The sequence below is a fragment of the Oceanobacillus sojae genome (assembly GCF_900162665.1).
GTDB classification, from domain to species: Bacteria; Bacillota; Bacilli; order Bacillales; family Amphibacillaceae; genus Oceanobacillus; species Oceanobacillus sojae_A.
This window is the reverse complement of record NZ_LT727810.1, coordinates 266,564-497,249: the sequence shown is the minus strand read 5'-3', so window position 1 is coordinate 497,249 and position 230,686 is coordinate 266,564. Positions and strand designations below refer to the sequence as shown.

The window sequence follows — 230,686 nt, the reverse complement described above, 5'->3', positions numbered from 1 at the left end:
TGTAAAAATCGAATGCTTTATCAGCCTCTTAACCTGGAATATAGCAGCCATTTATCTTTTCCAGCTAAAAGCTTATATATTTCCGATATAAAAAGCGCCCTGATTGTTATTGTCAGGACGCTTTTCTATTCATATTTTACAATTAAATAACTTCTACCCAGCCTTTTCGAATCGCACAAACTACTGCTTGCGTACGATCATTAACATTCATCTTTTGAAGAATGTTACTTACATGGTTTTTCACTGTTTTTTCACTGATATAAAGAGATTCTGCCACTGCACGATTACTCTTTCCTTCTGCTAACAGCTGAAGTACCTGGCATTCTCTTCTTGTTAATAAATGAAGCGGCTTACGGTGCTCCACATTTCTGTTTGCCAGACTGGAAGTATTTTCGCGTGCTAAACGGCGGTATTCTTTTACTAAATTATGTGTAATACGCGGATGCAAATAAGAACCCCCGCTGCTTACCACTTTAATTGCCTCTACAAGTGCTTCTGCATCCATCTCTTTTAATAAGTAACCTTGCGCCCCTGTTTTTAATGCATGTGTAACATAGTTTTCATCATCATGGATAGATAAAATGATTATTTTTGTATTTGGAAATTGTCTTATTAAATCAGCAGTTGCCTGTACCCCGTTGATTTTAGGCATATTAATGTCCATCAGCACGACATCCGGATTATTATCTCTCACAAGATTAGCAGCCTCAGAGCCGTCATCTCCTTCTGCAACTACTTTAAAAGCTGATTCAAACTCTAAAATCCGTTTAACACCTTCCCGAAATAATTTATGATCGTCAATTAATACAATATTTACTTCTTTTTGTACATCATCCATATATAAATCTCCTTTTCTACTTAATGATACTAATTGAACATTTTTTTAATCATTAATAGATAGATAGCATAGTTTTTTTAATATAAAGTAAGTCTATTGTAGTACATATCATTGCTATTGTCTCATTTCAGCTCAAATCTATTTATTTTTAAAGGCTTAGTTATTTTACAGATGAGAACATGGTTATGAAAATGCCAAGGCGCTTTTCGTTTTAAAATATGAGTTTAAAAGAATACAGGAAGGCAGGATTTTGTTATAAAATTTTTTTATGTTTTTGTAATTTTTTAAGTTCTCTACTATTTTTATACGAAAATCGCCTTTTTTCTACAATATCTATTTTTTATTATATACTTAAGTTAAAGAATATGGAACATTTATTGTAACCGTTGTTCCCTTTCCTTTTCCTGTAATAAGCTTCAGATCGCCATCGAGCATCTCAACGCGTTCTCTCATTCCTATTAACCCAAAAGAATTATCGCTCTTTTCTGCCGGGTTAAATCCTTTGCCGTTATCTGTCACAACCAGGATTAATCTATCTTTTAAAATTTCTAGTTTAACCTTAATTTCTGTTGCTTCACTGTGTTTAATAGCATTTTGTGCAGCCTCCTGCATCAGCCGGAATAAAGCAACCTCATATTTATTATTTAATCTTTTTTCTTCTCCAAACACAATAAATTCCACATGAATATTGTGATATTCGGTCAATCGGTCTACATATTTCCGAATTGTCGGAACTACCCCTAAATCATCCAGTGCCATCGGCCGCAAATCATATATAATTCTCCGGACCTCCTGCAAAGAAATGCGGACATTTTTCCGCAATGACTTAATCTCTTCGGATATTTCTTCCGGTGTTCCTTTTTTCACAACATAGTCGAGAATATCTGAACGTAATAACACGTTAGCCAGCATTTGAGCTGGTCCATCATGGATTTCTCTTGAGAGTTTTTTTCTTTCCTCTTCTTGTGCTTCAATAATTTTCAAGCCAAACTCTTGTTTTTCTCTGGCATCTTCAATCATTTCATTTACCTGCTTAAAATCATCCTGCAGAAAATTAAAGATTACAGCAATTTTAGCAACAAGCTCTTCTCCACGTTCCAGTATATGTGTAAGACTTGTCAATCTGATTTCTATTTCATCACGCCGCTGCCGCAGCAGCTTTTCTTCTTCACGCATAATGATTAATTTTGTTTGAAAATCATGCGTTTTTTCATAAACCTTACGTACCTCATTTTCAGAGTATTTATTAAAGTCCTTACTAACCAGGGCGAGCTGTTGACGATATCTTTTCACATCTTTCTCCAGGTTGTCTCCTTTTTTAATATACTCTTTTACTTTTTTTTTGGTTGACTCCAGTTCCTTAGTAAGATATTCATACTCTTTTCTTCCCTCTTCGGTAATTTCAAATACTTGATGTTTACTTTGGTCAACCATCTGTATCATATTCTCTACAATTTGATCTATTGCCTGGTTATTTAATCTTATTGTCATCAGAAACTCACCAACCTATGTTATAATTATTCGTAACTTTCCTTGATTTTATAAGGATATTTTCAAAAAAATTAATTAAAAACGCTTGTAATAATACAGTTTTTTACTTTTGCTGCATATTCTTGTAAACTAAGAGTGAATGATGTAGGTAAAAAACACTAAAAAATCTAGCGATAAAATCTAATTATATGAATTATTTTATAAGGATCAACCCTAAAATCAATGGTTGATATTAATGAATAATTATGGTAATTAGGTGAATTTTTATAGAATAGTTATTTTTATTGAGGTGAAAATTATAATGCTATCAACTTATTATACTGTAAAACAACATGGTACAGACGAAATAACCATTCAAAAGTCACGTTTTATCGCAAATGTTAAACGTGTCGAATCAGAGGAAGAGGCTCAGGAATTTATCCAATCCATAAAAAAAGAACACCGGGATGCTGCACATAATTGTTCTGCATATATGATAGGTGAAACAGATCATATACAAAAAGCAAATGATGACGGGGAACCGGGCGGAACTGCCGGTGTACCTATTTTAGAAGTATTAAAGAAAAAAGGTTTGAAGGATACTGCTGTTGTCGTGACAAGATATTTTGGAGGTATAAAGCTTGGAGCAGGCGGCCTTATCCGCGCTTACGGATCAGCAACTACACAAGGTATCAAAACGACTGGAATCGTCCGCCGCGAACGGATGCAGGGAGTTTCCGTAACTGTCGAATATCCTATGCTGGGCAAGCTGGAAAATGAGGTCCGTCAGCAATCAAAATATATTTTAGAAAATATTCATTATCTTGAGAACGTAGCATTTATTATTTATGTAAAAACAGAAGAAACAGATGCTTTTAAAAATTGGATTGTCGAAATGACAAATGCACAGGCAACGATTGAATTACTGGATCAAAAATATGTCGAAATGGATGTTCATGATACCCCTTCTTAAACAAGGGACAATGCGGTATTACTTTATAAACAGTTATCCGCAATTTCCGGCACACAAAGAGGCTCTGTCAGATTACAGTGACCTGACAGAGCCTTTTAAATTAAAATGATTTAATAGATTTCTTTACGTTCGTATTCATTGACAATTCTTTAACAAGTAATTGCACTATTTCATCCATTGAATTTAATTTTTGATTTTCTGTATCGTGAATGACCCTTTTTAGAATCTTTTGATACTGTTCTTGCTCCCTGCCCATTCATCTACCGCCTTTGAATAATTTTTCTTGAAGTCGTCAACCTTTACTATGAAGTATGTAAATGTCGAATGCTGTATTCTAAGCTAAGGTGAACTTTCTCATTAAACGTAATTCTATAAAAAAAAAAGCATATTGTCTACTTTTTTTGATAATTTTTTTAATTTTAATAGATTGACAGTAAGTTTACTTTTACTTTCTTGTTGCTTTTTCAAGCAATAAAAGTCATGTACTCTATTAATTGCTGTTTTTTTTATTCTGAATCATAGAGAAAAATTACCTACAAAATTTGTTTAAAACATAGACGGTTAATCTAAATTTCGATATAATCTATTACAGATTTATTTTTCCTGACAATTACTAAAAATTTTAAAATCGAGGAAAGAATAGAGGAGAATATTTTGGTATCTAGAGTAGATAATAAAGTTCGTAAAAAGAGAAAAAAATGGCCATTTATTGTTGGTGGAATAATCCTATTTTTTGTTTTAGTTATTGGCGGCGGGGCTTTCTTTGTTTGGAGCCAGGTTGGTAAAGTAGTAGAATCAATGCACAGTCCATTAGAAAGAGATAATGATCCGGGGCGTCAAGATCAAATTAATCGTCTGTATAACGATTCAGATGCTGTTAATATTCTGCTTCTGGGTGTGGATGAACGCGATGGAGATGCAGGCCGTTCTGACACAATGATTTTGCTTTCCTTAAACCCAAGAACAGATTCTATGGTTATGTTAAGTATTCCCCGTGATACTTACGTAAATATTCCTGATCGGGGAATGGATAAAATCAATCACGCGTATGCCTTTGGCGGGACGCAGTTATCTGTAGAAACAGTGGAACAGACATTTGATTTGCCGGTTCACTCTTATATTCGTGTGAATATGGAAGGATTTGAGCAAGGTATTAATGCTTTAGGCGGCGTTACTGTTCAAAACAGCACAGCATTTTCCCAGGATGGATATAATTTCAATGAAGGTAATGTTACTTTAGATGGGGAAGAAGCGCTTGCTTATATCCGTATGAGAAAACAAGACAGCCGCGGAGATATGGGAAGAAATGAACGTCAGCGTGATGTAATTGTTGCTGCAATGGATGAAGCAGCCAGCTTTTCAAGTATTACCAAAGCGAGTGATATCCTTGATATTTTAGGGAATAATGTCCAAACCGACTTAGATATGAAGCGGCTGCAGACATTATTCAAGGACTACAGCGGAACCAGAAAGAATGTAGAAACAATGGAAATTTCCGGAGATGGTCAAACCATCAATGGCGTTTGGTATTATGTTGTATCTGATGAAGAAATCAATCGTATAAATTCAACGATTAAAGAGCACATGGAACAAAAATAAAGAAATTATCATGACTGGACTTCAACAAACAGACTACTTAATCCGATTAGAAAACAAAACGTCACCTGGTATATACAGCGTGACGTTTTTTCACACAATCTCTTCTATTTTCTAATTATATAAGTTGAATTTATAAATGTAACAAAACGTTTTTCAAGCAAGTTTTTGCTCGCATTATTTCCTGACAATACTTCGTTTGATCCATTCGTGTGGATGGTACTTATAGAGTTTGAACATATATTTTTTAAAATTTTATGACTTATTATCTATTATTCTTAAAACAATGCAGAACATGGTATACTTTTACGTAAAGAGATATTTTTTAATGGGGGTTAGAAAATGTGGAAAAAAAGTTTATGGCTGATTCTTTTTATCGCCCTGTTAGCCGGGTGCTCTGAAGAACAAGTCGACCCGACGAATACATTAAATCAATATGCAGAATCAGTAGAAGAAGGAGACTATGAATCTCTATATAATCTTTTTTCTCAAGAAGCGAAAGATACATATAATGACGAAGATTCATTTATCCGCCTTGAGAAATTATATGCTGATATTTCTGCTTCTGATATTGAAATAAATGCACAGGAATTAGAAGAAAGGGAAATTGCCAATGCTTACGATGATGGCATAGCAACTATCCCTTTTACTGTAAATATGAATACGGTAGCTGGCGAAATTTCATTTGATTATCAGGCTGAACTGACCTTAGTAGAAAAAGAAGATGAAGAAGACAGCTGGTTAATTAATTGGGATCCCGGCTTTATCTTCCCAGAACTTGCAGATGGCGGGGAAATTAAAATTTTTCCTGATGAACCAGTCAGAGGGGAAATTCTTGATAAAAACCAAATCCCGCTTGCAATTAATGATACTGTGTATGAATTTGGCGTTATTCCAAGTCAATTAGGAGATAATGAAGCTAAGCGTGAGGAAATAGCCCGTTTGCTTGGGATGTCTGTCGACTCCGTCAATGCAAGTATTGAAGCAGATTGGGTGAAGGACGATTTATTTGTTCCACTGAAAAATATACTTCCGGATAATTCAGATACTGTCCAGCAGTTAAATGCCATCGAAGGAGTTTCTTATCAGGAAGTAAATGGAAGGGTTTATCCAGAAGGGGAAATAGCTGCTCATCTGGTAGGATACCTCCGTTCAGTCAATGCAGAGGACTTAGAGGAGCTTGATTCAACAGAGTACTCTTCCTCTGACAAAATTGGCGCACGCGGGTTAGAAAGTTTATTTGAAGAAGAGCTCCGCGGGAAAAAAGGAGCCTCCATTCAAGTTGTAAAAGAAGGCGAAGAAAATGTTACAATAGCTGAAAAAGAGGTAGAAGACGGACAAAATATTACTGTAACCATTGACATTAATATTCAGGATAAAGTTTTCCAGGGGTTTGATGAAGATCCCGGCAATGCTGCTGTTATTGATCCAAAAACAGGAGAAACACTGGCATTAGTAAGCAGCCCATCGTTTGATCCAAATGATATTCTTTATGGGACATCTTCAGATTATTGGAGCGATATGGAAGAGAATGAGCTGCAGCCAATGCAGAACCGCTTCTCTTCCACCTTTGCACCAGGCTCTGTTATTAAACCAATCACTGGTGCAATCGGGCTGAAAAACGGTACAATTGTATACGATGAAGGCATTGAAATTGAAGGGCTGAAGTGGGAAGATTATAATGTAACACGCGTATCCACTTCTAATGGCCCGGTTGATCTGGATGATGCCTTGATACGTTCAGATAATATCTATTTTGCTATGAAAGCTGTAGAAATGGGCGGAGATGCTTTTGTCGAAGGTCTGCATGAATTTGGAGTTGGGGAGGAATTTCCATACACCTACCCGGTGACAGATTCTACTATTTCTAATTCAGGAGACTTAGATGATACACACCTGTTGGCACACACAAGCTATGGACAAGGCGAAATTGAAATGAGTGCTCTGCATCTGGCAACCGCCTATTCAACTTTTTTGAATAACGGGGATATGATTCAACCAACTTTATTAACCGAAGAGGAAACAGGGCAGATTTGGAAGGAAGGCCTGATTACAGAAGAACAGGCTGATGAAATTCAAGAATCTCTGAGCAAGGTCGTTACAGAAGGAACTGGTAAAGCAGCTAAAGAAGCTGATTTCCCTATCTCTGGTAAAACAGGAACAGCGGAATTAAAATTAACCGGTGAAGACAGTGGGGATGAAAATAGCTGGTTTGTCGGCTATCCTACTGATGATCAGGATTTAATGATTGCCATTATGGTTGAAGGAACCAAAAATCATGATCGCAGCTCTGGAGTTGAAAAAGCAACAGAAATTTTAATAGATATCAAAGATTAAAGCTTTTGTTAAGGGGTTAAGCATTTATAAATGCTTAACTCTCTTTTTATTTTCCGCAAAAAAAAAGCCATATAGCAGAAAGCGTGTCTGCCATATGGCTGATGTTAAAATAACTCTGATTTTACTTATCATTTAGTGCATTTGTTAATTCTAAAAATGCTTCTTTGTCACCGCTGTCAATTGCTTTATCAATTAATCTTCTCACATTTTCATATTCCAGCTCTGTTATTAACTGGTCCAAAGCTCTCTGCTGGTCTGAAACAGTCTCTGTATCTTCCGGCAAATAATAGGATTCTGCAATTCGATGAAGCATTTCTAAAAAGCCTGGAATAGAAACTAATTGGGACATGGAAATAGTGAGTACTTCTTTTCCTTTTTGAAAAGCAAAGACATCGTCGATATTCTCAATTTTCTTCGTCTTGCGGTTAATGCGTACTTCCGTCGATTTAACAGGGATAAATTGATATACTTTCTTATTCATAATAATTGAGAAGTACTGATACGCTAAAATAATTCGGATATACTTTTCTTCCGTCTTTACATAGTAAGGCTTTAACATTTTAACAGTAACCATCTTATCCCTCCCTGTTTAAAACATACATCTAAATTTTCTGTTAATTAATTTTATCGGATATTGTGAGAAAATTCAAGTAAAAATTTTAATTGTCAAAAAATTATTTTATATTACGCTGAAATCTAAATCTTCTCTTTCCTTATCTGAAAACACTCTGGACCGGGTTAAAAAACGTTTTCCCTCTGGCCCCTCCAGTGAAAACATTCCCCCTCTTCCATTAACAACATCAATAATAAGCTGCGTATGCTTCCAGTACTCAAATTGATCCTTGGAAATATAAAACGGAATATCTCCTGGCAGATTTCCCAGTAAGACATCAGAATCACCTGTTCTAAATTCTCCAAGCGGATAGCACATTGGCGAGCTTCCGTCACAGCAGCCTCCTGACTGATGAAACATTAGCGGACCGTGAATATCTTTTAACTTCTCCAGCAGCTCCTGCGCTTCCTGTGTTGCAATAACTCTGTCTACCATGGAAAATTCCTCCTTATTGGAATAACTGCAGAAAGAGAATTTATCTGCTTATAAATTCACAGCAGGCATACGTATAATTATATGCCTGCCGATATAGTTCCTCTGTAATTCACTTATATTTTTATCCTAGAATAAACCGGCAGGGCCTTCACTGTAGCTGACCAGCAGGTTCTTTGTCTGCTGGTAATGATCCAGCATCATCAAATGATTTTCTCTTCCAATTCCTGATTTCTTATAACCGCCAAACGCTGCGTGTGCCGGATATTGATGATAACAATTTGTCCATACACGCCCGGCCTGAATACCACGGCCAAAACGATAGGCTGTATTCATATCACGCGTCCAAATGCCGGCACCCAATCCATAAAGTGTATCGTTCGCAATCTCCAGCGCTTCTTCTTTATCTTTAAAAGTAGTTACGGATAGGACCGGTCCAAAAATTTCTTCCTGGAAAATACGCATCTTATTATTCCCTTTAAAAATGGTCGGCTGTACATAATATCCTGAAGCCAGCTCTCCATCAAGCTGATTTACATCTCCGCCGACAAGAACCTCTGCGCCTTCCTGCTTTCCAATATCCAGATAAGATTTTATTTTTTCATGTTGCTCTTCTGAGGCCTGTGCCCCCATCATTGTATCTGTATCAAGCGGGTGACCGATTTTAATTTGATTAACACGTGCAATCGCTTTTTCCATAAAGCGGTCGTAAATCGATTCATGAACAAGTGCACGGGATGGACATGTACAAACCTCTCCCTGATTTAAGGCAAACATAACCATTCCTTCAATTGCTTTATCTACAAAGCTATCGTCCTTATCCAAAATATCTTCAAAGAAAATATTTGGAGATTTTCCGCCCAGTTCAAGTGTTACCGGAATAATATTTTCTGAAGCGTATTGCATAATAAGACGACCTGTTGTTGTCTCACCGGTAAATGCAATTTTTGAAATGCGGCTGTTTGCTGCAAGCGGTTTTCCAGCTTCTACTCCAAAACCATTTACAATATTCAGTACACCGGCCGGCAATAAGTCTTTAATTAAATCGAGAAGAACATGAATGGATGCAGGTGTCTGCTCCGCAGGCTTCAGTACAACACAATTCCCGGCAGCCAATGCCGGTGCCAGCTTCCAGGTTGCCATCAGTATCGGGAAATTCCAAGGAATAATTTGACCGACAACACCTAACGGCTCATGGAAATGATAAGCAACCGTATCATTGTCAATTTGACTCAAGGTTCCTTCCTGTGCCCGGATAGCTCCGGCAAAATAACGGAAATGATCAATTGCCAATGGAATATCTGCTGCCAATGTCTCACGAACGGCTTTACCATTCTCCCAGCTCTCTGCTACAGCTAATTTTTCTAAATTCTCTTCCATCCGGTCAGCAATACGATTTAAAATAACTGCACGCTCTGCGACGGACGTTCTCCCCCACGCATCTTTTGCTTCATGTGCTGCATCAACAGCAGCTTCAACATCTTCCTTCGTCGAACGGGCCAATTCACAAAATACTTCACCTGTAATCGGAGTTGTATTCTCAAAGTAGTTTCCTTTTACTGGCGGCCGGTACTCTCCCCCAATGTAATTGTCATAACGTTTTTCATAGTTTACAATAGCACCTTCTGTATTCGGATTAGCATACTTCATTTTAAACTCCTCCTTAATGTAAGCGATTACAATATAGTGTTAATCAAATATTAAATTGTTATCTTAGTATAGCAAATATTATTCTACTTTTACAATAATTTCAACTATTTATTTTTTAATATCCTTTCCTATCTGTAATTCTTATTAAACAGAGAAAAAGCCTCCGCAATCAATATGCAGAAGCTTCATTAAATAGCATACAGTGCCCATCATTCCCATCTAAATTATATAGTCAGGGAAAACAGACACTCCTTTTACTGATTAACTAAACTTGGCTCAGCGGGAAAAATCAGACCCGTTGAGCCATGCTTTGCTTTATCAGTAACAAATACTAGAGATACTATTTACTTTAATTCAGGAATCACACGAACTTCCTTTGCCATTTCGGACTGACATAAAGGACAGCTCGGTTCATCTTCAAAACTAAATGATTCTCTCATCCATCCTTGACAATCTTCTTTAGTACATGACCAGACGCTCGTTTCAACCTCCGGCACCGGTTCTTTGGGTCCACGAGAAAAAGACATTATAGCATCTCCCTTCCTAATATACAGTATACGCTATTTTTTGAAAGAGTGAAACTTTTGAGCATAACAACTTTTCTTACTTTTTTCAAGTATGAATTCCCTGGTTTTGTTAAATTAATTTTTTTGCTTGTCTCATAGCTTGTACTATTTTTCTATTCTCTATACCCCAGAAGCAAATCGCCCCTTTTTTATTTTATGTGCTAACTTTAGATTCATGATAAAATATCACGATTTTATTATATAAACCTTTAACTGTTTACCTCAGTGCAAATTTTTCGATTGCTTTTCCAACTCCGTCTTCCGTATTACTGGAGGTAATTGCATCTGCTACTTCTTTAATTTTTTCTTGAGCATTACCCATAGCTATACCAACGGCTGCCTCTTGAATCATTTTTACATCGTTCAAGCTATCGCCAACTGCCATAACTTCTTGCATAGAAATACCCGTACGTTTACAAAGAAAATCTAATGCATCTGCTTTGCTTACTCCTTCAGGGTTAATTTCAATATTTGTCGGCAAAGAATTCGTTAGTTCCAGACCACTAAATCCAGCCAGTCTTCTTTTAACTTCATTTAATTTTTCTTGATCCTCCGAAGCACAGCCAAATTTCAGCCATTGATAATCATGTATATTTACAAATTCATCATCATGAAATACCTTTTCAGTAGAAATCATCCATTTGCGTATGCCTATCTCTTCTGTTACTGCATATAACTTCTCCACTATATTGTTAGCAAGCAGCTTCCGTCGGAGTAACTCTTTTTCAATCGTCCAAACCTCACCGCCATTAGCAGTAATCAAGAATGTCTGTAAATTTAATTCTTGTGCATATGGATAGCAGCCCTGAAATCCCCGTCCAGTACTTAAAACAACTTGAATTCCTTGGTTTAATGCTTCTTGAATTGCTTCTTTGTTCCGTTTTGATACCTCAAGTTCTGGAGTTAATAATGTTCCATCCATATCCAAGGCAATCAACTTAATTGGTTTTGTCATATCATCCATTCCTCATTTCTCTTTTATCCTGCTTTAAGTATAATAGAAATGCTTCTACTTTTACTACTAAAACGAAATTTCTCTTGATTAGGGAGCACCTTTCTTTTCAAAAGATAGAAATATTTATTTAAATCCGTTAAAATACCAGTTATTTCTACAAATTATTCTATAATATTTCCCAGGAAATACTCTTGCTTTACTAAAAGAAAAACACTTAATCAGATATTTCCTAATTAAGTGTTATCCTTTAAAAATTTATTTTACTATGGATTAATCCAAATCATTCATTACTTCCTGAAGCTGATTTTTTTCGGTAAATTGGATAATCTGCTCTAAATCTAATAATAAAATAAGTTCATTGTCAATTGTAGCTACCCCTAATAAAAAGGTATCTTTTATCTCACCAACAAGCTTTGGTGCAGGTTTTATTAATGAAGCCGGAATATCCTTTACCTCTGTTGCCTGATCAACCAGCATACCAATTTGCATATCATCTACTTGAACAACAAGCGTTCTGGTCTGGTCAGTTATTTCTACACTACCAAGATTCAATCTTTCACGTAAATCGATCATCGGTGTCATAATCCCGCGCATTTCTGTAACACCCATCATAAAATCAGGTGTACGTGGAACTTTTGTTAAAGATAATTCGCGTTCTATTGAAACAATTTGCTGCACATGCACTGCAAAAGTCTGATCTTTTAATTTAAATAAGATATGTTTATCTGTATCCATTGACTTAGCTCCTTTTTTGGACTTTTTAATTTAATCAATTAACGCGTTGGGATCAATAATGAGAGCAACCTCTCCATCGCCTAAAATAGTGGCACCTGATACAGCAAATACTTCCCCAAGATAATTTCCAAGAGATTTTAATACAACCTCCTGCTGGCCGATTAATTCATCAACAATCAATCCGATCAGCTTTTCGCCCTTTTTAATAATAACGGTAGGATAACGATCCGCTTCTGTCTCACAATCAGGAACTTGAAGCACCTTTCCTAAAGAAAGGACAGGTATTATTTTACCTCGATAATCAATAACATCTGAACCATGGGCATCCATAATCTTCTCTTTAGGCAGCATAATCGTTTCCAAAATGGAAGTTAATGGAATTGCAAATGTTTCTTTTTGTATATGCACCAGCATTGTTGTAATAATTGATAGGGTCAACGGAAGCTGGATGGAAAAAATACTCCCTTTACCTGAAGCTGTTGTCACAGAAATTTTACCGCCTAAAGCTTCTATTTTATTCTTTACAACATCTAATCCTACACCACGTCCGGACACATCAGAAATAGTATCCGCTGTACTGAAGCCGGAGCTCATTATTAACGCAGCAATCTGATCATCCGTTAATTCTTTAGCCTGCTGTGGAGTAATAATATTATTTTCAATCGCCTTTTGCGATACTTTTTCACGATTAATTCCTGCGCCATCATCTTCAATTTCCACAAAAACATAATTTCCGCTATGGTAAGCACGCAGAATCAGCTTACCCTCCTCCGGTTTATTATTTGCAATACGTTCTTCCGGATGTTCGATTCCATGATCGCATGAGTTACGGATTAAATGGACAAGCGGGTCGCCAATTTCATCGATTACTGTACGATCGACTTCTGTTTCAGCACCTTTTATTTCCAGGGCAATTTTTTTATTCAAATCTTTGGATAATTGACGAATCATTCTTGGGAAACGGTTAAATACCTGTTCTATCGGAACCATCCGCATTGCAAGAATCAGTGATTGCATATCAGAGCTTACTCTGCTTAAATGTTCAACAGTTTCTCTTAAATCACTATTATCTATAGATGAAACAAGTACTTCTAAACGGCTTCGGTCAATGACAACCTCTTCAAATAAATTTAAGAGATTATCAATTTTATCAAGATTTACCCGGATATTTTTAGAAGCTGTTTTCTTTCCGTTATTTTGTGCTGTATTATTCTTTTGAGGTGCTTTTAAGTTTGGCTCAGGCACTTCCGCAGCTGCTTCTTTTACTTTTGCCAAATCAGTTTTTTCATCGACTGGTACAGTATCTGCCTGTATATTCTCTGCTTGATTCTGATTATCAGCAGATCCCCCGTCCGTCTGAATAACATGTGCTTCAACAGCTTCAACTTCTGAGATATTTTTGACCGCTTCAATCAATCTTTCAGGCTCCTGGTCGGTCAGAAATAATAAAGTAAACCCAGAATCAAATGCCCCTTCTTCAATCTCTTCAACAGTTGGAGAAGTCCGGATAATTTCTCCCAAATTCTCTAACACTTCAAAAACCATAAATGCTCTGGCGCCTTTTAAAATACAGGCTGCTTCAAAAGTAACTGCTAAATCATAAGGAACCATTCCTTGTTCTTTCGCCTGCTGAACAACAGTAAGCTGAAATTCATCTAAATCAGAAGTCTTGAAATGATTGACTGTATTTGAAGATTCCTCAACTGCAACAGCTGCAGCAGATTCTGAAATCTCCTCTCCTTTTTCAATCGCTTCCAGCTTTTTGACATGCTCGCTGACATCTTTTTTTCCATCTCCGCCATTTCGAATAGAATCGACCATATCTTCCAAATCATCAATGGCAATAAATAAAGTATCTATTATTTTGGTATTCGTTACTAATTCCTCATTGCGAATCAGATCCAGTACATTTTCCATTTTATGTGTGAGCGAGGCAATATCCTCATACCCCATTGTTGCAGCCATTCCTTTTAGCGTATGTGCGGAGCGGAATATCTCATGTACATACTCCAAATTAGAAGAGTCTTCTTCCAATTTCAATAAAAAATCATTGATTGATTGTAAATGTTCCTGGCTTTCATCTAAGAAAATATCTAAATATTGTTGCGTATCCATATGATTCCCCTCTATTCTATCTACATTCTATTGTTCTCCTGTTTCCTCCGGTACATTAATCTCATAATTCGGTAAAACCAATACCTCTACGCGCCGATTTCTTGCCCTGTTTTCCTTTGTATCATTTGGATAAGCCGGGTCAAATTCCCCATGTCCTTTCACGCTGAACATAGTCGGATCCAGGTTGTTATTTTCAAGTATAATCTGCATAAAATTCATAGCCCTGCTCACGCTGAGCTGCCAGTTTGAATCATAGTCTGCGTTATGAATAGGAACATCATCGGCGTGACCACTGATAACTACCTGATGAGGAGGTTCTGTATACAGGATTTGAGAAACATCCTCTGCAACTTGCCTTCCCCCCGTCTTTACCACCGCACTACCCGAATCGAACAGAATATCATTGCGCATCGTAATAAGCAGACCCTCTCCGGTCAGCTCGGTACCAAACTGTTCTGTAAGACCAGCTTCTTCAATATAATCATTGATTTCTCTTTGAATCCCCTGCAGCTTAAGAAGCTCCTGCTGACCTTCTATATCCTCTTCACTCAATCCTTCCTCGTCATCCTCGCCTTCTTCCATATAATCGCCATCATCCCGGCCTTCTTTCACACTTGGAGGAATTGGTTCGGAATCATAATCTAAGAGACCTTTACCTGATCCAGCAGATAATTCATCACGAAAAACGTTGGCAAGCTGGAAATATTTTTCGACGTTGATATCACTTGAAGCGAACAATACAATAAATAACGCTACTAACAATGTTAATAAATCAGAATAAGGAAGCAGCCAGGACTCATTTATATGCGATTGCTTTTTCTTTTTCCTTCTCCTAGCCATCGCTATCCCTCTTCTGCAATTCTGCTAACTCTTTAGATGAAAGTAAGGATCCTAATTTCTCCTGTACAATTAATCTGGAATCGCCTGTGGTAATGGACAAAACGCCTTCCACAATTAATTCTTTTTGCATTATTTCCCGTTTTGACTTTTCACGCAGTTTATTCGCAAATGGATGCCACAGCACGTAGCCTGTAAAAATCCCTAACAATGTGGCTACAAACGCTGCAGAAATAGCATGTCCCAAAGCATCAATATCAGACATATCAGACAGCGCTGCAATCAATCCGATTACAGCACCAAGTACTCCCAGTGTCGGAGCATATGTACCTGCCTGCGTGAAAATAGCAGCACCTTCCTCATGCCGCTGCTCCATTGCTTCTATTTTTTCAATCATGACATCCTTAATAAAATCGGGTGATTGCCCGTCAATTGCTAATTGCAGGCCCGATGAAAGAAAGGGATCATTCACTTCACTCATTTGATTTTCTAAAGAAAGCAGACCCTCTTTACGAGTTTGGTCTGCCCAATCCATAAATAAAGCAATAAGCTCTTTAGAATCGGTTTGTTTCTCTTCAAAAAATAATTTTTTAAATAATGCCGGAACTTTTTTTAAAACACTTCCCGGAAAAGCAATTGTAACTGCTGCCACTGTCCCAAGCAGAATGATGAGAAATGCTGCAGGCTCCAGCAATGCACTTAATTGTGCACCTTTTAATACCATTCCGACCCCGACAGCAATTAGTCCTAATATTAAACCTATGACTGATGTTTTATCCATATGTATCCTCCCGTTTTCCATTGTACCTACTTTTAATATCGGTAAAATTCATAAATTATGAAGTCCCTGCAAGGTAAATTTCGCATTAATCGACAAGTATTTTACAAATGATTATTCCAGATAAGAAAAACAGGCTGTGCAATCTGCACGAGCCTGTTTTTGTCAAATAATCTGATAAATAACAGCTTGATAAGGTTTGAGTTTTCCCAGTGTAGCTTCTTCATAATTATTAATCAGTAATTTTAATGATTTATCCTTTAATTTTTCCGGTAATTCATATTCCGTTTCTTTTCCAAAAACATTTACCAGGATGAGCCACTTATTTTCTTGATATGTCCGCATATAAGCATATACACCTGGATGATCCTTTATCACAAGATCGTAATTCCCGTAAATGAGCCCCTGCTCCTGCTTCCGTAATGCAATCAGCAGTTTATAGAAGTTCAGAATAGAATCGGCATGATTTTGCTGGTTTTCGACATTGATGGATGGATAATTTGGATTCACTTTCATCCAGGGTGTTCCTGTTGTAAAACCGGCATTCGCTTTACCATTCCACTGCATTGGTGTACGTGAATGGTCCCGGCTCGTCTTCGCTAATGCCGCTAATATTCCTTCTTCCGGAACTCCTTTTTCCAGCTGCTCCTTATAAAAATTCTTCGCATCAACGGCATCATATTCCTCGATTGATTCAAATGGGGCATTCGTCATTCCAATTTCCTGTCCTTGATAAATAAACGGCGTCCCCTGCATCATAAAGTATAGTACAGCAAAAGCTTTTGCTGAAGCCGCATGATAATTCTCCGGATCTCCCCAGCTAGATACAGAGCGAGGCTGATCATGATTTTCTAAAAACAACGCATTCCATCCGACTTTCTCCAGTCCCTTCTGCCAGGTGGTAAATACATCCTTCAGTTCTTCTAAATCAAGCCCTTCCCCTGTTTCTCGTCCCCAAAGATTAAGATGATCAAATTGAAAAATCATATCAAATACACCATGCTTTTCACCAACCCAGTCATCTGCCTGTGCCAGTTTCACACCATTAGCTTCTCCAACAGCCATAATATCATAATGATCCAGCGTTGCTTTTTTAAATTCCTGCAGAAATTCATGAATACCGTCCCGATTCATATGTCCTTTAAAAGAAGGAACATATTTTTTCTTTTTCGGGTTCGGTAAATCAGGAAACCCGGGCTTCTTCTTTATATGCGAGATTGCATCGACACGAAAGCCGTCGATTCCTTTATCCAGCCACCAGTTTACCATTATATATAAATCTTTGCGTACTGCTTCATTTTCCCAGTTTAAATCCGGCTGTTTTTCAGAAAAAATATGCATAAAATATTCTTTTGTCTGTTCATCATATTTCCATGCTGACCCCCCAAAAATAGACTCCCAATTGTTCGGCACTTCCCCGTTTTTCTTTCCGGGATGCCAAATATAATAATCTCGGTATGGGTTGTCTTTAGATGACTTGGACTCAACAAACCAGGGGTGCTCATCAGAAGTATGATTGATAACCAGATCCATAATCAGACGCATACCCTTTTGATGTACTTTTTCAAGCAGCTCATCGAAGTCTGCCATTGTTCCAAATTCTTCTGCAATCGCCTGATAATCACTAATATCATAGCCATTATCATCATTAGGAGATTGATAGACAGGGCTGATCCAGATAACATCGATCCCTAAATCCTTTAAATAATCCAGTTTAGAAATAATACCTTGTATATCGCCAATTCCGTCCCCGTTAGAATCCATAAAGCTTCTGGGATAAATTTGATAGGCTGTTGCTTCTTTCCACCATATTTTTTTCATATGCCGACTTCCCTTCTTAAATAACGGAACTGGAAATATACTCTTCTTACCAGAGCATATAATCCAGTTCAATTTATCTTAAGCCCACCACATTGTGGCTGGTGCTTCTGTTATATTTACCTGTTTTAAATTTTTCACAGCTGCTTGAAAGCCTTCCTGAATTGACATAATCGGGTCTTCATGCTCGATGCTGATAACATAATCATAGCCATACGTTCTGAGTGCGCTCACAATGTTGGACCATTCCTGAATGCTATGACCGTACCCTACCGAACGAAATGTCCAGGCCCGGGTCTGGACCTCCCCATAAGGCTGCATGTCGGTTAAGCCGTACATGTTAACATTATCCTGATCAATATATGTGTCCTTGGCATGAAAATGATGAATAGCTCCGGCTTTTCCTAAAATTTTAATAGCCGCAACCGGATCAATTCCCTGCCACCATAAGTGACTCGGATCAAGGTTTGCCCCGATAGCATTATTTGTTGCTTCACGAAGTTTCAACATCGTATATGGTGTATGAACAAGGAAACCGGCATGCAGCTCCAGTCCAATCTTTACGCCATGATCTTCTGCAAATTGCCCCTGCTCCCTCCAATATGGAATCAGTTTTTCTTCCCATTGCCATTTTAAAATATCGGAGTACTCCGTCGGCCATGGAGTCACCGGCCAATTAGGATATTTGGAATCTTCATTCGATCCCGGCGTTCCGGAAAATGTATTTACAACAGGAACATCCAGCATTTCCGCCAGCCGAACAGTCTTTACAAAAGCGTCATGACTTGCTTTAGCATGTGCTTTATTCGGCGAAACAGGATTATCATGGCAGCTGAATGCACTAATCGTTAACCCGCGGGACTCAATTTTATCCTTGAATTCCTTTCGTTTCTCGCTGTTTTCCAGCAGTTCATCAATTTGACAGTGTGCGGTTCCCGGGTTTCCCCCTGTCCCGATTTCCACAGCATCTAATCCGGCGTCTTTTACATAATCCAGCATCTCTTCCAACTTTTTCTCAGCAAATAAAACAGTAAATACACCCAGTTTCATTATTAGCCTCCTAGTTTATAAAAATACTTTTTCCCCGCTCACTGCTCTCATAGATTGCATCCATTACCCTGGTTACTTTCAGCGCATCCTGCGGGCTGCTTTTTAATTGATCTCTGCCTAAGCAGGCATCAATAAAGTTTTTCGCCTGCAAAAGACCGGCTTGCTGTTGATCCTGTGTTGTATTCGTATGCGTTTCCATCATTCGATTATACTTAGACTGATAGAATTCATAAGGAAATACACTTAATCCACCATTTTCTCCCGATATCGAGATATGCGTCTGATCTTCTTTTATATTTGCCGCCCAGGAACACTCAAATAATAACGTGCTTTGATCATCAAAACGTATATAAGCGCTCACATGATCATCGACGTCAATGGCTTCATGGTCATAGCTTCCCCAATCATTAACCTGATTCGGCTGCTTGCTTAGACGCTGATAGGTCTGTGCATTTACTTCGACTGGTTTGGAAGGAGAAACAAGCCAAAGAGCTGTATCTAGTAAATGGCAGCCCCAATCAATTAAACTCCCTCCGCCCTGAAGCTGCTTATTGATAAATACACCCCAGCCCGGAACCTTTCTTTGACGTAAAGCCTGTACACGCGTAACAATAGGACCCCCTACTCCGGCCATGGACTGCTTAGCCAAAACAACGGCATCCATAAATCGATAATGGTAGCCAATCATTAAGATACGGTTATTTTTTTCTGCAGCATCTACCATCCGTTTTCCTTCAGCTGCATTCAGCGCCATCGGTTTCTCACATAAAACATGAACGCCCTGGTTCAAAGCTGCAACTGCTATTGATTCGTGAAATTTATTTGGTGTACAAATCGTTACGGCATCAACATACTTTAACATCTCTACATAGTCTTCATACACATGCGGAATGGCATATTTTTCTGCTACTTCTCTGGCCCGGACAAGGTTAACATCCTGTATCCCAGTTATTTCTACATATTCTCTTAATGACTGATAGGCTGGAATATGACGGTTCTCCGCTATTCCTCCTGCACCAATCAGTCCCATTTTCAATCGTTTCATCATGAATCACTTCTCCAGCGAATAAATTCTTTTCGTTTTCACAGATTCTAAAGCACCCAAAATAATAGCAAGTGACTTCTTTCCTTCTTCTCCATCAATTAATGGAGCAGTATCGGTTTGAATCGAGTCAACAAAATGATTAATAACATGGGTTGTTGTCTGACCGCCTTCATCATTAGACTGAATTGCACCGAGCTCGTACTTTACTGTTTCACCATTTGCATATTGAACCACCAGTGAATAGGCGGGGTCATCCTCCAAACGCAGTATTGCTTTTTCTCCATAAATAACCGTCGAGTTATCCTCTTTTGCCGTGTATGCCCAGCTTGCTGCCAGCGTCCCAATTGTGCCCTTTGCTGATTTAAGAATCAGTGTGGCGTTATCATCGACATCTGTATTTTCTTTTGCACTTGTCTCCACAAATGCCCCTACTTCTACAAACTCATCCTGTAATAAATAACGGACTAAATCTGCTTTATGTACGCCTAAATCGCCCATTGCTCCAATAAATGCTTCGTCTTTTTTAAAGAACCAGCTTTCTTTCCCGTCAGCACTCCAGCCTTCTGGACCGCCATGACCAAATGCGGTACGGAAGCTGTAAACGTTCCCAATCGCTCCGGATTCAATCAGTTCTTTGGCTTTTCGATGAGAAGCAACAAACCGCTGATTATGACCAATCATTAATTTCTTCCCGTTTCGTTCCGCCGCTTCAATCATTTTATCTGCCTCTTCTATAGAAGTTGCCATCGGTTTTTCACAAAGTACATGCATACCGGCGTTCAGCGCATCAATGCTGACAGGTGCATGTAAGTAGTTTGGCAGACAAACACTGACAGCATCAATACGCTCTTCTTTCAACAGTGTTTTATAATCTGTATAAGCCTTAGCCTGATATTTTACTGCTGCTTCCCTGGCCCGTTCGCCAACAACGTCGCAAACAGCTGTAATTTCGACGTTCTCATTCGCTGCGTACTCCGGCAGATGCCGATGTGTTGCAATACTTCCGCATCCGATTACTGCTACTTTTATCCTCATCTCTTATCTTCCTTTCTACGTCGTTTTATTTTTCAATCGGCTGGAAATTACCGTATGTATGCTTCGGCGTGTTTTGATTTTCAGCCCATTCGACAGCATTTTTAATTACCTGTTGAACCTCTGCCTGATGATAGGTTGGATAGGTTTCATGACCAGGGCGGAAATAGAATATTTTCCCTCTGCCGCGTTTAAACGTCGCCCCACTGCGGAAAACTTCCCCGCCGGTAAACCAGCTGACAAAAATCAATTCATCCGGTGCCGGTATATCAAAATGCTCCCCATACATTTCTTCTTTTTCAATTTCAAAATACTCACCGATTCCTTTGGCAATTGGATGGGATGGATCTACATTCCAAACACGTTCTGTATCATCCGATTCACGCCATTTCAAATCGCAGCCTGTCCCCATAAGAGATTTAAAGATTTTCGAGAAATGTCCTGAGTGAAGAACAATTAAACCCATGCCATCTAACACACGCTTTTTCACTCTTTCCACGATGGCATCCTGTACTTCATCGTGCGCCATATGCCCCCACCAGAGCAGCACGTCTGTTTTCTCTAATAAATCCTCCGGCAATCCATGCTCCGGCTCATCTAATGTCGCTGTAGTCACATCATGCCCCGCTTCCGTTAAAAAGCCGGCAATAGCTCCATGAATCCCCTCCGGATAAATAGAAGCAACTGTTTCATTTGTTTTTTCATGACGATTTTCATTCCATACTACGATATTCATTGCGGACACTCCTTATTTGATTTCTTTTATTCTATCGTGACATCGATAACAGGACTGTTATCTTCGGTTAATTTTCTATGAGACTCTCTTGATTCAATGCCCATAAACATGATTTCATTCGTTCAACATCTTTATAAATTTGTTCTTCTGTGCTTCTTCTGATAATTATAATACTGTACCCTTGCTGATAACAGGATACCAGCAATTTTTTATTTCATTACTTTAACGGAATTCCGGTATGCGATACAATGAGGAATAATAATCCGCTTTTCATTTAGCACCTGATTCGTACATATTTGAATAATTGCTTTTGCTGATTCTACACCCAGGCGAAAGATCTGGATATCCACTGTTGTAAGTGCAGGATGTATAATTTCTGAGAAATAAATATTATTAAAGCTGACTAAAGATATATGTTCGGGAACCTTCAGCCCATATTCCTCCAGCATACTGATAACCCCTACACTGATTAAGTCATCGCTTACAACAATTGCATCCGGCGTTACTTTAAGTTCTAAAATTTGTTCAACAGCTTCCCTTCCCCCGGACTTTAGAAACTCTGTATGGATGATATACTCTTCTGATACAGGAATGCCGGCTTCTTTTAATGCTGTTTCATAGCCTTTTTGCCGGTCGATGGTTACAACCAGATCTGCGGCTCCTCCAATAAATGAAATCCGTTTATGTCCATTTTCCAGCAAATGCTCAGTAATGTCTTTCCCCGCTTTTATATTATCATTGTCTACATGAACTATTTCATCTTTATATTCTGAGGGTTTTCCTACCATAACAAAAGGGAATTTCTTTTCCTTTAAAAAATCCACTACGGAATCATTCAGTCGTGAATAAAGTAAAATTATCCCGTCAACATACTTACCCAGGACCATTCTTTCGATTTCTTTAAATTTTTCTTCCTCTGTTTGCCCGGACGAAAGAAGCATCGAAAATTGCTCCTGATGAAAATAAGATCCTATCCCTCTTAAGACCTCCGTAAAAAATGGATTCTGCAAAGACTTATCCGCTGAAGACGGCATAATCACGCCAATTGTTTTCGTTGACTGCACAACTAAATTCCTGGCAGTCAGATTAGGGTGATATCCTAATTCTTCCATTGCTGCTCTAACTTTTTGTTTCGTCTCTTCACTTATCCTCGAGTTGTTAGCAATTACCCGGGATACTGTAGATGGAGAAAAACCGGTTACCTTTGCTATATCTTTGATTGTAACTATTTTCATCACCCTCTAAGTCAGCATATTCACGATACTTCAACATGGCATAGAAACAGAGCCAGCCAGCATCCCCATGAAGCCTGTATAGCTGTTAAACTTAAAATTAATTGTCTCTCGATGGAGGCTCGCAAAGCAACACAGTTCCCAGGAATGCTTACCATACAGAAAATAAGTAATAACGGAAAAATTCTCTGTCTCTTATATCTTTGTTTTATAGTGCGTGTTCAAAAAGTTTCTAAATTAGAAGCAAGAAGATCAAGGCGACGTGGTTTTTACGAACGGACTTTCACAGGACGTGATGACTTCTGTGTTGTCCATAAATGTTTTCGATGGGACGAGTAATCGCAGTCCCAGGACGTGGACGCTCTTAACAGAAGTTCCTCTATGCTTTATAATACGTGAGTAACGCTCTTGGTGGGGCGAGTAATCGCAAAAGCCCTTCGATGGGGCGAGTAATCGCAGTCCCAGTCCCATCGGAAAAAATACGTCAACGCAGAGATTCACCGCTTATCATTTGGGGACTTTTTGAACATCCTCTTATAGGACTTTATAACAAGTTTTATAGAACTATTTCATTTAGCATACAACATTTTAACCTTTTGTACCACCCGACGCTAAACCGGAAATTAAGTACCTTTGCAGGAATAAATAAATGGTTGCAATTGGCACAGCAATTAATACAGAACCTGCTGCAAATCTAGTAAAATTATTTGCAAACTGATCATTTATAAAATTGTATAGTCCCAAAGCCAAAGTATAATTTTCCTCACTTGAAATAACAATGGACGGAAGCAGAAAATCAAATAATGGTGCCATAAAATTAAATAGAGCAACTACTGCCAGAATAGGTTTTGCCAGTGGAAGAAGAACACTCCAAAAAATCCTGATAGGACCGGCTCCATCGATCTTAGCAGCCTCATCCAGCTCTTTTGGAATCGTGTCAAAATATCCTTTTACCAGCCAGGCGTTAAATGGAATTTGACCACCTAAATAAATCAATATTAAACCTGTTAACGAATCTAATAACCCAATCATATTTAAGAAGATGTATAAGGCAACCATCGCCATCATTACAGGAAACATTTGTAAAAGTAAAAAGATATACAATCCATTCTTACGTCCTACAAATTTAAATCTTGAAAAGGCATAAGCAACAAATGCTGTCAGTACTACACTTCCAATGGCATTTGCAAAAGCAACAATCAATGAGTTTTTATACCATAATAAATAATCACTTTGCGGACTGAACAGCCATTTATAATGTTCCAATGAAAAATTATCCGGAATAATACTGGAAGAATATAAACTTGTCCCCTGATTAAGTGACATACCTATTGTCCAAAGCAGCGGATAAAAAATAATGACGGAAACAATTGCCAGTATTAGATAAATCGCTGCTACTTCTAATTTTGATTTCGTTTTCGAGCTCATTAAATTTCACCTTCTTCTTTAAAGGATCTTGTTTTTCGGAATTGGTAAAATGCAAAGCCAGATACAATTAGTCCCATGATGATTGAAATAACAGCTGCCATCGAATAGTTATTTGTATCGAATGTCAATTTATATACCCAGGAGATCAGAATATCTGTACCGCCGGCATTCTGCCCACGGACTGCGGGGCCGCCTTCATTAAATAGATAAATGACATTAAAATTATTAAAGTTTGAAGCGTACTGCATGATTAGTAATGGTGCTGTTGCAAACATCACATGGGGGAATGTAATACTTTTAAACTTTTGAATCCGTGATGCCCCGTCCATGTCAGCAGCTTCATACCAATCTTTTGAGATACTTTGCAATATTCCGGTAAACAATGCAAAGATAAAAGGAAATCCAAGCCATGTTTGTATCATAATAATTGCTATACGGCTATAGAGCGGATCACTTAACCACGATATCCCATCCCCTCCGAATAAAGGTATGATAATATCTCTGTTAATCGCTCCAAAATCATCATTAAACATTGCTGCAAATACCAGAATAGTTACAAATGCCGGAACAGCCCAAGGTAAAATCAAAATTGTTCTGATTAATTTTTTGAATCTCACCCTTTCATCATTCACCAGGACTGCGAGAAAGAAACCAAGAGCAATCTGTAATGTTGTTGCTACTACTGTCCAGACAATTGTCCAAACAAATACACTAAGAAATGTCTCCTGCCAAATAGGCACTGTAAATAAACTTTTAAAATTATCCAACCCTACCCAATCTACTAAATTACGGGGAGGAGAATGATATAAATCATAATTTGTAAATGCTAATAACAGAGAAAACAGCAATGGAAAAATAACGACAAAGATCATTAAGAATAGGCCAGGAAACGTAATTATATAAGGAAATGAATAATCATATGCCTCTTTAATCACCTGTTTAAAACTTAAAGGCACCCATCCTTTTTTTATTTTTTTTGCTTGTTTTCTTGCATCAAGTACATTAAATACATACAATGTGATTGCTATTACCGAAACAATTAAGGATAATACACCGAGTACGAGTAATCTTATAGAGTGATCCGTTCCTGGAATGGTCCCTAATGTACGCAACCCCCAAAGCCCAAAATTTAACGCATCTAGAAAAGCCAGAAGGAATGCTCCTTCAATAAAAATAAATATACTTCCTTTTAAATATCTACGGTTATATAACTGACCTAATCCGGCAAATAAAATGGACAAAATGGTGGCAGTATTCGGGTTATGTTTATGATACTTCTTTTTTGGCTGTTTTTTTGGAGTAGTCAATCTTACCCCTCCTTTAACTTAACTGTATATGACATAATCAAAATTATTTTTAATAGCCTGCTCCCTTAAGAATCAGTAAATTAAAAAGAGGAGATAGACTCCTCAATTTAATTAATTTCCTCCGCCGCCAGCTTGTATGTTTGTGTTAATCTGATCCACAGCTTCTTCTAACACTTCTTTGGCATCTTCACCTTCAGTTAAGAACTGTAATGCATTTTGCATCGGCTCCCAGACTTGGGCCATTTCAGGAGAACTCGGCATTGGAACGCCAAATTGAATTTGCTCAGCAAAGGCAGCATACATCGGCTCTTCAATATTATTTAAAGCCTCTTCATTTGGAGGAAGCTCTCCGGCAATATCATAATACGTCTGCTGATTCTCTTCATTTGTAATAAACATAGCTAAATCCTGAGCCCAATCTTTATTTTCTGAGTAATAAGATACCATCCAAGATTTAACGCCTACAAATGTAGAGCTTGGTTCGCCATTAATTTGTGGGAAAGGTGCAAAGGCTAAATCATCTCCCAAAGCGCTTTCATAAACAGGAATACTCCATGGTCCATTAATAACTGCTCCTATTTTACCTTCTGTGAACAAGCCGTCGATTACGTCTGCAGTTGTAGCAGCCGGGATTTTACCAGAACCAAAAAACTCTTGATAAAATTCTCCGCCTTCAATCGCACCATCATTTGCTAAACCAACATCCGTAACGTCATAGTCTCCAACTTCTCCTCCAAATATATATCCGCCATAATTAACCAGGAACGGGTAAGAGAAATAAAAATCATTCGGCCGCATTAAAAATCCATATTCATCATTAGAAGCATCTGTATGATCCTCCAGTAATTCTAAAACATCTTCCATTGTTTCCGGTGCTTCATCAACAATACTTTTGTTATAAAAAAGTCCATATGTTTCAATAACTGCAGGTAATCCATATATATTTGTTTCATCATCATAAGTGTAAGTAACAGCATCTACTGCTGCATCTACATATCTATTTAATTCATCATCAGTAACATCTAGGGGTTCCGCTAATCCTTGCGCAACAATATTTCCAATCTGGTCATGAGGCTGATAGAATAAATCCGGACCATTTCCTTCAGGTCCAGCTAATGATAATTGCTGTAATTGATCAACCATTGGTCGTCCTTCCACTTTGACTGAAATACCTTCTTGTTCTTCGTATTTCTCCACAATTTCATTAATTGCATCCATCTGTTCATCCTGATCATTCATCCAAATCACTAATTCTTCCGGCTTTTCAGATTCACCGCCAGTACTTTCCTCTCCTGGTTCTTCTCTATCAGGTGCACATGCTCCTAAAACCAGAATAAATAGTAAAGAAATTAACGCCAAGAAACGAACTTTCCCTTTCATTTCCCCAACTCCTCTTAGTATTTTTTAGTTGCGCAAACGTTTGCGCAACATCTACAAAAATCATTCTAATCTATTTAATCTATTTTTGCAAGGGGTTTCATTCTTTTATTTTTCCTCTTGACTTATTAATGCAATTCTGCAAATAATAGATTTAATTACTAAGTTCCACATACAATTTGAGGGCAATGCTTTGTTATAACAACAACCCCTGTTTTCTTAATCGGAAAACAGGGGTTGTTTATTTTTAAGGAGGAATTCCATGTTAAAAGAAGCGATACACCACAGACCAAAAGGAAATTTTGCTTATGCTTACAAAGAAGAAACACTGCATATCCGGTTAAAGACGAAGAAAAAGGATGCAAAAAAAGTAAATTTGATTTATGGCGATCCCTATGATTGGAAAAAGAAAAAATGGTCTTATAAGAAAAAGCCAATGTCAATTTCGGCTTCAGATGATTTGTTTGATTACTGGTTTATTGAACTCGATGTACCAACACGCCGCCTGCGATATGGTTTTGAAATAAGCGACGGCAAAGATACATTGATTTTTACAGAAAAAGGATTCTATTCCCAAATAGAAACAGATGATATTTCCTACTATTTCTGTTTTCCGTTTATCAACCCTATTGATATTTTTGGAGCGCCCGCTTGGGTTAAAGAGACCGTCTGGTATCAAATTTTTCCGGACCGGTTTTCGAATGGAAATAAGAAAAATGATCCAAAGAAGGTCTTGCCTTGGGCCAGTGAAGCACCTGCCCTAGACAACTTTTTCGGCGGGGATTTTGAAGGTATTATTAACAATCTCGATTACTTAACAGATTTAGGAATCAACGGAATTTATCTGACACCTATTTTTAAAGCATACTCCAATCACAAATACGACACGATTGACTATATGGAAATTGATCCGCAGTTCGGAGACAAGGAAACATTTAAAAAGCTTGTTGACGCCTGTCATCAAAGAGGAATTCGTGTGATGCTGGATGCTGTGTTTAATCATAGCGGCCTATATTTCGGTCCTTTCCAGGATGTCCTGAAAAATCAGGAGAAGTCCAAATATAAAGACTGGTTCCATCTGCATGAATTTCCAGTAAAGGATGTCTACCCGCCTAATTATGATACATTCGGGTATGTGGAATCTATGCCGAAACTAAACACAGAGAATCCGGAAGTACGCTCTTATTTCTTAGATGTAGCCGCCTATTGGATTGAAGAATTTGATATTGACGGCTGGCGTCTGGATGTAGCAAATGAAGTAGATCATTCTTTTTGGAAAGCATTTCGTAAAAGAGTTAAATCAATAAAACCAGACTTATATATTCTTGGCGAAATATGGCATGATGCGCTCCCTTGGCTGGAAGGAGACCAGTTTGATGCAGTTATGAATTATCCGCTCACGTTAGCGGGACTGGATTATATAGCAAAAGAAAAAATTGATACCCTTCAATTTGCTAACCGTTTATCCAAATCCTATGCATCTTATACAGAAAACAGTAATGAAGTAGCCTTCAACCTGCTCGGCAGTCACGATACACCAAGAGTTCTGACTGAATGTGGCGAGGATATTAAAAAAGTTCGTCTATTATATACTCTATTATTTTCTTTCCCTGGTACACCTTGTGTGTATTATGGAGACGAGATTGGCATGACAGGAGGAGAAGATCCTGAGTGCAGAAAATGCATGGTCTGGGGTGAGGAGGATCAAAATACCGATCTGAAAAACTTTGTTAAACAGTTTATTCAATTGCGGCTTAGTGAAGAAGCATTTACACAAGGAAAGCTGTCTATTATCGATCCGGATAACGAAAATGATTATTTTCACTTTGTAAGGACTGTCAAAGATACTTCGGTTCACTTTTTTATGAATGCATCAGATCAGTCAACGAGGATATCATTGAACTGTGCTTCTACAGATCATGTTTCCGATTTATGGAATCAAAAAGAACTAAAAACCAAAGAAGATAAATTAGATTTTGAGCTTCCTGCCAATGATTTTGTCATTATAAAGCAGAGAACTTCCAGTAAGTAAACTTTTCCAGTGAAGGAAGACAGCTATTAAAGCTTCCTTCACTGGATTTTCATTTTAATCACAACAGCAAATAAGCAAATAATATTTTCAATATGATATCATAGGAGAAAACGATCTAATAAAAGGAGTATCCTTATGAAAGTAAAAATGAATGTTCAAACTGCCTATCACGGTGATTTATTACGTGCCGGGAAGGAATATGAAATTGATGAGGAAACAGCTGAGCGCTGGATTGCCAGCAGACTTGCTGAGGAAGTACCGGAGACTTCGGAAGATGAATAAGTGTTGAGAGCTTTAGGTATGATCTATAGAAACAGCCCGTCTACTGTTAAAGACGGGCTGTTTCTTTGGAGAGACTCTCAAGAGAAGTATTTACCTGTTTGCAAAAAATTCTTCTGCTTCTTCTAAATACTTCTCTTGATCTGGAGTCAAATCGTACTCCTCTTCAATTGCAGACACTGGACAAACTGCTTTGCACGCGCCGCAATCAATGCAAATATCAGGATCAATATAAAATTGCTTGATGCCTTCTTCTATACAATCAACAGGACAAACACTGACGCATTCTCCCGCTTTTTCACCTCTGCATGGATCAAGAATAACAAAAGCCATGGAAAGAAAACCCTCCTTACATGATTAACATGATTCATCCTAAATGATAAGGGTTTTACAGAATGAAGTAAACTGTTTCACCTCTATTTATGTGTATTTTCTGTGAAAAAACGAGGCTTTATTAAGCAGATTTGCGTTTTTTCTGCTGGAATTGGCCGACAGGAATCGAACTATCCAGCAATCTGTTTTTATCCTATATAGTAAAATAAAGCAATGAAAATTAAAATTCACTGCTTTAATTAATTTCAATAATACCGTTCTCTCCAGCGTCCACATCTGTTTTCAGCAACTCAATTTGCTGACCTGTTTCCAGATTTGTAAAGATGATTGGGCTGATAGTTGACTTAGCATATTCACCAATATGCTCTAAGTCAGCTTTTAATAAAGCTTGTCCTGCTTTCACTTCCTCCTCTTCTTCTACAAGAATTTCAAATCCTTCTCCTTTGAGATTCACTGTATTAATCCCAATATGGATCAAGATTTCTTTACCTGTTTCTGATTCCAGGCCAATCGCGTGCTTCGTAGGAAAAACATTCGTGACTTTCCCATTTACTGGAGAGACCACTAAACCATCCAACGGCTTCACTGCAAAACCATCTCCCATCATTCTGCCGGCAAATAATTGATCAGGAACTTCTGTAATCGGAATCAGTTTCCCGCTTAGCGGAGAAGCAATATCTTCGACGAAGCTTGAGTGCTGTTCTTGTTCATTTGTTTCTTCCGCAGTGTAAAGCTCCAGATTTCCAGGCACAGGTCCAGGTGTCCTGCCAGATATAATATCCTGTATCTGTCCTTTAATAATTTCTGAACGCGGTCCGAAAATAGCCTGAATATTATTTCCAACCTCCTGTACTTCCGAGGCACCAAGCAGTTTCAATTTATTCTTGTCCACCTGTTTGATTGAATGGACAGAAACACGTAACCGGGTAATACAAGCATCCAGATGGGTAATATTTTCTTGTCCGCCGATTGCTTCTACTACATGATAAGCTAAATCAGCAGGTTTTCCTTTTTTATCATTATCTACCTCTTCAATTGTTTCTTCACGCCCCGGTGTCATCAGGTTAAACTTCTTAATAAAGAAGCGGAATAAGAAATAATAAAGTACTGCGAATAGAAGCCCAATTATAATTGTAATCCACCATGGTTCCTGATTCGGCAATACTCCGAAAAGTACAAAGTCTATGGCTCCTCCAGAGAAGGTATAACCGACATTGACACTGAACCATGTCATCAATACATAGGATAGTCCGTCTAAAACGGCGTGAATAAAAAATAATAAAGGTGAGACAAATAGGAATGAGAACTCAAGCGGCTCTGTAATACCTGTTAAGAAGGATGTTAATGCTCCTGAAACAAGCAGTCCGGCAACAAGCTTCTTTCTTTCCGGCCGGGCAGTATGATACATGGCAAGCGCCGCAGCAGGCAAACCGAACATCATAATCGGAAATTCCCCTGCCATAAAATTCCCAGCAGTAATTTCTACTCCATCTCTTAATTGCGCAAAGAAAATGGTCATATCCCCGCGAATCATTTCACCGGCAAGGTTCGTATATGTACCAAATTCATACCAGAAGGGCGAATGAAAAATATGATGCAGCCCAAATGGTATTAACAGGCGTTTAATAAAACCAAACATAAAAACTGCAATATATGGGCCTTCTTCAATCAGCCAATAGGAAGCACTGTTCATGACATTTTGAATCGTCGGCCAAATAAACATTAATAAAATTCCGGCAAGGAAAGAAACAGCTGCTGTCGCAATCGGAACAAAGCGCTTCCCTGCAAAAAAGCCTAAGAACGATGGCATTTCTATATTATGGAACCGATTAAAACAATAGGCGGCTATTAAACCGGCGATAATCCCGCCAAATACCCCTGTCTGCAGGGTTCCTATCCCAAGTACACTTGCAAAACCAGGATCTTCCGTAATCATTTCCGGAGTTACCTGCATAAACGAACCCATTACCTGATTCATAACCAGGTAACCTATCAGTGCAGCAAGCCCGGCAGCTCCGTCACTTGCCAGTCCTATCGCAACACCAATTGCAAATATAAGCGGCAGATTATCAAAAATAACTCCACCGGCATCTTCCATTACTGTTGCAGTTAATTGAATCCAGTCCGCTTTAAGAAACGGAAGATATCCAAGCATGGTATCCTGTTGAGCGGCATTTCCAAATCCAAGCATAAGACCTGCTGCCGGCAAAAGAGCTACCGGCAGCATAAGTGCCTTACCAACCATTTGAAGAATTCCAAACGCTTTTTTGAACATATAAATCCCTCCTTCCTTTTAATCTGACACTGCAATAAAAAAAGACATAAGTAAAAATACCAGGATAGCGCATATAGATACTAAAATACTGTACCTCTCACTATCTAAGTATTTCTACTTATGCCTGATCGAATCAGCCACACATATAAGTGCATGTTCAAAAGAGTTCGAATGAGGTCTTGAAGATCAAGGTGACATGTTTTTACGAACGGCTTTCTCAGGATGCGGCGGTTTCTGCATAGTCACGCGAAAAAAGAGGTTTTAGTAAAACGTCATTACCCAGCCGTGTTATTTTTATTGGACTTTTTGAACATCCCTTATAAGAACTTAATAACTCAACTTTCGCACCTGAGAATAAGCATCTATACCTTACCATTTCAGGATGAACATGTTCTTCATTATCCTGATTGCAATTTGTTAAATCATCATTCTATGGAAATGGAGATTGTGTATAGCGCCGCTCCGACCAACCACTACGCTTTCCATGGGGACGGCTTCAGCTAACTTGAAAAGAAAACCGCTTTTCAAGTGGATCTTCAGCTCGCCCTGTTCCCATAGGAGTCTCCGTGGTTGGTCTGCGCTCAGTTAGGTTTCTTCAGTGAATGAAAGAAACCATATCCTGATGGAGTGGATGAAATCATTGCCTTTTGCTTGATGAAAAGATCATTTTAACATTTCAAATGGTTGATTTGGCAATTTAAATGATGATTCAGCATGGATAGTAAATATTGGGAATTGCTTTCATAAATAGAGAATAAAGAATATTTTATCGTGAATCAGGAAAAATGTTTTATCTGATTTAACTTTTATTTAGTCAGCTGTTTCAACCTGTATAGAACCCTTTCTAGCGGAGGAGGACCGTTTTGACTCCTAAGGGATCAGCACCATCTGAAGATCCACTTTTGCCAAGCGTTCTTCTTGGCAAAAGTTAGCTGAAGAGCGTGCCCCTAGGAAAGCAAAACGGTCCTCCGCAGCGGTGGCCTTACATGTTACCTTCTTTCTGTGCTCTGTCAATAGATAGATGGAAGGAAGGAACGATCAACGCCTATCACTATGATAAGAAAGTTACTTTTTAGGGTGCAAAAGTTAACTTAATAATTATTTCGTCTTTGCTTTTAATTGAATACTCTCATATAAACGCTGCAAATGAATTGTCAAATAGACCGATTCCGCATCAAAGATTGGTTTCTTTAAGGCATGCTGCATAATTTTAATCAGCTTCCAGGATAAATTATAGAATACTGGATATTCTTCTTTCAATAAGGCTGCCATTTTTTTCGGCTCCTCTACCTCATCCTCAATTAAAACACGCTCTATTGTATACCGGAGATGCCTGACAAAGCGGGCATAATCCATGCCGTCTTTATCTAATGTTATAGAGAGCTGGTCTTCAATAATCTGGATTAAATTAGATACAAGCTGTGAATACCGGTTAATGTCATTTAATGCTGTTCCCTCCATGGCACTATGAATATGCAATGCAATAAATCCAATCTCTCCCTCTGGCAAATGGACAGGCAAAAATTGGTTCATATATTCTACAATTTCGGACGCAATTTCATATTCAAATGGATAAAGCACCTTTGTCTCTGACAAAAAAGGATTACGAATTTCTAACCCTTTCTGCAAACGGGCAATTGCAAAAATAATATGATCTGTCAATGCAACAAGTGCATGTTCATCCGTAAATGTATTGACACGTTTTTTGATTATATCTATAGAATCCACAATGCTCTGCAATGTTTTTTCATCAATATTGTGGATGATTTTTTTATAATTTTCCTGTTCTGTTTTATTCCGGAGAACAAACAGTTTTTCTACGGTTTGGGATTCAATAAGATCATACTTCTTTTTAGCAAATCCGATGCCCTTCCCGATAAGGATGACTTCATTTTGATCAGTATCTTCAGCAATAAGAACATTGTTATTGAGTGATTTGATTACAGAAAAGGCATCCATATCAATCATCCCCTCTACGTATTAACTCTCTCTTCTTCCTATTATATATCACTTCAATCAAACTGCAAATTATGGATTTTTTTAGGGAATAAGGTCTGCTGGTATTGAGATGATATACTTCTGACCTCAGCAGATACCTACTTAAAAACTCACTTTTTATATCCTTTTTCTTCGTTTCATCGGATGAAAAAGTCCCCATTTTTTTATCGTGGGGACTTTACCATTCTATTGAATTAGGAGCGATCTTTTAACTTCGCCAGTGCATCTGCGAGTGCATTATTTTTAAAGTCATCCTGCTTTTTCATATACTTATTGACATCTTTTTTAGACACCTTCTGATTCTTTTCCTTCTCTTTTCTTGCCTGGAAGGTAGAAAGTTTTTCACGATGACCACAGGAGCATGTAAACATTTGACCTTCTCCCTCTCCACGGAGTTCCAGTCTTTTATGGCAATTAGGACAGCGTGCATTGGTATATTTTGCGATATTCTTTTTACCGCCGCAGCTGCGATCCTGACATACCAGTCTTCTTCCATGCTTGTTTTTAACTTCCAGCATCAGTTTACCACATTTCGGGCATTTTGTCCCAGTCATATTATCATGCTTGAACTTTTCCTCACTTGCTTTTATTTCTTGAACGGCCTGTTTGGTATACGTTTTGATTTCTTTTAAGAAGGCTTCTTTCTTTAGCTTGCCATCAGCAATTTGCCCTAATTTTTGTTCCCACTCGGCTGTTAAGATTGGAGAGCGGAGCTTTTCAGGTGCTAATTCCAACAGCTGTCTTCCTGTCGATGTCAGATAAATATATTTCCCCTTCAGCTCCATGTATTGATTATTGAACAGCTTTTCAATAATATCTGCACGGGTGGCAACTGTTCCAATCCCGCCAGTCTGCTTCATTGTTTTTACAAGCTCTTGTTTTTTCGTTTCCATATACTTCGTCGGGTTTTCCATTGCCTGCAGGAGACTGCCTTCTGTAAAGCGTTCCGGAGGTGTTGTCTGACCTTCCTTAATTGTATAAGTAAGAGCCATTTCTTCCCCTTTCGTAACTTGAGGAACACTGGAACGAATTTCTTCTTCATCGTCTGCCTGATGCTGGTAAATTTCCTTCCAGCCTAAAGCAACAATTCTATTTCCCTTTGCTTCAAAGGTCTCCCCTGCTGCTTCTACGATAATGCTCGTTTGCTCATATTCATACGGCTTGGAAAGGGCTCCTAAAAAGCGCTGGACAATCAGCTGGTAAATTTTCCGCTCCTGATTAGACAATGCGCTGTAATCCACCGGCTCTTCCGTAGGGATAATTGCATGGTGATCGGTTACTTTACTGTTATCGACAATAGCTTTACTGATTCGTAAATCTTCTCTTAAAATTTTACCCGCTGCTTTCGCATATTCATCTGCCCCACAGGCTTTTACACGTTCCTTTAATGTAGACACCATATCCGCAGATAAATGCCTCGAATCCGTTCTTGGGTATGTGACAAGCTTATGCTGTTCATATAATTTCTGCAAAACAGATAATGTCTGCTTTGCGGAAAATTGATAAATCCGGTTGGCGTCCCTCTGTAAATCAGTTAAATCATATAATGTCGGTGCATGTTTTTTCTTATGCTTTTTATCCACATGCGAAACAGTTGCTTTTTCTTTGGATACTTTTGCTTTTAATTTATCCACTGCTTCTTTTGAGAAAATGCGGGATTGGTTCTTTTTATCCTTCCAGGTTACTACAAATCCGCCTTTTGTTTTTCCCTGTAGCTGGTAGTATGTCTTTGGCTTAAATTGATTAATTTCCTGTTCGCGCATGGCAATCATTTCAAGTGTCGGTGTCTGTACACGGCCGCTGGATAAAGAAGCGTTATGCTTTGTTGTTAAAGCTCTTGTTGCATTTAATCCGACATACCAGTCTGCTTCCGAACGCGCTACAGCTGATTGATACAGATTCCAATATTGATTTCCGGGCTTTAAGTTTCGAAAGCCGTCTTTAATTGCCTTATCTGTAACAGAGCTGATCCACAGACGCTGAACCGGCTTCTTGACATGAGCTTTTTCCAAAATCCATCTGGCTACAAGCTCTCCTTCTCTTCCAGCATCTGTAGCAATAACAATATTACTTACATCTTGACGTGATAACTGCTGTTTTACGGTTTGGAATTGCTTTCCTGTCTTCTTCATCACCACTAATTTCAAATGATCGGGAAGCATTGGTAAATCTTCCATATTCCATGTTTTATATTTTGCATCATAGGCTTCCGGATCTGCTAGGGTAACTAAATGTCCTAACGCCCAGGTTACAATGTATTTTGTCCCTTCCTGATATCCATTTCCTTTTTTATTACAACCAAGGACTCTTGCTATATCTTTACCTACAGATGGCTTTTCTGCTAATACTACTGTCTTACTCATTTATATCCCTCTTTTTATCGGTTTCTATTCTGTTACTACTTTAACATATTTCCTTACAATACGTTCATCAAAGGCACACATTGTACCCGAAAACATAGAATATCGTACACAAAAATTATGGAAACGACATGGCTTCATGCTATTCTTGGAAGCTTTTACTTGTACTTATTAGAAAAAGGATGTTTTATATGATATATACAGGTATGCTTTTACTCGTTATTGCAGTAAGTCTGGATGGATTCAGTGTAGGAATAACCTATGGTATGCGGAAAATTAAAGTTCCTTTACTCTCTTTATTAGTTATTATGTTCTGCTCAGGAATGATTGTCTATCTGTCAATGGAGGTCGGCGATTTCTTGCGCTCCTTTATCTCTCCTCAAGGAGCAAGTATGCTTGGAGGCGGCATTCTTATTTTTTTAGGCTTCTTCTCCCTTATTTCTATGTTCCGTTCAAGAGAAACGGAAGCAGCAGAAAATAAAGAGCAGTTCTCATCCAATGTTAAATTAGAAAATGTGAGAACAGTGCTCAGCCGTCCAAAAGAAGCCGATTTAGATAAGTCTGGTATTATCTCACTTAATGAATCCATTCTGTTAGGATTTGCTTTAGCACTTGATGCATTTGGAGCCGGTATTGGAGCTGCCATGCTTGGATACTCTCCTTTCACCACAGCTTTATTAACAGCCTGCATGAGTGGAATCTTTTTATACAGCGGGATTATGTTTGGAAGTTATTTATGGAAAATACCTGCCTTACAGCGCCTATCCTTTTTACCGTCTGTTTTTCTTATTGCCTTGGGATGCTGGAATGTATTCAGCGTTTAGACTTCATTTCAAATTTGTTTCTGCGCTGTGAATCAACCCTGGAAACAGACAAAATCACCGCATCCAATAAACTGGATACGGTGATTTATTTATTATTCTTAAAGACTACTCTTCTCCCTCTGAAAAGAACGCAATAACATCTTTTTTATTTTTTATCTTAATTAAATGCTCCACATTTTCTAATTCAGAGCAGCTGGTAGCTATAGAAGAAAGTAACTCAAGGTGCGCATTCCCTTTTCCGGCAATACCAATCACTAATCTTACTTCATTTCCATCCCAATCTATTGGGTCATCATAAATTACAATGGCCAAGCCAGATTGATAGACTTCTTCTTTCGCATTATCTGTACCATGAGGAATAGCTAAGAGATTTCCCATATACGTTGATACACTTTTCTCTCTTTCGAACATTTTCTCAACATAATCATCGGAAACGTACCCCTGCTCCACAAGGATTCTGCCTGCTTCAGCGATTGCCTGCTCTTTATCCTTCGCTTCCCCGGACAGCTTGATATTGTCTTCTGTCAATATTTCATTTATTTTATCCCCGTTTTCAGAGCTTCCGGCATTCTTAATTTTTTCTACAACTTCATCATAGGATGGACTGTTTAGGAAGTTATCAATAGAAACATGATAAGCATCAGGCTGCTTGGCTTTTGCCCGGTCTGTCAGCTCTTTATGTGTGAAAATAATATCTGCTTCGGTCGGCAAATTACTGATGGCAATATTTTTTACAGTAATCTCCCCATATCCTGCAGCTTTTAGTTTCTTTTTCACCAGCGAAGCTCCCATAGCGCTTGAGCCAAGGCCTGCATCACAAGCAAATATAATATGCTTTACATTTCCAAAATCCATTGCTGCATCATTTTTTCCAGTTTGACCAGAATTGCTCAGCCCGGAAACAACACTGCTTTTCTTCCCTTTTATCGCTTCCATTTTTTTACTTGCTTCTGCAAGGTCTTCATTGTCACCTTTTTTATCAAACTTCAGAATAACCGATGCAACGGCAAACGATACGGCTGTCGCAAACAGAACGCTTAAAATGACGCCGATGTAACTATCTGAAGCTGTCATTAACAATATAGAGATAATACTACCTGGCGAAGCTACACTTACTAAACCGGCATCAAATATTGTTAACGTAAATATACCTGTCATTCCGCCTAAAATAGCTGCAATAATTAAAAGCGGTTTCATTAATACATACGGGAAATAAATTTCATGAATCCCCCCGATAAAATGAATAATTCCAGCTCCATAAGCAGAGGCCTTTGTTGCTCCTTTGCCAAAAAGCATAAATGCCAGTAATATACCTAAACCGGGACCAGGGTTTGCTTCGAGTAAGTAAAGAATAGATTTCCCGGTTTCTTCTATTTGACTGCTTGCAATCGGATTTAAAATTCCCTGGTTAATCGCATTGTTGAGAAACATTACTTTCCCTGGTTCAATAAAGATACTGACAAGCGGAAGAAGTCCATGATTTACCAAAAAGTCCACGCCTGCTCCCAGCACTTTAGTAAACGCACTCACCAATGGTCCAATAGCGATTGATCCAAATAATGCCAATATTGCACCGATAATTCCTGCCGAAAAATTATTAACCAGCAGTTCGAAACCAGATTTAATTTTACCTTCAAAGACTTGGTCAAATTTTTTGATAGCTAATCCGCCCAGCGGACCCATAATCATTGCGCCGATAAACATCGGTATATCTGCTGCAACAATGACCCCCATTGTTGCAACAGCTCCTACAACCCCTCCGCGAAAATCATGAAGCAGACGTCCGCCGGTAAAACCAATCAGTAATGGAAGCAGATAATTCAGCATCGGACTGATGAAATTAGTGAAAAGCTCCAACTGTGTCGGTACAGCGATTGCTGTTAAAATCCCCCATGCGATAAAAGCTCCCAGGTTAGGGATAATCATACTGCTTAAATTACTGCCATACGTTTGAATCCTTGAACGAATACTCTTCTTTTGCCCACTCATTCGTTACAGCCCCCTTTTGTTATGACCAGCTTTTTATCAATTCACTTTTACCGGCTGACCAGTTTCAAGTGATTGTTCGATACTTCTGACAACTTTGACTGCTCTCAGCGCTTCTTCCACAGAAATAGGAAAGTCTTTATCATTTAAAACATTATTCACAAAAGTGCTCAGTTCTTCTTTCATGATTCCAGTCTGTGTCCCGTATAAATCCACTCCATACATCGTGTCCGGGAATGTGATCTTATGGTCTTTTTCAAATACGCGAATCGACTGATCGAGAATATCAATATTAACCACACCGTCTGTTCCGGTAATATCAAGCTTGGCATCCAGTTCTACATGGTTATCCGGTAACACCCAGCTTGTTTCATAGCTTCCGATTGTTCCAGATTCAAATTTTAGTGTGGTGATAATAGCATCAGCAGTATCAAATTCTTTTAAGCGCTTTCTTACTTCAACTGCAGAAACTTCCACAATCTTGTCTCCTGTAATCCACTCAATAGCATCTAAATCATGAACACCTAAAAACATCACGACAGATGTTCTTCCTTTTAACCTTCTTCCATTCTGATAGGAATTGTTACGCCGGGAATGAAGATGAACCGGTTCACCGATTTTCCCTGCTGCCACTGCCTGTTTTGCATGATAATATCTTGGGTCCCAGCGTAATGTGTGGCCAACCATCATTTTTACGCCGGTTTCTTTCACTTTATCAATAATTCCTTGTGCATCTTCTACATTATCAGCCAATGGTTTTTCAATCAGAATATGCTTATGATAATCACAAGCCTTGCAGGCAACCTCAAAATGCTGATCATCTGATGTACAGATACTGACTGCATGTACATTCTCATCCTTCAACAATTCTTCTAAATCATGAACAGCAGTGGTCTGAAATTGTTTAGCCATATTTTCTGCGTGCTCCTGATTAATGTCATAGACTGCCACTAGATTTACATGAGGCAGCTCCGCATAAATTCTTGCATGTGATTGCCCCATTACTCCCATACCAATTACAGCTACATTTAATTTATTCAACATACCCATCTCCTTTATATTTGATAGACTTAATTACAATACCAGGCTTGCTGCACCTATAATCATGGCGTTCCCGCCGAGTGATGATAATTCAATTTTTACATCCTTATTGATTTTATTTACATTGCTTTGAACCTGCTCACGAATTACTGTGAGAAACGGTGACAATGAGCCGGATACCCCGCCTCCCAGAATAATTTTTTCTGGATTAAACATATTTGTCAGCGTTGTCAATCCAATTGCTACATTTTCTACATACTGATTGATGATAAAAGCTGCATTCTCGTTATGATCTAAAGCTTCCTTAAAAATGTCCTGTCCTTTCTTCACCTCCTTAAAAGTTTCAGCATATATTTCCTCTAACGCTGTGCCGGAAGCATATGCCTCGAAACAGCCTTGATTTCCGCATGGACATTTCCTCCCGTTTGGGTATAACACCATGTGGCCGACTTCTCCTGCTGCTCCAGAATGGCCGCGCTGAAGTTTTCCATCTGCTATAATTGCTCCTCCAATTCCTGTTCCGATTGCTACACAAAGAAAATTATTTACATTCTTCCCTGTCCCAAGGAATTGCTCCCCCAATCCCATTGCCTGCACGTCATTAACAACTGCAACGTGCTGCCCTGTCGCTTTTTCCAGCCACGTTTGAATCGGCAGACCCTGCCAATCCTTGAATGTATCCGTCGCCGAAAGCACTGTGCCGGATAGCCCAATCTGTCCAGCTGATCCCACACCGATACCTGTGGTATTTTCATCATAGAAGGAAGGTAATTTCTCTACAATCATTTGAAGAATTTTCTCTCCTTTTTCATTTTTTAAGGTGGAAAATTCCTCCTTTTTCAAAACCACTCCATCCTCTTGAACCAGTCCAATTGCTATTTTTGTGCCACCAATGTCTACTCCGATTGCATTTCTCATTTTCTTTTCAGTCTTTCTGTAAATTTTCTGGTAATTAATTGAGGCCTTGTAATCGCTCCCCCAACGACAACAAATGCTACACCGATATCAAGAGCCTTTTTTGCTTTTTCCGGGGTATCAACATTCCCTTCTGCTATTACAGGCACCTTCAACGTATTTACTAAATTTTGCATTAAATCAAAATCCGGTCTGGGTCTTTCTTTTGTATCCTCTGTATATCCGGATAACGTTGTCCCTACCATATCGCATCCCAGGGCTTCTGCCTGTACGCCCTCTTGGAGTGTTGCTACATCCGCCATTACCAGTTTATTTAAATCCTTTTTTATATACTCGATTAATTCCGATAACTCTTCCGGCCTTGTGCCATTTGTTGCATCCACAGCTATGATATCGGCTCCGGCCTCTGCAATCAGCTCTGCATCTGCTTTTGTCGCTGTAATAAAAGCCTGAAAGCCTGGATATTCCTTTTTCAAAATACCAATAACCGGTAAATCAACTTTCTTTTTAATTGCCTTAATATCATCCGGTCCATTCGCCCGAATACCCGCAGCTCTACCTTCTTTTGCTGCCAGAGCCATCGAAGCCATATGAGATGAGCCATGCATCGGCTCACCCTCTAAAGCTTGACAGGAAACAACTAATCCACCTTCTAATTCTTTTAACATTTTTCCACCTGACCTTCTATTCATTTGTGCACGATAAGCATTTAAAATTCATTACGAAGAAGCAAATCTCTCCTTTAATAGAGTTTCTGTTTATCTGTTCAGTGTTTTTAAAATATCCTGTAAAGGCATATCTGTCATCGAATTTAATTTTAAATGATAATTCTCAAAAGGTAATGCAGCAGTAACTGGATTCGGAATAATAACTGTCGGTAGATTTACCTCCTGTGCAGCAATTAAACCATTTAAAGAATCCTCAAAAACTACTGCTTCCCGAGCCTCTAAATCTAATTTTTCAAGTGTTTTTAAAAAGATATCCGGTGCCGGCTTCACTCTTTCTACCATATCCTGGGTGACCAGAAAATCAAAATAAGAAAGCAAATTTAAATTCGTTAAATGTGTGGTTGCCCATTCAGTTGTTGAACTCGTTGCCAGAGCAACCGTTAAGCCTTCATCTTTTGCATCTTTCAGATAATCCGTCACGCCTTCTCTAGCTTTTGCATCGCGCACGAATTGGCTGTGCAGTTTCCTGGCCTCGTTACGAATAGAATTAACATTCAGCCGGCTGTCCAATTCATTCTGCAGGTACGAAAAAAGGACGGTATCATCTGATCCAACACATTTCACAAATTCCCCCAGTGGTAAATCAAATTGAAATTGACTCCGGAGAACCTCTTTATAAGCATCAAACCAAGCAGTTTCAGTATCCAGAATCAGTCCGTCAAAATCAAAAATAGCTGCTTTAATCATTGTCTTCCTCCTTTAAATACGTGTTCAAAACCATAGATGACTTTTTTGAACATCTCTTTCACTTCATTTTAAAATTTTTCGTTTTAGCGCCTGTTCCATTAATCCCCAGCCTTCTTCACAGGCCGGTTCCGTAAGATACGGTTCAAATCCGTAATTTAAATACATATTAATCGCTTGAAAGCTTGTTGTCTGCGTGGTGAGATATGCGCTGGAATGATATTCAGCTAAGGTATTCATTGCCGCTGTCAATAAAGGCTTGGCAAGTTTTTTACCTTGATATGCCGGAGTAACGCCTACCCAATGAATTCTGCCTGTTGTTTCTTCATCCCCTTTTAAATCACCATACCAGGCAGTAGTCGTTGCTATTTCTTCTCCTTCTTCCGTTTCAATAAACAGGCAGCGCTTCGTCATTTCGTCTGTATACGGACCAAATTCTTTTTTGAAATGCTCTAATGCTGCTGCTTCGTTTTTAAACTCTTCCACACTTGTTTCAATTCGTGCCCAATGATGTTCATCCCCTTTTTCATAGAATCGGATACGGTATCCATCAGGCAGAGAGAATTGAGGAATATCTGATAAATTATTTCTTACCATTGCCAACGGAATATATTTCAATTTTTACAGCTCCTTTCTCCATCCAGTATTTATTAATAAGCTTTGTCAGCTACTGCCTTTGCAGTCGCCTCTTTAAATTGAAGTGCTGTATCTTTTAATTGGCTGGCGACACCATTACAAAGCATATCAATTACAAATAATTGCGCAATCTTTGCAGACATGGATCCGCCCTGAAGCGCTGTTTCTCTTCCGCCTGTCAGCAGAACAATATCTGATATTTTTGTAATTGGCGACCGTGTAAAATGAGTAATGGATAAAATCTTCGCTCCATTTTCTTTGGCAATTTTTAAAGCATCAACAGTATCCTTGGTGCTACCGCTTACAGAAATGCCTACTGCCATATCTTCCTTTGTCAAAGTTGTTGCAGACATAGCCTGAATATGCGAATCTACAAAAGCTTCTGTAGAGCGTCCAATTCGAATAAATTTATCTCTGGCATCTGCTGCTGTATTCCCTGATACACCAACTCCATAAAAGACGATTCGCTTACTTGAAATAATGCAATCGATAGCTTTTTCTAATTCACTTGTATCTATAATACTTACGGTTTCTTTTAAAGCCTGAATGTTATTAGCCAGTGCTTTTTGAATAATAAAATGCACTTCATCCGCTTCATTAAATTCTTCTTTGTTTGTTTCATCAAATACATCATGCGTAGATTTTGCCACTTCTTTTGTAACAGCCATTTTAAAAGACTGATATCCTTTAAAACCCATTTTTCTGCAGAAACGAAGAACTGTTGTTTCTCCTACGCCAATACGTTCTGCTAATTCTGTTACTGTCATATAAATCGTCGATTCCATATTTGCCTGTACAAAATCGGATACTTTTTTTTCTGATTTTGTAAATGTATTCTGATAACTCGATATTTTAGCTATAAATTGAACCTCATCATGAAACTCTTTCTGTTTGTTCAATTTCATCTTCTCTCCCTTCTTCGATATCCCCAAACAGTATAATACTGATGAAGTATTTCTTTCCTGCTGTTCCCTTGCATATATAGTATATCGAAATTCATACAAAGAGAAAAATGAATTTAAGTTGATTAATGGGTTATAAAATTATTATAACAACAAAAATGAATATTTCCACTATTTTTTAAAATTAAAATGGAGATTTCCTCCTTTCTCTGATTTTCACTACTTCATTTCTGTTTAATTAAAGGGCTCCAATGGATAAAAAAATAGCGTCTGACTGATTCAATTATAACCAGCCAGGCGCTATTTATATACAGCTAAACCATTCTTTCTCTCTTCTGCTGCTACGTAACAATATTCAATAAAATCGTAATTGTAACCACACTGACCACCGTGGAAATAAACGTAATCGTGGACACCAGCTGCGGCTCGGTATCAAATTCAATCGCATACATCGTCGTTGTAGCTGCTGGCGGCATAGCAGAAATAACAATTAGAACCGTCCCAATCAATGGATCCACCGGAACGAGCCATACAAATATAGCTGTAAAAATTGGTGCCGCAATCATCTTTAAGGTAACGGAGGAAAGAACAATCTGCCAATCAATTTTTAAGGCTGTTAACGAGCCTAACTGCATACCGAGCATAACCATCATCACAGGGATAGCTGCATTTCCGACCATTTCTAATGTAGAATGAATATAGTCTGGTATCGTAATAGACTGCAGTGAAAAGAAAAATGCTAAAATTGCTGCATAGGTTGTCGGCATTTTTATTATATTTTCCAGTGCTCTCCGCATTCCACTGGTACTCCTGGAAGCATAATAAATACCAAAGAAATTATTCTGCAATGCCTGAATCACCATGATAAAAATCGCATATGGCAGCGCAGCATTTCCGACACTGTACAATACAACAGGCAGACCATAGTTTCCAGAGTTCATAAAGCCTGTTGAAAGGATGGCAGCACTCTCTTTATTTCCATCCCAGCCCAAAATTTTCCCCAGCATTTTATTTATAAATACCATCACATAAAATAACAGAAACATAAAAATTACAATCACTAAAAATCCTGAATCGAATTCCGCATCATACAATGTTACAAAAACAAGTGCAGGTGAAAGAATATACAGGCAAACAGCAGACACCGACCGTACATCTAACACGCGAATACGCTGCAGCGTAAACCCGGCCGCAAATACAGCCATAATTGGTAAAATAACTTCAATAAATAATAACATATGTACCTCTCCACGCTTTTTTCAGTTAATTTAAGTGTATCATATCCGGTCAATAGATTTTTCAAATTGATGGCTAAAAATCCGTTTCTAATACGAAAAGTTGACAAACGGGCCAAAAACGTACATACTAGTAAAGTTAACAAGTAACAGCTGTGATTTGGCATTCTGCAATGCTTTTTGAAATTGCTTATTCACACTGGCGCGGCTAAGGGGCCGCAAGGATGCAGCAGAAGGTTTGGGGCTGCATTGCTTAAGTTAGAAAAGATTATTTTAGAATTTTACCGCGGACAATTCCGTAAGCGTTATACGGATCAGATGGTCAGCATATCTGGCTGATCAATTTAAAATAAGCTAATAACTCAAATTAGAAGAGAATTTATTTATTCTCAATTAAATATTATGTTTAAAGTTCTTATTCAAAAATTACGATGAAAAGGACCAAGAAGTTCAAGGCGACGAGCTTTTTACGAACGGAGCGTATGCTTTATAATACGTGAGTATCGGAAAAAGCTCGTCAACGAAGAAATTCGCCGTGTCATTTTTGTTGGACTTTTTGAATCTCCCCTTAAAAGAGGGCATTAGCCGGAACTTTTAAACTCATTTTAAATTTAATTTTGATATCACGTGTTACTTTAATCATAAAGGGGTACTCTTTTAAGAGAGTATCCCTTTTCCAAATTACAAATGTTTTGAAAGGAGTATTTATATGCCGACAGATTTACCAATTGGTTCAATCATCGCAATGACTGTATTACGAAAGATAGATACTGGATATGTTTTATCTGCCTATGGAGAAGAAGTACTGCTTCATCATAATGAAACAGAAACTGCTTTAGAGCTGGAACAGTCTGTTGATGTGTTCCTCTATTTAAATAAAAAAGGACAAGTAAATGCCACTACATATTTACCATCCATTACGCTTGGACTTTATGACTGGGCGGAAGTTGTAGGTGTTGTCCCCCGTTTAGGTGTTTTCGTCAACATTGGCACTTCAAAGGATATCCTTGTCTCCAAAGATTCCCTGCCTTTATTCCAGGAGAGCTGGCCACGCTCCGGCGATCGTCTGTATATTACCCTGCAGCTGGATAAAAAAGGCCGTTTATTAGGAGTTCCTGCTTCAGAGAATATTATTGCCACGAATGTCTTCGCAGCACCGGAACAGCTGAATCAGCAAACCGTGATCGGTACGATTTATTATACAAATAAAGAAGGTGCAGCTTTAATCACGAGTGAAGGCTACCGTGGTTTTATCCACCGTACAGAGAGAAAAGAAGAACCCCGTGTCGGGCAGGTGGTTGAAGGAAGAGTGATTGCTGTAAAAGAAGACGGCTCTATTAATGTGACACTGCGTCCATTAAAGCAGGATAGTCTATCCAATGATGCAGATGCCATTTTAAAGCATTTGGAAGCAAACAACGGCGTTATCCCTTTTCATGATAAAAGCGATCCCGAAGAAATCCGGGCAACCTTTCAAATCAGTAAATCCGCCTTTAAACGTGCTTTGGGGACTTTATTAAAGAAAGGCCAGATTAAACAGGAAAATGAGCAGATTGTTAAAATAGATTAGTCTATAAAAAAAGCAATGTCTGCATTTCCACAGACATTGCTTTTTTTATGCTTCTACGTTTTTGTAAGCGTCCATAACTGCTGAAATAATGAATCCGATTGCACCTGCAAACATACAAGCAATCCCGATTCCACCAAATCCAGCTCCTGCAAAATCAACTTTTGGTGCAATTGATGCTACAAGAATCAATAAAATCCCCACCAATGCCAAGAATACATTTGGATAGTAGCCAGCATGGGATTGTTTAGAAGTCATTTTAACTAGAAAAATACTGATAAGTGCTGTAATCGCTGTTAAAATAGCTCCGAATGTGATGACTGTTTCTACCATTTCTTCACCCCGCCATTATTTAATTACACTACTTTCAGTTTACAATTGAACTTTAGGAAAGTCAATATACACTAAAGCCGTACGTAATGAAAGCAGTGAATTTTTTATTTTCCTTATCTATAGAAAAGAAGCACCCATGTTTACAAAGTGCTTCTTTTCTATACATTACATTAATACTATACATCTGCTGCTTACAATTTTTTATGCTCTTTTAACAGCAGTGCTTTTATTTGATCTACTTCATCCTGCTGGTATACGGATTTTTCCATCGTTGGCCGATATCCGCTTACCTGATATTTTAAATATCCTTTTCCACTAAATAATTCATCCATACGGCTTTCTAATTTTAAAAAGCTGGACTGGTTCATTTCTCCTTTAATAACAGATTCATCTTTTAGTTCTTTAATATCTTGGATGTCGGCATCTTCCCGTCCAATTTCACTGACAGCCTTCCCTAAAAAAGCTGTTGGAATAAACAATTCAAAAGAAATATTGGGTTCCATTATGGTGGTTCCTGCCTCCAGCAAAGCTTTATAAAGAACATAAGGAGCTAATTTCCGAAAATCAGATGGTGTACTTACGGGACTGTAGAATAAAGCATCTTCCAATGTAATATCTATATCTATTAAAGCCCGGCCGTATAATCCCTTCTTTATTCCCTGGTCAATTCCTTGTTCAATAGCCCGCTGAAAAGCTTGTTTTAGATAACCTGTAGTTACTAAACTTTTATATCGTACACCTAAGCTTTCATTTCCCTCCACCTTCAGCATGATTTCTGCCCAATATGAATTAATGGACTCCTCTATTTCAATTCGTGCCCGCCCCATTTTTTTCACTTTTTCCTTATATAATACTTGTGGTAAGGATAAAGACAATGTTTCAAAAGGATGTATTTGTCTTAAGGTATCTTCAATGAATTCCTGCTGAATCTTGCCATAGGTCATCATGCTGATTTCATTTGTCGCTGCATCAATTTGCAAATTTAATAACGGATCTTCTAAACAGAGATTATTCAACAGATTTAATAACATAAAACGCTCGTGCTCTCCAATATGAAAAGTTGTTTTTAAAGTCGGCAGCTGAATTGGAATCGTTTTTTCTTTCAATGTATTTATAAAATCTCCAATTTCAAGGTCCTCTACGTCAGGCAGCATGAAAATGTCCCCACTACTTACCTTTGTGGCCTCTACAAATTGATTATCCTTTAAACACAATAAGTTACTAATTTTTAATTTTGTCTCTGCATTTATTTTTACATATTCTCCCCGGGACAACTCTCCGGAAAGTAAATTCAGGTAAGTCTGTTTCCGACCCTTTATAAATTCCACTTTATAAACAATAGCAGACTGTACATTACTTGCTTCATCCATCACAGCAGATGTCTCACTAATAAAGTCGAGCAACTCTCTTACACCTAAATCATGAATCGCAGATCCTTTAAAAACAGGATAGATGCTGCGCTCAAGAAATTGATGTCTTAATGCTTCTGCTATCTTATCCGCTTTTATTTTATGATCAGCAAGATATTGTACCAACAAAGATTCACTTTTCTCAATTATTCTTTCTTTCGTTTCCGTTTCTTTCATTTTGTCCACTTCTACTAGCTGATCAGAAAGCTTTTCAGACATCTCTTTTATTAATTTCTTTGAATTCGCTGTTAATAAATCTACTTTATTCACAAAAATAACTGTTGGAATACCGGCTTCAGATAACACATCAAATATCCGCCTTGTTTGAGGCTGTAAGATATCATTACCCGATACCAAAAGAATAGCCATATCAACAACGGATAAAGAACGAATGACTTCTCCAAAAAATTCAATATGCCCCGGCATATCTAAGATATTAATTTTTGTACCTTGCCAATCTACGGAAATGGAATTGGTCTTAATGGTAATCCCGCGCTCTTTTTCTATATCCAATGCGTCGGTCAGCATATTTTCCTTTTTAATACTTCCTTTTTGATAATCCGGGTGTGCCAGACTATATATCGATTCTGTTAAAGATGTCTTCCCGGCGTCAACATGGGCAACAATTCCAACATTAATAATTTTTTTCATAAAAAAAAGACTTCTATGGTTTTGCCAAAAAAAACACTCTTGTCATACCATAGAAGTCTTTGATCAGTCCTTCTTTACAGAGTTCAAGAGTATTTCTATAAAAGCACACCAAATAAACATTAAAATCCATGTTTTTTTAGTTTACTTATAAAGAAATACCTCGCCGCATACTGATCACTCGTTTCTCATTGATAAAGCAACTTTACCGAATTTTTCTGCATCTGTCAATTCTTAATCAGTCTCATCTTCATATTGCCAGGATCAAGCAATTAACGGAATATATCGGAATGGAATGGCTGATATGGTGGTACCAAAGAAATCTGATTTTATTTTCAAATCTGGAAAGTTTGGAACCTCTGCAGATGACCGTATTTTATTTATCGTAGGAAGCGGGCACGTTGAAATACTTCATAACTTTTTAGAAGAAAGCGGCCTGTTTGAGATAGAATCTGCTCTACAATATTTATAAAATCAGTAACTCTGCTACCTTATTTTCTTGGTGATTATATTATATATATTCTAGGCTATCACTTTTCCCTCTAAAAAAAGCATACATTTTTTCCAAATAGAGGTATAATTAAAAAGATATGTTTTATTTCTTCAATATAAATAGAAGGAGGAGTACAAATGCAAACGTTCGCAAATTATACTTATGAACGACCGAATATTCCGAAAGTGAAAGAGGAGTTTTATCAAAAGCTGGAGCAATTCCAAAATGCCGCTTCCCTCGATGCAGCAATTGAAGCTATTGATGAGCTTAATGCTATTAGAAATCATCTTTCCACCATGTATAATCTTGTATTTATTCGTGCTTCCATTGATACACGCGATGAATTTTATCACAACGAAAGAGATTTTTTTGATGAACATTTACCGGAAATCCAGGAATTAGATACAGCTTTTTATAAAGAGCTTCTGAAGTCTTCTTTTGAAGCACAGCTCCGTAACAAGTATGGTTCACAATTATTCGATCTGGCGGAATGCCAAATAAAAGCTTTCTCAAAAGAAATCATTCCTTTGCTGCAGACAGAAAATAAGCTGACATCTGCTTACTCAAAATTGATTGCATCTGCAGACATTAACTTTAGAGGGGAATCTTACACACTTGCACAGCTTGGACCTTTTTCAGAGGACCCAGACCGTAAAACCCGGAAAGAGGCATTGGAGGCTCGTCAAAGCTTCTTCGCTGAGAATAAAGAAAAGCTGGATTCCATCTATGATGATTTAGTAAAAACACGCCAGCAAATAGCTGAGAAGCTGGGCTATAAAAACTTTGTCGAGGTTGGCTACCTCCGTATGCAGCGTATTGATTATAATGCTGAAATGGTCGAGCGCTTCCGCAGGCAGGTAGAAGAAGTGATTGTACCAATTGCAACAAAGCTTTATGAAAAACAGGCAAAACGAATTGGTGTAGATTCTCTGAAATTCTATGATGAGTCCTTTGCTTTCTCCTCTGGCAATGCTACTCCAAAGGGCACCCCGGAATGGATTATTGAAAATGGCAAGCAAATGTATGATGAATTATCGGAGGAAACAAGCGAGTTCTTCCAGTATATGCTGGATCGTGAGCTGCTTGATTTAGAAGCAAAGAAAGGAAAAGAAAGCGGCGGTTACTGTACGTATATTGAAGATTATCAGTCTCCATTTATTTTCTCCAATTTCAATGGAACTTCTGGAGACATTGATGTATTGACACATGAGGCGGGACATGCTTTTCAGGTTTACTCCAGCCGGCATTTTTCTGTACCGGAGTATTACTTCCCGACAAGTGAGTCTGCAGAAATTCACTCCATGAGCATGGAATTCTTTGCATATCCATGGATGGAAACTTTCTTTAAAGAGGAAGTAGAAAAATATAAATATGCACATATCTCTGATGCCATTCAATTTCTTCCATACGGTGTTGCTGTAGATGAGTTCCAGCATCTGGTTTACGAAAATCCTGACTGGACACCAGAAGAGCGTAATCAGGCATGGCGTAATTTAGAAAAGAAATATCTGCCGCATCGGAATTATGATGGCATTGAAAGCTTAGAATCAGGAGCTTTTTGGCAAAAGCAGGGGCATATCTATGAGGATCCGTTCTATTATATTGACTATACTCTCGCACAAGTTTGTGCATTTCAATTCTTAAAGAAATCACAGGAAAATCGCGGAAAAGCTTGGCAGGACTATATCGACCTATGTAAATTAGGCGGTTCCAAGCCGTTTTTAGAGCTTGTTCAATCTGCTGATCTGCAATCTCCGTTTGAAGAAGGAACTGTGGAAGCTGCTGTTTCCTTTATTGAAGATTGGCTTGAGAATATTGATGATCAAAAGCTGTAAATAATAAATATATGATGAGATGCTGATAAAAATCGGCATCTCATTTTTATTAGTACGGATGGCTGTCTACTAGGCATTCCTTTAACATTATGATAAAATAATCATAGTTTTAAGGAGAAAAGGAGATTATAATGACCTATCGAGCACTTTTTTTAGATATTGATGGAACCATTTTGCAGCCGGACCATACCTACGCACCATCCACCCTGGAAGCGATTCAGCAAGTAAAAGAAACAGGGCTGGAAGTTTTTTTATGTACAGGCAGACCATTCGTGGATATTCAAAATTTAACTGCTGATTTTGGAATCACATCCTCTATTACCTATAACGGCGCCTACGCCCTTTACCAGGGAGATGTTATTTTTAACGCACCAATGAATAAGCAAGATGTTGAAAAAATGGTATCCGTTGCCGGACAGAGTGAAAGTGAGCTTGTCCTCTACACAACAGAGAATAATTACTTTACTTCATTAACAAGCCCACATGTTGAGAGTTTTAATAGAGTATTCCAGCTGTATCAAAATAAACTATTTACTACAGAGGTTGCTGATAAAATTATCTCTGCCTCCGCAATTAACGTGACAAAAGATCAGGTAAAAGACTTTGAAGTTACAGACGATTTTCATTTGACCAAAGTAAATGTAGAACATGCCAGTGAATCTTATGATGTACTGCGCGCTTCAGTCAATAAAGGAGTAGCTATTGCACAAATGCTGAACCACCTGGATATCTCACCTTCTGAAGTAATTGCTTTTGGAGACGGGATGAATGACAAAGAAATGCTTAAATTTGCCGGCACTGGGATTGCAATGGGAAATGCAGATCCAAGACTAGTTGAATATGCAGATTTTCAAACAACGTCTGTTACAGATTCAGGTATTTTTAACGGCTTGAAAAAGCTGGGTCTGGTGAAATAATAAAATAATTGATTACAGGAAAGATTGAACAAAGTATAATATAGTAAAATAAACAAGGGGGCATAAATAATGAAAAAAGATTTGTTGTTTTCCTTTCTTAAAAGTTACATTGGTTTAGTGATGATAATGTTGCTTATTTATCTAGTTTCCGGGCCTAATGACAACACATCGCTTCCCTTCGTTTTACTATCAGGTTTGCCAATCACAGCTATTATGGTGTTTACAGGTTGGGACAAAAAATTAAAAAAACACTTACCTTGAGCTTTTTATAATTAATATACAAATAGGAGTGAGCTGGATGCTCACCCCTATTTTTTTAAAACTGTTTTTTTACATTACTCAATTCATTTTTTCATATTCTGATAACACAGCCTGCGTAATAGGATGATCTTGCTCCAATCCGCTTACCTCGGTAAAAGCTGCCTTTACCCCTTTTTCCTGAATCATTTTCTGAAGCTGTACAGCCTCTTCATCTGCTGGATTATCAAATAGTAAAGCTGCTGCCATTGCTTTAGACAGATATTCGGGAGCAGCAGAGGTAAACTCCAAATACATGCTCGCCGGCCTTACAAAGCGGTCTTTCGGGCCCAGCTTGCGGAGAGGCCCTCTGGCAACCCGGCTTACCTCATCAGAGATATGTGGATTCTGAAATCTGCCGATGATTTTCTGAATATAAGCTTCATGTGCTGCCACATCAAACCCATATGCCTTTATTAAAGCCTGGCCTGACTCCTGTAATGCTCCGTTTAACATATCAAGAATTGTTTTATCCTGTAAAGCTTCAAAAATGGTTTTATGCCCATGATAGCTTCCTAAATAGGCTGTTGTTGCATGCCCGGTGTTTACAGTGAACAGCTTCCGTTCAATATATGGTCCAAGTTCATCTACATAGGTGATTCCTTTAATTTCAGGCAGATCACCTTGAATAAATGCTTTTTCCACAACCCATTCATAATAAGGCTCCACCGTAACATCCAGTAAATTCTCATTCGATTGATTCGGTACAATTCTATCTACAGCAGCATCCGGAAAGCTAAATAAATCATCGAACCCTTCCCTGTCCACTTCCTCAATTTCCTGATAGACATATTCCTTTAATAACGTACTCCCGCCAATCATATTTTCACAAGCAATAATCGCCAGCGGCTTCCGGTGAATATCAATTCTTTCTGCAAGACCTTTTGCAACCGCTTTGGCGATAACTGGCAGGATATTCGGTCCGACTGCTGTTGTTACAATGTCAGCTTCTATAATTGCTTTTGTTACAGCTTTAGGATCTTTCATACTATTTATGCCCGAGATATGCTGGACAGTGCTGGGTTCACTTGTGTCATCAGCAAAATGAACCTGGTAGGATTTATCCTGATTAATTGCTGTGATTACCTCATCATTGACGTCTACAAAGGTAACCTCATATCCTGACTGGTCCAGTAAAAGTCCAATAAAACCTCTGCCGATATTTCCGGCTCCAAAATGAACAGCCTTCATTATTCATTCACCTCATTAAGGAGTGTAATGATTTCCTCCTTGGAAGATGCCTGTATCAATTTCTCTACATTCTCTTCCTCTGAACAAATAATAGCAATTTGCGAAAGAATTTCTAAATGCTCATCTCCTTTTCCAGCAATACCGATCAAAAGCTTCACAATATTTCCATCGCCAAAGTCAACACCGTCTGGAACAGTTACAACAGAAAGCCCTGTTTCTATAACTTCTTTTTTCGCATCTTCTGTACCGTGCGGAATTGCTAGAGAATTCCCCATAAAGGTCGTTGCAATTTCTTCACGCTCCAGCATTTTATCAATATAATTTTCTTTCACATAGCCATTATTTAATAAAATACCGCCGACATAACGAACTGCTTCCTCCTTAGACGAGACTTGTACACCTAATTCAATATTCTCTGTGCTTAAAATTTCTTTTGCCATGGATATGCACTCCTTTGTAAAACTTGGATGTAGTATCTTTTTTTACTGTTTCATGTCTGAATTACCGTTTTATAAACGGTTTTCCGCATGATAAAATTTTTCCTGAATAAATAGTTGAAACTGGTTTGTTAAAAATTGGCTGATTTCTTTTTCTTCCGCTTCCTGGAGCAGCTGCACATAGTCATCATCCTGGACAATTAATCCGCTGAGATAGCTTAATATATCTAATGCTTCTTTATGCGTGGAAGCCGGCGCAAGCATCATTAAAATACGTGATACTTTCATATTTACCCCGTCCATCCCTAAAAGCTCTATTTCTTTTGGTAATTGAAAAATAAAGAAGCCGGGGCCATTGACTGTATTTGATCTGGTATGGAATAAAGCAAGCTGTGAATCAGGAATTCCAAGCCCGCCTTGTGCTTCCCGCCTGATAAGTTTTTCATGCAGCACATCTTTATCATCAATGATACTGTAATGCTGTAATTGATGACAGATTAATTCTAAAAAGGGTGTGTTATTATCCTCCAGATGGAATAATTTAAATTGATTTAAGACGCGTAAAATCACATCAGAATAACGATGCATTTCCTGGAGGTTAACTAGAAAATCCCCCTCCATAATCTTATTTGTTTTAACAGATGGTTTCGGCCGTCCTGTTAAAGCGGCTTTTCTTAGAGCTGTTTTTACTTTTGCCGCCTCGTTATCTGTCAGCATCGGTGAAATATGCACATAGCTCTGACCCAGATTTTCTAAAAGGACGGTTGAGACAATGACATCGTATTCTAAAAGCTCTGCCTGATTCAAATCAAAAATAGATTGATGCTTCGCTATCTCTATTTCCGGAAACTTACGCTCCAATTTGGAGGCCAGCATTTTGGAAGTACCAATTCCTGTAGAACAGATAACAAGCACACGGACATCCTTATGCTGCTCTGTCTGCAGAAGAGTAGCTGCAAAATGCAAGACAATATAAGCAATCTCTTCGTCAGGAATCTTTAAATCCGGAAAAACAGATGTAACACATTCTTCAATTACTTCAAACAGCTCCAGATAATCCCGCTTAATCTCATCCAGCATCGGATTATGAATATTCATTTGCTGCTTGATGCGGTAAACAGCCGGCTTTAAATGTGTTGTTAAATCATTTAAAAACCTGTTATTTCCCGATAAATCAATATGCAGCTGTTCTCCAACCTTGCGGATAAGCTCTTTTGCCCGATGTGCCAGGTCTATACTTGTCTCTTCCAGCAGATAGGACTGATTCTCTCTGAGCTTTGCCCCCATTAAATGCATCGTAATATAGCCAATCTCATCCTCTGGGATATCTATTGAAAATGCTTCACTAAGCCTCTCAATCAGCTTGGCAGCAATCTGATACTCCTGTTTACCCTGAATCTCCTGTTTATACACTTCATCAAAATGTATGGTATCGCCTTTTTGCAGTCTTTCAATAGCTAGTGCTAAATGAACAACAAGCCCGACATAAGCACTGTCAGCCAGATGATAAGGAAGCTCCCTGCCAATTTCCTGGACCTGTTCTTCTATTATTTCTAATTTCTTCGGATCAACAAGACCTAATAAACGGTCAGAAATTGTTTCTCCCTTTGCTTTTTCTTCTTTTGTTTTTGTTTTTATTTTCTCTACAAATTCAAATAAATCAATATGCCGGGAGATTAAATTACTCAATATCGCCCGTTTTTTTACCTCACTGCCCTGAACCTCTACGCCATATCCTTTTTTACGGACAAGCTTCAGGTCAAAAGCTTTCATACGCTCTTCCATATCGTCCAAATCCTGTGAAATGGTTGCAATAGTCACATTTAATTCACTGGACAGAGTAAATAATTTAATTGGTTCATGAACCTGTATTAACGTATTTAATAAAATAGACTGTCTTTCCTCTTTGGATAATTCCACTCCATCCATTTGTGCAACCTTATCTCTTAACTGCTTCTTCTTTTGCACGTCCCCATAAATCGTTATACCTGAACCTGATTTCTTATGAAATATCAGCTGATACGTTGCTAATACATCTTCCAGTCTCTTTAACTCACGGTGAATGGTTCTGGTACTGACGTTCAGTTTATCAGCTACTTGCTTTACTGTTTTTTCTTCTTCAGATGCTAATAAAAAGGTGAGGATATTCCGTTCACGACTGGTAAGGTACATCCCCATTCACCTCCCTTCTGCCAATAGCCCTCTCTTATAGGATGTCAAAAGTCCAACCAAAATGACACTTAAAAAGAGAAGGCTATTATCATATTATAACTGTTTCAGATGTATTAGTCTTTTAACCGCTCCACCAGTTCATCATAACGCGGACTGTTTAAGAAATTATCTACAGAGATATGCTCTGCGTCCGGACGTTTTGCCTTAGCGCGGTCTGTCAGCGTTTTTTGTGTAATAATAATATCAGCATCTTCCGGAATTTCATTAATTGCTTTATTCGTTACATCAATGTCAATTCCGCTCTTCTTGAATTTATTCTTTAACAGGGAAGCTCCCATTGCACTGGAACCCATGCCGGCATCACAGGCAAAGATAATTTTGTTCACTTCTGCTGTCTCCTTAACAGGAGTTTCTCCATTATCTGCTTCTTTATCCCCTGTCAATGAACTGCTGACACTGCTCTTCTTCCCTTTCATAGCTTCCATTTTTTCAGTGGAAGCAGTAAGGTCCTCTTCTCCGCCTTTGGAGGTCTTCAGGATAAAGGACGCAATGGCAAAGGAAACTGCAGCTGCTATCAGGACACTTAAGATTACCCCTATATAGCTGTTCAGATTACCTGGCGTCATTGCTATAACTGCGAAAATACTTCCTGGTGAAGCAGCAGCTCTCAATCCTGCATCAAATAACTGAAGTGTAAATATACCTGACATACCACCGAAAATGGCTGCAATAATCAATGTAGGCTTCATTAAGATGTAAGGGAAATAAATTTCATGAATACCGCCTAAGAATTGAATAATTGCTGCTCCTGGTGCAGATGCCTTTGACACGCCTTTTCCAAAGAAAGCAAAAGCAAGTAAAATTCCCAACCCCGGTCCAGGGTTTGCTTCCAGAAGGAAAAGAATAGATTTCCCTGTTTCTAATGACTGTTCTGTACCAAGCGGCGTCAGTATACCATGGTTAATGGCATTATTTAAAAACAGTGTCTTGGCAGGCTCTAAAATGATACTGGTTAATGGCAGTAAACCTGCGTTCACAATAGCTTCGACGCCTTTTGCTAAAGCATTTGTCAAACCAGATACTAATGGTCCAATTCCTGCTACAGCTATCATAGCAAGAATAGCAGCTAAAATCCCGGCTGAGAAATTATTATATAGCATTTCAAAGCCCTGACGAATTTTCGCCTGGAATAAATCATCAATTTTCTTCATCAGGTAACCGGCCAGCGGTCCCATTATCATTGCTCCAAGGAACATCGGCTGGTCAGCTCCGACGATAACCCCCATTGTCGCAGTAGCACCGACAACTCCTCCACGGATATCATAGACTATACGGCCGCCAGTGAAACCAATCAATAATGGTAATAAATATTTGATCATTGGATCAACTAGGGACGCCATATTTTCATTTGGAATCCAGCCATCCGGAATAAATAATGCAGTAATAAGTCCCCACGCAATAAATGCGCCAATATTTGGCATAACCATTCCGCTGAGGTTGCTGCCAAACTTTTGTACCTTTGCACGTATACCGTTATTTTGTGTTGACATGTTGTTAACCCCTTTCATTTTTTTGGATTGTGTTCTTACCTTTATTTTATTCTCTGTTATATAGGGAAAACAACCTAATCAAAATGCAACTTTGTCACGCGCTTGTTGCCAAAATACTATTAGCTTTTTAGAATCTTTTCCGGATGCGGGATAAACAGACCTAATGCTTCCATGAATTTGTTTTTTTTATCACTTACTAACATAAAATCAAGGAAATAAATGTTATTTTTAAATGTAAAAAGACATCTGTTAGAAAAAGATACCCTCTTCTTCTCCAACAAAATGTCTTGATATCTCTGTACTATTTTTTCATTCACTTCATAGAAAAAATCCTCCGTACAGCATTGCTCCACCAATAACAAAGGCTGGATGCACCTGTTTAATCTCTATCAGGTAAAAGCTGATCAGAATAATAATCGCAGTCTGCAGTAAGCCAATACTGACATATGCTTCTGTCCAGAAATTCCAGGCAATTACTCCCAGCAGTACAGCAATAACAGGCTGTACAAACACAGTCAATCTATGTACTCGTTTGGACTTTTTATATTTAAGTAAAATTCCTCCCAGTACAATCATTAAAATTAAAGAAGGAGCAACTGTAGCAAAAATCCCAATAAAGGAACCCAGCACACCGCCCAGTTCATAACCGACATACCCCGCCATTTTTGTTGCAATTGGTCCCGGTAAGGAATTAGCAAAAGCCAGTACCTCTCCAAACTCCTGCACAGACATCCATCCATAATTACGTACAACTTCATTCTCTACTAAGGATATGGACGCCGGTCCGCCTCCATATCCAAGCACGCCAGGAAGAAAAAAGGCAACAAAAATATCCCAAAAAATCATGAACGTTCACCCTCTTCCTCCTTCTTCTTTACTGGAAGAGCAAATGCGATAATTAAAAGAATTCCAATCACGATTCCCGGATGAATATGCAGGATATTTAAAACAATAAAAATAACAGCAAGCATTATAGAAGCCGTCCACCAGCCCAGTCCCTTTCCCGCTTTATATAAAAATTGCCAGGTAAGGACTGCCATCATCATACCGACAACAGCTACAACAGCAGCTGTCATGCCTTTGACCCAATCAAATTCACGAACCTCTGATAATGTCCTTAATAAAATAATAATCAGTAAAACCGTTGGAACAACGGAAGCAATTAACGCATTCAGCATTCCAATCCAGCCTGAGACACGATAGCCGATATAGCCTGCCAGCTTTGTAGCTATTGGTCCCGGCAAAGTATTACTGATCGACAGCATATCTATAAATTCGTCCTCATCCATCCATTTATACTTCTCAACAGCTTCCTTCCGCATTAATGGAATGGAGGCCGGCCCGCCGCCGAAGCCCAGCATTCCTACCCGGAAGAAAGCAATAAAAATTTCCCATTGCTTTTTCATAAATATAACCCTTCTCTACACCATTTTTCACCTACCATACAGCAATATGACCATCTGCCCGTGACTCAGTCCCTCCGGCAAGCACGCCTGTTTCCGGGTCACGCCAGATAATCTGTCCGCGTCCAAAGCTGTTCGGCTCCAGCTGTATTTGAATATCATGCCCTTTTTGCCTTAATTCTTGAGCAATTGTATAAGAAAATCGATTCTCCACCTCTATCTTTTTCTCTTTTATCCATTGCCACCTCGGTGCATCTAAAGCAGCTTGCGGATGAAGTCCAAAATCAATGGTATTCATAATAATCTGCATATGCCCCTGTGGCTGCATAAATCCTCCCATGATGCTAAACGGTCCGACAGCTTCATTATCCTTTGTAACAAAGCCTGGAATAATTGTATGAAATGTCTTTTTTCCGCCTTCTAATACGTTAATATGCGTCTTGTCCATTGAAAAGCCAAAGCCGCGATTTTGCATAGTAATACCTGTCCCCGGGATAACAATACCTGAACCGAAGCCCATATAATTACTCTGGATAAAGGAAACCATATTCCCTTCCTCGTCAGCTGCTGCTAAATAAACGGTGCCGCTGCCGGAAGGGGTTCCGGCCTCAGGCAGAATCGCTTCGTCACTAATAAGTGCTCTTCTTTCTGCTGCATATTGATCGCTTAGCAGCTGCTTCGTTGTATAGCGCATCTTCGCCTCCTCGGTAATATGCTGTTTCCCATCTTCAAAGGCCAGCTTGATGGCTTCCATTTGTTTATGATATGTATCCACTGATTCTTTTACTGTAAATTTATATCCTTTTAATATATTCAATGCTTCCAGTGCTATGATTCCCTGCCCGTTCGGTGGAATTTCCCAAATATCATACCCGCGGTAATTTACCTTTACCGGTTCTACCCATTCTGATTTATATTTTTCTAAATCTGTCTTCGTTAAAAATCCACCAGCTTCTTTAGACGCTTGCGCAATCTTTTCAGCCAGCTCTCCTTCATAAAAGGAAGCTGCATTTGTTTCTGCAATTTTTTCTAAAGTAGCTGCATGATCAGCTGATTCCCAAATCTCTCCTACTTTTGGAGCTCTGCCGTTCGGAGCAAAGAGTTCAAACCAGGCATTAAAATCATATCCCTCTTCCTTTTTATACATTTGATATGCCCTTTTCCAAAATCGTGCCAGTGTCGGTGAAACAGGAAATCCCTCACGGGCATAACGAACAGCCGGCTGCAGTGTTTCTTTTAAGGATAACTTACCGAAACGTTCAGATAATTCAACCCATGCTTTCGGCACACCCGGCACCGTAACGGGAATCCATCCGAATTTTGGAATAGCATCATATCCTTTTTCTTTTACTGCTTCTATGGAAATACTCTCCGGGGACCTCCCGCTTCCATTTAATCCGTGTAATTTCCCTTTTGTCCATACAAGTGCAAAGGCATCTCCGCCAATCCCGTTTGAAGTGGGCTCTACAACTGTCAAACAAGCCGCTGTCGCAATAGCAGCATCGATGGCATTCCCTCCTTTTTTCAGGATTTCCAAGCCTGCTTCTGCCGCCAAAGGCTGTGTTGTGGCCACCATTCCCTTTCTGGCGTATACAGATTCTCTTGCAATTGCATAAGGATTAAATTTATTATGTATATGCTCCATCTGCTCATCCTTTCAGATGTATTTATATTATTTTGCGGAAAAACGGTATATTCCGTTAAAGAAAGTCAACATATGTCTTACTCTACTATCCTTATAGTCTATCATATTTATTCTTGAATCTGTATGTGTTCTTGCCAGACCGTACATTTCTTCTGTTAATCGTATGAAAAAAGACCCTCCCATCTTAATAGGAAAGTCTTTTAAAGTAATCTAGTTTTCTGCGAGGAAAAGCCCGAGCTGTGCCAATAAAGCACTGCATAAATAAGTACCTGCAAAAACAAATACAGCTACAATCGCAACTTTCCAGGATGTTTTCCGCAAATCCACAAGGCGGTTTGCTACAGAAATCCCGGCAACAGTCAAGATCGGTGTTGTAATAGCCAGAAAATCAACAGACTGGATTGCTTCAACAAAAAAGTCTGAGACCAGACACATCGTTAAGGAGGCAATAGATACCCAGCCTAAAATCGGAAAATCACGAATGACCTTAATAGGAACCAATTTCATTAAATCAGCAATAATAACACCTATAAATGAAAATAACCAGAGGATGCCTAAACCGACAAAGGTCATGGATGTAATTGGTGTCGAATCGGGATTTTTTAACAGCTTAATTTCCTGTGTAAACAGAATTAAAGATACACTTAACAAAAGCACTAACGCATAACGGACATAACGGCGCATTGTCGGGCTCATTTTTTGTCACCTCTAACTAAAAACTTATACATAAACTGCTGTAAGGGAGCTGCAAGAAACACCATGGTAAATGTTCCTATAAAACTCGTTAACAGCTGACTGGCTGAAGCATAGGCTAAAATCGTACTCTCCATTTCTGGAACTCTTGCAACCAATGTTGCTGATGAAGCACTCATCATACTCCCGGATCCAACCCCGGACGCCATTGCAAGTGCTTCGACCCGAAATCCGAAATCAAGTAAAATAGGTGCAAAAATACTAAAGAACATCGTTCCAAACAACGTACCGATAACATAGAGCGAGATAACGCCCCGCCCTTCTGGAGATTCCAGCGTATACTTTTCAGAAATATATGCAAGCTCTCCCTCTCTCCCTATTCCTAACGTTGCCCCAATTGCTTCCCGGCGTAAACCGATTAATATCGCTATTGGCAGCCCGATAAGAACGGTCCCCAGATTACCAATTTCCTGAATGATAAACACCCAGCCAACCTGCAGGATTTCCCGAATCTGCGGTGCCACATCTGATCCATATCTGGCCATAAGCGGCAGCATGATAAAAATTAAATATTTACTCGCAAAATCAACATTCTTCTTACTATAAATCTTTTTCAGAATACCTTTCCTCAAGAACGGCAAAGCAAGAATCATAGCAATTGCAATCGCAAATACTAACGGGAGCATGGAGATGGTCATAGACCCTATCGAAATGGTCTGGATCCCAATCAGCTCAGCCGCTGCAATTACCGCTAATACAAAAACTAAAAAATAAACAAAGTTTTTAACCATATATATTCCTCAATTCCTAAATATAATTAGATGGGTTAATCAACAATCTGGTTAATGACGGAAAGGTATTCCGAATAAGAACGCTTGTACAGCTTTTGCTTATCTACATTTTCATCTATATTTTCTAATACTCCTGCAACGAATTCCGGGAAAATATGATAGATAAATTCTGGATCCACATCAATAAAATCATCACCATGAATCGTTCCGGTAAAGCCGCTGTAGCCAATTTGAATACACGGAATCATATAGGATAGATCTCCAATATCCCCTGCTGCACTAATAAAGCTTTCATTATCGATTTCATCAATTCCTGAAAAATCATCAAATACAGCCTGTACAAAGGTTGACAGGTATCTGTCCTGAATAAAAGGAAGGTATCCCATTTGCGTCTGTGCTGCTACTTCCCCCTGCAAGGCAATAGCACTGCCTCTCGCCGCATCATCCAGCTTTGCTGCTGCTTCTTTTAAATAATCAACTGTTTTGGTCCGGAGATCTGTTCCAACCGTAATTTCATTCGGAATAACATTCGTAGACATATCCGATCCCATCACAATTGGATTAATCCGGACATGCTCCTTCTCATCCAGCTGCTGTCTCATTAAGCCGACTGCTGTATTAAAAACCGTTGACATGCTGTATGCGTTCTTACTGGAAAATGGATCAAATCCGGCATGTGTTGCTTTTCCTTTAAAGGTATACTTCTTATAAAGAAAACCGGCTAAATCACAATTCACATTCACTGTTCTATTATCAAATTCCCCACCAATGGCATGGACACAAATAGCTAAATCAATATCATCAAACACACCAAACTTCATCGCTTCCGGCTTTCCGCCATAATGTGTGATGGTTCCCTGTTCGATTAATTCATCCCGATAAGCTAAATCTAAATATTCTTCCGCCGGAACAAAGACAAAGGTTATTTTATTTTTCCAATTTCTGCTGGCATTTGTTTTCACATAATAACGGTAAACAGCAAGTGCAATGGCCACCTGTGTATAATGGCCGCAGTTATGAGCCGCCCCTGTTTTTTTATCTGCATACATATGTGATGGAGCATACACTGCATCCAGCTCGGCAATAAACGCAATATGTTTATCCCCGTCTTCCGGACCTAACGTTGTCTTAAAGCCAGTAGTACTGAAATGCTCAATCTCAACTTCTGGATTAACTTCCTTCAAAAAACGGATAATATTTTCTTTTGTCCGCTGCTCTTTATAGCCCAGTTCCGGATGATGATAAATATCCTCCGCAAAGTCTTTTATCTGCTGATACTGCTCCTTAAAAAACATAATGGATTCTGAACGCTCCTTTTTCATCCTATTAAAGTGTTAAAGCATGATAATATCTTACCATTCGACAAATTTCACGTCAATACAGCTTTTTCTAAGTTTTTAGATATTTGTTAAATTAAATGTAGCAGCTATTGCTCTAATGAGTTTCACAGATTGAATAATCACAGCTGCAGCAAACACTGTATAAGGTTTTAAAGCAAAAAACGTATGATATCAGGTTATAAATACCCCTGACATCATACGCTTCCTTTTTCAATCTATTAAACAGTTATTCTACTCGCTCACCTTTATATCATATTTCCGCAGCCAATAATCAATCTGACAGAGATGGGCGATTAATTGCGGCCCCCGCATCAGCTGACCATACCAGGGATCTTTAAACTCTTTCCCGGTGCTTTCCACAATTTTTTCGACTTTGTCTTTCTTCAAAAATTCAAAAATTCTCGCTTCGGAATCGGTTAAGATTTTCCGCATCCACTGAGTCACCTGCTCTGTATATTCCGGCTGGAAGGTTCTTGGGTAAGGACTCTTCTTCCGATAAAGGACCTCCTGCGGTAAAATACCTTCCATTGCCTTTCTCAGAATGCCTTTCTCCCGTCCATTTGCCATCTTTATTTCCCAAGGAATATTCCAGACATACTCGACCAGATGATGATCTGCATATGGAACACGCACTTCGAGCCCTGCTCCCATGCTCATTCTGTCTTTTCTATCCAACAGCTGAGACATAAACCATTGTATATTTAAATAAAATAATTCCCTGCGCTTTGCATCGACCTTGCTTTCGCCATCCAGACGCGGTGTTTCTGCAATTGTTTCCTGATATCTGTCCCGTACATAATCCTCAATCTTTAATTTACTTTTCCAGTCATCATGGAGTAAATCAATTCTTCCATCTAAAGAGCGTATCCACGGAAAGCCGTCTCCGGCTGCTTCCGGATCATGAAACCAGGGATAGCCGCCGAATATTTCATCTGCGCATTCCCCTGACAATGCTACTGTAGTATGCTGCTTTATTTGGCGGCAGCACCACAGTAAAGACGAATCAATATCTGCCTGCCCCGGCTGGTCTCTCACCTCTACCGCTTCTTTTAATAAGGAGGCAAGCTCAATCCCTGTAATCACTTCTTCATGATGGTCTGTCGAGAAACTCTCCACCATTTTTTCAATCCATTTTTGGTCACTGGAGGGCTGAAATTTACTTGCCTGGAAATGATTTTTGTTACCTTGGTAATCCAGTGAAAAGGTAGGTAATGCTCCCAGTCCATTTTCTTTGTAATGATTTGCTGCGATCGCTGTAATGGCGCTGGAATCTAAACCGCCTGACAAAAAGGTTGATACAGGAACATCTGATACCAGCTGCCTCTCCACCGAATCAACGAATAGTGTCCGCACTTTTTCTGCCGTCTCCTCCAAAGAATCCTTATGTTCTTTACTTTCTAAATTCCAGTAACGCCAAACCTTTTTCCCTCCTCTGGTCAGCGTCATCGCATGGCCGGCTCTTAATTCATCGACATCTTTAAATAGTCCGTGTCCGGGTGTTCTTGATGGCCCTAAGCCAAAGATCTCAGAAAGCCCGCTTCGGTCAATATTGGCTGTTACTTGAGGATGAGCAAGAAGTGCCTTGATTTCCGAACCGAATACAAATGTTTTTCCTTTTTCACTATAAAAAAGCGGCTTTACTCCTAAGCGATCCCGTGCAATAAACAGCTTCTCTGCCGCTTCATCCCAAATAGCAAACGCAAAAATTCCATTCAAATGATCGACACAGTCTTCCTTCCACTCCATATAGCTGGTTAACAGCACCTCTGTATCTGAAGATGTAGTAAACGTATATCCCCGCTGCATCAAGCTTTTACGCAATTCCTCTGTATTATAAAGCTCTCCATTATAACAGATAACGTATTTGTTATGTTCTGACTCTTTCCGCATTGGCTGCTTTCCGCCTTCTAAATCTATAATAGAAAGACGTTTATGTCCGAATCCAACATGACCATCCAGCCAATAACCCGTTGCATCTGGACCACGCAAAGATAATGTATTTGTCATCTTTTCTAATATTTCCCGCTCATCACTTGCCCGTTTATCCCAGCTGATAAATCCGGTAATTCCACACAAATCTCATCATCCTCTCTGGCAAACTCCCCAGCTCCTCATTAGCCTATGCTCTTTTGGGCATGTTCGTGAACAAACAGGAGGATTTTTTAGAAAACGCTGACTTATGCAGTAACAAAGTTAAAACTTTTTTAACAGCAAAATAAAAAGACCATCCGAGTGAATGATCTTTTATTTATAACCTATTTTTCCTTTATAGAGATACCCTCTGAACCGCCGATAATAACAGTGTCAGCCATATCAATAAATAACCCTGTTTCAACGACCCCGACAATGGATTGTAATTTCCGGTCTAAATCTGCTGGATTCTTAATCTTTTCAAATGGACAGTCCACAATATAATTTCCATTATCTGTGATAAGAGGCTCTCCATCCTTCAATCGAAGTACTGGAGTGCAGCCCAGCTTCTCTATTTCATAGGCTGTACGTTCCCAGGCAAACTGTAGAATTTCTACCGGCAATGCAAATGCGCCTAAATGCTCCACCATTTTTGACTCATCCACAATAATAATTAATTTCTTCGCTGCCTGCGCAATAATTTTTTCCCTGAATAAAGCTGCTCCGCCGCCCTTAATTAACTGAAAATCCGGATCTACCTCATCTGACCCGTCAATCGTTATATCCAACTCCTTTGTTGTTGCAAAATCTGTCAAAGGGACACCAAATTCTTTGGCCCATTCCGCTGTCAGAATAGAGGATGGAATTCCTTCTATATCTAATCCTTCCTGCTTTACTCTTTCTCCTAAAGCACGCACGAACCAATATACTGTTGAACCGAACCCTATACCTACTTTCATACCGTCCTCTACTAATGATGCGGCTTTTTCACCGACTGCTTTTTTTAGTTGATCCTGTGTGTTCACGATGAATTCCTCCTGAATGAAGTTTTCTTTGAAACTGTGGGAACATAAAACTTTTACTACTTGTTTTCGATAGGGGTTAGTAACCCCCCAGCACCTGCTTTCAACTTTAGAAATCTGTAATTTTAAAGGGCCAACTTACCAATTTTTCTTATGTATCCGTATCCATTATAGCTCAAATAACGGTTTAAGGAAATGGTCGATTATTTGATATTTATGGATTTTGCAACTTTCATGAACTGATTTTCTTTTATAAAAACTCAATAAAACAATACTTGATATAATCAAAACACAGGGCTTCCCGTATTTTGTGCGAAATCTGGATTATAAAAGGTAATACTTTTCCAACAAAAAAAAGAATGCCCCTACGGACATTCCTTTTTACTAAATGTTATTCAGGTAGAACTGGTTCTTCCTGCGTAACACCAACTTCTTGCCATTCACTCCAGTCCAGAGCTGCAGAATAGCCTGTTACACGCTCGTTTACTGGCTCAAGAGCAGCACGATAAACTGTTGGGAATACCGGAATTTCTTGTACCATTAATTCCTGCCACTCTTTATAAACCTCTTGACGATGTGCAATATCAAATGATTCTTCTGAGTTACCCTCAGCGATTAAACTATCATTTTCTTCACTTGAATAACGAGAGTAGTTAAATGGAGCTTCTTTACCATATAAACCTGATGGATCTACATCAGAGCCAGTACTCCATGCACCTTGATAAATATCAATATCTGGATCATCTGCTTCTACACGATCATAGAATGCATTCATTTCATGCAGACGGCCATCTAATAATTCTACTTTTAATCCAACAGCTTCCCAAGCCTGGATATAGTAGTTAGCAATTGGTTCAGCAGTGTCTCCGCCTTCCATAGATGCAAAGTTAATTACTAATTCTTCCCCGTCTTTATCTTCACGGATTCCATCACCATCAACATCTTCATAACCAGCTTCATCTAAAATCCGATTTGCTTCATCTGGATCATACGTAGGAGCTTCTACTTCATCATTATAGAAATCTGGATATGCCGGACCAATCAATGTTGTTGCGTTCCAGCGTAATCCCTTATAGAATCTTTCTCCTACTGCATTATTATCTACTGCATGCCACATTGCTCTTCTCAGCTCTACATCAGCCATTTTCGCATCAGGATCTGTTACAACTTCAGCGTTGTCAGCATCCCAATGACCTAATTTAAAGCCAATATACGTGTATGCATTATCAATAACTCCTAAAAATTCTACATTTGTTAAAGATTCCTCTACATCAGGATATTGATCTGTCGGGAAACCACCGGCTGCTATATCAATTTCTCCTGATTCAAGTGCTTGAACAACTGTTTCCGGACTGACAACTTTTAGAGTGGCACCATCTAGTTTTGGAGCGCCCTTCCAGTAATCTTCATTTGCTGTATAAGTTACAGACTCGCCAGGAACAATGGATTCAACTTTAAATGGTCCCATTCCGATTGGATTCTTACGAACCTCATCAGATTCTTCCATTTCAGCAATTGGAATATCTTCAAAAATGTGCTTTGGTGTTGCGTAAGCCCAAATACCACCAGCTAATAAAGATGGCCAAGCTTCTTTATACGTAATCTCTAAAGTTTTATCATCAATGATTTCAATACCTGAAATCGTATCTGAGTCTCCAGAATGGTACTCATCCATCCCTTCAATATTACGGAATGAAGCATCATAACGGATACCAGTATAATCTGGATGCCCAATAACTTCATAGGAATATGCCCAGTCTTCCGCTGTAACAGGCTCTCCATCATGCCAATTTACATTATCAGCAATTGTAAATGTAAATGTTCTATTATCTTCACTTGTTTCAAAGGTTGCAGCACCATCCTGAGTATAAGTGAAGTTTTCATCTGCGCTCAATAACGATTCATCAAAAAGGCCGATAACGTGTGCATCTGGATTACCTTGATAAAAATTCCAGTTTAAAATCCCTTCAAATACTGTAGAACCAACTAAACCATAGTTTAATGTTCCTCCATCAATTGCTTCTCCAGCATCGGTCTTTGTGTCCGAGAAATCTTCAATGGAATAAATTTGATCTTCTGATCCGCCTTCACCATCTTCTGTTCCTTCTTCAGTACCATCATCTGACCCGCCATCACCCTCGGCGTTATCATCTGATCCACTATTACAAGCAGCCAATACTAAAATAAGCATCAACATCATTGCCAGTAATAACTTCGATAAGCTTGCTTTCTTCATACTTTGAACCTCCCCTTATATTTACTAATTATGCCGGTTACTATTTTCCGGCTATCTATACTCCACACCAACTATTCAGAATAATTGATGAAAGTAACAAGTTACTATCCCCGTCTTTGACGGGCATCTGCAGCACGCTTTAATGCTTCTCCAACATTTCGGACAGCGAGCATTAGCACTAAAATCAATACTGCAGGCGGAACCCAAATCCACCATCTAAATTCTAAGGTTTGCGGGTTTGTTGCATAAGAAATCAATGTTCCTAAGCTCGGTGTGCTTTCCGGCAACCCAAAGCCTAAAAAAGACAATCCGGATTCTAAGCCAATATTTGCTGCTAGATTCAGCGTCATTGTTACAATAATTAACGATATAACATTTGGCATAACCTGCTTAAATATGATATTAAAATTAGATGTTCCCAATGTTTTCGAGGCTTGCGCGTAATCCAATTCCCTTTCCTGTAATGCTTTGGACCGGATTAACCTAGCAATCCCCATCCATGAGAAAGCTGACATAATTAATGAAAACGTCAATGTACTATAATCTGGAACAATTACTACAAAAACAATAATGATAAACAAGAATGGCAAAACGTTCATAAAGTCAAGGATACGCATCATGACATTATCTACGTGACCGCCAAAATACCCGGATACCAGACCAAAGGCAATTCCAAAAATACCGCTTAGCAGTGTCACTAAAATACCAATAGTCAATGAATTTTTAGTCCCAATAATCAATTGGCCAAATACATCTCTTCCTCCATAGTCTGTCCCCAGAATAAAATCCCCGCCGGGCGGCTGATGAATTGCAAATAAATCAACCGAAACAATCTGATCCTGATCCAAAAAAATGGATAGACCATATACAAATAGCATAACTAAAATTAAAAATATTAATGAAACAAGCGCCAATTTATCCCGATATAATTCTTTCAATAATATACGTACAACAGAAGGAGTTTTAGTTTGTTGCAATTCCTTCACATCCGTTGTTTCCATCTTTAATCACCTCAATATTATTAAGATTTCTACTTAATACGAATTCGTGGATCGACAATACTTAATATAATATCTGATAATAAAGCTCCCAAGATTTGCGCAATACCAAATATTAGCACAAGTGAGTTCGCAACACTAAAATCTCGCTGCGTTATAGATTCTAAGAACAGGAGCCCCGTTCCTGGGTAGCTAAATATCTTTTCCACAAATACCGTTCCAGTGATTAACGTTGTAATTTCCCAGCCAAAAAATGCAGCAATTGGCAATAAAGAGTTTCTAAAAATATGTTTATTATATACTCTCTGCTCACCTGCTCCTTTAGCACGAGCTGTAAGAATAAAATCTTTTTGCTTCGTATCAATAATTTCACTCCGCAGGTATTGAACGGTTGAAACGACTTGTATTAAAGCCATCGATATTCCTGGTAAGAGCGCATGATTAACTTTGCTTAGCCAATAGGCAACGGTTCCCGATTCAGACCCCGGTGCCACACTTCCACTTGTCGGGAACCAACTTAAGTTATAACCAAACACCCACAGCATAACTAATGCAAAAATAAACAACGGTGTAGCAAAACCAATGTAAGTGTAACCAGTAATTCCCTGATCGAGCATCGTATCATTAAAGCGTCCGCTAATTAGTCCTAAAGGAAGTGCAATTAAATATGTAAAAATTAATGTAACAATCGATAGAAGAATTGTATTTCCCATACGTTGACCAATTAATTCTGTCACTGGCATTTTGAAACGGAATGACTGTCCAAGATCACCATGAAGAATTCCTCCAACCCAATCAGCATACTGCACATACCATGGATTGTTTAAGCCTAATCTTTCCCGCTGCTGTTCAATTGCCGCTGGATCAATACTCGGATCAATCAATCCCGATAAAGCATCTCCCGGCATCATTTGGGCCAATATAAACACAATAACGCTCAAAATAATAATTTGCGGGATAGTAATCAATAAACGTCTGACTATAAATTTCCACATAAATTCATCAACCTTTCTGCGGTAAAGCAACCCGATGTGTATCTGAAATAGATTGCAGCTGGAATGCCAGTCCATCCTGATCAAAATAATCATCATAGGATTGTGTATATTCCTCTAGAACCTTTTTCCGATAATGAAATTGCTCTTCACGATTTTTTGGATTAATATCCGGGATTGCAGCAATTAAGCGTTTTGTATAAATATGCTGTGGATTCTCAAAAATTTCTTCCGTACTTCCCTGTTCCACATATCTCCCTTTATACATAATCGAAATATTGTCACACATATGCTTTACAATTCCCAAATCATGACTGATAAATAAATAGGTCAGGTTGAGTTCACTTTGAATCTCCTTTAAAAAGTTCAGCACTTGAGCCTGTACAGATACGTCTAAAGCAGATACAGGCTCATCCGCTATAATCAGCTTCGGCTTTAGGGCAATTGCTCTGGCTACGCCAATTCGCTGCCTCTGCCCGCCGGAAAATTCATGTGGATATTTAAAAATACTGTCAGGGCTCACATTAACAATGTCTAAAAGCTCCTGTACACGTTTGCGTTCTTCTTTTTTCGATAATTTTTCAAAGTTCCGAAGTGGTTCCGCAACAATATCCAGTACCCGTTTCCTTGGATTTAATGAAGAATATGGGTCTTGAAAAATCATTTGTACGTCTTTTCGGAATGCTTTGTTTTTTGTTTTTTTATCCGTAATATCTTTTCCATTAAATAAAACCTGTCCAGAGGTTATATCTTCCAGACCGATAATTGCCCGTCCAGTTGTAGATTTTCCTGACCCGGACTCACCGACTAAACCATATGTTTTCCCCTGTTCCATTTCAAAGGATACCCCGTCAACTGCTTTAATATGATCGACTGTCCGGTTGAGAATTCCACCCTTTATCGGAAAGTATACCTGTAAATCTTTTACCTCAAGAAACGCCATTTGCCTGCTCCTCCTTATTATCCGGGAAGTAAAAATGCTCATAACATGTGCATCTGACAAAATGTCCGGATTCTACTTCATGTAATTCTGGGTTCTCCTCATGATGTGAAGCATCAATCCAAGGAATCCGTTCTGCAAAGCGGCACCCTTTTCTTGGTAAATTTTTCAAGGTAGGTACAACACCCTGGATTACGTGAAGCCTGTCCTGTCCCTCTGTCGGTACTGAATTTAATAAGGATCTGGTATACGGATGCAACGGATTTGCAAACAGCTTTTCTACAGGTGCAATTTCCACGATCTGTCCTGCATACATAACAGCTACACGATCAGCCATTTCCGCAACAACCCCTAGATCATGGGTAATCAAAATAATACCTGCATGTATTTTTTCTTTCAGTTCACGGACTAAATCAAGAATTTGCGCTTGAATGGTTACATCCAAAGCTGTAGTAGGTTCGTCAGCAATTAACAACTCCGGGTCATTAGCAATCGCTATTGCAATAATAACACGCTGTCTCATACCACCTGATAATTCATGCGGAAATTGCTCGTAAACCCTCTCCGGTCTTGGTATTCCGACTAAATTAAGCAGCTCAATAGTGCGTTCTTTTCTGCCCTGCTGACCCAATTTTTTATTATGCAAAAATAAATTCTCTTCAATTTGTCTTCCTATTGGCATAAGTGGATTTAAAGCAGTCAGCGGATCCTGGAAAATCATCGCCATTTCGTCTCCACGTATTTTATTTAACTTTGAGTTCGACATTTTGACAATATTTTGATTATTCAGCAAGATTTCCCCTTCGATTTTCGCTTTTGTATGAAGCCGCATAATCGAGAATGCCAGAGCACTTTTACCCGAACCAGACTCTCCAACAATTCCCAATACTTCATTTTTATTCAAAGTAAGTGTTACATCATCCACCGCTGCGTAGTATTCATCACCGATACGAAAAGATGTTGAAAGGTTTTTTATCTTTAAAAGTTCATTACTCAACCTACATCCCCCTTACTAAATTGTTTGTTTTTTCATGCTGTATTTTATAGCAGCTTAAAATTTCAGAAAATCCCCCTTTTCAAATTTCCAAATAATCAGATGACGAAAATTTGAGTAATTTCTGAATAAAAAAATGCATGCTCGATCATTCAGTTTTAATTTTTGATAATTAAAATATTTTTGAACAAACATGGCATGGTCTCGGCTCGGCTCATCTACTAAATTATATTTTTTCTGCTCTCTGCAGTAATCTATGATATAAATTTAGTGTCTCTAAAAAGCGATTTTTCCTATCTTGCGGACGATATGTAATATGTAAAGAATATAATTGTTGTAATTTTTCTGAAAATTGTCCGTAAATAAATAAGAAAATTTATCGCTTTAACAGGCTAAAATCTATTCTATTTTTATTAATCTTTACTACCTCTAAAATATTGCAATTACATTTCAAAAATTTGAATTCGAAAAGTTTTCGTAAACAAATCTTAATATACTTTGAAATTATAGTTTATAACCTTGCTAAAATCAATAGGTTTTGACAAAAAATAAGATTGGCAACTGTATACATAATTTCCTGTATGTCACCAAAAACCTTTAAAATCAAGGGATTATTCCAATAATTTACTAAAAAATTAATTTAAATTTTTTCAATTTTCTTCTCTAAATTTTGTGTCGTTTTATCAAAAAAATCATCTATATATCGTCATAATTACCATATATTAACTGTTTTAAAGAAGGAAAAAATACTTTTGAAACAGGATAAAATTGGATAATAATATGCGTTATGTATTAATTAAATTCATAATACAATGCGAAAGCGGTTTTACAATTCATCCCTATTGTTCTGAAATAAGAAAGTATTCTTATAGATTTCCACAAATAAATGTTTTATTATGAGAGATTTATGACAACTTTTTGTAAAAAAGTAAATGCACTTGCTCACATTATTTACTGACAATACGTGGTTTGGTCCATTCGTGTGAATGATAATTCACACGAATGGACCAAGAGCACATATCAAGTCAATGAGTAATTCTTTAGTTCAACTTATATAATAAATAAAACTTCATTCAATAAGGGCTCTCCTCATTGAATGAAGTTATTTATAAAGCGACATATGATTTTACTTTTTTTGGTTTATACTTTTCGGATAACTCTTGAATTCGCTGCATGTTCCCGATATCGAGGTTTCCACCACTCACGATGACTCCGCAATGTCTAGAACGAAGCTGATGATGATGTGCGAATAAGGCTGCCAGAGCAGCTGCTCCAGCTCCTTCCATCAATGTTTTATTCCGTTCAAGCATATATATAATCGCTGCAGCAATTTGTTCATCAGTTACTGTTACAATATCATCTACATATTCTTGGATAATTGGCAATGTATGCTTTCCAGGTTCTTTGACAGCAATGCCTTCCGCAATCGTATCCACTTGCGTCAGCTTTTTCACCTGCTTGGTATGATAGCTGTCATAAATAGCGGCTGCTCCTTCAGCCTGCACACCAATTATCCGGATATTCCGGTTGATATGCTTTGCTGCTACTGCAATTCCGCTGATTAAACCGCCACCGCCAATTGGCACTAAAATGGTATCTATACGATCTTCCTGACGCAGCAATTCCATTGCAATGGTACCTTGTCCAGCCATAATATCATAATCATCAAATGGATGAATATAGGTTGCACCTGTTTCCAGCTGATGCTCCAGTGATGCCTGATAAGCTTCCTGAAAGCTTTCTCCTGTCAAAATAACGTCTGCACCATAATTTCTTGTTGCATTTACTTTAGCCAGCGGTGTTCCTTCTGACATGAATATCGTTGCCTTCACACCCAATTTTGAGGCTGCATGCGCAACTCCTTGGGCATGATTTCCGGCAGATGCTGTAATAACCCCATTTGCAAGCTCTTCATCTGTCATTTGCATCAGTTTGTAGCTTGCTCCCCGAAACTTAAATGCTCCGGTTTTTTGCTGATTTTCCATCTTGCAATACACATGCTTCCCTACCAGATCATCCGTTGTATGCGATGTTAACAGCGGTGTTTGATGAACAATTGGCTTTAATTTTTTCCATGCTTGATATACTTTTTCACCAGTTAAGCGATCCCCAAGTAAATCCACACTCCTTCAACCCTCTTATTCTTTATATTTTTCTATCTTATAATTTTCTCATATTTTTCTGTACTTATCATTTTTAAGCACGTTTTTCTTCAAATGCCTGAATCGCATCTTCCTCTAAAAGAGTCAGTGCAATATCATCCCAGCCGTTAAGAAGTTTCTCCTTATGATAAGCTGGAATATCAAAGGAAACGACGGTGCCGTCTGTATCTGTAATTTCCTGTTTTTCTAAATCAACATCTAATGTTAATCCCTGCTCTGCTTTTTTCATCCACTGCTGGACCTGCTCTTCATTCATCTTTATTACTAATATGCCGTTTTTCAAAGAATTATTATAAAAAATATCTGCAAAGTCAGGAGCAATGATAACTTTAAATCCGTAATCCTCCAGTGCCCATGGAGCATGTTCACGGGATGAGCCGCAGCCAAAATTATCACCAGCTAACAGGATTGTGGCATTTTCATATTTTGGCTGATTTAAAACAAAGTCATCACGCAGATTTCCATCATCATCAAAACGCCAATGGAAAAATAAAAATTCACCAAATCCTGTACGTTCAATACGTTTTAAAAACTGCTTCGGAATAATCTGGTCTGTATCCACGTTACCGCGATTCAACGGAGCAGCAATTCCTTTATGCTCTTTAAAAGGTTCCATTCCAAATTCCCTCCTAGCTTGGTACTCCGACAAATTGTCTTACATCTACGAAATGTCCTTCAATTGCCGCTGCTGCTGCCATTTCCGGGCTTACCAAGTGTGTACGTGCTCCGTTTCCCTGTCTACCTTCAAAGTTTCGGTTTGACGTTGATGCACATCTGCCGCCAGATGGAACAATATCATCATTCATTCCAAGGCACATACTGCAGCCTGAATTTCTCCATTCAAACCCTGCTTCAATGAAAATTTTATCAAGGCCAATCTCTTCTGCCTGCTGCTTCACCAGGAATGAACCTGGTACCACAATTGCTTTAATACCTTCTTTTACCTTCTTGCCTTCTACAATTTTAGACGCTTTTTTCAAATCACTTAATCGGGAATTCGTACAAGAGCCAATAAAGACATGATCGACATGAATCGATGTTATCGGCTGATTTTCTTCTAAATCCATATACTCTAAAGCACGTTTTACTTCATCTGGATATTCTGCATCCGCAATGGTTGGTGTAGAAGCACTGACTGGTACGCCCATACCAGGATTAGTCCCCCAAGTTACCTGTGGTTCAATTTCATCCGCATAAATGGTAACTGTATGATCATATTCTGCACCTTCATCTGTTGCCAGCGCCAGCCAATCTTCAGCCAATGCCTCAAAAGCTTCTCCTTCTGGAACCATTTCACGGCCACGCAAAAATTCCACTGTTGTTTCATCTGGACTAATTAAGCCGGCACGTGCTCCAGCTTCAATAGACATATTACAAATCGTCATTCTTTCTTCCATGGTTAAGTTACGAATAGCTTCTCCTGTATATTCCATCACGTATCCTGTTCCAAAACGAACGCCGAATTTTGCAATAATCGCAAGAATCAAGTCTTTTGCTGTCACACCTACGCCTAACTCTCCAACAACTTGAACATTCAATGTTTTCGGTTTATCCTGCCAGATAGTTTGTGTTGCCAAAACATGCTCTACCTCACTGGTTCCAATTCCAAATGCAAATGCTCCAAACGCTCCATGTGTTGATGTATGACTATCCCCACAAACGATCGTTTTTCCTGGCTGCGTTAAACCTAATTGTGGTCCAATAATATGCACGATTCCTTGATCCGGGTGATACATATCCGCCAGCTTCACTCCAAAGTCGGCACAATTCTTTTTTAAAGCTTCCATTTGTTTGATAGAAATTTCATCTTTCATGTTCTCTCTATTAATAGTAGGAACATTGTGATCCATTGTAGCGAAAGTAAGATCAGGACGTCTTACCTTTCGTCCATTCAATCTTAGACCTTCAAACGCCTGCGGAGACGTTACCTCATGAACAAGATGCTGGTCAATATATAAAAGAGCCGGTTTTCCTTCCTCTTCTTTTATAACATGCTTATTCCAAATTTTTTCAAATGCCGTCAAAGCCTTTCCCAATTTCTACACCTCCGAAACGATATATATTGTTTTCTATATAAGTTGAATTAAAGGTTTATAGCGATCGCTTCAGAAAAACACTACGCTTTCCACGGGCTTGCGCTCAGCCTCCTCGAAAAAAAGACTAATACATGTAATTCAATAATTCAACTTATCTAATACCAGAACTTCTTATACATAAGAGCTACAAATAGAATCAGAAATACATTTCGTAGTTAAATTTTCAATAATCGCTTCTGTTATTTCTTCTGTGTTCATTTGTTTTCCATCTTTTATTTTTAAGTCTGATGTGTGATAGCCCTGTTCCAGGCAATCCTTTACTGCTGCTTCAATTGCTGTTGCTTCTTCTTTCATTCCGAGAGAATATTCCAGCATTAATGCAGTTGACATTATCATTCCGATTGGATTTGCAATTCCTTTTCCAGCGATGTCAGGTGCTGAACCATGAACTGGTTCATAGATGCCTAATCCATCAGTACGGACGCTTGCTGATGGGAGCATCCCGAGTGATCCAGTCAGTACAGAAGCTTCATCACTCAAGATATCACCAAATAAGTTCTCTGTTACAATAACATCAAAGCTGCCTGGATTTGTAACAAGCTTCATTGCTGCTGCATCTACCAGCAAATGCTCTACTTTTACATCTGGATAGTCAGCTGCTTTCTCATTTACTATTTCTCTCCACATCCGGCTTGACTCTAAGACATTCGCCTTATCGACTGAAGTTAAATGCTTATTCCGGATTTGTGCAGATTCGAAGCCTTTTTCTACAATTCTTTCAATCTCTTGTCTTGAATAAGCTAACGTATCTACAACATCTTCTCCATTGTTTCTACGTTCCCTTGGTTCACCAAAATACAAACCGCCAGTCAATTCACGAACAATCATCATGTCTGAGTCTTTGACAATCTCTTCTTTTAAAGGAGAAGCATGCAAAAGGGATGGGAATGATTTAACCGGGCGCAAATTAGCAAATAACCCTAAGCCTTTACGAATTTTGAGCAGCCCTTTCTCCGGTCTGAATTCAGGCGGCTGATTATCCCATTTGGGTCCTCCGACTGATCCCAGGAGGACAGCATCCGCTTTTTCACATGCTTTTAGTGTATCATCAGGTAATGGTACACCATAACGGTCAAGAGCATCTCCGCCAATAGCACACTCCTGGAGAACAAAATCATGATGATATTCACTTTCAATTGCTGCGAGCACCTTTTTAGCTGACTCCATAATTTCTTTACCGATTCCATCTCCAGGTAACAGGACGATTTTCTTTTCCATTATTATTTCTCCTTCTTTTCACTCGTGAACGAGCTGTTTAATAGTTGTTTCTTTCTTTATTCAGATTAACTCCGGGCAGCTGTTCGCCATCTCTAAGAGTTGCATCAAAAAACTTAATTTTGAGCAGGTGCTTTTTCATCTTGTTTTGCATCATCACTAATTGGATTTTTAATGAAAGGCATTAAAGCACGTAACTCTCTTCCAACAACTTCGATTTGATGTTGGTTTTCACGGCGGTTAATTGCATTAAACTGCGGACGGCCAGTCTGGTTTTCAGAAATCCATTCTTTTGCGAATTTACCAGTTTGGATATCAGAAAGAATGTCTTTCATGCGCTCTTTCGTTCCTTCGTCAACAACGCGCGGGCCAGATACGAAGTCACCCCATTGTGCAGTATCCGAGATAGAATAACGCATGTTTTCTAATCCACCTTCATAAAGCAGATCAACAATCAGCTTTAATTCGTGTAAACATTCAAAGTATGCAACCTCTGGCTGATAGCCGGCCTCTGTTAGTGTTTCAAAGCCTGCTTTTACAAGTGCTGTAGCCCCGCCGCATAATACAGCCTGCTCTCCAAATAGATCTGTTTCTGTTTCTTCCTGGAAGGTAGTTTCTAATACACCGGCTCTGGCTGCGCCAATACCATAAGAGTATGCAAGTGCTATATCTTTTGCATTTCCAGTATAATCTTGTTCAATTCCGTATAATCCCGGTACACCTGCACCTTCTTCAAATGTACGTCGTACAAGATGTCCAGGTCCTTTTGGTGCTGCTAAGAAAACATCTACATTAGAAGGCGGTACGATCTGTGTAAAGTGAATATTAAATCCATGAGCAAATGCAAGTGCGTTTCCTTCTTGTAAATTATCTTTAATACTTTCCTGATATACCTGCGGCTGCATTTCATCTGGAAGCAATACCATTACTAAATCAGCCTGCGCTGTTGCTTCGGCTACAGAATATACGTTAAAGCCGTCTGCTTCTGCTTTTTGCTGTGATTTCCCCGGACGTAAACCTACTACAACTTCAAAGCCTGAATCTCTTAAGTTCATTGCGTGTGCGTGACCTTGGGAACCATATCCGATGATTGCGATTTTTTTGTCTCTTAGTACCTCTTTATTAATATCCTTGTTGTATAATACCTTTGCCATAATGTAATCTCCCTCTCATCTTTGTTTGTTTTTATTTTCACAAGATATGATGACTTCCATATTGCCCATTGGACATTTTTAGCAGAAGCTCCTGTCTATCTATTATCCGTGAGCTGAAACACTATTTAACTCACTATAGCCTTGTTCAGGCTGATAACCTCTTGGAAATGCTGTTAATCCAGTTTTCGTTAAGTCCTTAATTCCATATGGTCTGAGCAGTGAAATTAACGCATCGACCTTTTCCGGTTTCCCGGTAACTTGTATTGTCAGACTGTCCTTGCTGATATCAATAACATCTGCACGGAATGCAGAGATTAATGTCATAATTTCTGCTCTGGTCTGATTGGTTGCAACAACTTTTACTAAGGCAAGCTCTCTTGTCACAATTGCTTTATCTGTGACATCTAAAACCTTAATCACATCGATTTGCTTGTTCAGCTGTTTTGTTAATTGCTCCAGCTTCTGCTTATCGGAAACTTCAACGACAAATGTCATTTTGGAAATGCCTCTGACATCCGAAGCACCGACAGAAATACTTTCAATATTGAACTGGCGCCGGTTAAGCATACCAGTTATTCTATTTAACACCCCGCCACGATCTTGTACTGTGGCAATGATTATGCGTTTCATTTTGTCACCCCAATCATTTCGTGCATTCCTTTACCCGGTGCAATCATCGGATAGACACATGTATCTCTGTCAATACGACAGTCAATAACAACAGGGCCATCATATGAAAAAGCCTCTTCCAGAGCTTCCGGTACATCTTTTTCATCGGATACACGCATGCCTTTAATTCCGTAACTTTCTGCCAGTTTCACGAAATCAGGGTTTTCTGAAAATAAGGAGTGAGAGTAACGTTTCTCATAAAATGTTTCCTGCCACTGCCTTACCATTCCAAGTGCATCATTATTTAAAATAACCACTTTTACTGGCAGATTTTGAGATTTCAAGATAGCCAGCTCCTGCAATGTCATTTGAAATCCGCCATCGCCTACCAGAGATATAACCAAATGATCCGGTTTAGCGATTTGCGCGCCAATTGCAGCCGGGAAGCCGAATCCCATGGTGCCAAGTCCTCCAGATGTTACCCAATTGTCTGGATTTTTAAAAGGATAGAATTGAGCCGCCCACATTTGATGCTGTCCAACGTCTGTTGTGACAACTGCTTCTCCATTAGACTTCTCATGGATCTGCTCTATCAGCCATTGCGGGCTGATTGGATTATCGCCCCGATCATACCAAAGTGGATATTTCTTTTGATTACCCTTTAATTTATCCAGCCATTTCGTATAATCACCACGGTTCACTTCCTGCTGCAGCAGCACGTTCAATGCCTGTTTTGCATCTGCAACGATCGGAATAGCTGTCTTCACATTTTTCCCTATTTCAGCAGGATCAATATCGATATGAGCCACTTTTGCATTTGGAGCAAAGTGCTGCAGATTTCCGGTTAGCCGGTCGTCAAAGCGTGCTCCGATATTGATAAGCAAATCACTTTCATAGATTGCTGTATTCGCCGTGTATGTTCCATGCATTCCACCCATGCCAAGCGATAAATTATCACCGCCCGGATAGCTTCCCAGTCCCAGCAAGGTCGTAACAACCGGGATTTCCCAATTATTAACGAACTGCTTTAACTCTTCCGTTGCTCCAGATAACAGAATCCCCGCTCCTGCAAGCAATACCGGTCTTTCTGCTTTACTCAGTTCATCTGTTATTTTTGAGATTTGCATCGGGTTCGGATAAACCGTCGGCTGATAGCCAGGCAAATAAAAGTCATCCTCATAATCATTAATGGTTACTGTTTCAGAAATACTTTTAGGAATGTCTATCACAACAGGGCCCGGTCTGCCTGTCGTCGCAATGTGAAATGCCTCATTCACAATCCTCGGTAAATCTGCAATGTTATTAACCTGGTAATTGTATTTGGTAACTGGTGTGGTAATTCCTATCATGTCTGCTTCCTGAAAAGCATCTGTTCCAATAACCTGCTCTGCTACCTGTCCCGTGAATACAACAAGTGGAATCGAATCCATCATGGCATCTGTTATGCCAGTTATTAAGTTCGTTGCTCCCGGACCTGAAGTTGCTATTACAACGCCCGGTTTGCCTGATACTCTTGCATATCCTTCCGCTGCATGTATGGAGCCTTGCTCATGTCGCGAAAGTACATGCTTGAAGGATGTATCATTTCGATGCAGCGCGTCATAAATTGGTAAAACAGCACCCCCCGGGTACCCAAATACAACTTCAACACCTGCTTTTTCTAATGCCTGAACTAACAAATCAGATCCTGTGACCAAATTACTCTTCACTTCTACTTCTTGATTTGCATTAACTTTCACAACAATGCCCCTCCTTTTTTCTTAAAAAAACTGAACCTTTTGATTAAACTAACTATTTACTGCAATGCGGGTTTGGAATTTTTTATTTAAAATAATAAAAAAGACCCTTTTCACCCCATGTACATGTATTTCTATCATGTATGGGGCGAAAAGGATCTGCTTTTCACGGTACCACCCAGTTTCGCAAAGTTCTTTCAAACCTTGCCTCAATAGCTGCCAGAGCTATGTTTGATAACAGGTACATTGATTACCATGCACCTGGTCACATATAATTGGAATGTTCCTTTCCATGTGACACTCAGGGACGATGTCGGAATAAGTAGCTATTCTGGGCTTCCAGCAACCCCAGATCTCTGTAAAAGCTATTCGTCTTTTCCTTTTTTCCCGTCAACGTATTAATTATATTTGTGAAGTAACAACTTCTCATCATCTTAAAAATTGTTTTGTTAAGAAATATCTTATATTGCGAACAATCATATCTTGTTTCCGTATGATAGTCAATAGCATTTTGTAATTTTTTTAATAATTCTATTTAGTCTGATTTTATGTATGCGTTTTCATTACTGCTATGCATTACACTAGGATTTTTCTTTAAAATTATATTACAGTTTGGTTTTTTATTTAAAAATTATAGAAAGTCTTTTTTTATTCCTGTATGTGGTAATGCAAGAATAAAGTAAATTGATTTTTTTATCTTAATGTTAAACCAAATTTCCCTTGAAGAAATTTCTATCTAGATAAATAAAGCCTCCACCAGACAAGGAGTTCTTGTCTGGTGGAGGCTTTTCATTCTGTTCTATAAGAACCTAATTTTTTAATCCCTGTTCAAATAATCTGTTATCGCACCCAGGGAAGAACATCTTACATTATGTGCGTATTTGCCTAAGATACCTTTTTTATATAATTCTGGTGCTACCCATGCTTGGCGGCGCTTGTCCAGTTCTTCATCAGGAAGGTCCACAAAAATTTCTTTCGTGGAGGAGTCAATAGTGACACTGTCCCCTTCTTCAAGAAGTGCAATTGGCCCGCCTGATTGTGCTTCCGGTGAGATATGCCCTACTACTAAACCATGTGTACCGCCAGAAAAACGTCCATCCGTTAATAAAGCAACAGACTCTCCCATTCCTTTACCTACCAGAATACTGGAAATAGAAAGCATTTCCGGCATTCCCGGTGCACCTTTTGGTCCTACGTAGCGGATAACAAGCACATCACCGTCTTTGATTTGATTATTCATTACAGCTTTGGTTGCTTCTGCTTCTGTATTGTATACACGTGCAGGACCAGTATGTCTTGTTACTTTCACACCAGATACCTTTGCTACCGCACCTGTCGGAGAAAGATTCCCTTTTAGAACGATTAGCGGCCCATCTTCTCTTTTTGGTTCGTCTAATGGCATAATTACTTTTTGACCTTCTTTTAATGATGGAGCATCCTCTAAATTCTCTTTGATCGTTTTTCCTGTTACTGTCATGCAGTCTCCATGAAGATAGCCATTTTCATAGAGGAGCTTCATAACTGCCTGAACACCGCCAACATTGTGAAGATCCTGGAATACAAATTGTCCGCTCGGCTTCAAGTCCGCCAAATGTGGCACTTTTGCCTGAATCCGGTTGAAGTCGTTAATGGTCAAGTTTACTTCTGCTGCATGAGCAACTGCTAATAAGTGAAGAATAGCATTGGTAGAACCGCCAAGTGCCATCACAACTGTAATTGCATTTTCAAAGGCTTCTTTTGTCATAATATCTTTTGGATAAATACCTTTTTCCAGCAATGTTCTGATTGCTTCTCCGGCAGCTTCCACATCCTTCAGTTTTTCCTGAGATTCTGCCGGATTGGAAGAACTTCCCGGCAAGCTTAATCCCATTGCTTCTGCAGCAGATGCCATTGTATTCGCAGTGTACATTCCCCCGCACGCTCCTGCCCCCGGACAGGCATGACATTCAATGCGATTCAATTGTTTATCATCAATTTTTCCTGCATTATGCTGCCCGACGCCTTCAAATACAGAAACAATATCAAGATCCTTCCCATCAAGATTACCTGGTGCAATGGTTCCTCCATATACAAAAATAGCCGGAACCTCAGCGTTTGCAATAGCCATCATACACCCGGGAATATTCTTATCACACGCCCCAATCGCAACTAGAGCGTCTAAATTCTCCGCACCAACAACTGTTTCTATTGAGTCAGAGATAAGATCTCTGCTTGGTAAAGAATAGCGCATCCCCTGCGTCCCCATAGAAATACCGTCTGATACCGTAATGGTGTTAAAAATCATTGGTACTGCGTCAGCTTTGCGGACGCCTTTTTTAGCAATTAAAGCTAAATCGTTCAGATGTATATTACATGGCGTTACCTCGGCCCATGTACTGGCAACCCCGACCATCGGTTTTTTAAAATCTTCATCGGTAACACCGACAGCACGCAGCATTGCTCTGTTTGGAGCACGCATGGTACCATCAAAAGCTTTACTTTTTGTTCTTAAATCCTTCTCCATTTTTACACCTTCCTTTTCGCCTATTATAGATATAATATTTTTATAGTTCAATCTATTTAGTGCTTTCCTTTTTTCAATACCTGTAATAGAAAGCGTTTTATCTATTATAAAGACGCAATTCTTATTTGATAATATCCTTCATTATTCTATAAATCTTTTATCTTTTGTTCTCATATAATCCGTAAGTTTATATTGACAATACATTGGATGTTGCTATATTGGAAAGAAATACTTTTTCATATGAATCTGCATTTTTAAATACTTTTATGTTAAAATATCCGTATGTTATAAGCGAATTTGTATTTATCATCCGTTTTTAAACCCATAAAAGTATCTTAATCTTATAAAAAATAACTTATTGTTTGTTAATAAATGAATCAATCATTTTATTCTAAGGGCAATACTTATTTTTATAAAAGATTGGGTTCATGAAGAGTTACTATCTTACCAAATAATACTAAATTTATTTTAAAGGAGCTTACCATTCATGCTAAAAGATCAGCACATCCTAAGAATACCAGGACCAAGTCCGATCCCTCCAAGCGTTCAGCGGGCAATGAACCAGACAATGATAGGTCATCGCGGGAAAGAAACAAAAGAATTATTAGAACGTATCATTCCAAAATTAAAATCAGTATTTGGAACGAAGCAGGATGTTATTCCTGTTGCCGGGAGCGGTACAGCTGGTTTAGAAATGGCTGTCAGCAACGCAGCACATCCAGGAGACGATGTACTAGTTATCGTCAGTGGAGCATTTGGCGATCGTTTCGCAAAGATATGTGAAGCTTTTCAGTTAAAATTACATCGGATTGATGTGGAGTGGGGAGATGCGATTAATCCACTAGCTGTTCAGGATTATTTACAGGAGCATCCAGAAATCAAGGTAGTCTTTGCTACATATTGCGAAACCTCTACCGGTGTATTAAATCCGATCGAAGCTCTGGCTAAAGCTATACATGAATCCTCTGATGCACTTTTCGTTGTTGACGGTGTATCCTGTCTTGGCGGAGTGGAAGCCGGCATGGATGAATGGGGTGTTGATATCTATGTCACCGGATCACAAAAAGCGTTTATGCTGCCGGCCGGTTTGATGTTTATTGCAGCGAGTGAGAGGGCATGGAAAGTGATTGAGACAAATCCCCAGCCGAGATTTTATTTAGATATGCGTGTCTACCGGAAAAACTTAGAAAAAGTATCTACACCTTATACTCCGGCACTTTCTCTTTTATTTGGTCTGGAGCAGGTTCTGAATTTGATGGAAGAAGAAGGATTGGAAAATGTATACCGTCGCCATGCCATCATGCGTGACATGACAAGAGCTGCTTTTAAAGCTTTAGATATTCCTTTATTAACAGCGGATGAAGATGCTTCTCCGACTGTAACAGCTGTCCGTCCGGCTGATTTTGATGCAGAAGCACTGCGTTCCGTCGTAAAAGAACAATTCAACCTGACTTTAGCCGGCGGTCAGCAGCATATGAAGGGTTCTATTTTCCGAATCGGCCATATGGGATATTGCTCTCCCGCTGATGTATTGCAAACTATCAGTCTGCTCGAGATCGGCATTGTAAAAATTGGAAAAGAAATTCAGCTTGGTAAAGGTGTTCAGGCAGCCCAGGAAATCTATTTGCAACAGGAGGAAAAGTAAGCCATGACATATCGTGTATTGATCAGTGATCCGTTAAGTGAAGAAGGAATTAAACCATTAAGAGAAACAGAAAATATAGAAATCGTTAAAAATCCAGGCTGGGATGATGCAGAGCTTCTGGAGAATATCGATCAATTTGATGCTTTATTAGTTCGCAGCCAGACACAGGTAACTCGTCCTTTACTGGAAAAAGCAACACGCTTAAAAATTGTCGGGCGTGCAGGAGTCGGAGTAGATAATATTGACCTGGATGCCGCAACAGAAAATGGAATTATTGTAGTAAATGCTCCAAATGGAAATACTAATTCTGCTGCTGAGCATACTATTGCCATGATTATGTCCCTATCCAGAAATATCCCGCAGGCTTTTCATGCTTTGAAGCAAAAGCAATGGGACCGGAAACGTTTTGTCGGGATCGAATTAAAGCAGAAAACCTTAGGCATCGTCGGTCTGGGAAGAATTGGTGTTGAAGTAGCAAAACGCGCAAAAGGCCAGCGAATGAACGTTATCGCCTATGACCCATTCCTGACCGATGAAAAAGCGGAACAGATGGGAATTAAGCGCGGTACGCTGGAAGAAGTGCTTCAGGCAGGGGATTTCATAACTGTTCATACCCCACTGTTAAAAGAAACCAGACATCTGATTAATGCAGAAGCTTTTGAATTAATGAAGGATGGTGTACAGATTGTTAACTGTGCCCGCGGCGGAATTATTGATGAGGATGCTTTATATGATGCCATTGTTTCTGGAAAGGTTGCTGGTGCAGCACTGGATGTGTTCGAGCAGGAGCCTTTTACAGAGCATAAACTGCTTACGTTACCAGAGGTTGTTGCTACACCACATTTAGGTGCAAGCACAGTAGAAGCTCAGGAAATTGTCGCAGTTGATGTCAGCCATGATGTTATCCGCTTCCTGGAAGGAAAAGCCGTACGCCATCCCGTCAACCTTCCTTCTATTCCAAGTGAAGCAATGCATCAAATTGAACCTTATTTCTATTTAGCAGAAAAGCTCGGTACGTTTATTATCGATTTAGCGAATGAAGTTATCAGTGAAATCCGTATCAGCTATTCTGGAGACTTAAGTGAAATAGAATCAGGCCCTGTCACACGTAATGCAGTCAAAGGGATCTTAAAACGTTACCTGGGCAGCCGTGTAAATGATGTCAACGCATTATACCTGGCTGATCGTAAAGGGATTACTGTCAGCGAAAGTAAAAGATCAGCACGAAAAGGATTTACAAATCTGATTACTATAGAAGTGATCGGGGCTTCTGGAAGCAGAAAAGTTGCTGGTACACTTTTAAATGGTTTGGGACCGCGTCTTGTCCGTGTAGATGACTACCAGGTTGATGCTACACCGGAAGGTCATATGGTTGTCATTCAGCACATCGACCAGCCTGGTGTTATCGGGCGTATGGGAAGCGCCTTTGCAGAGCATCATATTAATATTGCTACCATGCAGGTGGACCGCTCCGATGTAGGCGGCAACGCAATTATGCTGCTGACGATCGACCGTCATTTAGAAGACGAAGCACTTGCTGAAATTGCACTGTTAGATGAGATTAAATCCGTCACTGCGATTGATTTATAAAAATGTTTTATTACAAAAAGAAGGGGCTGTTGCACAATCAGTTATCTGATCGTGCAACAGCCCCTTCTTTTCGATTTTCTTATACAACATGTATTACTCCTGCTGCACTTCTAATTGTATGTTTGCAGAATGCCCTTCAATTCTTTAAGTGATTTTATTTCATAGTCCGGTTTAACAGCACTATTATTTTCTGCGTCAAACCGGTTCAGCCAGACAGATGCAATCCCTGTCCGATTTGCTCCAATAATATCTGTATGCAGATTGTCCCCTACCATTACCGCATCTTCCGCTTTGATGTCTAATGCTTTTAACACATAGTTAAATATCTCCTGGTCCGGTTTTCCAGTACCAATATCTCCGGAAATAAATATTTTCTCAAAGTACGGTGATAACTCAGGGGAAATCTCTAACTTAAGGTTTTGGAGGCTTGGAGAGCCATTTGTAACCAACGCAAGGCGATAATCCTTTCCAAGCTCTGCCAGAACAGAAAGCGTATCCTCAAATAAACAAGGGCTCTCTATCCGATAATCCCTGAAAGCTTCAGCAAGTTTTCCAGCAAGTTCAGGATTATTCACGCCAGTCTCTTCCAACCCTTTCTGCCAGGCTGTTTTCTGATATACCGGAGCAATTTCCTTGAGCCTCTGAAATTCCTCTCCCGGATCATCAAAGGTTGCCCACAGTCCTTCAAATGGATTAATTCCAATCTTTTGTGTATATGTATAGGTTGGATAAGAGGCATAAAGCTCTCTGGCCCGATGGCGGACATTTTTTTCTAATTCCTCCGGTGAAACGCCTGCTTCCTTTTCCGCAAGCTGACAGGTCAAATCGAAAGCATCCTGTACACTTTTTTTATCCCAGAGCAGTGTATCATCTAAATCAAATAATACCATTTTTTTCATTATTTATATCTCCTCTTTGTTATTCGATTAGTATATGTAATCATAATTTAATAAATTAATTTAAAATTTAGTCTTGCTAAAATCTTTCATATGTCTTATGATATATAGAAATTTAATCAATGGCAAGGAGACTTTTGATATGGAAGAACAAACTATTCGCGTACAACGATGTGAAACAAAAAAAGAAAAGCCACAGGATGATCAATTAGTTTTTGGAAAAATTTTCACGGACCATATGTTTGTGATGGATTATTCAGAACCGCTAGGGTGGCATAATGCGAGCATTGTACCATATCAACCACTACAAATTGAACCTTCTGCAATGGTATTCCACTATGCACAATCTGTTTTTGAAGGTTTAAAAGCCTATCGTACGGGTAACGGAAGCATTGAGTTATTTCGTCCAGAGAAAAACATGGAACGTTTAAACAGATCGAATGATCGTTTATGTATCCCTCCGATTGACGAAGAGTTTGCTTTAAAAGCAATTAAACAACTGGTTGCAATTGATCGTGATTGGGTCCCTCATACAGAAGGTACATCGCTATATATTCGTCCGTTTATTATTTCTACAGAAACCTACATTGGCGTATCAGCAGCTGCACATTATAAATTTATTGTTATCCTTTCTCCAGTAGGCGCTTACTATAAAGAAGGCCTTAACCCGGTTAAGATTGCTGTAGAGAATGATTATGTCCGAACTGTAAAAGGCGGTACCGGCGAAGCAAAAACCGGCGGTAATTATGCAGCCAGCTTGAAGGCACAGGAAATGGTTGCAAAAACCGGATATACGCAGGTTCTTTGGTTAGACGGTGTTGAAAAGAAATATATTGAAGAAGTTGGAAGCATGAATGTTTTCTTTAAAATCAATGGCGAAGTAATTACACCAAAACTAAATGGCAGCATTCTTTCGGGAATTACACGTTCCAGCGTAATAGAATTATTAAATCACTGGGAAGTGCCGGTGGTTGAGCGAAGAATTTCTATTGAAGAATTATACGAAGCTTATCAAAATGGTCAGCTGGAAGAAGCATTTGGTTCTGGCACCGCTGCGGTTATCTCTCCAATCGGCGAATTAAAATGGGGCGATAAGCAGATGATTATCAATGATGGAAAAACAGGTAAGATTTCGAAAAAGGTTTATGATACGATTACAGGCATTCAATATGGTCATTTAGAAGATTCATTTAACTGGATGCAAAATATTGAAACAGAAAGCACTGTAAAGCATTAATAAAAAAACCAAGCGGGACTGCTTGGTTTTTTAGTTTATATAAATTCAGTATTGATTTCATAATAAAATCAAAAACTAATAATTCGGGTTCTATATCGATTTTTTGACTATTCGCTTATAGTAATTTATTACCGGCAGACTGCCATAATTGATACCATTCTTCCCTCGTCAAAGTAATATCAGCTGCTTTCACCATTTCAGTCAGCCGTTTTGGTGTCATTGTACCGATAATAGTCTGTATATTAGCCGGATGGCGTAAAATCCATGCTATTGCGATTGTTTCACGTGCCACACCGTATTTTTCTCCAAGCTTATCCAGTTCCTTATTTAATTCCGGATAGGCATCTCGATCCATGATAAAACCGCCGAAAAATCCATACCGAAGCGGTGACCAGGCCTGAATAGTCATGTTATTTATCTGACTGTAATCAATAACCCCGCCGTCAAAATCCATTGCCTGATCAAATGATGTATTCGCATACAATCCTTGATTAATCATACCGGAATTAGTGATACTTAATTGCAATTGATTGGCTACCAATTCCTGATCAACATATCTTTTCAGCAATTCAATCTGACGCGGCCGGGAATTACTCACACCGAAATGCCGGACTTTACCGCTCTTTTCCAGCTCTGAAAACGCCTCTGCCACCTCTTCCGGCTCCATAAGGGCATCTGGGCGGTGAATAAGAAATACATCTAAGTAGTCCGTTTTCAAGCGTTTTAGACTGTTTTCTACAGATGAAATTAAATATTCTTTGGAAGAGTCATAAAATCCACTACGTATTCCCGCTTTTGACTGAATAATCAATTTTTCACGGATAGAAGGATTCATCTCAATTGCTTCTGCAAATACGGATTCAGATTTCCCCTTCCCATAAATATCAGCGTGATCAAAAAAGTCGATTCCATGCTCTAATGCGTTATGAATCACTTTATTCGCTTCCTCTTTCGTACTCTGGTGCATGACCATACAGCCCAAAGAAATGACTGGAACAGATAATTCACTATTTCCTAATTGTATACGCTTCATAATATCTACCTCCCTCCTACATTTTATCACAAGCTTCGACAATACCGATAATAATCAGGACTTGTTTTTATTTCAAATTAACTCAACTTTCGGACCTGAGGATAAGAATCTATCCCCCCTATTCCAGGATGAACAAGTTCTTTATTATCCTGCTTGTATTTTGTTAAATTATCCTTCTATGGAAATCGAGATTGTGTATAGCGCCGCTCCGACCAACCACTACACTTTCCATGGGGACGGCTTCAGCTAACTTGAAAAGAAAACCGCTTTTCAAGTGGATCTTTAGCTCGCCCTGTTCCCATAGGAGTCTACGTGGTTGGTCTGCGCTCAGTTAGGTTTCTACAGCGAATGAAAGAAATCGTATCCTGATGGAATTGGATGAAATAATCGCTTTTTGCTTGATGAATAGATCATTTTAGCTTTTTTAATGGTTGATTTGGCAATTTAAATTAAGATACAGTGATAGTAAATATCGGGAATGACTTTCATGAACAGAAAACAATCGTGAATGAATATTTTACCATGAACCAGAAAAAACGTTTTATCTGATCTAACTTCTATTTAGTCAGCCGTTTCAACCTGCATAGAACATTTTACTAGCGGAGGCGGACCGTTTTGACTCCTGAGGGATCAGCACCATCTGAAGATCCACTTTTGCCAAGCGATCTTCTTGGCAAAAGTTAGCTGAAGAGCGTGCCCCTAGGAAAGCAAAACGGTCCGCCGCAGCGGTAGCCTTACACGTTACCTTCTTTCTGGATAGCGTTTATGCTTTGATAGATAGAAGGAACAATCAGCTCCAATCTCTATGATAAGAAAGTTATTTTTTAAGGTGCAAAATTTTAATAATTCACTTTTAAAAACAAGAAAATCCTGTAGAGAAAAACTGGTTCTCTCTACAGGATTTTCTATTATCAAAATAAATCGGGGCAAATTTTTAAAGCTGTGAGTTGATTATTTTTTTTGATTCGCAATGCTGCCCTCAGCCATTTGAATCATTCGTTTAACCATTTCACCACCGACTGCACCGTTTTCACGGGCAGTAGTATCAGCTCCTAAATTCACATGCATTTCACCAGCGATTTCCTCTTTCATCTGATTTACTGCACGTTCTGCTTGCGGTACTAACAACGCGTTTCTTCGTTTGTCAGCCACCTCAGACCCTCCCCTTTTATTCGAAAGCAAGTGGAATACTTGCTTGCTATTATCTTTTGCAAAACACGATAAACTATACCCAAAAATTTAACCTCTTTGCCAGCTGTTCATTATTTTTAGTATGTAATGATGAATCGCTCTGGTCAAGCGAATATGTGTAGTATTTTAGACAAAGAAAAAGTTTCTGCATATGCGGCTTAAATGGTACATAAGTATATCAAGTGATTCAAAAAGCTAAAAAAGGAATTTTTTAAGGAGGAACACTTGATGTTAAAAGCAGATTACAGCGTCAACATTGACCTGCCCCAATCAGAGGTGTGGAGTTATTTAGAAGATTGGTCTCATTGGGCAAAGCAGGTACCTGGTTATCAAACACATAAGAAAGTATCCGCAGCCGATTCCGTTTGGGAGCTGCATGGGAAAGTAGGCACGATTACTAAAGACCTCAAGCTATATGTCAGAATCCTAGAGACGGTGTCTCCCTCTATCGTTCAATTCCGTATTCGTGATTCTGAAAACCGGTGTTTAGGAAATGGCTGCTTCAAGCTTTCCGGGCTCTCTTCCCGTTCCTCCGAACTGACCTGTTTATTGGAACTTGAATTAAAAGGATTGACTGGAAAAATCAGTGCACCATTAATCGGCTCTCTTCTTCCAACGGTGCTGGAAAAATTTGTTCAGCGGATTATAAAGCCTTTAAAAGAGAAAGATTCTGTTGCTTTATCACTTTAAAATCATGCAGTTTACTCTTTCTCCCAACAATGATACATTAATATAGGTTTAATTATCATTGTCGGGAAAGGAAATATGCACATGGATCAAGCAAAACAATCTAATGTATTTAAAGAATATGCCTATATTATTATTGGAGCAACCATTGTCGGATTAGCATATAATATCTTCTTCCTGCCGGCGCGATTAGCTGCCGGCGGCCTATCAGGAATCAGTACTATTCTTTATGAGGTGTATGCGATTAATCCTGCACTCAGTCAATTCGTGATTAATATCCCTGTTTTTATTATCGGATGGATTGCATTGGGGAAGGACTTCAGTATCAAAACACTCGTAGGAACATTTTGGGTTCCTCTTGCTATTTTTTTGTCTGCTGATATTCCAATTACGGTTACCAACCCATTCTTAAGTGCCCTTTATGGCGGACTTATTCTGGGGGCCGGCCTCGGTATCGTCTACAAAGGAAATGGATCCACCGGCGGCACAGCAGCTATTGCTCAAATTGTGAAGAAATTCACTGGGATTTCCAGCGGTTATTCACAATTTATCGTAGATGGACTCGTTGTTATTACTTCCATTTTCGTTTTCAGCTTTGAGCTTACATTATTTGCGTTAATGGCAATTTATATCAGCGGTAAAGCAATAGACATTGTCCAATTACGAACCTCTGCAACAAAACTGGTAATGATCATTACCGATGAGGAAGAAAAGGTACAGCAGCTTATCCAGAATGGCATCGATCGGGGTCTCACCAAAATACGGTCTGTGGGGGGTTACACAAAATTGGATAAAACGATGATCCTATGTGTGGCGGAACAGACAGAAGCAGTTAAATTGAAAAAATTACTTCAGGAAGAAACTCCGGAAGCATTCACTATTTTTATCAGTGCGTCCGAAATTCTCGGGAGAGGCTTCTCACTTGATAAATATTATGGGCAAAAATTTTAACTTACAAATATAAAAAAACTGGAATATCGGGAAAACACCCTGATATTCCAGTTTTTTTGTTTACATACAGAGGCTAGGGAAGCATATTCATAAAGTTTTGATAAGCAAATCCTCTAACCTGCTCCTCTGAATAATGTTTTTGTAATTCATTCAGCAAATAATCGTAGCCGGAGGAATTGGTAATATTATCAATATAACAGCTTATCCCGTCAAAATCAGAGCCGAAGCCGATATTTTTTTCTCCGCCAAGAGCACAAACGTGATCAATATGTTCACAAAGATCAGCTACTGTTGCCGTTCTTGCATTTTTTTTCAAAAAGACAGGATAGAGCGCAAAATGGATTGGCGCATTTTTGGCAATCAATGCTTTCAGCTGATCATCATACAGGTTTCTGGGATGATCACAAATTGCCCGGGTATTGGAATGCGATGCAATGGGATAATCAGCAAGCTCCATCACATCCCAAAATGCTTTAACGGAAAGATGGGATACATCTGTTAAAACTTTATTTTCATTATTTAACCGGACAACTTCTTTTCCCAGCGTTGTTAGTCCTGCCCCTCTCGGTTCCTCTGCACCATCTGCGCATAGATTCGCAGGATTCCACGTCAGGCCAAAGGATTTCACACCCATTTGATAAAGTTTTTGGAGCTTTTCTATATCGTTACCGATAGCTTCAGCTCCTTCTAAAGTTAATACCGCACCAATTTCACCTGGAGCAAGTGTGCGAATATCCTTCCAGTCACGAATAAACTTTACATTCTCGTTCTTTTCAACAATTTCTTCATGAAAAAGAGTTGCCTGCTCTAATCCATGTTCCCATTGATCTGTTGTAGTAACTGTTTCCGGATTCACAAAAATCGCAAAAAATTGGACGCTGACATTTCCTGCTTCTAAGCGCTTCAAATTGGTCTCTATCTCTGGTGCATTCCGAAAATCAAGTTTTCTTTGCTCCAGCCGTGCTGTCTGAAGCTTTAATAGTGCATCACAATGTGTATCAATTACCTTCATTTCCTATTACCCCGTTTCCGATGAATTAATTACTGTACTCTTGCTGTCTAAGCTCTATACGGCGAATTTTGCCCGATGTTGTTTTTGGCAATTCAGAAACAAACTCGATTTTCCGCGGATATTTATAAGGCGCGATCTCATGCTTCACATAACTTTGCAGAGTCTCAATAACTTCATCATTGCCGATAATATTATCCTGTAAAACAACAAAGGCTTTCACTACATTTCCTCTTATCGGATCCGGGCTTGCAACAACAGCACATTCTTTTACATCAGGATGCTTTACCAAAGTGTCCTCTACCTCAAATGGTCCGATTGTATAGCCCGAGCTGATAATAATATCGTCACTTCTGCCTTCAAACCAGAAATAGCCGTCTTCATCCATGCTGGCCTGGTCCCCGGTCACATAATAATCTCCGCGATGTGACCTTTTTGTTCTTTCTTCATCTTTATAATAGCCTTTAAACAAGGAAGGCGTATCAAGCGGAATAGCAATATCACCTACCACCCCAGGCTCTGTCAGCTGACCATCTTCGTCAATAACAACCACATCATGCCCCGGAGTCGGTTTCCCCATTGCTCCCGGTCGTACTTCCGTTCCCTTTAAGAATCCCAGCAATAAGGTGTTTTCAGTCTGACCATACCCGTCTCTGACGGTCACATCAAAATGCTGTCTGAATTTATCAATGACTTCACGGTTTAAAGGCTCACCGGCAGAAACAGCACTATGCAATGCATCTAAGTTGTAATCATCCAGGTTGGAAAGCTTGGCCATTAAACGATACTCCGTCGGTGTACAGCACAGCACATTAATCTGATGCTTTTCCAAAAGCTCTAAATATTTAGCCGCATCAAATCTGCCATCATAAACAAATGCAGTTGCTCCGGTTCCCATAATGGATAAAAACGGACTCCATACCCATTTCTGCCATCCTGGTGCAGCAGTTGCCCAAACCGTATCTCCATCCTGAATACTGAGCCAGTTGCGCGGTGCACTGGACATATGCGCAAATCCCCAGCCATGAGAATGAATAACAGCCTTTGGATTGCCTGTCGTTCCAGATGTATAAGATAAAAACGCAACATCATCTCTAGAAGTTTTTACTGTTTCTAATTGATCGGAGGCCTGGTTCTTCTCCTTATCAATGGATACCCATCCTTCTATCTCTTCGCCAATGCTGAATTTAATTAACTGTTCATATTCAGCAACCTTTTTAAACTCCTCCACACAAGCCTCTGTCGCAACAACAGCATTGATTTCGCCATGTGAAATACGGAATTGCAAATCCTTCGTCCGCAGCATTTCTGAGCTTGGAATGATAATGATTCCTGATTTTAAAGCTGCAATATATAATTCATAAGCTTCGATACAGCGCGGCAGCATGATCATTATTTTATCCCCGCGTTTTAATCCATGTTTTAACAGGATATTTCCAGCCTTATTTGCATTTTTGATTAAATTGGTATAGGTAATTTCTTTCGTGTTCCCGTTTTGCTCTTCTAAAATAATCGCTTTTCTTCCTTCATCTGCTGCATATTTTTCAAACTCGGAAGTAATGTTATACCATTCTGGTGCAATTAGATCTGATTTCTTCATCGTATTCCTCCTCAGATTAGTACCTCATACTATATTCTAGTAATTATAGCAATAAATTAGAATAGTTTCAAAAGGATTGAAATTTTCTGATAGGAAAAATTATCCTATCCCTGCTCTCCTGGCTTTAAATAGCTAAAATTTTATGTTCCCTTAAATAATAGTGTATGATTATAATCAAAAGGGAATAGTAACACATGAAGGAGTGTTGATAATGTCAGCATTTAATGAGAAAGACTTTGACAAAGCTTATGACAAAGAAACAAAAAAAATTAATAAACAATTAGATAAAGACATTATTTTCGCAATGATTGGTGATATCAACACTGGAAAATCCTCAACGATTAACCGGCTTATTGGTGATGATGTCGCTAAAGTCGGCGCACGTCCCGGAGAAACGATGGGTATTGATAAATATGTATACCGCGACAAGATTATTTTTGCGGATACCCCGGGCCTCGATGATATTAATCAAGCAAATTCTGATGAAACATTCCGTTTTTACCGCAGCGCGGATGTGATTTTATTTTTCCTGAATGCTGCTGGAACGGTTTTTTCAGAAGGTGAAAGAAGATCATTTGAAACAATCAAAAAAGAGAATAAACATATCATTTTTGTTTTAAATAAAATTGATGCAGCGGATGATATCCCGGCGCTTGTTCAATATGTGAAGCAGCATACATCGAATCGTTATCCCGTTATCCCGATTTCTTCCCGGACAGGAGAAAATATCGATAAATTACGAAATGAGATTTTAGAAATTCTTAAAAAAAAAGAAAAGGAAATTCAATTCGCACGGCTTATTAAGGAAAAATCATCCACGGCGAACAAATGGATTTTAGCAGCTTCCGGGTCTGCGACAGCTGTCGGAGCAGCTCCACTTCCCGGATCTGATTTTATTCCGTTAACAGGTATTCAGGTTGGATTAATGATTAAGCTGGCTACCTTATACGAAAAACCTTTATCCAAAAAGAAAGCTAAGGAATTAACGATTGCAACTATTACAGGAAATATCGGTAAAACCATCTTTCGCCAGGTATCTAAATTTGTTCCGGGTGCAGGCTCCGTTATCGGCGGCAGTGTTGCAGGAGGTATGACACTTGCGATGGGATATGCGGTAAAATATGCTTATGAAAATAATATTGAGTTGACTGCAGAAACTTTGAAATCTCTGTACAGCTATTTTTATAAAAGAGGGAAAAAGGAACAGAAGGAAGATGGAGAATAAAAGAAGAGTACATGCAGCAAATTGCATGTACTTTTTCTTTATCACTTAAATTCTTCTTTTAAGATGGAATACATTTTTAAATCCTCTTGCTTTCCTTTTCTTTGCATCGATTTTCTTAACGTTCCTTCATAGGTCATTCCTATTTTCTCCATTAGCCTGTAGGAGGCAGTATTATCTGGATGGCATCTGGCATAGATTCGCTCGAGTCCTAATTCTTCAAATCCAAAACGAAGAACAGCTTTTGCCGCTTCTGTTCCGATGCCCTTCCTCCAGTATTCTCTGGAAAGAACATATGCAAGCTCTGCAGAATAATGTTTTGGGTTCCAAGCCAAATCTATAGTACCTATTACACGATCTTCTTCCTTCCAGACGATCGCCCATGCTCCCCTTACCCCTTTTTCATATTGAGCAAATAAAAATTCCATAAACGCTTCTGAATCTGCCAGTGTTTCATGTGCTTCCCAAGTTAAAAACGGTGTCAGCTCCGGGTCGGAAGCATAGTCATAAACATCCTGCAGATCTTCCTTCTTCATTTGTCTTAAAAGCAGTCTCTCCGTTTCCAGCCCAGGAAACGGAATAAATGGACTCTCCTGCATTGCTTCTCCTCCTCTTTTATGTAAAAATTAAAACAATTATACAAAAAAGCAGCCTATTTTCCAAGTACTTCCCTCAATTTTACGCGAGCCTGGCAGTCAAATTATAAACAATCAGCTGACCAGAGGTCTGGTCAGCTGATTAAGTAATTATTCAAATTCGCTGCTTATACATTTCTTTACCATCGTAAGTGTAGAGCGTTTCTTTTCCTTCTACAACTGTTTCTAAATGGACAGATCTTCCCCATAACTGATGAATATATGGTAAAACATGCTCCAAATATTTAATATCCAGCTCAATATCCTCAAATCCATGACGTAAATACAGCTCCCCATTCCTTAGATAGTCACCATTTTCTACTGTGATATATGGGAAGCCTCCGTTTACACGCTGGGAGACAAGCTGATCGCGAATTTGTATATAATCCTTTTCTGTAATCCGATAATCTCTCCCTTTCTTCTCAAAAAGATACATATCCTCTTTAGCAACTAATTCCTTTGTTAAATAGTTACGGATAAAAGAAATATCAGATTCCATTTCCCTTACTTCAAAGATTTTATCTCTTCCTTTATTCGGTTTGCAGCCGTTTCTTATCATTTCTTCTGTTGGATTGTTATAGCGTTCCTCAATATCTTCAAAGATTTTTATCCCTAAGTAATAAGGATTGATCGATGTCCGGGACGGCTGAACCACACCAGCATTCAATTTAGCATATTCAAGCGTCTCTGCTGTTGTTAAATCTAATTCACGCATAATTCGCTGATGCCAATAGGAGGCCCACCCTTCATTCATTACTTTCGTTTCCAATTGCGGCCAAAAATAAAGCATTTCCTCCCGCATCATCGTTAATACATCACGCTGCCAATCATCCAGCTCTCTGCTGTATTCTTCAATAAATAATAATAAGTCCTTTTCAGGAGAAGGAGGAATTTTCTTTTGTTTTTTTATTTTTCTCTTCTGCGAATGTTTCTCACTTGAATCTAAGCTCCACAGATCATCGTACTCTCCTCTTTTTTTATAGCTGTCTTCATTTGTGGAGTTGTCTTCTGTTTTGGGTGGCAGTTTAAATCGGACAATCGATGGATCAATATGCTCCTGAATCGATAAAATGGCATCCAAAAAGCTCTCTACCTCTTCCTTCCCGTGCACCATTTCATAATGGGCAATACGCTCAGCTGTTGCTGTCATACTTTCCACCATATCTTTACGGGTATTAGAAAAACGGATATTATTTTTAAAGAAATCACAATGCGCCAGTACATGGGCAATAATTAATTTATTTTGAATCAGACTGTTTGTATTTAATAAAAAGGCATAGCATGGATCAGAATTAATCACCAGTTCATAAATTTGACTTAAACCTAAATCATATTGCAGCTTCATTTTATGGAATTGCTTTCCGAAGCTCCAATGGGTAAAACGCGTCGGCATACCGTAAGCTCCAAATGTATAAATAATATCTGCTGGACAAATCTCATAGCGCATTGGATAAAAATCCAGACCAAACCCTTTAGCTACCTCAGTAATTTCTTCGATAGCATTTGTTAACTCCTTTGTTCCGTTCAAGTGGATTCCCCCTTTAATCAGCTACTACTAGTCTATGTTTCCCGGATGAAATCTTGCCCTTCCTATATTTCTTTCACAAAATAAAATAAGGAAACTCGCTTTAGCTAAACTTCTTCTGTAATAGTATTTATCAGCAATAAAACAGCCCAAAGAAATAATTACGCAAATCTTTGAGCTGTTATTTTTTTATACATGTTCTGCGGTCTTTTTAAAAAAGCTCTTCATGGCATGATATACATCTGCCTTTTCTTTTAATACATAATGCTTAAACTTAGGGTCTTCGATCGTTTTATAAGCATTCATCAAGGTTGAATAACGATTATAGCCGTTTACTTCCCCATAACCAAACATATTTGATTTCTCCATCAGCTGGTGGACTAACTCAATGCATGTCTTGTTATCCGAGCTGATATTCTCTCCGTCTGAAAAATGAAATGGATAAATATTATAGCGGGTTGGATTATATTTTTCCTCAATTACTTCCAAGGCTTTATAGTAAGCAGATGAACAAATGGTTCCTCCGCTTTCCCCTTTTGAAAAAAAGGCCTCTTCCGTAACTACCTTAGCCTCGGTATGATGGGCAATAAATTCAAATTCAACACTTTCATATTTCGTTTTTAAAAACCGGTTCATCCAAAAGAAGAAGCTGCGGGCAATATACTTTTCAAAAGCTCCCATCGAAGCACTCGTATCCATCATTGCCAGGACAACAGCTTTGGAATCATGACGAATAACTTCATTCCAGGTTTTAAAACGCAAATCATCATTATAAATCGGGGTAATTTGTGCTTTCCCATCCCGGGCGTTCCGTTTTAATGCTGTTAGTATCGTCCGCTTCTTATCGACATTCCCCATTAATCCTTTTTTTCGTACATCATTAAATTCGACCTTTTCCGTAATAATCTCTGATTTTTCTTTTTCCTGCAGATTGGGAAGCTCTAACTCTTGGAATAATGCTTCTTCTATCTCTGCAATGGATACTTCTGATTCATAATAATCCTGACCCGGCTTATCTCCAGCCTTCTTTCCATTTCCGGCTCCGGCCTGCTGTCCATCGCCGCTTCCTGGTGCACGGGCAACAACATCTCCTACTTCTGAATCTCCGTTTCCCTGCCCGACATGCTTTGATTTTTCATAGTTATACCTGATTTTATATTCATCCAGTGAACGAATCGGTATTTTCACCATGTCCTTTCCATTGGACATAATGATATTTTCCTCACTGACCAGATCAGGCAGGTTTTTCTTAATCGCATCTTTAATTTTCTCATTATGGCGCTGTTGATCCTGATAACCTTTTCGGTGGAGAGACCAGTTTTCTTGGGAGACGACGAAATTATGCTCTTGCTCATTGGACACTCGAATCCTCTCCTTATATTTTAATTGTTTCCAATCGTCAGTTTATGGTACAAACAGTTTTAGAAACATGCTTTATCTATTCTATGCAAGAGAGGATAAGTTATTGCAGACGGATTAAAAGAATTTGAGGTTTTTAGAAAACCTATTTTCTTTCTCAGATAAGTAAAAAGCGGCATCCATCTTCATCTGGATACCACTTTTTATTTTTCTAAGCTGGAAGAACACTGCTATAATTTTACCGGTTTAATAGACTGCCAACATAACGCAGCAGCTCATTTGCAGAGACAGAATTATACCCATGCTCATCAATCAGACGGGCAATTACCTCGTTAATTTTCTTCAGTTGTGATTCATTTGGTGTTTTCGAGGATGTTGTAATTTTAACAACATCTTTTAAATCAGCAAATAATTTCTTTTGAATGGCTTCACGCAGACGTTCGTGTGATTGATAATCAAAACGCTTGCCTTTGCGTGCATATGCAGATAAACGGATTAGAATTTCTTCACGGAAACCTTTTTTCGCATTTTCAGATATACCAATCTGTTCCTCAATCGAACGCATCAGCTTTTCATCCGGATTCATTTCCTCTCCAGTAAGCGGATCACGTAATTTATTCTGATTACAGTAGGCCTCTACATTATCAAGATAGTTATCCATTAAAGTCTTCGCAGATTCCTCATAGGAATACACAAAAGCTTTTTGGACTTCTTTCTTCGCAATTTCATCATATTCTTTTCGGGCAATCGAAATATAATTTAAATATTTCTCCAAGTCATCTTTCGAAATAGATGGATGCTGATTCAATCCTTCTTTTAACGAACGTAATACATCCAGAGCATTAATCGACGGAACCTCTTTACGGATAATCGTTGAAGAAATACGGTTAATGACATATCTTGGATCAATCCCTGACATTCCTTCATCCGTGTATTCATTTAATAGATCCTCTACATCAATTTGATTATATCCTTCTACACTTTCCCCATCATAGAGCCGCATCTTTTTCACAACGTCGACAGTCTGTTTTTTCGATTCCTTTAATCGGGTCAGAATGGAGAATATAGCAGCTGCCCGCAAGGCATGCGGAGCCACATGAACATCAGCAATATCACTTTCCTGAATCATTTTTTGGTAGATCCGTTCCTCTTCACTGACTTTCAAATTATATGGAATCGGCATAACGATCATTCTGGAATGAAGTGCTTCATTCTTTTTATTGGAAATAAATGATTTGTATTCCGATTCGTTTGTATGCGCAATAATCAGCTCATCAGCGGAAATTAACGCAAACCTTCCTGCTTTAAAATTTCCTTCCTGTGTAAGAGAAAGTAAATGCCATAAAAATTTTTCATCACTTTTTAAAATCTCCTGGAATTCCATCATCCCGCGGTTCGCTTTATTTAATTCTCCGTCAAACCGGTAAGCCCGCGGATCAGACTCTGAGCCAAATTCCGCAATCGTTGAAAAATCAATACTTCCAGTTAAGTCAGCAATATCCTGCGATTTAGGATCAGAAGGACTGAATGTACCGATACCCACCCTTTTATCCTCCGAGAAAAAGATTCGCTGGACCTTGACATCTTCAATCCTGCCGCCATACTCCTTCTCTAAGCGCATCGTATTCAGCGGTGATAAGCTGCCTTCAATCCGGATACCGTATTCTTCATGGAAATCCTCCCGCAAGTGTTGTGGTATGAGGTGTAAGGGATCTTCATGCATCGGACAGTTCTTTATTGCATACACAGCACCTTCATCTGTACGCGAATAATGCTCCAGGCCTCGCTTCAACAGGCTGACAATAGTAGATTTCCCGCCGCTGACAGGTCCCATTAGTAACAAAATTCTTTTTCTGACATCCAATCTTCTTGCTGCCGGATGAAAATACTCTTCTACTAAGCTTTCAATCGCTGATTCTAATCCAAAAATGGCTGACCCAAAAAACTGATACATTTTCTGATTATCCTTCTCTTTGACTCCCGCATTCTTGATCATATTATAGACACGGGAATGAGCAGTTTGTGCAATTGTGGGGTTTTCTTTTACCAAATCTAAGTATTCCGCAAATGTGCCTTCCCATCCCAGTTGCTTTTCTGTTTCTCTATCATTTTTTACTTTATTTAAAATATCCATCGCAGGCTCCCTCCATCTTACAACGATTTCTATATCCTATGCAGTGGAAGTTTAAAACATGCTCTATGGAAATATTTTAGAAAAACATTCTGGCTCGTTTTCATACGAAAAACATGGTGAGCTACCATACTTTTAATCAAGTACTTTTTCATTATATGTATCGAAGTCGTACCGTTCTCCCTGAATAATCGTATACTGGGTCTTTCCGCGTTCAACAATCCAGACCATCACTTCCGTCTCATCTGTTTGCGCTGTAACAACAAATAAATCCTGGTCATCCGATAATCCGATTGATTCTATGTAATTATCCTGCAGCTCCCGGTCACGAATAAGTGTAATATTCATCATGTTTACCCCATACATTGTCCGGACATCCTCTGCTGATTCATTCGTTAATTCCTTTATAGGATGGGCTTCTAAATATTCCTCTGAAAAGTAAGAAGCTACATTTTCTTCCTCATCCATAAGGGCAGCTTCATACATATCTCCCACTACCTTGGCACTGTTAGGACTTAAACAGCCGGCCAGAAAAAGTGGAGTACATATTACAATTAGCAGTACTAGGCGTTTCATATAATTAACTCCTCATTTCTTTATCTATTCTGATTGTAAGCGATTTGCATATGTTTGTGAAGAATAATCGAATCAGGTATATAGAGGTCTTCAGTTGAATCTGGACAGAAGTTCCATCATAATAGGAAACGTATAATGAAGGTGAAATGAGGGATTAGATGGTACCAGATAAAAGCATTATTTTTTTCGATATTGACGGAACACTGTTGACAGAAGAAGAAAGAACACTTCCTGAATCCGCTAAAAAAGCAATTTTCAAGCTGAAAGAACTTGGTCATGAGGTTGCTATTTCCACTGGCCGGGCAAAATTTTTATTTGAAGATTTACGAAAAGAATTAGATATTGACACTTACATATGCTACAACGGACAATATGTTGTGTTCCGCGGAGAAGTTATCTATGCAAATACTATAAGTCCGGCAGCTCTGGATGAATTAACAGCATTTGCTTTAAATAAAAATCATCCTGTTGTTTATATGAATGATAAAAGAATGACAACCAATGTCCCTAATGATCATCCATATATACAAGAAAGTATTTCAACATTAAAGGTAGATGCTTACCCATCACAGGAGCAGGATTTTGTGAAGCACAATAAAATTTACCAGGGGCTTCTGTTCAACACAGAAGGAGAAGAGGCAACCTATCAGGAAACATTTACCGATTTTGATTTTATCCGCTGGCATCCCAAATCTGTAGATGTTCTTCCAAAAGGCGTTTCTAAAGCAATTGGTATCAAAAAATTACTTGAGTATCTTGATTTCCCTCCAGAAAGACAATACGCATTTGGAGACGGTTTAAATGATTTGGAAATGCTTAGAATGATTCCTAATGGTGTCGCTATGGGAAATGCCTTGCCTGAAGTAAAGGAAACAGCTGCGTACGTTACGAAGGATGTAAGTGACAATGGTATTTTATACGGTTTACAAATGGTTGGCCTGCTGCCAAAAGACTGAGATCCCATGACAAGATATTAAACTTCATTCATTTAGGAAAGAGTCCGACTTTCTTATTGAATGAAGTTTTTTGTTCTATTATCGTTTTTCATTTAATAATTCAGCTTTAAGAATACCAAAGAGATAAGATCCATATACGCATCAGCTTTTTAATATGTTATTTCAACGTTCCTTCTTTTTCATACCAATTTTCTCCATCATTATAAGCCGTTCTCTTTTCCCCTCGTATTAAAATATATATTAAGACTTTTTGTTTTTCTTAGACTGTTCTTCCATCCATTTCGCTCTGGAAAGCCACCCCCACAATCCCGCTGCAGCCAAAATAATAAAAATAACAAAATTAATCCATCCCATATGCTCTCTCCTTTCCAGTATCTTTCTACTTCTAATATTAGTATAAAAACACTAAAAAGTAATCTAATAATTTTAAATATAACGTAAAATAAAACGGATATTTATCCTTCTCTGTCTCCAGTCATATATCCATTTTCAAGCGAATATAATCCTATTACTGTGAAGAAATTCGTCTAAAAGGGAGGATATACATGACAGATAGTAATAACCGGAAACCGGAGGAAAATAAAAAAATCAGACAGCTGGAGAAATTCTATCGGGACAACGAAGGAAAACCAATGACAACGGATGAATCAGTTAAAATTTCAGATGATGAAAATACATTAAGTGCCGGAGATCGCGGACCACAGCTTTTGGAGGATTTTATTTACCGTGAAAAGCTCTCGCATTTTGATAGAGAACGTATTCCAGAAAGAAATGTTCATGCACGCGGCTATGGAGCGCACGGAATATTTGAATGCTATGAATCACAATCTGATTTAACAGAGGCTCATTTCTTACAGGAGGCCGGCAGAAAAACACCTACATTTGTCCGTTTTTCGCAGGTTGCCGGATCAAGGGGAGCCAACGAGACATTACGTGATGTGCGCGGATTTGCAACAAAATTTTATACGGAGGAAGGGAATTTTGATTTAGTCGGCAATAATATTCCTATCTTTTTTATTCAGGACGGCATTAAATTTCCTGATTTAATTCATGCACTAAAACCGGAACCAAATAATGAGATTCCTCAAGGCCAGACAGCGCATGATACGTTCTGGGATTTCATCGGCAGTAACGAAGAATCGGCGGCGATGATGATGTGGATTATGTCCGACCGTACTATCCCGCGCAGTTTTCGCATGATTCAGGGCTTTGGTGTGCATACATTCCGTCTCGTCAATAAAGAAGGCGTATCACATTTTTGTAAATTTCATTGGCGGCCAACCTTAGGGATGCACTCGCTCATTTGGGATGAATCCCAAAAAATTGGCGGTGCTGACCCGGATTTCCACCGGCGGGATTTATGGGAGAATATTGAAAAAGGAAATTTCCCGGAATACGAGCTTGGTATTCAAGTTATCCGCGAGGACCAGGAGTTTGATTTTGACTTTGATATTTTAGATGCTACCAAGCTGTGGCCGGAGGAGCTTATTCCCCTTAAAAAAATTGGGAAAATGACCTTAAATAAAAATGTCGAGAACGTTTTTGCAGAGACAGAACAGGTTGCGCTTCATCCGGGAAATATTGTTCGAGGTATTGATTTTACCAATGATCCGCTCCTGCAGGGCAGATTGTTCTCCTATGCAGATACACAATTTTACCGGGTAGGCACGAATTTCAAGCAAATCCCGATTAATTGTCCTATTCACACAGCACATAATAATCATCGTGATGGTGCAGCGCGTTATGTTATTGATAAAGGGCAGGTTGCTTATCATCAAAATTATCTTGCTGATAATACGCCTTATACTGTCCCGGGTGATAAAGGGGGGTTTGTCACCTATCCATCTCTCGTTGAAGGGAAAAAAGTGCGTAAAACCGCTCCCAGCTTTGAAGATCATTTTTCACAGGCAAAGCTTTTCTGGAACAGTATGAGTGATGTGGAAAAGAGTCATATCCTGCAGGCATTCAGCTTTGAGCTTGGGAAAGTGAAAACACCGGCCGTTCGTGAACGTGTGATTCGCAATATTGCTCATATCAGCAGACCGCTGGCTGTTTCTGTTGCTGAACAGGTTGGAGTACCAGCCCCGCCGGAGGATATTCAGGAATCCAATGTCACCGCTTCCTCACCGGCTCTAAGTATGAGAAATACGGTTTTTACAGCAGATACCTTAAAGGTCGGGGTTATTATTGATGAACAATATGACAGCAATGCCTTGGAAGCTGCTATGGCTTCATGGGAAAAAGCGGGATTGCAGCCTGTCTTTGTAAGCAGTAAACTTGGAACACTAAAAGGCACTGGCGGAGATACGATTTCCGTTAATGATACATTTCTAACAGGGTCCCCTCTGCTGTATGACGGTTTATTCGTTATTGGCGGACCTTATGCTACAAGAGATTTTCATTTTATGGCGAATCAATTTATTGTAGATCAGTTTAACCATTATAAGCCGATTGGAGGTATTGGCGAAGGAGCAGAATGGATAGAAGAAATCCACCTCCAGAATCGTCCTGGTGTTCTAACAAGTAAGTCGCCAAACAAAGGTTTCTATAATGCCTTTGTGAATGCGATGGCCAAACAGCGTTTTTGGGACCGGTAGAAAACAAAAGCGCAGAGCGCCTGCTTAAAAACGTAGAGATTGGAGCGGCGTAACTGAGATAAAGGAAACACGGTGAGGTGACGAACCGATGTTGACTTATCGTAGGGCGCGACGTGAAATCTCCTAGTTTTTGGCGCTTGGAGCTGGACGCGGCTGCTTTTCTATAAATAGTAATTCACAAGGCAATAATTCTATAAATTCCTATGTAGAAAACAAAAAATGCTCCGCACTGAAAAGTTTCCTTTGCGGAGCATTTTTATTTATTAATAGTCGTCTGGATTAGTTCCAGAACGGCTATTTTCATTTAAAGCATCAATCTGCTTCATTTCTTCTTCTGTTAATGCAAAGTCAAAAATTGCTGCATTCTGGACAATCCGTTCAGGGGTAACTGATTTAGGGATGGTAATCACATTATGCTGAATATCCCAGCGCAGAATCACCTGTGCTGTATTCTTTCCGTACTTTTCTGCAATAGAGACAAGGGTTGGATGATCTAACAGCTGGCCGCGCTTTAACGGAGACCATGCTTCCAGATGGATTCCCTGCTGTTCACAAAATGCACGTAATCCTTCCTGTGTTAAATGCGGATGGAATTCAACCTGGTTAACTGCCGGTATAACCTCCGCTTCCGGAAGCAGTCTTTCTAAATGCTGAATATGAAAATTACTGACTCCGATTGCATGGACACGTCCATCGTGATAAAGCTTTTCTAACGCTTTCCAGGTATCCACAAATGTTTCTTTCACCGGCCAATGAATCAGATATAAATCCAGATAATCCGTATCTAATTTTTTCAGGCTTCTTTCAAATGCTTCCAAGGTAGATTCATAGCCTTGTTCATCATTCCATACTTTTGATGTCAGAAAAATATCTTTTCTTGGCACGCCGGATTCCTTTATTCCCTGTCCGACACTGACCTCATTCTGGTAAAACGAAGCTGTATCAATACTGCGGTAGCCATGCTCCAATGCAATTTTCACTGCATCTACTGCAACTTGGCCTTCCTCTACCTTATATACACCCAGACCAAATTTGGGCATATCTACACCATTGTTCAAAGTAACTGTATCCTGCAAATGTCCACTCATATTTAATAACCTTCCCTTCCCGACTTTTCTTACATCATATAATAACTGACACCGGAAAGGAAAGTGAAAGGAATCTGTAAGAGGAGGTTCAAGAAGTTCAATCAACCCATATCCAATCTAAGTATGATAGATATAGACACCTTCAACTAATTCCCGTTCACATTCACCCGCCAAACGTAAATATTCCAGGTGAGCTGCTGTTTCTCCAACTGCAAACCGGGTATCATGCACAGTCAGCTGTTTTGAAAAAAGCTTTTCCATTGTTTCATAGATAGTCAATCTGTTTTTAAGCATTTCCTGCAGGGTGTCTAGTCGCTCTTCATGATGTGCTTTAATTTCAGAAATCCGCTTCGATGCATCCTGAAATGGACTTCCATGAGAAGGGATAACCCATTCTACATCCAGCTTCTTTATCTTTTCCAGGGATTTCAGATAATTCTCTAAAGGATTGGGGTCACCATGAAACCAGTACGAGATATTTGGTGTAATTTTCGGCAGGATATGATCTGTTGCCAAAAGTACGCTGTTCTCCCGGTTATAAAAGGTGACTAAACCGTCCGAATGACCTGGCGTGTGTATCATTTCATAGGCATATTTTCCAAATTGAATCGTGTTCCCTTCCTTTAATAAATTTTGTACCTTTGGATAGGGCATCACCAGCGGTGCAAATGAGGCTGTATTTTCTGCCAGTGTCCTGCCTATATCTTCTGGAATACCTGACCGCTGGTAGTTTTCCTGCAGATTTTCCAAAAAGGGCTTTTCCCAGGCCTGAAGAGCTATCTGTAAATCAATTTCCGGCATCCAGGCTTTCGCTCCCGTTTTTTTCTGCAGCTTTCCCGCATAGCCAAAATGATCCGGATGATAGTGTGAAATAATAATATCGGTAACCTGTTTTCCTGCTAATTCTTTATCCCATACTTTCTCTGTTTCTTCATTATGCAGTCCGGTATCCAGAATTTTATAACCGTTCTCCTCCTCGGCTAAAAAGCAATTTACATGATTCAGCCGAAAAGGTAATGCTAATCTGATCTGTTTGATTCCTAATTCATCTATCATGGAGATCACTTCCTTTTTAGAAATCGGGTTCTCTATCAATTACTTCCCTTTAAATGCCGGCTTCCTTTTTTCAAAAAATGCCTGAATGCCCTCTTTATTATCCTCCGATTGCAGCAACAGGGTCTGAATCGCTGTTTCCTGCAAATCATTTGTGCCGCTGCTCCATTCATCCGCATGGTTCACCATATGTTTTACAAACTTATTAGCAAGCGGTGGTCCATTTACAAGGAAGCCGGCATACTCGATGGCCGCTTCCAGCACATCTCCCTCTGTTACCTTGTTTACAATACCTCGATGGTACGCTTCTTCTGCTGGTACCGGTCTCCCGGAAGAAATCCATTCCTTCGCCACTGCACTTGGCAGATTATCTGTTAGTTTTTTTAATAAACCCAGGTCTGGAATAATTCCAACATTGGTAAAGCTGCATACAAAGGCTGCATCCTTTTTCGCTACGATAAAATCTGCGGCAACAGCGATGCTGAACCCTGCCCCGGCGGCAAAACCATGGACTGCACTGATCACATATTTATCAAGCTCCCGGATTACTTGGATAATTTCCATTGCCTGCTTCATATATTCCATTATTTTCACACTGTTATCCAGTGTATGCAGTACTTCTAAATCACCACCTGCTGAAAATATCTTTCCTTCTCCGCTGATAATAACTGCCTTAATAGCAGGATCACTCTCGGCATCCTTCAATGCTTCTACAAAACCATTCGCCATTTCAATCGAAAGAGCATTACGTTTTTCCGGACGGTTCATGGAAATAAAAGCAATTGATTCTTTTTTTTCATATTTTACTGCATCTGTCATCATATATCACTCCTTCATCTATGCCAGCATACGATTTTTATCAAGACAGCTGATGAATATTTTTGGCACGATTATACGTCATTTTCAGTTCATCCACAGCTTCCGCTACAGATTGTTTTTTCCTGGTTCCGCCGACCCCTTGACCGGCTCCCCAGATATCCTTCCAGACCCTGGCAGATGAATCGGAAAGCTTCTTAAAATCAAGCCCGGCTTTTTTCGGTAAATTCTCTGGATCAAGACCTGCCTTTACAATACTCGGTATCAGGTAATTGGCTGGTATACCGCTAAAAGCGGGTGTATAAATAATATCAGCAGCGGCAGATTGAAGAATAGCGTCCTGATAAGCAGTATTTGCTCCACTCTCAGCCGTCGCAATAAAATGCGTACCAATATAAGCAAAATCAGCTCCCAGCAATTCTGCTGCCAATATCTGCTCTCCCTTTGTAATCGTTCCTGCCAACGCCACCGGTCCATCAAAGAAGCTGCGCACTTCGTCTATAAAAGCAAATGGATTTAAAACTCCTGCATGCCCTCCTGCTCCTGCCGCTACTAAAATTAATCCATCACTGCCTTTTTCCAATGCTTTCTTAGCAAACTTTATATCCGTAACATCTGATAAAACAAGTCCGCCATAGTTATGAACAATTTTGACAACAGGTGAAGGATCTCCTAAGGATGTAATAACAATAGGCGGCTGATGCTTTTCGATTAATTCCAAATCCTCATAGAATCTTTTATTAGAGGAATGACTGATAAAATTTATTCCCCAGGGAGCTATTTTCGCAGTTGGATCTGCTTCTGCCTTTTCTAGTAATCTCTCATTGATTTCTGCCATCCAGCTGTCTAAAACCTCTTTTGTACGTGCATTAAGAGCCGGGAATGTGCCAATAATCCCAGCTTCACAAGCACCGACAACCATATCAGGGTTGGAAATTAAAAACATCGGAGCCATTATAACCGGCAGTTCCATTCTTTTCTTTATATCCGTCATTTGCATCTGAACATCTCCTTTAATATGAGAAAACGAACCATATATCTCCCGTTTGTAAAAATACTGCAGCGTCTATATCTTTCTTACTTTTCACAGCAAAGAATACATAGACGCCTCTTGCCTAAGTACATTTTTATCTCGTCAGGATGGATCAGATAAGGAAAGCATTTCTTTTACCTGATCACGCAGCGCCCGTTTTAAGAATTTCCCGACGGAGGTTTTCGGAATCTCTTCCATAAATAAAACACGGTCCGGGATCCAGAATTTCGCAAATTGCGGCTCTAAAAATTGCTTCACATCTTCTTCTGTCAGTGCTTCCTTTTCTTTTAATACCACACATGCCACCGGGCGCTCCTGCCACTTTGGATCAGGAACAGCAATAACAGATGCCTCATATATGGCATCATGCGCCATTAGAGCATTTTCTATATCTACCGAGGAAATCCACTCACCGCCGCTTTTAATCATATCCTTTGTACGGTCAACTATTTTTACAGAGCCTTCTTCATCAATATTGATAACATCTCCTGTGTGCAGCCAGCCATCACGGAAAGAATCTGCACTGCGATCATTTTTATAATAGGAATCTGCAATCCAAGGGCCTTTAACTAACAGCTCGCCTATTGTTTCCCCGTCATATGGAATTTCTCCATTTTCATTAATACCTTTAACCTCAATCCCGGGTACGACCATGCCCTGGCGGGAGCGTAATTCCAGACGTTCTTCTTCATCAAGCTCCTGCTGATAGCTTTTTAAACGGGCTAATGTCACAATTGGCGAAGTTTCTGTCATTCCATACGCATGAACGAAAGGAATCTTGTATTTTGATTCAAACGCACGAATCATCCCTTTCGGAGCAGCTGAGCCGCCGCAAAGTATACAGCGCAGACTGCTTGTATCATAATTTCCATTTTCCAATGCCTCCAGAAAACCAAGCCATATTGTCGGTACTCCGGCTGCCATTGTAACCTTATGCTCTTCCATTAATTCAGCTAAAATTTGCGGAGTCGGCATCGGTCCCGGCAACACTTGTGTTGTTCCAAACCATAACGCAGCAAATGGCATTCCCCAGGCATTCACATGAAACATAGGCACTACAGGCATTGCAATATCTTCCTCTGACAGTCCTACAGTATCCTTTAAGCCCAGGGCTAAGCTATGTAAATAAATCCCCCGGTGTGAATAAGCAACACCCTTAGGTCTGCCGGTAGTTCCTGATGTATAACATAAGCCGGCCATGTCATTTTCATTAATGTCCTCACAAAGCTCTGTACCCGGATCTGCATCTTTAAGTAATACTTCATAGGATGCAACATTTGTTAAAGTTGTTTCAGGTAATTCATCTTTATCCGTCATGACAATAATTTTTTCTACACCAGCAATTTGATCTTTAACGCGTTCAATTAACGGGAATAAGTCCTCGTCAACCAGCAATATTTTATCCTCTGCATGATTGATAATATAGGCCAGATCATCGGGAGAAACACGAATATTAATCGTATGCAGCACTGCTCCCATTGTTGGAATAGCAAAGTATGCCTCCAGATGACGATGATGATTCCAGGCTATCGTTCCGACCCGATCTCCTTTTTCCACACCTAAGTCCTTTAAAACTCCCGCCAATCGGCGAATCCGTTCCGTTATTTTTCTGTATGGGATGGTTTGAACTCCGCCCAGGGTACGTGAAATAACTGTTTTATCAGCAAAATATTTTTCTGCATGATTGACCATTGTTGTTAAATTCAGCTGTGCTTGCATCATTTTAACATTCCTCCCTATTCTCTCGTTAATCGTTCAATAATCGTTCCATTAGCCATACCCAGTCCTTCACACATTGTCTGCAGGCCAAAATGGGCTTCGAGCCGCTCCATCGTATGCAGCATCGTCACCATCAGCCTGGCTCCGCTTGCGCCTAATGGATGCCCCAAGGCAATAGCTCCACCATCGATATTTACTTTTTCTTCATCTGCGCCTAGTTCCTTCATCCACATCAGCGGAATCGATGCAAATGCCTCATTAACTTCAAAAACATCAATATCCTCTAAGGATAAAGCCGCTTTTTTTAGGATTTGCCTGGTAGCTTCAATTGGACCCGTTAACATCTCTGTTGGATCAGAACCAATCACATTACGTGCCAAAATACGAAAACACGGGATAAAGCCAAGCTTCTTCGCTTTATCCTCAGACATAATCAGAAGTGCTGCTGCCCCGTCACTCATTTGACTGGCATTTCCTGCCGTAATTCCACTGTTCTCTGTAAATAAATCAGGTAATGCCTCCAGCTTCTCCATGGAAGTATTCTTTCTTGGTCCTTCATCCTGATAAAATTGAGCTGTTGTTCCATCAGCTCTTTTAACGGAAATCGGCATCATTTGTTGACGAAAATAGCCTTTTTCCTGTGCTTCAATCGCACGATAATGACTTTTGAATGAATACTCATTCATTTCATGGCGGGAAATACCCCACTTTTCCGCAATTTTAGCCGCTGCTATCCCCTGATGAACCATATCATATTGATCTTGTAAAACATTATTCCACTTTACCCCCTGATGGTTGCTTCCCATTGGTACACGGGACATGCTCTCTACGCCGGCTGCAATAACGATTTCCATATCACCGCTGATGATTGCCTGTGCAGCAAAATGAATTGCCTGCTGACTCGATCCGCATTGCCGGTCAATCGTCGTCCCTGGCACGCTGGCCGGATAACCCGCAATAAGCGCCGCCTGCCTGGCAATGTCAACCGCCTGTTCTCCTGTTTGAGTTACGCACCCCATAATAACATCATCAATCAATGCTGCATCCAGATTGGTTCTTTGTATTAACTCTTTTAAAGGCGCTGCAGCTAATTCCTCGGCTCTTATTTCACTAAAAAAACCATTCCGTTTCCCAATCGGTGTCCGTACTGCTTCAACAATGACAGCATCCCGCATTAATTGTCCCCCTTTTTCATTTTGAAAGGATATAACCCCTTGTTACTAAAAACAAATCTGTTTCCGAAAAGTCTGCAGAAATTTCATGTCGTATTTGCATCATTTACCAGTAGTTAAATGGTTACATTTTAAGTAAACGCTTTCAAAGATAATTTTATGTTGTTAAAAATTGAATGTCAAGTACAAAATAACAGTTTAAGCTGAGATCCGCACACTACTCCTATACTGGCAAAGGATGTGCGGATTCACAGTTTTTCTATCAAATTAACCTGCTACATAGGTCATCACTTGAATGAATACTCCCGCCACTTTATTTCTATTGAAATTTGAAGTGGGGGTTTCTGGGGTGTCGACTTTCAAGATGACGATTAACCGCCAGTGGAGTTGACACACCGGTGTGCTGAAAACACCCAACCCCGCTATCCCATTGGTCCTGCCTTTGGGACTACTTTTATTTTATGGTTAAAGATAGTGGTCTTTGTAAAGCCTCTATACTGGAAAAGCTGTGATGAAAGGCATCTTTGAAAACTTTCCGCATAATATTTGCAGCGCCATTTACATCTGCATTGATGCGTTCGCATTTTTTCGAAAGGTAAAGGCCTCGTTTAATGCGTTTCCCTGAAAATACAGCGTTTTTATTTTTTTGACCATAAACAGGGATATCATCGTTATCGAGAAAGCTTGCCTTCGACGTATAAGATTCTTCTGTCAACAACACGGTTATTCCCTGCTTCTCTGCTTTGTATGTGATCATTTGAATAAGCAGGGTATGCGGAAGACTTGTAAAGGATTGGTTATTCCTTTTCCCCATTGTGGCGTATTGTTTCCAATCTTTATTTTGCCCGATAATAATCGTATCAATATCCTCTTCCAAGGCTATTTTCACGATTTGAAAACTGGCTTTATGAAAGAGATCTTTGATTTGAAGAAATCGTTTATGACTAATTTGCTCCAATCGTTTGGATGTAAAGGTACCTTCATTGCCTTGTTTTCCTTGTCGAAGGATACCTGTATAATAAGCTTTTAGCTGGTTAAAGCGTTGATTGACGGATTTGACGTTTTTGCCCTTCACTAAGACAGCTCTTTTGCCGGTATTCGTGACGATGGTTGCAAGATTATCAATCCCTAAATCAACAGCTAAAAGACGATTTTTGGATTCTTTCTTCTCTACTTCTATAGGAACCTGAAAAACTAACTCTACAACATAATGGCTATACTTTGGAATCACCCGAACCTGCTTCAGTTTCCCTTCTGAATAACCTAATTTTCCAATGTTCAGACATAATTTTGTTTTAGGGAATTTCAAGAATTTATTATCTTTTACCACACAATTCTGGTTGGAGAAGATGACTTCTTTTTCTTTTAAACGACAATAGGACGGTATGTTAGGACGTGCACTAAATTTTATTGGGTTCTTTTTATATTCCCGCAAACTGCCATAAAATGCTTTCCAGTTTTGAAAAACTGTTCTCATGATGCCTTGACTCGATTGGATCGGCAGGGACTGATAATCGATCTGTTTCATCGATTTAAACAACGCATCCAACAAAGGATAATGAATAGATGGTTTATCCTTAGAGGGCATCTCAAATAAATGACATTTAATTTCTTTTTGTTCTGACTTCGCTTTTTTCTGTTCTTTCGCACTCCTCTTTTGGTAAGCTTGCAGCTGGTTCGCATTGATTGCAGGCAAGTGGGTCTGGAGGCTTTCCAATACTTCTTTTTGTAACGGCTGCAGCTCCTTTTCTTGTTTGAGACCTGTAAAAATCTGACGGATGTAAAAATTGGTTATGTTATACATATTCTTTGCGTTTTGGCACATATTTTGAAAATACGGATGCATCCGGTGTCCTTTTTTCACCCAAATTTGCAGGGTTCGATAAACAGCCATTTCATTTCCACCTCCTAACAGAACATTTGTTCCTAAAATTATATCATAGGAGGGGGGAAAATACCACTATTCCGAAAGGGGATAACAACTTTTTTGCACTGTTCATGGTATGTTTATGCTGTTAGATATTTCTTTGGATTTTCTTAACAGCTAAATGGATGAAGTATTAAAACCGCCAATTCACCTTCCTTCTAAAATCCGATGAAATTTTTTGAAGAAGGAATCCTCTTGGCCGAAATGATAGAACAACCGCGAAAATGCCATTGAACTGAAAGCCGTTTTTAAACCCTCTCAGGCCATTGGAGCCGCTTAAGGCAAAATAATCGGCAAAAGGCAGCTATTCCTCTATATCTCTCCCATGCTTCTCCTTTTTCATCCTTTAATATCATAGATACAAATTGATACAGCATGGGAATTGCACCAAACAAAAGGAAGTAGGCAATAATTTGTGTGAAAGAAATTATACCAAAGTAAAATTTTTTACTGGTATTCACGAAATCATGTGCATAGCTGATAGCGGATTCTAAAAAAGCTTCCTCCCGCAGGACCCAGCTGACCATTGGTATGACAACTAATAACCCAACCATATTGCGCATTTGCAATAAACCTTCCCGCATCCCTGCTGTAAAAGAGGCATCAACAGTAAGGAAGATAATCACACCAGTTAAAAATAGCCCTAATGGCATCTTTAAATGCAATGGCCCATAGTAAACTGCCCCAAATAAAATAATTCCAAATCCAAAGAATACCAGCAGCGTTAAAAGAATATCAATGTGAAAAAAATAGGTGATGAAATGAATAATTGTGAAACAGATGATACAGGTGACTAACGCCCGGCTGATAAATTGTTTACTCATTATTGACAGACTCCCATATTATTTTGTTATCTTTACTTTACCATGGAACCTTACTGTATCAAAGCTTTCCTTTAAACCAGCTGGTGTGATTAAGATAGCCTTCTTCATTTAAATGGACTGCTGCAAGGCTGTCCGCAGCAGCTTCAAATAGCGCTGCTGCTGCAGATAATCTGCCTGCGCTCTTTCTAAGGATACGGATAAAAATTGAATCTCTGAACCGATTTTCCTTTGCACAAGAAGTGGAATATCGGCTGTAATAACCGTAGCGATTCGCGCGTAACCTCCCGTTGTCTGCCGATCAGATAATAGCACAATCGGCTGCCCGTTCGCAGGAACCTGTATTGTTCCCGGAAGCACAGCATCTGAAATAATATCTGCTCTGTCAGCATGAGACAATGCTTTTCCTTCCAACCGGTAGCCCATTCGATTCGATTGTTCCGTAATGCGGTAGCTTTCCTGATAAAATTGCTGATATGTTTTATCGGAAAAAGCAAATATATCTGGTCCTGCAATTACTCTAATCGGCCGATGCTGTTCATAATTTGGAACATCTGTCTTTTTTAAATATCTTCCAGCCCGGATAGATTTCAGTTCCACATCTGCTGATAATAGGGTATCTCCCTTTTGCAGGATTCTTCCATCTAATCCGCCAATATTTGCTTGTGCATAAGTTGACTTGCTTCCCATTACTTCCTCTGCAAAAAATCCGCCGCTTACTGCAAGATAAGCATACGTCCCGTTAACTGGTCTGCCAAACGATAATATCTGTCCTGCGTAAACACGGAAGGATTTCCATGGATATAGAGGCTTCCCATCGATTGTTGCCGACAAATCTGCACCACTGATTGCAACAACAGTATCCTGTAAAATTTTCAGCTGGGGGCCCATCAGCATAATTTCAAGCGTTGCTTCTTCCTCTTGATTACCTACGAGCAGGTTAGCAACACGATGTGCAAAGGAATCCATTGCGCCAGATGTTGGAATACCGTATTTTTGATAGCCAATTCTGCCTAAATCTTGAATACTCGTAGATAAACCAGGTTTGATTACTTCAAAGATTTTTTTCAACTTGATTCACCTGCCGCACGTATCTGTATATGCTGGCCAGATAATGCCTCTGCCAGCTTTCTCACAAAAACAGCTGCCTGTGCCCCGTCGCCATGAACACAAATTGTATCGGCCTGAATAGCTACGTCTGTTCCGTCCACTGCTTTTACTTTCCTTTCTTTCACCATTCGGATAACACGGCTTAGACTTAAATCCACATCATGAATCAGTGCATTCGGAGCTGACCTTGGTGTCAGGGTGCCGTCTGGCTGATACGTTCTGTCTGCAAACACTTCTTCTGCAACTTGCAGCCCTCTCTTTCTCCCCTCTCCGACAAGCTCTGAATTGGCTAAACCAAATAAAATCATACGTTTATCAATCCGATAGACTGCATCCGCAATTGCAGAAGCTAAAGCTCTATCTGCTGCAGCCATCGAGTAGAGAGCACCGTGAGGTTTAACATGACTGATCCTGGTTCCATAGATTTCCGCAAATCCTCTCATAGCACCAATCTGATAAACCATTAAATTGAAAACCTCTTCCGGTGTCACCTGTATCTTTCGCCGGCCGAATCCTTGTAAATCCAATAACCCGGGGTGAGCACCAATTGCTACGTTATTTTCCACTGCTTTTTCTACTGTTTCCCGCATCACATTATGATCTCCAGCATGATAACCGCAGGCAATATTGGCAGAGGTAATCCATTCCATCACCTCATTATCCTGCCCGATTCGGTATGCACCAAAGCTTTCTCCTAAATCACAATTCAAATCTACAGACAAATTCATGATGGATCACCTTCCTTCTCTTCACTTATTTTTGGCTGATAGTCTCCGTTTTGTACTGCATCTTCTATTTTATAATAGGTTTCTGAATCAACCGCTTCAAACTGGAGCGTATCTCCGGATCGGATAAGAATTTTGTTCTCTTTCCGTGCATCATAAAGAGGTACCGGTGTTTTCCCAATAATTCTCCATCCTCCCGGCGAATCCAGCGGATAAATTCCTGTCTGTTGATCAGCAATACCTACTGATCCCCGCTCCACTCTCTTTCTTGGGTTCTCCAGCCTTGGCGTAACAAGCTTTTCAGATAAACCACCCAAGTAAGGAAAGCCAGGCATAAATCCCATCATATAGACATAATATAGCGGCTCTGTATGCAGACGGATTATCTCTTCGGCGGAACGATTATGATAGGCAGCCACATCGTCCATGTCTATAGCAATTTCTTTTTCATAGCATACGGGAATCGTTATCCTTCTGGCAGCTGGAGGATCTGCTTCACTCATTATTTTTTGTAACTGGCTCAGCTGTTTTTCAAGCTTTATATATGTGGTTTCGTCCGGATTATAATAAATCGTCACACTGGTATACGCAGGGATCCACTCTGTGATTCCCTCCATTGGATAATTTTCTAACAGACTGGTAAAGCGATGAACGTTCACATTTACCTGTCTGTCAATGGTATTGCCAAATTGGACACGTACTCCCCGGTCTCCGTACAATTGAATGGAATACATAATTCATCACCTGTCCTTCCTTATTCTGAACTTTCTGCATTTCTATTGTACACCTATTTTTTGCAGAAACGAATAATTTAAGTTGAAGAGATACTGAATTTAAAAGAAAACCGGCAGACTGAGCCATTCCGGAAAGCTCTGTTGCCGTTTCCCTTTTTCATTCCTTCCATGATAAGTCTTTTTTCTAATCGTTAACATACCTGGTACTGTTATGTACTTTATTTATTTCATCAGATAAACAAAACTTCATTCAGCAGGAGTTTCGCTCTTCTCCCGCTAAATGAAGTCTTATTAATGACAGATAATATAATTTACTTATATCTGATGAATTACTTCTTTAATAAGCTGAACAAATTTACTTCGGGATTGTGCAGCAACGTCAATAACTTCATCATGACTTAACGGCTGATCTAAAATACCGCTCGCCATATTTGTTAAGCAAGAGATCCCAAGTACTTTCAAACCTCCATGCACTGCGATAAGTGCTTCAGGAACTGTAGACATACCAACTGCGTCTCCTCCAAGTACCCGAATCATACGGATTTCTGCCGGTGTTTCATAAGCTGGACCGCTCCACCAGGTATACACACCTTCCTGCAGGTTAATATTATTTTCTTCAGCAATATTTTTAGCCAGATTACGAAGCTCACGATTATATACTTCAGAAGAATCCGGAAAACGCGTTCCTAAATCGTCATTGTTTGGACCAATTAATGGATTCGTTCCAGCTAAGTTAATATGATCTGTAATCAACATTAAATCGCCGGGATTGAATTCTTTATTTACAGCACCACAAGCATTGGTAATAATAAGCTTATCTGTGCCAAGTGCTTGAATAACACGAACCGGGAAAGTCACTTCATCCAGTGAATACCCTTCATAATAATGGTAACGTCCTTTCATAGCTACAATACGCTTTCCATTCAGAGTACCAATAACAAGCTGGTTTGCATGTCCAACAGCAGCTGATTTTGAGAAATATGGAATTTCTTCGTATGGAATTATCACAGCGTCTTCTAATTCATCTGCCAGACCTCCCAATCCCGAACCAAGGATAATGCCGATTTCTGGAACCAGATCCGTTTTACTTTGAATAAATTCTCTTGCTTCTTTTATTTGATGTGTTTGGTGCATTTTTATTTCCTCCTTGAAACAGCTTTATTATGAATACTTTTAAAAAATGTTGTCTTCTTTATACTATACATAATTTCTATATTTCTCTGCAATTCAATACGAAACCAATTTGCTATGCAATAATCTATGTTAAGTCATGGAATATAAGGTGTCAATCGAAAATCAAACGATTAAACTGTTATTTCCATCAGAAAAAAGTGCTCTTCTTTTTTCACCCAAGGGCATAAGTGCGGCGGTTTTGATGGGCGAGTAACCGCAGCCCCAGTCCAAACTCTCCCTCTGTCTGCGCCTGTCAGCTTGCCAATCCCAAAGTCTTCTTTATCGAGGAGATGAGTTCAGAGCCCACGGAAAGCGTAGTGTATTTCTGGGACCTAAGATTACTCCCCCTATATAAAACCGCTGCAGCGGCTGACTTCAGCATTTTTATATACTTATTTTTTAAGAACAAAACCAGGCTGCACGCCTGGTTTTCTTTACATTTATTTATTCTTTAAACTCCAGCATTTTATTTTTTAATTCCTCTTCCATGCTGATCAATTCTTTTTCAGCTTCATTCCGCTTCTTGCGCCCGTCTGATTGAATTTGTATAGTTTCTTCAATAGTAGACATTAATTTTTCCTGTGTCTGCTTCAATGTATCAATATCTACAAGACCGCGTTCATTTTCTTTCGCGGTTTCCACTGTATTTTCTTTCAGCATATCTGCATTTTTTAATAACAAATCATTCGTTGTTTGAGATACCTGCTTTTGTGCTTCCATCGCATGACGCTGCCTCAGGAGAGTCAAAGCAATAGCTACCTGGTTTTTCCATAGCGGAATAGCCGTTAAAACAGACGATTGGATTTTTTCAACAAGTGCCTGATTCGTATTTTGAATGAGACGGATCTGCGGAGCACTTTGCATAGTAATTTGGCGGCTCAGCTTAAGGTCATGCGTCCGTTTTTCAAGCCGGTCCACAAATTGAAGCATATCATTTACTTCCTGTACATCCATCTGGTTCCCGCTTGTTTCCGCTTTTTGACGAAGCTGCGGGATAATATCATTATTAATTTCCTCTACCTTTAATTCTCCGGCAGCAATATAAATGTTTAAAGCATCATAATAATCCCGGTTCGTTGAAAATAGTTTATCGAGCATAACATTATCAGATAAAAGTAAATCTTTATTTCGATCCAGACGTACACTGATACGATCAATCTGGGAACTTGTTTTTTGATAACGTGACAGCACCTCATTAACAGACTTTGACAGTTTTCCAAATAAACGGGATAAAAATCCGTTTTTCTCTTCCTGCAATTCGGATGGATCAATATCCTCCAGCTTTTTCATCAGCTCCGTCAGAATGGAACCAATCTGGCTGACATCCTGCTTTTGAACATGCTCCAGCATTTCATGGGAAAATTGATGCAATTTTGCTTGTGCTTCCACACCATATTTCACTAAAGACTGCTGGTTTGTTGTATCAATTTGTAATGCTAATTGCTCCGCTTTTTTACGATGTTCTTCTGGAAGCTTGTCAACAAGCCTGGGGGCCTTTGCACTGTCTAAATCCTGATTAGGAGTATCCGTAGAAACCTCTGTTCTTTCACCAAACGGGTCATTTAATAAATCATTTATAGAATCATTAGAATGGTCTTTTGCAGTCATGTAAATATCCTCCTTATTTTTTAGATCGGCGCAGCGTCTGCTTTGCTACATCCAGCTCAAAATCCAGCGTTTCTAAATCATCTCTGAGCATAACCTGTAAATCCTTTTTTATCGTCCGGCTGAAGGCTGTCAGTGTCTGCCTTGTTTCCTTTAACGATTTTTGCATCTCAATAGATGGAGAGGGCTGGCTGGAAAGATAAGCATAACGCTCTGATAATTCCACAAGCGAGTCTAAATGATTATAGAAAAAACTCTCTGCCTGATAGAATCGTACCGGTTCTTTTCTTGCGTTGTTATATATTTTTTGTGCAGTTCTGACGATAGCTAAGTTTTCCCGCGCATGCTGGAAGGATCGTACCTTGAATAAGGCTTTTTGCATGCGTGTTATCTTGCCTCTTGCTTCTTTTAAATTCGTATCAATAAATTTATATTCTTTTTTGGTTAATCCCTGACTTCTGACAAATCGATAATCCATGATTTGTTTTGCAGCTGCATAAGTCAATACACCGCCGATTGCAGCAAAAAGACTAGTTAACAGTACAGTCTGTCCATATATAAAAAAGCTTACAAGCCATATAGCTGTCAGGCTGACAGCACCAACAAAGCTCTGCATTAAAAATTGCATTATTGCCCGCATACGCTCACTCCTAAGTGATTAATCATTCTTACCTAAGTATATTCGTCTATACTCTTTCTCTTATTATACTATTACGGATGACTGTTTTAAAAGTTTCAATTTCTTTTTATTTAAATCAGCTTGATTTATCTAAACGCTAAAAATTATGATAATATAGGAATGAATGTTCTTATGCTAAGGAATGGTACAATTATTTTAATGCTCTATGTTTACGAAATAGCTGTTTTATATTCGAGGAGGGTGTTTTTAATGAAACGGATTGGTATTGATGCAGGCGGATCTTTAATAAAAATTGCGTATGAAGAAGAGGCCAGGCTTCGATTAAAGACTTATTCTGCCAAACAGGTTGATGAAGTGATTCAATGGCTGGAAATGATTGCACCGGAAGCAGCTCTGCATGTGACAGGCGGCAGAGCCGAAGCGGTGAGAGCCTCGAATAAATCAATTTCTATATTTAAGGAATTTGAGTGTGTCATTGAGGGAACAAAATATTTGCTGCTGGAAGAAAATAAGCTTCCTAAAACAGATTATCTTTTGGTGAATATTGGTACAGGCACTTCTTTCTTTCACAAAACAAACCGCTTATCAGGAACAGGAGTCGGAGGCGGATTGTTTACTGGCATTGGAGCAATTATTGCAGGTACATCTGATTATCATTCTCTGGTCGAGATTGCTTCTAAAGGAGACCGGTCCAAAAGTGATTTGATGGTTTCGGATATTTACCAATTCAGCAACTCTCCTATCGAAGCTTCCTTGACTGCTGCCAATTTTGGAAAGGACCAGCTCGATAAATCGATTTCTGTTGAAGATCAGATGGCAGCATTAACCCAGTTGATTGGGGAAACGATTGTATTGCTTTCCAGTTTAACAGCAAGTTCCTTAGAAACAAAAGAAATCGTAATGATCGGCGGCTCGTTAACTGGAAATCCGCTCTTAAAAAAGGTGATTGCTTCTTTTGAGAGTATGTTTGATTATAACTTGACTTTTTTAGAAAAAGGAAATCATGCTGGTGCGATTGGTGCACTGTATCACAATGAATAAATAGAGTTACATGTACGAGGAGAATGACATTTGAAAAAAATTATTTATTTTAGCTTTATCATTTTGTTTATGTTGGCTGGCTGTCAGGCAGAGGCAGATTCAGCAGCACAATCTAATACAGTGGATGGTGCTTTCGAGGCGCATTTTATTGACGTTGGCCAGGGTGACGCCACTTTGTTCACCTTGGAAGATGCAGACGAAGAAGCTGTTATCCTCTTTGACACAGGAGACTGGCAGGGAAATGAAGTAGTACCTTATTTAGAGGAGCAGGGAATTACAGACATTGATTTGGTCATTATCAGTCATCCGGACGCCGACCATATTGGCCAGCTTTCCAAGGTCCTTGATCATTTTGCTGTAGAGGAAGTTTGGATGTCCGGCAATGAAAGTACATCCAATACATATCAAACAGCTATGGAAAAAATCTTATCTCAGGATATTGGTTATCATGAGCCTCGGGCCGGGGAAGCGTATGAATTAGGTCCAATTGAATTAGAAGTATTGTACCCGGAAAATATCTCGGGAAAAGTAAATGAAGAATCCGTCAGTATTCGTTTAGCATATGACCAGGTTTCATTTATACTGACCGGAGACGCGGGAGTGAAGGAAGAAAAAGAGATGATGAACTCTTCACATCTCGGCAGCACCTTTTTACATTTAGGTCATCATGGCTCTAAAACTTCTACAGACCCGGACTTCTTGGATGCTGTTCAGCCGCAGATTGCGATTTACAGTGCTGGTGAAGACAACGCTTATGGTCATCCAAGCCCGGAGGTTATTGATTTATTAGATGAGGAGAATATCGACTGGTATGGCACTGACAGAGATGGAACCATTGTTGTAACGACAGATGGAAAAGCCTATTCTATTGAGACAGAAATGAGCGAGGATATTACTGTTTCACAGCCGGATGGAGCGGAAGATAATCAAACTTCAGCTACAGAAGCGGAAGAAGACCAGGATGCTTCCGGAGTATCTTCCGCCCCCAGCGAAGAAGGTAAAGACAAAAGCTGTATCAATATCAATAATGCATCTAGAGAGGAATTAACTGAAATTATTCATATTGGTGACGAGCGTGCAGACCAAATAATAGATAAACGTCCTTTCGACAGTTTAGATGAATTGGAGGTTATTGGTGGCCTTGGTCCAAGCCGAATTGCAGATATAAAATCCGAGGATTTGATTTGTGACTTTTAAAGGAGTTGGAAAATGATGAAAGGTATCATTGATCGGTTTGAAGGAGAACTGGCAGTTATTTTAGTGGAAGCAGAGAATCGGGAAATTCTCATCCCAACCAGTGAACTTCCTGCAGATTGTATAGTGAAATCCGTTGTGCGTATTGATGAGTCAGAAGAAAACACACATCCAAAGATTACACTTGATGAGGAGGCAGACGAGGAGAATAAACAAAAATCAAGTGACCTTCGCGAGGCTTTATTGAAACGAAAAAAAAGCAGCAGGTTGAAAAAAAGAAAATAGCTGTAATGCTAAAATAATAACCAATCTCACGGCGAAGCAAAGTAAAAAAACTGAACAAATGCTGGTATTAGCGGCTTTTGTTCAGTTTTTTTTAATTCGTATTTTATTATTTACTCAACTTTCGCACTTTAAAAAGTAACTTCCTATCCACAGGAACAGGGGTTGATCATTTCTTCCATATATCTGTTGACAAAGATAGAAGGTAAAGTGTAAAGCGACCGCTACGGCGGACCGTTTTGCTTTCCTAGGGGCACGCTCTTCAGCTAACTTTTGCCAAGAAGATCACTTGGCAAAAGTGGATCTTCAGATGGTGCTAATCCCTCAGGAGTCAAAACGGTCCGCCTCCGCTAGCAGGATATTCTATACTGAAATAACTGAACAAATTTTCGTGTTCCATGGTAAAACATGCTCAGAGATCCTTATTTTTGGTGCATAAAAGCTATTCTCGATATGAATTATTCATGCTGTCATGATTTGAACTGTTAAAAACCATTTGAAACACCAGCATGATTGTTTATTTAGGCTAAAACGATGATTTCATCTAACTTCATCAGGATATTATTTCTTCCATACGCTGTAGAATCCTATTAGAGCGCAGGCCAACCGCGTAGACTCCTATGGGAACAGGGCGAGCTGAAGATCCACTTGAAAAGCGGGTTTCTTTTCAAGTTAGCTGAAGCCGTCCCCATGGAAAGCGGAGTGGTTGGCCGGAGCGGATGCTGTACACAATAACCTGTTCAAAAAATAAGAAGATGAGTTAACTAAAAGCAAGCATGATAATAGAGACCATGAACATCCTAGAACAGCAAGGTTTATATGGTTATTCTTAGATGCTAAAGTTGACTTATTTAAATTAAACAGCTATTACTTTCTCCTCCACCATCGAAAGAAATAATTCCAGGAAACGGTTGTCATCAGTCAGTTCCGGATGAAAAGCCGCTACTAGTAAATTATCTTCTCTGGCAGCCACGATTTTCCCTTCATAGGCAGCTAAAACATCGACATGTTCCCCAGCCGATTCAATATATGGCGCACGGATAAATACTGCCGGATAAGCTTCCTTCATTCCTTTTACATCTAAATTGGCTTCGAAGCTGTCTTTTTGTCTGCCAAACCCGTTTCTTTTCACCTGGATATCCATCAGCCCCAAGTTTACAGGATGTTCTGTCTCCACTTGGCCTTTCCCAAGAAGCACGAGACCTGCACAGGTTCCAAAAATCGGCTTTTTTAATTGGGCAAAGTGCTGAATAGCTTCAATGAGATCATTTTTCTTCATTAAACGCCAGATAGCTGTACTTTCCCCGCCCGGTATAATTAATGCATCTGCATTTTTCAGCATTTCTTTATTTTTAATAAGAATCGGCTCATGTCCTAAATTACGCAGTTGACTGGCATGTTCTTCTGTTGCGCCCTGCATGCTTAAAATCCCGACTCTGTACTTGTTTCCATCCATGCTGTTCACCTCTTTATCCTTCCATATCCCTTAATTAGAAACTGCGATCCTGCATCCTGTCTTCTGGTCTTAACGTTTTCATATCAATACCTTTCATCGCTTCGCCTAAATCCTTAGAAAGCTCGCCGATTTTTTGGTAGTCCTGATAATACGTTGTTGCTTCCACAATGGAGCGGGCGAACTTCTCAGGATTTTTTGATTTAAAGATACCAGATCCGACAAAAACACCATCTGCTCCTAATTCCATCATAAGTGCCGCATCTGCCGGAGTTGCTACACCGCCTGCCGCAAAATTTACCACTGGCAGTCTGCCTGCTTCCTTAATCTGCAGTAAAATTTCAAATGGAGCACCAAGATTTTTAGCTTCTGTCATCAGCTCATCCTCGTTCATATGTACAATTCTTCTTACCTGTGATTGTACCTCACGTAAATGACGCACTGCTTCGACAATATTTCCTGTTCCAGGCTCTCCTTTTGTACGCAGCATAGACGCACCTTCGCCAATCCGGCGGGCAGCTTCTCCTAAATCACGGCATCCGCATACAAATGGAACTGTGAATGGCTTTTTATCCAGATGGAATAAATCATCCGCCGGAGTCAGTACTTCACTTTCATCGATATAATCCACACCAAGTGATTCTAAAATACGTGCTTCCACAATATGACCAATACGCACCTTGGCCATAACCGGAATAGATACAGCTTCCATTACTTCCTCGACAATACTGACATCTGCCATTCTTGCCACGCCGCCGGCAGCCCGAATATCAGATGGAACCTTTTCCAATGCCATAACGGCAACAGCACCAGCTTCTTCTGCGATTTTTGCCTGTTCCTTGTTGACAACATCCATAATGACGCCGCCTTTTTGCATCTGTGCCATACCTCTTTTTACACGTTCTGTTCCTGTAACTCGATCTGTCATGTTATTTCCCCCTGGCTTCTTTATTGTTTTTTTATTATTATAAAAATAATATGACATGAATGAAAGTGCCAATTTTATATATTTTAATGAGGTCAGTTTTAAAGGAGGGAGAAAATGGATTTATTATCTGTCCATTTAGATGAAACAATAAGTACACCTTTATACGAACAGCTTTACGAATTTATTAAGCGGGAAATTGTAGAGGAGCGGCTTCCTTACGGACAAAAGCTGCCTTCAAAACGAAAGCTTGCCAATCATTTAGAAGTCAGTCAAAATACCGTAGAAACAGCTTTTGAACAGCTTGTTGCAGAAGGTTATATTACATCCCGGCCAAGGAAAGGTTTTTATGTACTGGCGCATGGTGATTTAGAGTTTGTGGAGCATCCAGGTAAAAAAGAGGCTTCTACACTTGAGAAAGCACCTTCCATTTTATTTGATTTTTCTCCAAATAAAATTGATACCGAAGCATTTCCTTTTTCCGCATGGAGACGTCTGAACAGACAAGTGCTTGATGAAGCACATCATGATTTACTCTTACTTGGTGATTCCCGGGGAGATAAAGAGCTGCGTGAAGCTATTGCACATTATGTGTATCATGCGCGCGGTATTAACTGTGATCCAGATACGATTGTTGTTGGAGCTGGAATTGAAGTTTTAATGCAGCAGCTTCTTTCTTTACTGCCCGGCTCCACTGTATTTGGAATTGAAGATCCCGGCTATCAGTTAATGGTGAAATTAATCACCCATTTTGGTTTTTTGGGACGAGCCTTGGATATGAGTGAAGATGGGGTTTCTATTGAAGCAGTCCGTCTCCTGGAGCCTGATTACATCTATGTAACTCCTTCTAATCATTTCCCATATGGGACAGTTACCTCCATCAACCGGCGTAATCAGCTGTTGCAATGGGTAAATGAAGCAGAGGACCGTTTCATCATTGAGGATGATTATGACAGTGAATTTCGATATGTAGGAAAAACCATTCCTCCTATGAAAAAAATGGATTTCAATGATCGGGTGATCTATTTAGGCTCCTTTTCCAAATCGTTAATTCCTTCTTTGCGGATCAGCTATATGATTCTGCCGAAAAAATTACTGGAGCAGTATCGCAGCAGACTCGCTTTTTACCATTCCACGGTTTCCCGAATCGACCAGCATGTACTGGCCCGCTTTATCCAGGATGGTTATTTTGAAAAGCATTTAAATCGGATGCGAAAAATATACAGAAAAAAATTTGAATTTGTACAGCAGCTTTTTGAAGCTTATAAGCCTTCCATTCAGCTTCTGGGAGAGCAATCCGGACTCCATGTCGTCTGTGAGGTACGGAACGGGTTAACCGAAGAAGAGATAATGAAGAGGGCCAGACAGCAAAGAATCAAGCTTTATCCAATTTCCTATTATGCCTCTAAAACTGCTGTTGTCTCCTACCCGCAATTTGTAATTGGATTTGCGGGAATGAAGGAGGAAAAGCTTGAAGAAGCAGTGCAGCGTATCATCGGAATTTTCCAGCAGTAATTTTATGCTATAATAAATTGCTCTCTTTAAATAGAGCAATGATTAACTGTCTTCTTTTCTGCTGCTGTTTCTGACTGTATATATGGTTTGTTCTCCAGCCAAACAGGGTATTGTGACAATAACCTGTCTGCATTTAACTCTCCCTGCATTTAATGGAAATCAGCACAGCGGAATGAATTCAATTATTTTAATGAAAAGGATGAAGTTCATGGGTATTCTCGAATCGATTATAGGTCATATTAATGATTTTCTTTGGTCGTACATTTTAATTATTGTCTTAATAGGTTTAGGTCTTTATTTTACAATTCGAACCGGGTTTGTTCAGTTTCGTCTGCTCCCGGAAATGTTTCGCGCTGTTACTGATAAACAATCCTACGACGCTTCCGGTAAAAAAGGGACCAGCTCTTTCCAGGCATTTGCGATCAGTGCAGCTTCCCGTGTCGGTACCGGTAATATGGCCGGGGTTGCGTCAGCAGTGGCACTCGGCGGACCAGGCGCATTATTCTGGATGTGGCTGATTGCTTTACTTGGCGCCGCTTCCGGGTTTGTTGAAAGTACATTAGCACAGCTCTACAAAGAAAAAGATAACAACCAATATCGCGGAGGACCAGCTTATTATATTGAAAAAGGAATGAAAAAGCGCTGGCTCGGTATTGTCTTTGCGGTGATGATTACTTTTACGTACGGGCTCGTTTTTAACTCTGTTCAATCAAACACAATCAGTATTGCATTCAGTTCACAGTTCGATATTAATCCCGTCTGGATTGCAGCTGTTTTGACCGTTTTTGTGGCCATCGTTATCTTTGGCGGCTTAAAAAGTATTGCAAATGTCTCGCAAATTATTGTTCCTTTTATGGCAATCATTTATATCGGCCTGGCACTTGTCGTATTAGCTTTAAATATTACAGTTATCCCAGATATGTTTGTTCTTATTTTTGAGAATGCATTCGGAATTCGTGAAGTCGCCGGCGGCGGCTTCGGAGCAGCTATCATGCTGGGGATTAAACGCGGGCTGTTCTCTAACGAGGCTGGAATGGGTGCTGCACCAAATGCAGCAGCAACTGCAGAGGTAAGTCATCCGGTCAAACAGGGGCTTGTTCAGGCTTTAGGTGTATTTTTTGATACTATTTTAGTTTGCTCGGCTACCGGATTAATTATTTTGTCAGCTGGCGGCTTTGCCGGAAGTGAAGAAGACGGGATTGCCTTGACACAAACAGCCTTTACCCAGATGCTCGGAGATTGGGCGGGTGTTTTTATAGCTATTGCCATTTTCCTGTTTGCCTTCAGTTCCATTCTTGGAAATTATTATTATGGTGAAAATAATCTTGCCTATATTAAAAATTCTAAGACAATCCTGTTTATTTACCGCATTGCAGCACTTGTGATGGTTGTATTTGGAACGTTAGCTTCCTTTGGCTTAGTCTGGTCTTTAGCGGATGTAACCATGGCCTTGCTGGCATTGATCAACCTGTTTGCTATTTCTGTCTTGTTTAAAAAAGCCAATATTTTATTAAAGGATTACATGAAACAGCGGAAAGAAGGAAAAGACCCTGTTTTCTATAAAGATACCCTGGATGACCAGACCGGTATTGAATGCTGGGAACGGGAAACAGAAAAGAATTAATTACTCAAGTCTTATTTAAAACAAAGAGATGGAATCCAGTTTATTGGTTCCATCTCTTTGTTTTATTCAAATACAATTGTTTTATTCCCATATACAATAATACGATCTTCTAAATGCCATTTAACAGCCTGTGCCAGCACCCTGCGTTCAATGGACTGTCCAATCTTCTTCAAATCATCGACATTGTGCTCATGGCTGACCGGCTCTGTTCCCTGCTCAATAATTGGTCCCTCATCTAAATCATTCGTTACGTAATGGGAGGTTGCACCAATCATTTTCACGCCTCTTTCAAAAGCACGTTCATACGGCTTTGCTCCGATAAAAGCGGGCAGGAAAGAATGATGGATATTAATAATTCTGTTTTTAAATACTTCAACAAATGCCGGCGAAAGGATTTGCATGTATCTTGCAAGAATAATCAGGTCAATGTCATAGTCCTCTAGAATTTCTTTTTGCTTCGCCTCTATCTCTTGTTTTGTTTCTTTTGTAATCGGCAGATGATAAAAATCAATTCCTAATGCCTCAACCATTTCCCGTGCATTTTCATGATTACTGATAACCACTGGAATATTTGCCATTAAGTCACCGCTTTGCCATTCCCACAGAAGCTCTAATAAGCAATGCGGCTCTTTCGAGACAAAAATAGCCATATTTTTCAGCTCATGAATCAGGCTCAAGCGCCATTCCATTTGAAAGCGTCCTGCGACCTCCCGGAATTCTTTTTTCAGCTTTTCCACATCAGTTCCCGGCTGATATTCAAAGTCCAGGCGCATAAAGAACTCGCCGCCTTTGGGATTTACTGTAAATTGGTTCGATGAAACAATATTTGCCTGCTCATTCCATAAAAACGTAGAAATTGCAGAGACAATGCCCGGCTGATCAGGACATTTAATAATTAATCTTGCTCTATTTTCATAACGGTCTTTAAAAAAATCCGCCCGTTTATCTGTATACATATTCACTGTCTGACTTCCTCGCTTCATTATTATTCGTAGAGTATAGATTAGCTGATAAACAGCTGTCAGGTCAAGTATTTTTTGGTTGTCTTCAATCAGTATCCTCTAATATCCTTTTCAAGCGGTTTTCTCATCAAATATACCAAAAGCTGGAGAACATCCATTCAGATATTCTCCAGCTATATTATACTTTACATTTTATTCTTCATCTTCTTCATCGTCATCACTGCCTGAACCTGAGGCTTCATATACTTCTCCGGCCCCATCATATATTTCGAACTCTGTTGCTGTAGTATAGCTGGAATCATATAATCTTTCAGCTATCCACTTATCATCCTGGTATCTGATTTCAAGCAGGAATGGCAGAGCACCTTCTTCCTTGTCAGCTCCCTCTTCCAATGCACCTGTCACATACAGTTCCACCGGCACTTCGAAATTAGGACCATCATCACTGTACGTGTACGTTTCCTCTAAATCTGCAAAGCTGATACCAATTTCATCTAAGCTTCCTTCAAAATAAAGCTCATCTGATAAATATTCAAAATCAAATTCCATTTCATCCTTTACGTAGTCTGATGCATATTCCATGTTCGAAGTATCATGACTCGCCACAGCTGCAATATATTCTTCAGCAAACTGGACAATGGAGTCAGCCATATCTTCTTTAATTGTATCATTAAAGAAATCAATATTTACATCAACGAACCGGTCATCAATGGCAACGGGATCCATTTCCATTGCTCCCCACGGTGTTTCAACACTTGTTTCCAATGTTAATGAGCCATCTGTCAATATAGGGCCAATATCAACAGAGTATTCTGTAAGATCAATTTCTACCGGCTGGCCGTCTATTGTAAAGGTGATTTCATCATACGGTAAATTAGTCTCCAGATTCGGATAAATAGTAACCTCTGATACATCAAATTCCAAAGAGGCTGAATTATAGTAATCTGCCAGAACCATTGTCTGTTCCTTTTCTAAATCTCCAAAATCTGTACTTATCTTACTTACTGTTTCATAGGCTCCCGGTGCAATTGGTCCGTATTCTATGGAATAGCTGTTTTGTTCACTGATATCGAATTCTTTTCCATTAAAGGTTGTTTGAACATCCTCTACCTCCGAGCTGATAGATACGTATTGCGGCTCCATTTCGATAATATACTGTGTAAAGAAGAGCATCCCTTTTTCATCTGCTTCTTCTACAGAAAAAAGCGTATTATCAGATATTATTCTTTCTGGACGGTTCTCGTTAATATTTACATTTCTATGATTTTCTCCTGCAAGCTGTGCTAATGCTTTTGTCTCTTCCGCAGAAATTTCATTTCCATTCATACGTACAAGACTATGTAACTCATCTTCATCCTGTTCTACTAAAGCTTCTACAAATCTTTCAACAACCTTTTCTTCAGCATAATACGAATTACCCCAAACATAGAATCCAATCCCGGCAATTGCTAAGACTCCTACCAGACTAAAAATCAATTTCTGCTTTTTAGATAATGGCTTCTTTTCTTTTGGCGGCTCTTGCCCATGATGTGTTGAATTTTCTGACTTATTCTGCGATACTGTCACTTGTGGTTCTGTCTGATTATTTGTTGCTGCATGTTCTTTTTGAGATTCATTTTCTGAAAGAATTTTATTTACCTTTGCTCCACAATTCTTACAAAACATAGCTCCTTCTGAAATGGGATGCCCACATTCTTTACAAAAATTGCTCAATTCATTCTCTCCCTTATTTTTAGATTTCTCCTTATCCAGCTTATTTTTTCCGTGTTGAATAAAATATAATGAATGATAATGTCAGATGTAATTCTTTTGCACACAGCTTTTGCCCTGCCTGCATAGAATAGTTTTAGCACGGAAATCAAAATTAGAGTAAGGAGGTTTTGTTGATGGATTCCGATAAGCATGATCCTCGTTCTGATAAAAGAAAAGTGTTCCCTGAGAATTGGAATATTGATTTTGCCCCCTTTCAACAATTTATGGATCGGATGGATAATTTATTTTCGCGTTCTTTTAAATCCTTCCAGGGCCAGATACTTAATGATTTTCCCGCGGAAATAATCGAAGAAGAGAACAACATTTATGTGAAAGCTGAGGTTCCCGGATACCGACGGCAGGATATTCAAATTGAAATGATAGGTAACCGTATTAAAATAAAATTGGAAAAGAAAGAAAGCCTATCATTAAACACAGACACGAAGAACATTGATAAAACATCCATCCAGCAAAAAGAACGAATTATCACACTCCCTTTTAATATACCAAAAAATAGCACATCAGCAACCCTTGAAAATGGAATTTTAATCATTAATATTCCGAAACAATCCATATCATCCCATATTATAGATATTGAAGAATAACGCACATTCTGGATTATATGCGAAAAGTCCTCCATAAATGATGAAAAAAATCGCCGTATAAATCTCTACGGCGATTTAGTTTATATTTTATAACGGACAGCTTTCCGTGTGAGAAGATTGACAACTTCTAAAGAAGGTTGTCCGGATTGAAAATAGCAGAATTTTGCTGATTAGACAGGAAGAAACATTCCCTTTGTTTCCTGTTTACTCAGAGTGGAATTATAACCCGGTCTGAGCCCGTGCGTCCTCTAAAACCTCAGCAACTGCAATCGTGTGATTTATTAATTCTTCAAATGCTTTTTTATTATTCTTTTTTATAATTTTATTAAAATAAATAAACTCATAGGCAAGGCGTGCACGATCCTGTTTTACAGAAATGTCCTTTGTTTTTCCATCAATGGTGATTTTTACATTATTCACGCCATTTGCACCGGGCTTAATATACATATACCCCTTTTCTCCCTGAATAGAAACAAAATTTTCCCCGGTTGTATCCTTTGATCCAACACAGCTTGCTTGAAATCCAGGATAAGAGAGTAAAGCAATCCCGGAAGTATCTATACCATTTTCAAATAAATTTGCCTTGTAGGTAACCTCAGATGGTTTGCCAAATAACCGTAATACGAAATGGAGGTTATAAATATTAATATCAGACAAAGCACCGCCTGCAAATTCAGGATTAAACATATTCGTTACCTCGCCAGCTTTTAATTGATCGTAACGGCTGGAATACTGGCTATAATTACATTGAATTAACCGGATTTGCCCTAAACGTTCAATATGATTGGACAGCTCTAAAAAATTAGGTAAAAACAGCGTGGGGATTGCCTCAAAAACAAACACATTATTTTGTTTCGCTGCTTCTTTTAGTTTTTTTGCATCCGCTGCATTCGGTGTAAACGGTTTTTCACAAATCACATGCTTGTGATTCTCTACAGCTTGGAGCGCTTGCTCTGTATGCAGTTTATTGGGTGAAGCGATATATACGGTATCCATCTCCTCATCAGCAAAAAAATCTTCCAGGGATGTATACGTTTTAGGAATTTGATACTCTCCGGCCAATTCATCAGCTGTTTCCTGTTTTCTGGAATATGCAGCAACACAAGTTACTTCTTCAATCGGTTCAATTGCCCGTAACATTTCCTGAACAATCTTACCCGATCCAATTGTGCCCAGTTTCATACTAATCAACCTTTCTTGTTTATCATTTTAAACAATTGATAGCTTCAGTCAAAGCATCCTTTTATACAATTTATGCAAAAAATACTTACCCCTATCATAACATAGAATGCAAGTCATCTTCAGAAAAATCGTAAAAATTACTGTCAGCTGCAATCCCAAATCTTACCTGGAGACATTTTACCGTTCTACCCTCTCAATTTCGCCAAGTCTTTCCTGTACATCCTCGTAATACGGCAAGCCCTCATTATCCCCGGTAATACTCACAACCATCGAGCCAATTGTATTGGCGAAATGAAGAGAGCGTTCTAAATCCCAATCATGCAAATAGCCATATAAAAAACCGGCATTAAACCCGTCGCCTGCACCAACTGTATCCACAACCTTGGTTGCCTTCACTGGATCTGCATGTATGAGCTGTCCCTGATGATAGCCGGCAGATCCATGTTCTCCACGTTTTATAATAATAGTTGGAATGCCGATTTCTTTTGTTTTTTCAATAATCGCTTCAGGATCATGCTCTCCGATAATAATATCCATTTCTTCATCTCCGGCAAGCAAAATATCCACATGTGGAAGAATATCCAATAGAACTTTCCGTGCTTCTTCTTTTGTCCACATTTTCAAGCGGATATTAGGATCAAAGGATATTTTCACACCATGTTTTTTTGCCAGCCGGATAGCTTCGATCATGACACTTAAATTATCTCCTCCGATTGCCGGGAAAATGCCTGTAATATGAAGCACACGTGCATTTTTAATATACGATTCATTTAATTCCTCCGGCTTCATCGTCAGCGTCGGTGATTTGTCCCGATAATAAAATGTCTGTACATTACCGTCCTCCATAATTTCTTTAAAATACACAGAAGTCGGATAGCCTTTTACAAGCTTAAGCTCAGATGTATCTACCTGTTCTCCTCTGGCAAATGTGCGTATTGACTTTCCAAATTCATCGTTTCCCAGCCTGCTGATAAAACCCGTACTTAACCCTAACCGGGAACAGCCAATTGCCAGGTTTAGCTCTGCACCGCCAATATTTTTCTGGAAACCGTTCACAAATTTCATCGGCCCTTTTGTATCTGGATTAAATACAACCATCGCCTCTCCCATACTAATTACATCACGCATTTCTCTTCCTCCCCGCAGAAATTCTATAAGTACTTGTTTCATGTTAATAATCTATTATTTTGCTAATTCAATAAACTCCTTTGCCCGTTCCATTAAGGCATGATAATCTTCTTCCGTTTTCAATTTAGATGCGTCAACTAAATTGCTGCCGAGACCGACTGCTGCGCTTCCGTTTGTGAGATACTCCTTCAGATTATCCCTGGTAATCCCGCCTGTAACCATTGCCGTTACATGCGGCAGCGGCCCAAGAATATTTTTGATATACCGGGGACCGACTGCATCTGCAGGAAATACTTTTACCATACGCGCACCGTTTTCATATGCTGTCAAAATTTCGGTTGGTGTGAAAACCCCTGGAATATGCTCCACACCATACCTTTGACATAACTGTAACGTTTCTTTATTTAATGTTGGTGCAACAACAAATGCAGCACCCGCTAAAATCACCGCTCTTGCTGTTTCCGGATCTAACACGGTGCCAGCTCCCACTCTGATTGACTCATCCGTATTAGCTGCAGCTTCTGCAATAATCTCATTGACATTTGGTGTTTCCGCCGTAATTTCTACATGGTGAATACCGCCTTTTGCCAAAGCATTAAGAATCGGTACTATATTATCCTTATTCGATTTCCGGATAACAGCAACCACCTTTTCACGTTTAATTCCTTCTATAATATTCATTAAAAATTCCTCCTTTTTAAGCTTGTCCATCTTTCATTTTTTCTGCTGCCGCTAATCTTATCAACAGGACTCTCTCCGATTCAGCACTGGTTCAAACCGGATTATTTTGGAATGATGCTGTTTTTCCGGCTCCAGAATGAAAGAAAATAAAATTTCTGCGGCTTTTCTCCCCATTTCAAATGCCGGCTGTGAGATTGTTGTCAAAGGCGGGGTATAAAACGCAGCAAAGGATACCTCATCAATGCTTATTACAGCAACGTCTGAAGGTATCTGCAGCTTTTCCTTTTTTAAAAAGGAGAGCACCTCATGCAGGGTCAGGTCATTCATAGCGAAAATAGCATCAGGTCTATCTTTTTGCTGGAAGATCTCCCGCAAGTGACCCTCCATTTCGCTGATTTCTCCACTGATTGTGGAGAGCTTCAGCGTATGATTATTTTCTTCCTGCACTTTTTTGATAAATTCCTGCGCTCTCTCCACTCTAGGAGTAACCTGATGTGTCAAAGGAGGGCCAGCCATTGTTAAATGCCTGTAGCCCTTATGCATTAACTTGTCTGCTGCAAGAGCTGCGGCTTTTTTATTATCTAATAGAATCGTATCGACCTCCAGCCCCTCAACAATTCGGTCCATAAATACCAATGGATACCCTTCCTCTGTCAGCTGCTGATACAGTGCTATATTACCACCGGTCGGAAAAGCAATTATGCCGTCTACCTGCTTTGCTTTCAGCATTTCAATATACTTCTTCTCTTTCTCAGGCTGATCATCTGCATTGCATACAATAAGGTGAAAACCCTTTTCATGGCATAAGTCCTCAATCGCCCGAATAACCTGGGTTGAATATACGTGAAGTATATTTGCCACAATGACACCAATCGTTGTTGATGATTTTTGCTTTAAGCTTCTGGCTACCATATTGGGCTGATAGTTCAAATCCTTTATAGCCTGCTCCAGCTTCGTTCGGGTTTCTTTGCTCATATATTCAAATCTTCCGTTTAAATACTGCGAAACGGTACTTTTAGATACCCCGGCACGCTTGGCAACATCTGTCATTGTTATTCTTTTCATCTGCTTCACCTATTAAAATTATTTTAAAATGCATTTCACTAAACCGATTTAGTAAACCGGTTTAGCTAAAGTATAAACAAATTGAAACCGTTTTACAAGCATTAAACAGTTTATTTTGTATATGCACACCGGAAAAAATCAAATCTATGTATTTTCCGTTCATACATAGATTTGATTCTCATTATTATTAAGAATTTGCTTTTCTTCATACCTTACTCGTTTGCCAGCCAAACAGCTTAGCATTCCTGTTACATTTACATAGATTGATTTCCTTCCCAGTATGGAGCTGGATATCCATATGGCTCCGGGGTATAGCGCGGAAAATTATCGATAGCCATACCTGTGATTACTCCACCTAGAAATGGTATACCATATTGAAAAACCGGGTTTCCATAATACGGACCTCCAAATCCTGGACCAATAGGACCGGGGCCAAAAAAACCTGGTCCATAAAATCCCGGACCAAAAAAACCCGGACCCCATCCAGGTCCTCCAAAAAAGAGTCGGGAATCCATATTACTTTGATGGTTCATCTGATCAACGGGAAGCATATGTGCCTTATCCATTTCATGCTCACTCCTCTCTTTTTATTCAATCCGCTATCAGTGTATGTGTTTACCCAGAAAATGAATGGGCTTGATTGTGTCATGCGAAGAAGAAAGTTGATTATCATTAGAAATAAACAGAAAGAAACCTTCTATATTTAGGCAAAATAAAAACTGCCAGAGGCAGCCTTAAAATATTAATTACTTATAAGTTATTTGTTTCTGATAATAAATACCAACAGGCTTTTTAGCTATCCCTGTCTTACCGGTTGGATATTCAGGACTCACAACAGTATAAGAATCCGTTTGATATACTAATTTTGAGTTAAGCTGAACATTATCTACCTCTTTATTGTTTACTTTTTCAGGGACTGTATAAGATCCCGAATAGGATACAGTATAAGAATCTGTAACATTAAATCCGACCGTCATTGAAATTATTAGCGGATTTAAGCCAAAATCCCCGGAGTAAGCAGCTGCATAATCAATGGTATCATTCATATTCATCGTTATTCCCGGATCACTGGCATTGCTATGAATTACCGGCCCGTATGTGTTACTCCGCTTTAAAAATTGTATTCTTGAATTACCATGTGTATACCACACCCCCGGTAATCGGACAGCTAGCGGCGATACTATCGTCTCTTTTTTAGATATAACTTGAACTCCTGAAACCGACTCATCATGAAGCAATTTGGTTACTTCTGCTTCTAATTCCTCTTCACTTTCAAAATCTTCATAGTACAATTCAATTGCATCCGGAAATTCATCAGGTAATATATTCTCATCATCAAGTTCAATTTCTTCGTTACCTGTTAATTCATCATCAAGTATGAGCTTATCCCCATCATTCAAATCTTGACCTTGTGATTCAGCATTTGTCAGGGTAAAAGGGGCAATTGCCAGACAAAGACAAAGAAGAACAAAGAAAGATTTAAATACATTCCTATTCATCTGCATTTTTCCTTCTTTCCGAATTTTTTATCGACTGCTTTTTGTAAGCTATTACTTAATTATATATCGACAGAAGGGTGTTGTAACGATTATTTTAAAATATATAAGAATATTGTTTCATTTTATAAATTGTTGAAGCAGGTTCCAGGTTCTGATTATTTAACAAACTATTCATTATCAGGTAATAATAAGCTTGTCCGTTTTTAAAGCTTTAGCTCACAAAAGACTGCACAGGCTCTTTTTTCACATAAAAAGCAAGCAGAGATTTTCTGCTTACCTTTTCAGTAAATAAATTTTTTATCAATAAGGATAATAACCATACGGCGGATACGGATAATATGGAGGGTACGGGTAAAATGGCGGTGGTCCTCCTGCGCCGTCAAGTAACAATCCTGTTGCCAGCCCTCCCAGAAACGGAACCCCAAATCCAAAGACAGGATTGCCAAAAAACGGCCCTGGACCATGATGATAAAATGGACGTCTTGTATCATAATTATATATGTGATTATTAAATCCGCCATCGTTATAAAATTCATTTGGATATATTCCCTGCTGATTTCCTGGATGTAAATTTATGTCATTCATTCTATTACTACACTCCTCTCCAGATTGCTTCCTACCATGATATGCATTCACCCAGAAAATGATAATCAAATTATTTTCTCTTTTCTGATAATAATACTTCCTTTTAGACTTTTTCCGCTAAAAAATATGATACACTGAAAAAAAGAAGAGATGAAAACAAGGAGGCGGTAAAATGAAGAAACAAAACTACGCCATTATTGATATTGGTTCTAACACAATGCGTTTAGTTATTTATGAAAAAACAAAGTGCAACCGTCTGAAAGAAATAGAGAACGTCAAAGCCTCCTCCAGGCTGCGGACCTTTTTAGAAGAAGATAATACATTAAATCAAGCCGGAATTGACCGTTTAATAGATACTCTGAAAAGTTTTCAGGAAGTGTTGGCCACCTATACATTACAGGACACCGTTTGTGCAGCTACTGCTGCTATCAGGCAAGCCGTGAATAAAAAAGAAATTGAAACACAAATTGTACAGAAAACAGGATTAAATATCCGAATTCTAAGTGAAGATGAAGAAGCCTACTATGGTTACCTGGCAGTTATCCATTCCACCTCACTGACAGAAGGAATTACGGTAGATATTGGCGGTGGCAGTACCGAGGTTACCTATTTTGAAAATCGTGAATTAAAGGAATCGCACAGTTTTCCTTTTGGTGCGCTTACCTTAAAGGATTTCTTTAAAAAGTCCATTCCGACTGCAGAAGAACTCACATCACTCCGTCAATATTTAAAAGAACAATTTGCAACACTTCCATGGCTTAAAAACAGAGAAGTGAAATTAATTGCAATCGGCGGAAGTGCACGAAATCTGGCTCAAATTCATCAAAATCTGGAATCTTATCCTTTGGCAGGTCTGCATGAGTATCAGATGTTTCAAAAGGATATTATGGAAGTAAGTAATTATTTGACATCATTAAAGCCGGCTAAATTAGCCAAAGTAGAAGGACTTTCTAAAGATAGGGCAGATATCATCATTCCGGCGATCGAAGTCTTTCACTGTCTCTATCAGACTGTCCAGGCGGAAAGCTTGGTATTAAGCCGCAAAGGATTACGGGATGGGGTTTTATATGAACATTTAGCAAAGGCATCTGATTCCTCGCTCTATCCAAATGTCCTGGAAGAAAGTATACAAGAGCTCGTAAATGATTATGGTTTGAATCGTAAACATATTAAGCATGTGCAAAATTTAACCGAGCAGGTATTTGATTTTTGCAAAGAGAATGGACTTATTCATTTAGACAAGCAGGACCGGAAGCTGCTTACAATGGCGAGTTTTTTATTTAATCTTGGTGAATATATTGATTCCGAATCAAGTCCCCAGCATACTTTCTATCTCCTTGCCAATCGTACTATTGACGGATTGGAGCATCGGGAACGCGTAAAGCTTGCACTTGTTGCTTCGTTTAAGAACAAAACCGTTTTTAATCAATTCATTCAGCCATACAAGTCATGGTTTTTAAAAGATGAGCGGAAAAAGCTGTTGGAGCTGGGTTCCTTATTAAAATTCACCTACTGCCTGGACGCTACAAGAAGACAAATCGTAGACAGGATTGAATTTAAATTAAAGAAAAAGAATGTCATTATTCAAATATACACAAAAGCAAATGCGCTGCCGGAAGAGTATCAGGCTGAAAAGCAGAAAAAACATCTGGAAAAAGCAATGGGAAAGACTGCAGCGTTAGAATTTATTACTTTATAGTGAAACGGAATGTATTTATTTAATGAGGAGTTGTTTGCTCAAATCGTTCTTGTTACCCTTGAATGTTCACACAAATTTTACACCACTTTAACATACTTTGTATAGAGGAAGCTTATGATATTTATAGGACTATAAAAGGGATGGTGTTCTATGGGTCAACATACAAAATCCGCCAGCTCCCCTGCCTCTTACAATAACAGGGAGCTGAGCTGGCTCTCATTTAATAAACGTGTATTAGAAGAAGCAGCTGATTCAGGCAATCCATTACTTGAAAGGCTGCGATTTTTATCTATCTTTTCCTCAAACCTGGATGAGTTCTTTATGGTTCGTGTAGCCGGCTTAAAGGATCAGGTAAAGGCAGGATTTAACCGCCCCGATAATAAATCAAATCTCACCCCAAAGCAGCAGCTTTCTGCCATCGCATCCTTTAATCATGATTTAGTAGAACAGCAATATCGACTGTATAAACAATTACAGAATCAATTAGAAGAAGAACAGATTCAATTTTTTCAAATAGCTGATTTAGCCGCAGAAGCAATATATTCTCTTGAGCTATATTTTGATGAGCAGGTTTATCCAATTCTTACCCCGATGGCAATCGATGCCTACCGTGCTTTTCCAATGCTGTTAAATAAATCCTTAAACCTTACCGTTCAATTAGAAGATGCGTATGAACAAGAGCAGATCCATAAAAAAACAGCTATTGTTCAGGTCCCTGCTTTATTAGAACGGTTTATTCGAATTGATGATGTACATCACCATTATGTTTTATTAGAGGATGTCATACGCTATTTTATTCATAAGCTTTTTAAAGGATACCGCGTCATTTCGACAAGCATTTTCCGTATTACCAGAAATGCAGATATGAATATTCATGAAGACAGCGCGCATGATTTATTGAAGGAAATTGAAAAAGAGTTGAAAAAGCGAAAATTTGGAGCGGCTGTCCGCCTTGAAATAAACAGGATAGAACAGGATCCAAATATTACCTCGTTTTTGCTTCACGAGCTGGAAATTCATGAAAAGGATTTGTACATTGTTGATGGTCCGCTTGATTTAACATGTTTAAATGATTTCTACAATCAAGTAAAGCATGACTATGAGCAGCTTGTTTATGAAACCTTCATCCCACAGCCTGCTCAAGATATTCACGAAGACGAGACTGTATTCGAAGCAGTCAGAAAAAGAGATCTCTTTCTCCATCATCCATACGAATCGTTTGAGCCGATTGTTGATCTTATGCGAGAAGCTGCAGATGATCCGAAAGTGCTGGCAATTAAGCAGACACTCTATCGTGTCAGCGGGGATTCTCCGATTATTGCCAGCTTAAAGCGTGCTGCTGAGAACGGAAAACAAGTAACGGTTCTGGTGGAATTAAAAGCGCGATTTGATGAGGCAAACAATGTAGAATGGGCCAAACAATTAGAAATAGCCGGCTGTCATGTTATCTATGGAATGATTTCTTTGAAAACGCATAGTAAAATTACATTAATTGTCCGTAAACAGGATAACCGGATTGAAGGTTTCGTCCACCTCGGGACTGGAAATTATAATGATCAAACCGCCAAATTTTATACCGATATGTCTTATTTAACCGCAAAAAGAAAATTTGGTGTTGATGCGACAAATTTTTTTAATTATTTAAGCGGTTATACAGAGAAGCCTGCTTTTCACCATTTTTCCATGGCCCCATTTGATATCCGTAATGATTTATTGGAATATATCGACCGGGAGATTCAGTTTCACAAGCAGTTTAATAATGGCCGGATAATTGCTAAAATGAACTCTCTAACCGATAAAACCTTAATCAAAAAGCTTTATGAAGCCTCTCGTGCCGGTGTTCAAATCGATCTGATTGTCCGGGGGATATGCTGTCTGCGCCCCGGTATTCCGGATATAAGCGAGAAGATTCGTGTAATCAGTATTGTCGGCCGCTTTTTGGAGCATAGCCGGGTTTATTATTTCCATCATAATGGTGAAATGAACATGTTCTTGTCCTCTGCAGATTTAATGACACGAAATATGGTTAAACGTGTGGAGCTCATGTTCCCCATTTTTGAAAGACGTATTAAGGAACGTATTTCCTCTATACTGGATTTAATGCTGCATGATTCTGTAAAAGCAAGGGAGCAGGCAAATGACGGGACGTATTCTTATGTTATCTCTAATGATAATAGTATGTTAAACAGCCAATTAAAGTTATTTGAGCAGGCGATGGATGCTTTTGTGCAATTTTGATTGACGCAATATAATTAACAATTATTTTATGTTATAATAGCACATAAAAAGGAGGTTAGCGGAAAGTCATCTTTAAAATTAAGTTTTGCTTTAACTAAACTTAAGAAGATGCCCCCTAAACCTCTTTTCTATGGTGTTTTATTGTATTTTCTACAGAAATACTGCTTAGTTAAAGACTATATTATCTACAAGTCAAAAATTTAATACAGTATTTTTACACTCGCATCATTGTCTTCGTTTAAATGACGATAGAGAGCCTCCATAAAATAATAATCGCCATACATAGCTGATTCGCTCACACCAGAATTTCGGGGTTTATCAATAGTTGCCTTTCTTATAATCCCATAATTATCTAAATCATTATACAGGCAGTGCTCAATCATAGAATAAAGAATCGACTTGCTTCTTTCTCGCCAAATTTCTGCTCTATTTGGATTAATTTCTTTTAACATTTTTGATAATAACATTAGTCCTGATGCTGCAATAGACGAGGCAGCCGCATCAATTGGCTCTGTATCATTATCTTTAAAAGTGAAGTCCCATCTCGGAAGCTTTGTATTAGTATCTATATGATTCCAATAATATTCAGCAAGTTTTTCGGATGTTTCCAAATACTCTTGTTTTCCTGTATAACGATACATATTGGAAAAACCATAAAGCGCCCACGCTTGCCCCCGAGACCAGCAAGTATCGGCTGAATAACCTTGATGTGTTGACCTTTCCGCAATTTCAAAAGTATCTGTATCCCATCTGACTACATGGTATACGGAATAATCAGGCCTAATATGATATTTCTGGATAGAGTCAGCTAAACGCATAGCAGTATCAGAAAATTTTTCATCTCCAGTTTGTTGTGCTGCCCAAGATAATAGTGGAGCATTCATTATTGTGTCAACAATAGCAACCCCTTCATAATTCGGTTCATCCCACGCAAGAACTAGACCTACCCTTTCTTCATAAAGATCCAGCATGTTATTTGCACCTGCTAAGGCCATCTCAACAAAACTTTCATTAGTTTCAATACTATTTCCTAATACACAACTTGGTCCAAAAATAAATCCCATATCATGCGTCTTATTATCATTCATACGTACAGCAAGTTTCATAATCTGATCACAAATTTCTTGGCCTTCTTTTTCTTTTAAATTTTCCTTTTTCTCATTTAAAAAGTTCAACCATAATAACCCTGTCCAGAACCCCCCGGTCCAATGTCCTTCTGTATTTGTAAGCCATTGTCCATTTTGTGTGATATGAGGGAATTCACCATTTAAATTATCATTTAGATATTTTACTTTTTCTAATCCTTTTTCATACGCTGAAAAAAAATCCATTATTTCACCCTTCCACTTAGTAATGAAGATGGTTTGATTATAGAGGATTACACGTTTTTCTAATTATGAGCTCTGTTTGAAGCACTAAATGATTTTTTTTCTCACTATCATTATTCATCTTCCTTAATAATAACCTCGCAGCCTGCTTTCCCAATTCAAATGTAGGAACACGAACTGTTGTTAGTTGGATGGAATTCCAAGAAGACATAAAAAGATCATCATAACCTATTACTGATATATCTTCAGGAACAGACAACCCTTGCGTTTTTACTGCATCCATTACTCCAAATGCCATAATATCAGAAGAAGCAAATATAGCAGTTGGGTTTTTTTGACTTTCATCATTTATTAATTTTAATGTTTGAGAGTAGCTTGCTTGATAGCTTCCTTTTCCCTCTTTAATACAAGGCTCAAGTCCATTCGTTTTCATTGCATCTATATACCCGTTTTTCCGTTCAATAGTAACAGGAGATTCATTGATCCCCTGGAAAAAAATTATATTTTTATGTCCCAATCCGATTAAATGTTCAGTGCCTGCATGTGCTCCAGAATAATTATCTACTACTACAGAATCCATATTTATATTTTTTAAATTTCTGTGGACAATCACTGTCGGGAAATTTAATTCATTTAAAGCTTTAAGATTATCTATATCTGTAGTTACTAAATTTGCTAGAATAATTCCATCCAATTTCCCTTCTCTTACATGTCTTACTACGTTAGAGATTTGATCATGCTGTTCATCCGAATTATACATCATCAAAGTATAATCATTTTGTTTCAAAACTTCCTGACACCCTTTTGCTAAATTAGGATAAAAGGGATTAGTAATATCCGTTATTACCAAGCCTATAGTTTGATTCTTTTTAGAACGTAGTCCACGGGCTGCTGAATTAGGGACATAATTTAATTCCTTAATTGCTTCTCTTACTTTTTTTTCCTTATCGGGATGGACTGGCCTGGTGTTATTTAACACATACGAAACAGTAGCCGTTGAAACGTTTGCTAATTTTGCTATATCTTTAATAGTAACCATAGATTCCTCCAGTATTCTTATCGTAAAATGTACTTCTAAACTTTGCTCCTAAAATAATTCTTTCAATTTATATTTTTGTTATAAGACAAAATTCAAGTATAAGAAATTAAGCCAGAAAGGATATTTGGAGTGTCTATAATGGATTTTAAAATCGTAAAATAAATTTATTAAGAAATTTATTTTAGAAGTGTTCACATAATATATTTGACGATTTGAAGTAAAAATATTAGATTTTAAATTAATAATTCTGTGATAATTATAGTGGCAGTATAGCCTATTTTTAAAGTATTTTTCATCTTCCATTATACAAGACATACAGATATACTTCCTTATTTGCGACTTAACTTATTGGGATTTAAGAAGCAGAATTTAGAAATTTTTGAAAACCTATAGGATCGTTTATAAAGTAAAAATTAATAAGTGGGGGAGTTCTTGTTCACCCCCACTATCCAAGGAACCAATTAGGTTATTATTGGCTATCCCACTTAGGTGTTTCTCGATTTTTTCTCTATTCTTAAAGTGGGGATATTATAGCCAGTTACACTGCGATAAAAATACTGAGGTGAGGAGCTTTTTATTCATACATAGAATCAATTTAATACGTTTTCTTCAAAGTTTTATATCGGTCCTTTCTTTCATACTTAGTCAGAACCATTTATAAGCAACATGTATTTAGAAAGCTTCTCTAATCAGATTTTCTACATCTTTGATAGACGGTTTTCTAGGATTTGTTAGATTATCTGAATGATAATAGGATTGTTCTGCTATCTCTCCAATTTTGTTTTCCTCGACACCGAAGTCACTTAAAGTCTGTGTAATTCCTACATCATCCAGTAGTCTTTCTATAGTAGCAACTAAACGATCTGCTACTTCCCAATCCTGCAATCCGTTAACCGAAATATCTAATGCTTTGGCAATACTTCTATATTTATCTGGCACAGCAATTGCATTATATTTTAATACTGGTAGTAGAAGCATCGCACAGGCAATCCCATGTGGTATTTTATAATAACCTCCCAAAGTATTAGCAATAGCATGAACAGCCCCGCAAGCTGAATGAGCCATTGCAGCTCCTACCATTGCTGATGCTTTTTGCATATTTCCCATCGCTTCTAAATTCGAAGAATTAGCAACGGCTGGTCTTAAAGATTTTTTTATTAACGAAACAGCATGCAAATGCAGAGCATCCGAAAATGTATTTGAGGTTGTAGAAATAATTCCCTCTATTCCCTGTGTCAAAGCATCTGCTCCAGTTGACGCTGTAACTGCAGGAGGAAGTGTATTCAATAATTCTGGGTCTAATATTGTATAATCAGCTGCTAAATAATCTGATACTATTACTTTCTTTGTATTTGTTCTGGAATCACCTATTAGTGCTCCTCTTGTCATTTCGGAACCGCTCCCAACTGTCGTAGGAAGTGTAATTAATGGAATACCTGGTTTGGTAATTTTGTCCCAGTCATCTAATACTTCTTCTAATGTGACATCATTGGTTAATAGTACAGATGACATTTTAGCAATATCAATGGAGCTCCCTCCACCGATGGCAATTAACATGTCAGCATTCTTTTCTTTAACTGCTTCTATTCCCTTAAACACATGCTTATCTTTTGGATCAGCTTCTACTTCAGAAAACACTTCTGCGTTCGGAACTACTTCCTTTATACGATCAGGCAAGTCTGTAGTACCTAAAAATGTGTCTGTAATAATTAAGGGCTTCTCACAATCAAGTTGTTCATAGATTCCTTTTAATTCTTTTAAAGCTCCTGGTCCAGCAATTACCTTTGAACGAATTCCAAAATTAAAATTCATTTTCTCACTCTCCATATTTTTAATTTTTTAATTAATTTTTTTTGCGTTTTTTAAAACAAATGATTTTTCTTGACTGTATTCTTCTAATGTTACAGAGATCCCTTCTCTTCCAATTCCAGAGTTTTTATAACCTCCAAAAGCCATATCTATATGCCTATAACTTCCTGCTCCATTAATGATTACCGCACCAGCATGAATTTTATGTGCAATAGCAATTGCTTTCGAAACATCTTTACTGATAATTGACGCTTGTAATCCATAAGAAGTCTGGTTTGCTATTTCAATTGCCTGATTTAAATCTTCATATTCTATTAATGTGATAACAGGGCCAAAAATCTCCATGTCTTTTGCTACGTCCATTTCTCTAGTTACATCGGTTAATAATGTTGGTTCTATAAACACACGGTTTTTCAAAGCCCCGCCTAATACGCATTGGGCGCCTTGATTAATAGTCAAATCGATTTGTTCTTTTACTTTCAATGCAGCAGATTCATTCACTAACGACCCTACTTGCGTTTTCTCATCCATTGGATCTCCTTGAATAATTTCATACATATATTCTTTCACTTTTTCTTCAAATTCTTTCGAAATAGATTTGTGAACCAGCGTCCGTTTACTAGAACAACATACTTGTCCAGAGTTCATCATACGACCATTTACTAATTCTTTAGCTGCAAGCTCAATGTCTGCATCATCCAAAATTATTAAAGGATCATTACCGCCCATTTCTAAAAAGATTCTGTGTAATTCTGGAGCAGAATCTTTATAAACAGCAGTTCCTACTTCGGTACTTCCCGTAAAGGTCACAGCTGCAATTCTTTCGCTTTTTGTAATATATTTTGAAGAAAAAGACCCGCTGCAATAAAGCAGTTGTATAGCTTCTTTTGTTACACCTGCTTCAACTAACATATCGGCTAGCAATAGCTCTGACATAGGATCACTTGTCGGCATTTTAGCTATAACAGCATTCCCCATAATTAGAGCCGGAACAACTTTGTGTACAAATAATTCAACTGGAGCATTGAAAGGGATAATACAACTAAAGACTCCTAAAGGTTCCCTTTTAGTAAAAATAATATCGTTTTCAAGCCCTTTTTGAGTATCTGTTAAAACATGACCATACATATGCTTTGCTTTTTCAACAAATCCTCTTGTTAAATCAATGGAAACCTGAACTTCTGCTCTACATTCAACAATAGAACGCCCCATATTTTCCACCATTACTTTTGCAACCTTTTCTTTATTGCCTTCAAGCAGCGAAGCGAACTTATATAAAATATCCCCTCTTTCATATAATGGCTTCTCCGACCATTCTGAAAAACCTTTTTCAGCAATAGCTAATACCTTATCTGCATCTTCTATTCCTTCAGCCAAAGGAAGTGTATCTAATACTTCGTTAGTTATAGGATTTTTAATTTCTACTCTTTCCCGTTCACGAGGAACCTGATTATAATCATAGCCATTTAAATAAAAATTCATTTTTATTACCCTCCTAAAAATAGCACAATACTATCTCTCACTGATCTTATATATCATTCAAACTGAGGTTGTCTCTTTTCGAAAAAAGCCTCCACACCTTCTTTACAATTTTCAGTTTTAAATATAAAATCACTTTCTTCTAAATTATATTTAATAGCTTGTTCTAAAGACATTTCTAGTGACTTTCGCACACCATGCTTAATAATTCGAAGTGCATCTTTTGGCATTTTTGCTATTTCATCTGCTAGCTCTTCAGCAAAAATTAATGCATTACCTTCCTCTGTTAAATAATCTACTAAGCCGATTCTATATGCTTCATCAGCTGTTAATCTTTCACCTGTAAACATCATTTTCATTGCTTTTGAAATACCAATAATTTTCGGCAGGCGATACAATCCCCCACTTCCGGGAAACACACCTAAATTAATTTCCGGGAGCCCTATTGCAGAGTTTTTTTCTAAAATTCGGAGATCCCCAGCTAGCGCTAATTCGCATCCTCCACCTATCGCCATACCATTCATAGCAATAATTACTGGTTTTGACATCTGTTCAATCATTAAAAAAGTTTTATTTTCATCATCTAGCTTTAATTCCACTACTCTATCTCGTACATGTCCAAATTCCTTTATATCTGACCCAACACAGAAGAAATCCTTACCTCGTGCTGTAATAATTAATACTTTAATATCCTCGTCATTTTCCACTTCTTCTAAAACTGTTTTAAAATGTTGAGTCATTTCTAATGTCACAAGATTTAAAGGAGGATTATTTAAAAATAAAGTAGCTGTCCGATTATTGTTCTTAATAAGCTCAATCACTGTAATCTACCTCTTTTCTCCAGCACCATTTACATTTTTGGAATGTATATTCTGCAAATAGGAGTCTTTCATTATTGCAGCCTAAATTTCCATTAATCTTTTTTTAAATACCAGTTCCTAAGAACTCTTCCACGTTTGTTTCGTCAACAATATTAAATTCCAGAATATACTCTTCGTCCACATCTTCTCCTTCTAATACTTTCATCGCTATTTCAGCCGCTTCTGTCCCCCCATGAGGATAAATAGCAACAGCAGCCAAACCACCATTATCTACAGATTCAAAAGCATTATTTTGACCATCAATTGAAAAAACTTTGATTTCTCCTTCACGACCAGATGCTTTAATTGCATCAAGAGCTCCTAATCCCATTTCATCATTATGTGCGTAAATTGCTTGGATGGAATCTGTATCACTAAATCGCTGCAGCATATCTTCCATAAATGACATTGCAGGCTCACGCAAATAATCAGCATGTTGTTCAGCAATCAATTCTATATCAGTTCCTTCAATTGCTTCCCGGAATCCTTCACTCCTTTCTATTGTTGCTGAACTTCCTGCTGTCCCCTGGATCTCAATTATGTTCCCTTCTCCGTCAACCTGATCAGCAATATACTCACCAAAAGTCTGACCAATTTCTTTGTTATCCGCACCAACATGTGCTGTAACTTCTGTATTTACTGTTCGATCAACAGTAATAACAGGAATCCCTTTTTCCATCACTTCAGCTATAATTGGCGTTAGAGCATCTGATGAGTGCGGGCTGACAACTAAAATATCCACTCCTTGGCTAACAAGCGTTTCAATATCTGATACTTGTGTACTCGCGTTATCTTCTCCATCTGTAAGTAAAAATTCAACATCAGGATGATTTTCATTTAAGTATTCTTCAAAGTCTTCTACCATAGCAACTCGGAATGGGTGGTTTAAGGTAGCTTGTGAAAAACCAACTTTAAAATCTCCGTCATTTTCATTGTCTGAACCTCCATCTTCATTCCCGCAAGCACCTAAAAACAGCACTGTTAATATAAATAAAACAAACAAGGAAAGCCTTTTCATTTTGAATTTCTCCTTCATCAGTTATTTTTTTAATATTACTCTTTGCTTCTTGTTCTTCTTGCTTCAATATAAACAGCCAAAATGATAATCGCACCTTTAATTACTTGCTGAGTAAATGGATTTATACCTACCAGATTTAACACATTGGAAATAATTCCAATTATACTAGCACCAACTGCTGTCCCAATAACACTACCAATCCCTCCAAATAAACTAGTTCCACCAATAACAACCATTGCAATTGCCTCTAATTCATACTCAACCCCAGCGCTCGGCTCACCTACTGTCAATCTTGATAATAGAATCAGCGCTGTAATCGCCGCACATAATCCACTGATTGCATAGGTTGAAAATTCTATTAAATTAACATTAATCCCTGATAGCCGAGCAGCTTCTTTATTATCTCCGACTGCATAAACAGCTCTTCCAAACGCAGTATATTTTAATATTATGAACCCTATAATTATCACAATTAAAAAAACAATAACCGGTACCGGGATTCCCCCAACAGTTCCGTGCCCTAACCATGATATTTTTTGAGAGGCTTCCCCTATACTGATTGGCTGTCCATTTGCATAAGTCATTGCTACGCCTCTGCCGGCAACCATTAATCCTAGAGTCATAACGAATGGAGGAATGCCGCCAATAGCAATTCCAAGCCCATTTATACTACCAACTAATATCCCTGTTAATAGACCAATAAGTAGTACCAAAAAAACTGGTACACCGCTACTAAATAAATCTGCACAGATAACAGCTACTACCGCGACAGTAGAACCTACTGACAAATCAATTCCTTTTGCTAAAATGACAAATGTCATCCCTATTGCAATAATTCCTATAATAGATATTTGCCTAAGCAAATTTACAATATTATTTAATTCAAGAAATTGGGGACTGACCATTGCTGCTATAACTATTAATAGAATCAAAACACCAAATATACCCAATCCTTTAAATAAATTTTGCGTCCTCTTGAATACAACACTCATTTTTCTACCCAGCTTTCTTCTAGAGAGTTTAAATTACTTTCATATTTCTAATTAGAATCTCAACGGACTGCATACGACATAATTTTTTCTTCAGATAAGTCATCTCCTGGAAGCTCCCCCGCCAATTCTCCCTCACGCATAACTAATACCCTATCACTCATACCAATAATTTCCGGAAGTTCAGAGGATACCATTAATATAGTTACACCTTCTTTTGCCAGATTTAAAATAAGCCGATAAATTTCTTTTTTTGCTCCAACGTCTACCCCTCTGGTCGGTTCATCAATAAAAAGGATTTCTGAATTCGAGTAAAGCCACCTAGAAAACATAAACTTCTGCTGGTTACCTCCACTGAAATTCCGAATTGTATTATTTACGTTTGGCGGTCTAACCTGCATTTCATTAGCAAAATATTCTGCTTTTTTCTTCTCCTTTGATAAACTGATAAAAGGTCCATAACTAATATTTTTTAATTTAGGAATAGTCGTGTTAAATTTTCCTGACTGATTTAACATTAAACCGTCCTGTTTTCTTTCTTCTGGAAGAAAACCAATTTTTAATTTAATAGCTTGTTTAGCATTTTTTAGTTTTCGCTTTTTATCAAAATAATAAATATCTCCATTATCGATAGAGTCAACTCCAAATAAAGCTCTTAATAACTCTGTTCTTCCTGCCCCCTCCAATCCGGCAATACCAAGAATTTCTCCTTTATTCACCTCAAAATTAATATTTTTTAATACATTTTTTCTACTTAGATTTTTGACTTTAATAATTGGATTTTTTATAATTTTCCCTCTTTTTTCAGGATATATATTACTAACTTCTCGCCCAACCATCATCCTTATAAGCTGATCCGTACTAATATCTTCAGTCCGCTCTGTTCCCACGTATTGTCCATCTTTAAGTACTGTCACTCTCTCTGTTATTTCAAATAACTCTGATAGGCGATGAGAAATATAAATAAATGCTATATTTTGTTTTGTTAACTGGTGTATAACAGAATAAAGCCTATCTAATTCTTGTCCACCTAAAACAGCTGACGGCTCATCAAGAACTATTAATTTAGCATCTCTTGTAAGAGCTTTTGAAATCTCTACTAATTGCCTTTTGGCTACATTCAGATCCTTCACTTTTGTATAAGGATTTTCATTTAATCCAACTCTGCTCAATACTGGTAAGCTATTCTTTTTTAAAGTTTTCCAATCAATAAGTCCTAATTTTGTTTTTGGTAGATTACCTAAAAATAAGTTTTCTGCAATTGAAAGATGAGGTAATAGAGTCATTTCTTGGTATATTACAGAAACTCCCAAATCAATCATTTTCTTCGGATTAGGCGAATCAATAATCTCATTGTTTATTAAAATTTCTCCCTCATCTTTTTTATAAGCCCCAGAAAGAATTTTCATCAATGTAGATTTACCTGCTCCATTTTCACCTATCAATCCATGAACTTCACCAGGAGAAACTGAAAATGATACATTATCCAATGCTTTTACACCAGGAAAAACTTTACTAATATGACGCATTTCAATATAGTTATCCAATTTCTTTGCCCCTTTTTATTATGGTTGGGGTGACGAACGTTCCCACCCATCATTTGCAATAATACCCTTATCTATAAATTCCTTAATTTTTCTTTCACTGTAACCTTGCGTTTTTAAAATTTCTACAGAGTGTTCTCCAATTGCAGGCTGATGCATTCTTTGTTCTACAGTTTTATCGTTATATTTAATCGGGTGATTAAGCAGCTTAATTTCTCCGGCTTGCGGATGGTTATATGTTGTCAGCATTCCGCTCCATTGAACTTGAGAATCTTTTACAACATCTTCGTAGCTGTTAACAGGAGCAAACCATATATTATGCTCTTCAAATAATTTTACCCAGTCATCATAATTCTTTGTTTTTATAATTTCGCTAAATATACGGTCAATTTCAAACCGTTTATCACTCATTTGATCACTTGACTCATATTGCGCTAATTCCTTAGAGTTTAAGATCTCAGCTAACTTTTCAACTGGTGTGTTAGAGAGTGTGATATACCTGTCTTTTGTTTTATAAGTCCCATATGGCGCTTGATGAAATCTGCTGGCTAATCCAGTTTCACTTCTACTCCAGAGTTTTCCTTTATTTAAAAAATAAGTGAGTGGTTCAATCTGTAAATCTAAAGCTGAATTTAAAAGACTCCCCTCTACTTTACAACCTTCTCCTGTTTTTTCACGATTGAATAATGCGGCTACTATTCCAAATGCAGCAAGCACTGCTCCATGTTGATCAACTACAGCTGTACCAACAGGAGTTGGTGGAGCACTATCTTTACCTGATAGTGTCATTAAACCGCTTAAAGATTGCAAAAGTAAATCTTGACCTGGTTTAGATTCATATGGTCCACCGCTTCCATAACCTGTGCATGAACAATATATTAGTTTTGGATTTATTTCCTTTAATGATTCATAATCCAATCCCAGTCTTTTCATAGCTCCTGGTCTAAAATTCTCTACAATCACATCAACTTCTTTGACAAGGTCAATAATAACTTCTTTCGCTTCATTATTTCGTAAATCAATGGCCAAGCTTTTTTGATTACGATTTGCCAACAAGAAAAAAACGCTTACATTGTTTTGATATGCATTAAATCCTGACCAGAACCTTTCATAAGCTCCCTTTGTCTGTTCAATTTTTATTACATCTGCCCCAATATCTGATAACATTTGAACTGCTGAAGGACCTTGAAGAAAATGAGTAAAACTTAAAACTTTGATTCCTTTCAATATTTGCATTTCTAAACCTCCTTTTAAATCGTAAATCTAAACGTTTAGATTTAATTACATAAAAAAACTTAAATTTAAGTAATAAATCCTTTTTTATAACCTAAAAAAATAGAATATCTAAACGTTTAGATTTGATAGTATAAATAATAACTTAATCTTTAAAAGAATGTCAACATATTTTTTTATAAAAAAAAAGAACTATCTGAATTTTCCACTACTTACTTAGGTAAAATACTTATTCAGTATTCACGTTATAAATGCTTCTTTTGTTTATATTTATAATAATTGCTGTCATAATAAGCGCAAGTATACCTAATGCTATAGAAACAGATGCAACACGGAAATGATCAATCATCCCTCCAGTAATAAAAGGTAAAATAATACCACCAATTCCACCCGAAGCAATAACTATACTTGTATTCCTCTGGGTATCGCCTTGCAATATATGATCTACGTAGACAATACCAATTCCGAATATACCACTCATCATTAAACCAATACATGCAATTACTATATAACTTATCCATATATTTCCTGCGAATCCCAATAATATAATAAAAACCACTGAACCTGAACATGATAAAATCAAATATTTTGCATAACTAATTCTTTCAGCTAAATAGCCGGATAAAACTCGTCCAAATACCATAGCCCCCCAAAAAATAGTAACTGAAAGAGTAGCTTCTAAAATTCCTGTATTTAATTGATTGACTAATATAGACGGTAAAAAATTCATAACAGTAATTTCCAACCCAACATACAATCCAAAAAATAGAATAAAGCTCCAAAGTATCATATTACTACGTTTCCTATCTATATCTAATTTCTGTTCATTATCAATAGTTTCTTTTGGTTTTCCTAACCAATTATTAAGCTCCCCAAAATATGTTTTCATCCATATTAAACTAATGGCTACAGCGTATAAACCTAATGCTAAAAAAGCATATCTCCATAAATCTGTAACAGCCAGCCACCCTGTAACTATAGGCATAATTAATGAACCTAAACCAAAAAAGACTTCTAATTTACTAAAAGCAATCGCTCTTTTTTCTTTCGCAACATCAATAATAAGTGAGCCCACTAACGGCTCAATAACCCCAAATCCAAATCCAGCAAATAAAGCAACAATAAGCCATATTGACCATGGTAACATCATAAAAAATACAAATTGGGATAATGCTATAGAGATGGATGCTACAATAATAGTCGTTCTTCGGCTAATTTTTCTAGTTAGATACGTTGATAACAATACTCCTGCTAAAAAGCCTATCGACTGAAAAGATATCAATATTCCTCCATCAACATAACTCTTCTCATAATAATTCAGGATTTCAACCAAAATTGAACCTAAAATAATATGTGTGAAGCCAATTAAAAAGTATGTGTAACAAGCAATCCATATTAATCTGTTCAGCAAAAAATTTCCCCCTCCCTTTTCAATAATATATAATTAAAATCTAAACGTTTAGATTTTAATTAAAAGTAATTCATTTAATAAATATTTTCGAATTATTTTATATATTTTTTCATTATTCTAAAAAAAAGTCAATGATTAATTTTCTATGAATAATCCAAGTTTAAAGGAATAGTAAATTTATAAAAAACTCTTATTCATTATTGCAGTTATAATGAAGGAGAGGGTTAAAAGACTTTTAAGATGAATTATATAATCTAATTTAATCCAAACAGATTCTTAACAGTCCAGATTTAAATTTCTCTTCAAACCATTAATATATCTTTATAAATGTCTTCTCAAAATGCTAAAGTTCGAACTGCAAATTAAAAACCAGGCTTTTCGTTATTAGGTTGTATAAACTTATAATTCATTTAATAAAATAATTAAATGTCGGTGTCTTTTTCCCTTTATCGGCTATACTCCGAATTATTTTATCTATTATCGCATTGATAAGAGACAGACTAACCGGCCCTTTCTGTAAAAGAGAGTCTCCAGAATGCGCGGTGTGCACAGGGAGTGTTATATCTGCGAACGGTACTGTCGGTGCAGCTAAGGAATCTGTAATGACAATCACTTTAATTCCTTTTTGGTGCGCGTCCTTTGCTAATTGGATCGTGTCTACAGCATACCTATAGAAAGAAAAAACAATTAACGATGAATTTTCAGGTAAAAAATCCAATACTCCTGCATCGCTTTCCGGGCGAAACAGACTGACGTTTCCAATAATGTAATTTAAGTTAAAATACAGCCAATGTGCATAGCTGTAGGAATGATAATATCCAGCGATGACAATCCGCTCACTTTGTAAAATCGTATTGGTCACTTTTTCTAATTGCCCCGCATCTATCTGTTTATGCAGCCAACGGAGATTCTCTATGTCTGCCTCCACAGAATCATGAAAAGTACTTTCCGTCGCTTCTTCTGTGGCTTGTGATAGATGTAAAAGCTCATTTCTTACTTCCTTCTGTAATTCAGCATAGCCTTTGTAGCCAATGGCGTTACAAAGCCGGAGCACCATCGTTTCACTGACTCCAATCATTTCTCCTACCTTTTTTGCCGGATGCGTCGCATAGGCAATCGGCTCATTTAATAAGTAATCGGCAGCCTTTTGCAGCCCTTTTGTTAAATTTGGCCAATGTGCTTTGATGCGCTCTTGATATGTCGTTTCCATTCCATCCCTCTTTTGAAGTTTATACAATTATTTAATATTGCTTTAAAGTATAGACTTCATTATAATAGAATGCAACGTATGAATATACACGATGATGAAATAAAAATCAGTTAGTACAACACTATTTAAGAGGTAATTTATTAGCAGTTACTACAAAAGGAGTTCTTCTCATGAAAATTACAGAAATTACAATGCACCGTATGAATATGCGAATGAAAAATCCATTTACAACAAGCTTTGGAACCGAACAGGATCGGGAATTTATTATTTTGGAAGCAAAAGATGAAGATGGCACAATTGGCTGGGGAGAATGTGTCACATCCGAATCTCCTCTTTATATTGAAGAATTTACAAAAGCTGCCTGGGTGATGCTGGAGGAATACTTAATTCCGCTCACATTGGGACGTGAATTTAGCCATCCGGATGAGCTTACTGATTTATTCGAACCCTTCAAGCGCAATAACTTGGCAAAAGCAGCTATTGATGCAGCGGCCTGGGATATTTATGCAAAGCAGCAGGGCATTTCCCTCGCGCAGGCAATCGGCGGATGCAGAACGGAAATCGAGGTCGGTGTCAGTCTTGGAATTGAAGATGATATCGAAAAGCTTCTCAACAATATTAAAGCGAAAACAGAAGAAGGCTATAAACGGATTAAAGTGAAAATTAAACCTGGAAAAGATGTCGGGGTTGTTGAGCAAATCCGCAAGCAATTTCCTGATATTCCGCTGATGGTCGATGCTAACTCTGCTTATACACTCGATGATATCGATACGCTGAAAAAACTGGATCCATTTAACCTTATGATGATTGAACAGCCTTTAACAGCCGGGGATTTAATTGATCATGCCGAGCTGCAAAAGCATATTAAAACGCCAATTTGCCTGGATGAAAGCATCCATTCCTATGACGATGCACGGCAGGCAATTCAACTCGGCAGCGGGAAGATTATTAATATGAAGGTCGGACGTGTCGGCGGGATTACTACAATGAAACGAATTCATGAGCTATGTAAAGAAGCGAATATTCCAATGTGGTGTGGAGGTATGCTTGAATCCGGCGTAGGACGTGCGCATAATATTGCGATTACTTCCCTTTCTACATTTACACTGCCGGGAGATACTGCCGCTTCTTCACGCTATTGGGAGGAGGATATTATCGATCCGGAAGTATACGTCAAAGATGGCATCGTACAGGTTCCTGCTTCCCCAGGAATAGGGTATGAAGTTAACCGTGATAAATTAGCAAAATATACCGTTGAGAAAAAAAACTTTAAGCAATAAAAACGGATCAAAGAAGCGCTGTGAAAGTTGTTTAATCCTTTCGAAAAGGAAAACCTATTTCACAGCGCTTCTTTTTTGTCTTCATTTAAATGTTATTTCAAAAATAGTACATATTAAATATATAAGAGGATGTTCAAAAAGTCCAATAAAAATGACACGGCGAATTTCTGCGTTGACGAATATTTTCCGATACTCACGTATTGTTAAGCATACGCTCCGTTCAGAAAATATTCGTCGCCTTGAACTTCTTGGTCCTATTTATCGTACTTTTTGAACACGCACTATAAGATGATTTATGAAAAGAAATAGCCAATATCCCACTATTTGCATATGATTTAAAAACTAAGTAAAATAGTTCAAGCAACAACCTTGAAATCACAGCAGAATCATTGTATAGTTTAATCCGTATTATTTTCATTGGATTTATAAGGAACATTTTATGAGGAGGATAACACCAAATGGATAATTGGTTTATAGTATTAAATATTATTGTTTTACTTGCATTAATTGGTTTGCTAATCTATATGCAGAAAAAACATGTTTCTTTCGCTAAACGCGTATTTACAGGTATGGGAATCGGAATTGTGCTGGGTGCTCTTTTTCAGGTCGTTTATGGAGCAGACTCGGATATTCTTACAGGAACCCTTGACTGGTACAGTATTGTCGGCAGCGGATATATCCGTTTCTTAATGCTGATTGTTGTTCCGCTCGTTATGGTTTCGATTATTCGTGCCATTATTAACCTGAACGAAACAAAGCAGCTTGGAAAAATGGCAGGCTGGGTGATTGGTGTACTTATTTCGACAACACTTATCGCAGCAACACTTGGTGTGGCAACGTCTCTCATCTTTGACCTCAATGCAGAACAAATTGAAGCGGGTCATGAAGAAACAGAACGAGGAGCCTCACTGGAAGAAAGTTTTGAATCTATGTCAGAACAGACTACACCACAACGGATTGTTAATTTTATTCCAAATAATATCTTCTTAGATATGACCGGAGAACGTTCTACATCTGTTATTGCCGTAGTTATTTTCTCTGTTCTTGTCGGGATAGCCACCCTTGGAGTGAGCAGGAAACAGCCGGAGCAGGCTGAACGGTTTACAAAAATGGTTAATGCCGTATTTGCAATCGTGATGCGGCTTGTAACACTCATTTTACGTTTAACTCCGTTTGGTGTATTAGCACTGATGACGAATATGGTCGCTACAACCAATTTTGCCGGGATTGTACAGCTCGGTAAATTTGTAATTGCATCCTACGCAGCGATGATTGTGATGGTTCTTATTCACATGTTAATTATCAGCGGGTTCAGATTAAATCCCGTGACTTTCATGAAAAAAACCTTTCCAGTACTGGGATTTGCCTTTACTTCCCGTTCCAGTGCCGGCGCGATCCCGTTGAATATTACTGCACAGAAAGAGACGCTTGGTGTAGATGATGGAGCTGCCAATATGTCAGCATCATTTGGAGCGACGATGGGGCAAAATGCCTGCGCAGGTATTTATCCTGCAATGCTTGCTGTTATGATTGCACCAACTGTCGGTATTGATCCAATGTCTCTTGACTTTATTGTACAGCTTGTATTAATTACAGCTATCAGTTCATTTGGTGTTGCAGGTGTCGGCGGCGGAGCAACATTCGCAGCGATTATCGTTCTGTCCTCCATGGGACTGCCAATTGCTTTAGCCGGCTTGCTGATTACTGTTGAGCCGCTCATTGATATGGGCCGCACCGCTGTCAATGTTAATGGCAGCATGGTTTCAGGTACTGTAACTTCTAAAGTACTCGGCAACCTGGATGAAACGAAATTTAACGATAAAAATGCGGTTGTTGAAAATACTGGCATTTAAATTTCCCGATTAAAATAGCAGCCATCTCTATATTTTCTAGAGATGACTGCTATTTTTTTGCGGTTACTCTAATCTGCCTGCATTCCTCCATCCACATTATATAATGCTCCATGTACAAAGGAGGCTTCATCAGATGCAAGGAAACGAACAATTTGCGCAACTTCCTCCGGTGCACCAAACCGTCCGACTGGAATCCCCTGCTTAATCGCTTCTCCTGATTTTTCCGGCTCTCCAGGTGTTAAATTATTTTGAATATCTGCCAGCATCTGTGTATCAATTGCTGCAGGAGCTACCGCGTTTACACGAATTCCTGCTGGTGCCGCTTCTAATGCTGCGGTCTTTGTTATACCCGCAACAGCATGTTTGGAGGCTATATACCCGACCATTCCCGCTGAACCGATATATGCAGCATTTGATGCTGTATTAATAATACGTCCATGCCCCTGTTTTTTCATTTGCACAAGAACATGCTTCAGTCCTAAAAATACGCCGGTTACATTAATAGACATGATCTGTTCGAAAGCTTCCTTCTCTAAATCTGTAATTTCCGCAACAGGACCGTTTATTCCTGCATTATTAAAGAAAACATCAATTCTTCCAAAATGACTAACCGTTTCCTGAACATAATTTTTTACGTCGGATTCATTTGTCACATCCGCTTGGATAATAGCAACATTTTCCGGATTTGACGTGAGGGATTGCTTTGCTTTTTCTAAGGATGATTTGTTAATATCAACTAATACAACTTTAGCACCCTGCTCCAAAAATAATTTTGCCGTTGCTTGACCAATTCCTCCTGCCCCGCCGGTTATCAGCACAACCTTATCCTGCATAGACATCTCTCCCTTTTTTATACTTTTCATCTCCTATTTTATGATAGCGCTTTCAAATATACAAATAATTGGTTTAGCTGATTACTTCGTACGAAGTAATCAGCTAGATAAACAAGTGCACCGTAGCTATCCCAACCCAAGCCGCTATAATACTTAACAAAGCAGACATCAGAATATACAGGAAAGCCGCCCGCCACTGCTTATCCATCAGCAAATCAATAACTTCCTTCCCAAAAGTCGAAAATGTTGTATACCCGCCACAAAAGCCCACTCCTAGAAGAAGCCAAAGCTGTGAAGGTAAATCAAGCCCGTATAAAACACCTAACAGAAAGGAGCCTGTCATATTAATGATCCAGGTAGCGACAGGAAAAATGATTCCTTTTTCTACTCTTACCACATTCATATATTCACTGATTATGTACCGTAATAACGCACCAGCCGCACCCCCGAGACCTACAAAAACCATAAGGGTAACCCTCCTTTATATTGCTTTTCATTTTAAGCTTTCCTAAAACGTTTATATGCAGCTCTGCCTGACCAGACACCTAACCCGGCAAAAGCAATTCCTACAGATAAGCTTATTCCAATATAAAGAAGCGCCATTGGCAGATTAAGCTGAAGCACATCTAATGCAAATGTAGAAAATGTCGTAAAAGCTCCCAGAAAACCAGTGCCAAAAGTCAACGCCCAGGCCTGCCGGTCCTGCCTGGAAAGAGAAACAAGTGTGAGCAGAAATCCTAAAAAGAAGCAGCCGATAATATTTACTGCAGCTGTAGCTATAGGAAAGGACTGCTCGCCAAATAACAGACTGATTTCATAGCGTGCCATTGCTCCAAAAAAAGCACCAACCGGCACGAATAGATAGTTCATCTAATCACCTTACCTTTATCCGTACACTATTTAATACAATGAAGAGTATATACAATTTAATCCTAAGTGACTGAGAAAGCAAGTGTTTTTGAAGATACAGCTTTCATTTTTCATAAGAAAAGTCTATTTCCCGTCATATCATTGAAACTTTTCAAGACTTTCCCTCGTATTTAAAGTGCAAAGAAAAAATGGAGGGACTCGCCCGATGGACTATTTATACGGAATTCAAATTTTTTTAATTCTTATGTTTTTCTTTTTCAGTTACCTCATTTTAATACGAAAAAACTACTATTTAATCAGCGGATTCAAGTCGAGCACGACAGCAGAACAGCATAAAATGATCAAAGCAGGTTATCCGCGTGCTGTTGGTAAGATGATGCTGCATGTAGCTATTGTTTTAACAATTGGATTCCTGCTGCAGCTCCTGCACGTTCCTTATGCAATGGAAGGTTCTTATGCTGTTATGCTTATTGTTTTATTTATTGAAACTTTTTTAATGATGAAAAAGGTGAAAAGAAAATCTCAAAAGATAAACAAAACGGTTTTAATGCTATCTCTCATTTTAGTCATTGTCGTTTTTGCTATCCCTTTTATGCCAAATAAATTGGAAGTAAATGGTGACTCCTTTGAAATATCAGGCTTGTATGGCGAAGAATGGACGTTTTCAGATATTGAAGATATTTCCCTGTATGATGAGCTTCCTGAAGTTATGATTCGTACAAATGGCATTTCTTTATTTGGAAAGCATATTGGGAAGTATCGTTTGGAAGGCTTAGGATCCGGTAAATTATTCCTTCGTTCAAATGAAGCCCCTTTTATTGTCATCCGCACGAAAGACAGTTTTGTTATTATAAATACAAATCAGCCTGATAAAACGATAGAATCTTATCAACAGCTGGAGCAGGCCATACAACAAAATACCGATAATTAACAAAAGCTGCCCGATAAACCTCGGACAGCTTTTATTCTGAATGAATTTATTTCAAGAAATCCGGATTTTCAAATGCCGGATCAGGATATTTATAAAAACCTTCGCCAGATTCAATACCAAATTTCCCTTTATCCAGATACTCTTCTTTTAAAAAGCTCGCAACTTTTTCAGCTTTTTTATCTCCAGCCTCTGCATGTGCCGCGGACAGATTATAAGGTGTGCGGATACCAATCACATCCAGTATAGCAAATGGACCCTTAGGTGCTTCGGTAGCTACCATCCATGTTTTATCAATGGTCTCTGCATCTGCAATTTCATTTACTAATAAATCCTGTGCTGCATCTAAGAATGGAACCAGCAAGGAATTTAAAATATAGCCTGGCTGTTCTTTGTATATAGGGAGTGCAACCATGCCGATTTGTTTCGCAAATGCGACAACATCCTCAAACACTTTCATATCTGTCCCTTCATGCTTCATAATTTCTGCTGTATTGTTTTTCCAAATCTCATTCGCAAAGTGCAGCATTAAAAATTGACTCGGGCGTCCTGTTGCTTCAGCAAATTGACTGGGAAGCATAGTAGATGAGTTAGATGCAAAAATTGTTTTTTCTGGAGCAACTTCTGCTAATTTTTTATAGAAATCTAATTTAATTTCTTCTTTTTCAGGCACTGCTTCAATAATTAAATCAGCGTCTTTAACAGCTTCTTTTAAATCGATAGAAAAGCTGATCCTTTCAAATGCTTCTTTTACTTCCGCATCCGCAGCATTTAAATCCTCTTTATAGCGCTGCTGCCATTTTTCCATACGTGTTTTGGCTGCCTCGACAGCTTCGGCATTAATATCATATACCGTTACATTAAATCCTTTGTAAGAAACCTGATAGGCAATTTGGCTGCCTAATACGCCGCTGCCCGCTACTGTAACATTTTTAAATTCCATGAAAAATCCTTCTTTCTATTTTTTACAATTTTAGTATACTCCTAATGATGACGAACATAAACAAATTTGCTCAAAGGAAACTATTTTAAATTGACGCTTATATTTCCAAATAAATAGAGCAGTTTGGAGCTGCCTTATTCATTAGCATCTCCAAACTGCTCTATTCAATTCCATTCTTTAAACCGGGCAATCATTTGCTTGAGCTTCTTCTCCAGCTTTCCTTCTCCTTCACGCTGTTTTTTCCATTCATTATAGCTGGCAATACTGATAAACAATATTCCCGCAATCAGAAGATACGCCCACCAGGGGAGATTACCCCAATAAGGCCTTGTCTGATAAATAACATTAAACAGCAGCGTTCCAATTCCGACAAAGAAATATGACTTCAATTGATAACGCATCCCTGCGAGTAAGGAAATAATGGACAAAATACCAATAATTAAAGCATCTAAAATTGTTGCGCTTTGAATGGCATCAGCAATCAAATAAACAGTAACAACAATCAGCAGCGCTGTCTGTATATGCCGCATCAGCGATTGATAATCTTGCCACGTTTTCTGGGATAAAATAATAGCTAAAGCAAGCACCGGCAGTGCCTGAAGCTCTGCATAAATCACTTCTGGAATGATATCGGTATAATGATCAAGCACCAGATAATATGGCGGTAAACAAGCAACTCCGCCAACTGTAATAAATATTTTCTGCAGCATTTGACTTCCCAAACGATCCACCTGTAAGAAAAACCAGGAAGCAAACAATACATAAGGAATAACAGTCAGCCAAATATTTTCCAGCCCGTTTACCGAGCTTAATGCAAAGGCAAGATAGGCAACTGCCATCAGAGAATACCAATCTACAGCCTGCACACTCCCCTTGTGAGAATTGTATAGTTCTGTAAATAAATATCTTCCCGCCGCTGCTAAGATTCCAAAGCCGAGGCAGAATATCAGCCATAAATCAATTTCTCCCTTAAACACTCCTTGCAGCTGCCATAGATAAACAGAGAAGAATAGAGGCACAACAAGGAATAAGGTCCATTTTCGCCTATGCAGGAAATATAAATTCAGGATAACCAGTCCTGCAAAGCAGATGAGCTGCCAAAGCTCCTCTGCAGCTGCTAAAAATACTACCATCGCTAAAACCAGATGCAAATACGGGATTAAAAACCAGTCTATCCGCCGCTTCCATACTACTGGTACTGCGGTCCAGACAGCAATTAAAACTATTCCGGCAACCAGCCAGGTATAAACAAACGAAAGAGCTGCCATCCAATCATAATAAGAAATGAAAGAAACCACTGTTCCTATGAGCATTATTAATCCGGCGTATAATCCCGTTTTTATTTCCCACTCTTTTTCCTTTGTCAGTGCGGTATAAGCATAAACCGCCAAAGGAACCAGCCAGACTGCCGGATAAAGAACCGGCCGTGCTGCACTATCGCCTGCGATAATCAGCACAAGAAACAGGAGTACTGCATGCGCAAAATAAAAGAAATAAGGCTTTAAGCTGGCATCTAATTTACCTAAATAGCGTTCCACCGCTAAAAATAAAATCGGCAATACAAGCATAAACCAGACGAATCCCTCCAAAGTATTGATGGAAAATGTACTTAACAATGATACATAGAAGCCTAAGCTTGCAGCCGCAACCAGACTCCAAAATAGATGCTTCTTAGTAAAACGGACAAGCCAGTACATCACGCCGATCCCAATGAGTAAAATCATCGGTCTTACAACCATTTCATCCCCGGTAAAATCAGGGTAGAGCAGCAGCATCGCTAATAAATAGCTGCCCTGGCCAGTATAAAATGTTGTTCGTGTTAATTCCTGCTGCTTTCTCTGCTTCCAAATAAGGCTGATGCCAAGCAGAATAATTCCCGCAGCCGCCAGCTGAAAAGGAAGATCCAGCTGAGTGCGGTAAACATATGATTTTTCTGCAAACTCAAAGTAAAGAATATACATTGCCAACAGCCAGTTTACCGGAACAGCCCAGGCAGCAATACGTTTCTCGGCCGGATTTTCAGATGCAGAGGTCACATAAAATGCAACAGCTCCTATTATCGCAAACATGCCTGCAGTCTCAATAAATTCAAGAAATAACAGCTTAAGCAATATAATGATAGCAATCACCGGCATCGACCAGAAATACATACTTTTCTGTATCGCCTGCATATAAGGAATACGACTTTTGAAGCCGAGGAGAAGAAATAAACCTGTCATATAGAAAAACATAAAGTTAAGAATACTTTCCGGGAAAAGCGGCTGAATAACTAATGACCAAAATTGTATACCAATAGCAATAAAGAATACTGGAGCAAGCCAGCGAAAAACGCCCCGCTTCGTTACTTCTGCAAGATAGACATAGGTCCCTGCAATCACTGCATACGCAAGAAGCATAAACCAGGAATCTCCGTCAGCCCGGATAATCAAGCCCTGAAATGTGACATACAGAAATGCAAAACCAGAAATAATTCCGCTGATATAATAAAAAGCCTTCCTTGCAAAGGTATCCTTCCGCATTATATAGGCAAATCCCAAATAAGCTGCGCCCATCAAGGCATAGATAAACGAATCTGCCGTATTTAAAATCGAATTCTCTGTCAGCTGATAAATTCCGTAAGCAAATAATGCCGCAAATACAAATTGGTACCCTTTTGTCTGATAGACAAAAACCATTGCCATATAGATAAAAGCTGTCAGGAGTACATTGAAGCTGTAAAATACAGCCTGATTATAAACAAACAGCATTAATAAGGTGGAAACGATAAGATTCAGCTGTGCATAGGCTGGCAGCTCATCTAAAAAGACACGCAAAATCTGCTTTTTTTCTTTCCAAAAACGGTGATAAGCCAATAATAAGACAGCATTATACAGCATAATCAGGAAAAAGAACATATCCACTGGAATGCGTAGAGCAGCAAGTAAAAAGCCTATGAAAAAGGATAAGAATAAATAAGTAATCCATACAAACAATTTAGCCTCTGTCTTATAAGCATTCCAGAAATATAATGGGAGCGGAATAAGTGTACAAAGAATTCCGAGCCAATAACGCCCTTCCCCGGTTAATGTCAAATAATCTCCAAATAATCCAAAATATCCAATTCCAATAATCGCAATCGGTAATAATAAACTTCCTAACGTCAAAAATGCAAAAGCAGTCTTTTCAATTTTCAGGAAACGGGATGACAAACCGCTCAATGCTAAAAAGAAAACAGAGACGCCGATCAATGTAATAACCTTTAATAAGGCTCCCATTTGGTCCCAGGTACTTGTCGCTACAACAAGACCACTGATTAATAGAAAAGAAACACCGAGAATAAGCAGCCATGTAATATTTCTTTCTCTAACCTGTTCAGCTGTTTTCGGTTCCCGTGCCGGTTTTTCTTTCTTTTGTACTGATTCTTCCTGCTGATCCGGAGCTGACAGCCATTCTTTCTTATCCTTATCCCCCTGTAAAAAGCTTGTCAGAATCTTTTTGCCTGACGCATTATCCGGCTTCGGAGGAGATTTTTCTGCACCATCAGGCTGATTCTGTTTTGCAGCATGGCGTACCTCTCCAGACAGTTTTTCTTTTTCATCGCCCAGCTGAGGTGCATTGTGCCGTGACGTATCCATGCTTTTATCAATCTGCTGCGCATACTCCTGATGGGCTGTCAGTATGCGCTTATAATCTTCCATGCTGATTAAGTCTCTTTTTAATAATTCGATTAGTTCTTCCTGCAGAATTTGAGCACGCGTTTTAGAATCCGAAATAATGCTCACCCTCCTTTCCTAAGATGAAGGATATGTTCAATAACTTTCTAATCAATAAGTAGATAGTAAAAGCCTCCACTTCTCATTATTTGAAGCGGAGGCAGCTCATTTTTTCTTCCTTCCTGTTCCGCATAAATGGAACTTTTTAAGCTTTTACATCAATGGAATGTCCTAAGTTTGGATGCTGCGGCTGATCCAGCATTTTAATAAGCTCTGCATTTTGCGCTTCCGCATGATCCATAACCTTTCCCATTAAGCTGAAGGATACCTGTGTCTGCAGGTTAGCCTGACTCATTATCATCGACATTTTTCCGACATCCACTTATACATTCACCTCGCTTTGGAAGATTTTATAACTATCTTTATTTTACCATAAGTTATATACCCACTCTCATAAATAATGAATATTTTCAGATAAAAATGGTAATTTAGAAGCAATCAGTTGTTTTTCCAGCTGGTATAATCAAAATTTTTCATTGCAGGAAATTATTACATTAAGATAATTTATGCTAATTCTTGGTGCTGCCAAAAGATTCATGATAAAATTTTCGTATTAGAATATTGAACTATTTCCAAAGAACCAGCTAAAAAGAACCAAATATTTATCTATCTTTGGATAAAAAGTATAAAATTGATAGTAAATACATATTTCAATTCTGTCCACAAAGCAGAAAAGCTGCTTATCCACTGAAAGGACATAAGCAGCTTTTTAAGTATACTTAAAAATATAGCATCCAAATATACACAGCCGGTACAGATAAAGGAGAGGAATCCGTTTGGCAGGCGGAAATATTATGTTCTATCTTGTTAATGATATTTTTATTAATCTTTGTATTTTAATCACCTTAACCGTGGTTTATACACCGCTCCGGTCAAAATTGAAAATAAATACCCTCTCTTATTGGCAGCAAGGGGTTATTGACGGCACTGTTTCCGGGTTATCCAGTGTCTTATTAATTGTGTTCTCCATTAAAGTGGCTGAAAATGCATGGATAGATTTACGTTTTATACCGATTATGCTGCTTGTTCTGTTTGCAGGGCTATTCCCTGCTGTAATCGCGAGTATTGTCGTTATTATTGGCAGAATTATCATAAGCGGAATGACAAGCCTTTCAGTGACAACGATACTTTTGATGATTTTATTAATTATTGGATTTCAGCTGATTCATAAACTGTACCAGCCTGATAAAGCAACCTACAGTAAGGCTCTGATGATGATTCTATTTTCCAATTTCGTGTTTTTCGGCATGATGATGTATTATTTTACTGATTATCTTCAATTACTGCGTTTTATGCCTGTTTATTGTATCGTATCGATTATTGGTGGATTGATTGCTGTTGTTTTCTCAAAGTATCTGGACAGGACAGCGATGCTTTTGTCGAAATATGAAGAGGAGGCATCCAAGGATTTCTTGACAGGATTGCAAAATATGCGGTCTTTTGAAGCAACATGGCATAAATTTATTAATAAATCCGTGACAGAAAATAAAAAACTGACGCTGTTAACGATGGATATCGATTATTTCAAGCAAATCAATGATACATATGGCCATCCGGCAGGGAATCAGATTTTAACAGAATTCAGTGATATTTTATTAAAAAATATCCGTTCACTCGATATAGCCTTCCGTAATGGAGGAGATGAATTTTCAATTATCCTGCCTGACTGCAGTCTTGAAAACGCATTAGAAGCAGCAAAAAGAATTCAAAAAGAAGTCGAAGCGCATACATTTCAAATTTCAGAGGAACAAAGTATTTGTGTAACCGTCTCGATTGGTGCAGCAACTTATCCAGACACATGCACCAACCAGCATCAAATCATCCAAACGGCAGATAAAGCTTTATACAAAGCAAAGCAATCAGGAAAAAATAGGATATACCCTTCTCAAACGTCAGTCCGGGAGGGAATGTGAGAGCTTTCCGGACTGTCGTTTCTTTATAAATGGGCTCTCAGGCATACAGTATAAACTGTTATTTATCCAGATTCTTTGTCTTTAAAATTTTAGACATTGCTGTAACATCAAGCGGCTTGCTGTAATAATAACCTTGAATTTCATCGATAGCATGATCGCGTAAAATGTCGAGTTCTTCTTTCGTTTCTACTCCTTCAGCAACTACCTCCATGCCAAGACATTTCCCCAGTCTGACAATGGTCGTTGCAATCTCTTTTTTAATGGATAAATTAGAAATCCCGCTGATAAGGGACCGGTCAATTTTTAAAATATCTAAATCAAGCTTTTGCAAGTAAGCCAAAGAAGAGTATCCAGTCCCAAAATCATCGAGGGCAACCTTAATACCTTTCTTCCTCATTATTTTTAAAATTTGCTGTACATATTTTTCCTTATCAATAAAGAGACTCTCTGTAATCTCAATTTGTATCCAGGCAGGGTCAACTTGATAAGCATCCAGATAAGACCAGAATTTTTCGATAAAGTCAGCCTGTAAAAACTGGCTGGGCGATATATTAACGGATACAGGAATCGGATCATATCCTTTTTCTTTCCATAGCTGCAGCTGTTTACAGACATTTTCGATTACCCAATCACCAATTTCATTAATCATTCCCACTTCTTCGGCTAAGGGAATAAACTCAGCAGGCGATATCTCCTCAAAATCCGGATGCTGCCAACGGATCAGAGCTTCGCAGCTTGTTACAATATCCCCTTCCGGAAATACCTTAGGCTGATATACAATATAAAATTGATTTTTTTCTAATCCCATTCTTAAATCATTTTTTATCTGGAATGCCCTTTGATTCGAAAATTTCATCTCTCTGTCAAAGAACCTGTAATCATTTTTAAACAGGCTCTTCACACGATACATCGCCAGATCTGCATGCTTCATGATGGCAGATGCGTCCGGGCCCGCCTCTGGATAGGTTGCTACTCCTATACTGGCAGTCATATTTAATTGGTATCCTTCGATAGAAAAAGGTTCTTTAAAGCTTTCAATAATAGCTTCTGCAAAATACTGCATGTCCACTGGAGCGGTGATGGAATGAATAACAATCGCAAATTCATCTCCGCTGAGCCGTGCAGCCATGCCTTTTTCACCAATAAGATTTTCAAAACGGCGGGCAACAGCTACCAGCAGTTGATCGCCTATGATATGTCCGAGCGTATCGTTTACATATTTGAAGCCATCCAGATCAACAAACATAATGCCGAATCTGCCATTATGTTTCTTGTTATATTCAATTTTTTTAATTAAATCCTCATCGAATTTCCGCCGGTTCACAAGCCCTGTTAAATGATCATAGAAGGCCATCATACGAATTTTTTCCTGATTTTCTTTTTTATCCGTTATATCAAAACGCATCGCTATATATTGCATGGGCTTACCTTTTCCATCATTCACCGGAACAATCGTCGTTTCCACCCAATAAAAAGAGCCGTCTTTCGCACGGTTTCTGATTTCACCTTTCCAGACGCCGCCAAGCCCAACTGTCTGCCACATATTTTTAAAAAATTCTTTGGAATGGTAGCCTGAATTAATCATCTGATGGGTATTTCCAATTAATTCATCCCTGGAATAACCGGATATTTCGCAAAAACGATCATTTGCATGTGTGATTTTACCTTGTTTGTCCGTAATTGCTAAAATCACGGATTGATCCATAGCATACTTAATATCTGATAATTCCTTTAACGCTTTCATTAACTGTTGATTTGCTTCTCTCTCATCCGTAATCACGCCAAAAATTTCCGGGCCATTCTCCGACATAAAACGATAGCCAAAAATGTTAAATAGGAGTATCCCCCCATTTTCCGTATTAAATGAGGTATTAAAATGAATTTGATTTTTTTCACCATTAACAAGTTTTGAGAAATTTTCAGCTACGTGAGGACTGATATTAGAAGAGAGTACATTTTCATAATCTTCTCCAGAAAGGATATCTTTCGACTTATTTATTACTTCACAAGATATCTGTTCCGAAAAATATATTTTTCTATTTTTAATCTTAAACACAACCTGAGCCAAACCCAATTCCTCCCCGCACCGCCCCTGCAGAAATGTATATAGTATAAATATATCATGTAAACATAGTTAGCAACACACTTATTTCGACTAAATAAAACATTTTCTTCTAAATATATTTATTTCATTTTCATCAATTTTTAAATATATTTCTATAAAATTTAAAGAATGAAAATAGATAGAACAAAAAAACCGGACAAAGTATCGGTAATATATACTTTATCCGGCCTTCCCTATGAACTGCTGATTTTATTAACTGAATAAATTAATTGTCGTAATAATAATTGGTACTGCGAAAACATCAATTAAGAATGCACCCACCAGAGGAACAACTAAAAATGCTTTTCTGGACGGGCCGAATTTAGATACGACCGCATCCATATTGGCAATCGCGTTAGGTGTTGCTCCCAATCCGTGGCCTGTAAATCCACCAATCATAACAGCAGCATCGTAGTTTTTTCCAAGCATTTTGAACAGGATAAATATGCTGAATAAGGCAATAAAGATAACCTGGACCAGTATGATAAGTAATAGTGGTAAAGCCAGATCAACAATTTCCCACAATTGAATGCTCATCAATGCCATGGATAAAAAGATCCCTAATGTGATATCACCTATTATACCAATACTCTTCATCTGAATAACATTACCGGAAATCCGGTCAATGATATTCCTCACAATAACAGCAACAAACATCGCTCCTACATATCCTGGAAGGACAAACCCTGTCCATTCGGTAAATGAATCTCCCAGGTATGTTCCTAATGCCATACAGAATACTATAATAAAAACCTGGATCATAAATGATTTTGAATTTAATTCCGTATCCTGCTGATTTACGCTACCCATAGAAGTATCAGAAATTTCTTCTGCTTCTGTCGGTTTTAATTGATATTTATTCATTAAATATTTAACAATTGGTCCTCCGATTAACCCTCCGGCTACTAAACCGACTGTGGCCGCAGCTAAACCAATCGAGAGAGCACCATCTATTCCTAATTCTTCGATAGTAGTACCAAATGCCGTCGCTGCTCCATGTCCGCCCTCCATGGATATTGCGCCAACCATCACACCGATTAATGGATCGAGATTTAACAGCTTTGCCATTGACACACCAATGATGTTTTGAGCAAGTGCCAAAAATCCGCATGCCAGCCAATAAATAATTAACAGCTTCCCGCCTATTTTTAGCAGCTTAAAGCTGGCTCCTAAACCGACTGTTGTAAAAAAGGTAAGCATAAATAAACTTTGCAGCGACGTATCCAGATTAATAATTAAAATATCAAACCCGCGTAAAAAGGTAATTACTAAAGCAAATAATAATCCCCCGACAACTGGTGCCGGTATGCAGAACTTATTCAGGAATGGTATTTTATTATTCAGAAATATTCCCAGCATGTAAACAGCTAAAGCAAAGAAAATCGTTGTAACCTGATCAAATTCTATCATGATGCCTTTCCTCCCTGTCTTCCCCTGTATGGATTTTGTATCTACTTAGAAAATGTGTGCATAACCTCCGTAATCAATGCTGCACCCAGCCGCACTGTACGGTCATTTTCATCCACAGCGGGATTCACTTCAGATATATCGAAGCTGATGGTATTATCTTTTGAAGCAATATAATTCAATAGCTTCCGGACATCGGATACGGCCAGTCCAAATGCTGCAGGCGCGCTGACACCCGGAGCCTCACTTGCTGAAATTGAATCTGTACATAATGTAAAAATAAGCGCATCATGATCCTCGCTAAATTGATCAATTGCCTGAAAGATACGATGGATGTTTTCCTTCACCTCATTTTCCAGGAAGTAACTGCATCCCAGCTCATCAGCTGTTTGGAATAATGCTTTTGTATTGGAGAACGGTTGAATTCCAATACACAAATAATCTGCATTTTCATCTATTTCAAGAATCTGCCTGAACATGGTTCCAGAGGAGGGCAGTTCATCTTTCCGCATATCAAAATGTGCATCTATATTAATAATCCCCAGACGTGCTTCCTTTTTTAGAAAGGACCTTGCCCCTAAATAATGACCGAAAAAGGTTTCATGACCGCCGCCAATAATAATTGGAATCGTCTTTTTAGCAAGCAGCTTTTCCACATGTACACCGAGCTCCATCTGTGCTTTCTCCATATTTTTGCCTTCACAGGATACATTACCGGTATCTGTCAGGGAATAGTTTCCCAAAACGGAGCTGGGTATATTGGATAAAAAGGTGCGGATTTTATTAGGAGCTTCTTTTGCACCAAGTCTGCCCTTGTTCCGCCGGACACCTTCTTCACATTCAAACCCGACAAGTGCAATCCTCTTCTCTGCATTATCCAATGTTTGGATTGTTTCTAAGCTTACTGTTTGATGGAAACGAAAACTATCCCGATCCGTACTGCTGTCTTCTCTTCCTTTCCAGTATTCACTAGCAGGTGCTTGATACATATGATTCCCTCCACTATAATTAGTTAATTTCTCTCCATTATAAATTTTGTGTAGTATAATCACTAATATATATAATTTATTATTTTATAGTTTAAAACTATAATTAAAGGAGAATAGCCTGTGGACCTGACTCAATTACATTACTTTATCAAGGTGGTTGAAGAGAAAAGCTTTACAAGAGCTGCAGAACATCTGCATATTTCGCAGCCTTCTTTAAGTATATCTATAAAAAAATTAGAGAATCATTTAGGCATTTCACTTGTTCATCGAAAAAAACCGCGTATACAGCTCACCAGAGAAGGGGAAATCCTCTATTATCAGGCAAAAAAAATAATTAACCAGATGAATGATATGGAAGAAGAGATGAAGCGGCTGCGGTTAGAAGGTCCATTAGAGCTTTCGATCAGCATGATTGAAACAGCCAAAAATTGGTTCAGCGAGGTTATCAAAAAAATCAAAGCAGATTCACACGACATCCACATTCAAATTTCGGAATTGCTTAGCCTGTCTGAGCTTCAAAATGCTTTATTAAATTATGAAATCCACTATGCAATAACCAATTACTATATTGATACCAAAGAGCTTGAATCCATATTTTTATATGAAGAAAATCTTGTTGCACTGATTCCAGCCGGCCACCCGCTTCACTCCAAAGCATTTATTACCATGGAAGATTTAAGGCACCCGCCTTTTATATTATGTAAGGAAGGATACCAGACAAGGAATGATATATTAAAAGCTTTTCAATACGCAAGCATCAGCCCTAATATTCAATTTGAAATTGAAAGATTTGAAACAGCCTATCATCTTGTAGAAAGCGGTCTTGGAATTACCATTGTCCCGGAAAACTATGTAAATAAATCGCACCATTCAGCAGTGCATATCAAAAAAATGAAGGATCAGGTGTTAAAAAGAAATGTTTATCTTGTTAAGGACCGCAGCAGGTACCTTTCACCAATCATTCATAAATCCATTGAAACTATCTGTACATTTCATAAATCATAATTTCATGTTGCTGTAGTATGGTATGTGACAGCAATATGAACAGATAATTGCCTCATCCCTTCCAGCGGGTTAGATAAAATGGAAATTCATTCTTCTCTTCGTTAAAATAAATACTATAATATGCAGTCAATAGCTGGAGGTAAATTCCATTGAATAATTATGAAATGCAGCAGGAAGCCGAACAATTTTTAAAAATATACTATACAGAGACCGGAGCTCCTGCAGAAAAGTTAGAAGAGAGAATAAAAGAAGTAATTTCAGATATAGAAGCATTCGGTACATATACACAAACCTACGAGGAAATTGTTTATGGAGCAAAGCTGGCATGGCGGAATTCAAACCGCTGTATCGGCAGACTGTTCTGGGAGCGTATTGAAGTAGCCGACGCCAGACAGGCAGCCAACGAAGAAGAAGTATTCGAATTTCTCTTCAGCCATTTAAAAAATGCCTTTAATCAGGGGAGAATTAAGCCATATATCACGATCTTCCCTGCTGTCTCAGCAAAAGAAGAAACCGTAAAAATCTGGAACCACCAATTGCTGCGCTATGCAGGCTATAAGTCGGATGAAGGTATTATTGGCGATTCTGATTCACTGGTATTCACACAGATTTGTGAAAAACTGGGCTGGCAGGGACAGGGAACAAATTTTGATATTCTGCCTCTAGTTATTCAAATTGGCGACCAGCCACCTGTCTGGAGAAGTATTCCGGAATCATTGATTCCAGAAATTCCGATGGAGCATCCAGAATATAAGGCAGTGGCTGACTTGCATTTAAAATGGTATGCTATCCCCGTTATTGCAGATATGCGTCTGGAAATTGGCGGGCTGCATTATGTATCAGCCCCCTTTAACGGCTGGTATATGGGAACCGAAATCGGTGCAAGAAACTTTGCAGATGAGCACCGCTATAATCTGCTCCCCAAAATGGCAGAGATTATGGGCTTAGATACAAAGCATGCCAGTAATTTATGGCAGGATCGTGCGTTAATTGAGCTGAATGAAATGATACTGCACTCCTTTAAAAAACAAGGTGTATCCATTGTAGATCACCATACGGCCGCAGCTCAATTCCGCATTTTCGAAAAGCAGGAAGCAAAGGCAGACCGTGAAGTAACCGGAAAATGGACATGGCTTATCCCGCCAGTTTCCCCGGCAACCACCCATGTCTGGCATCAGCCTTATAGCAATGAACTGAAAAAGCCGAATTTCTTTTATCAGGATAAGGCTTATCAGGAAGTGAGGGGCTGTCCGTTTCATAGATAATATCAAAAATGCTGCTCCACTGATAATAAGTGAAACAGCATTTTTTGCTATTAGTCTCTTAAAATACGCATTAAATCATAGTTTCTATATTTTTTATTACGTTTTACATCTTTTTCAGTATATAGTAATTCTTTATCTACCAGTCGATTAAATGCATTGCGCGCTGTATTAGCAGATACTTTTGTTTGAGAGGAAGCTTTTTTCACTGTCGCAAATGGATCTCGGAATGTATATAACCACATTGTTTTTTCAGAATTTGTTTCACATTTTTTCAATCCATACTCAGCAAGCTTTTCTGCCTGATGCAGCTTATGATTTAATTGATCTGCCATTCTCTCACTCGCCTGCATGAAAAAAAGAATCCAGTCTCCCCATTCAGGATTTATCCCTCTGGTCACATTCAGCATATCATAGTAACGGGCCTTTTCTTTTTCCAGTTCTTCACTCACAAAAAATGTAGGCATACTTATAAGTTTTGATTGAATAAGATTTAAAACAATAAGAATTCTTCCTAAACGGCCATTCCCATCTAAAAAAGGATGAATCGACTCAAATTGTGCATGAATAATTGCGGTCTTAATCAAAGCATCTGCATTCTCATCAAAACAATACAAATCCGATGATAAATGTTCTTGAGATAAAACCTCACCGTATGGATGCCCATTCATAAATAATTCTAGATTATTCATAAAAGATTCAATCTCCCCAGCAGAAACCGGAATATAGCTTGCTTCTTCTATTTTTTTGGATGGACCAATAAAATTTTGTATTTTACGGTAATCTCCTGCTGCTTGTTTAGCGCCTCTCGCATCTTTCATTAAGATCTCGTGTAAATCTTTAATCATACGTGTGCTTATTAGGCAGCCATTATTTATTTGATGATATCCTTCCATTAAGGCATTATGATAGTTCTGTACCTCAATAATTTCTTTTCTGGGATTCGTGTCATGCTGCTCCTCTACCATATCACTGAAGGTCACTTGTGTACCTTCAATTCGTGTAGATTCAACTGATTCATTCAAAGATAATAATTGGATGAGTGGAGAACTAACAATAGATGAATGGAATCTTTCTTCTAATACACCTACTTTTCTTGAAATAGAGGGCAATTTTTCTAATATCTTTAATGCGTGTTTTGTAGAAACACCAATTGGCAGTTTACTTACACCTTTTCTTATCATATAAAACACTCTTCTCCGATATTTTTTAAATTCAGGTCCCTTACCTCAAAAATTTAAACAAAGAGGTTATCCCTGTTTATCAAACAGCTCCATGTCCAGTTCTATTTATTTTTCAAATAAAATATCAATTTTGCAAAAGCTGCAATATCATCTGCGGCTGCTGATTCCCCTGCGCCAGCATAGCCATCGCAACCTGTGCCAAAAGACTATGCTTCGTATATAGCATCATTTCCTTTGCAATATCCGCATCACGAATCCGCGATTCCGCCTGTGTTAAATTCATAACGGTATTGGAAAGGTTATTAATCGTATGCTCCAGGCGGTTTTGAATTGCACCCAGGCTGGAACGCTGGGAGGATGCCCGCTTAATCGCTTCATCTAATATACCAATAGCCTCGTCCGCTCCTTCCTGGGTAGAAATATCAATTTCATCAACACCTAGAGCTGCTGCCCGCACATCACCAATGGAAATCTCAACATACTGCCCGGCATTGGCACCAACTTGAATACGCTTATTTTTAAAAGAGCCGTCCACTAAGGATTGGGTGTTAAATTCCGTATCCCTGCCAATTCTAGTAAGTTCCTCACGTAGCTGATTAATTTCATCCTGCAGGATCTCCCTGTCAGAGTCTGAATATGTTCCATTCGCAGCCTTTACACTCAGCTCGCGCATCCGCTGCAATATTGCATGCGTTTCATTTACCGCACCTTCCGCAGTTTGCAGGAGCGAGATTCCATCCTGCGTATTACGTATCGCCATATTCAAACCGCGAATTTGCGCACGCATCTTTTCTGAGATTGCTAAACCGGCCGGATCATCTGCAGCGCTGTTAATACGCTGACCGCTCGCAATGCGGAGCATGGATTTCTGGGCCATCGCAAAATGATTATTCATATTATGATAGATTGTGAAAGCCATTACATTATTGTTGATACGCATCGATTATTACCCTCCAATCATACTATTTTTAATATACTTGTTTATAGGTATATCGGCTGATTTGGCAGGAATGTGAAGAGATTGGGAGAGCTTTTATTACTTGATGGCAGCTTTGAGGAGGAGTGCTTTACGGATTTTAAAAACCTAAAGAGACAACCACCTCTGATAGAATGAGGGATGTTGTCTCCTTGTTATCCTGTTTTAAGAAATATAAGATCCTTTTTCAATAAAATTGCTGGTGTTAATCAATGGATTTAAAGCTTGATTCACCTTCTCTATGTCTTCAGCAAAAACCCTGTCTTCCGTAATGCCTGCAACAACCTTACGCATTTTATTCCATTTTTCTTTTAATTTCGGTGCTGCATTTTCCACACCCCGGTATTCTATTGCCTGCAGGGCACATATGCATTCGATCGCTAATACACGCCTCGCATTTTGTATGATCATTCCCGCATGTCTTGCTGCGATTGTTCCCATACTTACATGGTCCTCCTGATTTGCAGAAGAAGGAATCGAATCCACACTTGCCGGATGTGCCAATGTTTTGTTTTCCGAGACGAGCGATGCTGCTGCATATTGCATAATCATGGCTCCGGATTGCAAACCGGGTTCCGGACTTAAAAATGGCGGTAAATCATTTAACTGCGGATTCACCAGCCGTTCAATACGGCGTTCTGATATATTAGCTAATTCTGCTACAGCAATTTTCATAAAATCCATCGCAAATGCAATGGGCTGACCATGAAAGTTTCCGCCTGAAATAACCAGCTTTCCCTCTTCAAAAATAAGCGGATTATCAGTAGCAGCATTCATCTCTATTTCCAGTTTTTCTTTCACATAATCCAGCGTCTGCCACGATGCCCCATGCACCTGTGGAATACAGCGTAAGGAATACGCATCCTGTACACGTTTTTCACCTTGCTTTGTAACAAGTCTGCTTCCATCCAGCCATTCACGCATTCTTTCAGCAACCGCCATCTGCTGTGGATAGCCTCTTGCTTCATGTACTGCCGGATGAAAGGTATCAATGATTCCTTCCAGCCCTTCTATGGTCATACCGGCGATCCACTCACTGTCCAGGGCAAGCTGCTCAGCCTCTATATAGTTTACAATACCCATTGCAACCATCGCCTGTGTGCCATTGATGAGGGCAAGACCTTCCTTCGCCTGCAGAACAATCGGCTGGATACCTTTTTTAGTCAAAACCGGTGCTGCATGTACTGGTTTCCCAGAATCATCGAATACTTTTCCTTCCCCAATTAAAACAAGTGCCAGATGAGCCAGCGGAGCCAAATCGCCGGACGCTCCCAGTGATCCCTGTTGCGGAATGACCGGATGTACATTTTTATTAATAAGCTCAGCCAGCAGTTCAATTAGAACAACACGCACTCCTGAAAATCCTTTCAATAAAGCATTTAAGCGAAGCACAATCATTGCACGTGAGACAATTTCCGGAAATGGCTCACCAATACCGCAAGCATGCGAGCGTATTAAATTTAACTGCAGCTTTTCTACGTTTTCCTGATCAATAATAACATCACTGAATTTACCAAAGCCGGTATTAATTCCATATACCGTTTCTTTATCTGCTACAATATTTTCTACCGCATATCTGCTTTCACGAACCTTTTGCATGCTTTTTTCTGAAATTGATACTTTTTCTTTACCAACCAAAATTCTTTTCAACTGATTAATTGTTAAAGAATGACCGGTTAACTCTATCATTGCTGCTTCCCCCTTTTTCAAACCTGCTTTATCAAATTACGCTGTAAACATAAAAAGGAGGTGATAACGGCATACTTAAGTAAGCCATCATCACCTCCTAACAACTCGTTACTATAGGTCATGATTTCGTATTTGATTAATAAAATGGTTAAATATGATTAAAGCCAAGACCGAGCGCTTCATGCTCCAGCCCTTTTATTGGTGCACCGATTGTTCCGTAAAAAGCGACAGCTATCCACTCGCCTTCTTTTTCTTCTTCATACGGTCTGCCGCGTACAACAGCAAAGCGAAGGCCTACTGTCCGCATGGTCTCTCCAATCGCCAGCTGTCCTCTTGTTACTCCTTCAAGCGCCTCGACAATCGTGTGGTATAAAGCATGCGTTTCTCTATAAATACCCTCTTCAATTAACCCGCTTCGTTTAACTGCTGTTTCAACTGCAGAAATAACCTTCTGCATGTTCATCGAGCCGACCTTCCCAAGGCATGTATCTACTTCGTCAAACATAGGTTCAAAGGAGCTGTATTCATCCTCATCTAACATAGCAAGCAGCGTTGCGATTTTTCCAATTCTAATTTTCTGCGGCATGTAAGCGTTCTCCTTTGTCTTCAAAAAAATAACACTATTTACTATTAGCTATCTATAATTATAGTCCGATTAATATTAATAGTCCATTATTCATTATTGGAAGAATTATAGTTATCATCTGAAGCAGTTATTTTTCCCATCCTAAAGTAATAAATATGCAATTGGTGTTACAATAATGATTGTTAATATAGTACGCTCAATCCAAATTACAATCAGCTTTGGAATACTGATGGGTATTTCTGTAGATAAAATACACGGAATTAAAGCTGAAAAGAAAAGAATCGCTGATACAGACAAGGTTGCTGTAATAAATTTCGTTATCAATGGGGCATCTGTAACAAGCAATGCCGGTAAAAACATTTCGGCTATTTCCGTAGCAGCAGCTTTAGCAGCTAATAATGGCTCCGGAATCTGCATAATCCATGTGAATGGATAAAAGATATAACCCAGTATATCAAATACAGAAGTATACTCTGCCAGAACCAGCCCTAACAGGCCGACAGACATAATAGATGGCAGGATTGCCATTGTCATGATTAATCCGTCCTTGAAATTCATCCAAATATTTTTTGAAATTACCGGTGCGTCCTCAGCTACTTTCATCGCCTGTGACCAAGCAACTTTTATTCGATCCTTTTTAATAATTTCTTCAGGATGACCTTCCCCATTATAATATTTCTCACTAATTTTATTTAGAGGCCAAATTCTTACTGTGATAGCTGTTACCAGAAAAGTAACAAACAATGTAACCCAAAAATACGTATTCCAGATTCCCATTAAATCAAGTGTATTCGCTATCACAATCATAAATGTTACAGATACGGTTGAAAAACCTGTTGCAATAATCGTTGCTTCTTTTACTGTATACTTCCCTTCTTTAAAAACCCGGTTTGTAATTAACAAACCTATAGAATAACTTCCGACAAAAGAAGCCACTGCATCAACTGCAGATCTGCCAGGTACTTTCCAAATAGGACGCATAACAGGTTGAAGCAGAACTCCAACAAACTCTAATAGCCCATAACCTACAAGTAAAGCAAGAAAAACTGCTCCAATCGGTACAAGCACTCCAACCGGGATAACCAATTTTTCAAAAAGATAGGGTCCTATATTGGGATCAAGCAGCCAGCCTGGTCCAAATTGAAAGGCTACCATGGTTGTAGCCACTGCACCTGTGACCTTAAATAAAGATAAAATAATATTCACTGTATCTTTATTCCAAGTCCGGCTTACAAATGGATATATCGCTCCAAAGATAATTATAATCAAAGCATAATAAGGAACAGCAGTGGAAAAAACAGTTTGAATATAAGTTACAATATGATCAAGCGGAATGGATGACACTCCATTTATTGTAACCGGGATAAAAAACGTGAAAATTCCAATTAAACTAAACACGAAAAATTTCAGCAAATTATTTGTATTGTGGGATTGTTCGTGTTTAGGTTCTTTAACAGTCAGGCTTTTTTGAACATGATTCAATATATTCACCCTTTTCATTTAAATTTCGATACTGCTGTTAAATATGATAATCCCGTTATTTCCATCTTTTATCTTTCCTTTTAAGTTCAGCGGCGTTGTAAAGACTGTATTTTGCACTGTGATTTACGTGGCAGCCAACTTTTCAAACCAACCGTCCTCCCGCCACAACCTGTTTTCCTGCTTTTATAACCGTATCTACATGATTCATCCCATACTGATATGATAAGGTTAAATAATTGGGAACATCAAAAATAGTTATATCTGCTTTCTTCCCCGTTTCCAGGCTCCCTGCCTCATCTGCACAGCCAATGGCATGTGCTGCATTAATCGTCGTTGCCGTTAATACTTCCTCAGGTGTCATTTCCATCTTCAGACAACCTAAATTCATCATAAACGGAAGAGAAATGGTTGGCGAAGAACCCGGATTTTGATCCGTTGATAAGGCTACTGCAACCCCTGCATCGATTATCTTCCTGGCAGGAGCAAACTCCGCCATCAGGAAGAAGGCTGTTCCGGGTAATAAAACACCGACAACTCCCTGCTCAGCCATTGCTTTTATTCCTTCGTTGGATGCTTTCAGAAGATGATCGGCAGAAATTGCCCCGACCTCTGCAGCTAATTCCGCACCGGCATATGGTTCAATTTCATCCGCATGAATTTTAGGAATAAGTCCGTGTTTTTTTCCAGCCTCCAGTATTCGCTTTGACTGCTTAGGTGTAAATACACCCCGCTCGCAAAATACATCATTGAATACAGCTAATTTCCGTTCTGCTACTTCAGGAATCATTTCTTCAATTACCCGGGTAACAAACTTTTCCGGATTCTTTTTCTCATCCATCGGTACAGCATGCGCTCCCATAAAAGTAGAAATAATATCAATTGAATGATCCTTTTGCAGCTGCTTTGCCACTCCCAGCTGTTTCAATTCATGCTCCAGTGTTAATCCATACCCGCTTTTTGCTTCAACAGTGGTTACACCATGTAATAAAAATTTATCCAAACGCCTTTTCGATTCTGCATATAATTCTTCATGGCTGGCCTTTTGTGTAGCAAGGGTGGTGGCATGAATTCCTCCGCCTGCCTCCATGATTTCCATATATGTTTTTCCTTTTAAACGCATTGCATATTCATTTTCACGTGTACCGGCATGAACAAGATGTGTATGTGGATCAATCAGACCCGGTGTTACAATTTTACCGCTCGCATCAATGTGTTCCGCGTTTCCTAATTGTTCTTTGTATTTTTCACGGAGCTCTTCATCCGGACCTGTTTCAACAATCCTTCCATCTTCCACCCAGATACTGCCATGCTCAATGACTGAGACCTCGGACATTTCCCCTTTTTTAGCAGGCTTATCAGAGTGCCCTGCCATGGTAATTACTTGATTTGCATTTGAAATAAATATCTTTTGTACCAAAGTTACTTCCCCTCCCGCCAGCATGTTTTTAGCAGTTTATAAAATATAGCTGTAATCGCACATCTCTGAAAAAATATTTGTTTCCAAAAGGCAGCAATTTATATTATTCGTTTTTTAACATAGGAATGTTTACATCCTTTTTACGTGCCGTTTCCTGAGCCAGCTCATAGCCTGCATCTACATGACGGGCAATTCCCATACCAGGGTCCGTAGTCAATACACGCTCCAGGCGTTTTTCAGCATCCTTTGTTCCGTCTGCAACAATGACCATCCCGGCATGAAGAGAATATCCCATCCCTACACCGCCGCCATGATGAACACTGACCCAGCTTGCCCCGCCAACACTATTAATCAGAGCATTTAAAATCGGCCAGTCAGCAACAGCATCACTGCCATCTTTCATTGATTCTGTTTCTCTATTGGGTGAAGCAACCGAGCCGGAATCAAGATGATCACGGCCAATAACAATTGGAGCGCTTAACTCTCCACTGGCAACCATATCATTGATGATTTTTCCAAATTTTGCACGTTCCCCGTAGCCAAGCCAGCAGATACGGGAAGGTAACCCCTGGAAGCTCACCTTTTCCCGGGCCATCCGAATCCAATTACATAAATGTTTATTATCACTAAATTCACGTAAAATCACTTCATCTGTTTTATAGATATCTTCTGGATCTCCAGACAATGCTACCCAGCGGAAAGGTCCCTTCCCTTCGCAGAATTGCGGACGAATATAGGCAGGCACAAAGCCAGGGAAATCAAAAGCATTTTCTACACCCTCGTCTTTTGCCACCTGACGAATATTATTTCCGTAATCAAAGGTGACAGCTCCCTGCTTCTGCATTTCCAGCATCGCTTCTACATGCTTGGCAATACTTGCTTTTGCAAGAGTTGTATATTCTTTCTCATCCTTTTTCCGCAAATCAGCGGCTTTTTCCAGACTGAACCCTTCTGGAATATAACCATTTAACGGATCATGTGCAGATGTCTGATCCGTTAACGCATCCGGAATAAATCCTTTCTCAATCATTTCCGGTAAAACCTCTGCAGCATTGCCTAACAGCCCGATAGATAATGCTTTCTTTTGGCCGCGGGCCTCCTCAGCCAGACGAATCGCTTCATCCACATTATCTGTATATATATCTAAATATTTCGTTTCGATTCGGCGGTTAATTCGATGCTGGTCTACCTCCACTGCAATGCAGACCCCGCCATTCAGGGTTACAGCTAATGGCTGAGCCCCGCCCATACCGCCAAGCCCTGCTGTTAATGTAACCGTTCCGGCCAGGCTGCCTTTGAAGTGCTGCTTTGCACATTCTGCAAATGTTTCATAGGTTCCCTGGAGAATTCCCTGACTGCCGATATAAATCCAGCTTCCAGCAGTCATTTGCCCATACATCATTAATCCTTTCCGGTCCAGTTCATGAAAATGATCCCAATTCGCCCAGGCAGGTACAAGGTTTGAATTGGCAATTAATACTTTGGGTGCATCCTTATGAGATGGAAAAACAGCTACTGGTTTTCCAGACTGAATTAATAGCGTCTCATCCTCTTCTAATTCTTTTAAGGATTTAACAATGGCATCATAGCAATCCCAGTTTCTCGCTGCTTTTCCAATCCCGCCATACACCACTAAATCATCCGGATTTTCCGCTACATCCGGATGGAGATTATTATTTAACATGCGTAACGCCGCTTCCTGAATCCAGCCTTTTGTATTTAATTCCGTGCCTCTGTATTGTTTTACTTCTCTTGACTTCGTTTCTGACATGGCTTATTCACTCTCCCATCAATACTGTATTCTGATAATTCTTATTTTATCAGCAGAGGAGAGTGTAATATAGATAACTCCTATTCGAAATGCTACAAAAATCACAGGTAAAGATAAACCACCTCATAAAACGCTTTCATTTTATAGTAATAATATTAGTTTATTATAAAAATATAAGATTCTGCTTCATTTATTGTAATCTCCATTCACGTGGAGTCAGCCCTGTATGTGATTTAAACACACGGCTAAAATAATTTGGATTGCGGAAACCGACAGCAACAGCAATATTTTGAATGGAATCATCTGTTGCACCAAGCAGCTCTTTTGCCTTCTGCAATCGAATATAGATCAGCATCTCCCGGAAGGATTGCTGATATTTTTTTGTCAAAATATGACTCAAGTAAGACGGGCTGCGCTGAACATTGGCAGCTACTTCCGTCAATGAGAGAGTTGCATCGTTATAATGGTTTTCCATATAACCGATGGCCGCTTCGATAACATCTGCCTTCGCATACATATCCTGCTCCTTGACCGTTTGAAACAGATAATTAATAAACAGAATCAGCTCCTGGACAATACGATACAAAACCGGACTATATAATATACTTTCAAATACCTTTTTATAATAAGCTTCACTATCCTTCGTTTTCAGCCCTTTCCGGAACATAAACCGGCGTATCTGCGCGAGGATACTGGTTAAACGTGTCCGTAGCAGTCCAGGCTCCGGATATGGGGAATTCATATTAAAAAATTCCTCATACAGCCAGCTTTTCAGCTTATCCCCCTGTCCCTCATCCAGCATAAAAACCCAATTTCTCTGCTCCTCCACCGTTAAAAAAGGATCGATATCTATCCATTCCTGGACGTCCTCTGCCTGCAATACCTGCTTATAGCCGATAAAAAAGGTCGTTTCCATCATCCGCAATAGTTTCATATAAATGGGATGGAGAGAATCCCCGCTTCCTGTATGAACAACAATTGCAATCGGATTTCCTTCCGAATGCTCCCATTCCCTTAAAAATCGCTGTGCCTGTTTTACAGGTGCGGGAAAATCATGCTGGAAGACAAGTACGATATTATCATGGGTGGAAAATACCGATGGTTTATAATCAAAATCAAATTGGTCAATAAAATCCCGCAAATCATCCAACGTTTTCCGCTGCTCAGCTCCCAGCAAATATACCGGATAAGGAAAGGAAACATGGTCATCTATAAATAAAGCTTCATACCGCACAGCATGTCCGAGCTCTATAACCGTATTTTTCTTACTGACAGCCGATAAATTTCCGATAGCCTGTTGCAGGGCATGCTTCATACTTGATGGAGAGAGCGGCTTCACCCACAAATCAACCGCTTTAATGGACATCGCCTGCATGGCCCGCTCAAATGTAGCTTCGGCAGTAATAGCGATAACCTGCCCTGCACATCTGTGAATAAATGATTTAACCATCTCCCAGCTGTCTTCAGGTATCATATCTAATTCGATACATAATATATCGGGCAGTTCATTTTCCAGTGTTGTCAGAACATCTGTAAGTTGATCGGATAATCTGGTATCCGTTATTGGAAATGAATATTTTGAAAGCAGCCAGTGGATGCCTTGAAGTTCTTCTTTGTCGCGATCTGCTATTAGTAGTTTGTAGATGGGAAGGACCTCCTTTGTGGGTTGGTTTGGATATTATTATTGTATTATAAGGTTTTGTGGTTTGGTAGATTTTATTTGTAGTCCTCATGGTTTTAATACTTCCCAGCTATCGTTAATAATCTATTTATATCAATCTAATACTTGCTTTTATAGCTTCTAGTTATATCCAAGACCTCCACTTCTTTAATCTTTATACTTCTCTAGTGATTACAAGCATTGAATAGATATGTGAAGGTGCTATTTTGTTCTCTTATAATATTCATTACCTTTACTTTCGGCAAAAGTCTTCACTATTCTTTCAAAGATACCGATAATAAATAAGAATGTTTTCAGTTCAATTTATAGAGAAGGTTCAAAAGTTAAAACGCATATTTCAAGCCAGGAGTGTAAAAAATGTCGACAATAAATCAAAAACAGATTGATCATTCATTAAATATCACCAATACCGTTATAGAAGCAACGGAACATTTTCAAGGATTAGTGAAAGCGAGAGAGCTAAATCAGGCTTTCTTTATGTTTGAAAGTATCGTGGAGGGTATTCAAGCATTAAGCAAAGTGGGCTACATAAACAGTACACATCAAAATCTATCTGAAAAACTAGCAAAGAATATTCTTTTAATTGCTAAAAGTTTAGAAAACAATAAGCAAACAAAAATTGCTGAAATCACTCAATTTTCCCTGATGCCTAATTTAAAGAAATTACAATTATTATTTAAGGAAAGTAATCAAATAAATCAATGATTTGATTCATCAAACAAAAATATACGTCATTTTATTGGAAAGTATCTAGTTTTGGAAAGTTTTCTCAAAAATAAAACGACACCTCGCTTTTTTGGGTGCTGGAAGGTAGTACACCAAAACCTCAAAAAGGAGATGCCTAAGATTATGGTATCTGCTCATTTGGTAATCGTTAAATTTATTGTTACTTTGCCGTCAATCAGACATTAGCTCAGTTACGGTGAATGCCCCTGTAATATTGTATACCTATGGAGGAAAAGTAAGAGACTTGGAAAATTCCAAAGTACTGTTTTTCTATAAACTGCAAACCCAGTCATAGAAAAGGCGTAAATTCTGTTAATTGGTATAATACCTATTTATACACCTATCCTGCCATGATCAATTTCTTCATGATGCTCGTCAAAAGCATCTCCAAAATGTTCATATTCAGTTAAATAATTTAAACATGTAAAATTATATTGACCGTTATCAGATCTTCCCTTTACCCTTGACATGCTTATAAATAATGCATTCTGCACTGTCTCAATAGATGTATTTCCCATAATAATTTGTTCTCCATTATAATTAGTTGTAGGTGGATCCAAAATAAGTATTACGTTTGGAGTTTGCCAACCTTTAAAACTATGGTAAGAAGAAATTTTTAAACGTCCAGTTCCACCCTGGAATTTCCACTTCTCTACTCTCCGGCGTTCTATATCTTTATTTCGAATTAAATCATAAACATGAGAAGTCTTGAAACCGAGATTGTTAATGTGCTTTACAATTTCTGCACCCGTATTTTCATTGGTTGTTAAAACAACGATATCCTCTAATTGATTGGCATCGAGTGTATACCGTAAATGTTTTACAACTTGTTGCAATTTTTCCTGCAAGGTTTGAGGGCGATAATTATACCACAACGTTTTTTGGAAGAGGCTTTCTTGTTCTTGTTTAGCAACTAAAATCTCTTCACCATCCATTTCCAACGTCTGTCTAATCATACCAATTTTTTGAATTATTTTATTTGGCAATCTATGTGTATACTTTAAATGACCAGGTTTTCCTCTAAAGCCAATATCTTTTATTTGTTCACTGTCTTCAATCCAAACTCCGTGATTGTATAAATCCTGAGCTTTATCATATACGATAAATAATTCGCCTCGGCCAGTGAAAAAATTTTTTAAAAACCGAATCCAATCTGCTTTAAAATCCTGGCCTTCATCAATTAAGATATAATCAAATTCAAGATGTGGTTTTATGGTATGTGATTTTATATAATCATTTGCAGTTTTCATATAAATATTTTCATAAACTTCATTTTCGCTATTCTCTTTAAAATTTGCCCCTATTTGGTGTTCATTTAAAACTAATTTTAGAAAATCATGAAAATGGCTTATAGTAATATGAGATTTAAGTTTTTTTCGCTCATCTTGATATTTTTCGATGCCAAATTGTTGGCTACATAGGTCCCTTAAATAGTGTCTTAATGTAATATTATAACTTAAAACTAAAACACGCTTATTTAATTTTGCTGCTTGAACTGCCTTTTCAGCAATTATTAATGATTTTCCTGATCCTGCTACTCCACTCCATCTCCTAATAGAACCCGGACTTAAATTAGCTAACTTTTTTTGGTCACTAGTCAATATAAAAGGATGCCGACGTTCGTTGTTATAATCTGCGTGCTGAAGGTGAAGGTTTAGCTCAGCAACTATTTTTTCAAGTAAACCATCGCTTGCAAAGAAAGAATTCTCTCTGGATAGTGCATAGGTATATTCATTGTGGTTTAACTGATTCTTGGAATTTCCAATATAATCTATATCTGTTTTGGTCCAAATTTTTGTATAGCTTTTAGAAGCATTACAATATTCTACAGCCTCCTGTTTAGTTGCATAATGAAAGTAAACAACCGTTTCAATACATGAATAATAACGTGAGAATCTTTCGGATAGATTGACACTCAAACTCAGTTGATAATGTAAAATATTATTTTTGTAATATTCCACCTGATTTATAGGGTTACTTTCATAATAGATACCATTAGTACCACGAATATATCCATTTTTATTGTATACCGATGAATTTAAATCCCAATCCTTAACTTCTATAATCAAAATACCTTTTTTTGGATGTGTTAAAACAAAATCTGGTTTCATTGAATTAATATGCGGTTGTTCAAATACCGTCCAGCCTTTAAATCGAGGACATGTTCTGAACATATTTAATAAATAATTCTCACCATCGGTTCTAGGATCATTAAGATTGAAGTTTTCAATAATTGTTACAGTCATTTTTAACACCTCACTATAATGTTTTAGAATTTATACCATATTATAAAAAACATAAATTCGGATTTTTAAACAAGATTATTGGAAATCTTCAATTTGATAAAGATTTCTTTTTTCTTGTGAATATCGTATCCATTCTCTCCATTTATACATATGTATTAAGTGATTTTACGAGCTCAATTTAATCTATCACTTGAGTGAATTTCATAATTTCTAAGCCCCTGCCCTGCACCCCAACGAGTTTAGTACACAAAAAATGAGTCAATTTACTCTTAAGATGAACATAACCTATTTCTAGATATTGTTTAAAATTTGCTTTTAAATCTTGGAGTAAGGATTTTTCAATTGGTAGAGGCATATTTCCCTTCTCCTTCGTGTAAACAAATAATCGTACTATTTTGTATTAATAGATTTTTTCTAGAACAGAATAATATTCTTATCATATATTCGTTAACTAGTAATCAATTCAATTTGTTTAATTCCAATATTTTAAATACTTGTTTTTTCTAACTGCCCTCTGCTATTTCTTCAAATTCCATATCAATGATATCTGACATACTATTTTTAATTTCATTGATATCCTTTTTAAAATCTTGTTGTGAATAATCCAGGGTATCAAGCATTGCATTTCTTAAACTATTCCCCATCTTTGTCATTGTTGTATAGGTTAACCCTCCAGAGACTACTCCTCCAACCACAGGAATTATTTTAGAAACTCCTTTTGCAAATGTATCCTTTGTTATCTTAACACCAATAATAGCTGCTATTTTCTTGATAATTGGATAATAGAATGTCTTGGTTAAGGCTTTTTGAGGTATCTTTCTTAAAGCTTGCTGTGCTACTTTAGAAGAAACTACTTTTAAGGTAGAGGCAGCTCCTCCCACACCAAACATAACACCAAGAAATAGAATCAATTCACTTTTTATTCTTTCTATGTCTAATTCCTCCTCATTCCAAAAATCTTTGTACCCAAACAGATAGGCTAACTCTTGTGATAATCGTAAAGCCACTCCAAAAAATTGAAGAGTGTCAGCAGGAATAGTTGCAGCCATAGTCCAACCGCCCGGTATACCAGCAACAAATGAGGTGCCAGAGCTTTGTAAGGTTCTCTTACTTACAAGAGATTTCGCTATTCTATTTATTTTCTCTTTACTAATCCCAACTTCTAATGGCCCTTTTTCAATTAAGTCAGGGATTTTATCCTCACTTAATTTATCACTGAAGACCCTGACTAAAAACTCTTTTCTGTTTACTTTAACACCCGGCACTTTTAATGCACTTTCTATAATTAATTCAACATTTGTAGATTCTTCATTTCTCCCCATATTTTAATCACCTTTCTTTTTCTATAATAAACTCTAATTTTTAAACATATTCTACTTATTCATTACAATAAACCTACACTCACTTCATTCTTCTAAATTCAATATAGAATATATTCTATGAAATGAATCTATTAAATATTTAGCACCATCCAACCAACCAGACTAATTACCTGTAATTATAATAACCAAAACAAAAATAATTCAAATTACCTATTAAAATTGTAAAAAAAGACCCTAGCTCTAATAGCCAGAGTCTCTTTAAATAATCTATTCTTATTGAAGTAATTGTAAAACACCTTGTGGTACTTGGTTGGCTTGCTTTGCCGCTATGTCTTTCGATCATAGAATAGACTATATCTTCACCCTTTGTCATCAAAAGGGGCTGGGCACTTCGAATGGAATTTATTCCACCCTACGAATCTCATTGCCATTGCATTTGCTTTAGGCAGTACATTCTAGTCGTTGAACCTTCTCCAGAGTTTCCTCCCAGGAGCTTGGCTGCTGATTATCCATTGTTTCATTGTTTTGTTTTTCAAACCATTCCGTCTGCCGTTTCCAGCTCCGTTGTGGTACAAAACACTTTAGGAAGTTCCAGCAATTCACCCAGTTATCCTCTAATCCGTTACCAGATTAGACGCCCTTCCCATCAAATTACTGAAGAAGTTGTAACACTCCTTGAGGCATTTGTTGGGATTGAGCTAACATAGATTGTGCCGCTTGTGAAAGGATGTTATTCTTCGTGAAGTTCATCATCTCTTTCGCCATATCCACGTCCCTGATACGAGATTCTGCTGCTGTCATGTTCTCAGCAGATGCACCTAAGTTGTTGATAGTGTGCTCTAAACGGTTTTGTACTGCACCAAGGTTTGAACGTTGTGCAGAAACTGTATTAATAGCAGTTTGGATTGTTGTAATTGCTGCATCAGCTGTTTCTTGTGTTGAAACATCAACTCCACCTCTTGCAACTGCGTCATTAGCTATAGTACCATCAGCATTAAATTGTGCAGCAGATGCTGTGTATGGTGTAGAACTAATATTAATTGTTCCTGATGTTGACGTAGATAAATTATCAACATTAAATGATAAACCTTCAAATGCTCCTGTGCCAATTACATTTGTAGCATCAGCTGATACATCAACTGTTTCAGTAGTAGTACCGCTAGTTAATGTTACAACATATCCATCACCCGCAGCAATTTCGTCAGCTCCACCAGCTAGTGAGAAATTTTCTCCATTAGCAACTGTTCCAGTACCACTAAGAGTAAATCCAGTTACGCCTCCAGCATCTAGTGCATCTTGAATTTGACCTTCATCTAAAGCACCAGTTGAATCCAGAGTAATTGTTAAAGTATCACCATCAAGTTCTGCATCGTCAGCTGCACCAGTTGCAAAGACAACGTTAATATTACCTGCTTCTCCAGCTGTATCGGCAGTAAGTGTAATGCCATTATGAGTACCAGCTGCTGCTGTTGCTGCTGAACCCGTTTGAGCTGCAACAGATACATCTACTGACGCACCATCAACTACTGCTGAACCTGTTGTATTTCCAACTTTAACATTATTAAAATCATCGGAAGTTCCTGTAGTTTCAGTAACATCACGAGCTACTCCAAGAGTATGTGCGTCCATTGCATCAATAGAAAGTTTAATATTTTGTCCTGAATTAGCACCAATATGGAATGTACCTTCAAAACCTCCACCAGCAAGGTTTTGCGTGTTGAATTCAGTAGTATTGCTGATACGTGAAATTTCCTGAGCTAACTGGTCAACTTCTTTTTGGATTTCTTCACGGTCAGCATCTGTATTACTATCATTAGAAGATTGTACTGCTAACTCACGCATACGTTGTAAAATATCATGCGTTTCGTTCAAAGCTCCCTCCGCCGTTTGTATCAGCGAGATGCCGTCCTGAGCATTCGTAGAAGCCTGCTCCAACCCACGAATTTGTCCACGCATTTTTTCAGAAATTGCCAACCCAGCAGCGTCATCCCCTGCACGGTTGATTTGAAGACCAGAAGAAAGCTTTTCCAATGATCCTTGTACACCATTTTGGTTTACTCCCAACTGACGGTGCGCATTAATCGCTGAAATGTTGTGATTGATAATCATAATTTCTTACCTCCATGTAATTTAAAATTTTTGAGCCACATCCATGTGATCTCATCTATATTAACCATTTAGGTTAATATCAAAATAAATATATCTCGTTAAGGCCCTAACGAATCATCCTCTGATGATCTATTTCTTATATCGGCTCCTGGGACAAATTGTTTAATCTTTTTTATAATTTTTTTTAATTCTTTTTCAAATTTATTTTTCCTTCCTTTTTGCTGCGTGAAAATCTATTATAATTCTATAAAAACGCGCAATCCTCCTGATGAACACTTATCATAAAAACTAGATCATCCAAACTTCATTTAAATATTTAACTTACTATTAAATACTCCCTTCCCATAAAATACTATAGCTGATTTATTTTATTTTTCTCCCCTTTCCTGTTAAAATCATGCTAAGAGCCTTATCATATCTTTTTATGCCATATCCAACTTCTGTTTGATAATTGGAGAGGGCGTGAGAGTATGTCGGAAATTAATAAATTGAACAAGCAGATTGAAGCGAAAAGAAAAGAAATGTATGCAGTTTATGAAAAAGATCCAAATGACCCAAATTTATTAAAAATATCACAGTCGCTGGATAACTTGCTAAATCAATTAGATCGGATTTCAAATAAAACTCCCATTCAACGGAAGATCTGATAGCTTGATTACAAATCTGCATGGTAACCGTTCCATTGCTGCACATCTTGTAAAACAAGACGATTACTAAGCCATATAAGTAAAGATGCAAATGATGATATGTATAGAAAGAGTAAGGCTGTACCCAATATTTTTTAAGCAGACAAATAAAATTGGTTTATTATGACATGAAAATGAATAAAAATTCAGTTATAGTTTGAATAAAAAATGGAGTACTTACATAGAAAAAAGAAGAATCGTCCAAATAGTGGAGATTCTTCTTTTTTCTATCATGCCTTATTTGGCTTAATATTTATATTCCGCAATTTTTGATGTTAATTCCTCTGCCATACTGGAGAGAGATTTTGCAGATGCTGAGATTTCCTCCATGGATGCAAGCTGCTCTTCCGTGGATGCTGCAACCTCTTCCGAAGATGAGGCGTTATCTCTGGCGATAGAAGCCAGGTCATTTGCAGTTGCTGTGACCTGCTGAACTGCTGCAGACATCTGCTCGGATATTGCCATTACCTCTTCCATTTGCGGTTTAATATCACTGCTTGAACGCAGAATTTCTCCAAATTTATCAATGGCATCATAGGATACATCTAATCCATCATCTACATTGGCTGTCACTTCAGACATCTTTTCCACCGCTTTTTGAACATCATCCTGAATACCATGGACAATCGAGCTGATTTCGCCGGCAGAATTTTTGGATTCCTCCGCTAATTTACGAACCTCATCAGCTACAACGGCAAATCCTTTTCCATGCTCCCCGGCACGTGCCGCTTCAATCGCTGCATTTAATGCCAGAAGATTTGTCTGTTCGGAAATATCAGTAATCGCATTTAAAATCGTGCTTACCTGCTTTGAGCGTTCCAGTAAGGATGCGATATTCAGGTTTGTATTATCTACAGACGACTGGATAGAAGTCATTTGATTTAACGTATCGCTGACTGCCTTCCCTCCGACCTCTGCCTGTGTGCTCATCTGTGTTACCAATTCAGCTACGTTTGTAGAGCTGTCAACAATTCGGCCGACCCCTGTCGATACCTCTTCTAAGGAATTGGCACTTTCTTCTGTACCGCTCAGCTGTTTCTCTGAGCTGGCGGATACCTCTTGAATAGCTAGAGATACCTGCTCGGATGAGCTTGTCATTTGATCGGCATTTGCATTTAATTCTTCTGCCGATGCTGCAACCTGCTGCGCATTAAATTCGACATCGCGAACAAGATTCTTTAAGCCTTCCTGCATTTCATTAAAGGCCAGACCTAACTCTCCAATTTCATCCTTTGTTTTAATCTCAATCGTATGTGTTAAGTCACCTGTGCTGATAACTTTCGCATTTTCCTTTAATTTACGGATTGGACGGGTGATTGAACGGATTAAGAACAGAATGATTAAAGTTCCCACCAATAATGTGCCAACGATAACAGTTATCATTATCGTTAAAGTTGATGCTGCTTCATCCTGAATTTCGCTGTAATCAATTGTTCCCGCCAGCTTCCATCCGGATAAATTATTTGTGTCGTATACCATTATTTTCTCTGCATTATCATAGCTGTATTCAAAACTGCCTGTCTCATTATCAAACATTGTTCCCAGTGTACTGCCATCAGCTTCTTCTCCGGTTTCAAAGGTTGGATGATAGATATATTTCTGCTGTTGATCGAGAATAATCGCATAACCATTCTTTCCAACAGAAACTTCTGATGCCATCTGCTGGATAAAATCGATGTACAGACTGATCCCCATTACTCCGGAACCGTCGTCCAGTGTTTTCGTAATACTTACCACTGTTCCTGTTCCACTTGCACTTTCAAATGGTTCTGAAATCTGCACCTCTCCCGGATTATCCACCGCATTGATAAACCAGCCGCGTTCGGTTGCATCAAATCCTTCCGGTAATTCCGAAACAGGCTGTCTATAGAAGAGATCACCGTCATTGGAAGCCATGTATACCTCCGAAACACCCTCGTTCATTTCCTTATATTGCCTCAATACCTGTTCTAATGTCTCTTCATCATCATCTATTTGTCCGCTGTTAAATTGTGCTGCAAATGTATTCAAATCATTTATTTTTAATTCTAATGCATTGTCCACTGTCTGGTTCAGCAGCGCAGTAATATCTTCTACCTGCTTTGTTTTTTGATCCTCCAATGTATCAATAGAACTGAAATATGTAATTGCTCCGATTATTAAGCTTGGAACCAATAACATAAAAAAGAAGGACAACACTAATTTAAATCGAATTCCTTTTGGTTTCATTATTTTCTTCACAACTGAATCTCCCTTGCTGCTATATTCTATTTTCATTACTAAACTTGTACATTTTTACAATCTGAAAAAAGAAGGATGGCCGCTGATATCTTTGCCTTTTCTTCCACTATTTTATAAAAACGATACAAAATACCCATATAATAAGCATGTTGTAGCTGGTATTGCTTCACTCCTTTTTCCACTGGAATACAGTACTTATCCTGAAAAATTCATACTTTATATTTATCGGATGATTTTTCATAATATAAATACATCAGGTTTATTTTAAAACTTTCATTCTATTCAAAACTATTAATCCATGATTAAATACCTATTTAAAAATAAAAAAACGCAGCTGATAACGAAGCTTTTTCATTAGAATTTCGTTCAACTGCCGTTCTTTTATCCATGTTTAATATTTATACGCTTTAACCTTTTCCATTAATTGCTCTGCCATAGACGATAATGATTTCGCCGATGCTGAAATTTCCTGCATGGATGCCAATTGCTCTTCTGTTGAAGCAGCCACTTCCTCAGAAGAGGCTGCATTCGTTCTGGCAATAGCAGCTAAATTATTTGCTGTTGCGGTAACCTGTTCTACAGCGGCAGACATTTGTTCAGAAATTGCCGTGACCTCTTCCATTTGCGGTTTAATGCTGTTACTTGTCCGTATGATTTCACCAAATTTGTCAATTGCATCATAGGACACGTCCAGGCCATCATTCACGGACGATGCTACCCGCTCCATCTTCTCAACGGCATTCTGGACATCATTTTGAATGCCTTGAACAATGGTACTGATTTCCCCTGCAGATGCTTTGGATTGCTCAGCCAGCTTGCGCACCTCATCAGCAACTACAGCAAATCCTTTTCCATGCTCCCCGGCACGGGCTGCTTCAATTGCTGCGTTTAAGGCAAGTAAATTAGTCTGCTCCGAGATATCGGTAATTGCTTTAAGAATGGTATTGACTTCTTTAGAACGCTCCAATAAAGAAGTTATATCCTTGTTCGTATCTTCTACAGATGACTGGATAGATGTCATTTGATTTAATGTATTGCTTACAGCCTGTCCGCCTACATCTGCCTGCCCGCTCATCTGGGTTACATATTCAGAAACCTTTGTCGAGCTTTCTACAATTCTTCCGACTCCAGTTGATACTTCCTCCAAGGAATTCACACTGTCTTCCGTACCATTTAACTGATGCTCTGCACTGGAGGATACCTCTTGAACCGCAAGTGATACTTGTTCCGATGAATTTGTCATTTGATCCGCATTCGCGTTTAATTCCTCTGCAGATGCCGCAACCTGCTGCGCATTTACTTCAACATCACGGATCAATGCTCTTAAACTGCCTTGCATCTCGTTAAACGCAGTTCCCAGCTGACCAATCTCATCATTTTTTACAACTTTAATCTCTTCTGTCAAATCTCCAGTGCTGATTACCTTTGCTCTCCTTTTTAATCCGTTGATTGGACGAAGGATAGACTGAATCGTGACCGCGTTTATGACACAGCCGATTAGAAAAGCAACAATCATTACGATGATAAGCGCTTTTATAATAGAAGCTGCATTATTTTGAACTTCACTGTAATCAATACTTCCCGCCAGCGTCCAGCCTGTGAATTCATCGGTATCATAAACCAGAATTTTCGATTCATTATTCTCTGTATATTCAAAAGCTCCTGCATCCTGTGCAGATACTTGATTAATAAAGCTTTCTTCCATCTGTTCACCTGCTACATTTCCAGGGTGGAAGATAATATTTCCATCTCTGTCTAACAAAACAGGATAACCGCTTTCGCCAATTTCTACAGAGGATGCCATTTCCTGAACAAAATCCATTGACAAATCAATTCCGACAACACCTGATCCATCTGCCAATGTTTTAGATAGTGTCACAACCATATCTCCATCTGACGCTTCTGTTGGATAGGGATCAGAAATAATTAAGTCTCCCGGAGATTTCATTGCTTCCATGTACCATGGACGATCACGGACATCGAAATCATCAGGCAATTCTGTTTCCGGCTGAATAGCTAAAGTGCCCTCTTCAGAACCAAAATAAATTTTATCTACTTCCTCGTGAAAATGTAAGTATTGACCAACAACCATGGTTAGTTCATCGTCTTCCTCTTCTACCTGGCCGCCTCTCGTATTTTCCGCAAATACGTCAATATCTCTGCTTTTTAAGGCGAGTGTATCCTCGATATTTTGTCCCATTAAAGTGATGATTTCATTTACCTGCTGTTCCTGCTGTGCTTGCATGGTATTGACAGAGCTGTTGTAAGTCAAAAAACCGATGAGAACAATCGGTATGATTAAGATAGATGAAAAAGATATAACCAGCTTTCTCTTTACCCCATTAGTTTCTTTATTTTTCTTTTTCAAGCGGTTCATCCTCCTTTTATTGGAAAAAATCCTCTACTTTTATTATCGGTTTTATTTATCTAAAATGAATCCTTTTTCCATAAAAAATACAGCAATGAGTATATTCACTGCTGTATTTTTTATACATTTATATTTGTTCAATATTTATATTTTGATATCTTCTCTGATAAATCTTCAGCCATGGATGAGAGAGATTTCGCAGAGGCAGATATCTCTTCCATGGACGCAAGCTGTTCTTCGGAGGACGCTGCCACTTCCTGTGAAGAGGCTGCATTATTACGGGCAATAGATGCTAAGTCGCCCACTGTTTCCGTTAATTGTCCTACCGCAGCAGCCATTTGTTCAGAGATCGATGTTACTTCTTCCATTTGCGGTTTGATACTTTCACTGGAGCGCATGATTTCTCCAAATTTATCAATCGCATCATAGGACACATCCAGTCCGCTATTTACATCAGAGGTTACTTGTGACATTTTCTCTACTGCATTTTCCACGTCAGTTTGTATACCTGTAATAATCTCTCTGATTTGAGTGGCGGAAAGCTTGGACTGTTCTGCAAGCTTCCGGACTTCATCTGCTACGACCGCAAATCCTTTTCCATGCTCTCCGGCGCGCGCTGCTTCAATCGCCGCATTTAATGCTAAGAGGTTGGTCTGTTCAGATATATCTGTAATCGCATTTAAAATCGTGCTGACCTGTTTGGAACGTTCTAATAAGGATGAAATATTTTCATTGGTATTCTCAACAGACGACTGAATAGAGGTCATCTGATTCAAGGTGTTGCTCACAGCTTGTCCGCCGACCTCTGCCTGTGTATTCATTTTCTGAACCAGCTCTGTCACTTCGGTGGAGCTTTCCACTACTCTGCCGACGCCTGTTGATACCTCTTCCAGCGAATGAACACCGTCCTCTGTTCCGCTTAACTGATGCTCCGCACTGGAGGATACCTCCTGGATTGCCAGAGATACCTGTTCGGATGAGCTTGTCATCTGGTCTGCATTTGCATTCAATTCCTCTGCCGATGCGGCAACCTGCTGTGCATTTAATTCCACATCCCTGACTAATTCCCGCAGGCTTTCTCCCATATTATTAAAAGCGTTACCTAACTGGCCAATCTCATCATTTGTTTTGACTTCCACAGACTGCGTTAAGTCGCCAGTACTGATGATTTCTGCTTTTTCTCTTATTTCTTTAATTGGCCGGATAACCGAACGGATAAGCAGCAAAATGACGCCGATTCCCAGGATTAAGGTAATAGAGAGAACTACTATCAGTGTGGATGTAATGGATTTTGCTGTTGATTGTACTTCGCTATAATCAATCGTCCCGGCAATCTTCCAGCCAGTCATGCTGTTCGTATTGTAAACCATTAATTTAGATGTATCATTATACTTATATTCAAAGCTGCCGGCATCCTTATCATACATATTCTGATAAAAAGCTTGTCCGGCTTCTTCCCCTACTTCCATTTCCGGATGATAGATAACATTTTGATTGGTATCCAACAAAATAGTATACCCGTGGTCTCCTATTTTCACTTCTGATGCAAGACTCTGAATAAAATCGGTAGATACATCAATTCCTATAACCCCTGAGCCATCTTCCAGGGTTTTTGATACACTGACTCCAATTGCTCCATCCCCGCTTGCTGAAACATAAGGATTAGAAATAATCACTTCACCCGGATTGTCCATTGCTTCTTTATACCAATCACGTTCTCTTGGATCATAATCATCCGCCACTTCAAGTGCTGGCTGATTAAAGAACTCTCCATCCGGTGTTCCAACATAAATTTCGGTAACCTCATTATGCAGCCGGATATATTGAGAAAATACCCGGTTTAATTCTTCCGGATCGTTAATTTGTTCTGCTGTAATCATTTCGGACATGACATCTGCATCATTCTTTTTTAATTCAAATTGGTTATCAATTGTTTGATCCATCATGGTGTTTAATTCTTCTACTTGGTTCATTTGTTGATTTTCTACAGTGTTTATTGAACTGAAATACGTGATAACTCCAATAATGATCCCTGGTACTAATAAAATTAAGAAAAAAGATAAAACTAATTTAAACCGTATGCCTTTCGCTTTAAATATTTTTTTCATTATCAATCTCTCCTAAGTAGATCAATTTTTACTATTCTTACGTTTGTAACGCAGAGAGAAGCTGCTAAGCCTAATCTGACAAGGTTCAGGGTTATCTTAAGCTTGTTTGGCAAATAGAATGTCATCTATTTATATCCGTAATAAGTAACGCATTTGCACTACTTTATAACGAGTATAAAGACACTCCTCCGCCAATTAATAAGTACAATTTCTCACTACTATTTATATCGGACCCTTCTCCAATTTCTAAAGGTTTTTCAATTTATTTTGGTGTTGTTTTTTTTTGCCTTTATCCAAATCCCACTGGAATTTTACAGATATCATCCCTGATAAAACAAATACAGCAGTAATTATGCTTACTGCTGTACTTGTTTCATTAAACTATTAACCTGGTTTTAATATTTATATTTTGAGACTTTCTCTGATAGATCTTCTGCCATTGACGATAGGGATTTCGCAGATGCGGAGATTTCCTCCATCGATGCAAGCTGTTCTTCAGAGGATGCTGCGACTTCCTCTGAAGATGCTGCATTATTACGGGCAATAGATGCTAAATTACTCACTGTCTCCATTAATTGTCCTACAGCTGCAGCCATTTGTTCAGAGATGGATGTAACTTCCTCCATTTGCGGTTTAATGCTCTCACTGGAGCGCATAATTTCACCAAATTTATCAATCGCATCGTAGGACACATCCAGGCCGCTGTTTACATTAGATGTTACCTGTCCCATTTTATCAACAGCATTTTCAACGTCTGTCTGGATTCCTACAATAATATCTCTGATTTGTGTAGCTGAAAGCTTGGACTGTTCCGCAAGCTTCCGGACTTCATCTGCCACTACGGCGAACCCTTTTCCGTGTTCTCCGGCACGCGCTGCTTCGATTGCCGCGTTCAATGCTAAAAGGTTTGTCTGTTCCGATATATCTGTAATTGCATTTAAAATTGTATTAACCTGTTTCGAACGTCCTAATAAAGACGAAATATTTTCATTCGTATTCTCAACAGACGACTGAATAGAGGTCATCTGATTCAATGTATCACTCACAGCCTGTCCGCCGACCTCTGCCTGTGTGTTCATTTTCTGAACCAGTTCCGTTACTTGCGCAGAGCTTTCTACTACTCTGTTCACACCAGTTGACACTTCTTCCAGGGAATTCACTCCATCCTCCGTACCGCTTAACTGATGCTCCGCACTGGATGATACTTCCTGGATTGCAAGAGAAACCTGCTCTGAGGAGCTTGTCATCTGGTCTGCATTTGCATTTAATTCTTCAGCAGATGCAGCAACCTGCTGTGTATTATACTCAACCTCCCGAATCAATTCCCGCAGACTTTCTCCCATTTTATTAAATGCAATACCCAGCTGGCCGATCTCATCATTTGTTTTAACTTCCACCGATTGTGTTAAGTCTCCCGTGCTTATAATTTCAGCTTTCTCTTTTAAATCCTTGATTGGACGGATAATGGAACGAATAAGAAGTAAAATGACAGCTGTTCCGATAATTAAGGTAATACCCTGTGTAATGGTAACCGGAGTAGAGATAGACATAGCAGTGGCCTCTACCTCACTTTCGTCAATTGTTCCTCCCAATTTCCAGCCTGTTAAACTGTTTGTATCATATACCATAATTTTAGACATATTTTTGTAATCATAGTTAAATGTCCCGGAATCATTATCATACATTTTCTGATAGAAGGATTCTTCCGCTTCTTCACCGGCCTCTGAATCCGGATGATAAATAAAGTTTTGATTTGTATCCAGCAGAATAGCATATCCGTTTTTACCGATACTCATTTCGGATACAAGCTGCTGAATAAAGTCCGTAGATACGTCAATGCCAATTGCTCCCGATCCATCTTCCAGCGCTTTAGAAATACTGACTGCTATCTGTCCTTCGCCGCTTGCTGTCAGATAAGGATCAGAAATAATCACTTCTTCCGGATTTGCCATTGCTTCTTTATACCAGTCGCGCTCTCGCGGATCATAACCTTCCTCCATCTCTAAATCCGGCTGCATATGGTAATCTCCCTCTGCTGTCCCAAGATAAAATTCAGGAGCTTCCGGATGTAACCCGATATAATCAGACATTATTCTATTTAATTCGTCTATATCCTCTATTACATCTGCTGTAATGACGCTTGATAAGACTTCCATATCATTCTGCTTCATCCCGAATGTATTATTAATTGTCTGATTCATCACCTCGGTTAACTCCTGTACCTGCTCCCGCTTCTGCTGCTCTATCGTATTCATGGAACTAAAATACGACATTACTCCAATGGTAATTCCCGGTACTAATAAAATTAAGATAAAAGATAAGACTAACTTAAATCGTATTCCTTTGGCTTTGAATATTTTTTTCATTTTTCCATCTCTCCTAATTGTGTATACTTATTTATCGGAAGAAAAGAGAGAAAATGTATCTAAAAATGAGAAATTTTATAAAAACTTTTTATGATTTCCATTAAAAAGAAATGAAAGTAATATAAAGGTAATTATATATTAGTAAAGATTTATTAATTAAGAAAAATAAAGTCTTTTATATTAAAATTATAAATTAATATAGATTATAATAAGCCAAAGGAATCATACAACTCAGCGCATAATTGTTAAATATTTATGCAATTCCACAGTTTCATCAATACTTATTACCTATAAACACAATAGGCAGCAACAAAAACTTTATACCTAAAAACAACAGACCCATTAAGATGTGAAAATGAATCTTAAATATCTTCTTATTCCATCACAAAAAATAAATAATTTTAAGTTTAAAATACTTATATTTGGAAATAGATAAACATAGAAAGGAATGATTTTTATGTTTAGTTTTATTTGGAGTTTAATTGTTGGTGGAATTATTGGCTGGATAGCCGGATTAATAGTAAGTAAGGATTTACCAGGTGGAATTATCGGAAATATTCTGGCGGGTTTCATCGGTGCATGGCTCGGTACAGCTATCTTTGGATCGTTAGGACCTGAAATAGGAGGATTCTATATTATACCTGCTCTGATTGGGGCTATTATCCTTATTCTCGTTGTCAGTTTCATCTTGCGCCTATTCCGCCGTTAAATTCAGACGATACCGGAGGAACGGATGAACAAAATCGAAGCAGATGCATAGGTTAGGTATATAGCTCATACAGAAAAGAGGAATGTATATGCAACCTGACCCAAATCATGCTTATTCACATGCAGATGAATATCAAGTGATGGATTATCAGCATCCAGAGCAGTTTGATATGCCTGCTTCACAATATAACCCATACCCTGCTCCAGGCTTTCATCAACATGGACCAGAGCAGCGTGCGTTCTTTTTTCCGTTTATCGGCGGGTTAGCTGGCGGCTTATTAGGAAGCGCCTTTGGTTCTGGTCCCGGCCCGGGATTCTATGGTCCTCCCGGGCCGCCTGGACCTCCAGGACCACCGGGACCGATGGGATATTACGGCCCCCCGGGTCCACCAGGCCCCCCTGGACCGCCCGGACCTCCAGGATACTATAATGGATACCCGTATCCGCCATATTATTAGGTATCGGGATAATAGAAAAAGGGAGAATCACAGCATAGGTCTGTGATTCTCCCTTTTTCTTATGCTTCTTCTAATGTGTGTTCAAAAAGTTCGGTAAATAGGACCAAGAAGTTCAAGGCGACTAGCTATTTCCAAACGGACTTCTCGCGTGTTGTGGTGACTTCTGTATTGTCCACAAATGTTTTCGGTGGGACGAGTAATCGCAGTCCCAGTCCCATTGGAAATAGCTAGTCAACGTAGAAATTCGCCGTGTCATCTTTATTGGGCTTTTTGAACATCCTTTTCTACAAAATCATCACGTAATGCTTTAATCTCTTCCTCCATCAGACCAATCGCTTTTAAAAAGCCGGCAGCATCCCCATATTTTTCATACAAATAGTCCAAAAATGCTTCCATATAAGCAGGCTCACATTCCAGCATCGTTTTAAATTGATTGCGTGACATCAGCGGCGGACGATTTTTGAGCTCTTCATCCGTTATTTTCTTATACTCTCCTGTTAACGCGTAGTCCTTCACAATAATATCTCTTGATACACCTGCTAAATCCAATAAAATAGCAGCCAGGACACCTGTACGATCCTTTCCGACACGACAATGAAAAAGAACAGGCTTTCCTTTCTTTTTTAGAAATATATCCATGATTTCTTTAAATTTCGGTTTACTGGTCTCTAACATTAAAATATACATATCTACAAGGCTTTTCGGCATTTTTGTTGTAAACGTAGCTGGATCCAACAATGGAATATTATAAAAATCATAAAGGGCTTTATCTTCTTTTCTATACTTCCCTTCCATGCTGAGGCGCAAATCAATAATGGTATGGATGCCTTTTTCCTTTTGCAAAAAAGCATGTCCCTCTTGAGATACTTTATGTAAGGAATCCGCCCGGTAATATTTCCCCCACTTTGTCTGCTTGCCATCCTTTGTCGGATAGCCTCCTAAATCACGAATATTTTGTGTTCCTTCTAATTCAATATGTCTTTGCGGATTAAATAATAATGCTTCTGCAGTCATACTTTTATCTCCCCTTTATTTACCAGCCTTAGCCTTCTAAAATTTTGACATACACCTTCCTCGTCCTTGGACCGTCAAACTCACAGAAATATACACTCTGCCATGTTCCCAGGACCAGCTGTCCGTTTGAGATAATTAACGTTTCACTGGCTCCCACAACCGAGGATTTCATATGACCATCTGAGTTTCCCTCCATATGAACATATGCTTCTTTATTTGGAAAGGTTTCGTTCATACCAAGTGATAGATCCCGTCGGACATCCGGGTCAGCATTTTCATTAATTGTAATTGCACCAGTTGTGTGCGGACAATACACAATCATAATCCCTTCCTGCACACCGCTATTTGCCAGGATTTCTTCCAGCTCGCTATCTAAAAAAACAAACTCCTGTTTTTTATTTGTTTTTATTTGAAATAATTCTGTATTTGTAGGCAAACTTTCCCACCTCTTCCCTTCGATATCATGTCAAAAGTATACTTCCATCTTAACGAAAGATCTGCTAATCAACAAATAATTAAGCTATTTTGAAACATAATCTTGTTTCAATCGTATGTATGTATATAACTTTAAAATAATCAAATCCATACTTAGCATAATGATAAAAAGGAGTGATGAGCTTGCGCAAAAAATACATACTTCTTATTGGTCTCAGCCTTGCCGTCCTCTCTGCCTGTTCAAGCCAGGAGAGTACGGCAGAAGAAAATACTGAAAAAGTGATTCAGCAATTACAGGGGGAGGAGTACCAGCAGATTGAACAAGAATACTTTTCAGAAGCATTGCAGGAAAAATATCCAGCTGCAGAATTACAGCTCTCCTGGGAAGCTAATCGGGGAACTGCATTTGATGAAATAAAGAACATGGAAGCTGCTGCTAAGGAGGAGAAAACAACTGTTTCTGGTGAAGTTATTTTTGATGACGCAACCGTGAAGGTTAAAACGAAATGGAATGAAGAAGAAAAGCTGGAAAGCTTCCAAATTGAGCGCCCGTATGAAGAAGCAGCGCTGCCTGATTCAGCTGTAGAGGAAGAAATTACAATTGAAGCGGAGGAAGGCTATCCCTTAAGTGGAAAGCTGACCCTGCCGGATGATGGAGAAGGACCTTTTCCTGCTGTTGTGCTCGTACAAGGATCAGGACCGAGTGATATGGATGAAGCTATCTATAGTTACAAGCCTTTTCAAGATATTGCTTATGGATTGGCAGAGAATGGAATTGCTGTTCTCCGTTATGACAAGCGTACATTTACACATGGTGCAAAAATGGTGGAAGATTTAGGTCCAGCACTGACAGTTAAAGAAGAAACCATCGATGATGCAGTAGAGGCAGCACGTCTGCTGCAAGCGGACGACCGAATTCTTTCAGATCAGGTATATATTGGCGGACACTCCCTCGGCGGAATGCTTGCACCGCGGATTGATGAAGAAGCTGATACGGCCGGAATGATTCTTTTAGCCGGGTCTCCCCGTTCTCTATGGGAAATTTTGTACGATCAGCAATTGGATTTGGTTCCTGATAATTTGAGCGATGAAGCAAAAGAACAGGTCAAGGAACAGGCAGAAGCATTTAAAGAGCTTGCAAAAAGCTTTCAGGATATGTCGCCAGAAGAAGCAATGGAATATGATCTTGGGGGAATGAGCGGATATTATCTTCAGGAAATGGATCAATATGATGTCGGTCAGATTGCTCTTGATTCCAATAAGCCGATACTTGTCCTTCAGGGAGAAGCCGATTTCCAGGTGACTATGGAAAAGGATTTCACCGCCTGGCAGAGCACTTTTGAGAATGCCCCGCAGGTAACGTTTAAATCATATCCAGAGCTTAATCATATCTTTATTTTGTCTCAGGGAGAAAACAAAGGAAGCGTTCAAGAATACCAAATTCCCGGCCATGTTGATGAAGAAGTGATTACAGATATAAGTGGCTGGATTCTTGAGCATAACAATTAAACACAAAGGAGCATAAAAATGAAATTAAAACAATTAAGCATTCTATTAACTTCTATTTTATTGATTACTGTACTTGCAGCATGTGGAAGTTCCGATTCATCCCCGGAAACAGATAATGACGATAGCCGGGAAGAGACGCAGACAGATCAAAAAGAAGCGGAAGAGGAAGAAACTGCAGACAATGAGGATACTGCTTCAATAACATCGGAGGAAGCCTCTGAAACTGCGGAAGCATTTTTAACACTGGTAGCTGATGAAGATTTTGAAGGGGCAACAGCACTTTTTGATGATACGATGGCGTCCGAAGTAACTGCAGCTGATTTAGAAGAAATTTGGGATCAGCTTACTACAGATTTTGGAGAGTTTGCAGGATACGACTATGTGGACGAGCAGCAAGTTGACGGATATTACTCCCTTCTTTATGAAGGAGCATTTAATAATCAGCCTGTTGTTTTAAATGTATCTGTTAATGGAAATAATGAAGTTGGCGGATTTTTTATTCAGTAAGTGTACGGAAAAACTATTTCTTATTCCATAACACCTCTCGTTCTAGTTTACAAGTTGAGAGTCGGGTTATAAACTAATACTATAAGAAATTATTGTTTTACTGGCAGGAGGAAAGCTTTTGTTAAACCAAGCATTAATTAAGAAAATTATTATTGGTATTTTACTTGTAGCACTTGGAGTGTTCTTGTATTTTTACTTTTCGGTATTTATCCCCGTCTTACTGGCCTTACTGACAGCAGTTATTTTTGAACCGCTGGTGAAGCTGTTGAAGAAAGCTTTAAAAACAGAAAAACGAATTTGGCCGGTAACCATTGTTTTTACAACATTTGTAGTAGCGGCATGCGTATTGCTTTATGTCATGCTTACAAGCACCATCAGCCGGATTGTGGAATGGAGCTATAATGTTCCGAGGTATGGAAGTGAAATTCAATCTATTATTAATGAAATTATTTATAAATTTAATGATTTGATTGCTGATTTACCTCAACGCGATGCGATTATTAGTGAGCTGGAACGCCAGTCGGAACGTTTGTTAAATACAGGGTATGATTTAGTAGAGAGCATGATTGGCATGCTCGGATCCTGGGTACAATCTATTCCCAACCTGCTCTTTATATCTCTTGTTTATCTTATCACTTTCTTCTTATTCAGCCTTGATTTACCAAAGCTGTTTCAAGCATTTTTTGCTCTTTTTCCAGAGAAAACAGCTATCAAGCTAAATAACTTCTTCGGCCGTTTAAAGGTAGTGTTCTGGGGATACTGGAAAGCACAATTTTTACTTAGTGTTATGATTTTTGTCATTACTTACTTGAGCTTATTATTTATTTCACCGCGATTTGCGCTGTTAATGACCTTTATTATCTGGATTGTAGATATTATTCCGCTCTACGTCGGTCCTGCATTAATTCTTGTTCCGTGGGGAGGATTAATGATGATGATTGGAGATGTTCCAACCGGTCTGCAGCTGATGTTATTAGCATTATTCCTGCTGATTATCAGACGGATTACAGAACCAAAGGTACTCGGCGATCAAATGGGGCTCGCAGCATTGCCTACAGTCTTATCCATGTATTTTGGTTTTGTCTTTTTCGGGGTACTCGGGCTGATTTTTGGGCCATTCGTTGTCAGTGCATTCCAGGCGGCCCATGAGGTAGGATTGTTCCAATTCGTAAAGAAGAAAACAATTGAGAATGCAGAAGAGTAGCGATAATATTGCAAATAAAAAACGAATCTGACTTCACGCTTCTTATCTGGAAATGTGACTCAGATTCGTTTTTTTTATAAAAGTGCATCCTCTAAAAGAATAATTATCGCTTTAAAATATACCTATCTTTACTCGATTATTTCATTCAGTGCGTAGCCGACACCATTTTCCTCATTGCTTTTGGTTATATGATCTGCATATTCCTTTACTTCCGGTTCTGCGTTTTGCATGGCTACAGCAGTGCCAGCATATTCGAACATAGAAATATCATTATAGTTATCTCCAATACAAACAGTACGCTCACTTGGAATTTGATAGTATTCTGCCAGACCTTTCAGGGCATCTCCCTTACTTGCATCTGGATGAGCAACATCTAATTTTTGATAGCCTGAGGTTGTTACGTAAATATCCTCTCTATCCTCTAAAACTTCCGCAAGCTTCTCTAATTCCTGACGGCGGAATGACAGGATAAATACTTTATAAGGCTCCAATTCAGTAACTCCTGCTTCTAAGTAGTCATCTACCTCAACCATACCATATTGCATATTTTGTATTTGAATAATTTGTTCTGCACTTTCTTTTTCCTCCGGTGTATCAAAAAGCGTTTCCTTTTCTTCTTCCAGAATCGGCTGTTTGTCTTTTTGGACATATACGCCTTTATTCGTATAAACTTCAAAATATAATTCTGCCTCAGATACTTTTTCCATGATATCTATTAATTTCTCTGAAGTAAGTATCTGGCTGCGGATAATTTCATCATTTACACTCGTTAACGACCCATTCGCACAAATCAATGGAACATCCAAATTAGCAGCTGCCGCAATCTCCTTCATATCATGCAGTGATCTTCCAGAGCAAAAAGCAACAATATCCCCGTTCGCTTGTCTTTGGCGAATGGCTTCTTGATTTACTTCACTGATTTTTCCATCTTCCCCCAGTAATGTACCATCCAAATCAATTGCTATTAGCTTCACACGCTTCACATCCTTCCACCTGATATCTTACCATATTTTAATACAGGTTTATTCTCTGAAATATTTCTATTCTTTTTCTATAAAAATAGCGGAGCTCCTCTGCCCCGCTATTTATCAGAATCTACATCCCCAATAAAGTGGTTACAATCCAGTTAGAACCATAGAATATCATAAATTGAACGCCGATTCCTACACCGAGGAAACGATTCAATAAACCGCCGACCATAGCCATTGAAAAAGTAACGGTAACACTGACCAGGCCGCCTTCATAAAACGCAAGCAGCGTAACGACACCAATAAACATCGCTATAATTGCTTCCTGGTTAATATGTTTTAGGACAAGAACAGTCGCTTTTCTTGCAAAGTTCATTGAAAACGGGTAAGCGATAATTGCGGCAACAATAATTCCAATCAACCCATAAAGAAGAAAATCCATTGGCTCCATTAAGGTATGTAAATTATGAACCGGCTCTGTTGTAAATACCGGCGGCGCATTAAATAATGCCTGCGCCGGGCCGATTGCCACAGGACTGAGCGGAATCCCGAATGCAACCAGTGGAATAATTGTTTCCGCAATATAAGTAGACTCTGTTACACCATTCATCGTAGAAAGACTGGTCGTTGATTTCTTATATTGTCCTTTCACACGGGATCCTATTATTTCCCCCATCAATGCTGTCATTCCGACCGGACTGAGAGCAAAGGTAAGAGAAGACAGGAAGGATGTTCCGCCAACCGATGCTGCTTGTTTTTTCGTTAAAACTTTAAATGGATTGGGGAAATACCCGGACCAGGATTTCTTTTCCGGAGCTAATTTATATTCATTTGGCTGATGCCGCTGAATCATTAAACGCCCGCTCCTGGAGGAAGCCAATAGAATATCTGTAAACATTGGTCCAATAGCAATCCCCAGGAAGAAGCTTATGGATAATCCTGTCCCTAAAATTGTTGTGCTGACCAGGTTTAGTCCTTGAATCACCAGAGCAAGCGGAATAATTAAAATAATACTTGCCCAGCGTCCCTTGGAAAAATAACCGATTAAAACCGCTGCCAACGTAAAAATAATCCCGGCATTTTCTTGAAAAAATTCGCCAAACTGACTTAAGAATACAGCAAACGCCAATGATACAGGAAGTGCAATAAATGCACCAATAACTCCGCCAGAAATCATTTTCCGCAAAGCAATATGCGGCAGGCCGATTCGCCGCATAAAGTTGGCATGATCGAGCATCGGAGTCGCTGTTGTATCTCCAGGCACACCCATTAATGCCGTTGGTATCGCATGTGTGAGATGCTTGGAAAGCACTGCCGACATAAAAAATGCAAAAACAGCTTCTGGGGGAGCTCCCAGCAATACAACAATTAATGTTGCCGGAACAAGCACAGCAGTTTCATCTGAGCCGGAAATTAATCCGATTGCAGTGAATATAATCCCCGCTGCAACCGCCAGCAGAATTGATATAAGTAATACATCCATTTTTGTTCATTCTCCTCTTTCGCTATTTCTTCTCTTCCGGGTGGTGTTGTTCATTCCCATCAGGAATAAACATGTCATAAAATCCTTGTTCCTTCATTTCCTGCGCTGTTACCGGATCATTTAAAATAGATTCCCGCTCTTCTTCCATATCCAGTTGCAGCTTTTCATATATTTCCGATAGTTCATTATTCGTAGACGCTGTTTCATTTAAGGTTCTTTTCGGTTTAAATAAAAACGTATTTATCAGCAGACCGGTTACACTCCCTGCAATTCCCAGCAGCAATGAATAAGACTGAATCATTTCCTCTGGAGCAATTCGCGGAAAAATAAGCTCTCTGCCTATAAAAAAGCCAATAAAACTGCACACCACACTGATAATAATTGTAAAAATTAAATGCTTCCCATAAACCGTATCGCCGATAATTTCAACATATGTCCGGGAACTCTTTTGTTCTTGTTCTGCCATCTTTTCAGGCCCCCTTCTCTAAATAAAAGTCTGAATCATTTATCTGCAGAATGAAATAATCTGATTATACTACATACAAGCCAATTATACTAGAACCTATTAGCAGATACTAATTACAGATTTTTTGAATAAGAAAATCAAACCGCTTTACTTTTATTCTGCAACATAGATTGTAAATTCTCTTTCCTGTTACTACTATTATTTCAAAATTTTATGTAGGATAAAACAAGATGCATTATCACAATGTTGTACAAAGATGATTCTCTACTTTGTGATGTAAACGCATTCATTAATTATTCAGCAATTGTTATGATTCTAATCAAAGGAGGCAGGCGTTGTGTTAGGAGAAAGAGAAGAGATTATTTTTAACGCACTAATCAACGATACAAGTATTTCAAGTTCAGAGCTTGCAGATAAATATAATCTTTCTCGCCGACAATTAGGCTATACCTTTCAAAAGATAAATACTTGGTTAAAAGACAGTCATTTGCCAGAAATCGAACGAACCAGGAAAGGTCAATTTATTATTGATCAATCTATTTTAACTGCAACTGTGAAGCATGGTTTCCCTGGAGATTCAAAGTCCCGGGACGGAATTATGTCTGAACAGAATCGGGTAAAATTTCTGATTATGGCCATATTAGGCGGAAAAGATAGTATTTCGTTAAACGATTTAACCAGACAGCTGGATGTCAGTAAGAACACCATTTTAAATGATATGAAGCATGCTCAGAAACTGTTGGATTCTTATCAATTGGAAATACAGCATACAAGAAAAGATGGTTATCAGATTATAGGAAATGAATTTCAGGCACGCAAGATGATGATAGGACTTGCAAATGAATTAATTTTGCATGACGACAATAAAAGAAAGCTGCAGGAAATACTGATGCTTGAGGATGAACTGCTTGCCCAGTTCGAGCGCAGGCTGGAGCGGGTGGAACAAAAGCTTACCATTCAATTCACAGATGAAATTATGATGTCGCTCCCGGCAATATTTGTATTAATTCTGCGGAGAATCCAAAAAGGATATCCAATTCAACCTTTCTTTATCCGTTATGACGAGCTATCTAATACAAAGGAATATCAGGCGACTGAAGAAATTTTATACGATAAAAGTCTTCCAACACCGGAGCGTATCTTTATTACATTGAATCTGTTAACAGGCAGTGTGCACCGGAATTCCTGGGTGACAGAGGATTACATTCCTGACTTAATTCCGGCGATCGATAAAATGGTCCGGCTCTTTGAAAAAAATGCCTGCATTACCTTTCATGACCGTAAGCAGTTGATTGATAAGCTTCTGCAGCATTTAACACCTGCGTACTACCGGATTAAATATCAGCTGACAGATTCCATTCTTTTTGAAGATAACGAGAATGAAGAATTTGAGCAAATCCGTCATCTGGTTCATTTAGCAATTAGTCCGCTCGAAGAAGTGATGGAAAGCAGGATTCCTGAAAATGAAGTTACTTACATTGTAATGTTGATCAGCGGCTGGATGCATAAACAGGGAGAAAGTATGGCTCAGAAAATAAAAGCACTGGTTGTCTGTCCGCGGGGAATTTCCGTTTCCCGGTTAATGTTTCAGCAGCTGCGCGAGCTGTTTCCTGAATTCGTATTTTTGGATTGGCTGTCTGTCAGAGAGTTTTTACATTACGAGCTGGATTACGATATCGTTTTCTCGCCAATTACGTTAGAGACCGATAAAAAGCTGTTTATCTGCAAACCGGTTCTGCGTGCAGAAGATAAGCAGCGCATTCGAAAACAAGTCATGCTGGAAATATATGATTATATTCCAAATGAAATCAATGTGGACGATTTAATTGATAAAATCCAGCAGCATTCCCATATTTCAGACGAAAAGAGCTTGCGTAAGGAGCTTTATGCTTATATCCATCGAGATAAGAATGCCGCTATTACAAAGCAAGCCTCTGCTAACGAAGAGAAAGACTTACATGATTTTCTGACTATGAATCATATTACGCTGAGAGAATCTGTCTCCTCTTTTGATGAAGCTATCCGGCTATGCGGTGCTCCATTACTCAAGTATGGATACATTACACCAAATTATATTGATGCAACCATCCAGCATTCGAAAGAAGATTCTTATATTGCTATCGGCGAGCATGTTGCTATTCCTCACGCTACACCAGAGGAAGGTGTTCAAAAAGTTGGTATGAGCCTGTTAAAAATTCGTAACGGGGTTGCTTACGGGGAAGAAAATCATCAGATTCACTTGATGATTATGATTGCTGCAGTTGATAAAAAACAGCATATTCATGCACTGATGCAATTAATGAAGGTCGCTTCCTCATCCAGTCTGTTACCGAAACTGATCCAGGCCAGTTCGAAGGAATATATATACAAGTTGATTCGGGATTATATTATTAATTGATTTAATAGAAGGATGTTCAAAAAGCCCAATAAACAGGACTTTTGAACACGCACTAATAGTTAAGGCAGGAGTGGTATTTCATGAGTGAATTTCGTTTTAATGAGGAAGTTATTTTAATGAATTTAGAGGCTGCTGACTACACAGAGGTACTTCAGCAGATGGGAGAAAATCTAGTAAAACATCATTATGTCAAAGACAGCTTTATTCCGGCAATTATCGAAAGGGAGCAAGAATTTGCAACCGGATTACCAACAGCAGGCGTATCTGTAGCTATTCCACATACAGATGCTGTCCATGTAAATCAGAAAACCATCAGCATAGCTACATTAAAAAATCCGGTAGACTTTGTCATTATGGGAGAAGTAAGCGAAACCACTCCTGTTCAAATCGTATTTATGCTGGCAATGGATGAGCCTCATTCACAACTGGAGCTTCTGCAGGATTTAATGAAGATTTTTCAAGAAGGCACTTTTCTCGACCAATTGCTCCAGACAGATAGTGTACTGGATATGAAGAAACAAGTAACTGAAAAACTTAATTTGAGTGACTTTAAAGGAGGTGAAAGACTATGAAACAAGTACTTGTAGCTTGCGGAGCAGGAATTGCTACATCCACTGTCGTGAATAATGCAATTGAAGAATTAGCGAAAGAAAATGGGATAAAGGTAGATTTAAAACAAATCAGAATTGCAGAAGTAAGTACCTACGAGGATACAGCAGATCTATTAGTTACTACTGCAATGACAAAGAAGGAATATACTTTCCCGGTTATTAATGCACGTACATTCCTGACAGGGATTGGTGTAGAAGATACCAAGAAACAGATTTTAGAAGAGTTATTAAAATAATATTTTGCTGCTCTATTTTTTTAAACTTCCTCTTAAATAGAGCAGCATCCTAACCCATAGGAGGGAAAACTAATGCAAGGATTTGTTGATTTTATACAAGCATTTCTAGGCTTAGGAGCTACTGTCATTTTACCCGTTGTCATCTTTTTACTTGGACTTTTATTTGGCCAAAAGCCTGGAAAAGCTTTTCGTTCCGGTCTGACAATTGGTGTTGCATTTGTAGGTATTTTCCTTGTCATAGACTTATTAACTTTAAATCTCGGCCCGGCAGCGCAAGGAATGGTCGACAGGCTCGGTGTCAGTTTAAATACAATTGATATTGGCTGGCCGGCTACCTCATCAATTGCCTGGGCGTCAACGATTGCTGCCTTTATTATTCCTTTAGGTTTAGTTGTAAACGTTATCATGCTGGTAACAAAAACAACGAAAACAATGAACGTAGATATTTGGAACTTTTGGCATTACACCTTTATGGGGGCAATTGTCTATACCGTATCCGGCAGTATTGTCCAAGGGTTAATTGCAGCAACATTATTCCAGATTATTTGTTTGAAAATAGCTGACTGGACCCAGCCAATGGTTCGTGATTTTTATGAAATGCCTGGAGTTTCTGTTGCAACAGGAAGTACGATTTCTTATGCACCATTTATTTTTGTTGTCAAAGGACTTCAGAAAATCCCTGGTATCAATAAACTGCATGCTGATCCAGATTCCATCCAAAAGCGTTTTGGTGTGTTTGGGGATTCCATGGTTATCGGACTTATCCTAGGTGCCGCAATTGGTGCTTTAGCCGGTTATGGTGTCGGCGACATTATTAATATTGGTATCTCTATGGCTGCTGTTATGGTACTAATGCCAAGAATGGTAAAAATCCTGATGGAAGGTTTAATGCCAGTATCTGAATCTGCCCGTACATGGCTGAATAAACACTTCGGTGATCGTGAAATTAACATTGGTCTGGATGCAGCTGTTCTTTTAGGTCATCCATCTGTTATTGCTACTGCACTTATTTTAACGCCGGTCACTGTTCTGATTGCTGTTATTTTACCAGGAAATGCTGTCCTTCCTTTTGGAGACCTGGCGACAATTCCATTTGTTATTGCCTTTGTGGTCGGAGCTTCTAAAGGGAATATTATTCACTCTGTTATCGTCGGTTCGATTATGATAGCTGTTTCACTCTATGTAGCAACAGATATAGCCCCATTATTTACAGATATGGCGATGCGTGCAGATATTAATCTTCCGGAAGGTTCTGCACAGGTATCCAGTATTGATCAGGGCGGTAATATCGTGAACTGGGTAATTTGGAGATTCTTTGATCTTTTTAATTAATGGAAAGTTTTATTTGAATTAAAAGTTACTTTTGATATGTAAGCAGCAGAAAATAATGATGTTATGGAAAATTACTTATGATTCTTTTTTTCTTCATTGCCTAAGAATGGCTCATCATTATTTCTGCTAACCCTTTCTATCACATTGGAAAAGTACAGAAATTATTGAAAAGGAGAATAAACGATGAAAGCTCTTGTTAAGACCGAACTGGGACACGGAAATTTACAGCTCCAGGATGTAGAAGAGCCTACTGTTTCCAGCCATCAAGTAAAAATCAGAGTTGCATATGCCGGAATCTGCGGCTCCGACATCCATACCTATGAAGGCCACTATAAAGTCGCAGCCCCGGTTACATTAGGACATGAATTTTCCGGAGAAATCGTAGAAATTGGTGAGGGTGTAACAAATTTTAAAGTCGGTGATCGCGTTACATCAGAAACCACCTTTTATGTTTGTGGAGAATGTGAGTATTGTCAGTCAGGAGACTATAATTTATGTAACCATCGTAAAGGAATTGGAAGCCAGGTAAATGGCGGTTTTGCCAAGTATCTGATTGCACGTGAAGAAAGTCTTCACCATTTGCCTCAGGAGGTAGATGATCGGTCTGCTGCAATGACAGAGCCCTTGGCATGTACTTATCATGCCATTCAAAAAACAGTAATCCGTGAAGAAGATCTGGTTATCGTCCTTGGCCCGGGTCCAATCGGCTTATTTGCTGCCCAGGTAGCAAAAAGCTATGGCGCGACTGTTTTAGTTGCCGGCCTGACAAATGATCAGATCCGCCTCGATAAAGCAAAAGAAGTCGGTATGGATTATGTCATCAACCTTCAAGAGGAAAGCTTAAAGGACAAAGTAAATGAGCTGACGGATGGTTATGGTGCAGATGTTCTTTTAGAATGCTCCGGTTCGATTCATGCAGCCAATCAAGGATTGGATTTATTAAGAAAAAAAGGACACTACGCACAAATCGGCATCTTCCCGGAAGCCCAGGTTTCCTTCGATATGGAAAAAGTCATTCAGAAGGAAATACAGGTGGTTGGAAGCAGAAGTCAAAAGCCCGCTGATTGGGAGCCTTCCATTCAATTAATGAAGGAAGGCAAAGTAAACGCAAGAAGTCTGGTAACGCATGAATACGCTATCGACCAATGGGATAAAGCTTATCAGGCAATCAAAAGCGGAGAAGCTATTAAAGTCTTACTGACCCCTCTGGATGATTAAAGTATATGAAATTAATATCGAAATGAGGTTTTAACATGGTTGATATGTTTTTAGATTTTATGCTCGGTCCCATGCGTGGAATAAGTCAATTTTATTTTGAATATCAGCTTATCTTTAACTCGATTATCGTCGGGATCGCCGGCTATTTCTTAGTGAAAAAGAGGAAAAAATCGAACCAGTCGCAGTAGAAAGGAGTTCTGATGTGAAGGCTCTAAATTTATATGATATAGAGGATTTACGTTATGAAGAAAATACACCCATTCCTCAACTAACTAGTAATGAGGATGTTCTAATCCAAGTAAAGTCTGCCGGAATATGCGGTTCAGACTTATCCCGCTATAAAAAGCTTGGGCCTTATGTTCCAGGAACAACCTTTGGTCATGAATTTTCAGGAATTGTAGCTGCTGTCGGGAGTGCGGTAACACATTTTAAAGAGGGTGATCGAGTAGCCGCCTGCCCGACCTTTTCATGTGGTCGCTGTATCTACTGCAGACAGGGAGCTCCGACCCGCTGCGCAGAATTGACAGTTATTGGCGCAAAGCATCCCGGCTCATATGCTGAATACGTTACCCTGCCTGCATCTCATCTGTTACAGCTGCCAGATGAAATTAACTTTGACACTGCTGCCATGCTGGAGCCCGCTTCTGTCGTTGCACACGGTTTTTACCGCACATCGATTCAGCCGGGAGCAGCAGTAGCTGTCATGGGTGTTGGCAGTATCGGTCTCCTCTCGATTCAATGGGCTAAAATTTTTGGAGCAGCGACTGTTTTTGCCATTGATATTGATGAAAACAAGCTGAAAATTGCTAAGCAGCTGGGTGCTGATATTCTTATTAACCCGCTGAAAGAAGATGCAGAAAAAGTTATTAAAAAGCATACTTCTTTAGGAGTTGATCTGGCAGTCGAATCAGCAGGCTCTCCGATTACAAGTGAGCAGGTTCTTGCGCTTCCCAAAAAAGGCGGCGAGGTTTTATACATGGGAATTCCCTATGGTGATATTACCCTTCAGCGCTATTATTTTGAGAAAATTGTCCGGAATGAACTGCGCATTCTCGGCTCCTGGAATGCATTATCTGCACCTTTTCCGGGAAAAGAATGGGAGACCGGTCTCCATTTTATGAAAACGGGGCAGCTTGATATAAAACCGATGATTTCTCATCATCTTCCATTAGAAAAAGGCCCTGAGATTTTCCATCAGCTTACCTATAAAGAAATAGATGCTGTAAAAGTGCTGTTTCATCCATAAAAAAGAAGCCGGGAACCACTTCCGACTTCTTTTTTAGCCTTTATAGAACTACACGCAAATCATTTTTCTCTTTTATCTTACATCTCACGGAGCTGGTCGTCAATCTGGCACTTGAAAGTATATCGAAAATAATCAATTGAATATAAAATGTATTCTTTAGCAATTCTCCTTAATAAAAATACGCCCTAACGGCAATCCTAAAATACGATTATACAGCCTCTGATAAAAGGAAATATCATAAGCATCTGTTTTATCCAAATTATCCATCATTCTTAATGGAACAAAAAAAGAATTTACCTTCATATTCGGATTCACATGCAGCCCGTTCCGCTCATAGAAGCTAATTCGGCGAAGTCTTGTCGTATAGTCTTTCTTCCCCTTCGCTGCTTCCGGATCCTCTACCTCCAGTAACATGCCAGCGGGAGACAAATCATTCAGCTGACTAATTAATTCCCCTCCAAGTCCATTTGATCTATATTTAGAAAGAATAGCCAGATACGAAATAAAAATTCCCTTGAATGCTGACAATTCCTGATAAATAGCATAACCATATTTCTCTTGGCCATCCGTCAGATAAACGGCTTCCATCCTCCCCTTTTTGAAATTACGCTTCAGCACAAACTGAGGAAATAATTCCTGCCGTTCAAAGTCCTGTTTTAAATAGTTATAAAGAACCTTTATGTTTATATTGGTCGGATTCATCTTCTCTAAATAGTATTTCTTTTTCATGGAAAGCCTCCAGATTTTTATATGTATTTAACCAGTCCATCATAGGCAACCTCAATCCCATAAGGTTCAAATATATCTACTAAATCCTGATACAGCAATCCGCAGTTATGAGAAAAATGCGTTGCGATAATCTGTGTCTTTACATTTTCTTTATTCCAGGCCTTGAACTTCTTTTGCACCTCTATAACCGTTTCCACACTCATATGGTTACGGCTTTTAGGATTTCCATTCTGTCCAACTGTACAATCCAATATCGCCATATCGATCTTCTTGCCTTTGAGCCAATCCCATGTTTTTTCAGGAAACCAGCCGGAATCATTTCCATAGAGTAATTGCTTGCCATCCTTTTCTATAAAAAATAATAAACAGGTTTCCCGCGGATCATGATCTGCCAAAAGCGGAGTAATTTTTGCCTGCCCTATCCAGAAGGCTTCAAAAGGAATTAATCTTTTCATCATAAATTGCTTCTGAATACTGCCTTCCTCTGAAAAACCAATTCTACATTGATGCAGCGCTAAGTCATTCCCATAAATGTTTAAAGGCTCCTCTACCCCATGAGCAAAGCCTTCCATACGAGAAAGCAGATCCCCTGCACAAAGATGATCATAATGTGTATGTGTCAGCAAAAGGTGATTGACTCTGGACATATCAATCTCATCTCTGAGTGCCTGATAATAAGCATCCGGAGGATAGTCCACTCTCCATGCATCATCAATAATCACCGAGCTCCGGGTACGGATATTTCTTCCTTTTGCCTTCCTGGAATCCTGACAAGCCTGACATCGGCAAAATACATTTGGAAACCCTTCTGCAGCTGCAGTTCCTAAAAAATGCACCTTCATCCTGTATCCCTCCTCAAAGCTAAGATACTGCTACCATAATAACACCAATAACCATAACAAGAGCAGCAATAATCCGTTGTCTTCCAAAACTCTCTTTCAAAAAAACAACGCCTAAGATAGCTCCGATTAAAATACTCAATTCTCTTACAGGAGCTACATAACTCACAGGAGCATGAACCATTGCAATCAGGACGAGGATATATGCCAGCGGATTAAATAGACCAATCCCGATTGTTTCCAATTTTCTGCTGCTCCAATCCAGACGAACATCCTGCCAGTGCTTCTTTGCAAAGGGAAATAACAGAAGGCTTACTCCCAGATTAGTTCCATAGTTAAGCAGAACCGGGTGGATTATCGAAACACTGACAATATACTTATCCAATAGTGAATAGCTGGCTATCATACAGCCGATTAGCAGACCATACAGAATAGAAGGAAGCATCGTTCTTTCCTTCAAAATTCGCAAACCGCCGGTAAAAATAAACACACTGCAAATAATTAAAAAAATGCCCAGCTTTCCTAATCCGTTTAATTCTTCCTTCAGTAAGAAAAAGGCAGCGAATGCAACCAGCATCGGACCGATTCCCCGGGCAATAGGATAAATAAGTGAGAAATCGCCAATCCGGTATCCTTTTTGGAGGATTACAGCATAAAGCAAATGCAATAAAGCACTTGCCGCTATTAATCCGATTCCCGCCCATCCAATGGTTACATCCGTCCACAGAATAACACCTAAAACAATCGGACTATAAATCACTGTACTTGTGAATGTATACAGCCATACAAACGAAGTACCTCCTAATGACTTTTTAGCGAGAAAATTCCATATTGCATGCAGGATTGCTGCAGTCATAACAAGAGATAACGCCCATATTGACAAACTTTCACTTCCCTTATATCTGACCTGTTTTAATACTTTCCAAAGTATAGATTTTTTATCTCACACTATCTCTTAAAATTAACTCTGTAGCCAATAATATTTTTTTCGCAATCGTTCTTCCGTCTAAGCGCTCTAACAAGGTATCTACTGCAGCCTCTCCCATTTCCTCCGTAAATACCTTCACTGTAGACAACGAGGGGTAAACATACTTTGAAATAGACATATCATTTATTCCAATAATACTTACTCTTTCCGGCACTGAAATATTTGCTTCATGTAAAGCTCTTAAACTTCCAATTGCCATGACATCACTGCTGATAAAGAAAGCAGACGGTAACCGTTCACCCAGCTCTTCAATTGCTTTTTTCATAAGTTTATAACCATTGTCAACGGAGAAAATATCAACATAAACATAGTCTGACTGGAATAAACCTAACTCTTTCATATAAGAGCAGAATGTCCGCTCTCTCAAATCAGGAATAACCTCTTTTTCTCCTTTAGCAATTTCTCTGCCGCCAATAAAACCGATTTCCTGATGACCTGTTTCCAGGAAGTAATCGATCACTTTATAGGTTGCTCTCTCAAAATCAACAATCACCGCATCAAAATGATCCTGATCGGGACTGTAGTCAACAAAGACAACATGCTGATTAACCTTTGCCAGCTCCTTCACCTGAGAATAACTAAACTTTCCAACAGCAATTATTCCATCAACATCTTTAGAAGCTATTTCATTGATATTATCAAAGAAATAGACATCTGCATTCATATTTAATTCTTTACAGCGCTGTTCAATCCCTAAACGGATCGATAAATAATATAAATCGTTTAATTCTTCCTGTTCTGTATACCAATGCACAATTGCAATCTTATGCCCGCCAAATTTATGAGCTGATTTCTTCTGGTAAGAGAGCTCTTCTGCCGCTTCAAATATCCGTTTTTTTGTCTGATCTGTCACGGATAGGGATGCGTCATAATTTAATACGCGTGAAACAGTTGCGGCTGAAACACCAGCCAATTTCGCAATATCTTTAATCGTTGCCATGTAAACACCTTCTTTATCCCCTCTGTCATTCGTATTAATCGTACCACTTTTATTTCTAAAAATCATGATAATTCTGGGTTTTCGAAAGGGTTAACGGCAATCTTTTAATAATAAACCAATATTTTTTATAATTTACTGGATTGCACCAGTCGCATAAGCAGAATAAAAATCATCAATATGAATAGACTGTCCGTGGTTAAGCCTTGATTCTTCAGCAGCAAATGCCATCAAGTGGCTTCTTAACGATGTCGAAGCAGAGGAGATGCTTTCCTGTTCTCCATAATGATCAATATCATGCAGGAAGGTACGGACAATATTATTATCCCCGCCGCCATGACCGCCAACTGGTCTGCTAAACTTAATAATGGATTCCTGTTTGCTTGAAAAATCATAAACAGAAATTTGATTTTCAGCCATATTACCGCGAATCTCACCTTTTGTACCCATAATCTGTACCATACGTGTCTGTTCTCTGGTGAACCCTGACATACTGAAGGTCGCTGTTGCTCCATCTTCAAATTCCATATTAACAACCTGATGATCTACCACATTATTATCGGACTGATAGACACATTTCCCATAGTCCGTTTCATTCAGCGCTTTAATAATTCCTTCATTGGTATGATCCTCTGTAAACTTTTTAGCCCAGCCTCTGCCTTCACCTAAATAATAGCGTCCTGCATGAAAAGGGCATTCCAATTCAACCGGACATCCTTCTAAACAACGCTTGGGAGCCCCTTCTGGTTTATTTTCTTTTCGAAAATGCATTAACGAGCCATAGGAGCTAATTCGTTCACATTTTTTCCCCATAACAAAATTAATAATGTCCATATCATGGCAGGATTTCTGTAATATCATCGGGCTCGACTTCTCTTTATTACTCCAATTCCCCCGGACAAAGCTATGCGACATATGCATGATTTCCACATTCTCATTTAATTGTATCGAAGCAACCTGCCCGATGTCCCCCCGTGCAATAACCTGCTTAATCGTTGACCAGAATTCTGTATAACGCAGTACATGGCAGATGGTCAGCTGGCGGTTATATTTCGCTGCTGTCGCCTCCATCTCGATACATTCCTTTGGGTCAGGCGACATGGGTTTTTCTAATAGCACATGATAGCCTGTTTCCAATGCTTTTATCGTCGGCTCATAATGAAAACGGTCTAATGTACAAATAATGGCAATATCTGCTTTTTTATCCCCCTGTAAAAGCTCTTCCCAGGAAGTATAGCAAGCGTCTTCCTCCAATTCAAACTCTACTTTTACCCGGTTTCTCCGTTCATCATTCGGATCTGCTACTGCCACGATTTGAAGTTCATTCGGATAATTTAAGGCATAAGGTGCATACGCTCTGGCTCCACGATCTCCTGCGCCAATCAATACAGCTTTTTTAGGTTGCATATTTATTCCTCCTCTTAAAATTTATTCTTCTCTGCGCTCAAATCTTGCAAATGTTAACTGCCCGCCCCACGTTAAGATAAAAGCTGCCACACTCCCTCCCATTAAAAATAGCAATCCTGGCATACTGATATAAACAAGATAATAAATTCCTGCAACAGCTGTAAACAAAACTATCGTTAAGACAGGATGTAAAAAACCAATCATAAACGGCCATAAAAGATACTGTATATTTGATAGCTTAAAATGTGAGAATACAGGAAAGAAGTACAGGAGAATCACAGTAAATAAGGCAGCTAAAGCAAGGATAGCAAAGCTTGCAACATAATACACAGCTTCTTCCTGCGAACGTAATATTTGATACTGGATAAACAAGCCATAACCAATTAAAAATAGAATCCCTCCAAGAATATTACTTCTTGGAAATTCCTGCTTATATGTTTTCCAAAACAATGGAAATATCGGCTTGTCAGTGTCACCTTGAACCCATTTCCTGACAACAGCAAACATCGCAGCTGTTGCAGGCATTATCCCCAGCACACCCAGACCAAGAATCGTAAAACCGATCCATAGAAAGTGAACATATAGCCATCTCGTAATCCATAGGCAAAAATTATAATATCCTGCAATAAATCCTGTCATTTTCTCCCCTCCTGCTGGAAATAGCTCGAATTTCATATACGTAATATGTTTAAAGCCGAAAACATTGTTAATTTAAACAGCGTTTCTTACTCTTTTACAGATCCAATCAATACACCTTTGACAAAGAACCGCTGAACAAATGGATACACGATTAGCAGCGGTAAAGAAGATACAATAATAACTGCATATTTAATGAGAGAGGCTGTCTCAATTTGTTCTGCAAATGAGTTCACTGATCCTCCTTCAGTCCCTGCCCCGCCGGTCATCCCTTCATTTAAAATTAATATTTCTCTTAAAATCAGCTGTAAAGGATATTTTGTTTCATCTGATAAATAGATTAATGCGTTAAAGTATTGATTCCATAAACCAACTGCATGGAATAATGCCATAACAGCAATAATTGGCAGAGATAGCGGCAAAACAATTTTAAAGAAAATCTGAAAATCCGTTGCCCCGTCAATTTTCGATGCTTCCACGAGCTGATCCGGTATACTCTGCTGGAAAAAAGCACGGGCAACGAGAATGGACCAGGCGCCAACAACATTTGGAACAACAATTGCCCATATGGTGTCAATCATTCCTAATGATTGAATGACTAAATAAGTAGGTATCAACCCGCCGTTAAATAACATGGTGAATAAAATAAACCACATAATAAACTGTTTCCCTACAATTTCCTTCCTGGATAAAGCATAGGCGCAGGGCAGTAATATGACTAAATGAAGAATGGTCCCGACAACCGTATAAACAATCGTATTTCGATACCCTGACCAAATCGCATCATTTTGAAAAACTGTTTTAAATCCACTAAACGAAATATCTACCGGCCACAGCCACATTTTACCTGTATTAACGGCTGATGGACTGCTGATAGAAGCACTTAATACAAAGATAAGCGGGTAAACAATCAGCAATACGATAATCGTAACAAATATCGTATTGAGAACATCAAAACCCTTATCGGACAGTTGAAACTTTCGCATACCAATTCCTCCTTACCACAGACTGTTCTCACTGGTTTTCCTCGCAATTTGATTAACGATTACCAGCAATGTTAAATTAATGACGGAATCGAACAGGCCAATTGCTGCAGCAAAACTATATTGTCCTTCTAACAAACCGGTTTGATATACAAATGTTTGAATAATATCTGACGTTTCCGCATTTAAATTATTTTGCATTAAGAGTACCTTCTCAAATCCAATTGCCATAAAGCTTCCGATATTTAAGATAAATAAAACCACAATGGTCGGCAAAATTGCTGGAATATTAATATGAAGGATTCGCTGTATCCTTGAGGCCCCGTCCATTTTAGCAGCCTCATGGAGCTCTGGATTAACACCTGATAATGCTGCCAGGTAAATGATAGTCCCCCACCCCAGCGTTTGCCATTGACCTGACCATACAAAAATATGGCGGAACCATTCCGGACTTGTAAGGAATGAGATGGACGACCCTCCTAAAGAAGTAATCACATGATTTATAATCCCGGTGATTGGGTCCAAAAAAGCAACAAGCATTCCTACAATAACAACAACAGACATAAAATGCGGCGCATATGTAAGTGTCTGTGACCATTTTTTAAAAGGACCATTTTTCAGTTCATTTAACATGAGCGCGAATATAATCGGTAATGGAAATAAAATAAGCTGGTAAAGGCTTAAAATAATGGTATTTTTAATTAACCTCCAAAAATAATAGGAATCGAAAAAACGGGAGAAATGTTCAAATCCAGCCCATGGACTCCCTGTAATTCCTTCTGTTGCATAAAAGTCTTTAAAAGCAATTTGCACCCCATACATTGGAATATAATGAAAAATAGTGAAGTAAAGAATTGCCGGCAAAAGAAAAACATATAATCGCCAGTTCAAAAGAACATTTTTCTTAAATTTATCTAATCTGCTATTCATACTTATTGCGCGTGCAGGATTCTTTGCCATTCTAGCCCTCCTTTTACAGCCATAACTACACATTAACAAAGTAAAACTTTTAATGAGGAACGAGTCTCTCATCAAACCCTTTCAAACAAATAAACTCTAAAGTTTATTCATAGTAAGAATACAAGAGGGAATGATTTTGCATCCCCTCTCTAAAAAGTTCTTCTTCGTAATTAGTCTGCTGCAGCAAATAGGATATCTCTTAGTTGCTCAAGTAACGTTCGTAAGCATCCTGTTGAATTTCCATATATTGTTCTAATCCCATGTTTTCAAGAGTCTCAACATAGGTATCCCATTCTGAGAGCGGAGTCTGACCAGAAATAAATTGATCTGTCATTTCTGTTACATACTTCTCAATATCTGCTCCCACTGATGTCATGGTATTATTCTCCTCTTCTGTATATGTGAAGGATGGCCATACTTCTTCAATAAAATCTGGCTCCAGTTTTTCAGCGGCCTCTTTGGATGATTCTGTACCTTCAGCGCCCTTAAAGTAATCCTCCATTAAAATTCCTGGATATTGACCACCCGGCCAAGTCAGGTATTGCGCTACTGCCTGGTCTAATGTTAATCCATCTGGATTATCACGTATTTCTTCTACATACTCATACTCGCCGTCTTCTGTTTTTTCAAAAGTCTCTCCTTCAATCCCCATAAAGAACAGCTCAGCACCTTCATCACTATAGAAGTAATCCATCCAACGCGCCGTTGCTGCCGGGTTTTCGTTTTGACTGGTAATGACAAACCCAGTCGTACTGGAAGGGAATGAGATACCTGTAAATGCTTTATCTCCATGAGGGCCTTCCAATGTCAGTCCACCTGTATAGCTGTCTCTATGCTCTCCAGGAAATAGCTCTGCCGGGCTATGATTATACGTGCTTCCATAGACTCCTTCGCCTGCATTTGCATAGAATTGTTCCGGGCTGATAGAGAAAATATTCTCTTCAATTAAGCCTTCATCATAAAGTTTATGAATATATTCAAGCATTTCTTTATAATTATCTGATGCTGGATAGAATCGTACTAATTCTCCGTCGGAATCCAAATCAATAAAACGATGATCCATTCCTTTATTTCCAATTCCAAAGGACCCCTTCAAATAGGTCACTAGTCCATTGATGGATTGTGCTCCGAATGGAATTTCCTCCATACCTTCATCTCCGCTCGGATTACCTTCCTTCACCGCTTTTAAATACTCATAAAATTCATCTGTTGTTTCCGGCACATCCATGTTTAATGCCTCCAGCCAATCTTCACGGACCCATGGTCCCTCACTAATACGCAATGCAGAAAACTCAGGGTCATAAATTAATGGGAAAGAATAAATATTGCCGTCCGGGAACGTAATCGCCTTTTCTACTTCCGGGTACTCTTCTAATATCCTTTTAAAGTTTGGCGCATGCTCCTCAATCAGATCATTTAAAGGAATAAAGGTCCCTTGCTGTCCATACTTGAAAATATCAGGAACAGGAATTAATGCACTATGGAAAGCATCAGGCAAATCTCCACTCGCCAAAGCAAGATTTCGTTTCTCACTCAGCCCCTCATGCGGCACCATGTCCCAATTCACGTTAATATTTGTCATTTCCTCATACTCATTCCAAATTAGAACATCATTCCAATCATCTGCGGTTGCCGGTGCCTTCCCTGCGAAAATATCTAATTCAATCGGTTCTTCTACAATCGGCAAACCTGAGTCAGTCAGATTATCTAAATCTTCCTCTTCGGCCGCATCACTGCTTGAATTATTATTACTACACGCAGCTAATATAAGAACTAACAGCATCATCACAATAAATAGCTTTTTTAGTTTCAATGAAAACCCTCCCCTTAAATTGAATAGAAGTAAATAGTTTAATAAAAGCGATAACTGAAATGCTCAAGACTGCAATATAGCTTCTTTCACCCCCTTATAAATATTTTTTAATTAACTCATTTTAAAACGCTTACATTTTCAAGAGCATTTCTACTCGCCCCAATCACTCCGGCATCTTCTCCTAATTTACTGACTTTAATTAGACTATTGGTTCTCCCCTGTTCTAAAATCATAAAATTATCAACTAATTTATTTAGTAAATCAACTAGATATGGCTGATGATTAATTACACCGCCTCCACAAACTATTTGATGTGGATTAATCAGGCAAGCAATAGTGTAAAGTCCTCTAGCAAACGATTCAAGCATCTGGTTAATCACCTTTACTGCCTGTTTTTCATTTTTTTGATACTTAAAAAACAATGTTTCTATCTCCAAATCTGGATCGTTATAGCTGTCTCTTGCCAGCCGTAAAATCCCGGGACCTGAAGCAATATTTTCTAATGTTGTACTTGTTTGGGTCTGGTCAATTCCCGGCATCGGAAGAAGACCAAGTTCCCCTGCAAATCCATTTCCTCTAAGAAAATTTCCGTTATGTATAATCGAGCAGGAAATACCAGTACTTACAGTCACATATACAAATGTAGCATTCTCTGGTAATTCCGCCGCCTTCCATTCTGCATAAGCAGCCATATACACATCATTATCTATCGTAATATTCTTTATTGACGGAAATTGCTCTTTCAATCTCTCAACGATAGGAAAGTTTCTCCATGGTAAATTATTTTGGAAAACAGCTAATCCCTTCTCGCGGTCTACTTTCCCTGGAACACCAACCCCCATTGAAGTTACTTCCTGCATAGAAACATCTGCTGAAAGAATTAATTGATGAATGCATCTGATTACTTGATGAAACATTTCCTCCGGTTTTTCCTTTATACTCGGCAGTTCACAACGATGAACAATGTTTCCAACAGAATCTGCAACAATTGATGCAATTTTTGTTCCTCCAATATCTACACCAATCACATATTCCAATTTATCACCACCTTAAGTAAACATTTACTTATTTTTTAATAAATTATTTACTAATGTTTTTCTTATATTAACATACTGTTTTTTATTCGTCTATAATATTTTTAAAATTAAAAATTAATAAGTAAATACTCCTTATATAATCAGTTTACTAAGAATAAGGAGCTTTTCTTAGTCTATTCAAGTAAAAAAGACGCATCCTCGGATACGTCTCTCATCACTTATCATGATATTTCCCTAACTTCAAT

General features: G+C 38.7%; 194 protein-coding genes and 1 pseudogene (1 of these 195 only partly in view). 47 read left to right on the top strand and 148 right to left on the bottom strand.

The window, feature by feature from the left end; all coding sequences use genetic code 11:
* Positions 1 to 142 precede the first annotated feature (142 nt).
* Both BN1068_RS06000 and BN1068_RS05995 read right to left on the bottom strand, forming a co-directional pair.
* The gene (locus tag BN1068_RS06000) at positions 143 to 838 is read right to left on the bottom strand and encodes a response regulator (RefSeq protein ID WP_077601921.1); all 696 of its coding nucleotides are present in this window, start codon (positions 836 to 838) and stop codon (positions 143 to 145) included.
* Between the two features lie 351 nt (positions 839 to 1,189).
* Entirely contained in the window at positions 1,190 to 2,329 is a 1,140-nt protein-coding gene (locus tag BN1068_RS05995) for a sensor histidine kinase (RefSeq protein ID WP_077601920.1), read from the bottom strand.
* 301 nt (positions 2,330 to 2,630) lie between these two features.
* Between BN1068_RS05995 and BN1068_RS05990 the strand changes: the two genes are divergently transcribed.
* Complete coding sequence (locus BN1068_RS05990; RefSeq protein WP_077601919.1) at positions 2,631 to 3,281, top strand: YigZ family protein; 651 nt, start codon at positions 2,631 to 2,633, stop codon at positions 3,279 to 3,281.
* A 100-nt stretch (positions 3,282 to 3,381) separates the two neighbouring features.
* Here BN1068_RS05990 and BN1068_RS23570 read toward each other — a convergent pair whose 3' ends face one another.
* The gene (locus BN1068_RS23570) at positions 3,382 to 3,537 is read right to left on the bottom strand and encodes a hypothetical protein (RefSeq protein WP_175637091.1); all 156 of its coding nucleotides are present in this window, start codon (positions 3,535 to 3,537) and stop codon (positions 3,382 to 3,384) included.
* 398 nt (positions 3,538 to 3,935) lie between these two features.
* On the opposite strand from BN1068_RS23570, the gene BN1068_RS05985 reads away from it, so the two are divergent.
* Both BN1068_RS05985 and BN1068_RS05980 read left to right on the top strand, forming a co-directional pair.
* Positions 3,936 to 4,880 carry an LCP family glycopolymer transferase gene (locus BN1068_RS05985; protein WP_077601918.1) on the top strand — a complete coding sequence of 315 codons (945 nt, stop codon included), beginning with the start codon at positions 3,936 to 3,938 and terminating at the stop codon, positions 4,878 to 4,880.
* A 339-nt stretch (positions 4,881 to 5,219) separates the two neighbouring features.
* Entirely contained in the window at positions 5,220 to 7,214 is a 1,995-nt protein-coding gene (locus tag BN1068_RS05980; protein ID WP_077601917.1) for a penicillin-binding transpeptidase domain-containing protein, read from the top strand.
* Between the two features lie 121 nt (positions 7,215 to 7,335).
* Here BN1068_RS05980 and BN1068_RS05975 read toward each other — a convergent pair whose 3' ends face one another.
* The 18 genes from BN1068_RS05975 to BN1068_RS05890 all read right to left on the bottom strand — a co-directional run bounded on the left by BN1068_RS05975 (position 7,336) and on the right by BN1068_RS05890 (position 26,923).
* Positions 7,336 to 7,788, bottom strand: a complete 453-nt coding sequence (locus BN1068_RS05975; protein WP_077601916.1) for an IDEAL domain-containing protein — start codon at positions 7,786 to 7,788, stop codon at positions 7,336 to 7,338.
* Between the two features lie 105 nt (positions 7,789 to 7,893).
* Entirely contained in the window at positions 7,894 to 8,262 is a 369-nt protein-coding gene (locus BN1068_RS05970; RefSeq protein WP_077601915.1) for a DUF779 domain-containing protein, read from the bottom strand.
* Positions 8,263 to 8,388: 126 nt separating this feature from the next.
* Positions 8,389 to 9,909, bottom strand: coding sequence for an aldehyde dehydrogenase (gene adh / locus BN1068_RS05965; protein WP_077601914.1), 1,521 nt, complete (start codon positions 9,907 to 9,909; stop codon positions 8,389 to 8,391).
* A 344-nt stretch (positions 9,910 to 10,253) separates the two neighbouring features.
* Entirely contained in the window at positions 10,254 to 10,436 is a 183-nt protein-coding gene (locus BN1068_RS05960) for a cold-shock protein (protein ID WP_077601913.1), read from the bottom strand.
* Between the two features lie 256 nt (positions 10,437 to 10,692).
* On the bottom strand, positions 10,693 to 11,439 hold the full coding sequence (locus BN1068_RS05955) for a Cof-type HAD-IIB family hydrolase (RefSeq protein ID WP_077601912.1): 747 nt from the start codon (positions 11,437 to 11,439) through the stop codon (positions 10,693 to 10,695).
* A gap of 261 nt (positions 11,440 to 11,700) precedes the next feature.
* The gene (locus BN1068_RS05950; RefSeq protein WP_077601911.1) at positions 11,701 to 12,165 is read right to left on the bottom strand and encodes a chemotaxis protein CheW; all 465 of its coding nucleotides are present in this window, start codon (positions 12,163 to 12,165) and stop codon (positions 11,701 to 11,703) included.
* 30 nt (positions 12,166 to 12,195) lie between these two features.
* On the bottom strand, positions 12,196 to 14,280 hold the full coding sequence (locus BN1068_RS05945; RefSeq protein ID WP_077601910.1) for a chemotaxis protein CheA: 2,085 nt from the start codon (positions 14,278 to 14,280) through the stop codon (positions 12,196 to 12,198).
* A gap of 27 nt (positions 14,281 to 14,307) precedes the next feature.
* A complete protein-coding gene (gene motB, locus BN1068_RS05940; RefSeq protein WP_077601909.1) occupies positions 14,308 to 15,120 on the bottom strand; it encodes a flagellar motor protein MotB in 813 nt (270 codons plus the stop codon).
* Entirely contained in the window at positions 15,113 to 15,898 is a 786-nt protein-coding gene (motA, locus tag BN1068_RS05935) for a flagellar motor stator protein MotA (protein WP_077601908.1), read from the bottom strand. The genes motB and motA overlap by 8 nt, the downstream gene beginning before the upstream one ends.
* Before the next feature lie 162 nt (positions 15,899 to 16,060).
* The gene (locus BN1068_RS05930) at positions 16,061 to 17,716 is read right to left on the bottom strand and encodes a glycoside hydrolase family 13 protein (RefSeq protein WP_077601907.1); all 1,656 of its coding nucleotides are present in this window, start codon (positions 17,714 to 17,716) and stop codon (positions 16,061 to 16,063) included.
* A 78-nt stretch (positions 17,717 to 17,794) separates the two neighbouring features.
* Positions 17,795 to 18,763 carry a sugar phosphate isomerase/epimerase family protein gene (locus BN1068_RS05925; RefSeq protein ID WP_077601906.1) on the bottom strand — a complete coding sequence of 323 codons (969 nt, stop codon included), beginning with the start codon at positions 18,761 to 18,763 and terminating at the stop codon, positions 17,795 to 17,797.
* 10 nt (positions 18,764 to 18,773) lie between these two features.
* Positions 18,774 to 19,811: a Gfo/Idh/MocA family protein gene (locus tag BN1068_RS05920; RefSeq protein WP_368483272.1), complete on the bottom strand. Its 1,038-nt coding sequence runs from the start codon at positions 19,809 to 19,811 to the stop codon at positions 18,774 to 18,776.
* A gap of 3 nt (positions 19,812 to 19,814) precedes the next feature.
* Complete coding sequence (locus BN1068_RS05915; protein WP_077601905.1) at positions 19,815 to 20,843, bottom strand: Gfo/Idh/MocA family protein; 1,029 nt, start codon at positions 20,841 to 20,843, stop codon at positions 19,815 to 19,817.
* Positions 20,844 to 20,868: 25 nt separating this feature from the next.
* Positions 20,869 to 21,576 carry a ThuA domain-containing protein gene (locus tag BN1068_RS05910; protein ID WP_077601904.1) on the bottom strand — a complete coding sequence of 236 codons (708 nt, stop codon included), beginning with the start codon at positions 21,574 to 21,576 and terminating at the stop codon, positions 20,869 to 20,871.
* 209 nt (positions 21,577 to 21,785) lie between these two features.
* Positions 21,786 to 22,805 (bottom strand): LacI family DNA-binding transcriptional regulator, encoded by a 1,020-nt coding sequence (locus BN1068_RS05905; protein ID WP_077602202.1) that lies wholly within the window; start codon positions 22,803 to 22,805, stop codon positions 21,786 to 21,788.
* A gap of 591 nt (positions 22,806 to 23,396) precedes the next feature.
* Positions 23,397 to 24,236, bottom strand: a complete 840-nt coding sequence (locus tag BN1068_RS05900) for a sugar ABC transporter permease (protein WP_077601903.1) — start codon at positions 24,234 to 24,236, stop codon at positions 23,397 to 23,399.
* Positions 24,236 to 25,543 carry a sugar ABC transporter permease gene (locus tag BN1068_RS05895; RefSeq protein ID WP_077601902.1) on the bottom strand — a complete coding sequence of 436 codons (1,308 nt, stop codon included), beginning with the start codon at positions 25,541 to 25,543 and terminating at the stop codon, positions 24,236 to 24,238. The genes BN1068_RS05900 and BN1068_RS05895 overlap by 1 nt, the downstream gene beginning before the upstream one ends.
* 111 nt (positions 25,544 to 25,654) lie before the next feature.
* Positions 25,655 to 26,923, bottom strand: coding sequence for a sugar ABC transporter substrate-binding protein (locus BN1068_RS05890; RefSeq protein WP_077601901.1), 1,269 nt, complete (start codon positions 26,921 to 26,923; stop codon positions 25,655 to 25,657).
* Positions 26,924 to 27,182: 259 nt separating this feature from the next.
* Here BN1068_RS05890 and BN1068_RS05885 point away from each other — a divergent pair, with 259 nt between their 5' ends.
* Together BN1068_RS05885 and BN1068_RS23565 are read left to right on the top strand one after the other, a co-directional pair.
* Positions 27,183 to 28,952: a glycoside hydrolase family 13 protein gene (locus BN1068_RS05885; RefSeq protein WP_077601900.1), complete on the top strand. Its 1,770-nt coding sequence runs from the start codon at positions 27,183 to 27,185 to the stop codon at positions 28,950 to 28,952.
* Between the two features lie 135 nt (positions 28,953 to 29,087).
* Positions 29,088 to 29,234, top strand: coding sequence for a hypothetical protein (locus BN1068_RS23565; protein WP_175637090.1), 147 nt, complete (start codon positions 29,088 to 29,090; stop codon positions 29,232 to 29,234).
* Between the two features lie 90 nt (positions 29,235 to 29,324).
* Here the strand turns inward: BN1068_RS23565 and BN1068_RS05880 are convergent, their stop codons facing one another.
* The 4 genes from BN1068_RS05880 to BN1068_RS05865 form a co-directional block, all read right to left on the bottom strand.
* A complete protein-coding gene (locus tag BN1068_RS05880; RefSeq protein WP_077601899.1) occupies positions 29,325 to 29,564 on the bottom strand; it encodes a ferredoxin family protein in 240 nt (79 codons plus the stop codon).
* Between the two features lie 235 nt (positions 29,565 to 29,799).
* Positions 29,800 to 31,839, bottom strand: coding sequence for a glucose-specific PTS transporter subunit IIBC (gene ptsG / locus BN1068_RS05875; protein WP_077601898.1), 2,040 nt, complete (start codon positions 31,837 to 31,839; stop codon positions 29,800 to 29,802).
* A 1,098-nt stretch (positions 31,840 to 32,937) separates the two neighbouring features.
* On the bottom strand, positions 32,938 to 33,798 hold the full coding sequence (glcT, locus tag BN1068_RS05870) for a glucose PTS transporter transcription antiterminator GlcT (RefSeq protein ID WP_077601897.1): 861 nt from the start codon (positions 33,796 to 33,798) through the stop codon (positions 32,938 to 32,940).
* Positions 33,799 to 34,031: 233 nt separating this feature from the next.
* Positions 34,032 to 36,200 (bottom strand): DNA topoisomerase III, encoded by a 2,169-nt coding sequence (locus BN1068_RS05865; protein ID WP_077601896.1) that lies wholly within the window; start codon positions 36,198 to 36,200, stop codon positions 34,032 to 34,034.
* Between the two features lie 188 nt (positions 36,201 to 36,388).
* On the opposite strand from BN1068_RS05865, the gene ytaF reads away from it, so the two are divergent.
* Positions 36,389 to 37,021 carry a sporulation membrane protein YtaF gene (gene ytaF / locus BN1068_RS05860; protein WP_077601895.1) on the top strand — a complete coding sequence of 211 codons (633 nt, stop codon included), beginning with the start codon at positions 36,389 to 36,391 and terminating at the stop codon, positions 37,019 to 37,021.
* Between the two features lie 105 nt (positions 37,022 to 37,126).
* Here ytaF and BN1068_RS05855 read toward each other — a convergent pair whose 3' ends face one another.
* The 8 genes from BN1068_RS05855 to BN1068_RS05820 all read right to left on the bottom strand — a co-directional run bounded on the left by BN1068_RS05855 (position 37,127) and on the right by BN1068_RS05820 (position 45,151).
* Complete coding sequence (locus tag BN1068_RS05855) at positions 37,127 to 39,010, bottom strand: PTS mannitol transporter subunit IICBA (protein WP_077601894.1); 1,884 nt, start codon at positions 39,008 to 39,010, stop codon at positions 37,127 to 37,129.
* A 36-nt stretch (positions 39,011 to 39,046) separates the two neighbouring features.
* Positions 39,047 to 40,048, bottom strand: a complete 1,002-nt coding sequence (locus tag BN1068_RS05850) for a Gfo/Idh/MocA family protein (RefSeq protein ID WP_175637089.1) — start codon at positions 40,046 to 40,048, stop codon at positions 39,047 to 39,049.
* A gap of 33 nt (positions 40,049 to 40,081) precedes the next feature.
* Positions 40,082 to 40,966, bottom strand: coding sequence for an ROK family protein (locus tag BN1068_RS05845; protein ID WP_077601892.1), 885 nt, complete (start codon positions 40,964 to 40,966; stop codon positions 40,082 to 40,084).
* Positions 40,963 to 41,631, bottom strand: a complete 669-nt coding sequence (locus tag BN1068_RS05840; protein WP_077601891.1) for an N-acetylmannosamine-6-phosphate 2-epimerase — start codon at positions 41,629 to 41,631, stop codon at positions 40,963 to 40,965. The genes BN1068_RS05845 and BN1068_RS05840 overlap by 4 nt, the downstream gene beginning before the upstream one ends.
* Before the next feature lie 90 nt (positions 41,632 to 41,721).
* Complete coding sequence (locus tag BN1068_RS05835; protein ID WP_077601890.1) at positions 41,722 to 42,378, bottom strand: HAD family hydrolase; 657 nt, start codon at positions 42,376 to 42,378, stop codon at positions 41,722 to 41,724.
* Between the two features lie 63 nt (positions 42,379 to 42,441).
* Positions 42,442 to 42,993, bottom strand: coding sequence for a GNAT family N-acetyltransferase (locus tag BN1068_RS05830; RefSeq protein WP_077601889.1), 552 nt, complete (start codon positions 42,991 to 42,993; stop codon positions 42,442 to 42,444).
* Between the two features lie 32 nt (positions 42,994 to 43,025).
* Complete coding sequence (locus tag BN1068_RS05825) at positions 43,026 to 43,916, bottom strand: MurR/RpiR family transcriptional regulator (protein ID WP_077601888.1); 891 nt, start codon at positions 43,914 to 43,916, stop codon at positions 43,026 to 43,028.
* A 338-nt stretch (positions 43,917 to 44,254) separates the two neighbouring features.
* A complete protein-coding gene (locus BN1068_RS05820; protein WP_077601887.1) occupies positions 44,255 to 45,151 on the bottom strand; it encodes an AEC family transporter in 897 nt (298 codons plus the stop codon).
* Between the two features lie 706 nt (positions 45,152 to 45,857).
* Here BN1068_RS05820 and BN1068_RS05815 point away from each other — a divergent pair.
* On the top strand, positions 45,858 to 46,718 hold the full coding sequence (locus BN1068_RS05815; protein WP_077601886.1) for a CvfB family protein: 861 nt from the start codon (positions 45,858 to 45,860) through the stop codon (positions 46,716 to 46,718).
* A gap of 45 nt (positions 46,719 to 46,763) precedes the next feature.
* Here BN1068_RS05815 and BN1068_RS05810 read toward each other — a convergent pair whose 3' ends face one another.
* Both BN1068_RS05810 and BN1068_RS05805 read right to left on the bottom strand, forming a co-directional pair.
* Positions 46,764 to 47,048 (bottom strand): hypothetical protein, encoded by a 285-nt coding sequence (locus BN1068_RS05810; RefSeq protein WP_077601885.1) that lies wholly within the window; start codon positions 47,046 to 47,048, stop codon positions 46,764 to 46,766.
* A gap of 191 nt (positions 47,049 to 47,239) precedes the next feature.
* A complete protein-coding gene (locus BN1068_RS05805; RefSeq protein ID WP_077601884.1) occupies positions 47,240 to 49,108 on the bottom strand; it encodes a GTP-binding protein in 1,869 nt (622 codons plus the stop codon).
* Between the two features lie 287 nt (positions 49,109 to 49,395).
* Between BN1068_RS05805 and BN1068_RS23560 the strand changes: the two are divergent.
* From BN1068_RS23560 to BN1068_RS05790, 4 genes and pseudogenes are all read left to right on the top strand, one after another.
* Positions 49,396 to 49,577 (top strand): annotated as a pseudogene (locus tag BN1068_RS23560) (DUF5694 domain-containing protein).
* Between the two features lie 158 nt (positions 49,578 to 49,735).
* Positions 49,736 to 51,433, top strand: a complete 1,698-nt coding sequence (locus tag BN1068_RS05800; protein WP_077601883.1) for a M3 family oligoendopeptidase — start codon at positions 49,736 to 49,738, stop codon at positions 51,431 to 51,433.
* Between the two features lie 131 nt (positions 51,434 to 51,564).
* Positions 51,565 to 52,350, top strand: coding sequence for a Cof-type HAD-IIB family hydrolase (locus BN1068_RS05795; RefSeq protein ID WP_077601882.1), 786 nt, complete (start codon positions 51,565 to 51,567; stop codon positions 52,348 to 52,350).
* Positions 52,351 to 52,419: 69 nt separating this feature from the next.
* Entirely contained in the window at positions 52,420 to 52,611 is a 192-nt protein-coding gene (locus BN1068_RS05790; protein WP_077601881.1) for a hypothetical protein, read from the top strand.
* Between the two features lie 78 nt (positions 52,612 to 52,689).
* On the opposite strand, the gene BN1068_RS05785 is transcribed toward BN1068_RS05790, so the two are convergent.
* The 25 genes from BN1068_RS05785 to ilvD form a co-directional block, all read right to left on the bottom strand.
* Positions 52,690 to 53,838, bottom strand: a complete 1,149-nt coding sequence (locus BN1068_RS05785; protein WP_077601880.1) for a mannitol-1-phosphate 5-dehydrogenase — start codon at positions 53,836 to 53,838, stop codon at positions 52,690 to 52,692.
* Positions 53,838 to 54,278, bottom strand: coding sequence for a PTS mannitol transporter subunit IIA (locus BN1068_RS05780; RefSeq protein WP_077601879.1), 441 nt, complete (start codon positions 54,276 to 54,278; stop codon positions 53,838 to 53,840). The genes BN1068_RS05785 and BN1068_RS05780 overlap by 1 nt, the downstream gene beginning before the upstream one ends.
* Positions 54,279 to 54,347: 69 nt before the next feature.
* Positions 54,348 to 56,447 (bottom strand): BglG family transcription antiterminator, encoded by a 2,100-nt coding sequence (locus BN1068_RS05775; protein WP_077601878.1) that lies wholly within the window; start codon positions 56,445 to 56,447, stop codon positions 54,348 to 54,350.
* Between the two features lie 113 nt (positions 56,448 to 56,560).
* Positions 56,561 to 57,997, bottom strand: coding sequence for a PTS mannitol transporter subunit IIBC (locus BN1068_RS05770; protein ID WP_077601877.1), 1,437 nt, complete (start codon positions 57,995 to 57,997; stop codon positions 56,561 to 56,563).
* A 318-nt stretch (positions 57,998 to 58,315) separates the two neighbouring features.
* Positions 58,316 to 58,843: a chromate transporter gene (locus BN1068_RS05760; protein WP_077601875.1), complete on the bottom strand. Its 528-nt coding sequence runs from the start codon at positions 58,841 to 58,843 to the stop codon at positions 58,316 to 58,318.
* Positions 58,840 to 59,403 (bottom strand): chromate transporter, encoded by a 564-nt coding sequence (locus BN1068_RS05755; protein ID WP_077601874.1) that lies wholly within the window; start codon positions 59,401 to 59,403, stop codon positions 58,840 to 58,842. The genes BN1068_RS05760 and BN1068_RS05755 overlap by 4 nt, the downstream gene beginning before the upstream one ends.
* Positions 59,404 to 59,434: 31 nt before the next feature.
* Positions 59,435 to 61,045 carry a gamma-glutamyltransferase family protein gene (locus BN1068_RS05750; protein WP_077601873.1) on the bottom strand — a complete coding sequence of 537 codons (1,611 nt, stop codon included), beginning with the start codon at positions 61,043 to 61,045 and terminating at the stop codon, positions 59,435 to 59,437.
* 210 nt (positions 61,046 to 61,255) lie between these two features.
* Positions 61,256 to 61,741: a DUF751 domain-containing protein gene (locus tag BN1068_RS05745; protein ID WP_077601872.1), complete on the bottom strand. Its 486-nt coding sequence runs from the start codon at positions 61,739 to 61,741 to the stop codon at positions 61,256 to 61,258.
* Positions 61,738 to 62,529: a DUF3100 domain-containing protein gene (locus BN1068_RS05740; protein ID WP_077601871.1), complete on the bottom strand. Its 792-nt coding sequence runs from the start codon at positions 62,527 to 62,529 to the stop codon at positions 61,738 to 61,740. Before BN1068_RS05740 ends, BN1068_RS05745 begins: the two co-directional genes overlap by 4 nt.
* A gap of 35 nt (positions 62,530 to 62,564) precedes the next feature.
* Positions 62,565 to 63,824: a M20/M25/M40 family metallo-hydrolase gene (locus tag BN1068_RS05735; RefSeq protein ID WP_077601870.1), complete on the bottom strand. Its 1,260-nt coding sequence runs from the start codon at positions 63,822 to 63,824 to the stop codon at positions 62,565 to 62,567.
* Between the two features lie 276 nt (positions 63,825 to 64,100).
* Positions 64,101 to 65,945, bottom strand: coding sequence for an asparagine synthase (glutamine-hydrolyzing) (gene asnB, locus BN1068_RS05730; protein WP_077601869.1), 1,845 nt, complete (start codon positions 65,943 to 65,945; stop codon positions 64,101 to 64,103).
* Positions 65,946 to 66,124: 179 nt separating this feature from the next.
* Positions 66,125 to 66,805 (bottom strand): ribose-5-phosphate isomerase RpiA, encoded by a 681-nt coding sequence (rpiA, locus tag BN1068_RS05725; protein WP_077601868.1) that lies wholly within the window; start codon positions 66,803 to 66,805, stop codon positions 66,125 to 66,127.
* Between the two features lie 388 nt (positions 66,806 to 67,193).
* A complete protein-coding gene (gene opp4A, locus BN1068_RS05720; RefSeq protein WP_077601867.1) occupies positions 67,194 to 69,038 on the bottom strand; it encodes an oligopeptide ABC transporter substrate-binding protein in 1,845 nt (614 codons plus the stop codon).
* Between the two features lie 104 nt (positions 69,039 to 69,142).
* A complete protein-coding gene (locus BN1068_RS05715) occupies positions 69,143 to 70,039 on the bottom strand; it encodes an ABC transporter permease (RefSeq protein ID WP_077601866.1) in 897 nt (298 codons plus the stop codon).
* 29 nt (positions 70,040 to 70,068) lie between these two features.
* Positions 70,069 to 71,031 (bottom strand): oligopeptide ABC transporter permease, encoded by a 963-nt coding sequence (gene opp4B / locus BN1068_RS05710; protein ID WP_077601865.1) that lies wholly within the window; start codon positions 71,029 to 71,031, stop codon positions 70,069 to 70,071.
* A gap of 7 nt (positions 71,032 to 71,038) precedes the next feature.
* Positions 71,039 to 71,971, bottom strand: coding sequence for an ABC transporter ATP-binding protein (locus BN1068_RS05705; RefSeq protein WP_077601864.1), 933 nt, complete (start codon positions 71,969 to 71,971; stop codon positions 71,039 to 71,041).
* Positions 71,958 to 72,965 (bottom strand): ABC transporter ATP-binding protein, encoded by a 1,008-nt coding sequence (locus BN1068_RS05700; RefSeq protein ID WP_077601863.1) that lies wholly within the window; start codon positions 72,963 to 72,965, stop codon positions 71,958 to 71,960. The genes BN1068_RS05705 and BN1068_RS05700 overlap by 14 nt, the downstream gene beginning before the upstream one ends.
* A gap of 1,103 nt (positions 72,966 to 74,068) precedes the next feature.
* Complete coding sequence (ilvA, locus tag BN1068_RS05695; RefSeq protein WP_077601862.1) at positions 74,069 to 75,085, bottom strand: threonine ammonia-lyase; 1,017 nt, start codon at positions 75,083 to 75,085, stop codon at positions 74,069 to 74,071.
* A 73-nt stretch (positions 75,086 to 75,158) separates the two neighbouring features.
* A complete protein-coding gene (gene leuD / locus BN1068_RS05690; protein ID WP_077601861.1) occupies positions 75,159 to 75,740 on the bottom strand; it encodes a 3-isopropylmalate dehydratase small subunit in 582 nt (193 codons plus the stop codon).
* A 13-nt stretch (positions 75,741 to 75,753) separates the two neighbouring features.
* Positions 75,754 to 77,160, bottom strand: coding sequence for a 3-isopropylmalate dehydratase large subunit (leuC, locus tag BN1068_RS05685; RefSeq protein WP_077601860.1), 1,407 nt, complete (start codon positions 77,158 to 77,160; stop codon positions 75,754 to 75,756).
* 171 nt (positions 77,161 to 77,331) lie between these two features.
* Positions 77,332 to 78,438, bottom strand: a complete 1,107-nt coding sequence (leuB, locus tag BN1068_RS05680; protein WP_077601859.1) for a 3-isopropylmalate dehydrogenase — start codon at positions 78,436 to 78,438, stop codon at positions 77,332 to 77,334.
* A 113-nt stretch (positions 78,439 to 78,551) separates the two neighbouring features.
* On the bottom strand, positions 78,552 to 79,589 hold the full coding sequence (gene ilvC, locus BN1068_RS05675) for a ketol-acid reductoisomerase (protein WP_077601858.1): 1,038 nt from the start codon (positions 79,587 to 79,589) through the stop codon (positions 78,552 to 78,554).
* A gap of 102 nt (positions 79,590 to 79,691) precedes the next feature.
* Positions 79,692 to 80,219 (bottom strand): acetolactate synthase small subunit, encoded by a 528-nt coding sequence (gene ilvN, locus BN1068_RS05670; protein ID WP_077601857.1) that lies wholly within the window; start codon positions 80,217 to 80,219, stop codon positions 79,692 to 79,694.
* Positions 80,216 to 81,937, bottom strand: coding sequence for a biosynthetic-type acetolactate synthase large subunit (gene ilvB, locus BN1068_RS05665; RefSeq protein ID WP_077601856.1), 1,722 nt, complete (start codon positions 81,935 to 81,937; stop codon positions 80,216 to 80,218). The genes ilvN and ilvB overlap by 4 nt, the downstream gene beginning before the upstream one ends.
* Positions 81,938 to 82,751: 814 nt before the next feature.
* The gene (gene ilvD, locus BN1068_RS05660) at positions 82,752 to 84,437 is read right to left on the bottom strand and encodes a dihydroxy-acid dehydratase (RefSeq protein ID WP_077601855.1); all 1,686 of its coding nucleotides are present in this window, start codon (positions 84,435 to 84,437) and stop codon (positions 82,752 to 82,754) included.
* 487 nt (positions 84,438 to 84,924) lie between these two features.
* Here ilvD and BN1068_RS05655 point away from each other — a divergent pair, with 487 nt between their 5' ends.
* On the top strand, positions 84,925 to 86,082 hold the full coding sequence (locus BN1068_RS05655; protein WP_077601854.1) for a pyridoxal-phosphate-dependent aminotransferase family protein: 1,158 nt from the start codon (positions 84,925 to 84,927) through the stop codon (positions 86,080 to 86,082).
* 3 nt (positions 86,083 to 86,085) lie between these two features.
* Complete coding sequence (gene serA, locus BN1068_RS05650) at positions 86,086 to 87,672, top strand: phosphoglycerate dehydrogenase (RefSeq protein ID WP_077601853.1); 1,587 nt, start codon at positions 86,086 to 86,088, stop codon at positions 87,670 to 87,672.
* Positions 87,673 to 87,782: 110 nt separating this feature from the next.
* On the opposite strand, the gene BN1068_RS05645 is transcribed toward serA, so the two are convergent.
* The gene (locus BN1068_RS05645) at positions 87,783 to 88,571 is read right to left on the bottom strand and encodes an HAD family hydrolase (RefSeq protein ID WP_077601852.1); all 789 of its coding nucleotides are present in this window, start codon (positions 88,569 to 88,571) and stop codon (positions 87,783 to 87,785) included.
* 139 nt (positions 88,572 to 88,710) lie between these two features.
* On the opposite strand from BN1068_RS05645, the gene BN1068_RS05640 reads away from it, so the two are divergent.
* The gene (locus BN1068_RS05640; RefSeq protein WP_077601851.1) at positions 88,711 to 89,805 is read left to right on the top strand and encodes a branched-chain amino acid aminotransferase; all 1,095 of its coding nucleotides are present in this window, start codon (positions 88,711 to 88,713) and stop codon (positions 89,803 to 89,805) included.
* Positions 89,806 to 89,920: 115 nt separating this feature from the next.
* Here BN1068_RS05640 and BN1068_RS05635 read toward each other — a convergent pair whose 3' ends face one another.
* Both BN1068_RS05635 and BN1068_RS05630 read right to left on the bottom strand, forming a co-directional pair.
* Entirely contained in the window at positions 89,921 to 90,838 is a 918-nt protein-coding gene (locus BN1068_RS05635) for an aldo/keto reductase (RefSeq protein ID WP_077601850.1), read from the bottom strand.
* Between the two features lie 951 nt (positions 90,839 to 91,789).
* Complete coding sequence (locus BN1068_RS05630; protein ID WP_077601849.1) at positions 91,790 to 91,990, bottom strand: alpha/beta-type small acid-soluble spore protein; 201 nt, start codon at positions 91,988 to 91,990, stop codon at positions 91,790 to 91,792.
* 267 nt (positions 91,991 to 92,257) lie between these two features.
* Between BN1068_RS05630 and BN1068_RS05625 the strand changes: the two genes are divergently transcribed.
* Together BN1068_RS05625 and BN1068_RS05620 are read left to right on the top strand one after the other, a co-directional pair.
* Positions 92,258 to 92,719 (top strand): SRPBCC family protein, encoded by a 462-nt coding sequence (locus BN1068_RS05625; protein WP_077601848.1) that lies wholly within the window; start codon positions 92,258 to 92,260, stop codon positions 92,717 to 92,719.
* An 81-nt stretch (positions 92,720 to 92,800) separates the two neighbouring features.
* Positions 92,801 to 93,667 (top strand): YitT family protein, encoded by an 867-nt coding sequence (locus BN1068_RS05620; RefSeq protein ID WP_077601847.1) that lies wholly within the window; start codon positions 92,801 to 92,803, stop codon positions 93,665 to 93,667.
* A 73-nt stretch (positions 93,668 to 93,740) separates the two neighbouring features.
* On the opposite strand, the gene BN1068_RS05615 is transcribed toward BN1068_RS05620, so the two are convergent.
* Both BN1068_RS05615 and mbcS read right to left on the bottom strand, forming a co-directional pair.
* Entirely contained in the window at positions 93,741 to 94,679 is a 939-nt protein-coding gene (locus tag BN1068_RS05615) for a dipeptidase (RefSeq protein WP_077601846.1), read from the bottom strand.
* Positions 94,680 to 94,704: 25 nt separating this feature from the next.
* Positions 94,705 to 96,276 carry an acyl-CoA synthetase MbcS gene (gene mbcS / locus BN1068_RS05610; RefSeq protein WP_077601845.1) on the bottom strand — a complete coding sequence of 524 codons (1,572 nt, stop codon included), beginning with the start codon at positions 96,274 to 96,276 and terminating at the stop codon, positions 94,705 to 94,707.
* A gap of 211 nt (positions 96,277 to 96,487) precedes the next feature.
* On the opposite strand from mbcS, the gene BN1068_RS05605 reads away from it, so the two are divergent.
* Positions 96,488 to 97,501, top strand: a complete 1,014-nt coding sequence (locus BN1068_RS05605; RefSeq protein WP_077601844.1) for a YcjF family protein — start codon at positions 96,488 to 96,490, stop codon at positions 97,499 to 97,501.
* A 41-nt stretch (positions 97,502 to 97,542) separates the two neighbouring features.
* On the opposite strand, the gene BN1068_RS05600 is transcribed toward BN1068_RS05605, so the two are convergent.
* From BN1068_RS05600 to BN1068_RS05580, 5 genes are all read right to left on the bottom strand, one after another.
* Positions 97,543 to 98,097 (bottom strand): GNAT family N-acetyltransferase, encoded by a 555-nt coding sequence (locus tag BN1068_RS05600; RefSeq protein ID WP_077601843.1) that lies wholly within the window; start codon positions 98,095 to 98,097, stop codon positions 97,543 to 97,545.
* A gap of 151 nt (positions 98,098 to 98,248) precedes the next feature.
* The gene (locus tag BN1068_RS05595) at positions 98,249 to 99,661 is read right to left on the bottom strand and encodes a SpoVR family protein (RefSeq protein ID WP_077601842.1); all 1,413 of its coding nucleotides are present in this window, start codon (positions 99,659 to 99,661) and stop codon (positions 98,249 to 98,251) included.
* Positions 99,662 to 99,847: 186 nt separating this feature from the next.
* Complete coding sequence (gene yhbH / locus BN1068_RS05590; RefSeq protein WP_077601841.1) at positions 99,848 to 101,020, bottom strand: sporulation protein YhbH; 1,173 nt, start codon at positions 101,018 to 101,020, stop codon at positions 99,848 to 99,850.
* Between the two features lie 235 nt (positions 101,021 to 101,255).
* Positions 101,256 to 103,151, bottom strand: coding sequence for a PrkA family serine protein kinase (locus tag BN1068_RS05585; RefSeq protein ID WP_077601840.1), 1,896 nt, complete (start codon positions 103,149 to 103,151; stop codon positions 101,256 to 101,258).
* A 132-nt stretch (positions 103,152 to 103,283) separates the two neighbouring features.
* Positions 103,284 to 103,724: a hypothetical protein gene (locus BN1068_RS05580; RefSeq protein ID WP_077601839.1), complete on the bottom strand. Its 441-nt coding sequence runs from the start codon at positions 103,722 to 103,724 to the stop codon at positions 103,284 to 103,286.
* Between the two features lie 158 nt (positions 103,725 to 103,882).
* Here BN1068_RS05580 and BN1068_RS05575 point away from each other — a divergent pair, with 158 nt between their 5' ends.
* Both BN1068_RS05575 and BN1068_RS05570 read left to right on the top strand, forming a co-directional pair.
* Positions 103,883 to 104,680, top strand: a complete 798-nt coding sequence (locus BN1068_RS05575; RefSeq protein ID WP_077601838.1) for a Cof-type HAD-IIB family hydrolase — start codon at positions 103,883 to 103,885, stop codon at positions 104,678 to 104,680.
* A gap of 545 nt (positions 104,681 to 105,225) precedes the next feature.
* A complete protein-coding gene (locus BN1068_RS05570; RefSeq protein WP_077601837.1) occupies positions 105,226 to 107,277 on the top strand; it encodes a catalase in 2,052 nt (683 codons plus the stop codon).
* Positions 107,278 to 107,540: 263 nt separating this feature from the next.
* On the opposite strand, the gene BN1068_RS05565 is transcribed toward BN1068_RS05570, so the two are convergent.
* The 14 genes from BN1068_RS05565 to BN1068_RS05500 all read right to left on the bottom strand — a co-directional run bounded on the left by BN1068_RS05565 (position 107,541) and on the right by BN1068_RS05500 (position 122,893).
* Complete coding sequence (locus tag BN1068_RS05565; RefSeq protein ID WP_077601836.1) at positions 107,541 to 108,365, bottom strand: aldo/keto reductase; 825 nt, start codon at positions 108,363 to 108,365, stop codon at positions 107,541 to 107,543.
* Positions 108,366 to 108,482: 117 nt separating this feature from the next.
* Positions 108,483 to 109,421 carry an MBL fold metallo-hydrolase gene (locus tag BN1068_RS05560; RefSeq protein WP_077601835.1) on the bottom strand — a complete coding sequence of 313 codons (939 nt, stop codon included), beginning with the start codon at positions 109,419 to 109,421 and terminating at the stop codon, positions 108,483 to 108,485.
* A gap of 39 nt (positions 109,422 to 109,460) precedes the next feature.
* Complete coding sequence (locus BN1068_RS05555; protein WP_077601834.1) at positions 109,461 to 110,237, bottom strand: enoyl-CoA hydratase/isomerase family protein; 777 nt, start codon at positions 110,235 to 110,237, stop codon at positions 109,461 to 109,463.
* Between the two features lie 40 nt (positions 110,238 to 110,277).
* Complete coding sequence (locus tag BN1068_RS05550; protein ID WP_077601833.1) at positions 110,278 to 111,234, bottom strand: NAD(P)H-dependent flavin oxidoreductase; 957 nt, start codon at positions 111,232 to 111,234, stop codon at positions 110,278 to 110,280.
* A 135-nt stretch (positions 111,235 to 111,369) separates the two neighbouring features.
* Positions 111,370 to 112,989 carry a long-chain fatty acid--CoA ligase gene (locus BN1068_RS05545; RefSeq protein ID WP_077601832.1) on the bottom strand — a complete coding sequence of 540 codons (1,620 nt, stop codon included), beginning with the start codon at positions 112,987 to 112,989 and terminating at the stop codon, positions 111,370 to 111,372.
* 14 nt (positions 112,990 to 113,003) lie between these two features.
* Complete coding sequence (locus tag BN1068_RS05540; RefSeq protein ID WP_077601831.1) at positions 113,004 to 114,161, bottom strand: thiolase family protein; 1,158 nt, start codon at positions 114,159 to 114,161, stop codon at positions 113,004 to 113,006.
* Between the two features lie 451 nt (positions 114,162 to 114,612).
* Positions 114,613 to 116,052 (bottom strand): RNA-guided endonuclease InsQ/TnpB family protein, encoded by a 1,440-nt coding sequence (locus tag BN1068_RS05535; RefSeq protein WP_077601830.1) that lies wholly within the window; start codon positions 116,050 to 116,052, stop codon positions 114,613 to 114,615.
* A 281-nt stretch (positions 116,053 to 116,333) separates the two neighbouring features.
* The gene (locus tag BN1068_RS05530) at positions 116,334 to 116,909 is read right to left on the bottom strand and encodes a hypothetical protein (RefSeq protein WP_077601829.1); all 576 of its coding nucleotides are present in this window, start codon (positions 116,907 to 116,909) and stop codon (positions 116,334 to 116,336) included.
* A gap of 108 nt (positions 116,910 to 117,017) precedes the next feature.
* Positions 117,018 to 117,977: a 5-oxoprolinase subunit C family protein gene (locus tag BN1068_RS05525; protein ID WP_077601828.1), complete on the bottom strand. Its 960-nt coding sequence runs from the start codon at positions 117,975 to 117,977 to the stop codon at positions 117,018 to 117,020.
* Positions 117,974 to 118,744 (bottom strand): LamB/YcsF family protein, encoded by a 771-nt coding sequence (locus tag BN1068_RS05520; protein ID WP_077601827.1) that lies wholly within the window; start codon positions 118,742 to 118,744, stop codon positions 117,974 to 117,976. The genes BN1068_RS05525 and BN1068_RS05520 overlap by 4 nt, the downstream gene beginning before the upstream one ends.
* Positions 118,741 to 119,475, bottom strand: coding sequence for a 5-oxoprolinase subunit PxpB (gene pxpB, locus BN1068_RS05515; RefSeq protein ID WP_077601826.1), 735 nt, complete (start codon positions 119,473 to 119,475; stop codon positions 118,741 to 118,743). The genes BN1068_RS05520 and pxpB overlap by 4 nt, the downstream gene beginning before the upstream one ends.
* A gap of 315 nt (positions 119,476 to 119,790) precedes the next feature.
* Positions 119,791 to 120,609, bottom strand: coding sequence for a purine-nucleoside phosphorylase (locus BN1068_RS05510; RefSeq protein ID WP_077601825.1), 819 nt, complete (start codon positions 120,607 to 120,609; stop codon positions 119,791 to 119,793).
* Between the two features lie 483 nt (positions 120,610 to 121,092).
* Positions 121,093 to 122,256: a toxic anion resistance protein gene (locus BN1068_RS05505; RefSeq protein ID WP_077601824.1), complete on the bottom strand. Its 1,164-nt coding sequence runs from the start codon at positions 122,254 to 122,256 to the stop codon at positions 121,093 to 121,095.
* A 13-nt stretch (positions 122,257 to 122,269) separates the two neighbouring features.
* Complete coding sequence (locus BN1068_RS05500; protein WP_077601823.1) at positions 122,270 to 122,893, bottom strand: 5-bromo-4-chloroindolyl phosphate hydrolysis family protein; 624 nt, start codon at positions 122,891 to 122,893, stop codon at positions 122,270 to 122,272.
* Between the two features lie 249 nt (positions 122,894 to 123,142).
* Between BN1068_RS05500 and coaW the strand changes: the two genes are divergently transcribed.
* Genes coaW through BN1068_RS05485 form a run of 3 tightly spaced genes read left to right on the top strand, consistent with a single transcriptional unit; the run spans position 123,143 to position 125,413 of the window.
* Entirely contained in the window at positions 123,143 to 123,934 is a 792-nt protein-coding gene (gene coaW / locus BN1068_RS05495; protein ID WP_077601822.1) for a type II pantothenate kinase, read from the top strand.
* Positions 123,935 to 123,964: 30 nt separating this feature from the next.
* A complete protein-coding gene (locus BN1068_RS05490) occupies positions 123,965 to 125,131 on the top strand; it encodes an MBL fold metallo-hydrolase (protein WP_254846713.1) in 1,167 nt (388 codons plus the stop codon).
* A 12-nt stretch (positions 125,132 to 125,143) separates the two neighbouring features.
* The gene (locus BN1068_RS05485) at positions 125,144 to 125,413 is read left to right on the top strand and encodes a DUF3006 domain-containing protein (RefSeq protein WP_077601821.1); all 270 of its coding nucleotides are present in this window, start codon (positions 125,144 to 125,146) and stop codon (positions 125,411 to 125,413) included.
* An 853-nt stretch (positions 125,414 to 126,266) separates the two neighbouring features.
* Here BN1068_RS05485 and pdxT read toward each other — a convergent pair.
* Both pdxT and pdxS read right to left on the bottom strand, forming a co-directional pair.
* A complete protein-coding gene (gene pdxT, locus BN1068_RS05480; RefSeq protein ID WP_077601820.1) occupies positions 126,267 to 126,866 on the bottom strand; it encodes a pyridoxal 5'-phosphate synthase glutaminase subunit PdxT in 600 nt (199 codons plus the stop codon).
* Between the two features lie 34 nt (positions 126,867 to 126,900).
* Entirely contained in the window at positions 126,901 to 127,791 is an 891-nt protein-coding gene (gene pdxS, locus BN1068_RS05475; RefSeq protein ID WP_077601819.1) for a pyridoxal 5'-phosphate synthase lyase subunit PdxS, read from the bottom strand.
* A 114-nt stretch (positions 127,792 to 127,905) separates the two neighbouring features.
* Between pdxS and BN1068_RS05470 the strand changes: the two genes are divergently transcribed.
* Positions 127,906 to 129,303, top strand: a complete 1,398-nt coding sequence (locus BN1068_RS05470) for a MocR-like pyridoxine biosynthesis transcription factor PdxR (RefSeq protein ID WP_077601818.1) — start codon at positions 127,906 to 127,908, stop codon at positions 129,301 to 129,303.
* A 208-nt stretch (positions 129,304 to 129,511) separates the two neighbouring features.
* Complete coding sequence (locus BN1068_RS05465; RefSeq protein WP_077601817.1) at positions 129,512 to 130,927, top strand: alanine/glycine:cation symporter family protein; 1,416 nt, start codon at positions 129,512 to 129,514, stop codon at positions 130,925 to 130,927.
* 62 nt (positions 130,928 to 130,989) lie between these two features.
* On the opposite strand, the gene purU is transcribed toward BN1068_RS05465, so the two are convergent.
* Both purU and BN1068_RS05455 read right to left on the bottom strand, forming a co-directional pair.
* Positions 130,990 to 131,889 carry a formyltetrahydrofolate deformylase gene (gene purU / locus BN1068_RS05460; RefSeq protein ID WP_139344745.1) on the bottom strand — a complete coding sequence of 300 codons (900 nt, stop codon included), beginning with the start codon at positions 131,887 to 131,889 and terminating at the stop codon, positions 130,990 to 130,992.
* Positions 131,890 to 132,081: 192 nt separating this feature from the next.
* Positions 132,082 to 133,602 carry a TcaA 3rd/4th domain-containing protein gene (locus BN1068_RS05455; protein ID WP_175637087.1) on the bottom strand — a complete coding sequence of 507 codons (1,521 nt, stop codon included), beginning with the start codon at positions 133,600 to 133,602 and terminating at the stop codon, positions 132,082 to 132,084.
* A 173-nt stretch (positions 133,603 to 133,775) separates the two neighbouring features.
* On the opposite strand from BN1068_RS05455, the gene BN1068_RS05450 reads away from it, so the two are divergent.
* On the top strand, positions 133,776 to 134,246 hold the full coding sequence (locus BN1068_RS05450) for an Hsp20/alpha crystallin family protein (protein ID WP_077601815.1): 471 nt from the start codon (positions 133,776 to 133,778) through the stop codon (positions 134,244 to 134,246).
* Between the two features lie 219 nt (positions 134,247 to 134,465).
* Here BN1068_RS05450 and BN1068_RS05445 read toward each other — a convergent pair whose 3' ends face one another.
* The 7 genes from BN1068_RS05445 to BN1068_RS05415 form a co-directional block, all read right to left on the bottom strand.
* Complete coding sequence (locus BN1068_RS05445; RefSeq protein WP_077601814.1) at positions 134,466 to 135,428, bottom strand: Gfo/Idh/MocA family protein; 963 nt, start codon at positions 135,426 to 135,428, stop codon at positions 134,466 to 134,468.
* Between the two features lie 177 nt (positions 135,429 to 135,605).
* Positions 135,606 to 136,556: a sugar kinase gene (locus tag BN1068_RS05440; RefSeq protein WP_077601813.1), complete on the bottom strand. Its 951-nt coding sequence runs from the start codon at positions 136,554 to 136,556 to the stop codon at positions 135,606 to 135,608.
* A 54-nt stretch (positions 136,557 to 136,610) separates the two neighbouring features.
* The gene (locus tag BN1068_RS05435; RefSeq protein ID WP_077601812.1) at positions 136,611 to 137,237 is read right to left on the bottom strand and encodes a bifunctional 4-hydroxy-2-oxoglutarate aldolase/2-dehydro-3-deoxy-phosphogluconate aldolase; all 627 of its coding nucleotides are present in this window, start codon (positions 137,235 to 137,237) and stop codon (positions 136,611 to 136,613) included.
* Positions 137,238 to 137,297: 60 nt separating this feature from the next.
* Positions 137,298 to 138,302, bottom strand: coding sequence for a LacI family DNA-binding transcriptional regulator (locus tag BN1068_RS05430; protein ID WP_077601811.1), 1,005 nt, complete (start codon positions 138,300 to 138,302; stop codon positions 137,298 to 137,300).
* 254 nt (positions 138,303 to 138,556) lie between these two features.
* The gene (locus BN1068_RS05425; RefSeq protein ID WP_139344743.1) at positions 138,557 to 138,868 is read right to left on the bottom strand and encodes a hypothetical protein; all 312 of its coding nucleotides are present in this window, start codon (positions 138,866 to 138,868) and stop codon (positions 138,557 to 138,559) included.
* 180 nt (positions 138,869 to 139,048) lie between these two features.
* On the bottom strand, positions 139,049 to 139,801 hold the full coding sequence (locus BN1068_RS05420) for a hypothetical protein (RefSeq protein ID WP_077601810.1): 753 nt from the start codon (positions 139,799 to 139,801) through the stop codon (positions 139,049 to 139,051).
* Positions 139,802 to 140,101: 300 nt separating this feature from the next.
* Positions 140,102 to 140,386: a spore coat protein gene (locus tag BN1068_RS05415; RefSeq protein WP_139344741.1), complete on the bottom strand. Its 285-nt coding sequence runs from the start codon at positions 140,384 to 140,386 to the stop codon at positions 140,102 to 140,104.
* Positions 140,387 to 140,558: 172 nt separating this feature from the next.
* Between BN1068_RS05415 and BN1068_RS05410 the strand changes: the two genes are divergently transcribed.
* Together BN1068_RS05410 and BN1068_RS05405 are read left to right on the top strand one after the other, a co-directional pair.
* Entirely contained in the window at positions 140,559 to 142,085 is a 1,527-nt protein-coding gene (locus BN1068_RS05410; RefSeq protein ID WP_077601809.1) for a Ppx/GppA family phosphatase, read from the top strand.
* Between the two features lie 150 nt (positions 142,086 to 142,235).
* Positions 142,236 to 144,323 carry an RNA degradosome polyphosphate kinase gene (locus BN1068_RS05405; RefSeq protein WP_077601808.1) on the top strand — a complete coding sequence of 696 codons (2,088 nt, stop codon included), beginning with the start codon at positions 142,236 to 142,238 and terminating at the stop codon, positions 144,321 to 144,323.
* A gap of 200 nt (positions 144,324 to 144,523) precedes the next feature.
* Here the strand turns inward: BN1068_RS05405 and BN1068_RS05400 are convergent, their stop codons facing one another.
* The 11 genes from BN1068_RS05400 to BN1068_RS05350 all read right to left on the bottom strand — a co-directional run bounded on the left by BN1068_RS05400 (position 144,524) and on the right by BN1068_RS05350 (position 158,243).
* Complete coding sequence (locus BN1068_RS05400) at positions 144,524 to 145,654, bottom strand: glycoside hydrolase family 88 protein (protein ID WP_077601807.1); 1,131 nt, start codon at positions 145,652 to 145,654, stop codon at positions 144,524 to 144,526.
* Between the two features lie 37 nt (positions 145,655 to 145,691).
* Entirely contained in the window at positions 145,692 to 146,690 is a 999-nt protein-coding gene (locus BN1068_RS05395) for a LacI family DNA-binding transcriptional regulator (protein ID WP_077601806.1), read from the bottom strand.
* A gap of 672 nt (positions 146,691 to 147,362) precedes the next feature.
* Complete coding sequence (locus BN1068_RS05390; RefSeq protein ID WP_175637086.1) at positions 147,363 to 148,502, bottom strand: iron-containing alcohol dehydrogenase family protein; 1,140 nt, start codon at positions 148,500 to 148,502, stop codon at positions 147,363 to 147,365.
* Between the two features lie 27 nt (positions 148,503 to 148,529).
* Complete coding sequence (locus BN1068_RS05385) at positions 148,530 to 149,981, bottom strand: aldehyde dehydrogenase family protein (RefSeq protein WP_077601804.1); 1,452 nt, start codon at positions 149,979 to 149,981, stop codon at positions 148,530 to 148,532.
* Positions 149,982 to 150,034: 53 nt separating this feature from the next.
* Positions 150,035 to 150,799 carry an enoyl-CoA hydratase/isomerase family protein gene (locus BN1068_RS05380; protein ID WP_217697305.1) on the bottom strand — a complete coding sequence of 255 codons (765 nt, stop codon included), beginning with the start codon at positions 150,797 to 150,799 and terminating at the stop codon, positions 150,035 to 150,037.
* A 103-nt stretch (positions 150,800 to 150,902) separates the two neighbouring features.
* Positions 150,903 to 151,856: a substrate-binding domain-containing protein gene (locus BN1068_RS05375; protein ID WP_175637085.1), complete on the bottom strand. Its 954-nt coding sequence runs from the start codon at positions 151,854 to 151,856 to the stop codon at positions 150,903 to 150,905.
* Between the two features lie 35 nt (positions 151,857 to 151,891).
* A complete protein-coding gene (locus tag BN1068_RS05370; protein ID WP_077601801.1) occupies positions 151,892 to 152,848 on the bottom strand; it encodes an ABC transporter permease in 957 nt (318 codons plus the stop codon).
* A gap of 59 nt (positions 152,849 to 152,907) precedes the next feature.
* Positions 152,908 to 154,392: a sugar ABC transporter ATP-binding protein gene (locus BN1068_RS05365; RefSeq protein ID WP_217697304.1), complete on the bottom strand. Its 1,485-nt coding sequence runs from the start codon at positions 154,390 to 154,392 to the stop codon at positions 152,908 to 152,910.
* Between the two features lie 18 nt (positions 154,393 to 154,410).
* Complete coding sequence (locus BN1068_RS05360; RefSeq protein WP_217697303.1) at positions 154,411 to 155,625, bottom strand: CaiB/BaiF CoA transferase family protein; 1,215 nt, start codon at positions 155,623 to 155,625, stop codon at positions 154,411 to 154,413.
* Between the two features lie 226 nt (positions 155,626 to 155,851).
* The gene (locus BN1068_RS05355) at positions 155,852 to 157,033 is read right to left on the bottom strand and encodes an MFS transporter (RefSeq protein ID WP_175637084.1); all 1,182 of its coding nucleotides are present in this window, start codon (positions 157,031 to 157,033) and stop codon (positions 155,852 to 155,854) included.
* 406 nt (positions 157,034 to 157,439) lie between these two features.
* A complete protein-coding gene (locus BN1068_RS05350; RefSeq protein ID WP_077601799.1) occupies positions 157,440 to 158,243 on the bottom strand; it encodes a MurR/RpiR family transcriptional regulator in 804 nt (267 codons plus the stop codon).
* Positions 158,244 to 158,413: 170 nt separating this feature from the next.
* On the opposite strand from BN1068_RS05350, the gene menC reads away from it, so the two are divergent.
* Together menC and BN1068_RS05340 are read left to right on the top strand one after the other, a co-directional pair.
* Entirely contained in the window at positions 158,414 to 159,523 is a 1,110-nt protein-coding gene (gene menC, locus BN1068_RS05345) for an o-succinylbenzoate synthase (protein WP_077601798.1), read from the top strand.
* Between the two features lie 458 nt (positions 159,524 to 159,981).
* Positions 159,982 to 161,376 carry an L-cystine transporter gene (locus tag BN1068_RS05340; protein ID WP_077601797.1) on the top strand — a complete coding sequence of 465 codons (1,395 nt, stop codon included), beginning with the start codon at positions 159,982 to 159,984 and terminating at the stop codon, positions 161,374 to 161,376.
* A 68-nt stretch (positions 161,377 to 161,444) separates the two neighbouring features.
* On the opposite strand, the gene BN1068_RS05335 is transcribed toward BN1068_RS05340, so the two are convergent.
* From BN1068_RS05335 to crcB (BN1068_RS05325), 3 genes are all read right to left on the bottom strand, one after another.
* A complete protein-coding gene (locus tag BN1068_RS05335; protein WP_077601796.1) occupies positions 161,445 to 162,209 on the bottom strand; it encodes an SDR family NAD(P)-dependent oxidoreductase in 765 nt (254 codons plus the stop codon).
* A 103-nt stretch (positions 162,210 to 162,312) separates the two neighbouring features.
* On the bottom strand, positions 162,313 to 162,675 hold the full coding sequence (gene crcB, locus BN1068_RS05330; protein ID WP_077601795.1) for a fluoride efflux transporter CrcB: 363 nt from the start codon (positions 162,673 to 162,675) through the stop codon (positions 162,313 to 162,315).
* A gap of 32 nt (positions 162,676 to 162,707) precedes the next feature.
* Complete coding sequence (gene crcB, locus BN1068_RS05325) at positions 162,708 to 163,079, bottom strand: fluoride efflux transporter CrcB (protein ID WP_077601794.1); 372 nt, start codon at positions 163,077 to 163,079, stop codon at positions 162,708 to 162,710.
* Positions 163,080 to 163,284: 205 nt separating this feature from the next.
* Between crcB (BN1068_RS05325) and BN1068_RS05320 the strand changes: the two genes are divergently transcribed.
* Complete coding sequence (locus tag BN1068_RS05320) at positions 163,285 to 164,010, top strand: DUF3784 domain-containing protein (RefSeq protein WP_077601793.1); 726 nt, start codon at positions 163,285 to 163,287, stop codon at positions 164,008 to 164,010.
* A gap of 46 nt (positions 164,011 to 164,056) precedes the next feature.
* On the opposite strand, the gene BN1068_RS05315 is transcribed toward BN1068_RS05320, so the two are convergent.
* The 3 genes from BN1068_RS05315 to BN1068_RS05305 all read right to left on the bottom strand — a co-directional run bounded on the left by BN1068_RS05315 (position 164,057) and on the right by BN1068_RS05305 (position 169,024).
* Positions 164,057 to 164,950, bottom strand: coding sequence for a 3-hydroxyacyl-CoA dehydrogenase (locus tag BN1068_RS05315; RefSeq protein WP_077601792.1), 894 nt, complete (start codon positions 164,948 to 164,950; stop codon positions 164,057 to 164,059).
* A gap of 164 nt (positions 164,951 to 165,114) precedes the next feature.
* The gene (locus tag BN1068_RS05310) at positions 165,115 to 168,711 is read right to left on the bottom strand and encodes a hypothetical protein (protein WP_077601791.1); all 3,597 of its coding nucleotides are present in this window, start codon (positions 168,709 to 168,711) and stop codon (positions 165,115 to 165,117) included.
* A 136-nt stretch (positions 168,712 to 168,847) separates the two neighbouring features.
* Positions 168,848 to 169,024 carry a YjfB family protein gene (locus BN1068_RS05305; RefSeq protein ID WP_077601790.1) on the bottom strand — a complete coding sequence of 59 codons (177 nt, stop codon included), beginning with the start codon at positions 169,022 to 169,024 and terminating at the stop codon, positions 168,848 to 168,850.
* A gap of 454 nt (positions 169,025 to 169,478) precedes the next feature.
* Here BN1068_RS05305 and BN1068_RS05300 point away from each other — a divergent pair, with 454 nt between their 5' ends.
* On the top strand, positions 169,479 to 170,615 hold the full coding sequence (locus tag BN1068_RS05300) for a GGDEF domain-containing protein (protein WP_077601789.1): 1,137 nt from the start codon (positions 169,479 to 169,481) through the stop codon (positions 170,613 to 170,615).
* 58 nt (positions 170,616 to 170,673) lie between these two features.
* Here the strand turns inward: BN1068_RS05300 and BN1068_RS05295 are convergent, their stop codons facing one another.
* From BN1068_RS05295 to hutG, 3 genes are all read right to left on the bottom strand, one after another.
* On the bottom strand, positions 170,674 to 172,683 hold the full coding sequence (locus tag BN1068_RS05295) for a putative bifunctional diguanylate cyclase/phosphodiesterase (protein WP_077601788.1): 2,010 nt from the start codon (positions 172,681 to 172,683) through the stop codon (positions 170,674 to 170,676).
* Positions 172,684 to 172,932: 249 nt separating this feature from the next.
* Positions 172,933 to 174,132 carry a sodium/glutamate symporter gene (gene gltS / locus BN1068_RS05290; RefSeq protein WP_077601787.1) on the bottom strand — a complete coding sequence of 400 codons (1,200 nt, stop codon included), beginning with the start codon at positions 174,130 to 174,132 and terminating at the stop codon, positions 172,933 to 172,935.
* A gap of 38 nt (positions 174,133 to 174,170) precedes the next feature.
* Entirely contained in the window at positions 174,171 to 175,115 is a 945-nt protein-coding gene (hutG, locus tag BN1068_RS05285) for a formimidoylglutamase (RefSeq protein ID WP_077601786.1), read from the bottom strand.
* A gap of 120 nt (positions 175,116 to 175,235) precedes the next feature.
* Here hutG and BN1068_RS05280 point away from each other — a divergent pair, with 120 nt between their 5' ends.
* Positions 175,236 to 176,120: a LysR family transcriptional regulator gene (locus BN1068_RS05280; RefSeq protein ID WP_077601785.1), complete on the top strand. Its 885-nt coding sequence runs from the start codon at positions 175,236 to 175,238 to the stop codon at positions 176,118 to 176,120.
* A gap of 164 nt (positions 176,121 to 176,284) precedes the next feature.
* Complete coding sequence (locus tag BN1068_RS05275) at positions 176,285 to 177,385, top strand: nitric oxide synthase oxygenase (RefSeq protein WP_077602195.1); 1,101 nt, start codon at positions 176,285 to 176,287, stop codon at positions 177,383 to 177,385.
* 50 nt (positions 177,386 to 177,435) lie between these two features.
* Here the strand turns inward: BN1068_RS05275 and BN1068_RS05270 are convergent, their stop codons facing one another.
* From BN1068_RS05270 to BN1068_RS05235, 8 genes are all read right to left on the bottom strand, one after another.
* Positions 177,436 to 178,566 (bottom strand): Fic family protein, encoded by a 1,131-nt coding sequence (locus tag BN1068_RS05270; protein WP_077601784.1) that lies wholly within the window; start codon positions 178,564 to 178,566, stop codon positions 177,436 to 177,438.
* A gap of 124 nt (positions 178,567 to 178,690) precedes the next feature.
* A complete protein-coding gene (locus tag BN1068_RS05265) occupies positions 178,691 to 179,506 on the bottom strand; it encodes a flagellin N-terminal helical domain-containing protein (RefSeq protein ID WP_077601783.1) in 816 nt (271 codons plus the stop codon).
* 201 nt (positions 179,507 to 179,707) lie between these two features.
* Positions 179,708 to 181,231 (bottom strand): histidine ammonia-lyase, encoded by a 1,524-nt coding sequence (gene hutH, locus BN1068_RS05260; protein ID WP_077601782.1) that lies wholly within the window; start codon positions 181,229 to 181,231, stop codon positions 179,708 to 179,710.
* Between the two features lie 148 nt (positions 181,232 to 181,379).
* Positions 181,380 to 181,817 (bottom strand): histidine utilization transcription antiterminator HutP, encoded by a 438-nt coding sequence (gene hutP, locus BN1068_RS05255; protein ID WP_077601781.1) that lies wholly within the window; start codon positions 181,815 to 181,817, stop codon positions 181,380 to 181,382.
* Between the two features lie 141 nt (positions 181,818 to 181,958).
* On the bottom strand, positions 181,959 to 183,299 hold the full coding sequence (locus tag BN1068_RS05250; RefSeq protein WP_254846712.1) for a YjiH family protein: 1,341 nt from the start codon (positions 183,297 to 183,299) through the stop codon (positions 181,959 to 181,961).
* Between the two features lie 142 nt (positions 183,300 to 183,441).
* Positions 183,442 to 184,740 (bottom strand): imidazolonepropionase, encoded by a 1,299-nt coding sequence (gene hutI, locus BN1068_RS05245; protein WP_175637083.1) that lies wholly within the window; start codon positions 184,738 to 184,740, stop codon positions 183,442 to 183,444.
* A 79-nt stretch (positions 184,741 to 184,819) separates the two neighbouring features.
* Positions 184,820 to 186,487, bottom strand: a complete 1,668-nt coding sequence (gene hutU, locus BN1068_RS05240) for a urocanate hydratase (protein WP_077601778.1) — start codon at positions 186,485 to 186,487, stop codon at positions 184,820 to 184,822.
* A 190-nt stretch (positions 186,488 to 186,677) separates the two neighbouring features.
* The gene (locus BN1068_RS05235; protein WP_139344737.1) at positions 186,678 to 187,937 is read right to left on the bottom strand and encodes a helix-turn-helix domain-containing protein; all 1,260 of its coding nucleotides are present in this window, start codon (positions 187,935 to 187,937) and stop codon (positions 186,678 to 186,680) included.
* Between the two features lie 588 nt (positions 187,938 to 188,525).
* On the opposite strand from BN1068_RS05235, the gene BN1068_RS05230 reads away from it, so the two are divergent.
* Positions 188,526 to 188,873, top strand: a complete 348-nt coding sequence (locus tag BN1068_RS05230; RefSeq protein WP_077601776.1) for a DUF8042 domain-containing protein — start codon at positions 188,526 to 188,528, stop codon at positions 188,871 to 188,873.
* Between the two features lie 353 nt (positions 188,874 to 189,226).
* Here the strand turns inward: BN1068_RS05230 and BN1068_RS05225 are convergent, their stop codons facing one another.
* The 5 genes from BN1068_RS05225 to BN1068_RS05210 form a co-directional block, all read right to left on the bottom strand.
* The gene (locus tag BN1068_RS05225; RefSeq protein WP_077601775.1) at positions 189,227 to 191,140 is read right to left on the bottom strand and encodes a nuclease-related domain-containing DEAD/DEAH box helicase; all 1,914 of its coding nucleotides are present in this window, start codon (positions 191,138 to 191,140) and stop codon (positions 189,227 to 189,229) included.
* Positions 191,141 to 191,318: 178 nt separating this feature from the next.
* Positions 191,319 to 191,495, bottom strand: a complete 177-nt coding sequence (locus tag BN1068_RS23555; protein WP_175637082.1) for a hypothetical protein — start codon at positions 191,493 to 191,495, stop codon at positions 191,319 to 191,321.
* A 148-nt stretch (positions 191,496 to 191,643) separates the two neighbouring features.
* On the bottom strand, positions 191,644 to 192,462 hold the full coding sequence (locus BN1068_RS05215) for a bacteriochlorophyll 4-vinyl reductase (RefSeq protein WP_077601773.1): 819 nt from the start codon (positions 192,460 to 192,462) through the stop codon (positions 191,644 to 191,646).
* A 441-nt stretch (positions 192,463 to 192,903) separates the two neighbouring features.
* Positions 192,904 to 193,065 (bottom strand): hypothetical protein, encoded by a 162-nt coding sequence (locus BN1068_RS23550; protein ID WP_175637081.1) that lies wholly within the window; start codon positions 193,063 to 193,065, stop codon positions 192,904 to 192,906.
* A 48-nt stretch (positions 193,066 to 193,113) separates the two neighbouring features.
* Positions 193,114 to 194,571 carry a flagellin N-terminal helical domain-containing protein gene (locus tag BN1068_RS05210; RefSeq protein ID WP_077601772.1) on the bottom strand — a complete coding sequence of 486 codons (1,458 nt, stop codon included), beginning with the start codon at positions 194,569 to 194,571 and terminating at the stop codon, positions 193,114 to 193,116.
* Positions 194,572 to 195,041: 470 nt separating this feature from the next.
* On the opposite strand from BN1068_RS05210, the gene BN1068_RS05205 reads away from it, so the two are divergent.
* Complete coding sequence (locus BN1068_RS05205) at positions 195,042 to 195,218, top strand: aspartyl-phosphate phosphatase Spo0E family protein (RefSeq protein ID WP_077601771.1); 177 nt, start codon at positions 195,042 to 195,044, stop codon at positions 195,216 to 195,218.
* Between the two features lie 285 nt (positions 195,219 to 195,503).
* On the opposite strand, the gene BN1068_RS05200 is transcribed toward BN1068_RS05205, so the two are convergent.
* The 4 genes from BN1068_RS05200 to BN1068_RS05185 form a co-directional block, all read right to left on the bottom strand.
* Entirely contained in the window at positions 195,504 to 197,477 is a 1,974-nt protein-coding gene (locus BN1068_RS05200) for a methyl-accepting chemotaxis protein (protein ID WP_254846711.1), read from the bottom strand.
* Between the two features lie 391 nt (positions 197,478 to 197,868).
* The gene (locus BN1068_RS05195) at positions 197,869 to 199,845 is read right to left on the bottom strand and encodes a methyl-accepting chemotaxis protein (RefSeq protein ID WP_439822971.1); all 1,977 of its coding nucleotides are present in this window, start codon (positions 199,843 to 199,845) and stop codon (positions 197,869 to 197,871) included.
* A 137-nt stretch (positions 199,846 to 199,982) separates the two neighbouring features.
* Positions 199,983 to 201,953 carry a methyl-accepting chemotaxis protein gene (locus BN1068_RS05190; RefSeq protein WP_077601769.1) on the bottom strand — a complete coding sequence of 657 codons (1,971 nt, stop codon included), beginning with the start codon at positions 201,951 to 201,953 and terminating at the stop codon, positions 199,983 to 199,985.
* Between the two features lie 395 nt (positions 201,954 to 202,348).
* Positions 202,349 to 204,319 (bottom strand): methyl-accepting chemotaxis protein, encoded by a 1,971-nt coding sequence (locus tag BN1068_RS05185; RefSeq protein WP_077601768.1) that lies wholly within the window; start codon positions 204,317 to 204,319, stop codon positions 202,349 to 202,351.
* 457 nt (positions 204,320 to 204,776) lie between these two features.
* On the opposite strand from BN1068_RS05185, the gene BN1068_RS05180 reads away from it, so the two are divergent.
* Both BN1068_RS05180 and BN1068_RS24415 read left to right on the top strand, forming a co-directional pair.
* A complete protein-coding gene (locus BN1068_RS05180; RefSeq protein WP_077601767.1) occupies positions 204,777 to 205,028 on the top strand; it encodes a GlsB/YeaQ/YmgE family stress response membrane protein in 252 nt (83 codons plus the stop codon).
* Between the two features lie 88 nt (positions 205,029 to 205,116).
* Positions 205,117 to 205,485 (top strand): hypothetical protein, encoded by a 369-nt coding sequence (locus BN1068_RS24415; protein WP_077601766.1) that lies wholly within the window; start codon positions 205,117 to 205,119, stop codon positions 205,483 to 205,485.
* Between the two features lie 258 nt (positions 205,486 to 205,743).
* Here BN1068_RS24415 and BN1068_RS05170 read toward each other — a convergent pair whose 3' ends face one another.
* Both BN1068_RS05170 and BN1068_RS05165 read right to left on the bottom strand, forming a co-directional pair.
* Complete coding sequence (locus BN1068_RS05170; RefSeq protein ID WP_077601765.1) at positions 205,744 to 206,499, bottom strand: tyrosine-protein phosphatase; 756 nt, start codon at positions 206,497 to 206,499, stop codon at positions 205,744 to 205,746.
* Between the two features lie 28 nt (positions 206,500 to 206,527).
* Positions 206,528 to 206,935, bottom strand: a complete 408-nt coding sequence (locus tag BN1068_RS05165; RefSeq protein ID WP_077601764.1) for a secondary thiamine-phosphate synthase enzyme YjbQ — start codon at positions 206,933 to 206,935, stop codon at positions 206,528 to 206,530.
* Between the two features lie 182 nt (positions 206,936 to 207,117).
* Here BN1068_RS05165 and BN1068_RS05160 point away from each other — a divergent pair, with 182 nt between their 5' ends.
* From BN1068_RS05160 to ytvI, 3 genes are all read left to right on the top strand, one after another.
* Positions 207,118 to 208,443 carry an alpha/beta hydrolase gene (locus BN1068_RS05160; RefSeq protein ID WP_077601763.1) on the top strand — a complete coding sequence of 442 codons (1,326 nt, stop codon included), beginning with the start codon at positions 207,118 to 207,120 and terminating at the stop codon, positions 208,441 to 208,443.
* Between the two features lie 18 nt (positions 208,444 to 208,461).
* Entirely contained in the window at positions 208,462 to 208,950 is a 489-nt protein-coding gene (locus BN1068_RS05155) for a DUF3887 domain-containing protein (protein ID WP_077601762.1), read from the top strand.
* A 118-nt stretch (positions 208,951 to 209,068) separates the two neighbouring features.
* Positions 209,069 to 210,154, top strand: coding sequence for a sporulation integral membrane protein YtvI (gene ytvI, locus BN1068_RS05150; protein WP_077601761.1), 1,086 nt, complete (start codon positions 209,069 to 209,071; stop codon positions 210,152 to 210,154).
* 128 nt (positions 210,155 to 210,282) lie between these two features.
* Here ytvI and BN1068_RS05145 read toward each other — a convergent pair whose 3' ends face one another.
* The 3 genes from BN1068_RS05145 to BN1068_RS05135 all read right to left on the bottom strand — a co-directional run bounded on the left by BN1068_RS05145 (position 210,283) and on the right by BN1068_RS05135 (position 213,071).
* Positions 210,283 to 211,137 carry a Cof-type HAD-IIB family hydrolase gene (locus BN1068_RS05145; RefSeq protein ID WP_254846710.1) on the bottom strand — a complete coding sequence of 285 codons (855 nt, stop codon included), beginning with the start codon at positions 211,135 to 211,137 and terminating at the stop codon, positions 210,283 to 210,285.
* Between the two features lie 112 nt (positions 211,138 to 211,249).
* Positions 211,250 to 212,605, bottom strand: coding sequence for a tripartite tricarboxylate transporter permease (locus BN1068_RS05140; protein ID WP_077601760.1), 1,356 nt, complete (start codon positions 212,603 to 212,605; stop codon positions 211,250 to 211,252).
* Between the two features lie 22 nt (positions 212,606 to 212,627).
* A complete protein-coding gene (locus BN1068_RS05135; protein WP_077601759.1) occupies positions 212,628 to 213,071 on the bottom strand; it encodes a hypothetical protein in 444 nt (147 codons plus the stop codon).
* A gap of 337 nt (positions 213,072 to 213,408) precedes the next feature.
* Between BN1068_RS05135 and BN1068_RS05130 the strand changes: the two genes are divergently transcribed.
* The 7 genes from BN1068_RS05130 to BN1068_RS05105 all read left to right on the top strand — a co-directional run bounded on the left by BN1068_RS05130 (position 213,409) and on the right by BN1068_RS05105 (position 220,112).
* Positions 213,409 to 215,469: a BglG family transcription antiterminator gene (locus BN1068_RS05130; RefSeq protein ID WP_077601758.1), complete on the top strand. Its 2,061-nt coding sequence runs from the start codon at positions 213,409 to 213,411 to the stop codon at positions 215,467 to 215,469.
* Positions 215,470 to 215,549: 80 nt separating this feature from the next.
* On the top strand, positions 215,550 to 216,041 hold the full coding sequence (locus BN1068_RS05125; RefSeq protein WP_077601757.1) for a PTS sugar transporter subunit IIA: 492 nt from the start codon (positions 215,550 to 215,552) through the stop codon (positions 216,039 to 216,041).
* Entirely contained in the window at positions 216,038 to 216,316 is a 279-nt protein-coding gene (locus BN1068_RS05120) for a PTS sugar transporter subunit IIB (RefSeq protein ID WP_077601756.1), read from the top strand. The genes BN1068_RS05125 and BN1068_RS05120 overlap by 4 nt, the downstream gene beginning before the upstream one ends.
* Before the next feature lie 72 nt (positions 216,317 to 216,388).
* Positions 216,389 to 217,648: a PTS galactitol transporter subunit IIC gene (locus tag BN1068_RS05115; protein WP_077601755.1), complete on the top strand. Its 1,260-nt coding sequence runs from the start codon at positions 216,389 to 216,391 to the stop codon at positions 217,646 to 217,648.
* Between the two features lie 183 nt (positions 217,649 to 217,831).
* Positions 217,832 to 218,866, top strand: a complete 1,035-nt coding sequence (locus tag BN1068_RS05110) for a zinc-binding dehydrogenase (RefSeq protein WP_077601754.1) — start codon at positions 217,832 to 217,834, stop codon at positions 218,864 to 218,866.
* A 35-nt stretch (positions 218,867 to 218,901) separates the two neighbouring features.
* Positions 218,902 to 219,054, top strand: coding sequence for a hypothetical protein (locus BN1068_RS23540; RefSeq protein WP_175637080.1), 153 nt, complete (start codon positions 218,902 to 218,904; stop codon positions 219,052 to 219,054).
* Between the two features lie 14 nt (positions 219,055 to 219,068).
* A complete protein-coding gene (locus tag BN1068_RS05105; protein ID WP_077601753.1) occupies positions 219,069 to 220,112 on the top strand; it encodes a galactitol-1-phosphate 5-dehydrogenase in 1,044 nt (347 codons plus the stop codon).
* A 156-nt stretch (positions 220,113 to 220,268) separates the two neighbouring features.
* On the opposite strand, the gene BN1068_RS05100 is transcribed toward BN1068_RS05105, so the two are convergent.
* The 11 genes from BN1068_RS05100 to BN1068_RS05050 all read right to left on the bottom strand — a co-directional run.
* The gene (locus BN1068_RS05100; RefSeq protein WP_077601752.1) at positions 220,269 to 220,841 is read right to left on the bottom strand and encodes a GNAT family N-acetyltransferase; all 573 of its coding nucleotides are present in this window, start codon (positions 220,839 to 220,841) and stop codon (positions 220,269 to 220,271) included.
* Positions 220,842 to 220,858: 17 nt separating this feature from the next.
* The gene (locus BN1068_RS05095; RefSeq protein WP_077601751.1) at positions 220,859 to 221,683 is read right to left on the bottom strand and encodes an MBL fold metallo-hydrolase; all 825 of its coding nucleotides are present in this window, start codon (positions 221,681 to 221,683) and stop codon (positions 220,859 to 220,861) included.
* Between the two features lie 19 nt (positions 221,684 to 221,702).
* A complete protein-coding gene (locus BN1068_RS05090; protein ID WP_077601750.1) occupies positions 221,703 to 222,563 on the bottom strand; it encodes a DMT family transporter in 861 nt (286 codons plus the stop codon).
* A gap of 55 nt (positions 222,564 to 222,618) precedes the next feature.
* A complete protein-coding gene (locus tag BN1068_RS05085; protein WP_077601749.1) occupies positions 222,619 to 223,608 on the bottom strand; it encodes a LacI family DNA-binding transcriptional regulator in 990 nt (329 codons plus the stop codon).
* 132 nt (positions 223,609 to 223,740) lie between these two features.
* Complete coding sequence (locus BN1068_RS05080; protein ID WP_077601748.1) at positions 223,741 to 225,012, bottom strand: Gfo/Idh/MocA family protein; 1,272 nt, start codon at positions 225,010 to 225,012, stop codon at positions 223,741 to 223,743.
* Between the two features lie 21 nt (positions 225,013 to 225,033).
* A complete protein-coding gene (locus tag BN1068_RS05075; protein WP_077601747.1) occupies positions 225,034 to 225,651 on the bottom strand; it encodes a YesL family protein in 618 nt (205 codons plus the stop codon).
* A gap of 86 nt (positions 225,652 to 225,737) precedes the next feature.
* Positions 225,738 to 226,634 (bottom strand): carbohydrate ABC transporter permease, encoded by an 897-nt coding sequence (locus BN1068_RS05070; protein WP_077601746.1) that lies wholly within the window; start codon positions 226,632 to 226,634, stop codon positions 225,738 to 225,740.
* Between the two features lie 12 nt (positions 226,635 to 226,646).
* The gene (locus BN1068_RS05065) at positions 226,647 to 227,591 is read right to left on the bottom strand and encodes an ABC transporter permease (protein ID WP_077601745.1); all 945 of its coding nucleotides are present in this window, start codon (positions 227,589 to 227,591) and stop codon (positions 226,647 to 226,649) included.
* 199 nt (positions 227,592 to 227,790) lie between these two features.
* Positions 227,791 to 229,404 (bottom strand): extracellular solute-binding protein, encoded by a 1,614-nt coding sequence (locus BN1068_RS05060; protein WP_077601744.1) that lies wholly within the window; start codon positions 229,402 to 229,404, stop codon positions 227,791 to 227,793.
* A 116-nt stretch (positions 229,405 to 229,520) separates the two neighbouring features.
* Positions 229,521 to 230,432 (bottom strand): ROK family protein, encoded by a 912-nt coding sequence (locus BN1068_RS05055; protein WP_254846724.1) that lies wholly within the window; start codon positions 230,430 to 230,432, stop codon positions 229,521 to 229,523.
* Positions 230,433 to 230,662: 230 nt separating this feature from the next.
* Positions 230,663 to 230,686 carry the end of a hexose kinase gene (locus BN1068_RS05050; protein WP_077601742.1) on the bottom strand. It continues 909 nt past the right edge of the window, so 24 of the gene's 933 nt are visible here — the last part of the coding sequence; the start codon falls outside the window, past its right edge — the gene reads right to left on this strand; it ends in the stop codon at positions 230,663 to 230,665.

Bases quoted from the DNA above. Each gene is read 5' to 3' on its own strand.
- BN1068_RS05715 (WP_077601866.1), bottom strand. From the start codon at position 70,039: ATGGAAACAACGGATGTGAAGGAATTGCAACAAACTAAAACTCCTTCT.
- BN1068_RS05865 (WP_077601896.1), bottom strand. From the start codon at position 36,200: ATGAGTAAGACAGTAGTATTAGCAGAAAAGCCATCTGTAGGTAAAGAT.
- BN1068_RS24415 (WP_077601766.1), top strand. From the start codon at position 205,117: ATGCAACCTGACCCAAATCATGCTTATTCACATGCAGATGAATATCAA.
- BN1068_RS05910 (WP_077601904.1), bottom strand. From the start codon at position 21,576: ATGAATATCGTAGTATGGAATGAAAATCGTCATGAAAAAACAAATGAA.
- menC (WP_077601798.1), top strand. From the start codon at position 158,414: ATGAAAATTACAGAAATTACAATGCACCGTATGAATATGCGAATGAAA.
- BN1068_RS05420 (WP_077601810.1), bottom strand. From the start codon at position 139,801: ATGAATAGGAATGTATTTAAATCTTTCTTTGTTCTTCTTTGTCTTTGT.
- BN1068_RS05820 (WP_077601887.1), bottom strand. From the start codon at position 45,151: ATGTTATTATTTATTGAAGTTATTTTACCAATTATGGCTGTATTTGCG.
- BN1068_RS05950 (WP_077601911.1), bottom strand. From the start codon at position 12,165: ATGGATACAGATAAACATATCTTATTTAAATTAAAAGATCAGACTTTT.
- BN1068_RS05890 (WP_077601901.1), bottom strand. From the start codon at position 26,923: ATGAAAGGGAAAGTTCGTTTCTTGGCGTTAATTTCTTTACTATTTATT.
- hutP (WP_077601781.1), bottom strand. From the start codon at position 181,817: ATGCCGCAGAAAATTAGAATTGGAAAAATCGCAACGCTGCTTGCTATG.
- BN1068_RS05605 (WP_077601844.1), top strand. From the start codon at position 96,488: ATGTCAGCATTTAATGAGAAAGACTTTGACAAAGCTTATGACAAAGAA.
- serA (WP_077601853.1), top strand. From the start codon at position 86,086: ATGACATATCGTGTATTGATCAGTGATCCGTTAAGTGAAGAAGGAATT.
- BN1068_RS05520 (WP_077601827.1), bottom strand. From the start codon at position 118,744: ATGAATTTGTCTGTAGATTTGAATTGTGATTTAGGAGAAAGCTTTGGT.
- BN1068_RS05615 (WP_077601846.1), bottom strand. From the start codon at position 94,679: ATGAAGGTAATTGATACACATTGTGATGCACTATTAAAGCTTCAGACA.
- BN1068_RS05960 (WP_077601913.1), bottom strand. From the start codon at position 10,436: ATGTCTTTTTCTCGTGGACCCAAAGAACCGGTGCCGGAGGTTGAAACG.
- pxpB (WP_077601826.1), bottom strand. From the start codon at position 119,475: ATGTATTCCATTCAATTGTACGGAGACCGGGGAGTACGTGTCCAATTT.
- BN1068_RS05450 (WP_077601815.1), top strand. From the start codon at position 133,776: ATGGATTCCGATAAGCATGATCCTCGTTCTGATAAAAGAAAAGTGTTC.
- BN1068_RS05190 (WP_077601769.1), bottom strand. From the start codon at position 201,953: ATGAAAAAAATATTTAAAGCGAAAGGCATACGGTTTAAATTAGTTTTA.
- BN1068_RS05510 (WP_077601825.1), bottom strand. From the start codon at position 120,609: ATGCACCAAACACATCAAATAAAAGAAGCAAGAGAATTTATTCAAAGT.
- BN1068_RS05550 (WP_077601833.1), bottom strand. From the start codon at position 111,234: ATGCAAATGACGGATATAAAGAAAAGAATGGAACTGCCGGTTATAATG.
- BN1068_RS05500 (WP_077601823.1), bottom strand. From the start codon at position 122,893: ATGCGGGCAATAATGCAATTTTTAATGCAGAGCTTTGTTGGTGCTGTC.
- BN1068_RS05430 (WP_077601811.1), bottom strand. From the start codon at position 138,302: ATGAAAAGAATAACAATGACAGATGTTGCCAAGCGTGCCGGGGTATCT.
- BN1068_RS05785 (WP_077601880.1), bottom strand. From the start codon at position 53,838: ATGAAGGCTGTTCATTTTGGAGCCGGAAATATCGGCAGAGGTTTTATT.
- BN1068_RS05140 (WP_077601760.1), bottom strand. From the start codon at position 212,605: ATGGATGTATTACTTATATCAATTCTGCTGGCGGTTGCAGCGGGGATT.
- BN1068_RS05235 (WP_139344737.1), bottom strand. From the start codon at position 187,937: ATGGTTAAATCATTTATTCACAGATGTGCAGGGCAGGTTATCGCTATT.
- ilvC (WP_077601858.1), bottom strand. From the start codon at position 79,589: ATGGCAAAGGTATTATACAACAAGGATATTAATAAAGAGGTACTAAGA.
- BN1068_RS05795 (WP_077601882.1), top strand. From the start codon at position 51,565: ATGACCTATCGAGCACTTTTTTTAGATATTGATGGAACCATTTTGCAG.
- BN1068_RS05350 (WP_077601799.1), bottom strand. From the start codon at position 158,243: ATGGAAACGACATATCAAGAGCGCATCAAAGCACATTGGCCAAATTTA.
- BN1068_RS05110 (WP_077601754.1), top strand. From the start codon at position 217,832: ATGAAAGCTCTTGTTAAGACCGAACTGGGACACGGAAATTTACAGCTC.
- BN1068_RS05120 (WP_077601756.1), top strand. From the start codon at position 216,038: ATGAAACAAGTACTTGTAGCTTGCGGAGCAGGAATTGCTACATCCACT.
- BN1068_RS05585 (WP_077601840.1), bottom strand. From the start codon at position 103,151: ATGGATATTTTAAATAAAGTAAAAAATGATAGAGAAACAGAAAAGCAA.
- BN1068_RS05080 (WP_077601748.1), bottom strand. From the start codon at position 225,012: ATGCAACCTAAAAAAGCTGTATTGATTGGCGCAGGAGATCGTGGAGCC.
- BN1068_RS05320 (WP_077601793.1), top strand. From the start codon at position 163,285: ATGGACTATTTATACGGAATTCAAATTTTTTTAATTCTTATGTTTTTC.
- crcB (WP_077601795.1), bottom strand. From the start codon at position 162,675: ATGGTTTTTGTAGGTCTCGGGGGTGCGGCTGGTGCGTTATTACGGTAC.
- pdxT (WP_077601820.1), bottom strand. From the start codon at position 126,866: ATGGATGGAAACAAGTACAGAGTCGGGATTTTAAGCATGCAGGGCGCA.
- BN1068_RS05100 (WP_077601752.1), bottom strand. From the start codon at position 220,841: ATGAAAAAGAAATACTATTTAGAGAAGATGAATCCGACCAATATAAAC.
- ptsG (WP_077601898.1), bottom strand. From the start codon at position 31,839: ATGTTCAAAAAAGCGTTTGGAATTCTTCAAATGGTTGGTAAGGCACTT.
- BN1068_RS05620 (WP_077601847.1), top strand. From the start codon at position 92,801: ATGGATCAAGCAAAACAATCTAATGTATTTAAAGAATATGCCTATATT.
- BN1068_RS05770 (WP_077601877.1), bottom strand. From the start codon at position 57,997: ATGTCAACACAAAATAACGGTATACGTGCAAAGGTACAAAAGTTTGGC.
- BN1068_RS05465 (WP_077601817.1), top strand. From the start codon at position 129,512: ATGGGTATTCTCGAATCGATTATAGGTCATATTAATGATTTTCTTTGG.
- hutI (WP_175637083.1), bottom strand. From the start codon at position 184,740: ATGCTGGCGGGAGGGGAAGTAACTTTGGTACAAAAGATATTTATTTCA.
- BN1068_RS05920 (WP_368483272.1), bottom strand. From the start codon at position 19,811: ATGATGAAACGATTGAAAATGGGACTGATTGGTGCAGGAGGAATAGCG.
- BN1068_RS05215 (WP_077601773.1), bottom strand. From the start codon at position 192,462: ATGGGGAGAAATGAAGAATCTACAAATGTTGAATTAATTATAGAAAGT.
- BN1068_RS05790 (WP_077601881.1), top strand. From the start codon at position 52,420: ATGAAAAAAGATTTGTTGTTTTCCTTTCTTAAAAGTTACATTGGTTTA.
- BN1068_RS05410 (WP_077601809.1), top strand. From the start codon at position 140,559: ATGAAGAAACAAAACTACGCCATTATTGATATTGGTTCTAACACAATG.
- BN1068_RS05880 (WP_077601899.1), bottom strand. From the start codon at position 29,564: ATGGCTTTTGTTATTCTTGATCCATGCAGAGGTGAAAAAGCGGGAGAA.
- BN1068_RS05125 (WP_077601757.1), top strand. From the start codon at position 215,550: ATGAGTGAATTTCGTTTTAATGAGGAAGTTATTTTAATGAATTTAGAG.
- BN1068_RS05570 (WP_077601837.1), top strand. From the start codon at position 105,226: ATGACAGATAGTAATAACCGGAAACCGGAGGAAAATAAAAAAATCAGA.
- BN1068_RS05835 (WP_077601890.1), bottom strand. From the start codon at position 42,378: ATGATTAAAGCAGCTATTTTTGATTTTGACGGACTGATTCTGGATACT.
- BN1068_RS05545 (WP_077601832.1), bottom strand. From the start codon at position 112,989: ATGATGCAAGCACAGCTGAATTTAACAACAATGGTCAATCATGCAGAA.
- BN1068_RS05855 (WP_077601894.1), bottom strand. From the start codon at position 39,010: ATGAGTGGGCAAAAGAAGAGTATTCGTTCAAGGATTCAAACGTATGGC.
- BN1068_RS05225 (WP_077601775.1), bottom strand. From the start codon at position 191,140: ATGACTGTAACAATTATTGAAAACTTCAATCTTAATGATCCTAGAACC.
- BN1068_RS05360 (WP_217697303.1), bottom strand. From the start codon at position 155,625: ATGCAAATATTGAAAGGAATCAAAGTTTTAAGTTTTACTCATTTTCTT.
- ytaF (WP_077601895.1), top strand. From the start codon at position 36,389: ATGATATATACAGGTATGCTTTTACTCGTTATTGCAGTAAGTCTGGAT.
- ilvD (WP_077601855.1), bottom strand. From the start codon at position 84,437: ATGGAGAAGGATTTAAGAACAAAAAGTAAAGCTTTTGATGGTACCATG.
- BN1068_RS05205 (WP_077601771.1), top strand. From the start codon at position 195,042: ATGTCGGAAATTAATAAATTGAACAAGCAGATTGAAGCGAAAAGAAAA.
- BN1068_RS05540 (WP_077601831.1), bottom strand. From the start codon at position 114,161: ATGCGGGATGCTGTCATTGTTGAAGCAGTACGGACACCGATTGGGAAA.
- BN1068_RS05265 (WP_077601783.1), bottom strand. From the start codon at position 179,506: ATGCGTATCAACAATAATGTAATGGCTTTCACAATCTATCATAATATG.
- BN1068_RS05085 (WP_077601749.1), bottom strand. From the start codon at position 223,608: ATGGCAACGATTAAAGATATTGCGAAATTGGCTGGTGTTTCAGCCGCA.
- BN1068_RS05945 (WP_077601910.1), bottom strand. From the start codon at position 14,280: ATGGATACGCAACAATATTTAGATATTTTCTTAGATGAAAGCCAGGAA.
- BN1068_RS05900 (WP_077601903.1), bottom strand. From the start codon at position 24,236: ATGAGCTCGAAAACGAAATCAAAATTAGAAGTAGCAGCGATTTATCTA.
- BN1068_RS05625 (WP_077601848.1), top strand. From the start codon at position 92,258: ATGTTAAAAGCAGATTACAGCGTCAACATTGACCTGCCCCAATCAGAG.
- BN1068_RS05270 (WP_077601784.1), bottom strand. From the start codon at position 178,566: ATGATAAGAAAAGGTGTAAGTAAACTGCCAATTGGTGTTTCTACAAAA.
- motA (WP_077601908.1), bottom strand. From the start codon at position 15,898: ATGGATAAAACATCAGTCATAGGTTTAATATTAGGACTAATTGCTGTC.
- ilvN (WP_077601857.1), bottom strand. From the start codon at position 80,219: ATGAAACGCATAATCATTGCCACAGTACAAGATCGTGGCGGGGTGTTA.
- BN1068_RS05075 (WP_077601747.1), bottom strand. From the start codon at position 225,651: ATGACAGGATTTATTGCAGGATATTATAATTTTTGCCTATGGATTACG.
- BN1068_RS05095 (WP_077601751.1), bottom strand. From the start codon at position 221,683: ATGAAGGTGCATTTTTTAGGAACTGCAGCTGCAGAAGGGTTTCCAAAT.
- BN1068_RS05385 (WP_077601804.1), bottom strand. From the start codon at position 149,981: ATGAATTTTTATTTAAATGGCTATGATTATAATCAGGTTCCTCGTGAA.
- BN1068_RS05655 (WP_077601854.1), top strand. From the start codon at position 84,925: ATGCTAAAAGATCAGCACATCCTAAGAATACCAGGACCAAGTCCGATC.
- BN1068_RS05755 (WP_077601874.1), bottom strand. From the start codon at position 59,403: ATGAAAAAGCAATGGGAAATTTTTATTGCTTTCTTCCGGGTAGGAATG.
- BN1068_RS05760 (WP_077601875.1), bottom strand. From the start codon at position 58,843: ATGATTTTTTGGGATATTTTTGTTGCCTTTTTTCTTCCTGGCGTGCTT.
- BN1068_RS05170 (WP_077601765.1), bottom strand. From the start codon at position 206,499: ATGACTGCAGAAGCATTATTATTTAATCCGCAAAGACATATTGAATTA.
- BN1068_RS05990 (WP_077601919.1), top strand. From the start codon at position 2,631: ATGCTATCAACTTATTATACTGTAAAACAACATGGTACAGACGAAATA.
- BN1068_RS05840 (WP_077601891.1), bottom strand. From the start codon at position 41,631: ATGTTAAAAGAATTAGAAGGTGGATTAGTTGTTTCCTGTCAAGCTTTA.
- BN1068_RS05580 (WP_077601839.1), bottom strand. From the start codon at position 103,724: ATGAAACGCCTAGTACTGCTAATTGTAATATGTACTCCACTTTTTCTG.
- BN1068_RS05805 (WP_077601884.1), bottom strand. From the start codon at position 49,108: ATGAAAAAAATTATTAATGTTGGAATTGTTGCCCATGTTGACGCCGGG.
- coaW (WP_077601822.1), top strand. From the start codon at position 123,143: ATGAAACGGATTGGTATTGATGCAGGCGGATCTTTAATAAAAATTGCG.
- BN1068_RS05405 (WP_077601808.1), top strand. From the start codon at position 142,236: ATGGGTCAACATACAAAATCCGCCAGCTCCCCTGCCTCTTACAATAAC.
- BN1068_RS05375 (WP_175637085.1), bottom strand. From the start codon at position 151,856: ATGAAAAGGCTTTCCTTGTTTGTTTTATTTATATTAACAGTGCTGTTT.
- glcT (WP_077601897.1), bottom strand. From the start codon at position 33,798: ATGGATGCCTTTTCTGTAATCAAATCACTCAATAACAATGTTCTTATT.
- BN1068_RS23540 (WP_175637080.1), top strand. From the start codon at position 218,902: ATGGTTGATATGTTTTTAGATTTTATGCTCGGTCCCATGCGTGGAATA.
- BN1068_RS05740 (WP_077601871.1), bottom strand. From the start codon at position 62,529: ATGGTTAAAAACTTTGTTTATTTTTTAGTTTTTGTATTAGCGGTAATT.
- BN1068_RS05600 (WP_077601843.1), bottom strand. From the start codon at position 98,097: ATGCAGGAGAGTCCATTTATTCCGTTTCCTGGGCTGGAAACGGAGAGA.
- BN1068_RS05335 (WP_077601796.1), bottom strand. From the start codon at position 162,209: ATGCAGGATAAGGTTGTGCTGATAACCGGCGGGGCAGGAGGAATTGGT.
- BN1068_RS05845 (WP_077601892.1), bottom strand. From the start codon at position 40,966: ATGAGAAATGCAATCGGAGTAGACATTGGTGGCACAAAAATAGCAATT.
- BN1068_RS05395 (WP_077601806.1), bottom strand. From the start codon at position 146,690: ATGGTTACTATTAAAGATATAGCAAAATTAGCAAACGTTTCAACGGCT.
- BN1068_RS05645 (WP_077601852.1), bottom strand. From the start codon at position 88,571: ATGAAAAAAATGGTATTATTTGATTTAGATGATACACTGCTCTGGGAT.
- BN1068_RS05065 (WP_077601745.1), bottom strand. From the start codon at position 227,591: ATGGCAAAGAATCCTGCACGCGCAATAAGTATGAATAGCAGATTAGAT.
- BN1068_RS05925 (WP_077601906.1), bottom strand. From the start codon at position 18,763: ATGAAACTGGGTGTATTTACTGTTTTATTTGCTGAGAAAAAGTTGGAA.
- BN1068_RS05885 (WP_077601900.1), top strand. From the start codon at position 27,183: ATGTTAAAAGAAGCGATACACCACAGACCAAAAGGAAATTTTGCTTAT.
- BN1068_RS05340 (WP_077601797.1), top strand. From the start codon at position 159,982: ATGGATAATTGGTTTATAGTATTAAATATTATTGTTTTACTTGCATTA.
- BN1068_RS05135 (WP_077601759.1), bottom strand. From the start codon at position 213,071: ATGGCAGAACAAGAACAAAAGAGTTCCCGGACATATGTTGAAATTATC.
- pdxS (WP_077601819.1), bottom strand. From the start codon at position 127,791: ATGACAGATCGAGTTACAGGAACAGAACGTGTAAAAAGAGGTATGGCA.
- adh (WP_077601914.1), bottom strand. From the start codon at position 9,909: ATGAAGTATGCTAATCCGAATACAGAAGGTGCTATTGTAAACTATGAA.
- opp4B (WP_077601865.1), bottom strand. From the start codon at position 71,031: ATGTGGAAATTTATAGTCAGACGTTTATTGATTACTATCCCGCAAATT.
- BN1068_RS05915 (WP_077601905.1), bottom strand. From the start codon at position 20,843: ATGAGGATAAAAGTAGCAGTAATCGGATGCGGAAGTATTGCAACACAT.
- BN1068_RS05415 (WP_139344741.1), bottom strand. From the start codon at position 140,386: ATGAATGACATAAATTTACATCCAGGAAATCAGCAGGGAATATATCCA.
- BN1068_RS05505 (WP_077601824.1), bottom strand. From the start codon at position 122,256: ATGACTGCAAAAGACCATTCTAATGATTCTATAAATGATTTATTAAAT.
- BN1068_RS05815 (WP_077601886.1), top strand. From the start codon at position 45,858: ATGCCGACAGATTTACCAATTGGTTCAATCATCGCAATGACTGTATTA.
- leuD (WP_077601861.1), bottom strand. From the start codon at position 75,740: ATGGAACCTTTTAAAGAGCATAAAGGAATTGCTGCTCCGTTGAATCGC.
- BN1068_RS05535 (WP_077601830.1), bottom strand. From the start codon at position 116,052: ATGGCTGTTTATCGAACCCTGCAAATTTGGGTGAAAAAAGGACACCGG.
- BN1068_RS05230 (WP_077601776.1), top strand. From the start codon at position 188,526: ATGTCGACAATAAATCAAAAACAGATTGATCATTCATTAAATATCACC.
- BN1068_RS05775 (WP_077601878.1), bottom strand. From the start codon at position 56,447: ATGTACCTTACCAGTCGTGAACGGAATATCCTCACCTTTTTATTAGCA.
- BN1068_RS23555 (WP_175637082.1), bottom strand. From the start codon at position 191,495: ATGCCTCTACCAATTGAAAAATCCTTACTCCAAGATTTAAAAGCAAAT.
- BN1068_RS05275 (WP_077602195.1), top strand. From the start codon at position 176,285: ATGCAGCAGGAAGCCGAACAATTTTTAAAAATATACTATACAGAGACC.
- BN1068_RS05445 (WP_077601814.1), bottom strand. From the start codon at position 135,428: ATGAAACTGGGCACAATTGGATCGGGTAAGATTGTTCAGGAAATGTTA.
- BN1068_RS23565 (WP_175637090.1), top strand. From the start codon at position 29,088: ATGAAAGTAAAAATGAATGTTCAAACTGCCTATCACGGTGATTTATTA.
- hutH (WP_077601782.1), bottom strand. From the start codon at position 181,231: ATGATAGAGTTAACCGGTCATTCTTTAACAATTAATCAGTTGAAAAGA.
- BN1068_RS05635 (WP_077601850.1), bottom strand. From the start codon at position 90,838: ATGAAGCGTATACAATTAGGAAATAGTGAATTATCTGTTCCAGTCATT.
- BN1068_RS05980 (WP_077601917.1), top strand. From the start codon at position 5,220: ATGTGGAAAAAAAGTTTATGGCTGATTCTTTTTATCGCCCTGTTAGCC.
- BN1068_RS05315 (WP_077601792.1), bottom strand. From the start codon at position 164,950: ATGGAATTTAAAAATGTTACAGTAGCGGGCAGCGGCGTATTAGGCAGC.
- BN1068_RS06000 (WP_077601921.1), bottom strand. From the start codon at position 838: ATGGATGATGTACAAAAAGAAGTAAATATTGTATTAATTGACGATCAT.
- BN1068_RS05390 (WP_175637086.1), bottom strand. From the start codon at position 148,502: ATGAATTTTAATTTTGGAATTCGTTCAAAGGTAATTGCTGGACCAGGA.
- BN1068_RS05425 (WP_139344743.1), bottom strand. From the start codon at position 138,868: ATGGATAAGGCACATATGCTTCCCGTTGATCAGATGAACCATCAAAGT.
- opp4A (WP_077601867.1), bottom strand. From the start codon at position 69,038: ATGAAGAAAGCAAGCTTATCGAAGTTATTACTGGCAATGATGTTGATG.
- BN1068_RS05780 (WP_077601879.1), bottom strand. From the start codon at position 54,278: ATGGCAAAAGAAATTTTAAGCACAGAGAATATTGAATTAGGTGTACAA.
- BN1068_RS05810 (WP_077601885.1), bottom strand. From the start codon at position 47,048: ATGGTAGAAACAGTCATCACATTCGGAGCTATTTTAACAGCGATTACA.
- BN1068_RS05735 (WP_077601870.1), bottom strand. From the start codon at position 63,824: ATGTTTTTTAAGGAGCAGTATCAGCAGATAAAAGACTTTGCGGAGGAT.
- BN1068_RS05400 (WP_077601807.1), bottom strand. From the start codon at position 145,654: ATGGATTTTTTTTCAGCGTATGAAAAAGGATTAGAAAAAGTAAAATAT.
- BN1068_RS05180 (WP_077601767.1), top strand. From the start codon at position 204,777: ATGTTTAGTTTTATTTGGAGTTTAATTGTTGGTGGAATTATTGGCTGG.
- BN1068_RS05800 (WP_077601883.1), top strand. From the start codon at position 49,736: ATGCAAACGTTCGCAAATTATACTTATGAACGACCGAATATTCCGAAA.
- BN1068_RS05185 (WP_077601768.1), bottom strand. From the start codon at position 204,319: ATGAAAAAAATATTCAAAGCCAAAGGAATACGATTTAAGTTAGTCTTA.
- motB (WP_077601909.1), bottom strand. From the start codon at position 15,120: ATGGCTAGGAGAAGGAAAAAGAAAAAGCAATCGCATATAAATGAGTCC.
- BN1068_RS05530 (WP_077601829.1), bottom strand. From the start codon at position 116,909: ATGAGTAAACAATTTATCAGCCGGGCGTTAGTCACCTGTATCATCTGT.
- BN1068_RS05560 (WP_077601835.1), bottom strand. From the start codon at position 109,421: ATGATAGATGAATTAGGAATCAAACAGATCAGATTAGCATTACCTTTT.
- BN1068_RS05995 (WP_077601920.1), bottom strand. From the start codon at position 2,329: ATGACAATAAGATTAAATAACCAGGCAATAGATCAAATTGTAGAGAAT.
- BN1068_RS05115 (WP_077601755.1), top strand. From the start codon at position 216,389: ATGCAAGGATTTGTTGATTTTATACAAGCATTTCTAGGCTTAGGAGCT.
- BN1068_RS05370 (WP_077601801.1), bottom strand. From the start codon at position 152,848: ATGAGTGTTGTATTCAAGAGGACGCAAAATTTATTTAAAGGATTGGGT.
- BN1068_RS05435 (WP_077601812.1), bottom strand. From the start codon at position 137,237: ATGAATATTATAGAAGGAATTAAACGTGAAAAGGTGGTTGCTGTTATC.
- BN1068_RS05485 (WP_077601821.1), top strand. From the start codon at position 125,144: ATGATGAAAGGTATCATTGATCGGTTTGAAGGAGAACTGGCAGTTATT.
- BN1068_RS05745 (WP_077601872.1), bottom strand. From the start codon at position 61,741: ATGAGCCCGACAATGCGCCGTTATGTCCGTTATGCGTTAGTGCTTTTG.
- BN1068_RS05070 (WP_077601746.1), bottom strand. From the start codon at position 226,634: ATGCGAAAGTTTCAACTGTCCGATAAGGGTTTTGATGTTCTCAATACG.
- BN1068_RS05640 (WP_077601851.1), top strand. From the start codon at position 88,711: ATGGAAGAACAAACTATTCGCGTACAACGATGTGAAACAAAAAAAGAA.
- BN1068_RS05440 (WP_077601813.1), bottom strand. From the start codon at position 136,556: ATGCGTGATGTAATTAGTATGGGAGAGGCGATGGTTGTATTTAATCCA.
- mbcS (WP_077601845.1), bottom strand. From the start codon at position 96,276: ATGAAGAAATCAGATCTAATTGCACCAGAATGGTATAACATTACTTCC.
- hutG (WP_077601786.1), bottom strand. From the start codon at position 175,115: ATGTATCAAGCACCTGCTAGTGAATACTGGAAAGGAAGAGAAGACAGC.
- BN1068_RS05750 (WP_077601873.1), bottom strand. From the start codon at position 61,045: ATGGAGCATATACATAATAAATTTAATCCTTATGCAATTGCAAGAGAA.
- BN1068_RS05155 (WP_077601762.1), top strand. From the start codon at position 208,462: ATGAAATTAAAACAATTAAGCATTCTATTAACTTCTATTTTATTGATT.
- BN1068_RS05565 (WP_077601836.1), bottom strand. From the start codon at position 108,365: ATGAGTGGACATTTGCAGGATACAGTTACTTTGAACAATGGTGTAGAT.
- leuB (WP_077601859.1), bottom strand. From the start codon at position 78,438: ATGGAAAAGAAAATCGTCCTGTTACCTGGAGATGGAATCGGTAAAGAA.
- crcB (WP_077601794.1), bottom strand. From the start codon at position 163,079: ATGAACTATCTATTCGTGCCGGTTGGTGCTTTTTTTGGAGCAATGGCA.
- BN1068_RS05705 (WP_077601864.1), bottom strand. From the start codon at position 71,971: ATGGCGTTTCTTGAGGTAAAAGATTTACAGGTATACTTTCCGATAAAG.
- BN1068_RS05825 (WP_077601888.1), bottom strand. From the start codon at position 43,916: ATGAAATTGAACAAACAGAAAGAGTTTCATGATGAGGTTCAATTTATA.
- BN1068_RS05970 (WP_077601915.1), bottom strand. From the start codon at position 8,262: ATGGTAGACAGAGTTATTGCAACACAGGAAGCGCAGGAGCTGCTGGAG.
- BN1068_RS05955 (WP_077601912.1), bottom strand. From the start codon at position 11,439: ATGGATGATATGACAAAACCAATTAAGTTGATTGCCTTGGATATGGAT.
- BN1068_RS05575 (WP_077601838.1), top strand. From the start codon at position 103,883: ATGGTACCAGATAAAAGCATTATTTTTTTCGATATTGACGGAACACTG.
- BN1068_RS23570 (WP_175637091.1), bottom strand. From the start codon at position 3,537: ATGGGCAGGGAGCAAGAACAGTATCAAAAGATTCTAAAAAGGGTCATT.
- hutU (WP_077601778.1), bottom strand. From the start codon at position 186,487: ATGTCAGAAACGAAGTCAAGAGAAGTAAAACAATACAGAGGCACGGAA.
- BN1068_RS05975 (WP_077601916.1), bottom strand. From the start codon at position 7,788: ATGGTTACTGTTAAAATGTTAAAGCCTTACTATGTAAAGACGGAAGAA.
- BN1068_RS05210 (WP_077601772.1), bottom strand. From the start codon at position 194,571: ATGATTATCAATCACAACATTTCAGCGATTAATGCGCACCGTCAGTTG.
- BN1068_RS05930 (WP_077601907.1), bottom strand. From the start codon at position 17,716: ATGAAAAAAATATGGTGGAAAGAAGCAACAGCCTATCAAATTTATCCC.
- BN1068_RS05470 (WP_077601818.1), top strand. From the start codon at position 127,906: ATGGATTTATTATCTGTCCATTTAGATGAAACAATAAGTACACCTTTA.
- BN1068_RS05555 (WP_077601834.1), bottom strand. From the start codon at position 110,237: ATGACAGATGCAGTAAAATATGAAAAAAAAGAATCAATTGCTTTTATT.